The following is a 230686-nucleotide window of genomic DNA, read 5'->3' as shown; positions in this document are numbered from 1 at the left end:
TTTAGCACCATTATCACTATTGTTTGAGCCGCAGCCTGCGATAAAAGCTACACTAAATACTAATGCTGCACCAAGGGCAAGAAGCTTTTTAAATTTCATAGTATTTTCTCCTATATTTTCACAATCAATATAACTAAAATCTATTTCATCAAATTAGGAACGACGCGCACGACGTGCGAAATAGTTACCTATTGTTTGAATAATTTGAACAAAAATAATCAAAATAATTACGGTAAATAACATCAATGGGAAGTTCAATCGTTCATAACCATAGGTGAGGGCCAAATCACCTACACCACCAGCACCAATAGCACCAGCCATAGCAGTAGCACCGATTAGACCAATAGTACCCGTTGTAATAGATAAAATAAGTGAACCCTTTGCTTCTGGTAAAAGAAAATGCCAAATCACCTCAAAATAAGAGGCCCCCATTGATTGTGCAGCCTCGATAATCCCTTTATTAACCTCTAAAATAGAGTTTTCAAAGAGTCGAGCTAGATAAGGGGCAATAAATATAACAAGTGGTACAATAGCCGCTGTTGTACCAACACGAGTACCTACAATCATCTTAGTTAACGGTAATATAAACACCATCAAAATGATAAATGGTACGGAGCGTACAATATTAACAATTGTATTTGTAATGGTATAAACAATACTATTTTTGACGATACCATTAGGATTTGTTACCACCAATGTAACTGCGATAATTAGACCTAATACAGTACCAATGAATAGAGATAGGAACACCATATATAATGTCTGTTCTGCGGCTAATAATAACTGCGCTCCTGGAACACCAAGTTCTTGCATGAAGAAATCCATTATAGTGTCACCTCCTGCCATTCAATACCTTGAGCAACAAGATACTCTTTTACCTTGCCCACCTCAAGATCATCGCCAATAAACTGAACAATGAATATACCAAGTACAGTATGTTCTAACTCTGTTACCGTAGCAAATAATACACTCGTTTCTAAATCAAAGGTTTTATTAATATGATATAGAACATTATCTGTCGTATTATTTCCTAAGAAATGCATCTTAAGAATTGTGTATGGCCTTTTATCACAAGCTAATGTATGTTTCACAGTTGATGGAATCTCATCAGGAATTACAGTCCTAACAAATCGCTTTGTTGTTTCGTGTTTAGGTTTACTAAACACCTCAAGTACAGATCCGCTCTCTATGAGCTTTCCATGCTCCATAACTACAACACGATTACATATTTTCTGAATTACATCTATCTCATGAGTTACGATAACTACTGTTACCCCTAGTTCACGATTAACACGTTCTAATAATTGTAATATAGATTCTGTTGTATCAGGATCTAGAGCGCTAGTTGCTTCATCACAAAGCAATATGGATGGATCTGTAGCTAATGCACGGGCAATACCAACGCGTTGCTTTTGACCGCCAGATAATTCTCCAGGATATGCATTTGCTTTATCGCCTAAATCAACAAAGTCTAATAAGGTTTTAACCTTTTTATCAATGTCGGATTTTGGTACCCTATTAAGAATTAGCGGGATAGCCACATTATCATACACAGATTTAGCATTCAATAAATTAAACTGTTGAAATACCATGCCGATGCGCTTACGAACCTTTCTGAGCTCGTTAAAACTTAAGCCATTGATATTCACACCATCTATTTCAACATGACCAGAGGTAGGTACCTCTAAAGCATTAATCATTCGTAACAGTGTGGATTTGCCAGCTCCACTGAAGCCAATAATGCCAAATATGTCCCCTTTTTCTATGGTAAAGTTTACATCAGATAATGCAGTAACCTTTTGCTTATTAACGTCAAATTCTTTCGTTACATTTCGTATAGCAATCACTGTACCGCCTCTTTCCCTTTATATTGATAGGAATTAATATTTCTCCTAAAACATATCTTAAAGGTATGTTTTAATTATGTACTTAGATTACTACAATTTATAATGACTGTCAAACAAAAAAGAACCTCACTAATTAAAAGATTGAGGTTCTTTTATTATATAGCTCTTATCTTATAAGGGTTTACATCCCTATTTATCTAATTTTATATTTTTTACATCAAGCTGAACCGATTCAGACTCTAACAAAATAACTTATCTATATCGATTAAAAAGATATAGGGATCCTAAAATGACCGGTGCCCCAATATAGAGCCCCATATTAGGAATTTCTCCCAATAAAAATGCAGCTACAATAGCTGCCACTATGGGCGAGATATACATAAAGTTGGTTACATCTGAAACCTTTTCAGCATGTTCCAAGGCATAGCTCCAGAGAACAAAGCTTAACGCACTAGATAGGAATGCTAAATAGGCCATGGCAAATTTTGCACTAATCGGTGCCACAGCTATCATTTCAATGGCATGTTCCGCAAAAGGCAAGGCCATAATGGCACCTGTAAACATAGACCACATGGCGATAGTGATAGGCTTATATCCTTTTAAACTAAGGCCACGATTAAGGATATTATAAACTGCAAAGAGTGTCATCCCCAGCAAAGTCCATAATGCACCTGTAGGAATTGTAAGGGTTGAATTCCAAAGAATAATTATGGCTACACCTATAAAAGCTGTTATTGTAAATAACCAGCCTATGGGGCGTATTTTATCTTTATAAACAATCATGGCCATCAGTGCCGTCGTCATCGGAGTCAAGGCCATAATAATACTGGATGTGGCCGCCGGAATTGTGCGCAAACCTTCATTAAAAACAACTTGATAACAAAATTCCCTGTGGCGCCTAACAGAATATATAGTCCCCACTCACGCCATGTTGTCGGTATGTGTAAGCCTTTTACAACACCGATTACCAGCATAAGTAAGGCCCCACCCATAACCCTTGCCACAGAAAGTGTTAATGAATCTACAGATTGTAATGCTATTTTACTGAAAGGAAATGCAGTAGCCCATACAGCAATTGTAGCAGATGCACCTAAAAGTGCTTTCTTTCGATTTGTCATTAACATCCGCCTTTCAATAGTATTCGCATATACAATCTTATAATCCACTTTGATTAACGTATATTCTATCCAAATTATTTCTATCTTGATTCATTCTACCAAGATCATGTTATCTACATGTTTTATAGCTTAATAACACTATCTCAATAGTACCATAATATACCCCTAACACTACAATAAATTAAATCATACTTTTTATTCCTATGAAGGGGATGATTTCTTCCTTATGGGATCTACAAAATGTGTAACAAAGTCGTTGGAACAAATAATAACGCTTTATGAAAACTATGTAGCAAATATGTCCATATAATTAATACAACTATTCACTTAACTTGACTATTGTAAGTTCACTATTGATTCCATTAATTTCAATTTGATTTTCTGATTCAGACACAGAAAAATCGTCTACAAGATGTCCACGATCTTCAAAGAGCAATTTAGTGCGAATACCTTTTTTCACCGCTTTGAAAGCATACTCGTGAGGGACATGCAGCCGAGATTTCGCCGATATCTGATTCACATCAATTCGCCCCGTATAATCCGCTACATATATCTCCATTGGAGAGTTGTTATCCAACTCTATATGACTGTTACCGCCGGCAATATAAATTTCTTTAGCCTCTCCATCTAGCTCAAACTTTTCACTAATAATATCAAATAGCTCCAGTTTTTCACAATGGGTCGCTAACTCCGTATCTCCCATATATTTTTCAGACAAATTTATAAAAATCGACAGATGTTCTTTTACAAGCTCTTCAGATAAGGATTTGGAACGATTTACATCCACATCGATACGCCTTTTGATATCATCGATTTTTACTTTCACCAGTTCCGTCAAATTTTCAATAGTATCACTGACCAGTTGAACCTTTATCTTCTCACCCTCTCCAGCTCTCATTTTTACGCGATTAACAGAACCCAGTTTAATGTCGAAATGTTTTATCTCATCGATATCGTATTCTACAATACTTTCATAAGGATATCGAGGTTTAACCGCTTCTTCTGAAAGCAATTCATCCACAGAGACATTGAATACACCTGAAAGGGCCTTTAAATTTGAAATATCCGGCATCCCATTGCCCGATTCCCACTTTGTTATGGCCTGTCTCGACACATTGAGCGTTTCCGCTAATTTCCCTTGAGATAATCCAGATTGTTTTCTATACTCCCGTAATTTTTCATTAAAATCCATAATGTGACCTCCTATTTTAGGCAATATCAGTTACTCTTCAACAAGAGCTGCTCAGAGTATAGTATATAGTGTCAGTGTAGAAAAGAAACGCTTGTTTTCCTGGCTGGCAACGTTCCGTAGCATCGCAATATATGTGGCATTTATAAAGACTTACAGGCTAATTCTATACAAGATGTAAACGACCGCTTGAACTATGCACAAATATAAGCTATCCAATATTATTGAAAAATCGGTATCCAAGGTTTCTTAACAATATTGATATGCAATTTCATATTATTATATATACATTAAATAAAATCACAAAAAGCAAAAACTCATACAAATCTATATATACTGGTGTATTCAAACAATTTAGCTTATGGAAGTTTATGAGATACTTCACAAAATCGCATAGTATGTATTGAAAATCTATATCATCTATTCATTGTGGAATTGTGACAAACATTGTACACTATAGGCATAGAAATCTATAGTTATATCCTTTTATGGAGGTGCAAAATGCAACATACTGCATGGAAAGATTTTAACACAGGTGTGTGGGATAAAGCCGTTGATGTACGCGACTTTATTCAAAGAAACTATATTCCCTATGAAGGGGACGATTCCTTCCTTGCTGGTCCTACAGAACGAACAACAAAATTGTGGGAACAAGTAATGAAGCTTTATGAAGAAGAACGTGAAAAAGGCGGCATGCTCGATGCTGATACTTCTGTGGCCACACACATTACTGCCCATGCGCCAGGATATATCGACAAAGACCTTGAAACAATCGTTGGTTTGCAAACTGACAAACCTTTGAAACGCGCTATGTTCCCATATGGTGGCTTGCGCACAGCAAAATCCGCTATCGAAGAATACGGATTCAAAATGGATCCGCAAACAGAGGACTTCTTCAAGAAACATCGCAAAACTCACAATGATGGCGTATTTGATGTATATACTCCAGAAATGCGTGCTGCACGTACAGCTCATATTGTAACTGGTTTGCCAGATGCGTACAGCCGCGGTCGTATTATCGGTGACTATCGCCGTATCGCTCTTTACGGTGTTGATTATCTCATTGAAGATAAAAAAGAACAATTTAGCATCACAATGGGTGACATGCTAGAGGATGTCATTCGCGACCGTGAAGAAATACAAGATCAAATCCGTTCTTTGAAAGAATTGAAAGAGATGGCAGCGTCCTATGGCTATGATATTTCCAAACCAGCTAAGGATGTTCGTGAAGCTATGCAATGGATTTACTTCGGCTATCTTGGTGCCATTAAAGAGCAAAACGGTGCTGCTATGTCCATCGGCCGTAACTCCACATTCCTCGATATCTATGCGGAACGAGACCTTCGCAACGGCACATACACAGAGGAACAAATCCAAGAATTCGTAGACCATTTCATCATGAAATTGCGCATGGTTCGCTTCGCACGTATCCACGAATACAACAATTTGTTCACAGGTGACCCTGTTTGGACCACTGAATCCATCGGTGGTATGGGTACTGACGGCCGTACATTGGTGTCCAAGATGTCCTTCCGTTACCTACATACATTGACTAACCTTGGCCCTGCTCCAGAGCCAAACCTCACTGTATTGTGGTCCCCTCGCATGCCTATCGGTTTCCGCCGTTTCTGTGCGAAATTATCCATCGAAACATCTTCCATTCAATACGAAAACGATGAATTGATGCGTCCTAACTCTGGTGATGACTACGCAATCGCATGTTGTGTATCCCCAATGCGTATCGGTAAAGAAATGCAATTCTTCGGTGCTCGTTCCAACTTGGCTAAATGCTTGCTTTACGCAATCAATGGCGGTGTTGACGAAAAGTTGAAGAAACAAATTGGTCCTAAATATCGCCCTATCACTTCCGAATACTTAGAATTTGACGAAGTATGGGAAAAATTCGACGACATGATGGAATGGTTGGCAGGCGTATATGTAAATGCATTAAACATCATTCACTACATGCACGATAAATATGCTTATGAAAAACTAGAAATGGCCTTGCATGACCGCAAGGTAACTCGTTGGTTTGCAACTGGTATCGCTGGTTTATCCGTAGTAGCAGACTCCTTATCCGCTATTAAATATGCTAAAGTAAAACCTATTCGTGATGAAAATGGCATCGCTGTTGATTTCGAAATCGAAGGCGACTTCCCTAAATATGGTAACGATGATGACCGTGTAGATAGCTTGGCAGCAAAAGTTGTTTCCACATTTATGAACAAAATTCGTAAACATCCTACATATCGTCAATCCGTTCCTACTATGAGCTTGTTAACAATTACTTCCAACGTAGTATATGGTACTGCTACAGGTTCTACTCCAGACGGCCGTAAAGCTGGCGAAGCTTTCGCTCCTGGCGCGAACCCAATGCACGGTCGTGATTCTCACGGTGCCGTATCTTCATTGGCATCCGTAGCTAAAATGCCATGGCGTGATTGCTCCGATGGTATTTCTAATACCTTCTCTATCATTCCGGACGCATTAGGTAAATCTGGTGAAACATTTGTTTCCGTCAGCGATTTTGATATTGAGTTAGACCCTTCTCAATTGCCTAACAGCAATACAAACTTCGCATGCAGCGAACCAAATGTTACTATAAAGGAAGATAAATAAAATCTTCCACAGTATCGGACTGCTTTCACCGGCACCGATACGAGTGTTAGTCTTGGTTGAAAGGAGGTTATACCCATGAGCAACCAACAAGTTGATAACTTGGTAGAGTTATTGGATGGTTATTCCCAAAAGGGCGGCCATCATTTGAACGTTAACGTGTTTACTCGTGAAACATTGTTAGACGCTCAAAAACATCCTGAGTTGTACCCTCAATTGACGATTCGTGTATCCGGTTATGCGGTGCACTTCAACAAATTGACAAAACAACAACAGGACGAAGTTATTTCCCGTACATTCCATCAACGTATCTAATCGAGGTTTCCTATGACTGGACGTATTCATTCGGTTGAAACGATGGGTACGGTTGATGGTCCAGGCATGCGCATGGTGGTATTTCTTCAAGGATGCCCCATGCGCTGTGCTTATTGCCATAATCCTGATACATGGGATGAAACTAGCGATAATGCTAAATTCATGACCGTAAAGGAATTATGGGACCAGTACGAACGTAACCGCCAATTTTATACTAATGGTGGTATCACCGTCACAGGTGGGGAAGCTCTTATGCAAATCGACTTTGTTATTGAGCTTTTCACATATTTCCGTGAAAGAAACGTCCATACCTGTTTAGATACAAGTGGAATTTGTTTTGACCCCCACCAAGAGGTGGCATACCGTAAATTACTCAGTGTAACTAGTCTCGTCATCCTAGACATTAAGGAAATCGATCCAGCCAAGCATTTATGGTTAACGGGTAAACCGTTAGAGCCCATTCTCGGGTTTGCTCGATTGACGGCAGACGTGGAAGTTCCGATTTGGGTTCGTCACGTAGTAGTCCCTACGATTACAGATAATGCCGATCGTCACTATCGTCTAGGCTTTTTCCTAGGATCTCTGAAAAATTTACAAGCCGTTGATTGCTTACCTTATCACGTTATGGGTATTGCTAAATATAAGGAGTTAGGTATTCCCTATCGCCTAGAGGGCATCCCAGCTGCAACGAAAGATATTGCAGCTAAAGCGACAAGAACCGTGGTGGAAGGCATCAAGGCCTATAGACGCCATTGGTGGAGTCCCATCAAAACACAACATCAATCATAATCAAGTTTGAGGATAACTACCTCCCTTGATATATATAAATATATATACCAAGACTTGATCTATGATAGCCCTAATCAATAGAGCCGCCCCCATACAACCGGGGACGGCTCTTATTGCATTTAAATAAACTTTCTATCATACAAACGGGCAGCGATGAGGACCACTAAACAAGATCCCACATTATGCACTAATGCACCTGTAGTAGGCGTCAAAACCTCAAGCAATGAGAGAATAATAGCGATACAATTAATGACCATTGATAAAGCAATACTAAATTTTATAGTTTTAATCGTAGCATCTGATAATCGTTTAATATAAGGAATTTTACTAAGGTCATCACTCATCAAAGCAATGTCTGCTGTTTCTATGGCAATATCACTACCAATAGTCCCCATTGCAATACTCACATCAGCAGTCTTCATAGCCGGTGCATCGTTAATTCCATCGCCAACCATACAAACCTTATGATGTTTCCCTTGCAATGATTCGATAATACTTACTTTTTCTCCTGGTAAAAGCTCCGCATGTATTTCGGAAACGCCAGATTTCTTTCCAATATATGTAGCTGCTTCTTTACTATCACCAGTAAGTAATACTGTTGTCATATCTAAGCTTGAGATAGCAGATATCATATTTATCGCATCATTTCGCATTGTATCAGATAATGTAATGATACCTATAATATGCTCTTTATCTGCAATAATGACAGATACCTTTCCTTCACTTCGATATACATTAATGGCTTTTTGAATAGAATCACATACAATAATATTATGCTCTTCAAGAAATCGTTCATTTCCACAATATAATTCCCGACCTTTTATTACGGCTATAATCCCTTTACCTACAGACATCGTAAATGAAGTAGTATCAAGTATTTCTAAATCTTGCTCTATGGCATGAGAAACGATAGCCTTGCCAATAGGATGTTCGCTCTTAGCCTCTACAGATGCAGCTAATTGAAGAATATCAATCTCACTATAATCTGTATCAACGGCTAAAATAGATTGAACTGATAACTGACCACGTGTTAATGTGCCGGTTTTATCAAATGCCATGGTATCTACTTTTCCCATAGTTTCAAGAATTTCACCAGATTTAATAATAACGCCATGTTTAGTAGCTTGACCAATAGCGGCCATAACCGCAGTAGGTGTAGCAAGCACCAATGCACAAGGACAAAACACAACCAACACAGTAACACCGACGATGATATTACCAGTTACTAAATAGCCTATACATGCAATCATCAATGCAATAGGAACCAATCGACTAGCAACAATATCAGCTATACGCTGAATCGGAGCCTGTTTCTGTTCCGCATTTTTAATAAGTTGAATCATTTTTTGAATAGAACTATCTTCGCCCACTTTGGTAGCTATAATATCTATGGCACCAAAACAGTTAATCGTTCCGCCAAATACATCATCATCAATTGTTTTATCAACAGGGATAGACTCTCCTGTCATAATAGATTGATCTACCGTTGTTTCACCATTAATAATGCGTCCATCTACAGGCATCGTTTCGCCCGGAAGGATTCGTAAATAATCACCACTTTGTATAGACTCTACAGGAACCATCATTTCTTTGTTATCTTGTATTTTACGACCCTTAACAGGTGCTAATGAAATTAACTTCTTTAACCCTTTTTTTGCTCGCTCCGTAGTTGCTTCTTCAAGGAGAGCGCCTAAAGCCATAATAAAGGCGACCTCACCAGCCGCAAATATATCTCCAATAGCAATGGCCGCAAACATAGCCATGGAAATCAATAAAGCTGACGAGATTTTACTAATCCCCTTATTATATATAATCCTTCGTATAGATAAATATACAAGAGGAAAACCACAAATAATAACGGTAATCCAGGAAGGTTCAAAAGGGATTATATTTTGAAATAGTCTCTGTCCACAAAACTCTTCTATCAAATGCGGAATTCCATCAAGCAGTAAAAATAGCCCCGCTAAAATCGTCATATATAAACCAGATAATATATCATGTATTCGATGTACCATATGGCAATCCCCTTATCAGACTTTCCCAATCAATATGAATTGAATTACAACTATACTTACAGTACAATAATTACAATAGCGAACACCTTGTTCATTTTAATTGTATCAACCTATGGTATTAATACAATATATAAAACAGCGTATATGTTCATTATGGAACATATACGCTATTCTGTACTTAAAGAATGACAGGAGTTATTATGGATCGTAGACAGAAAAAAACTCGTAAAGCCATATTTATAGCTTTTAACAAATTATTATCTAATAAGGCGTATGACAAAATCACCGTTCAAGAAATCATTAGTGCCGCAGACATTGGCCGCACCACCTTTTATGCTCATTTCGACACAAAAGAAGCATTGCTAGAAGCACTCTGCGAAGACTTATTTTTACATATAAAAGATAGTATTAATCACTTACCGCATGCTCATGGGCTGTATCAACAAAGTATTTACCCTGTCTCAGTATTTGGTCATTTATTACAACATTTACAGCAAAATGAAAATAAAATCCTCGAACTACTAGCTAGTGATAATAACGAAATCTTTTTGCGCTATTTCAGGGATCATCTAAATGAGTTGGTACAAGGATATTTTATCAACCAAGACCGTAAAGCAAATACAAATCTACCGGATGACTTTATTATTAATCATATTTCAGGTAGCTTTGTGGAAATGGTGTTATGGTGGGTAAAAAACGGCATGAAAGAATCGCCTACAGAATTAGACAATTACTTCCATGCCGTTATAGAACCTATTATATAATTATTTAAAATTTATCAAGATACAACATTGATTGGTTCCCCCTTAAAGAAGGCTTGTACATTATCTCGAATAATGCCTACCAAGCGTTGACGTGTTTCAAGGCCTTTCCAACCCATGTGCGGAGTAATGATGACGTTATCTAGTGTATAGAGAGGACTATCCTCTGCAGGAGGCTCTACCTCCTGTACATCAAGACCGGCTCCAACAATGCGTTTAGCGGCTAATGCTTCACAAAGGTCCCTTTCATTAATAAGAGGTCCACGACCCGTATTCACAATGACCGCATTAGGTTTCATCTTACCGATTGTTTCTTTATTAATAAGATGTTTAGTTTGGTCATTTAGCGGGCAATGTAAGGAAATATAGTCACTATTAGCTAGCAATTCATCAAGGCTCACATAACGAATGCCATCACCATCAGCCTTTGGTGTACGTGTATGCACTAAGATGTTCATGCCTAGCGCTTTTGCAACTTTGATGACTTCCATACCGATGTGACCAGCTCCGACAACACCTAAGGTTTTACCATTCACTTCTGTATGGCTCACTTGAAGGTATTTCGTGAAATTGCTGCGATTACCTTTAGCCAGCATACCAATTTGTTGCTGCATGGTAGATGCAAAATTGAGGATCATCATGATCACCGTATGTGCTACACGCTCTGTGCTATACGCAGGAATATTGCACACAGTGATGCCCTTTTTCTTTGCTGCGTCAAGGTCAATATTATTATAGCCAGTACCTGCTTCTACGATAAGCTCTACAGTATCAGGAAATTGTGAAAGCAGATCGGCACTTACAGGCAATTCTTTTGTAACCACAACACGAGCACCTTGAATCCGTTCAATAAGCTCAGCATTCGTACTATCTTCGTAGACCTGCACATCATTAGATAATATGGAGAAATCCAATGCATGGTCATAATTCATTTTGCCTGCATTTACCACTACTACACGTTCGCTCATGAGAACCTCCTAAATTGAATAGCTTTAAATATATGTAATACTACTTCTATATAAATTATACTATTATTTATATAAATTTATACTAAAATAACTTCTATTATATATCAACTACCTATACCAATTAATATACTTTCACAACTAATTAGTATACTTTCACAATTATTGTATATAATATATGTATAAATCCTATAAAATTCAAAGTAAAACTCATTTTTCTGTATATAACTTTCACAAAAGTATTGTGTAATTCCCCAAAAGTTATAAAATAAAAGTAATGTTATATAGAATTGAGGAATACAATGAGACCTACCTATTTGACCATAAACACAAGTCTCGTTCGCGAGAATTTGCGTAAAATTAAAGATAGTTTACCTGAATGGAGTACGTCTACAGCTGTCATCAAGGCCAATGGCTACGGCCACGGCAGTGTTATGATGGGGCGTATTGCCGTGGAGGAAGGTTACGAATCCTTAGCCGTTGCTATTCCAGAGGAGTCCGTACCACTTCGCAATGCAGGTATTATGGTACCTATTTATTTATTAGGACTCACAAGGCCACAATCCTTTGAACTTGTGGCAGACACTAATTCGATTCCTGCCGTTTGTGAATCTACCGACTTGGAATCACTCAATAAAGTAGCCGATAATCACGACATGATTATTCGCGTTGCTGTTGCCGTTGATACAGGCATGCATCGCATCGGTATCAAGCCTGAGGATGCCATTGAGTTTATCAAACGCATTGAGTCCTACGAAAATTTGGAAATAGACGGATTCTTCTCTCACATGAGCAATGCTGATGCGGCGGATCAATCACACGCCCATAGCCAAACGCAAAAATTTCATCGCATGGTAGATGAAATACGAGCATTCCGTCCAGAAGCAGATTACCGTTTCTCCCTCGCCAACAGTGCAGGTCTTTTATCTGTCAAAGATAGTCTATTCACAGATGCTCGTCCTGGTATTATTCAATACGGTATCATGCCATCTCTTGATGTGCCAAATCGATTGGGCTTAAAACCTGTTTTATCTTTCCATAGTGAAGTTGTTCATGTACAACATATCCCTGCTGGCGAAGGCATTGGATATGGATCTACCTATATCACAACTGAACCAATGACAATTGCTACTATCCCTGTAGGCTATGCGGATGGCTACCCTCGTAGTTTATCCAATCGGGGCACCGTACTGATTCATGGCACTCGTTGTCCCGTAGTAGGTCGTATTTGTATGGATCAATTCATGGTTTCTGTTCCGGATACAATCACGGTAAAGCCTGGCGATAAGGTGGTGCTTCTAGGGTCTCAAGGTCATGAAAGCATTTCTGCTTTAGAAATTGCAGCCCTTGCTTCCACAATTCCTTATGAGATCTTTTGTGGATTCTCAGAGCGCGTACCACGACAATATATTTAACCTATGTAAAATAAAGAAAGCCCGTATCACATGTAGAATTCTACATGTGATACGGGCTTTCTTGCTCTCCTATACCTAGCGTGCTGTAAAGCAGTTACGTTCTTATTGTGAGAGAGAGTATATATACCAAGTATATAATCTTATGATTCGGAGGGAACCACAATTCATAAGGGGCCCTCTGAACGATAGATGGCATAGGAGAGAGTCAATGTTTATCTATCCAATCCAGAGGGCTGTGTGTAATTGTTTATTGTGTGTGTTGTTTATTGTGTGTGTTTTTGTGTGTTTTTGTGTGTTGTGTATGTGTGTGTAAGTGTATTTATGTTATGTGTGTATAGTTTTGAGTGCTTAGTGTTCGTTTTTGAAAGGGTTTGCTTTACAGCGCTATAGAATAGGAGATCAACTTATTTTGCTACCGTCCCTGTTTTAGCATCCAATACAACGGATATCGGTTTATTTTGTGCATCATGGAATTCTATGGTATATAGTGGTTTACCATTTTGATTAGCAAGAGACCACGCATTAATACCAGTCACTACCTTGCCAGACTGTACGAAAGCTGCATTAATTGCCACATGTGGAGGTATTACTGTTCCAGCATCAATAGCACTAGCTTCCATAGATGCATCATATGCTTTAGGAGTACCATCCGTTACATTACCAGTAGCCACATCTAGAGTCATAGAATGAGCACCACTAGTATTAAAACCAGCTACTTCATAGATGGCAGTTTTACCTTGAGTTTTGAAGGATACATTAGTGATTTTGGAGTTTCCAAATTTACTTTCGAATTGGTCAATTAAATAATTAGCACCAACTACGAAAATACTATTTTGGTCTACTACGCCTTCTTGCTGATTGGTTGTGCTAGGTTGTGATTTTCTACTTTTAGAGTTTTTTTTTCCTCTTTAGTAGGCTCTTCTTTATCAGCTTTTTTTTCGTCTTTCACAACTTTTACTTTAGGCGCTTTGTCTACTGCAGCTTTTTTAGTATTTTTAACTTCTTTATCATGCTTTGCTACAGATTCTGATTTTTTATCGCCACCGCGTACTACTCTTGTTTCACTAGGAGCTTTAGCTACAGATGCAGTTTCAATAGTAGGAACTGCTGCTGCAGGATTTTCTGTACTAGGTACTACAGTTTCTTGAGCTACTGGTGTTTTAACATCTTGTGTAGCTGTTGGAACTGGTGTAGTATTACGAACTGCGGTACCTACTTGATTACCGTCTGCTACAGGAGCTACCGGAGTTTTAGGTGCAACTGCAGTAGTAGCCACATCTGGAGCCACCGCTACAGTAGGAACTACTGGATCAGTAACTGGTTGTGCTGGAGTCGCTGCACTCGCTGTTTCTTGTGTAACAGGCATTGGAGTTACTGGTTCAGCTGCTGTTACAGCTACAGTGGCACCAAATACGCCAGCCACTGCTAAAGCAATACTACTTTTTAAAATAGATTTTTTCATCTTGTCCTCCTTATTAATTCATTTACATGCAACTTTACGCATGTATATTTCCAGTCAACTCAATATCATCATGTAAGTTCCAAAACATATATCTAGCATGGACTTGTAGATATATAGTTTGGAAATTTCAGATATAGTTGAGTTTGTCTTTCGACTGGTACACATACTATCGATAGTCTATGAAGTCAAAATGTAGAAGAACCATTAAATGCTTATTTTATAGTGAGTTTAGAATGAATTTATATATAATTCCTATGAAATCCTATGGGATTTACTTTATACTTAAAAATTCCATGAATAACATGTCAAAAGCCGTTTACCCCATATATAAGGGATAAACGGCTTTCAAAATACACGTATTGATATCTAAAAATTCACATTCATGAGCAAACTTTCACAAAAAATACTTCAATACTAGTTATTTTTTTAAGAAAAACAGTATTAATGTATTTAATTATTATATTCAGAATAAAATAACTAAGCACTATTAAGATATAATAACTAGTCAATCATATATTAGTCGTCAAATTTAACAGATAGCAATTTACCGTTCATTGCATCCATACGTACATGTACCTCTTTATTATCTTCTGTACCAAAGCTAACTTTGTACACGATTTTACCTTTATCATAGCGCACAGCCCATTCGTTGAGACTCACAGCTTTGCCTTTTGTTTGGGCATAAGCAAAGTTCACCACTGCTGCAGGAGGTAAAATTTCTCGTGGATCAAAAGATTTTTTCTTTAACGATTTATGGAAGTCCCCTTCGCGTTTTTCAAAGATTTGATTAGTAGCATAGATATACGTTAACTCATATTTGCCAGTTTCATCAAAACCTTCTACATCATACTTAATTTGACCTCCATCCGCATCAAAGGCGATTTCCGTAATTCCAGCATTTGGATGATTTTGGATAAAGGCATTTAATAAACCATTAGCACCTACAATTGCCGCATGGTTGCCATCAACAACTGCCACAGTTGGCTCTACAGCTACTAAAGGGGCTGCACTTGCATTTGGCATGCCAAATGCCGCTGCCAAGGCCAATACAAGGCTACCTTTTACAAAAAATGATCTCATTGGTTCCTCCATATCTCAAACAGTTATCATAACAATATATATACAATTATACACTAAATCAACACGGTTTATAATCTTTATTTATATAATTAGTGCATGTACCTGCACCCTATGATACAATGCACATAGATTCATTTTTGTAACTACATGTGAGCTAACTATGATTTCAATTTACCCCACTATATATCACGAATTTCAATGCAAGGCCAATCGATGCGAAAATACATGTTGTCAGCTGTGGACCATCGATATAGATGAACATACTGCTGAACGTTATCATTCCATGACAGGTTCTCTTGGTGAAAGTTTACAACAAGCCATCACGGTTGATGACGAAGGTAGTCATTTCGTATTTTCCAAAACACAACCTATGTGCCCCTTACTCAATGAAAATGGACTGTGTAAGGTTGTACTCGAATTGGGCGAAGAAGGACTTTGCGACACCTGCCATATGCATCCGCGCTTTTATAAATATATTGAAGACTTAGAGCTATGTGGAGTCGGTTTATCTTGTGAAGCCTCTGTTGAGTTATTAGCCCAAAATAAAACGGTAGACTCCCTCCTCTTTACAATTGAGGATGACGATAACGAATTTACTTCTGAGGAGCGATTAACACTTCAGAATGTATTTGAATTATTGGCCCTTGATCTAGATTCTAATCTATTCCAATATGCGCCAAATCCCACAAAACAGTCTTTCAAAGAATTATTAGACCTATATAAAAAAACGGAACCCATCGATGAAAATTGGACTGCACAGGTTAATACATTATCTAGTAAACTAGACCAACTCGCCGCATCCGTACAGACCTATATACAGCAAGAGGATATGAGCCTATTTAACAAAGTGTACCAATATATATTGTATCGCCAAATTGATATGCTATCAGACCATTCCTTGGAATCTATCTTAGCTTATGCAAAGGATGGTACTGACTATATACTTATGGCTAGCGCCTTAGAGGGGCAGCCCTTAAAGCAAATTGCAAGATGGTCACAACAAATCGAATACGACGAAGATAATGTGGCGCTATTATTACAATACTATGAAGCCCAACTTATAGAGTGAAAAAAACCGCAAGAATTTTATCTTGCGGTTTTTAGGTCTTATCACAATACATCATTTGATTAGGGTGTGAACAAAGCGGATCCATTGAGGTAATATGGAGACAGATAATAATGCTACAATAAATACAGCATAATATTGACTAAACATCGTAATAAGATACGCCATATCTCCAACATATTTTTGAAGGGATAGCGAGAAGAAAATAATCCCTAGTATATGAACTAATACTAAGACAACCGTGCGAAGTGCATTTGTATAAGCTATGCCATATATATAATTGCGCAGCACGCCGCTATACGTACCATGTCCACCCACTAAAATAAGTAAGCGCCATATGACGAATGAACCGATGATAATTTGAAAAATCAAGAATGTAGAACTTGCTAGAGTGCTAACTAAATCAAAATGAGTTAACCCAGTAATCCGTTTAATCCCAAGCAATGGAGATATAACTTTTACCATAAACGGTAAGCTATAGGTCATTATATATAATACAATAGTAGATACAACTAGATTCAGAATGGCTCTCGTATGAGATCCGTAATTGATAATATTTTGAAATGATTGTTCGCTAAGTTTGGTAAATAAATGTAATATATCCTTATACCATGTCATAAATGCTCCTTTTAGTTTAAAACTAGTAAAAAAGGACGAGTCATAGCTCATCCTAGATATATCATATGTATTTTATCGAGTCAACATATAAACCCATTCAAACACGTGTGCTACCAAAAGAGCAATCAACATTAGAATCAGACCTTCATAAGGGGTCCCATTAATACATGCTCCCGCAATACGTCCCATAGTTTGTAACAATAATACGGTACTTAAAATACATAGCACAATCATACAGAAGCCAATGATCGCTTGCAGTATTAATGGTACCGAAGTTAGAATCAGCATAATCCCTGCTGTAAAAGTAATCAGTGCCACAACAAGTTGAGCAAATGACATGATATGCAAAATACCGGTTGTAACAGTTCGAACATAGAATTTACGCTGTTGAGCAACCGCATAGACTATAATGATACATGCCATGAGAATTACTTTTCCGATTACCCATGCAAAGCGACCTATATTCCAAAATTCTCTAGGACTACCCATCTGTTCCAAAAAAAGTTGTATTTCATGTTGACCGACTGGAAGAGATAGCGATTCCCACCTTACCAATAACGAAGAATTACGTATAAACGCACGTATAGCATCTAAATATACGCCTTCACCTACAATAGTAAATTGATAGCATATAAGTGTTAATAGCAACATTCCTATGAGTTGCCCATAGGCAATATCAAAGTGATACATACGAGGATTATTCTCTTCAATAGGGTTTAATAAACGATAGATAAACTGCATTAAACCTACCATCATAAGTATCACCACCTTTTACACAATATACATACATAACATTCAAGTTTAAATACTATAACATACAACACACCAAAAGGAACTATAAAAAATAGTTCTTTTTCATTTTCCGTTCATCATTATAGCACAAAAGAGCCTATAAAAGAATGTGGTTTTACCATATTCTAATTGCGATTCCTTTAAAATATAAAAAAGGGGCTGTTTTGTTACAGCCCCTTTCATATTTTTCATGTTATGTAATTATCTGGAAGTAGCAAGTGCTATCATGCCAATCAAGATACCTAAAACGATTATGGGAATTAAACTCGTAATAATAGAAATGCCAAAAGTTGCTAAACGGGATTTATTAATTTGGCAACTTAACAATGTTAAACATATCCAGAATGTATAGACTGCAAAAGCTATCGTTGCGAATATAATAATAATTATCCATACGATACTACCTACTGTAGAATCAGGATTAGATCCTAGTAGCAACAAAAATGGCAATGATAGTAATAGAAAGCCAATGAAATATACTAGACCCATAATCTGATTATAAGCTTGTTCATACCACATGATCTTTAACACAGACTCATATGTAGTATTCGCATCAAATTTATTGGCGACCCAAGAAAAAATAGCAGAATAAATAGCAATACCAATAAAAGCAAATAGCAAGCCAACCGCTAGGCCTAATATGCCGACCCCAGAAAGAGCAGCCGCACCAGTAAGTGCAACATTAAGTTTATCTACAAATATCATACCCACAAGAGCAGGTAGAATATTTGAAAATACGAATGACATTAATGCCAAAGCTGCTGTAGCATAGAACCCTTTTCGACAAGATCCATGTTCTACGATCTGTGGAATACCACGTTTAAAGGGAGCTACCATAAGCTGCCAAATATCTGAATACCATTTTGTTTCCATAAAACCTCCAAAACACCTATATTTTTCTAATCGTAACACAAACTATATTTAAACCGTCATGGACAACATTATACCTCCCACACCAAAGATGAAGGATACTATGTAAAAAGAAATACCCGTTATCCAAGGATTTAGGCCAAATTGCTTAGACATGAGTTGTGCCATAATAAAAACATTAACTAGTTCCATGGTTCTTAATCCACCCGAACCACCACGAATACGTAAATCTAAGAAAAGATAAACAGGTGCCGCAATAAGTACAAAAATTAAATGAATCCAACTAGCAATACAGCTATTCAAAAGTAAGTCTGCCACTAGTTGCTTATAGGTAACCTGCCCCTTAAAAACTTTAAAAATACCATATAAAATACCAGAAGTTACAAGAACAAAGGCTACAATTCCAAGTATATATCCAATAATAGGAAGCGCCTCTAGCTCTACAGGACCTATGATCTCCCAAATAAAAGTTTTAAAAAAAGGACTCTTTGGAAAAATCAACATTAATACGTATAAACCTAAGTCAGTTATAATTAATGATCCCACAGCAAGTAGTAACATATTTTTTATGGTCACTAAATGCATCCATTTTTCTATATATAAACCAAACAAACCATTCATAATACTATACCTTATAACTTTTCACTTTTAATTAATTGATTCCCTTCAAAATAATAATCATGGTCAAGACCTTTCATCAGCAACCCCTGATTTATTAATGATAACCATATCAAGTCTCCTTTTTATTTAATCTGATAATATATTATACTATATAATCTAACTTTGAAGATAATATATTATACTATATAATCTAACTTTGAAGATATTATTTTAGCCTATTATAACGCAAAAAAGCAGCCCTTAGGGCTGCTCTTTCGTTTATCTTATTGCAAAGATGCTGCAATTTTTGTAAGGTTTTCATCCATACGTTCTAAGTATGTTTTATTATCTTCGTTACTTTCGATAGTGTAAATTGTTTCTACCTTAGCTCCTACTTCTTGTGCCAAAGTTTTGGATACTTCTGGGCTAGCCATTTCTTCTGCAAAGATAGTAGTAATATGGTTTTCTTTAGCGTATTCGATGAGTTTAGCCAATTGTGCTGCATTAGGTTCACCTTCAGCAAATACATCTTCCACACTATTTTGTTCTAAACCAAAGTCACGGCATAGGTACGCAAACGCTGCATGGCCTGTAACAAAGTTTTTATGAGGAGCTTTAGCGAATTGCTCTTCATATTTTTTAATCATTGCATCTAATTTAGCAATGTATTCAGTATAATTCTTTTCATAATAATCCTTGTTTGCTGGATCAACTTTTACAAGGGCATCCTTGATATTTTTCACTTCAATTTTAGCATTTTTCAAAGATAACCATGCATGAGGATCTTCTGCACCATGTTCTTTAATTTCTTCTGGGTCAGTATTTTTAATAGCTTCAACACCTTCAGTAGCTACAACAGATACGAGTTTATCATTTTTAGCTGCTTCGATAGCTTGTTTTGCCCAAGGCTCCATACCAAAACCGTTATATACAAATACTTGAGCTGTTGCCAATTGTTTCATATTTTCAGGTTTCAACTCGAAATCATGTGGTTCCACGCCATCTGGTATAATAGTAGATACCTCTACCTTGTCACCACCAATAGCCTTTGTAAACTCAGCCATTGCATTAAAGCTTGTTACCACTTGGATTTTTTTACCTGCTTGCTCCTTCTGTGCATTCGGTGCATCGTTGCCACAACCTGCAAATAAAGCAGCCATCATAATACCTACAACTAACAAAATCAGTTTCTTGATCATCGTAGTCCTCCTTTGTAAAATCCTGATCGCTATGCCAATACAGAATATATTCCATTCTTTAGTTGCAGTTGCGACTCAGTTGCATTTGTAATATAGTTATAGTATAAACTTACTTAGAATTTTGTCAATCAGAAATGTGGTTTTCATATGTTATCAATAGAACATCTTTATTTTTCCTATCAAGGTCAACCTCCTTATGTGTTGAACGACCTTAATCTACATATTCACAGCGGTGATTATATATCCATCGTAGGAGACAATGGGTCTGGTAAAAGTACCTTGCTCCGCCTCATTTTAGGATTTCTTACACCTGTAAAAGGTGCTATCAAGCGAAGCACCAATAATATTCGGTATGTGTCTCAAAAAAATGACTTCTCTCACGCAGGCTTTCCTATTACGGTAAAAGAAATCCTCGATTCCTACCGAAAACTTTTAAAGATTAAGGATAAGCAGGAAGTCAATCGCGTATTAGAGCTTACCCATATGACGGAATTTAAAGACCGTCTCATCAGTAAACTTTCAGGTGGACAAGCTCAGCGTGTATCTATCGCCCGTGCCCTCATCGGTAAGCCAGATCTTATCATTCTCGATGAGCCTTCAACGGGTATCGACAGAAAAAGCCAAGAGGGCATCTATGCTCTACTTCGCAATTTGAACCAAGAGCACCATATTACGATTATCTCTGTTGAGCACAATATCGAAATGGCTCTCGCCAACTCTACCAATATCTACCATATTGCAAATGGTCAAGGTCACCTTTGCTCCCCTGAGCAATATGCTAGTGAAATCATGCACAGTACAGGTCGCAATCCAATAGATCACAAAAACTGCTCCTGTTTCACAAATGTAACAACAGAGGCTCAGGCTCAGGCTCAGGCTCAGGACGATGATACCACAATTGAGGAGGTGCACCATGTTTAATTATGATTTCATGCAAAATGCCTTCTTCGTAGCGATTTGTATTTCTCTTTTATGTCCATGTATTGGTATCTTCATGGTGCTACGCCGTTCCAGTATGATTGGAGACACCATGAGTCATGCATCTCTAGCAGGTATTACGCTAGGTTTATTGACGAATACTAATCCAATTTTAGGGGCTTTTATCTTTACTGCTATCTGCGGTGCACTCATCGAGTTCTTGCGAAAATATTTTTCACACCATCTCGATTTGATTCTTACTATAATCTTATCCCTCAGCATTGGTACAGCTATTACGCTTATTAGCTCAGGCAAACTAAAGGCTAATGCAAATGTATTCTTTTTTGGTAGCATCCTAACGGTAAACGCAACCGATATGATTAGTATTGCTGTGCTTACAGTCTTATCTGTACTCACCTTATATTTCCTATACAACTCACTTCTTTACATCGCCTATGATGAAGAGGCCGCTCGTGTAGCAGGTGTTAAGGTAGATTTTATTAACTATATCTTTGCCATCTTAATGGCTGCGGCCGTATCAATTTCTATTAAAATTGTTGGTGTCCTCGTATTGAGTGCCATGATTGCGTTACCTGTAGCATCTGCATTACAATTAGAAAAAGGATTTAAAATAACTTTATTATGCTCCATTGGATTTAGCTTGCTCGCTATGATCATTGGACTCTTTGGATCCTACTTCCTTAACGTAGCTCCTGGTGGCTTCGTGTCTCTAACATCGGTAGGTATTTTACTAGTAGTATTAGTCATTAAGAATATTCGAGCTATCATACGACGCGTGCAGTTTAGCAAATAAACTAAAACAATCATTAATATGTTTAGATATAAACAACATAGCTAGTTAGAATAATATAATTAATTAAATAAAAAAATACAGCTAACTAAATCCGATAGTATATTTGATATATTATTAGCCATATAAATCATCTAACTATACAAGTGTATAACAGTTTTAGTATTAAAACAGAATCGAAAAAGAGTTATGAATACAACAGCTTGGCCGGAAGGCATAAAAAAGACCAAACAGCGCGAAGCCATTTGGTCTGTATTAACAACTACAGATAAACCTATTACAGCCCTTGAAATCGCAGAACGCTTAGGTAATGGTAGTACTACTTGGATGTCTACTATCTACCGTACACTTGAACTATTAGAAACTAAGGGTATCGTTACACGTACCACGCTCATGGGTAGTGAGATGGCATATTATGAAATTACCCCTCATACACATCGACACTATGCTGTATGTACGAGCTGTGGTGCCATGATACCGCTCCATGCCTGTCCCGTCGTAGAAATGCCACAAGAACTTAACGATGCAGGATTTACTGTAACGGAACATCACCTTGAGATCGCAGGGATTTGTAAGAAGTGCAAAAACAAGAAGTAGAAAATAGACAACTAATGTTTAAACAACAAAAAGGACGCAACTGATAGTTACGTCCTTTTTAGTTTTAAAATATATTTTATATTAACCTTATTTAGCTTTCACCAATTACAGCATCAACGGAGCCACTACGAAACCGAGTGCTACAGAAATGGCGATGGCAAGTACGCCTGGAATAAAGAACGGATGGTTAAATACAAGCTTACCGATTCGCGTAGAGCCCGTATCGTCCATTTGTACAGCCCCCAAAAGTGTTGGATATGTAGGCAATACAAAGAGTGCAGATACAGCTGCAAAGGATGCGATAATAATATAAACGGATCCTGTGTTCTCTGGTGTAATACCGAGAGCTAGAATTACAGCTGGTACCAAAGCTTGCGTAGTTGCCGCTTGACTATACAACAATGTACTTGCAAAGAAGAACGCTACCGCCAATAGGAACGGATATGCTGTTACCATGCTAGAAGCGAGCGCTTTGATTTCAGGGATATGACCTTTTACAAAGGTATCACCCAACCATGCTACGCCTAGTACACAGACACAAGCGGATAAGCCGGATTTGAATGTACTTGTATTAACAAGTTCTGCTGTATCAAGCTTACAGAAGAATGTGATAGCAGCCGCAATAATCATCATAAAGCCGATGATAGCATCATTTCGACCAAAGATAACTGGTTTAATAATACCAATGTTTTTGGAAATTGCTGTTGCGTAGAATACGATACAAATGATACCAATCAAGAAAATCAATACTGAAGTTTTTGCACCAGGTTTTAAGTGGAAATCAGTGCTTTTTTCACGAGGTGGCGCCACGTGACCTGCCGCCAAACGTTCTTGATACACTGGATCAGAAGATAAATCATTATTCGCAAAGGTAGACATGATAAATGCCGTAATCATAACCCCTACAAATGTTGTGGAAATACAGATGGCGAGCAATGTAGGATAGTTAACACCATATGGCTCAAGGAACCCACTCATAGCAACTACTGCTGCCGATACAGGACTCGCTGTGATACCAATTTGGCTTGCTACAACGGCGATAGATAATGGCACAGATGGCTTAATGTTTTCACTTTTCGCCACCTCTACGATTACTGGAATCATAGAGAATGCTGTATGACCAGTACCCGCTAGAATAGTTAAGAAATACGTAACAGTTGGTGCCAAATAGTTGATATGCTTAGGATTTTTACGCAAAATACTTTCAGCAATGCGCACCAAATAAAATAATAACTTGCATAATTACATAAATGTCCATACGATGACCTCCTTTATACATATATAGTATCATAGATATGCTAAATAATCATCGAATTTTGGCAATGTATAGTCTATAGTTTAAAATATGACGAAATTTCGATATGTTATGCAAAAAAACTACACCCCATTGCCTTAAACTACTAACAAAAGACAATAGGTGTAGCTTTTCAATAATTAATTTAGCATTATAAAATAATTGGGCGCATATCTTCAAGTATCCCCTCTTCCTCAGTGGCACGTTGGATACTTTCACCTACAATACGAACCATGTCCTCTAATTGTTCCACAGTCGATGCCAATGGAGGCATAAGGATAACCACGTCGCCAATAGGGCGGCAAATAAGACCTTGTTCACGGGCAAGGATTGCCACCTTAGCACCTACCGCATCATTTGGGCGATACGCTTCGTGGGTGGACACATCTTTTTCAAGTTCAATACCTACGATGAGACCCCGCTGACGAACCTCTTTCACATGCTTCAAAGATTTAATAGGTTCTAAGGCCTTTGTGAAAGCTTCTACTTTAGCAGGCAATTGTTCAATTACCTTTTCATCACGGAATACTTTCAAAGAAGCCAACGCAACGGCACAGGCCAAGGCATTACCAGTATAGGAGTGACCATGATAGAATGTTTTCTTTTCCTCAAAGGTGCCGAGGAATGCATCGAATACGCGTTGTGTAGTCAATGTTGCTGCTAATGGAAGGTACCCACCAGTGATGCCTTTGGATAAGGTCATAAAATCTGGAGATACTCCTTCATGTTCGCAAGCAAAGAATTTGCCAGTTCGGCCAAAGCCAGTAGCTACTTCGTCAACGATGAGGAATACATCGTGTTGTTCTGTTAACTCACGAACCCGTTTCAAATAACCGTGAGGCATTACGAGCATGCCTGCCGCTGCTTGCACCAATGGTTCCATAACAAGAGCTGTAATTTCATCGCCTTCTTCGTTAAGGATGCGTTCCAATTCAGTCAACGACTCTTCAAAAGCTTTATCTCGATCTGCCAAATCTCTATACACACCAGGGCTTGGCAATGTTAATGGTTTAAATAATAGATTATGGAATACTTGGTGAAATAATTGAATACCACCTACGGATACGGTACCTAATGTATCCCCATGATAGCCTGCATTGAGGGCAATGAACTTAGTCTTTTTCGTTTGCCCTACTTGTTGACGGTATTGGTACGCCATTTTAATAGCCACTTCGATAGCTGTACTGCCATCATCAGAGAGGAATACTTTATCTAAGCCTTCTGGAGCAAGCTCTACAAGTTCTTTACACAATTGTGCAGACGGAGGACTTACGAGGCCTAATAACGTGCTATGCGCAATTTTATCGATTTGATCCTTCAATGCTTGGTTCAATACAGGATGGTTGTGACCATGAATATTAACCCACAAAGAGGATACACCATCGTAATACTTTTTACCGTTCTCATCGATGAGGTATACCCCCTCACCGCGTTCAATTACTACTGGTTCTTGTGCTAGCCAATCTTGCATTTGTGTAAATGGATGCCATACAAACTCGTGGTCCCATTGTGCTGCTTGTGAAAGCTGTTTCTCTGCCATTTCGTCACCTCATACTTACTAAGTTTACAAACTATAACTCTCTATCACATATACCTTATATAAACTAAATTAAGTTGCCCAATCTAAGGTATGCTAAATCACAAATTTAATACGTCTCAAAATTACTGTTAATATGTACTCAATATCACTTCTAACATATATTAACTTGCTATAGCTAATATAAAATCAGCCAATTATTATTTATAGACCTAATACCGTGTTCCATAATTCCTTAGAATCAATAAAAGATCGAGCCCAACCAAGTTGAACCTTTTGAATATCCGGACCTTGGTATGGCGGCACTACAGCTACTACAGGAACACCTGTGTAACGCTCCATATCTGCCACATTTGTTTTCAACAAAAACAGATCTACAGCTGTTGTATCATTTACGATAATAGCTTTCACCTCGATACCATGCAACTTAGCATATTCGCAAGTCAAAACGGCGCGATTAATAGATCCAAGACGACCATCTGCTACAACAATAGCTGGTAATTTGATATCTTTCATAAAATCCGTGAAAGTTTTATCTCCATAGAGAGGGGTCGTGATACCGCCTGCACCTTCTACAAAGGTTATGTCATAGCGACTCACTACATCTAATGTATGTTCTACAAGGCCATCATAGTCAATCTCGATACCAGCCAATTCCGCTGCAAGGCGAGGAGAGAAATCACCGGCTATAGCATAAGGATTCACTTCATGACGACGAGATTCAGGAATACCTGCGGAGCGCATCAAATGTGTTGCATCTTTACTCTCAAGGCCAATATTATAATTATCCTCATCCATCGTCACACATTCAGGGAAAGGAACTGCACTAGAAGACACAGGTTTCACCATACCAACAGCAAAGCCATCGTCTACAGCCATCGCCCCCAATAACCCTGTCACAAACGTCTTACCTACATCTGTATCTGTACCAATTATAGAAATACCTAACTGCTTCATACAAAGCTCCTCTCAAGCGAATACTTACTGCCGCATAGGTTAACTAATTTATATGATTAAGTTTACAATCTAATTACAATATACAGCGAAAAGGAATATATAGTCAACCTATTATTACGCTTAAGGTTTACCATAATAGGACTATATGGGGCCCGAATACATTAGTGAGACCCTAGTTAAAAATCACAGAACCTAGCTCATCGCTCCAAAGCGAGCTAAGTCGCTCTTTACTAGGTTCTGTGATTTTTATGGCTGTACTTATGTAATAGTCCCATATAGTCCTACCATCAACCTTAAATGCGAAAATAATAGGTTGGCTATATAGAGAGCAAGAAAAGGGAATGGCTAAGCCGTTCCCTTTCTTTGTTCACTCTTGATGCGACGAAATTACGCTAACTCGTTAATAGACATTCAGATTTGATGGGACTACTTCATAGGTACAGTTGGAAAAAGAACGATAACTTTTTCGTCCCTTACTCATTTGATACAGTGAATTTTGTTTTATTGATTTATGAATAGACTCGATGGGACGAGTTCACAAATACAGTTATAAAAAGAGTGATGACTAACCGATTAGCGACTTAGCTCGCTTTGGAGCGTAGAGGTTAGTCATCACTCTTTTTTACCTAAATGTAGTTATCTAACGGGGCCCATTAATTTCTCTTCCCCCTCTTGATGCGGCGAAATTACGCTAACTCGTTAATGGACATTCAGATTTGATGGGACTAATTCATAGGTACAGTTAGAAAAAGAACGATAACTAACCGATTAGCGACTTAGCTTGCTTTGGAGCGTAGAGGTTAGTTATCGTTCTTTTTCACCTAAATGTACAAATCAACTTGGGCCCCATCAAATCTTAGCCTAAATTTCAAGGTAGCGGAATTCGCCTGTATCAGGATCCATCATGCCTCCATAGAAACCCATTCCTTTTGGAAATAGTGGATGGTGGCGTAGGAAGTTAACTGTATAAATTACATTGTCTTCAGAGATATGGAATCGATCCATCCAGTCGATAAGGCCCGGTTCAATCATGCGAATAGCATCTTCACTGATACCTTTTGCTTTCATAGATTCCATGAATGTAGTAGCAGAAAAATCAATCATACCACAGTTTTCATGACCGATAATTAGCACATCTTCAATTTCCATACCATAGGTAGCAACGAGCAAGCTTTGCACGATGTTATCGATAGGTTGTGTTACACTATTGCCTGCAGTTTTGATGACAATTATCTCGCCTCGATTAAAGCCTAGTGCTTCTTCAAGCATACCTACTAAGCGGGTATCCATACAAGTTACGATGCCTAACTTTTTTGTAGGATGGCTTGTTAGCCCCGCCTTTGGTAGCTCAGGGTGTTGTTTCACATATTCTTTATTGGTTTCAATTATTTTTGTAATATCAATCATAAGGGTCCTCACTTTATATACTCTATTTCCACCTGAAATAGATTCTATTCATTATATACACCTTATTCATCACAAAACAAGTTTAAATTTCAACTTATAAATTATTATTATGAATTTTACGATTATACAAAATCTTTAACTCAATAATATTAACTTTTATCTTATAATTTGTTTTTATTTATATCAATCATATAAAAACTTCAAAAATGCGATGAATATTCTGTATAATTCTGACATATATAGTAGATTTAAAAACCCTTCCTATGGTACTATTAACACTATAGAAAGCAAACGCCACATGATACCGCATATGACGTGAACTGTATGTACAGTAAGGAGGTTTTATAATGGGTATCAATCAAAAAACGTTGCCAGGCATTTTGCTCTGTGCCATTCTCGCTATTCCTTGTTGGCTACTAGGACAGCAATTTCATCTAGTAGGTAGTCCAATCTTTGCCATCATTTTAGGTATAATTATTGGTTCTATCTTTACCTCTTGGAAACGGGAAAAAACAGGTGCTGGCATTGGATTTACATCCAAAAAGATTTTACAGTGGGCCGTTATTTTGTTGGGCTTTGGTCTTAACATTACACAGATTCTACATGTAGGTTGGATTTCTTTACCTGTCATCATTTCTACCATCGCTACATCGTTAATCGTATCCTATGTTATTTATCGATTAACCCATATTGACTCTAACTCAGCTGTTCTCATCGGTGTTGGTTCATCCATTTGTGGTGGTTCCGCTATTGCTGCAGCGGCACCAGTTATTAAAGCAGAGGATCATGATATTGCACAAGCAATCTCTGTTGTATTCTTCTTCAATGTGGTAGCCGCCTTCGTATTCCCTCAATTAGGCGACGCCATTGGGCTCTCTAACATGGGCTTTGGATTGTTCGCTGGTACTGCAGTTAACGATACTTCTTCTGTAACAGCAACAGCTGCTGTATGGGATAGTATGAAAGGTACGGGCACTCAAGTTTTGGAATATGCTACTATCGTAAAGCTAACACGTACCCTAGCTATTATTCCTATATGTTTAGGCCTCGCTAGTTATCAAGTATACAAAGCCAAGAAAAATGCCTCTCAGACAGATGGTGCAAACGTTAGTATTGCTAAGATTTTCCCAAGATTTGTTTTATACTTTGTACTTTGCTCCCTTATTACAACAGCATTATCCTATGCTAATGTAGATATTCAATTCTTGAGTATCTTCAAAACAATTTCCAAATACTTTATTACAATGGCCATGGTAGCAATCGGCCTTAATACAAATATTGTAAAATTATTAAAATCCGGCGGCTCTGCCCTAGCCTTAGGCGCTTGTTGCTGGATTGCTATCTCCGCCGTAAGCCTTATGGCACAACATATGATAGGTTTATGGTAGAAAATATACATATATTGTATATTATGTTATAATTATATATGAATAGAATAGTAAGGACCCCTCCAGTAATGGAGGGGTTTCGTGCTACTATTCACCTTATTAGTACTTTATCATACCATAGTCAGGAGGGTTAATATGTACTTCTTACAAGGACTTCTTGTCGGTCTCGCTACGTTTGCCCCTGTTGGCATGCAAAACCTCTTCATTATTAATACGGCCTTGGTGCAACCTGTCCGTCGCATTATATTGACGCTAATCATACTAGCGTTTTTTGACATGAGTTTAAGTGCTGCCGCCTTCTATGGTATTGGTGCCGTTCTTGAAATGTGGCCACTCACAAAGCTCATAGTTCTCCTCTTTGGGGGCCTCCTCATTGTTTATATGGGCTTTAATATATTTAAAACTGAACCAGACATGCGCAATGTGGACACACATATTCCAATTAGAAAAATTATTGTCTCAGCCATTGCGGTATCATGGGGCAATCCTCAAGCCATTCTAGATGCGACAATGATGCTCGGTGCTTTTCAAGCTAATATTCCAAAAGAAAGCATCTACCACTTCTTCGCTGGTTTCTTAGTTATGACACCTATTTGGTTTGGTTCTCTAGCTACTACAATGCATCTACTAGCTAAAAAAATTAAAATTACTCATATGGCATGGATTAACCGTTTCTGTGGTTCGGTTCTCGTCATTTATGGTATCAAATTATGTATTGATGGCTTCATGATGTTAAGAGACTTTTTGTGAGGTTATACAAAGAAAAGTCTAAATCACTAATACCATCATAACTATATAAGAAAAATACAAATAGATGATGTACAGAAAAAGAAAAAAGTCGTTAGCAAGTTGCTAACGGCTTTTTCATTTATAATCTCATTTATAATTCTTCAAGTACTTGCCGGAACATATCTCTAAGAGCTACAATATACGAATTATTTTGATTTCGTTGCGATATAAAGTAGTAGTGGCGTTCCATAGGTTTACTATGATTCGTCAATACCTTACGTTCAATACCTGGCATAGGATCTGTTAAGTATTTAAAACAATCTAATAGTAATAGCCCTTGCTGCCCTGCAACCAAGTATCGTGCTTCTTCTAACGTGCGAGCATAAGCGAAAGCACCATTATAACCTATAGCTTTGCGATAATGTTCCTCTTCAGACAAGGTATATTTCCCGCGACACAATAAAATAAGTGGTAAATCATCGATATGCTTTAGTTCTACACAATCTTCATTAGTATATCCTTGTGGTACCTCTATAAATGTAGTGGCTTTATCAATTAAATGACTTTCAAAATCATCAGATAAAATTTGCCATTGATCATTAAATACTACATCTACACGACGATCACTAAGCATGCCATATAGCTCTTCATGGCTGCCGCTGTACATACGAATATCTAAATTTTTATAACGCTTTGCCATGCGAATCACAGTTTGCTGCATAGCAATCCCACTATAACGGTTCAAATAGCCAATGCGCAAACTCACCCGTGCATCTGTACCAATGCGCGTCGTTTCTACCTTAATATCATGGAACCGTTCTAATAGCTTCTTACCAGATCGATATAAATATTGTCCTGCTGGTGTTAGATGAAAACTTCGTTTCTCTCGAACCATTAATTCAACACCAAGGCTATTTTCAAGAGCTTTGATTTGCTGAGATATAGCAGATTGAGATACATATTGCTCTGTTGCAGCTTGTGTAAAACTATTATTATCTACTACACATACAAAATACTCTAATTGTTTTAATAACATAACGATGCACTCTCATCTCTCTTACGGATTAGACAAATCAATACCTTTGAAACATTTCGCAACATATAACCCCATATCGGAGTTTGCTATACGTTTTCTCTACATAGTATCTTACATAGAATCTATAGTATCTATCGATCCTCTACATAATACTAAATATATTTAACTATGTCTAAAACGGTGAAAGCAGATCAGCTATGATGATTAACTTTCACTAGGAATAACTAAACTACGATAAATAAACAGCGCCGCTACAAAGAATATAGCTGCTGTAGACCAAAAGACCGCCCCATACCCAAAGGCGCGAGCAATCATACCACTAAGGACAGGCCCCAATACATTTCCCATCATGGCTACACTGGACACCGCACCAAATACGATACCTCGGCGCTCAATAGGAACGGCCTTGGATATGAGCGTATTGGCAATCGGTGTAATAAAGCCCATGAAGAATCCTGCAATGGCACGGAATATGCCAAGGCCCCATATACTAGGCATTATATATTGAAGTATAAACAAAGTCCCTACAGCCCATGTAGCAGTAAAAACAATACGAGGCATGGTTAAACGTTCTGTTATCTTGCCAATGGAGATTGAGGCTAAAGCACTAAACAAACCGGCTCCAAAGATAATTATACCAACAATAGTGGCTACAAACTCATCATTCATATGCATATAGTGCTTAATGTATAGTGGTAAAATGGGGCCAATGCCGGTAATACCAAAATTACATAGAAACAATAGCCCTACCAAGAGGCGAACACGAGGTATGACCAAAAAGGATTTAATTAGAGACAGCTGCGACTCTCTAGCATCTACCTTATGCTCAAACTGTAGATTAGGCATGAATAGATAAATCCCCAACATACAAAGCCCTGTTAAGGCTGAGAACATAACAAATGGAGCGCGATAACCTAATAAGTCCGCCGCCAAACCACCCATGAGTGGTCCAAAAACGAGACCCATAACCATGGAGGCTTGATATAAACCCATTGCCCAAGGTACCTTATCCTCAGGGGTTATAAGAATAATAATAGCCAAGCCTATCGGAACATATCCCCCCACCACGCCTTGCAAGATGCGTAACATCAATAACTGCCATGGTGTTTGTGTAAAAGCACAGGCACCGACCGTAACCATCAGGGTAAACAAGATGAACATCATTACCTTACGTGGACCAAGCTGATTTGCCTTACGCGACCAATAGGGAGCACTAAGAGCCACCATACAAGGCGTTACACCAGATACAAGACCTGCCCACATGGCCGCTTCTCCTGGATCATGAAGACCTAGCTCAGCTAAAAATAACGGAAGGAAGGATAATACACCGATAATTGTTATACCCCCACCAACCTGTATAGTACAGATTAGGTATATAATTCGTTTCCAAGAAGAATCCATAATATCCTTCTTTCCTATTTGAAATTACCTATAAAGGTAGTAATATACATATCGATATGAGCTAAAGTATACTATAATACAAAAGAAATGTTTATAGAACAGATTTTTACTCTTACCTCAAAAGAATGCAATAGCATATATTTGCATAAATCCATAGAATATATACTTATGATTCTATTGTATCTCAAACGACAAAAAAAGACCATCGCTTATACCCATAAGGGCCAGAGATGGTCTCTTTTATCATGTGATTCCCCTACTTTTACTAAAGAAAGAGATGCCTACAATATATTATTTTTGTTTGAACATCCAATAAATATAGTAAATAACAAGCGCATAAGTTACTACGTCAAATACAGGCAAGAATGGTACCATTTTAGATAAACGGCCAAATCCATGAACATGGATATTTGCCGCAATAATGGCAATTAGATTCAAGCGATGAATCCAGATTGCTTTTTTACGGGATACAGATTTTGCCATATTGCCTACCCAAGGTGTTAAGTATAATACCGCAAAGATAAGAGCAATAAACATAGCCACAAGGGAGATATAACCGCCCCAGAAGCCTAAGAAGGATTTCAAAGCTTTCAAGAAGTATACATACCAGTGTGCACATACGAGAACAACACTAACAATACCTACGATGCGATGAACTTCAAACATTTCTTTTGGATTATATCGTTTGATAAACCATTTTGGTTTTGTTGCAATGTATGTTAATACAAGCCATGCCACATAAGGAATAAGTCCTAAGTGAACCTTCCAGTTGCCGAATGGTCTACCACCTGTTACATAACCATATTCCACCATACCCATAAATATTAGGGATAAAACTGCAATCCAAATTAAAATATGGTATTTACTCTTAAACTGTTTTTTTACAACTTCTGCCATAATAAACCTCTCTACGTCCTATACGATCTACAAGTATACATCTAGTTTGGCCTAATGTAGCATGCTAATAAAACACTCTCACCCTATAGCATTCTACTTAGAACTAATTACTGATTAAATTAGAATCCAATTATTACATTAGAATTTGAAGTTAAGATCCGCACGATAGTAATCATTTACGCGATTGCCTTCTTGTGTTTTAGCATTGAAACCGTAGTATGCATTAATGCCAATATTTTTCTCTGGTGCATAAGATGCGCCCAACTCCCACGCCTTATAACCTTCAAAACGCGTTGTTTTTTGTAAATCATTAGATTCGTATTTTTGTGTTTTGAAAATCGGTGCATTTTTAGCTTGATCGTAGTAATCTAAGCCTACTGCCCAAGAATTCTTTTTATCAATTTTGTAGTTTCCCCATTTAGCGCCTACATTCCAAATATCAGAATCACTCAAGCCAGATGCTTTAACCCACTCACCGTGAACATCAAGTTTACCTACATTATATTTCGCATTGAAGCCATATACATTATCAAAATCATTATTTTTCTTGCCATTACCCATGCGTACATTCGCTGTGCCAACATGAGCAAGCATACCACCAAAGCTAAAGCGATCATTTACAGCCACATTAGTATTCACAATGCCCACATCACCGTTATTTTCCTTGGAAACCTTTGCAAAACGGCCTGCTGTCATATAACCATAGCCACCGTTTAATGTCACTTTTTTACCAAGCTTAGCTGTAGCACCAACACCATCAAAGTTGGAGTTATAAATGAGACCACCGCCAAATTTTTGAGTATAGCGCCCCGCATCGACCACAACATTTTTACCGAACTTGTGCTCTACGTATGCCAAATCCCAATTAGCTTGTGCCTCTTTAGAGCTATCACCTAGCTCAATAGAACCTGTAGTAATACGCGCTTTAACAGAGGTATTTTTATTAACCTTTGCATCGAGACCTAGACGTACACGAGCTGTGATCTTATCTTCGTAATCATAACCATCGCCACCCTCTTTGCCGATGTAGTTGATACGAGCATCACCAGTAACTTTTACATTGCCTACGCGGTCTTCCAATTTAGCTACACGCACACCAAGTGTATTCAATTCATTGGAAAATTCATCAGCCAAGCGATTTAACATAGCTTGTTGTTCCGCATTTGCACGATCTTGATTAGCCATGCCTTTCGCAATCATTTGAGCCATTTCATAACGCGTAATATTATTTTGCCCTTTGAAAGTACCATCAGGATATCCATTGATAATACCAGCTGTAGCCAATTGATCTACTGCTTGATAAGCCCAGCTATCAGAAGGGACATCGGAAAATGGGTTAACAGCAAAAGCTGTAGCCACACCCATCATGGCAGCCACTGCAAAAGCACTGGTCATTTTACGTTTAATCATACTAAACCTCACACAATAAAATAACAGAAATAAAAATAACAAGAATAAAAATGAACAGACAATGAATTTACGAACCTAATTATCATTATCATGTTTAACATACAGATAATAACAATTTTCATTATATGAGTAAAGAGAAAATGTATATCAATCTCACAATCATTTATGACTCAAACTGATAATATCCTATGTTAATATCCTATGTTAATATCCTATGTTAATTTACTAGAAACTATAAATGTAACGAAAAATCCCTTCTGCATGATACAGAAGGGATTCTAATAATTCATATTATTTCTTTTTAAACATCAAGTAAATGCAGTAAAGAACGAGACCGTATGTAATAATATCAAACACTTGTAAGAATGGCACCATTTTAGAAATACGATTAAAACCATGAATATGGATATCTGCAGCAACAAGTGCTACAAGATTTAATCGATGTAACCAAATACCTACATTACGACCAGATGGTGTAACCTTTCTAAGTTTTGGAGTTAAGAACGCAAGGCCAGAGATTGTAGCAATACCAAAGGAGGTAAGAGCCACATATCCGCCCCACCAACCAAGGATGGATTTAGCCGCTTTACCAAAATAGAGATATAAATGGAATGCAATAACAGCTACCGTGGCAATACCTAATGCACGGTGTACCTTATACATGTCACCTAAGTTATAGCGGCTTGTAAACCATTTAGGGCGAGTCGCTAAATAGGTCATGACGATCCATACACACCATGGCACAAGACCCGTATACACTTTATAGTTACCAAAGGCACGACCACCGGCCATGTAGCCCCACTCTAATAAACCGATCATAACTAAGGAGAAAATAGCAATCCATACAAAGATATGGTAAATACTTTTTTTCTGTTTTGTTTCAACTTGATTCATCATATACCTCTCGAAAATAATACCTAAAAAATTCAATCTATACGATATAGTTTATCATTTAAATCGAATTTTGTAGATTACTTATATTAGATACGTAGTATATATTATAAGAATAATTCTAAATTAAAATGCCTATTATAGTAATTCTAAGTTTATTACAATGAATAAATTTTTTCTCTACAGAGAATACATTGTAATCTACTAATACAGAATCGGTAAATAAAAAGCCCCTCATAGTTGTGAGCATATGCTTTCACCACTACAAGGGGCCATAGATTAATGAATCCTATTATATATAGGCATACAAATTAATCATCATCCTAATTATTTTTGATCCCGTTTACGATATACGATGAACGGACGTGTTAAATAGTTGAGTGGAACACTCAAGCAGTGTACCAAACGGCTGAATGGGAAGATAATAGCAACCACCATCCATGCCAACATATGGAATTTAAACATGAATGGTACACCTTCCATCAAGGATGGATCCGGCATAAAGGATAGTAAGCTACGGAACCATGGACCGATGGATACACGGTAATCAAAGAAGCCAGATGCATTAAGTAATGTACCGGCCATACCACTAAAGATAGCCAATGTTAAAAATAAATATAGCCATTTATCAAAGCCAGATGTATTTACTTTCATAGCAGGTACAGTAAAGCGGCGTTTCATCAAGAGCAAGAAACCAACGATAAAGATGATACCCGCTACAGCACCCATATACAATGCACCTTCATGGTACATATGGTCATTAATACCCATAGCTGCAGTCCAAGTTTTAGGTACTAATACACCTACTACGTGACCGCCGATAACGCATAGCAAACCAAAGTGGAACAATGGATTGGCAATACGTAATTGTTTTTTCTCTAAAAATTCACTTGATTTTGTAGTCCAGTTTCTTTCAAAGTAGAAGAAACGAACAAGTGTGCCTACGATTAAGAAGGTAAACGCAATATATGGCAAAGCGCCCCATAAAAATAGATTCATCGTGCACCGTCCTCCAATCCATTTGCAACCGACAATATGATATCAAATAAGAATGCATAGGTCAGTTTTGCTTCGATCAATCGATCCCTAATATATTCTAGCTTTGGTTTACAATAATCATATACTTCACGAGCCTTTTCAGGTTCGATAACTGCACATAACTCTAAAATAGCTGGAATATAGTCAGGCATCTCCTTTGGTAAATCATAGCCATTTTCTAGGAAGAAGGCTTTATATTTAACGAGTTCCTCTGCTTGTTCCCCTGTACCTTGCAATTCGTAAGTTGATAAGTACATCGTTGTATTACGACTGAAGTCAAAGATACGTACGTATTGGTCTTCAAAGGCCTTACGATCCGTTTCTTCAATGTAATCAAAGAACTCTAACAATCCTTGGCGAAGTTGAGGATGCTCAACAGAGCGAGTATCCTCTTTCCATTCACCAAGTTCATTGTACCAAGATTCATCTGGATACCGAAGCAAAAAAGAAGCAATGAGAGCTATTTTTTGTGCATCATCCATTATGGCAACCCCCTGTCGGGCATGCAAAACCACGATTGTGTTGCATTTCTAAGCGACCTTCGCGAGATACATTAACATCAGATGGGATAACAAAACGATCATTATATTTAGACAAGGCTAACAATTTGTACATAGCATACATTTGCTCTTCTGTAAGATCTACTTCATGAGCGATTGCTTCATCACCTGTTTCACGGCGACGCATGTATTCACGCATATCGAGAATGCGTTGTAATACACGAGCTAAAATATCTGTATTACCAGCAGTAAACATATTAGCTAAGTATTGTACAGGCACGCGCATTTCATGTGCATCTGGCAAGTATACATCAGATGTAACACGTTGTAAAATTGGGCTGAGCGGTGGCACATACCAAACCATTGGCAATGTGCGATACTCTGGATGCAATGGCAATGCAACGCCCCATTCTTTTACAAGCTTGTAAACAGGAGATTTTTTAGCTGCTTTCAAGAATGCTTCAGAGATACCTGCTTCGCGAGCGGCTTTAATAACCTCTGGATCATTAGGGTCCAAGATTAAATCTACTGTATTTTGGTAGATGTCTTGTTCATCCTTCGTAGCTGCCATTTCTTGAACTTTGTCCATATCGTATAAGACTACACCAACATAGCGCATACGACCTACACATGTTTCAGCGCATATTTGAGGCAGACCATTTTCCAAACGAGGGTAACAGAATACACATTTTTCAGCTTTATTCGTTTCCCAGTTATAGAAGATTTTTTTGTATGGGCAAGATGGAACGCAATGTCTCCAACCGCGGCATACATCTTGAGAAACAAGTACAACACCATCTTCATCACGCTTGTAGATAGCACCGGATGGACATGCTGCTACACATGCAGGATTCAAACAGTGGTTACAAAGACGTGGTAAATAACGCATGAATACTTCTTCGTAGTCAAATACGATATCATCACCCATCTTAGCCAAGTTCACATCTTCCCGTGCATGATGACCACCAGCCAAATCATCATCCCAGTTAGGGCCCCATGTTACTTCCATTTTTTGCTTTGTTAACAAAGAACGAGGACGTGCTACAGGTTGATTATTTTTACGACCGGTATGAATTAATGTTTCATAATCGTATGTCCAAGGTTCAAAGTAATCCGTAATTTCTGGTTGTTCTGGATGATAGAACAACTTCATCAATCGAGAGCCTTTAGAGCCTGTGGAAAGCGCCAAATTACCGCTTTTATCGAGAGTCCAGCCACCCTTCCATTTCTCTTGGTTTTCCCAATTACGTGGGTAACCCACGCCAGGGCGGGTTTCCACGTTATTAAAGTACATATATTCCGCGCCTTCGCGGTTCGTCCATGTATTTTTACAAGTAATAGAGCATGTATGACAGCCTAAACACTTGTCCAAATTTAGGACCATGGATACTTGAGCTTTAATCTTCAAGCCAATCCACCTCCTTCAATTTACGAGCCACAATTGTCATATCACGTTGGTTACCAGTTGGGCCATAGTAGTTAAAGCCATAGCTCAATTGACCATAACCGCCGATCATGTGTGTCGGCTTCATGTGAATATGAGTTGGCGCATTGTGTGTACCACCGCGACGATCTTTCTTAACTTGCGTACCAGGAACGTTGATGTGACGGTCTTGGGAGTGATGCATATAAGAAATGCCACGAGGAATACGTGGAGATACAACTGCACGAGCTGCAACTACACCATTTTTATTGAAAGCTTCTACCCAGTCGTTATCTTTAACACCAATTTCTGCTGCATCATCTTCGTTAAGCCAAATTGTTTGGCCACCGCGGAATAATGTCAACATTTGTTGGCTATCAAAGTACATACTATGTGTAGACCACTTATTATGTGGAGTTAAGTATTTCAATGTAATTTCTGGAATACCTTCTTGTTTATAATCACCTTGTACTGGTTTATATGACAATACAGGTTTGTACACTGCCATAGCTTCGCCATAGTCGCGCATCATTTCATGATCACAATAGAACGATTGACGACCTGTTACAGTACGGAATGGTACCTTATCTTCTGTAGATGTTGTAAATGGGGAATAACGACGGTTTTTATCGTTCTTACCTGTACTTGTTACAGAGCTAATGATAAAGCGTGGTTGACGAACCATGTCATCGAAAGTAATCTTTTCTTGTTCGCGACCTTTTGCATTCTTTTCAAGCCCAGAAAGACCTGTTTTTTCTTCCATCGCTTTCCAAGAACGAACCGCTAATTTACCATTTGTACAAGAAGATAATGTTAATACAACATTACAAGCTTCCTTACATTCGTAAATGCTTGGACGGCCATGAGAAATGAAGTCTGGATTATCAATCGTACCATTTTGACCATACAATGTTTGATATTCGTCAGATACATCCCACGCCAAACCGTGAGCACCCATTTTATTTTCGATATTAGGTCCTAAAGCAATGTATTTTTCAAAGATCTGACTGTAATCGCGTTTTACATGAACGAGGTTCGGCATTGTTTTACCAGGGATTGGTTCACATTCGCCTTTACTCCAATCAAGAACTTTACCTTCTGGTTGCGCTACTTCGCCTGGGCTATCATGGCCAAGTGGGGTAGCTACAATATCTTCATATTCTGTAAAGCCAGATTCTTTTGCTACGCGAGATACTGTTTCTGCAAGGGTGCGGAATGTATCCCAGTCGGATTTAGTTTCCCATGCGCAATCAACAGCTGCTTGGAATACATGTACATATGGATGCATGTCCGTAGAAGACAAGTCCTCTTTTTCATACCATGTAGCTGCGGGGAACACGATATCAGAATATAAACCTGTAGACGCCATACGGAAGTCAATATCAATTAAGAGATCAAGCTTACCCGCACCATCTGCTTCACGCCATTTAATTTCTTCTGGACGTGTAGGAGCATCATCATCTTCCAATACGGCATTTTTTGTGCCTAATAAATGTTTCAAGAAGTATTCGTGGCCTTTAGAAGAAGAACCGATAAGGTTCGCACGCCATACAAACAAGTTACGTGGATGGTTTTCTTTAGCTGCTGGATCCTCTACACAGAATTGTAAATCTTTATTTTTCAAGGCTTGTGCCACATATTGGTTGATTTCCGCTTCTGTACTAGCACCGGCTGCACGAGCATCATTAATCAATTCTTGGCTACCTTTATTGAAAGTAGGATAGGATGGCAACCAACCTAAACGAGCTGCTAAGACGTTGTAATCCCCAGGATGACGATAGCGAGGTTTAGCCAATTTAGATACGCGGTCTGCCAAGTCGATGCAGTCAGAACGATATTGTTCTGTAGCAAAGTAGAACCAAGATGTACCATTTTGCAAACGAGGAGCCTTACTCCAGTCATTGGCAGTCATGATACCACCCCAACCTTCAACAGGACGAAGCTTTTCTTGACCTACGTAGTGGGCCCAACCACCGCCATTAACGCCTTCTGTACCACAGAACATGATAAGGTTCAAAATAGTACGGTAAATAACATCGGCATGGTACCAGTGGTTGATACCACCGCCCATGATAATCATGGAACGACCTTTCGTTTTTTCAGCATTATCTGCAAATTCACGTGCTGTAGCAATAGCAATGTCCGCTTTTACGCCAGTGATTTTTTCTTGCCATGTAGGTGTGTATGGAGTGTCATCAGTATAGCTTGTAGCCACTTCACCACCGATACCACGGTCAATACCGTAGTTAGCAAGAATGAGGTCATACACTGTAGTTACTTTCACAGGACCATCTGCAGTTTGTACCGTAATAGTAGGAATAGCACGTTCAATAACACCTTCGTGCTCTTCATCACCAAAGTACGGCAATTTAACAATCGTCACATCTTCCCGTTGATCAAACACGGATAAGCGAGGATCAATTTTAGCTCCTGTGTCGCGATTTTCAAGTCGTAAATTCCATTTTTGTGGGTTCGTGTGACGTTCACCCATTGTACCATTAGGTACAACGATTTCATTTGTTAATTCATCAATCAATACCATTTGGAAGTCAGCGCCTTCCTCTTGGCGACCTAAGTCCTTAGCATTCAAGAAACGGCCTGGTTGAACTGTGCCGTTGATATCTTCAACGCGTACAAGGAATGGCATATCTGTGAACTCTTTTGCATACTCTTTGAAGTATGGAGTTTCTTTGTCGATGTAATATTCTTTTAGGATAACGTGACCCATTGCCATTGCAAGAGCCGCATCGGTACCAGCTTTTACATTGAGCCATGCATCGGAAGAAGTTGTAGATTCCGCATAGTCAGGAGACACGGATACTACTTTAGTACCTTTATAACGAACCTCTGTCAAGAAGTGAGCATCTGGCGTACGGGTCAACGGTACGTTAGAACCCCACGTCATGATGTAACCAGCATTATACCAGTCACCAGATTCAGGTGTATCAGTTTGTTCACCCCAAACTTGAGGGCTGGAAGGTGGCAAATCGGCATACCAGTCATAGAAGGACAATGGTGTGCCACCCATCAAGTTAAGGAAACGAGCCCCTGCTGCATAGGACAACATGGACATCGCAGGAATTACAGAGAATCCTGCGTTGCGGTCAGGGCCATATGTTTTTGCTGTATATAGTAAGGATGCTGCAGTAATTTCTGTTGCTTCATCCCATGTGGAGCGCACAAAGCCACCCATACCACGGGCTGACTTATATTTTTTCGCTTTTTCAGGATCTTCTACGATAGATTTCCAAGCTTCGATTGGATTCTTAGCATGCTTCTTCGCTTCTCTCCAAAGCTCGACCAATTCGCCACGTACATAAGGATATTTTACGCGCAAAGGGCTATAAAGATACCAAGAGAATGTTGCACCACGAGGGCACCCACGTGGTTCATAATCTGGCATATCATCTGGTGTTTCAGGGTAGTCAATTGCTTGATTTTCCCAGGCTACAACACCGTTTTTGACATAAATATTCCAGCTACAAGAACCAGTACAGTTTACGCCATGCGTTGTGCGGACAACTTTATCGTAAGACCAACGGTCACGATAATAATTTTCCCATTCACGACCTCCATCTTCTGTGATTTGATGGCCGTTTGGAGATACTTCCTTCTTGCGAAGAAACTTAAACTTTTGAGACAACAAGCTCATCTCATGTCCTCCTTCAAAACTACAAAAAAATCCCTTGTGCTAGATGTGCTAACACAAGGGAGAAAATCCTGTTATTCGATATTACTAATATTAGGGTCAATACTATCAACCTCTAAATCAAGTAATCCGATTAAAGCGTCAAAATCACAGATTACTAGATGGTGTTTGTCATAGGCTACATAGCCTAACTTACGTAACTCACTTAACATGCGATTTAAACTTTCTCTTGATGTGGCAGCAAACTCAGCCAATTCTTGATTTGTTAGGGCAATATCAATAAAGATACCATCCTCGCGCTTTACACCATAACTATTGGCTAAGCGCAACAAGGTAGAATAGAATGCTCCCTTCTTGCCGTAAAGTAGCAAGTCCCGGTATTTTGCCTGTTGACGACGCATATGTAAAGTGTAGATTTTCATCATTGCAATAGCCAATGAATGGTCTTTTGCAATAGCCCCTTCCAACACATCATAGCGTATACAATAAACAGAGCAATCCTCCCGAGCAATGGCGTTGAACACATATGTTCTAGTGTTCTCCTCATACAACGGAACCTCACCAATTACATTATTCGGCCCTACTAAACGCAACGCAAAAATGTGCCCGCTAGCTTCGAACTTCTTAATGCTCATTCTACCTTTTACTACTACGTAAAAGTATTCTGCCTTGTCCCCCTCACGGAAGAGAAAATCACCTTTTTTAAGATGTAGTTCCTCACCCGGCAAAGCAAGCAATTGGTTAATTAATTTTTGATCCATACCATTATCACTCCACAGTACTTTTATAACAAAATCCATTAGTTATACTAATCTATTTATAGTAAAAGTACGTATACTATATACTTTTTCGTATATATATGATTATTATAACTTATTAATTTCAGAATATGTGTGTTTTACATCACATTCACAAAAAAAATTACACTATATAATATATCTGTGATGTAAGACATTGAAAAATATTAATGCTACAATAATTATAACGCAGTTTTGTAAGTAAATCGAATGCTTTCTATGGAAATTCTTTAGATTTTACTATTTATATATATATATATTATATATAATCTTATATATTTTTCTTGTCTACGTGTATAGTTGTTACAGTAAGGAGAAGTTCAAAATGAACGAACTAAAAATGCCTCAAGTAGGTGCAAGCCGCAGCGAAATCGTGGCTAATTGGCAACCGGAGAATCCGGAATTTTGGGAAAAGTTTGGCAAAAAAATTGCTAAACAAAACCTCGTTATATCCACTATTGCCTTAACACTTTCATTCTGTGTTTGGTACTTATGGGCAACCATTGCGGCTCAGCTAAATAGCGCTGGATTTAACTTTACTACTGATCAATTATTTACATTGGCTGCCTTACCAGGCCTAGTAGGTGCCACATTGCGATTTGTATACACATACATGCCAGCACTGTTAGGCGGTAAAAACTGGACATTTATTTCCACAATTATCTTATTAGTTCCTGTTGTGTGGCTCGGCTTTGCTGTACAAGATACAACAACTTCTTATGCGACATTTATGATTTTAACAGCCCTTATCGGTTTAGCAGGTGGCAACTTCTCATCCTCTATGGCATACATTGGTAACTTCTTCCCTAAATCTGAAAAAGGCACAGCTCTTGGTATCAACGGTGGCGTTGGTAATCTTGGCATTTCTGTAATCTACTTCCTAGCTCCATTTGCTATGGGATCTGCGGCTTTAGGTAGTGTATTTGGTGTAACGCCAACAATTATTAAGGGTAACGCAGTATATCTAGCTAATGCAGCTTTCATGTGGGTTGTACCTCTTGTTGTTATCCTTGCATTGATGACTCGCTTCATGGATAACCTACCTCTAGAAAAACCAAATCCTAAAAACCTCGTACAAATCTTTGGTAACAAGCACACATGGGCGTTAACATTGCTCTATACATGTTCTTTCGGTGCATTCTCTGGTTACGCAGCAGCACTTGGTCTATTAGTAGGCAAAGAATTCCCTGAAATTCCATTTGCTTCCATCGCATTTATAGGTCCACTCGTAGCAGGTGCCCTTCGTCCTGTGGGTGGTTGGTTAGCAGATAAAATCAATAGTGGTACAAAAGTTACCTTTATTAGTCTTATCGGCTTATGTGCATCTACCGCATTAATTGCAGTTGGTGTAGATATGCACAACTTCCCATTCTTCTTTGCAATGTCCGTATTAACCTTTGTATGCTGTGGTTTTGCTACCGGTGCAACATTCCGTATGATTCCACACGTATTTGGCAATCCATTGCTCTCCTCTTTAATTACAGGTTTCGTAGCCGCTGTAGCTTCATACGGTGCCTTCATTACACCTAAGATTTTTGGCTTTGTATATTCCATGTTCGGCAATATTCACCCAGCCTTTGCTGTATTACTTGCGTTCAACCTTGTAACTGTATCTGTGTGCTACTGGTTCTATGTGCGTAAAGGTGCAAATATGAACGTATAATTTTCTGGAACAGAAAATTATACGTTTACTGAACAGTACAACAAAATATAATTCACTTTTCTATACTAAGTGATAAAAGAAACCATGCATCTCTCCTCCATACTTATCAGGTCTGCGGCCTAGGGCCTTGATCTCGTAAGTCGGATCGATGCGGGGTTCTCTTTTATAAAAATATAGCCATTAATAAGATAATCGAATATAGTGAATTATATTTTACACAGTACAGTAAAAAGAATACAAAAATTTTTTGTTTAAAATTTTAGCCTTCATTTTAGAGGGAAAAAAAGGGACTGCAACGCAGTCCCTTTTTATTATCCAAAGATTTCTTCTAGTAGTGTATCATCGATGATGGTACCAACATAGAAGTCGCTGAAGATGCCGTATTTTGCACTGGCTACTTCGAAGCGCATATCGTATACGATTTTTTTGAATTGGATGTCGTCATTACTAAAGATGGTAATGCCCCATTCCCAGTCGTCTAGGCCACAGCCACCTGTAGTGAATTCAGATAAAACGTCTAAATATGTTTTACCAAGTTCGCCATGAGATTTCATTAATGCACCACGTTCTTGAGGTGGTAGCATGAACCAGTTATCATCACCTTCGCGTTTTTTAGACATATTATAGAAACAGATATATTTATCGCGAGGTACATGAGGATATAGTTTTTGGTTAACTTCCTCTGTATCGAGTTTAGCCTTAACATAGGTGCTTACTTCTGTTACAGATGTATAAGAGTATGTTTGTACTAATACGCTTGCAATGGCAAGACGGCGGAATTTACGTTCTACTTGAGCCAAGTATTCAAGGGATGGGCCGAGAATCCATAGAATTAAATCCCCTTTTGCTCCATTACAATCATAGAATGCATAGCTACCTTCTTTAGCTTGATGTTTAGCTTCAAGGTCAGCTAAGAATGCTTTTAATTCATTGCGCGCTGCTACTTTTTCATCCTCTGTAAAACAGTTCCATGCGCTGAAATCCATGGCGAATACCATGTGTTGGCTATGCCAACCTTCTACTGTAGGGATTGCTTTTCCCATTATGATCACTCCTATCTATGGTGATTATATCAAAATAATAATGTATATCTATAATTACGGAAATCAAAAGACTCCACTTACTATTATAGCATATGAGTCTTTTCAATTTAGTTTCTATTGAGATTTTTTATTAGTATATTCTTTAGTTAAGACTAAACTACTGCTTTTAGGCTAAGATAATCCTATGCCTCTTAATACTATACTAACTCTTTTAAGCAAGTCACTATCTTACTTGTCATTCACAAGTTTTTCTACGAGTTCTTTTGCTTGTTTTACACCATCAGGAATACCAATGCCATCAAATGGCGTACCGATGAGGTGTAAATTTGGATAATGTTCCGCCACATGTTCACGGACTGCTTTAATCCCTGCACGATGGCCTACATTATATTGCGGCATGCAGTGAATGAGACGATTGATACGTACCCATTCAGGTTTGACAGAAAAACCCATGATATGTTGAATTTCTTTAACTGCCAATTCTGAAAGTTCCTCTTCGCTGAGTCGTTCTACCACATCATTACCAGGCTTACCGATGAAGACGCGCAACACTACCTTATCATCAGGCGTAGTTTGTGGCCATTTTTGATTAAGAATGGTACACGCTGTGAGAGGTGTATTCGTGTTACGAGTAATGAGAAGACCTGATCCCTTTAAATCACCATCAAAGTTGCTTTTATCAAAAGACATGATAGCAATGGCGCAACTAGATTGCTCCATGGAACGCAAGAAATCAAAACCCGCATCATCCTTGAACCATTGAGTATATGTTGCCGGCGGCGTACTGATAATCACATGTTCTGCCGTAGATTGACAGCCACAAGAATCGTTACACGACTTCGCTACATCTATTGCATATACACCATCAACATACCGAATATCAGAAACTAGTGCACCTGTATACAACTGTACATTACTAGGCATGGCCTCAACGATAGCGGTAATAACGCTTTCAAGGCCGCCTGTCAATTGACGGAACATACCAGATTGAGCAGCAGTACCCTTTCTACTTTCCATATCCGCTTGCGCCTTTGCAGACTGATGATTAGAACTAGTCTTTGTCACATGGCTAGAGCCGTTTACACTATTACTAGCAGCACTATCTTGACTAGTCTTAGCTTCGTGACTTTCAAATTGACGGTCCGTCATGGTTCCTTTACCAGCTCGAGGCACATCACCTTCAGTAACAGCCCCTTTGGCGGCCTTAGAGACACCCGCTTTGGAGTGACTCATCTTAGCAGCCATCATACCTTTTACCATGTTTCCATATTTTTGTTCTACTTGAATAAAATGAGGGAATGTCGACAATAGGCTAATTTTATAAATATCGCCACCATAGATGCCAGCTAATAGGGGCTCGATGAGTTTATCCATCATTTCTTGTCCTAAGTGGTATTTGAAGAAATGACCAATGGATACATCCCCATTTTCATCGAGTTGGTATGGTTTCTTAAAATAATCTAGGCCAGCACGCAATTTACCAGGCCATGAAATGAGTGTTGCTTTCACAAAGGGCATCATTTCCGTAGGAATGCCCATGATGGAGCCGCCCGGAATTGGGTGGATAGAGCCCTTATCATATACAAAGGCTTGACCTGTTTCATTAGACACAAGGGTATCACCTAGTCCAAGATCATGCACGAGATCTGTCATTTCTGTTTTACGCCCCAAATAGGAGTCAGGACCGAGTTCCACTACGAAGTCATCCACACGTTGCGTTTGTATTTTCCCACCAAATCGTGGTGCTTGTTCGAAAAGAGTAATGGTCCATTCCGGCTTTGCATGGCCTAAATAATAAGCCGCTGTTAGCCCTGTTAAGCCACCGCCCACAATTGTTACATTCACGAATGAATCCTTTCTATTATTGCACTCGCCATTGCTTGTAAAAATGTTTCATTACAATTTGGCATGGGTGCACGCATATATGTTGCGCCCTTTGCTTCAACGAGTTCTTTACACTCCACATCATTATCGTACAGTACCTCAACGTGATTGCTTACAAATCCAAATGGTACAAAAGCAATGCGAGTAGCACCAGTTTGTAAAGCTTCATTGATTGCATCCTCTACGGTAGGTTCCAACCATTGGCCATGAGGAGCCGCACTTTGCCATGCCACAGTCCAGTTCGGTAATTTACAATATTCAGCAATCTCTTTAGCGCTTTCCTCTAAAGCCAACGCATACGAATCGCCATCATGATTATTGATAAGAGGTATACTGTGCGCACTAAAAATAACGAATACATCTTTAGCATTATGCACACACTTTGAAAGTGCTTTTACCCAGTATTCCTTAAAAGTTGGTTGATCCCACCATGAACGGATAAAGTCAAATGTCACATTATCATGGTTTGAAATGGCTGCTTGCACTTGTTTTTCATAAGCTCCAGTACCGAGAGCGGTGAAGAATGGAGCTGTTACAATAGCGATAATATGCTCCACTCCTTGCTGGACTAAGCAGTCAACCGCATCTGCAATGGATGGTTTCATGTGTAAAAAACCAATAGCCGAAGGCATAGTTGGCAACAGAGTAAGCAATGCTTTATATTGGCACTCTGCCATAGTTTGAAGCTCAATATTTTCCCATTGACCGATTGTATCATAACGCTTAGTGAGATTTGTAATCTCTGCTTCCGTTGGTACACGGCCACGACGAATGCTCGTCATATAGGGTACTAAATCATCCTTACTTAAAGGGCTACCATAAGACAGGAATAATAATCCTTTTTTTTCTACTTTCACTAATTTACCTCTCTTGAGTCCAAATCTTACGACTACGTTCATGCACATAGTCCGTTAGCCAATGGAGTTTTTGAGGATCTGCCTCTGGGAATACGCCATGACCTAAATTAAAGATATGGCGCCCATAGCGAACGCCGTCGAGCAAGATGCGATCCACTTCGCGGGCCAATGTTTTTTCGTCTCCGAACAAATACGCCGGATCTAAGTTACCTTGTACCGTTTGTGTTACGCCGCGCTCGTTTGCCATAACGATGGAACTACGCCAATCAAGGGCAATGACATCTAAAGGCAAGTGAGACCAAATAGACACCAAATGATCCGTACCAACACCATTCATGGCCATTGGCAAATGAGGATATTTAGCTTTCACAGTCTTTATGATTCGTTCCATATGAGGGTAAATTCCTTGTTTATACTGGTCTGCATTAACAGCACCTACCCAAGAGTCAAAGATTTGAAGTGCATTAGCACCCGCTTCGGCTTGCATGGACAAGTACGCAATGGACATGTCCGCCAGTTTTGTCATCAATGCATTCCACATATCTGGAGCACCGATGAGCATACCGCGAGTCTTATTGTAATTCTTTGTTGGGCCCCCTTCGATAAGGTAGGACGCAATAGTAAACGGTGCCCCGCAGAAACCAATGAGCGGCACGTCGAGCATACCAGAAGTTAATAATGTAATCGTTTTCGCAATATAATCTACCTTTGTAGGATCAAAGGTTTCTAATTTATCCACATCAGCCATAGAGCGGATAGGCGTGCTAAATACAGGCCCCACACCAGCCTTGAGCTCTACATTTACATTCATAGCCACCATGGGGCTCATAATATCTTTGTAGAGAATCGCCGCATCGACGCCATATTCCTTAACAGGTAATTCCGTAACGCGAGCACATAGCTCAGGCTCTTTTGTAATTTCAAATAATGTATATTTTTCTTTGATTTTGCGATATTCCGCTTGGCTACGGCCAGCTTGACGCATATACCACACAGGCGTTACACCTGGGTTCTTCCCCTGGATCATGTCCAAATAAGCTGTGTTCAAGTACTCAACCCCTTTCATTCTAAATGTATACTAACACACTATGGTAACCAAAACAGTTACTTTAGTTACAATCACTTACATTATTTATTCTTTAATAATCCCTAATAATCCCTGTGAAAGCATATGCCTCCACAGGGATTATTATTTCATTACCACTTTAATTTGACTGAGTCTTTAATTCAAGTCTGAAATTCATTTAGCTACGACTCAATCTATGGCAATCGATGCCCATAATAGATTGAGCCATATCATATACGGAGCGTTGACAAGTAAAAAGCCAAATCTGTTGATTTTTCCCAAGCTCAGCCAATAATTCTAAAGCACTACGCTGACGATTTTCGTCAAAGCGCACAAGAATATCGTCCAAGATAATCGGTAAGGACTCCACTTGATAAGAGAATACCTTAGCTAGGGCGAGTCGTAATGACAAGTACACTTGATCAGCTAAGCCACTAGACCAAAATTTAAGTTCTAGTCGTTCCCCATTATTGTTGATAAGTGCTACCCCTTTATTAATGCCTAGAATATCAAGCGTATACCTCTCACCAGTTAGTTTTTCAACATAAGAGGAGGCAAGCTCTAACATATGAGGTTGTTTTTCTTGTTCATACGATTGTTGAGCCTTATCCATACAATGGCTTATCAATACTTGTGTAGCCCAATCTTCTAGTGCAGACTCTAATTCACTTTGTAAAGCCTCTCGTTCTTGCAACATTTGGTGTTGCTCCTGGTCAGATCCAAGTGTACGCATTGCTTCAACGATTTGACCACGGCGCTCGTACAAGGTAGCCAATTTATCTTCAATAGAGGCTATTTCACGCTCAGAGTGAGCCAATTCATCTAACCAGTTATCTTTGTTGCCTTCTCGCAAACGACGATAGAACAGGTCTTTATTCTCCGCATCAGGAGCAAGTAAATCCAGCTGTACCTGACTTTGCTTGTAGATAGTTTGCCACTGTTTATATTGATCCTCATCGATAAGATGTTGACGATACTCGTTGGAACTTTCCATACCAGCTTTATGGAGCAGTTCTTTTTGACGAAGGAGTAGTTCTTTTTCCTTGCGGTGCCAATTATCGTATTCATTGCGGAAGCTTTTACGTTGTGCTTCCTTTTGTTCCCATACAATTTTATTTTGTTGAAAGTTCTTATATTGATTATAAATACGTTTTAATTCCGTAGGCGATACTGGTGACTCTATTCCAAGGTTATACCACAAAGCCATCGCTTGGTCTTCAATAATGCGTAGACCTTCTTTATGCTCCGCTAAACGCTTTTCATAGCCTTCTATAGTGCGTAGTTGCTCATGATATTGATCATATTCATGTTTGAGACCAAAGAAATCATCTTCATTGAGACTCTTAGCCGCCCCTCGGGGTAACCAGTTTTGCCATGCTGCGAGGGCTTCATCATAAATACCTTGTAAGGTATGCCCTTCCTGAATCCAACGCTCAAGATGTGCCTCTCCTTCTAAGGATGGTATAGGGCTCACTGTAGGTGTAGCAGCCTTGATCAAAGCCTCTAGCTGATGTTCTACATCAGATTTACGGGAAGATAAAATTTGTAACTCATAGTTTAATTTAGACACATCAGAGTTACCATTATAAAGCCTCCAGGTAGCATACCAGAATAGCCCCATAGATAGAATCAAGAAAATAAAACCACCTATAGTATATAATGCAGATTCAAGAACCAACAGGCCTGCTAATACTACCAATACAGCTATAACAGCACCTATACCACTAATGCGTTGTAGCCATTTTGGCAGAATTGTGGGCTGTGCGTCTGAACCATAACTATTCCGTCTAGCCTCTACTTGATCTATATCCATTAAGATACGATCTAATTCACGTTCTAAATATTCTTTTTTAGCTAATTCTTCTTCACTAAAGTTAGGTAAAGTTGCACCTTCAAGGTTCGCCGTCGGCACCTCATCGGTAGCCTCTGCAGGTTTGCGGTCTTGCCAATGTAAAAGTTGTTCTTTTGCGGTGCGCAAACGACTTGCCAAACGTTCTCCATCAAACCAATTGATGTCTTCTGCCATTGGCTCATCGTGACGCCACGCAGAATGTAAGGTGCGTGAAAACTCTAATTGTTCTCTAACCTTACGGATGTACGCATCGCCTTCTTCGCACTCACGGCGCAATTGCTCCCATTTAGCACCTTGTTGAATAAGGTCTTCAATATCTTGGCCGTAAGTTCCAAATGGGCTATCAGGACTAAAGTTGGCGGGCATCAATGCCGCTTCCTTTTCCTGCCATAATTGCATATTGTCACGAGCCCGTTTTATTTCTTCATCAAGACGTAGGAACTCATCACGACTCAAGGCGAGCTCACTATTATACTGCTGCATGTGCATACGCGCCTCTTCACTGCGACGATATGTATCCCACGCACGCAATACTACATCGATACCATCCCGATATTCCTTCCATTCTTTCAACTGATTTTGCAATTCCATTTCGGTTTGCTCCGTACTGTGAAAGACGGTTTGTAATTCCACATATTGCGCTTCATGCTCCGCCAACTGACTCAACTTTTGACGGTTTTCTTTAAGCTCATCCATCAATACATTGATGCGACGTTTACCATTCGAGGATGCTACAAGTAGGTCTGTAGCCCCTTTTTCAACATCCTTAACAGCTCCACCTAAGTGTTCTCCCCCTTCAGCGCCAAAGAATCGAGAACGAACCTCTACCTCTTGTAATACATCAAGGCCTTGTAGATCGTCTAATGTTAACGCAAATATGCGGTTATATGTTTTTTTATCGATGCCATGCCACCAATGTTGAGCCGGCTCTTCATGGATGGCAGGATGACCAGGGCTGTAAAAGTCTAACTGCTTACCCTTACGACCGATATAGTAACTTTCACCATTACGGTCCACATCAAGGGCCCCCGTCATAGGGCCATAAGCCTTATGAATATCGCCAAATAACAAGGTGCGCATCCCTTCGAGCAAGGATGTTTTACCACTTTCATTAGGGCCATACATGAGTTGAACCCCATTGTCACCCGTGATGAAAGACCAGTCGCGATACGGGCCAAATTCATCAAATCGTATGCGTTTAATGTTCATCATTAGCCCCCATCAATACAGTAACACCTTCAATTTCACAACGTTTCAAAGCTCGTGCCAATAATTCATCACTCAATAAATCGGCATATGCGCCTAAGCGCTTAAATTCAGGACGATCAGCCATGATTTGACGCGCAATCTGTATCGCATCTCCATCTACCATATCGTCATAAGCACGCAAGTAATCACCTACTACATCTGTTAATAAACGTCGTTCAACTAGATTAATACTAGGTCGTGTATTAGAAATAATACGGTAAGGCATAACGAATATAAATTTGCCTTTCTCTTCATTTTGAGACTCTTGCAACCATAGTTTTCGAATCCCCTCTTGCGTACATAGGCGATGTAGAGGTCCCGTTCCGGACAAAACGAGGGACAACAAGATGTTTTTCTTATGTTGCTTTCGCAAATTTTCTTTTTTACGCCGCAAAATCTCTAAGAAATCTGTTTCATTTTGCATGCCAGCAATATCGATTTTGATTTCCTCAAATCGAACAGCACAGGTGTCGATAAATCGCAAATCACAATGACCATTATGAGATACGGATACAAGATAACATCCCTTAGGTCCATGTTCTTTACGATGCAATCCTTGCGAATTACCCGCATAAACTACGAGAGGTTCCTCGCTAAGAACTTGAGATTTATGAATATGACCCAATGCCCAATAATCCATGGCAGCCTCTGTTAAATCAGTTAAGTTACAAGGTCCTGTTACATTATGATTTTCAGAGCCTACACTAGAACCTACAGTACTATGCATGACAGCAAGGGAAAACTCATCCCGTTCAAAAGCTCTGTATTGACGAGCATAGTTGTCGCTTTCATTACCATGACCACAACTAATGCCATATACGCCACCAATTTCTATATTATTAACGATGAGCGGGAAACGCTGTACCTGTTCGCTAGAAAATATATGGACATTATCTGGCATCTGCAGTTGCGCTCTCCAGCTTTCAGCAGGATCATGATTACCTTGTACCATATAAACATCAATACGATGCTCAGCCAAGCGATACATGGCGCGCACAAAACGGACTTGAGCCTCTAAATTATGGTCTTCGCTATTATAAATATCCCCAGCTATTACGACAGCATGCACATGTTCTGTAATAGCAGTATCAATAATTTTATCTAAGGCTACATAGGTTGCTTCACTTACGGCGCGATCAACAGCATTGCTAATACCTGTAGCATATTGAAAGGGTGCCCCTAAATGCAGATCACCACAATGTATAAATCGAAACGGCTGCATCTATATCCACTCCTCCATTAATATTTTTATTATAGTTATATATAGTAATTACAATAGTTTATTATACTACAAAACCTTAAAGATAAGTTAAAAATAACTATCATTTAGCATCAAAAAGATATAGTTAAACTAAACTTCTCTTAACTATTAATAAGTATAAATTATAAGATAAGCTCATATTCTTTTCTCATAAGATATGAACCATAACATGTTATTATTTTGTTAACCAATTCATGTATTAAGTTGACAATTTATACGTGAACGTTTACAATCAAATTGTCAATATATTATGTTTTTATTAAGTTAACAATTTACCGGAGGCTATTATGGCTTTGCCTATCGATCAACAACCATCCCAAGTGGGTACATACGAAAAAATTCTTACCATTGCAAACCGCATCATGAACGGCGGCGAAATTACAAAAGAAGAAGCAATCGAGCTGATTCATACTTCAGATGATGATACCATGATTCTACTCGCTATGGCTGATAAAATTCGCCAACATTTCAATGATAATTCTGTGGATGTATGTGCCATTGTTAATGCTCGGTCCGGCAAATGTCCTGAAAACTGTAAATTCTGTGCTCAATCCGCACACCACAACACAGGCGTTCAGGAGTATCCTTTCATGGATGAAGAAAGCATTCTCCAAGCAGCACGTAAAGCTAAAGAGGCTGGTGCAATTCGTTTTTCCATCGTAACAAGTGGTCGTAATACTAATAACCCTGATGAATTTGATCAAATCATCCATGTATTAGGCCGTATCAAAAATGAAATTGGTCTTGAAATCTGCTGTTCCCTTGGGTTGTTAACTTACGAACAAGCACTCAAATTAAAAGAAGTTGGCGTTACTCGATACCACTCCAATATCGAAACGGCACCTAGTCACTTCCCAGATATTTGTACTACACATTCCTACGAAGACAAAATGTTTACCATAGATAATGCACAAAAAGCAGGCATCCGTGTTTGCTCTGGCGGCATTCTTGGTCTTAACGAAACATTAGAACAACGCGTAGAAATGGCGTTCGAACTTAAACGTTTACATATTGACTCCGTGCCATTAAACATTTTGAATCCTGTTAAAGGGACTCCATTTGAAAGCAACGAAGCTTTACGTCCATTGGATATCTTACGTACCTTCGCTGTATTCCGTTTCATCTTGCCAAACGCATTGATACGGACTGCAGGTGGCCGCGAAGTAAATCTACGAGACTTACAAGCTTATGCTCTAAAAGGTGGCCTAAACGGTATCATGGTTGGTGGCTACTTAACTACTGGCGGTCGTTCACCTCAAGACGATCTCCAAATGATTCAAGACTTGGAGTTGACTCGCAATACAGCTCAAGTCTAAAAACCTCATATATACCATTCTCTACATCTAGAGGATGTAGTATATAAAATATTCCCTAATGCTTTATAAATATTTTACACATAAAAAGAACCATCTAGTTTGCTGTACTAGATGGTTCTTTTATTTCCATAATAAAATATAAATGGCTTGACCATTTGTGTTCCCTGCAATGGGCTCAGGATTCTCATTAAATTCTACATTCTCATACGGCGTCCCGTCTGACATGTACGCATCTACCTTCAATGTTTCCATGGTTCGATTATATCTACTGATATAAACTTTATATCGCAATTCGTCGCCACCCAGTTCATTAACTCGCAGCCACAAAAGCGCATCGTAATCACTCTTCTGTACACTGTCATTGTCAATAAATAATTGGTTTCCTGATGCATCTGGTCCAACATAGTACCAGTCCGTTGCGTTAGTAGTCCCCCCTATACTGAGTAGCCACAAAAGTGTTAATATGGTGAATATTTTACTCATATGACTGCCCCTCTCATGCTATCGAGCTGTATATTTTATAAAAGCTTAATGTGGATAAACCTTTATAAAATATACAACTTCTCCTTTATATAATACCAAAATTGTCCCATATTTATCAACAATAATTAAAATTAATTACCATGTTTTTTACAAATATAAGAAATTTAAAGAAATTTATTAAATTTCTTCATTTTTAACTCATTTACCATTCCTATAATAATAATGTCAAATGATAGATAGAGGTAACAATTCCCTGGTTGCCGTACGTGTATTTATCTCCCGACAAGTAATACTAACCCCAAACCTACTACTTGTTTAAATACATGTTTCATTTGATATTAATACTAACACTCCCCTTACATGAAAAAAGGACTCTATACAGAGTCCTTTTTTCGTTGTCTAAAAACTTCATAGAATACTAAAACATATGCGAGTATAAATACTATTTGATTTGTAAACCACGGTAAACGAATTCAAAAATAGTTTTCTGAGCTTCTAACCACTCATCACTTTGAGTCCACTTATATTCTTTATTAACAGCATATAGTCCGTGTACTAAAAATACAAAAATGGATACCCCCACATCAAATGAAACCCCAAGTACTTCTGCCATAACAAGCCCTTGCCGATCTTTTTCACGCCGTATAATGCGTTGTAATACATATTCTGAAATTTGTTCATCTAAAAATAAAGGTAAATACTTTTTATGTCGTATAATACGCTGACATAAAGGCAGTCTATCAAAAATAGAATCGTATGCTTCTCTCAATGACACAGAATCAGAAGCAGCTGATAAGGTTCTAGCTATAGTTTGTAAATTGTTGTTATCTACCATTCCTGGCTTTGAATAAGCGATTGCATCATCCACTAAATCATCAACAATTTCCATGATATTACTATAGTGTAAATAAAAAGTAGAACGAGTTATACCTGACGTTTTACACAACAATGTTACTGTTATAGACTCAAAAGAATGGTTCTTTAAACAACTAAGCAACCCTTTTTTTAACAACATACGTGTCATTTCTTTTCGAGTTATCATAAAACCTCCAATATAGACACTTTTATACAATATGTCTATTAATAAACAGAGTGTTAATTATTGTTGAGACTAGTATAACAAAACAAGGTACACTAATTCTAGAGATTACAAATAATAATCTATTCAATTAAATCAATAATAATTCAATTAAGGAGATAACTATGACACAATATACTCACATTCGAAATGCAACGGGAAAATTAACAATAAAAAACACAACATTTCTTATTGATCCATTCTTAGCACCAAAAGATACTTATCCTGGCTTTGAAGGAACATTTAACTATCAACAAAGAATGCCTATGGTTGATTTACCTCTATCAATGGACGATTTATTAAGCAATGTAACTGCAGTAGTAGTTACACATACACATCTCGATCATTGGGATGATACGGCAATCAATTCTATTCCAAAATCACTTCCTATTTTTGTACAAAATACAGCGGACAAAGAACTTATTACTTCACAAGGCTTTATCGATGTACGCATCATTTTTGAAAGTCTGGAGTTTAATGGTATCACATTAAGAAAAACAGGTGGCTCACACGGCACTGTAGAAATGTATGCCAATCCAGTTCTCGCACCATTAGCAGGCGATGCGATGGGCGTTATTTTTGAAGCAGCAGACGAACCAACTGTGTACCTTGTAGGCGATACAGTTTGGACAAGTGATGTAGAGAAGGCCCTCCTTCGCTTCGACCCTAACGTTATTATTATGAACACTGGATATGCTCAAATTTTAGGCTTTGAAGATAGTATTATTATGGGTACAAAAGATATTGGCCGCATGGTGGTACGTAAACCAGAGGCTAAAATTATTGCGGTTCACATGGATACAGTTAATCATACTGCAACAAGTCGTAAGGATGTGCGCAAATTTATCAAAGGCAACAACATTGAAAGCCATGTAGCAGTGCCTGAAGATGGTGAAACCATCACACTTTAATAGGTCTAAAACAATTAGTACATTATACTACGGCTAATACAAGACTAGTAAAAAATCTATCTACAAACAATAAAAAACACCCTCTTATTCTAATAGTCATAATAACTATAAGATCTATAGAGGGTGTTTTTATACTTAACTACAAATTATAATCTATCAAAGGATAAACTATTTTACTTCAGCCCAACCTAAAGCAGCACGCTTTTCATCGATATCTGCCAAGATTTTCTCAGCTACTTTAGCAGGATCTGTATTTACATACATAACAGAGCCTAAGATATCCTTAGTATCTTCTTTAAGCCATTTTGTAACGGCATCAGAGCCTTGTGTAGGTGGCTCAACACAGTGGTAAGAGTTAATCCCCATCAAGCGGAAGCCAAGGGATGCATCAATCCCCTTTTCATTAGACCATTCAGGGCTAGACATAGCAAATGGCAATTGTGGTAAATTAAGGCCAAGCTCTGCAGCAATACCACCGAAGATGCCGGAGGAACGTGCATTATCTACACATTCGCCCACATGCCATACTGGTGGTTGATTATCACCCAAGAACTCTTGCAATGCAGGGCTACATTTTTTGTTAGCATCTGTATTGCAATAGCCAAGTTTCATCAATGGGAAGGATGCACAACCGTTTGTAAGGATGATACAGCCATTTTTAATAAGTGTATCAACGATATCTACAGTTGCTTTTTCGTAGATAACGCGAGGGTTGGAACAACCTACTACGTTAACGATACCGCGAACTTTACCAGATTTTAATGCCTCTGCCAATGGTTTGAAGGAACCATAATGTTTAACAGTAGATTCTGGAGAGAAACCAACTTCTGCAGTAATTTCATATGGCGGAATGAATACAGGCATACCCTTGCGCAATTCATGAGCTTCAAGAGCGCGATCCAAGATTTTGCGAGCCAATTCTTTTGTTTCAGCCAAGTTAGTGTGATGGTGATCGTAACCAATGTGTTCTGCACCTGGTAAACGAGCTGCATCAGATGTAGTGATAACTTTTGTGTTGAAGCAACGTGCTACGTCCATAATAGCAGGGTAAACGTCTTGAACGTCAGCTACCCAGCAATCGAGTGCGCCAGTACCAAGTACAAGTTCTGCACCAATAGCATTACACAACGGAATAACATTTTCATAACGGTACATACTGGACAAACCAGAGCAACAAATACCATAGAATTGGATGCCTTTGGCACCGATAGCTTTCGCTTTTTCTAAATACTCTTCAGAGGCACCAATTGTACAAATTTGAGATACTAATGTTGGCAAGTGACCATGAACAGCGATGTTAACATACCCTTTTTTCAAGGCACCAATGTTAACTTTGGAAGTACGACGACCACCTTGCCCGAACAATGCGTCTGTTGCGATATCCGCTGCCACTACGCCAGTGAATGTGAAAGCAAGGCCACAACGTAAGAATTGCTTCATGTTGCTTTCCCAATCGCCATCTGTACCTACGCATGTACGATGATATGCATCGAAGGCTTCATTGTATGCAGAAATAGGTAAGATATCCAAGTTTTTCCAAACTTCGCGGCGTTCAGCAGGAGCCATCGCAGTAATTGTTTTATATTCACCAGGTAATGCACGGCTCAAATCTTCTAATAAAACATCTGCCAAGTCATTTGCCACTTCTTTTAAGGAACGACCTTCTTCAGGGATATTGAAAGCTTTACATACAGTACGGATTTTTTCTTCCCCCAAAATTGGAATATCCAATTGGTCATTAGCAGCCGCTTTCAAAGAAATCAAGATTTCACGAGCATGCGCACCATGTTGAGTCAAACCACCTGCAGCAGCACGTGTCATATTACGAGCTACGATAAGATCAGCATCGGCACCACAGACACCACGAGGACTCTTAGGTGTAATTTTACATGGACCCATGAAGCAGATACGGCAACATACACCGGCAATACCGAATGTACATTGTGGTTGTTGTTTATCAAAACGGTCAAATACTGTATCGCAACCGATTTGCTCCATGCGAAGAATCATTTCGCGTACCGCAGGATCTGGTGTTTGTTCAATAACATCTTGTTTTGTAGGCCATGTTTTACGATACTCAGCAACGGCTTTCATATAGTCATTTACGCCATGTTCATGAGGTACCCCTGGTTCATGAGTGTGTGGCACCCATTTATCCGTCGGAAGGGCCTTTGCATGACTATGGTCGTGACCATGGTCATGATCGTGGTTATGTTGATGATCGTGGTCATGTTGATGATCGTGGTCGTGACCATGATGATCATGACCGCCACAGTGGCAATGATGTTCATGATTATGATTGTGACCATGATCATGTTGTTCACCATGATTATGGTCATGGGTATTTTTGTTTTCCACATCTTTACTCATTTGAAACCTCCTAGGGACCTACATAGGCCAACCAATAATAACAAAAACATATTCTACTTTTAATTATATTTAAATCCACTACAATGATGGGTTTTAAATCCTATCTCCTAAATATGTTTTAAACTACTATAAGTATATTTTCTGAAAGGACATTTGTCAATTAAAATTTGAGAAATTTTTGACGCATCTATATCTAAGAATATGATAATTACAATATTTATTAAATTCGATTCTTTCAGTTTCTTTTCATAAATAAAAAGAGACTAATTCCTAAATTTTACAGGAATTAGTCTCTATATCTTATTGATTAATTGATTGAATTACGTATTAATTTATTTATTAATTATTAATTCATTAATATGCTCTACCCCCTCAGGATATGCCACCTAAATATCTTTATATCTATACATTACAAAAATTGCTGCATAATATGTGCTACTTCAGATAAATGGAAACGTTTTGCCCTATCAGACCTCGCCACAAGAACTAATTGGCGGAAACAAAGTTTCGATGCAAGAGGATAAAATTTAACCTTATCGTCATCCCCCTTGCTATTGAGCGTGCTCGGCAAGAATGTAATACCATAATCATCTTCTACCAAGGACCGGCATGAATCTAAAGTTTCAGCGCCAATTACGGCTTTTGGCACAAAGGATTCCGCTTGACACAGACGGTTTACCAACGTCCGCAATTTGAGTCCCTCTCTTAGCAAAATAAACGGAAATGCTCCAAAGGGTGCAATTTCTCGAATTCCATCATTAGTCATGAGAGAATCTGCAATATCTATGGCCTTCTTGTTTTCCACACTAATGGCCAATAAAATCTGTTCATCTAAAACGGGATAACTTTCAAGGTCCTGAGAATAAATCGGCGTTGGAAATAATCCTACATCTACTAAGCCATCACAAATTTGCTGTTCCAAAAAGTGAGATTCTCCCTCTACAACATGGAACTCCCAAGTAGGTTCAATCTGTTGAAAGCTTTTCAATGTTTTCCCAAGCATATGATGTCCATAGAATTGAGACAAGCCGATACGCACATGATAGGCTACATCTGTGCCTTGATTAATTATAGATTGCGTTAAAGCCTCCACCTTTAAAACTAATGGCATGCCCTCTTTTGCAACTTGTAACGCCGCAGCAGTTGGCACGACTTTTGTGCGATCACGAACAAACAACGTAACTCCTAGCTCTGCTTCAATACGACGAATCCCCTGACTCAACGCCGGCTGAGAAATATATAATTTTTTAGATGCCTTTGAAAATGATGCCATCTCAACGATGGTACTAATATATTTAATGTCTTTTATGTCCATATAGAAGTCCTTATAACTATGTCCGTATACAAGTCTTATAATAAAACATTATTTCTATTATAGCCATACATTACTAAAATATATGTTACATATACATGGGGAAAAATAAAAATACCAAGAAATTTAGTGTCTTACAAAGCTAAATTTCTTGGTATGTCTTATAAAGGAAACGAACTACATATTGGATGCGATAGAGCCGCATTCTATTACAGCCCTTTTTAATTTTTAAATCACATTAAGGATTTAAGTACATCCAATACTTCTTGAGGTAATTCGTTTTTATGACCTTTAAGTTTTTCCACATAGTCATAACGGAATTCGAAAGCTTGGTGTAATTGGTGATGGTATTCACGTACTTCGAATGGAGGTTCAAAACCTGGTACCTCTACATAGGAAAGATTTTCGTATTCACAGAATGGTTTGAATTCCAATGTACCTTCCACCAAACGCTCTAACAAATCAAGAGTAACTTCTTTAGGAATTTTATTTTCCAAGAAGAAGCCTGTGTTCATGATGTAGCATTCAACACCACATTCGCAGAACAGTTTTTTATAGCTTTCATAGTCACGAACCAATGGATATGTACGGAATGGATTTGCGTAAGGTTCGATAACAAGTGCATTTGGATCGACATGAGCATCCAGTTTTTCCGCTGTAGAACGGCGTGTAGCGAGTGTAGCACCCATAGTAGACGCCAATACAGGATCGGAGATTTTAAGGATTGGTGGCAAAGTTTTATCTTTCATAAGCCATACTATGGCATTAACAGGTTCACCAACGTAGTTTACACGGTTATCTGTCCAGAATTGAGATTTGATAGCACGACCATTGCTATTACGCACATCTTCGGCCAATACAACCTTGCGACCATCTTCATCCATTGTTACACCTACGTTTTGTAGTGTTAACAAGAATTCATTAGCAGGATGTTCCACAGGATAATCTTGCATTTTATCGAAGTATGTAGGTTCAAGAGCAATAGAACTCAAATCGTTTGTATTGATAACATACGCGTCGTCATGCAAGATAGAAATATCATATCGACCACCATGTTTTTCATGAGTCAATGTGGATTTACCGGAACCGGACAAACCGAATACACCGATAGTATATGTTTTACCACCTTCAAGGTTGTAACGTTTCATACCGCCGTGGCAAGCAACATAGTCGAAGCGGTTCGCCAAGGACCACGCAAGTGTAAGCGTACCTTTTTTATGCTCTCCGAAGTAGCGCATACCTAGAATCATGGCACAGTTATGAGCAGGGTCAAAAATAGCAAGACCACCTGGATGACCTGGCACAACATAGTCAGGATCAGAGTAAATATAGATATCGCCTTCCGGAATGTCCACACTATCGTTGTAAAATTCTTTTACAGCCGCATCAAAGAACTTAAAGTTCATAAGCCAAGAATATAAAATAGACGCGTGATCTTTTGGAATCATCAAATGAGCACGAGCTGTGAATTTTTTATCAAGACCAACGATAGATTCCGCAGAAATCCACTCTTTATTGCGGCTATCATATACTGCGTCACGTGCAATGTTAGCGAGTTCAACTTCATCTATGCCTTCATCGCCAATAATGCGGCGAGCTTTAGCATAACGGCCAGTAGTTTTACCATCGTTTGTAACAAGAACCTTTGCATCAGCTGGCAAACCTTGCTCTAACGGTTTAAATACTGGCATATCGAGGACGATAACACCTGGCTCTTCAGAGGCTAATTGATACGCTTGTGCCACAGATGTTACAGGAGTTACATTGTTCCCATAGAATGCAGTTTCAATTGTACTGCGCATCATAGAAAATAATGGGTTTGTTTTGATTTCACTTTGCTTCCAAACGCGTCTTGTAGACATAGTATCTAGATCCTCACCTTTAAATATATTAGTAACTTCTCTTGTAAAAGTAATGTTGTACATGAAAACACTGCTAAGGCAAATACTTTCATTATTTTCTATTTTACCCTGTTCAATCAAATTTGTATACATAAAACAGATGATTTATAGGAAATTAATGTATGTTTATTTTGAATTAGTGCAACACATTTGTAATGTAATAAATTAATACCTAGCGGCATAAAACTATTAGTATGCAATGGAACACCTTAAAAACTAGACGTAGTTACAAAGTAACTAGTTATATTTACAAATCAACTAGTCAAATAGCAAAACGAAAAAGAGGCAAGGTCCTAAGCACTTGCCTCTTTCACGTTTAAAAAATGCAATTATTTCTTATCTTTATTGATAAATGCATCGATTTTACTAATTAGATCATCTACCTCAAAATCGCCGCGCTCGGCCATCATCTTAATTGTTGCCACCTTGGCCATTACTTTTACCATAGGTGTTTTTAATTTCTCGAATTTAGGATTTAAAGAAATCAAATGATCTACAATATCCGGACAATGTTTAATTAGATTAGACAATGTTGTTTTTGCATCGATATGGAATCGACCATTTGCATCAGTTGTTAATGGTTCTTCTTCTACCTCTTCTGCTGCCTCTTGAGCCAAGGATTTTTCTTTACCACCATCGCCTACAAAATCAGTTTTATCCCAAGTCAACAATGTACGGGAACCCTCAAGTTCACGGATATGAGTACAGTCTTGCATCATTTCCAATACGCCGCGGAATTTACCATTTTCATCGCGTACTGCGGTGTAGATAACATAGATGAACAAGCCTGGTTTATTAATCCAGAATTCCGCTTGGCTTTGTTCGCCAGAACGGAACTTCTCTACAATTTCTTCTACTATATGAACAGATTTTGCGGGGTGACAATTCTTCACCTCACGGCCGATAACGTTCGCACTGCGAGGGAAAATACGATGTGCCGTATCGCTGTAGAACTTAACTAGTTCATTTTCATCTACATAGGATAAATCTACCGGTAAATGACGGAACAACAAATTAATTTGCTCTAATGTCAATTTACCCGTTGCCACATCGAGGACTGCATCCTTATCAGCGAGCGCCCCACCAACAGGGCCTACATATTTAGATAGCAAGCCGGCTAAATCATTTAAGAATTCGTTAGACACAGCACCACCTTGAGCTGAATTACTACCATTCAATTGCGCCGCAGAATCATTAATACCTGGCACTACATATAAACCTGGCGCATTGATGATAGCATAACCAATTTCATGGTCATTTTTACTCATTCGAACAAACTCTTCGTCACTCAACAATTTATAAGACGTTGGCAATAAGACTTCTAGTTCTTTAGAATTCAAATCCCGTAATTTCGCCAAAGTTTCTGGCACAAACGCTAGGAATTCTTCATACTTATCTTCTCGAAGCAATGCATAGGATGCAGAAATAGCATCGCGCACAGCATCATCAAAGGTCCACATAATGCGCGTTGGACGGTCAAAGCCGTGGTCCTCAAGCATCGGATAGAGTTGATTTTGCTTACGAGATAGATGAGTTCTCCACTCTGCTAAGGAATCAAAAACGCCGAGCCACGGATTTTTGATAAACTTCTCTTGTTTTAACAATTCGTCTGCTTCAAGGGCTACCTTTTCAACAGCGTTAATTTCTTCCAAGTACGCCCACAACGGATGGTTTTCAGGGTATTCATTTTCGGCACGTACTAAAACGCCGTCAAATAGATCTAAGAGATCATCCATTTTCTCTAGGATTTCTTCGTCCTTGTAAACACCTTTCAAGCTTTGCTCTGCATAGGCAAACTCATCAGGTGTACAAGTACCTAGTTTCTCTTTTAAAATGCGGTTGCCCTCTTCTAAGGACAATTTACCATCTAAATAATCTTCTTTAATGGACACAATAATTCTGTAACGTTCATTGTTAATATCTAGTTTTTGTTTTAATGGATTCATATGCTTATACCTCCACGGGCTAATCTATAATTATATTTTTATTATATCATTTTGAAAGTAATTTTCAGTTGCTATAGATACAATTTTGATTTATTTTTAAAATTTACACATCCAATATTATGAAAAAGAATAACCTTAATTTATTTTTTAGAATATTTTGGCATACAAAAACTGCACTTCAAAAATTGTGTCCAATTTTTGGAGTGCAGTTCTGTATGAATGCCTTGATTAGTTTTTAAAATCAATATATTCAGTTTTAGAAGATGCTACAGGTCTACCATTGGAATCTGTAGCAGGGCTAAATCTCCATTTAGAAATAGTATCAACAATGGCGGCATCAAGCGCACTAGAGCCACTAGATGAGACAACTTCAACGTCCCCTACAGAACCATCTTCCTTGATGGTAAAACGTATATCTGCACCATGAGCAGCTTCACCATAGGCAGAGAGCAATGCTCGGTCAATAGGTGGTGTAGCTATAGCTACTGGTGGATCATATGGAGCTGCCAACACAGAAGCTACCATACTCATTACAAACAATGAGCTTAAGATAATACAACGCAACACTTTATTCATCGTTTTCTCCTTATTTAGCTTTCACAGCTTGCTTAGGCAGAGTAATTGTCATCCCAATAATGGATTCGTGTGCCTTTTGATCTGTGCCAATAGCAGGGGTAAACTTCCACTGCAAAATTGCTTTTTTTACTGCTTCATCAACAGGAGCATATCCAGAAGAGCGCTCTACGAAAACATTTTTAACATTACCTTTTTTATCAATCAAGAAGCGTACGCGCATATCAGGCGCTACCGTAGCAGTTTGAGGGATCTCAGGCAACTCTGGTTTTACAATAGTAACCTCCCTTGGAGATTCTAAAAACTTCGCCGCATCAGCTGTATAATCACTTAACATGCCAAAAGATGCAACAAGTACTGCTGCAGCAGCGTATCGGAATAATTTATTCATAAGAAGCCTCCTTATTAACCTTTTATCTATGCATAATATCATACTAAATAAAGATGAATATTAAAAGAATAAATTCTTATTGATAAATTTTCTCATTTATGATATATTGAATTCAAGATAACTGTTCGAACTCACATATCTAGTTGATATGACAAAAAACTACACAAAGGAGGTTCATCATGAGACGTAGAAAGCGTATTCAAATGAAGGTCATGATGGTACTTGGTATCGTTGCCCTCGTTGGGCCTAGCCATCTACAAGCACTTATTCCCTAGATTATTTTGACCTTAGCAGAAGACCGTATAACTGCCACTAGCCGCTACGTTAGTAGCGGCTATTTTTCCGTTTAAATTCAGAGAGATATTTTCCTTCTTCAAATTATTTCACTATTAGAACAAAATATTTCCCTCAAACAAAGTCATTAATGTTTTTAAATTTAGTATCTATAAAAAAGGAGGCTTATTATGAAATTTAATCGAATTTTATTAGTTGTCGTATCATTAGCACTTATAGTATTTGCCCTTGCAGGCTGCGGAAAAGACACAGCCCAAGATAGTCAGAAAAAACTTAATGTCGTAGCTACTACAACGATGTTAACGGATTTAGTAAAAGAAATCGGCGGTGATCATGTAACCGTACAAGGTCTCATGGGACCTGGTGTAGACCCTCATCTATATCAAGCTAGCGCAGGCGATGTAACCGCTATGTCTAAGGCGGATGTTGTTGTATACAACGGCATTCACTTGGAAGGTAAAATGGGTTCCATTTTTGATAATCTAACAAAGCAAAATAAAGCAACCATCCGCGTATCTGATGCCATTGATCCAGCTACATTGCTCGACTTTGACGAAGAAGATGGTGTAAAAACAAAAGACCCTCATATTTGGTTTGACGTTGCTAACTGGAAACTGGCAGCAAAAGCAGTATACGAAGGTCTTGCGAAAGCCGATCCGGCTCATAAAGAAGATTACAAAAAACGCTATGACGCATATCTTACTAAGTTAGATGAAACTGATGCGTACGTTAAAGCTCAAGCAGAATCTATTCCGAAAGAATCTCGCGTACTTGTAACAGCTCATGATGCATTCCAATACTTCGCTCGCGCGTACGGCTTTGAAGTAAAAGGTTTGCAAGGTGTAAGTACTGCTACAGAAGCAGGCACACAAGATGTGAATGAACTGGTTCAATATATCGTAGACCACAAAATTAAAGCGATTTTCGTAGAGTCTTCTGTACCACATAAAACAATTGAAGCCGTTCAAGAAGCAGCTAAGGCTAAAGGCTGGAATGTTGCCATCGGTGGCGAATTATATTCCGACTCTCTCGGCTCCGAAGGCACTGAAGGCGGTACATATATCGGCATGGTAAAAGCCAATATTGATACAATTACCAAAGCACTTAAATAATCAATTGCTAGATTTTCTTAATTAAATACAACAAAGTAAATTTACGTATACTAACTTAAATAGACTCAAATTTACTTTGTTATTGTAAGTACATGTGCTACTAGCGATATTAGCTAGTGGCACTCATTAATACAAGGAGGTTTCCATGGAATGGGCCGTTGAAGTTGAAGATATGACCGTAGCATATACGACAAAACCCGTATTATGGGACGTAGATATGAAGGTACCCATCGGTTCCTTAGCGGCCATTGTCGGCCCTAATGGGGCCGGTAAGTCCACATTATTAAAGGCCATGCTCGGTCTACTAACAGTTATCTCAGGAAGTGTAAAATTTTATATCGATCACCACTTAGCGATGGACAAAAACGATTACAAAAAAATCGCCTACGTCCCTCAAAGTGGCAGCGTAGACTGGGACTTCCCTACCACAGTACTAGATGTAGTACTCATGGGCCGTTATGGTCATCTAGGTTGGTTTAAGCGTCCTAGCAAAAAGGATAAGGAACTCGCCCTCTCCATGATTGAAAAAATGGGTATGAGCGACTATGTGGACAGACAAATTCGCCAGCTTTCAGGGGGACAACAACAACGCGTCTTCCTCGCAAGAGCCCTCGTCCAAGAGGCAGATATTTACCTCATGGACGAACCATTCAAGGGCGTCGATAAAACTACAGAGCATGCTATTATTTCGCTTTTACAAGAAATGAAAGCTCGAGGCAAAACGGTTATCGTCGTCCACCACGATTTAAATACGGTGCCCCAATATTTCGATTGGGTAACGATGGTAAACAAACAAACTGTCGCCTATGGCCCCGTAGCAGATACATTTACGGACGAAGCTATTGAGCGCACCTACGGCAAGGGGAGGATTGTATGACCATACTCCAATCCTATACGACGCAGATGGTACTGCTCGGTACGGCTTTATTAGGCCTCGCTAGCGGTATCGCTGGTACCTTTGCGGTACTTCGCAAGGAAAGCCTCATCGGTGACGGCCTATCGCATGCGGCACTACCCGGTGTGGTCATTGCCTTCTTGCTGACGGGCATCAAGGACATCGAAGTTCTCATCGCAGGTGCTGCCCTATCCTCTATCACTGCGGCTTGGCTCATTACCATTACCGTAGAAAACAGCAAAATCAAATTTGATGGAGCTTTAGCCACCATACTCTCTGCCTTCTTTGGGCTCGGTATGGTATTGCTCACCTATGTACAAAGCTTAAACAATGCTGGTCAAGCGGGGCTTTCAAAATTTATATTTGGACAGGCAGCCACCATATTAGCGCGCGACGTGTACATCACATCTGCAGCGGCGCTCATCATCATCGTGCTAACCGCATTATTCTGGAAGGAGTTAAAGCTTATCTCCTTCGATGTGGAATACGCCAAAACACTACAAATTCCCGTCACTTTCACCCTTATTTTATATCGTTCATTATTGATCATGACCATCATTATCGGCATTCAATCGGTAGGGGCTATCTTAATTAGCTCTCTCCTCATTGCACCCGCCGTTGGAGCAAGACAGTGGACGAATAAACTGGGCACCATGTGTATATTAGCAGGATTATTTGGCATGATATCCGCCATCGGCGGTACTATTTGGAGTACATCAGTTCCAAAATTACCGACAGGCCCAGCTATCATTGTCATTTTATCGATTCTCGTATTATTGAGCCTCATCTTTGCTCCTAACCGAGGTATGCTCTGGCAGTTCCGTAAAAATAGACAGTCAAAGCACGCATTATTATTAGAAACCACAAGGGCTCCCAAATCCAAGGCACAGCAAAGTATTTGCGTAGCAGAGGACGCACAACCTCGCATAGGAGGTGCCCCATGACAGTTCATACAGAGATATTGCTCATTGCCATTGCGGTATCCATCGCATGTGCCATCCCTGGGGTCTTCCTCGTATTGCGTCGCATGTCCATGATGGCCGATGCCATTACGCACACCGTATTCCTCGGCATCGTGCTCGCTTTCTTTATGACGGAAGATTTAAACTCTCCATTTCTACTCGTCGGGGCTACCTTAGTTGGTGTAGGCACCGTATGGCTTACAGAAATGATACACAATACGGGGCTTGTCAACGAAGATGCGTCTATCGGCATCATCTTCCCGCTTCTATTCTCTATCGCCATCATTCTAGTCAGCCTATACAGCGGTAACGCTCATCTCGATGTAGATACCGCATTACTCGGCGAAATAGCCTTTGCCCCCTTTGATCGATGGATTGTGAGCGGCACCGACTTGGGGCCTATATCGCTATGGATTTCCCTAGGCGTGGCGCTCATCAATTTAATTTTAGTCATGCTGTTCTACAAGGAATTGCAATTATCTACCTTTGATCCGCTACTAGCGGGGCTCTTCGGCTTTATGCCAGCCCTCATCCACTATGTACTCATGACCATGGTATCCCTCACCGTTGTAGCCTCATTCCAAGCGGTAGGTGCCATTCTCGTCATCGGCCTCATGATTGGGCCTGCGGTCATCGCTTATTTATGGACGGACTCTGTGAAAGCCATGCTTACTAGCAGTATCATCATCGGTATTATCTGTGCTGTCGTCGGTACGGAAGTATCTTTCACCATGGACGTATCCATCGCGGGTTCCATTGCAACCACCATCGGTATCGCACTGATTATCGCTGTTATCGCAACACCAAAGACAGGCTATATCGCCACATACCGTCGTCAACGTCACTTACGTCGCCACTATCGGGAAACGATGATGCTATGCCATATTTATACACATATGGATACGCCTATCGCTCACGTTGAAAACGGCATCGGTACCATTCATGAGCATTTGAACTGGAGGCCTGATTATACTCATCAAGCTGCTTCACAGCTAAAGAAACAAGGTCTATTATATGTGACAAATGGACACTACGTGCTTACTGATAAGGGTATAGCACAGGTTAAAGAGATTATTTAAATACAATACCAATACTTTTCCCAACAAAAAGAAGCTGAAATCAATGCTGCTCTGCAAAGATTTCAGCTTCTTTTATTATTAACTAATTATTTTACAGCCTATTAATATAACTGGATTCACGTCAATGATTATCTATAATAAATAGTTCCAACACTATAATAAGCTCAACGCAATCACAAAGAATCCTATTAATTAATAATAGCTTCTAATGGAATTACATGAGGTAGCCCATTGTCATCCATATAAATTTTCGTTTTAACACGGTATACATCTTCCATCATGGCTTCTGTAAAGATGTCTTTCGGCGCGCCTTGAGCATATACTGTACCCTCTTTAAGCACGATGATTTCATCTGCGAACATAGCCGCCAGATCAAGATGATGCAATGTTACGAGTGTTGTAAAATCATTTTCTTGAGTCAGGTTTTTTAGCAATGTTAACAAGTCAAATTGCTTGTGCAAATCTAAAGCACTTGTCGGTTCATCAAGAATTAAGATTTTAGGTTCTTTTACAAGGGCTTGCGCCATGAACACAAGTTGGCGTTGACCACCGCTGAGCTCCATGATGCTACGCGATGCAAAGCGCTGTAAGTTCAACCGTTCCAATACCTCTTGTGTGGCTGCAATATCCTCATCACTTACGCGGAAGGACATGGAGCCCATGCGCCCTAGCATAACGACTTCAAAAACAGATAGATTGACTTTACAGTCATTATCTTGAGACAAATAGCTCACTGTACTACTAAAATCCTTTGTAGAATATTGAGATACAGGTTTACCATTAACGGAAATCTCGCCCTTGCCTTTCAAGATACCCATAATTGTTTTTAAAAGTGTAGATTTACCAGCACCGTTAGTACCAATGAGCGCAGTCAATTTACCTGTTTTAGCAGCAAAGTCAACGCCCTTTAAGATTTGTCCGTCTTCTGTAGAGGAATAACCAAAGGTTAGATTATGAACTTCAATCATTTGAAATAGCTCCTTTTCCTAGTTAATACCAACGAGAAGAAGAAAGGTACACCGATGATTGCTGTCACAATACCGATTGGGAACATCGCCCCAGGAACGAGCATCTTACTCGCAATAGATGCGAGAGACAAAATCGCCATGCCACATACTGCAGATAGTGGTAAGAAATACCGTTGATCCTCACCCACAAGCATACGTGCAATATGTGGTCCTACAATACCGATAAAACCAATGGTTCCAACGAAAGAAACAGCAACGGCTGTAATGATGGAGATGAAAGCAAACACTTTTACCCGTAAACTTTCAACATTAACGCCAAGACCAGAAGCCTTTTCATCGCCTAATTTTAATGCTGTTAAACGCCAAGATTCACGCATCATAAGCGGAAGCATGATTGCTAGCACGATAAGAACAATAGAGATGTTCACCCAATTTGCCTTAGCTAAACTCCCCATCGTCCAGAACACGATGTTTTGAAGGGCCTCAGGAGATGCCATATATTGCATCAAGGATTGAAGCGCTTGGAACAAGAACATCATGCCGATACCAGCGAGAATCATCGTTTCAGAGGAGAAGTTCTTAATCTTATTGATGGAATAGATAAAGAAACTCGTCAAACTAGCGAATACAAAGGCGCCAAATGGAACCATAAAGACACCTAAAAACTCTAATGCACTAGCGCCTACAACAACCATAAGAGATGCACCGAAGCCAGCCCCTGCGGATATACCAAGTGTATACGGGCTAGATAACGGGTTATCAAGAATAGTCTGCATGCCAGCACCAGCAATGCCCAAAGAAGCACCTACGAGCAATGCCATAATGGCCGTCGGAAGACGAATCGACCAAATGATAACATATGCGTTTTTGGAAACCTCTGCTGGGTCTGTTAATGCGAGCCATACATCACTTAACGTAAGTGATGCAGGACCTACAATAATATCGGTAACAAAACTTACCGCACAAATGATCAGACCGATGATAATAAACATGAGCTTTTTATAGCTCTGTTTTTTATAATCGTACTGATTGTTAGTTTCCGTCACTATACAAAACCCCTTTTTAGTTCAACTGCATAAACCAAACGCCACCGTAAGAGAATGGAAGGAATTTGTCATAGAATTCCTTAAGTGTGCCTTCAGGATCTACATCCTTGAATTCCTCAGGATAGAATGTTTTAGCTAAGTATTCAAATACTGCAACGTCATATACTTCACGAGGTAAACCATGGTGAGTAGAGAAAACGTTTTTAGATTGAACGGCTTTCAATTCAGGCCAGCCTTGACGTTCTGTGGTGAAAGCTTTCAATAACTCTTGAGATTTAGCTTCATTTGTATCAAAACCTAAACGCATGGATGTAGGTTTCTTAGGCCAGTAAGAACCGATGATCATGATGATATCTGGATTTCTTTCCAAAATAAATTCTGGGTTAACAGGACCTGCTTTTTGAACTACATCCTTAGTAATAAGGTCACCACCTACTTGAGTTGCCAATGCGCCCCATGCTACGTTTCCACTATACGCAAAACCTAAACCTTCTGGACCTTCGTTACCTGTTTCAATGTAAACAGTTGGTTTTGGTTTATTGATTTTGCTAATGCGGTCCATAACTCTTGTTAAACGGTCAGTATAGAACTTGTTGATTTCTGCTGCACGCTCTTCTTTACCCAATGCTTTACCGATAGCTTCGATAGATTTTTGGTGATTTTCAAGCTTTTCCGCATGATAATCGATATAGATAGTAGGGATGCCAGCTGCATCAATTTTAGGTTTGTAATCAGCTTCATATTGATCTTTGAAATATAAAGGCATGAAGATAACATCTGGGTTTAAGGAAATTACTTTTTCCACATCAAATGTTTTATCATTTACGTTACCAATGAGAGGAATTTTTTCCAACTCTGGCACTTCAGATTTGTAGCGATCCCACATATCTGTACGCAATTTGCTCAAATAAGGGTCAATACCAACAATAGTCTTAGCCACATCTTTGCCTTGCAACGCAGCCATAGTCAAGAACGCACCACCAGAAGCACTCAATTGAACTACTACGCGTTCTGCTGGTTTTTTCAACGTCACCTTTTGACCAGTTACATCTGTAATCTCAATTTGTTTGCCAGATTGTGCCGCATCCTTTTTCGCATCCCCAGGGCCACCACATGCAGTCAGGAGCATACTCACAACTAGCAGGAGCACCGTGGCAAGATATGCCATAAATTTCTTTTTCTTAACCATAGAATACCTCGATTCCAAACTTAATAAGTTCTAATAAACACAATATATAACAACATTTATTTGGGTTTTACATCATCAGCTCCTTCACACACAACACACCCCTAATTCATATGCATAAACCAGATGCCACTATAAGAGAATGGCAAGAATTTGTCATAGAACTCTTTAAGCGTAGCTTCAGGATCTACATCCTTAAACTCTTCAGGATAGAATGTTTTTGCTAAATATTCGAATACGGCCGCATCAAATACTTCGCGTGGAAGACCATGATGCGCGGAATAAACTTGTTTATTTTCAACGGCTTTTAAATCACTCCAACCTTGACGCTCTGTGGTGAAAGCTTTCAACAACGCCTGAGACGAATCTTCAGTAGCTTCAAAACCTAAACGCATAGAAGTTGGTTTCTTAGGCCAGTAAGAACCCATTATCATAATGATGTCTGGATTCTTTTCCAATACAAACTCAGGATTAATTGGAGATGACTTTTTAATAGCATCTTTTGTGATTACATCAGCACCAGCCATAGTGGCTAAAGCACCCCAAGAGTAGTTACCACTAAAGGAGTTACCAAATTCCTCTGGGCCATTCATACCAACTTCAAGGTAAACTGTTGGTTTTGGTTTGTTAATTTTACTAACACGATCGAGAACTCTTGTCACGCGATTCGTATAGAACTTGCTGATTTCTGCGGCACGTTCCTCTTTACCCAAAGCCTTACCTATGGCTTCAATGGATTTTTGATGACTTTCAAGTTTTTCAGCATGGTAATCTATATAAATAGTCTGGATACCAGCAGCATCCATTTTTGCTTTTGCATCAGATTCATACTGATCTTTCAAATCAACAGGAATAAAAATAACATCTGGATTTAATGCCACAACTTGCTCAGCATTAAATGTTTTATCCCCGATGGTACCAACTACAGGAATCTTAGCTAACTCAGGCATTTCAGCAGTAAAGTGCTTCCACATATCCGCTCTGTAATCCTGCAAAGAGGTATCCATGCCAGCAATAACCTTCGGCGTATCCTTGCCCATAAGTGCAGAAATCGTAAAGAATGGACCCCCAGCACCACTCCATTGTAAAACAACTCTCTCTGCTGGCTTTTTAAGCGTTACCGTACGTCCTGTTACGTCAGTAATCTCAATAGGCTTGCTATTTTGCGCCGTATCTTTCTTTGTCTCACTAGGACCTCCACATGCAGCGATGAGCATACTAACGATTAGGAGGAAAACCGTGGCTAAATACGCTATAAACTTCTTTTGTTTGAACATAAGTACCTCTCTTCTCTCAACTAAAACTATCACTATAAGTGCACATAAAAAGCCCGTTTCCCCACGAAGAGGAAACGGGCTGTCATCTCAGTTAGACTAACTACCACGCCTAATAAGCTAGCATATAGTATGAGCTTTCAACTATGCATAGCTAGTATAAATTCATCTATATCAATCCCCATCCCTGTCTCTCGCAGGTCAATTGGCAATTGTTAATTAGGCAGTTCTCCTGGCTCCAGTTCAACGTTACTTTGCGCCTTCCCAAAAACTTCAGTGACCGAGAGCATTTCACCCTCTATGCAAAGTACCTCGCTGTTACAGTGGCGTGACCGCTTTGGCTTATACCAAATTCTCTATTAAGTCAATAGACACCTAACCCAATCATATGTGATTTTTCTCATCGTAGCATGCGGGATATACAGTGTCAATAAACATATAGGGGTACAGCTATTCTTGTAAAATCTATACTTTTCAGCAAAAAAGAAGCTAAAACTCAACCACTAAGCGGAGTTTTAGCTTCTCATTAGAACAATCTGTAGAAATGCCCTTCAAATTCGATAATTTATTTTTATCGATTAATAACTTTTCCTCTACAATTCAAGGCGCATTTGATACCATTTGGCACCGCCATGATCCGACGTTGACGCCCCTTCATTTACAAAACCAAACTTAGCATAATAAGGTATCTTTTCTTCCTTACAGGTTAGAATTACGCCCTTTCGGTTTTCCTCTCTGGCCAATTCTATAAAAGCCTCTATCAACTGACCACCAACACCACGATTGCGATATTTAGGCATCGTATTTAGACCAAAAATCATCTGCCATACGCCATTGGGATTATGCAGCGAAGCATCGGCAAACATCTCGTCCGTTAAGATTTCATCATCAGATACGAAGCCATCGATAAAACCAATTGGTGTGTCTCCATCAAAGGCAATTAAAAACTGACCTGCATAATGGTCTAATCGTTCTTTAAAGGTCTCACGAGGCGCCGCCTCTGCCGGAGGAAAGCAAGTTGCTTCTATATATGTCACTAAATCTAAATCAGAGGTTGTCGCTTTTCGTATTAACATATTAATATCCTTCTTTATGTACTTATGCACTTATGTATTTGTATAGAGCACATTTTAAAATGAGTCAGCTAAAATAAATCATTTTTAGTATAAATGGTTTACACCATAAAGGCTACACGTAGAGATGTTACGTGTAGCCTTTTTCTGCTAAATCTTATATTTACTAAATTCACTTTTTCGTATATTTCGGCACATTTCGATACTGCATTGGTAATGAGTCCTCTTTAATCTTAAATCCGTGCTTTTCATAAAATGGAGCATTCTTACTTTCACCAATCATAACATTGATATACAAATACGATTTGTAAGCGTCTTTCACCATTTCAAGCAAGTGTCCTGCAATACCTTGGCCCCGATAATCAGGATGAACTAGCACATAATTGATGAAGCATACCAGCTCGCTATCATCCATGACGCGAATAAGACCTATTAAGCGATCTCCATCCCAAGCAGAAATCACGCGCGACGAATTCATCAAAGCCTTATACAATCGATCAGGATATTTACCTACCACCCAACGAACAGACAGAAATAACGCTGCTACTTGCTGGGGCGTAAAATTTCTTTCTTCGGTATAGATAATTTCCATCTTGTCCCCCATCATAACCAAATATAAGTCTAAAAAACTTATTATTTTAGTTGAGCTAAATCTTAATAATAGAAACTTTATCCATTTAATCTATACTCTTGTCTATCCTTTGATAGTTGTATCACTTCCAACTGTTCGTCCTGAGAATTATAAATCGCACTACAATCTCCTTGGCAGCCTTCATAAACTCTCTCAATATTTGCTTGTATCGTAATAAAGCTTTCATTATATTCTGAAGATATACACACAAATCTACACTCATCTTCATGACTCCACTCACAATATTTAGTAAAAGTTGCATTTATATAAAACTTCAAATCTGTATAAGAAAAATAATCAACTTGAGATTTTTGAATAGGCCGACTAGAGGAATAATTGAGATCTCCATATATACATATTCCAGATATAGGAATATTTTTAATTGCATGAACTAAATTAATAGGAGAGTATTCAAAACAATAACCTTGATGATTTTGAGAATAATATGACCACATTAAAATATTATTATATTTATGTGTAAGACAAAGAACTCTAAAACATTCACTCATATCTTCATTATTGGATAGCAAACAATTAGAGTCAAAAGGATCATTGAACGCCCAGGGAGGTGAGAAAGATAGTTTTCCATCATTGACTTGATATCGATTTTCAATCACTTTATCTTTAGAAGTATATTTATACAATCTTTTAATTTTAAAATCATCGCTAATTTTCTTTTCTGCATCCTCAAAATAATACTCAATAATGTTATAATATTTACTTTCAAAATTATTATATCTATTAAATATATTATAAAGAATCACAATATCCTTAAATGCTATTTTGATAGCTTCGTTAAAAAGGGTATCAAAGGACTTTGAAAGCTTATTAATCTTTAAATTATAATGTATAGCATTTTTATTATTGATTGTAGAATTATATCTTTTATAACTTGCATTTTGGTAATACACATGAACAGTTTTTTTGCTAAAACTTTTATCTGTTGGTTTACTTAAAATAGAAATATATATTTTCTCTTTAGTTTCTATATTACGAACTAACATTAGGTTACTATACGGAATATCTTCTATATACTTGTAACGATCTTCAACTAATAAAAACACTATCTTTGCTACAGCAAATCTATAGTTATCAATTTGATCCTTCAATAGTATATTCATCGTATATTTTCCTTTCTAAAAGGCATGAGGTCCAATCTATCAAATTTTACAGATATAAGGTTTAAATCATCAAATCCTTGTGGTTATAAGTATATAATTACAACCTACTCTTAAGAACCTCTAAAATAACTATGTATATCCTCTAAAAACACTCCATATAGGATTTATTGAGCCATTCATTCCCATCTGTATATGATTAATCTCCTAAAAAAATATATCTTGAATCTCATAATGAAAACAAAGCTAAAATCATCAATAATACTGTTGTTAGTATAATCTTTAAGATAAAATTTCTTAATAGCATATCTCTAACTTATACCTTTAAATTTTTTAACAATATGAAAATTATTTTCTCGCTTATATCTCTCTATCAGCTTAATCAAATAGATATACTATCAATTATTTTAATCATATTACTATCTTAATATCTATCTACTGCCTAACAATATCTTATTTAAACTACACAATCTCTTTAGGATTCCACCAAATCACAGCCGACCGAGAGGATATCAAGCACTTGTTGTCTTTTGATCGAGCGATGACCTCTTTGCGTATCTGTTCTTCTGCTTCTGGTGTTAAATCCCCTTCGTATTGTTCGTAGATAATCTTTCTGCACTCGATTTCATCCTCGACCATGCGCTCGCATTTATAATCAATGACGCTTACATTAGGGAATCGCCCTTGTGAAAGCAACATATTGTACAGAATCTGGAATTCTTCTACATCAGATTTACTTGCTGCTCGAGGATTTTTCCAGTCAGGAATACCAGCCACAATGGCACAATAGCCTTTTGAGTATTGCTCCATTTGTAAAATTCGAGGCCACACATCAGGAAACATCCAAAGTACTAAAGAAATAGCCACTACATCAAATTGGGAGTCAAAAGATCCATCTTGAGGTAAGTCCTGTACCATTTCTTCAATGATGTTAAAGTTCTCTACACCTAATTCTTTGGCATTTTCTTTAAAGACTGCCACCATGCCCTTTGACGGCTCAATAGCAGTAACAGATTTAATATGTTGAGCAAAAGGAATTGTGAAAGAACCAGGACCAGCACCTATATCTAACATGCTAGAATCAGGTGTTAAGACACTACTTAAAGCAGCATACACCTTCCGTCCAAAGTCGTAGTCATTGCTTTTACGCATAAGAGAAAAATCATTGGCCCGCTTGTCCCAATACTCTAATAATGGATTCGCCCGAATCCCTTTCTCACGATCATAATAACTTTGTTTCCACATTTCATTCCAAAACGAAAAATCTGTAACTTGCGGTGCCATACGAAACCTCCTGACTTAGTCTAAATTCCTCATTTCTCGGATAAACTCTTCTGCCTCTTGCAGATTCTTAGGGAACTCAAAATAAATGCAACTTTCATGACCACAATAAGGATTGCGGAAGTCATAGCCGCTCAACAACAAATACTCGATAATCTTCCATTCTTTGTCATTAGATTTTTTAGGAGCCTTGAATTTCTCGTTCACAAAGTACATTTTACCTTTGCAAGTAGGGCAGGTTTTATTTCGGTTAAATAACTCGTAATTTGTGCCCTCCGACAAGGAGATTCGGCAGTTTATACATACATTTTTATAGCCCATAACTATTTACTCCCATATGGTTTATGTTGAAAGATAGCTTTTACAATCCCTTCACCAACAATATTGCCACCCTCCATGATAAGGAACTCTGCACCTGCTTGTATAGCAGAATAATCTACGGTTTCATAAACTGGCAGCGCATTAGCCCCTATTTGTTTATCAAAGATGACATCTTCACCATCAATAAAATTGATACCAAGATATTCCTCAGTACCTTTTATAACGAAATGAGGATAATACATTCCATTATTTAAATTCGGTGGACTTGTTCTCTTCTTGCTGAAGAATGTAACTATGCAGCTAATAGTAAAATCTAAATTACTCATTTCGGGCCTCATTCAACTACATATACCATATCACCTTTAAAGTATATCCGAGGAAAAACTAAATTGCTCTATGTTAAGATTATCTAATCAATCTAGAACCTTTTTAAAAATTTCCTTATCTTCTAAAACTATATTATATATTTTAACCAAAAAGACTTTTATAAAGCCCTTTAATTTCTCGTGCGTATTTCACTGCACCAGGAAGATGCATTCGTTTATAGTAATCTCCTAATATTTCTGTATGATTTTTCAAAATATCAAATTCAATCATATACATAGCAATACTCGTTATAGAATATTTTCCTATCTCAAGTATAGTTGATTTATCTTCTATATCTAATTCCTCGCCTTTTGGAAATTCACCATCAGAATATTCTTCCCAAGTTTCATCACTGTATTGCCAAAAGGTTTTACTCCAAAGAATCAGTTCTTTACGATTGTATTCTATTAATTGCTCGAAAAACTGCACTAACTCTTTCTCAGAATATAACTTGCAATTAAACCCTTCTAATAAGAATTGCCTTTGATTCAATCGATTTCTTAGTTCTTGAATTTCTATACTTTGTAGTTCTTTATTAAAGTTATCAGGTCCTAATTCCTCTATAATATCTAAATATATAGGGCTATCTAAAAATTCTTTTAAAGTTTTCATATTCTTACGTCCTTACAGAATTAACACCTTCCATAATAAAGAACTCCGTACCTGCTTTTAGAACAAAATAATTTACAATTTCAAAAACTAACAACATATTACCTCATATTTGTTTATCAAAGATGACATCTTCACCATCAATAAAGTTGATACCAAGATATTCCTCAGTACCTCTTATAACAAAATGAGGATAGTACATTCCATTATTTAAATTCGGTGGAGTTCTTCTCTTCTTGCTGAAGAAAGTAACTGTACAGCCAATAGTAAAATCTAAACTACTCATTTTACGCCTCATTCAACTACATATACCATATCACCTTTAAAGTATATGTTCATTATACAGTGTACGGGATTCCCTTCGGTCCATAACCAACCTTGCAATACAGCGTGTCCCCAATTATAGGTCTCCGTAATGACCTCAAATTCACTTTCACTATAATCCTGTTGATACTGAGGTAACTCAATTCTTTTACCTGTGAAAGTATCTAGTATTGTATTATTAAACACGAGAATTTCAAAAAAATCTATATCACACGTCTCAAACACAACTTGAGCCTTATGAGTCTGTTCAGTACCATTCTCATAGGAAAAAATATAATCAAAAGTAAGGATCAAATTATCATCTGCGTATTCTATTTTCTGTACCCTTGCATCGTGGAGAGAATATTTGGAATGGTTGCCAAAAGATTTTGTAGTTTTCATAGGACCTCCGTCTACAAATAAAATCACTTATTTATAGAAATATACTAATACCAATATCAAAAACCACAATGAGCCTATATAAAAGCATATAGTTAAACGCTCAAAGTCTAAACTATATGCTTTTTATATACCGTTCAATCATTTAAAATTTATTTGCTTACTTATATATACCATATTTCAATCCAATAACCTTCATATAGTTACAAATAATCAATAGTATCCATAAAATTTAAAAGTGACTCTTTAGTGTTTATTCGATTATTAGTTAAAATCTCTATTATATCTCCGCCAGATATAATAATTACAGGATGTCCATCTTCTAGTAATTCTTTATATGCCTGTTCAGAAACATAAGAAGTTGTAACAAAAATTCCAAAATCTCTATATTTTAATCTAGATATCAATCTAGACAACAATTTTACCCCATTTGAATTATCTCTTTGATAACATTTTGCCTCTAATGCACATCTTAGTTTTATAGAGTTATTTTTATGACCTAATCGATACTCACCTATAGCATCTATACCGCCATCTCTAACAGTCCGTGTAATATTAAAATTCAAAAAATTATTATCCATTAAACCAACTAATTTTGCAGCAAAATACTCAAATTTATAAGGCTCGTCTTTATAATATTGATATATAAAATCTAACTTTCTAAGATCTTTATCCGTTGATGGTAATTGTTCAATTTTTGATCTATATTCTTTATTCTTTGGTGCGCTTAAAATAATATCATCGGTTAAACCTTGTTTTACATACTTAAGCCAAGCATCAGGCGCAAATCTAGTGTTTAAAGAATCTCCATTTATTAAACAACTAAGCCATTCTCGATTAATTGATTTTGTATTTAAGATTGTAAAATGAGCCTCGTAATTTATAAATCTTTCACTATTAGAAGTTCTCCAAATTGCTTTCAATGAGTTATCCTTACCTAGATAGTAATCTTCTGGAACAGCTAAGCCCAAAAACCTAACACTCCTATTGCTTGCTACTGTAGGATTCTTCATGAAAATAAAAACGGGAGGAATTTTATTACGATTTTTTTCATTAAATATAGTTTCTAAAATTAGATTACCTTTCTTAGAATCTACTTTATCTCCAGGCCTTTTATTATCACCATAATATTTAAATTTACCAGTTTCTGCTTCTAATACATCTGGCCAATCTATATCTTCATTAGATGAATATAAAACAATATAAGCTTTGTCTGTAGTATTCAAAACATTCCTATATCTAAAGCCACCAGCATTTTGTACCCCCATTAACTTAGTTAAAACGTCATCTAATATATTACCAACAGCTCCGCCTTCATAGATTTCATCTATCACAAGATCTACTTCAGTTTCACATACGTCTTTAAACGAAATCATATATTCCCCACCTTAACAGGCTCCACATTTTATAAATTAACAATATTATTATCATTATTATCTACTTTTATAAAATCTAATATAGCTGATGCCAATTTAACTGATAGAATAGGAGGAACTGCATTGCCAATTTGCCTAAATGCAGCCGTCCGTGATGATTCAAAATAAAAATTATCTGGGAATCCTTGAATTCTTGCAGCCTCTCTTACACTTATAGAGCGATTCTGTCTCAAATCAGGATGAATATAATAGTGTCCATCTTTAGATATATGGGCAACAACTGTATGGCTTACCGAATCATAATCTAAAGCTTTATATCTATCTAAAAATGAAGTCGTGTTAGAATGTGTCTGAAGCTCTACCGGTATATCATTATACCTCAAGTTCTCTCCTATTTTTTTTGCCTTCAATACTAATTTATAGATTCTTAAATCATTTTTACTATGTGGTCTTGCAATATGTTGAGTTAAAATATCATCATTACTGCGAATATATTTTTGGACATACTTACTTACATAATTACAACAATATTTCTTCGAACTTTTTCCAGCCCTTATATTTGGCAAATCAGCGAATAATTCTTTTAATTTGGGGCTTGGTTCAACATAATTATATAGATAATCAAAAAAAGATTTATTAAATAGTAAATCCTTCCTATGTCCGACTATAATTACACGTTCTCTATTTTGTGAAACACCAAAATCATTAGCATTAATAACTTCATAATTTACAGCATATCCAGCAGAATCAAACTCCTGAATCATTTTATCAAGTAGTAAGTCTCCAGATATATCCTTAAAAGAAAGTAACCCTTTAACATTTTCAAATATAAAAAATTTAGGCTTATACCTATTGCAAAAATCTAAATAATGCTTATATAAGTAAATTCTTTTATCAGTGTCTTTTTTCTTCTTATTATTAGCTCTCCCAATAATAGAATAGGCTTGGCATGGTGGTCCGCCTATAATTCCATCTAACTCTTTAGTTCCTAATCGCTTATCTATAAATTCAAATATGGGTAATATCGACTCTTCACTTATCTCCTTAGACAAAACATCTTTTGTAACCTCACTTGGAACCATAGAGTACAATACTTCTCTAGATATATTTCCTTGTATATATTCAAAATACGGAGACAGGTTATTGATATTTTTGAAATAATAATATATATTTCTCAAGCATAGCGAGGCACAAGCATCTTTATCCATCTCTATATGACATATAAATTTAAATTTCGTGTTATCCCTAAAGCCCTCTGTAAGGCCACCCGCACCTGAAAATACGTCAATTATATTTAGCATAACCACACCTCCTTTCCAAAATATTAATTATAAATTATTTAAAACACTATCACAGTTAAACTCTGGTTGCCCTTGTCTATGATAATAGGAACTAAATCTTGAAACTATATCTCTTTTAAAACTTTCAGTAATTACACCAATTTTAAGATACGAGTCATCAATAATTTCTCCACTCTCTTTATCATATTCAAGAGATAGTATAGAACGAAAATCGACAAAACCTCCAGTAAAGTCTTTTACCTTTGGCAAAAAATGATATCTCAAAGAATCCGAGTGTGAGTTTCTAAACCACTTCATTAAATCCCCCTTTGCTTTCTTTGCTTTATTAGATTCTTTGTTTTGTTCATTATTATATATTTCTAATCGTTCCTTAAAAGATTGTACTTCATCATAATTTTTAATTTTACACAATATGACTTCATCTACTTTTTTGTTAGCAAGATCACATGATGGCGTCAAAACTATAAAATACTCATCAATATTTGTATCTATATATTTTTTATAAATATCACAGGTACACACTTGCTTAATAGGATTCGGAAACATATACATTTCAATTGGCTCGACATCAATATATTTATCATCAAACATATACTTATTGGAAAGCCAACTTGATATATATCTTATAATTACAGTTTCTTGCTTCTCTTTAGATAATAGTGATATATCTTGATTCTTACTAGTAAAACACTGAGGAATTACATTCCAAAATAACTCCTTTATATTTTTATTTATCTCACCTCTTGATCCAAAGATTTTAAAAACAGAATCGCTGTATTTTTCTATTAACGCATTAATCTCATCATATAAATTTGTCTCTTTAGGAAGGACCTTAACAATACTTTTATCAATATCAGTACTTACTTTATCAGGAAAACCAGTTATTACAACAATAGGAACAATTTCTTTTTCTATTATTCTTCTTAACAAAACATTTCCTGATATTTCTTCATCAGATTCAACTGCATTATCATCATTGTTTAATTTTAAATCTATTATAATTGCTTTAAAATAATTCTGATATAGTTCAATCATAGCCGATTCAGGTGTTTTTACTACTTTATATGTTATATTCAAATCAGTTGTCTCATTTATCTCATTTATAGCCTCTATAAATAATAATTCCTGATTCTGATCATCATCAATCAATAAAAAATCTATATTATTCATTAGTAGTCCCTATCCCCCGTCTAAAACTAACTCTAAACAATGCACCCACCTTAGAGTCTACAACCTCTAAAATACCATTGTTTCGTTGAATAGCCTCTCCTGCAATAGAAAGCCCTAACCCAGTCCCATTGTCTTCCTGCACATCATTTTTTGTTGAGTAGCCCGGCAAAAATAAGATATTATCAATAATACCTTCAGTAGGAATACTTGGCCCATTATCATAAATCTCTATAGTTACATTTTCACAATTACCATGTAAATCTATTTTTATTAATTTTTCATTAGCCTTAGTGTATTGAACCCAAAATACAGCATTATCTATAATATTTGTCAATGCCATATATAAATCATCCTCAATTATATCTAATGTAATACTCGTCTCCATGTCATATTCAATTATAATATTTTGGGATTCTATTATTGATTCAAAAATATCTACCACTGCTTTAATTATTTCCGCAACCCTTACTTTTCGTCTTTTCTTTCTTTTGTTTGATGCCAAAGGATCTAATCGAGCAAAAAAAGTGCTCATTCGTTTTGCTTCAGAGTCTAATCTTTCTATATCATTAGACAAGTCAATATATCCATCAACCGTAATTTCGTTTTTATCTTCAAGTCTTTTAAGCTTACGATTCATCTGAGGTAACTTATTTGTGTACCATGACAATGGCTTTCGACCTTCATGTAATACGACACTTATTACGTTACCTAATGTTGTATGCTTTTGATATATAGCAATAGTTTCCTTTACCTCTAAGAATTCTTCTGCCTTCTCCTTTTCTAATATTTTTATTTCTTTACTGATTTCTTGATTCAATATATTAATTTGTTCCTCAGTTTTATCAGGATATTTTTTTATATTTTTATATGCCTTTTCAACTGCTTTTTCCATCTTCTCATTAATATGAGTAAAGTCAAAAAGTTTGTCTATTACATTAGTCTTTTTTCGCGTCCTTTTTTGTCTATAGTTAAATCGTTCTTTCTGTAACAAATTAAGACTTAAATCTGCTATTCTTTGTAACACAAAATAGCTTGCATTCTCATACAATCCATCTCGAGCACTTTTTTCTTTTAAACCTGATTTTTCTTCAGATTCTATACTTATCCTACCATTAATTTGTTCTGAGCCAATGGCCATACTAGGATTCTGAATCCGCTTAGCGTCTAAATTTAACCAGTCAAATCCTTTATCTCCATATGGTCTTATTCTAAAATCATTTCTATATATACTTATACCTGATTGATCTATTAACATACTTTTTACATCAGTTTTTGATAACTTTGTATGCTGATTTCCATTTATAAAATTCATTATCACTTCTATACCAAATGGATCTTTATCATAAACCCTATAATCAATATATATATCACCACAAGGTTGTGGGTACTCAGTTAAAATCTTATCATCTGCAAAACTACCTTTAAATAATTTTGTTTCATTAGTATAAAAATTATGATAAGTTAACCCATAACTAAAATCAGAATTAACATTCCCTGTTAATCTATAGTGCCAAGCATCATCAAATTCTAATTGTGAAATTATTTTAGTTATATTTTTAGTACTATCATCATAAAAATTATCATAACAAACCTCTATCTTGAAATCATCTATATTTGATAAGAGTTTAGATAATTCTTTTTCAATTTTCAATACGTCAGATTCATGAATCTCATCAGTAAGATTATTACCATATTCATTTGTAATAGCTAATATAGTCCCACTATGCTCATCAGTCTTAAAATTATTAATCATTATAGGAATTTCACTTAGTTTCTTCTCTGAATTAAATTCACTCCAATCAAACGATGCTATTGTTTTTATAGAGTCTTTTATGGTGATTAATTCTAATTTGTTACCAAGTAATGATACAGCATAACGTCCAATACCTTTTCTACCTTGATATACTCTTCCATTAGGGCTCTTTTGCTTTTTTAATTTATAATCTGTTGAAGGTACCATCCATGCCCCTATAACAGTTTCTTGACTCATACCATGTCCATCATCTTCAACAATAATCTTTAATCCGCTATTAGTTTTCTTATATGTTATTTTTACATAAGTAGCATCTGCATCATAAGAATTTTTCACAAGTTCAACCATTGCAGCAGGGAGGTCCTTAATTAAATCCTTACCAATTGCCATTATAAGTCTACCTGTAGGCTCAATATAACCGTTCATAACTATATTTCTCCTAATAATCTACAAATAATAAAATAATAATTATAAACCTTACTATAATTACCTATTCAATCTTAAACTACTTCAAATTAAACATTATCTTTTAACATACCCTTTTACTGTATTATTAATATAACCGTACCAATAATATTTAATAATATCAAGTTAATTCTTTATCTCTGACAGTCATTTCATTAGATATCACCTACTAAAAAGATTTCTTAGCGCAGAGCAAAAACTTTATCTGAGTGCACAATATATTAATTTTTATCAAACTATTATTATCTCAAAAAAGCCAACAGAATTCTCACTCTGTTGGCTTAGTTAATAATATAATAAGAATTTATCTAACTTTTATCATATAGATAGATTTCCATTCGCTTCTCAATTAATTATAGATTTATATTATTCCCACTCAATTGTAGCAGGTGGTTTAGATGTAATATCGTACACGATGCGGTTGATGTGTTGTACTTCGTTTACGATACGACGGGAGATTGTGTCTAATACGTCGTAAGGGATGCGTGCCCAGTCAGCAGTCATGAAGTCTGTTGTTGTGACACCACGCAATGCCAATGTGTAATCGTATGTACGGAAGTCACCCATAACGCCTACGGTACGTGTAGATGTTAATACTGCAAAGTATTGGTTGATACTGCGATCAAGACCAGCTTTGGCAATTTCGTCACGGAAGATGTAGTCTGCATCACGCAAGATGTCGAGTTTGTCTTTCGTAATTTCGCCCATTACGCGAATAGCAAGACCAGGACCTGGGAATGGTTGACGCCATACTAGGTAGTCAGCCAAGCCTAATTCAGAACCAAGTTCACGCACTTCGTCTTTGAAGAGGTTGCGTAATGGTTCAATAAGGCCTTTGAAGTCAACAACTGCAGGCAAGCCGCCTACATTGTGATGAGATTTTATAATTTCTGCTTCACCAGTACCGGACTCAATAACGTCAGGGTAGATTGTACCTTGAGCCAAGAAGTCAACGGAGCCGATTTTACGACCTTCATCTTCGAATACACGGATAAATTCTTCGCCAATAGCTTTACGTTTTGCTTCAGGATCTTCAAGGCCAGCCAATTTATCTAAGAAACGTTTTTCCGCATCGACGCGGATGAAATGCATGCCGGAATCTTTGAAAGCCGCTTCCACTTCGTCACCTTCGTTTTTACGCATTAAACCATGGTCAACGAAGATACAAGTCAATTGGTCGCCTACAGCTTTAGAGATAAGAGCTGCTGCAACGGAGCTATCTACACCGCCAGACAATGCCAATAATACTTTGCCATCACCTACAGTGTTACGGATGTCTTCAATAGCAGTTTTTGCATAGTTTGCCATTGTCCATGTGCCTGTGAAACCACATACTTCGTACAAGAAGTTGTGAAGCATTTCTTTACCATGTTCAGTGTGCAACACTTCTGCATGGTATTGCATAGCATATAGTTTACGTTCTTTATTTTGCATGGATGCAACAGGGCAATCCTTAGTATGTGCTACAATTTCAAAGCCTTCTGGAACCTTTGCTACATAGTCAACGTGAGACATCCAAACAACTTGGTCTTCTTCCAAGCCATTGAACAATGGAGATGTAGTGTCCACTTTAGTAGGTGTTTTACCAAATTCACGATTGTCCGCAGATTTAACTTCGCCACCCAATGTATGCGCCATAAATTGCATACCATAGCACATGCCAAGAATAGGAATACCAAGTTCAAAAATCTCTTTCTCAATTTTTGGAGAGTTTTCTTCATACACGCTGTTAGGACCACCTGTAAAGATGATACCTTGCGGTTTCAATTCCTTAATTTTTTCCAGCGCTTTGTTGTATGGATATACTTCGCAGTATACGTGATTTTCACGAACACGGCGCGCGATCAATTGGTTATATTGACCACCAAAGTCAACAACAATTACAAATTCCTTGTTTTCCATAATTCCTCCATTAAGCAAGAAGTTGTATTTTACAATACTTTCACATATATATTTACAAATTAACTTTATTTACGTTATCTGCCAAAATTAGCCATGAATTTCAACACCTAATATCGATCGTACAAATTCCGGATCAAAATGTTTTGTTCTAGATCCACCATATCCCAAATCAAGTGTTGAAATAGATTCCATCTCATCTTGTGAAAGCTCAAAATCCCATACATTTATATTTTCAATCATTCGTTCTTTATGAGTCGTTTTAGGTATGACAACAACGCCACGTTGAATATTCCACCGTAACACCACTTGCCCAACCGTTTTGTCATGAGTCTCTGCAATATCTTGTAAGAGTTTCTCCTCAAATGGACTATATCGCCCGCCGCCTAATGGTGCCCATGCCTCAGGCAGAACATCATAATACTTCATCGTATCTAACGCATCCGGTTGTTGAAAGTAAGGATGTAGCTCGATTTGGTTTACTGCTGGCTTTATATCTACGTTTTCACAAAAATTCGTCAAAACATTAGGATAGAAATTACTTACACCAATATCCATTAAACGACCATCACGATAAGCTTGTTCTAATCCACGCCAAGCGCTAAAATAGTCTCCCATGGCTTGATGCAATAAATATAAATCAATATACTCGAGCCCTAAATTCCTTAACGATTGATCAATCCCCTCATCCACATCATAGGCATTCATATCTTGAACCCACAACTTGGATGTGATAAATAAATCTTCACGTTTTACTTTACCCATAGCAATTGCTTCCGCAATAGCTTCACCTACGGCCGCTTCGTTTCCATATACAGCTGCTGTATCAAACAAACGATAGCCTACATCAATTGCATCAAGTACAATCTGTTTACATTGCATTAAATCAGTAACCTGAAAAACGCCAAATCCCAACATTGGCATCCGAGCACCGGTATTGAGGGTTGCATATTCCATTATTATCTCCTCATTTAAAACGTTTTACGTTTATATTTCATTATAGCATAGGAACTTATACGCCTCTATATATTCCGAATAAAAGTTTCACAAAACTTTTAAACATTCAGATTTATCTTAATACTTTTATGTAGTGTAACAATTAATTTTTACTTCTAATTACTAATATATAAGCTCTAACATCTAATAGTCAGCATCTAATCTTCACTGTCTTTTTTCTTATCATTATTATGTTTTACCATTTTAACGGCCCCTACAGGACAGATGGAATAACAATCGCCACAGCCAATACAGCCTTTCCCAATGATAAATCGAGTCTTCCCTTCGGTGATGCATTGAACAGGACAATCCTCAGCACAAGCTCCGCACTTAACGCAAGTATCGTCAATATTAAATTTTAGATTTCCCATTATACATCACCTCCCTATCAGCAAAAGCAAAATTAAGTATATCCACGTAATGATTAAATACTATATCTGCTATGTAACGTTAGGTTATTATAAACACTAAAGTCAAGATTTTCTATTGAGCTCAATATTATATGCAATAGCCGAGTAAATAGCCTTTGCCACGCCTTGGTGGTTATTGTCTGTCGTTTCGTATCGTGCCGCTTCTTTAATGTTCGGCTTGCTATTGCCCATTGCCACGCTAGCGCCCGCAAAGCGTAACATAGATAGATCGTTTTCGCTATCCCCCAGTGTCATTACCTCGTCAGGACTTAAGCCCCAATGTTTTGCCAAGGCTTCTACAGCAGTACCCTTTGTAGTATGAGGCAATACAAATTCTAGATTACCTTCACTAGAGAGCAATACATCATAAAAGCGTTCACGACCTGTGCCATCGTGGGACAGACCTTGGTATTCATCTCGTAAGTCTTGCAAGATACGCTGACGCATCGGCTCATCACCGTAGAAGATTTGAATTTTCTCTGGACCTTCATTTAAGGCTTCCATATGAGCTAACAAATCACATACCATTGTCCGCGTAGCCAAGATAAATGGACGAATATTAGGTCTAAAGAAGAAATTAGACTGCTCTATTTCACATTCAGACATGTTTATTTTTACTGCTTCGTTGCCTTCCGCTAATGCATAGTGAGCATAAGTTGCCCCTGGTAGACGAGTGTCTCCTATACCAGAAATCTGATTTTTAGTATTGGGCAGATGATTATCCATTATGCCATGCGAACCCTTTTTATCTCCTTCATTGCGCTCGCTAGCGCATACTCCTAAGCGTTCAGGTGTAATACATCTAGATGGCGGATACATGCCAAAGATTTGGTCTTTCACATAGGCCTCTACATATACGCCATAGGTTAATAGTTTGCGTAACAAGTGTAGAGCTTGTTCCTTATCAAAATTTACGTGGAATAGACTGCGGTTTTCATCCTTGTCCATCACATAGGCACCATTGGTGCACATGAAATAACGTAAGCATGGAAGTTTTTCGATGACATCATTCATCTCATTCCAAGCGCGGCCAGAAGCAATGGCTACGCGAATGCCGCTTTCACGAGCTGCACGAATCGCCTCAATGGCATCCTCAGGAATCGCCTTTGCATCGTTTACCAAGGTGCCATCTACATCAGATGCGATGAATCGAATCGGCTTATCCCCCGTGAGGCCTATATAATTTTTTATTTCTAATCTTTCAGTTAAGGACATATACACTCCTTTTAACTAATGAATCGTATGTTGATATTACAGTTACTCAGGTAGATACAAAAATGAGCTATTTAGTACTATTAAATTCAGCAACGATTTCTTCTAAGGTTGTTGGGTTTTCTACGAGTCGTAGTAAAGCGCCACCAATAATATTAGCACCGTCGATGATAGTTTGTTCAATGGTAGGCTCTAACATGGCACCGGCAAATTCTTTAGAATGGCACACCTTCGGCTTGCCAGCGAGGCGCAATTTAGGATGGAGTGCTGCACATTGATAGCTTACATTGCCAATATCTGAACTACCTCCGAGAGCTGCCGGACCAGGTTCAAAATTGAGGCCCATGTCGGTCATTACCTCTTCGATAAGCTTTGTGCCACGGTGGTTTTGGTTCATATCATCATACGGATTGCCATAAAACGCTACATCCACAGTTGTACCTGTACAAAGGGCCGCCCCTTCAAAGATGTTTTTAATCTGCTCAGATAAGCCATTTAAGTAATCCCGCTCTGTGTGACGCACGGTAACTTCTAATTCACCGAAGGCAGGAATTACATTGGATGCGGTACCTCCAGCAATGATCCATGTGCCGATGCGCGTTTCAGGGCGTACTTGTTGACGCATCATATCCATAGCATGGATAGCGAGTTGTACGCCGTTTACCGCATTGACACCATTCCAAGGCTCGCCGGCTGCATGAGCTGGCTTACCGTGATACTTAGCGCGGAAGCAATCGAGTGCCAAAAATTGTGAATTAGGCCGTGTCTCCTCGCCGTCGAGATGAACCATGATGGCAAAATCGTATTCTTTAAACACCCCTGCATTACACATATCTACCTTACACCCCATCGCTTCTTCGTCTGGTGTGCCGATAATATCTATATCCATGTTGAAAGCTACGCCCTCTTCTTGCATTTTATGCAGTGTCAATGCAGCCAACACGCTTATAGAACCACTGGCGGAGTGACCGCATGCATGGCCTACCTCTGGCAGTGCATCATATTCACAAAGTATGGCTAATCGGCCCTTTGGATTGTCTACTTTCACGACAGATGCCTTGAAGGCAGTTGGCAAATTACAGAATTCATAGGTTACATCCATGCCGTGTTTTTCGAGAACAGCACCAATGGTTTTGACAGACTCGAATTCTTGACTGGAAATCTCAGGGTTTTTAGCTAATGTATAATTCACCGCAAAAGCATCTGGTGCGAAGCTTTTACAAAGATCGGAAAATGTATGCATAAGGTTCATAGCGCCTCCAATAGATATAATCAAAAATGTGTGCAAATCGATGGATTTAAACAATGTTAAATGAAATCCATTTTTAAATATGAAACTCATGTACTCTTAATTATACAATGTTATTGCCTATTGGTGTAAAATTCCGTACAATATAAACAGAAATGTATAAACCATGTATATGGATGTTTGAGGAGGATACTATGTTTAAGTTCAAAAAATTGACAGCCATCGCCCTCGTAGCGGTAGCAGCAATGGGTTTATTGGCTGGTTGTGGCAACGACAAACCTAAAATGACACAACAAGAAGGCGTATTGCGTGTAGGTTCTGAAACTACATTCCCACCATTCGAATTCACTGAAGGCGACAAATATGTTGGCTTCGACGTTGATTTGTCCGAAGCAATTTCTAAAAAAATCGGCCTAAAAATGGAATTCAAATCCATGGGCTTCGATGCTTTGATTCCAGCTGTTCAATCTGGCGATATCGATATGATCGCTGCAGGCATCAACGCTACTCCAGAACGTGAAAAAGTATTGGACTTCTCCGATGTGTACTTTGATCAAGGCGGTTTCATCACAGTTGTGCGTAAAGACAACACTACCATCCACAACATGGACGAGTTAGCAGGTAAAACTGTAGGTGTTCAAATCGGCACAATCCCTGTTGAAATGGCTCAAAAAATCCCTGGTACAACAGTAAAACAAATCGATTCCAATGCTAATATCTTCATGGAATTGAAAGCCGGTACAATTGATGGCGCTATCATCGATAACGCTGTAGCTATGTACTACCTCAAACAAGGTGCTGACCAAGACCTTAAACTCGTAGGCGAACCTACTAAATCCCCTGGCACAGTGCTTGGCGTGAAAAAAGGCAACAAAGCTTTACAAGAAGCTGTTAACAAAGCTCTTAAAGAACTTAAAGAAGACGGCACTTACCAAAAAATTTACAACAAATGGTTCGGCGATTACAACAAAAAATAATATGTATTCCTAAGAACTAGGATACATAATAACCCCTCTGAAAGATTTCAACCATCACATAAAATTTGTGACAACAGATTTTCTTCAGAGGGGATTTTTTGCGCTTTAATACAACACATACTGAAGCTTCCATATTAAATGGGATTAAATACAGGCATATTAGAAATAAGCTAGTATATTGTGAGAACAGTTAAACGATATCAATATGATATCATCAGAAAACATACAGTTATACTAGCATTCCCTCTTTTACGGTACCTAGCGTTCGTTATATAATAAATATGTATTCTATCGTATAAAAGGAGGCCTAATGGCACAGTACTTTACGGAACGCCTGCAAAAGGTCTTCCACATGATTTTTACATCCTATAATCAAAAAATGGCTCAAGAAGGCTTACGTCAGTTAGAGCTCATCGTCAATAATCAGCAAGGATCAGTGCAAACTGATCATCGTCCCTTGCGAAACGATATGACGACCCTTCTTGAAAGTGACATAGATAATAAAGAAGATGCTCTCAAGATAGCCAATAATCCAGAGGCTAGAGAGCTAGGCGATGCTTACGCTCTCTTGGCGCGGGTCTATGCAGGTCCGCGCTTTACCTGGGAGGAATCTAACTTCCCAGAGGACAACATGCGCACGTATCAGTGCTTACACGATAGCATTCGCCGTTGTAGCCCTATCGGTACATTACAAGCCTTGCGTATCAAAGGCTCCATCACGCCTACCGTCGAGAAGGATATGCAAATCTCCTTTGACGATGCTTTCCGCATTGTCTATGACCATGCGAATCGAGGCGATGCCTATTGCCAATATGTTATAGGCAATGTCTTTTTCTGGCGCGATGATAATCGCATCGACTCCGCTGAAGCTATGCTAACACCACCGCCCATGAGCTGGTCTAAACGCATTCTAAAAAGTCTTACAAGTGGCTCTGTACAGGATCGTATCGCCGCCTTGCAAGGCACTGTGCCAGACGATAAATTACAAGAAAAAGCGTCCAGCCTTGCCAAAAAATGGTTTAATAAGGCTCTCGACAACGGTCTTGCCATGTTCCAAGGGAACTTGCGCAATATCTATATCGACGAAGCCGACTTTGCCAATGCGCGCCGCGTCGCCAAGACTGCGGCCAAGCTTGGCAACCCTGCCATGATGCTATATACAGGACTCGACTGCCATGAAAACGGTAAATTCGAGGATGCTTTCACGTGGTTCACTAAAGGTGCCGCCTTAGGTCAATCTGAAAGCATCGCAGAATTAGCGGATTATTACTATCATTTCTATGATGCCAAACATTTACGTTGTACTATCCCCTATGATCCGGTAAAAGCCATAGGTCTCTACCGCCGTGCGGCAACAAAAGAGTTTAGTGATGCGGGGTACACCGCCTTGCAGGCGGCCTTTGGATATATCTTTCACATAGGCCACCTCCCTCTCGACTGGGGGCTCATTGCAGACTTAACGCATATGGCGGCTACAAAAGATCGTTTTATGTTCGCCTTGCCCTATATTGGTTATATGCGAATCCACGGTTTAGGGGTAACGAAAAACATCCGCTTCGGTGTACAATCGTTACTGCGTGTCTTAGATGAGGAACAACGTGCCTTCGAAGAGGAAAATCGCATTCTTTTCTACGATATTACGCGCGCTTTAACACGTGTTGCCTTGGGCTATGCCTACGAAAAAGGCTATGTAACAGGCAAACCCGATTTAGATCAAGCCGTATCCTATTACGAGCAATCCCATCAATATATCTTGTCTCACAAAGCCAATTTAGATCCAGAGCTAAAAGATATTCCTATCGATGACGAAGCAGAAGAACGATTAGCGGCCTTTGAAGAGGTTGATGGTCACTGGCAATACAAAGAAGGCATTGCCGAATCCACTACTACGGTGCGCCCTGCGCCTGCCGCCTGGCCTCAAGATGCGGCCCGTTTATCTGTAACTATGGACGACTTCCTGTGGGATACGACTTTGTACGACTGGCAAACCATCGAAACAGCCTTAGAGTCACAAGAAGAAATGAAGCTCAGCTTTTACAATCGTTTCCTATCCGTTCCAGATGCATTGCGCAATATCTTCAAGCTCGATGTAACGCGGATGCTACGAAATCATTATCAAGTAAGACTGCACGGTTATGATCCAACAGAAGGACATGAAATCGTTTATAAGGCCGTATACAACAAAGAAAATACCTTAAGTCTATTAAAAGAGCTTTACCATAATCGTCAGTTGCCTAGTCTCGAAGAGAATTGGTCCATCGAAAAGAACGAAGAAAAGCCGATCTGGCACTACGTACTCGATGTGGATCAACAACCGTTCTTGCTAGAGGAATACGACGATGCAAACGCTATGATTCAGACTGCCTTGCAAGGGTTGAAAGAGAAAAAGTACGAACAAATTAATATTCGCACCCATGACTTTGTGGGCCCATCCTATTTTATTTTTAAAGGCAATCAGTCAGCCCCATTTAGGGTTCAGCTCTATCTGAAAGAGTCGGCCCGTCATACCATCGATGACGATGGAAACCCACAAGACACGCCTGGTAAGACCTACTTATTCGAACAATATGTGGGGAACGAAGTATCCTTAAACTATTGGATTCAAAAAACAATAAATACCTTAGAAATCCCTGAACTAGATAATTGGAAACAATTAACAGTGCCAAAGGATTTACAAACATAAAAAGACCATCCCCAGTGAGCTGCTCCCCCAAAATTGGACACAATTTTGGGAAGTGAAGTTCAACAGGATGGTCTTTTTTTATTATAGTGTTTTTACAACGCTGGCACAGCGTGCACAGAGTGTAGGATGTGCGCTATCTTGACCTACTGTATCACGGTGGATCCAGCAGCGTTCACATTTTTCGAGACCAGAGGCAACAACAACTGTTGCGACGCCAGTTTCTTCGTCTTTTACAGCCTCTGCCGGTGCAGCGCCGTTCACGATGTGAGCTTCGGATACGATAACGAGTTTAGCCAAGCCTTCTTCACCAAGAGCATTCAATGCATCAAATGCAGCGCCTTCAGCGTATACCGTAACGGATGCATCCAATGGGTGACCAATTGTTTTGTCTTGACGCGCAAGTTCCAAAGCTTTTTGTACGGATGTACGCAAGTCTAACAATTGGTTCCAATTGTCAGCCAATTTTTGGTTGAAGTGTTCTGGATGACCTTGTGGCCAATCTTGAAGCATAACGGATTCGCGCATACCCTCTTCTTTAGGCATGTATTTCCAAACTTCTTCCGCTGTAAAGGAAAGCACTGGAGATACCATAGCTACCAATGTTTTCAAGATTTCATACATTGCTGTTTGAGCAGAACGACGAGCTACGTTGTTTTTGCTTTCAGCATACATAGTATCTTTCATTACATCAAGATAGATGGAGCTCAAGTCTACGGTGCAGAAGTTATGAATTGCATGGTATAACATGTGGAATTCATAATTTTCGTACGCATCAGTAACCTTTTGACGTACTTCTTCTAAGCGCAACAATGCCCATTTATCGAATTCGGACATATCTGCGTAAGCCACTTTATCGGTATTCGGATTGAAGTCATCCAAGTTACCGAGCAAGAAACGGAATGTATTACGGATCTTACGGTATACTTCGGATAATTGTTTTACGATGTCTTTGGACAAACGTACGTCTGCTTGGTAATCCGCAGAAGATACCCACAAACGCATTACATCGGCACCGTATACATCGATGATGTCGCTTGGAGCCACTGTATTACCTACAGATTTAGACATTTTGCGACCTTCACCGTCCACAACGAAGCCGTGAGTCAATACGGAGTTGTATGGTGCTTTACCAGTTGTAGCTACTGCAGTCAACAAGGAAGAGTTAAACCAACCGCGATGTTGGTCAGAACCTTCAAGGTACATAGCACATGGTACGTCAAGATCATTAACTTCGAGTACGCCAGCCCAAGAGGAACCAGAGTCGAACCATACGTCCATGATGTCTGTTTCTTTTTTGAACTCATCATGACCGCAATGAGGACATTTGAAACCTTCTGGTAATAATTCCTTAGCGCTGTGCGCCCACCAAGCATCGGAGCCTTCTACGGCTACTTTTTCTTGTAATGCTTTGATAGTATCATCGTTGATGATGTGCTCGCCACAGCTTTCACAATAGTAAATAGGAATTGGCACGCCCCAAATACGTTGACGAGAAATTACCCAGTCACCACGGTCGCGCACCATGTTGAAGATGCGGTCATGGCCCCATTTAGGAATCCATTGCACTTGGTTGTCGATTGCATCAAGCGCTTGTTGACGGTACCCATCTACAGAGGAGAACCATTGTTCTGTAGCGCGATAGATGACAGGATTTTTACAACGCCAGCAGTGAGCGTATTGGTGACGCAAGCTAGATTTGTGAAGCAATGCATTATTGTGCGCCAAGATTTTAATAACAGGCACCTCTGCATCGTGAATTTCCACGCCAGCCAATGGGAATTCAGTATCGCCATAACGATTGTCATCTACTTGTTTAGTATAGTTACCAGTTTCGTTAACAAGGGAAATGATAGGAAGCTCAGTTTTACCTTCCTTGTTATAACGCATAACGATGTTAAAGTCGTCTTCACCGTGTGCAGGAGCTGTATGTACACAACCAGTACCTGCTTCAAGTGTTACATGGTCACCACACAATACAGTGGATGTACGTTCAACGAATGGATGTTTGAACTCAGCTAATTCTAAGTCTGCGCCGGAAAAACGATTTACGATTTCATAGTCTTCGATACCAATATCTTTCATAGCTGCGTCAACAAGTTCAGTAGCCATCAAGTAGTATTCGTCGCCAGCTTTCACCCAGCCATATTCTAGATCAGGGTTAACGGAAATAGCTACGTTGGCAGGCATTGTCCAAGGAGTAGTTGTCCAAATAACAGCGTATGCTTGTTTTGGATCTACGCCAGCTGGCAATGTTACCTTTTTCTCGGATACATAAGGGAATTTTACGTAAATGGAGAAGGATTTTTTCTCAGCATATTCGATTTCTGCTTCTGCCAATGCAGTTTCGCAGTGCGTACACCAGTATACAGTTTTAAGACCTTTATAGATATGTCCGCGTTTTGCCATTTCGCCGAAGATGCCAAGTTGTTTAACTTCGAACTCAGGACGCAATGTCAAGTACGGACGGTCCCATTCGCCTAATACACCAAAACGAATGAAGTCTTGTTTTTGTGTTTCTACGCACTCCAATGCATATTCCTTACATTTATTGCGCAAGTCCAATGGAGCCATTTCATGACGGTTAAGACCAGTGTTCTTAATAACCGCATGCTCGATTGGCAAGCCGTGCGTATCCCAACCAGGAATGTAGCGAGTATAATGACCAGTCATAGTTTTGTATTTCATGATAATGTCCTTCAACGTTTTGTTGAGGGCATGACCAATGTGCAATTTACCGTTTGCATATGGAGGGCCATCATGCAAAATGAATGGCTTTGCGTCTTTACGCAATTCCAAACGTTTTTGATAAATCTTGTTATCTTCCCAGAATTTTAAGATTTCTGGTTCGCGCTTAGGCAAATTGCCGCGCATTGGGAATTCTGTTTCAGGCAAATGTAACGTCTTACCGTAATCCATGATGTGCTCCTTTTACATAAAAAAATCGCCCGTCCCCGAAGGGACGGACGTAATATCCGTGGTACCACCCTACTGACTCTCGTTACTTGTGAAAGCTAAACGCCACCGCATTTCTGCGATTGTCACACCATGCTAGCACATGATTGTAACACATAAGACGCAACTCATCTCTCATATTGTGAAAGCCACTTAGACATATAACGGTGTTCACCGGCGGCGTTGCCGCTTGCTCCAAAGTGATCCGCACATCTCTAGATTTCCAAACCTTTCAGCCCATGAGTTTGATCTCTACAAAATCCGTCTGAGACATGCCGTCTTTTTCAACGCAATATTCATATAATAGATAATTATAGGCTGGAAACAACGTAATTGTCAAATATATATTCTATTTATACTAATAGACTCATTATACTAATTTGTTCGTATACCTCTAGTATTTAAAATATTCCAACTAACATATAAGAAAAAATCGCTTTATAGAATGCTTAAAAGTATCCCATTTATCTACATCTAAATATAACCCTTTGGAACATTTCACAATAACCCCTTCACGAATCAATATACGTAAGGTTCGTTTATTAATGGCACTGGCCTGTAAAACCTCATATTCTGATAATGCTGAATCCTCTGAACAAGCACCATTATCATGAAAATATTGAACAAGTTTATTTTGCCATCTTGTAATTGTTTCTGCACCAAAAGCCATATTATCACCTCATTACTTTGTAAAATTTTCAAAAACTTTAGTTCGCTGTTCTAAATATAACTTTGTTAACATACAGAATGGATCTTTATTGTCTATAACATTATCATATAAGTAAGATCTTCCTCGACAACCTCCGCCACACATATATTTATAGTCACAACTACTACAACCTTTAACATTATCTACTGTCATATGAGACCATATAGATTCCTTATTTTTTAGAATATTTTTCAAAGAATCCGTTTTAATATCCCCCATCTTCATAGTATCCTTATGAAGCATATGGCATGGATAAACCTCTCCATTTGCTGCAATACTAACCATTTTGCAACCCAATCCACAGCCCACTTTACAACATAGACCCTCTATTCCATCACTATTTCCATTAATAACACTATCTTCTATATAAACATTGTCTCCTTCATTAATTACTTTTACAATTTCATAAATATCATTATCATCTAAAATAAAGTCTGAGAAAGTTTTATCATATGGATCGACTGTAAATATACTGAAATTAAAGGATACTTTTAAACCTTCAGCCAGCCGAATATAATTTCTCATATATTTAATATTCTTTTTATGTAAAGTAAATATCAAATGAACATGTACAAGACTCTTAAAGTGTTCCACAAAATCTAAGACCTTGCCCATTATTCCTTCATTTCTGATAAATCTGGTTTCTCTATTATATCCATCTACAGATACACTTAAACTATCAATGAAGGGGATTGCTTTCTCTACTCGATTCCAATCCATTGTACCATTAGTAATGACCGCAACACTTATATTATGTTTTTTAATATGTGCCAAAATGTCTGCCATATCATTTCTTATAAAAGGTTCTCCACCTGATATAACTAACCGCTCAACCCCACAAGCTACTAATTGATCAACAATATGCTTTAACTGTGCAGTAGTTAAATCTTTTTGTGTATTTCTTTCTTCTATATACGAGTAACAACCTACACAACTTAAATTACATCTATCCGTCACATGAAGATAGGCATTTTTCAAGACACTAGTGTCTTTTTTAAAATAACCAAACTCATTTAATGCAGCCATAATTTGTTTTTCATCATTATTAAGCGTATCTTCTTCAATTAAGCCTGCTTTCATTCTATTAACGAAGTCTATACCGGCATCATCTAATCCTATTATTGCCCCATTTTCTCCATTGCCAATAATATTTACTCCCTTAATATTAAATAAATATGTTCTATCATGAAGCATGCTGTTCATTTATTAGCCCTCCTTTTTCAATGAGTCTATAGAATAGAAATCCCTTTTTATACAAATCATCAAAATAGCCGACCTCTTTAATAGTTCCATCTTCTATCACAATAATTTCATCATACAGTTTCAAAATATCTTTTTCTAAAAAATGCGTTACATTAATAACAGTTGCATCAAGACTTACAAGTTCCTGTTCCAAAGTTTTCGCTGTAAGATTATCCAGTCCAAAAGAAAACTCATCAACTATAATAATATTTGATTGTTTTAAAAGTGCCCTACATATTTCAATCCGCTTTTTCTCTCCACCGGAGAAGTTATTTCCATTCTCTTGAACAATTGTTTTAATTCCTTTATCCAAACGTTCTATAATCCCCTTTAAATTTGCTTTATCAATGGATTGAGATAGGAGTTCCTCTGAAACAGTATTGCCTAATGTCAAGTTGTATTCCAAAGTATCATTAAACATTACGCTATGTTGCTGCATATAAGTGATATTGTCATACACTACTTCATCATTAATTTGATGATAGTCATATTCATCAAAAGTTATGCTTCCTAAATAACTATCATAATAACGTAAAATCAGTTTCAACAATGTCGTCTTACCACTCCCAGATGTGCCTACAATTGCATATTTTTTACCTTTTTTGAAACTAAGATTAATATCATTGAGTATATTTCGTTCTTTTCCGGGATATGCAAAACTTATATGTTTAAAATCTATACTTTTAGAAAAATTAATTTGATTATTAATAGGCTTCTCAATTGTATCAATATCAGTTGCGTTATCTTTTCTCAACTTAATCTGATCGATATGATTCCATATTTTTTTTGCTGAAACAACTTGACCTAACGACAGTAGTATCATCATGATGGGACTCATAATACTATTTGAAAGCTGTACGACCGCAATCATATCTCCTACACGTATTTCATTTATACTTACATAATATGCACATATCAAAAACATGGTAAGTCCTAGAATGAATGCAGTAACAGTAGAAAGCAGCAGAACGAAATCTTCAAATAATTTACTCCTTAGCCTCTTATTTTCAAGGTCATTATTATAAAAATTAAAAGAGCTTATAATATTTTTCAATACACGATACGACTTTATCACTTCAAAGGCATTGAAATAATCCTTTATGACTCCATTAAACTGTCCAAAGCTACCAAGATATTCTTTCTTATATTTCCCCATCTTAGATCCCAATAAATTAGGAATAGCCAACCCAATTATCACAAGACCTAACATAATGAAGACTATTTTAAAATATATGGACCACATAATCACAAGTGATACAATAACAGTAGATACAGCTCCTATAATACTGTATAGTGTCTCAAAATAGTCTCGCTCTATAATATATATATCTTGATTCAGAATGGTAGTATAAGTAGATGTATTATCCTCTCGAAAGTCACTTATATTTTTGCTGAATAATTGATTGAATATGCGTTGTTTCTCATTTTTTATTATAAAATTAATCAATCTATCTTTTGTCAATACATATAAAGTAGATAATATAAAAATACCTATCGCAAACCCTAAGCATATAAATATCTGGAAGAAATCAATTCCCTGATTTTCAACTAACGAATTAGTAATCCATTGCATCAATATTGCTAACATCGGCATCATTATGGAATAAAGAACAGCCAAAATCAAAGAACCTATGGCAAGTAAAGGTCTTTGAAATAGTAAACTAAATCGTTTCATTGTTCTGATCTCTATTAAGCTTATAAAAAACAAACCAGTGTATAACTATGACAATTATAATACTAGTAATAGTATTTTCTATCGGACTGTTCAACGATTCGGAAATATTATTACTATTTACAAAATTACTATTCTGTAAAACGCTTTCAAGTCTGCTGCCAGTCAAAATAAAAAAGTTTTGTAAAATATTATATACTGAAAAGAAAACTATATTTATTCCCACTAACACTTTTAAACTTTTTCTACCTTTATTTTTAGATAGAATTAAGAGAATAACTGAAACAATAAGTTGACATGCAAATATACCTAAAATAGATAATGCATTAATTTTTTCAACACACATCGTTATAGCTAATATACTAACTATATAGACGAGTAATAATATAAAAGTATATTTCTTCATAAATTGCTGGCCTCCTTCAATTATTAACAATGAATGATTGAAAAGATGAGTCAAACAATCATTGCATTATATAATAAATGCAATAAAACAGGATAAATTAATTTTCCAGTTTTATAATAAATAAATCCAGAAACAAGTCCAAATGGAAACCTAACGACAAGATTCGCTAAAAAACTCTGTCCTAAATGCGTTATAAAAGCAAATATTATTGCCGATATAAGTATAACTATATAATTATTTTTGAATATATGTTTCAATTGTGTAAAGATAACACCTTTACACCAAAACTCCTCACAAAAAGCGATTGGTATGTTCTGCACAAGAGCAAAAACAATATCTCCTTTAAAAATCATAGTCTTTACAACTATAAGAAATATAATCACAAGTGTGATAAGAATTACATCGAGAGGAAAATCAATTTCCAACCCTAAATCAACAGGATTACACACAGCATTATCATTCTTACGCAAATAAATAATAGGAAAAATGAACATTCCTATAATCATACTTATCCAAACTGTAAGTGCTGAAGAAAGATGCCCATATCGTAAATCACCAATAAGAAGGTCTACGATTATCCCTGAGATAATCGTAAAGAAAACTGGAAATATAGATAAAACAACAATATCGATATAGATTTTTTCTTTATATGATTTGCTTCGATCCATTTTTCAAAACCTTTGCAACAACCAATTATTGACATTATTAAAGAGCCTAATATCTAATAACAATAATAAAAAAAGAGTGTGCAAGATAATCTGAAAAGATGTAATTTAACATTACCTCCAGAGCATCTCCCACACCCTCGAAAAACATAAAACTTATTATATGACTTGTTTAAAATACAAAATAATATAGCCTTAAATGGTGGATTTATTCAATTAGTAGAAATTAAAATTATTATATTAAATTACTGTATTAAAATAAATAACGTTTATCAATAACGAGGATTACTAATTACCATCCACCTCGTCCATAACTACCACAGATATAGAAGCCTATAGAAACACAATTGCCAGAATTAAAAAGTTTTGCAAATAACATAATAAAACCTCCATTCATCCAATATTCCACCATTCAAGGCCTATGCATATTCCTTGCAATCATAAAAATCACAAAGAAATATGAACTTAAAAATTATGAAATAGCCTTTGCTCAGTGGTCATGAATAATGCAGGTTTATTATCTACTAGTTATTAAATTAATCATTTTTTAATTCAATGTATAAAATACATCGTTTATGCTTCTACCGAGAACTACGGCTATATCATTTGCTAATTTTAAACTAGGAATCGTTTTTCCATTTTCGATACTATTAATTGTCGCTCTAGTAACACCTACTTTTCCCGCTAATTCATGCTGAGATAAGCCCAACATCGTTCTATAAAGCTTAATTTTGTTTGCCATTTCTCCCACTACTCCCTTTTACTCGTCTGTCATTGTAAAATAATTCTATCTATTATTCCAAAACAGACTTCAACACTCTTGCATTCAATACAACACGCCTTACATACAACACAACACGGCTTACAATCGGTACAACACGTCTTACATTCGATACAACACGTCTTACATTTACTACAATAAAATAAAAAAACTACGTCTAGCAAAGTCTATTGTACTTACAGTTAAATTAAAGTTACTTTTAGTAAGCTTTACTTTATGTAACCTCTACTTTACTTTTTGTAAAATATACTTTACCTTTTGTCAAATCAATTATACTTTTTTTATTTTTATATTGCAAGCACAAATTAAAAATTCATGTTTTCTTTAAATTATTTGACATAAAAGAACGGCATTTCATATCTATCGTATATCAAAAACAAAAACTCTCTTTATAGCAGAACCATAAAGAGAGTTAATATTATCAGTATTATTGACTACATCATAGCCTACATCGCACTAGTCATAAGTAGTTTATCTACCAAGAACCAAAGCACAAAGATAGCGCAGAATAGTCCTGCAGTTAGCCCCATAGATGGCGTAGTATCAATAAGACCTAATTCACGGGCCATTTGTTTTGTTACAACCACTTGACCTGTAGGAGGACCAAAGCGATTTGATAGGCTTTCACCAGGTAGAGCCATAAGGATCAACAGGATAATGGTCCCTACCACCGGGATGAATCCAATAAATACAAGTCCGCCTGATCGGCCTTGATCGTGTAAGCGTCGTACTGAAACGGCCACGCCAGGAATAACCATAATCACGGACAAAAGAACAAGAATGACCAAGCCAAAACCTACGCCTACTACACTAGACAGTGGGCTAATATAGCTCAAAAAAGCACAAGTAAATAGAATGGCCACAAACAACAATTGATAGACTAAAAAGAAATGCCAATATTCACTACGACTTGCACGACCATCAAAGTCAGCATATTTATAAACCAAACATTGTTTAAAGTTTTCAATCAAGCCTAGATTGTATTTATCTAACGAGATTTGTGGCCTACTAACATGCCCACATTCTGGACAGTAACAATCTGTTTTTAACACTTCATGTCCACAGTAGGGACAAGATTTCATAATAAACTCCTTCTAGTTACAAACAGGAATCAGCAAAGATTACGAAGTCCTGCTGTACTTAACACATATAACAACTTAGATATTTTTTATTTATTAATATCTATATTTTTGAATTCATCTGAAATTCATTTTACTACAAAGTGTTATATTGTCTATAAAGGAGATGTTAAACTTTTATAAAATAAAATAATGAGATTGTTAATAAATGCAGATCTTTATTATATATATCCATTCCCATTAATACCATACCATAATATCTCTCTAATGATATCAGCAATAATAATAGATTGGATAATAAAGATAGCAATCCCCATCGCCCAATCTTGGCGACGGGATGGAGTTTCTTCTAGACCAGTAGCTTTGCTAACCTCAGGAGTAATAGGTGTATATCCGGTTCTTTCACCATATGAATTCTCTCTTTGATCGCCACGACGCAATTCGTAAATGAGAAATATAAAGAATCCTATAACAGGAATAAATGAGATTAGCTGGGTCCAACCACTCCGTCCAATATCATGCATACGCCGCGCTGTGATAGCTATATTGGGAACTATAAAGAAAAGGGATACCCCTACAGCAACATTATCGATAAGCGTTTCATAATTAGGGAAGCCCAAGATACTACAAAGTAAAGCTAAAATGCCAAGTAATCCTTGTATCAATGTAACGCCTGCCACAAATCGCCAATATTCACTACGGCTAACACGACCGTTAAAATTAGCATAGTTCCTAATACCTAATTTGAAGGCATCAGTATAGTTCAAATCATATATATTTATGGTTGACATAACCTAATCCTCCTCCATGGCTTCAATAGCAACAATGCCCCAGCCTTTGCCTTCATTATGCAAACGAACTAATAGAGGCTCTAGATTATCTTCAAAGGTAACGGTAAAGCCCATATAATTTACAACAATATCATCATCTTGGTCTTGAGAAACATAGTCAAGCTGTATCGCTTTCACCTTAGGAACCTCTTCCTTAGTCATGGCTTGTTCCCATAGTTCAAAGGTACCATATCGTTCCATAGCACGAGCGCTCAAATAACGATATGCACCATGATAATCCTTTTTATTGAGGGCTTCATAATAATTACTTACCACAGTACGCCCCTCTGTTGTAGCCGTTTCACTTTGTAAAAGACGATTTGCTTGTTTCGTTAACGAACTAGGTTCTAAATTGCCATAAGCAGTCTCCTCTACTATAAAATTATGATTAATCATTGTACTACCTGCACTAATAGCTAGGCAGCCTAATACTAATATAGCCACAATAAAGAGGCCCGATACGGAACGTTTTTCCTCTAATCCATTAGATATAGGCGATGTGCGCTTACAGAATAGATACAATAATGCAAGCCAGCCTAAAAAAGGAACCAATAGTAAAATCATCAACGTTGGATCATTATTAGAGTCTCGTAACCGTCTTGCCATTAGCATAATCTTCGGCAAGCATAACAGGATGGACAGTACAAATAATACGCCGCCACCGATAGAGACAGCATAAAGAAATCCATACGGTATGTAGGTTGCAAGACCTGTAATACATATAATTAAGCCATATACAAAGGATATGGCACTTATGGTGAGCCAAAAATCGGCTGTATTGGTACGTCCCTTACTGTTCGCATAGTTTTCCACTAGCTCACGATAGAGGATTTCGTATACTCTCTGTTTCATAAAGCTCCTACTATAATCTTAGATAATATTAGATAATAAACATATATAGATATTCCTATTATACTATGATTTATCAACTTAGTTGATTCATTTTTTATTCATGAAATCTACCTATACTACAGATATATTTCTTACAACTAAAATTCGCACAATCAATTATACAGGAGATAATTATGAAAGCTAAATTAATTAAAGCCGTAGCCTTGGCCAGTTTAGGTGCCTTCTTAACAGTTGGTATTGGTGCCAATGTAGCCCAAGCCAAAGATTATCACTTCAAAATTGGTGAAAACCATCGCATGGTAAAAAATGATGATGGCACAGTAGATAGCAGCAATCATCCATGGTACAAAGTAAATGATAAAAAGAAAAAGCACAGAAAGCATAGAATATCTGAACGTGAAAAGCATGATAAAAATGCAACAGCAAAACGCAGTGAACGACATCAACGTTCTGAATCCTCTAATGACTAAGCCTTGCGCATAATACATATTACTAGCCCTAAAAACACAAAACTAAATTAACCAACCAATGAAAAGGACGTTATACATTGCATAACGTCCTTTTATGTTATCCCCTATATAATTTTTCCCAAGGCTATATGAGTTATTATGTTATGCGCCAGCCTTTAGAACAGCTTGTTTCATGGATTGTACGTAATCAAACAACGCTTGATCCGCATGTTCACCGTGTTCTGCCACGATTTTAACGATGGCAGAGCCTACGATGGCTCCATCGGATACGCGCGCCATAGTTTCCGCTTGTTCTGGCTTAGAAATACCAAAACCAACAGCTACAGGGATATCTGTATATTTGCGAATGGTTTCAACGATGGATTTAATATCCGTCTTAATTTCACTGCGCATGCCTGTAACGCCAAGTGAGGATACGCAGTATACAAAGCCTTCTGCGTCTTTTGCGATCATTTCGATGCGGTTTTCAGATGTTGGCGCAATTAAGGATACCACTTCAACACCATGTTTATGGGCCACACTAGCGAGCTCGCCTTTTTCTTCAAACGGCATGTCTGGCACGATAACACCAGAAATTCCCACCTCTTCACAGAGGGTAAAGAATTTTTCACGACCGAATACGTAGATTGGATTTAAATAGGTCATGAACACGAGTGGCACGGTTACTGCTTCTTCACCTGTGCGCAAACAACGCACCATATCGAAGATATCATTGATTTTTACGCCTGTAGATAATGCGCGTGTACTTGCTTCTTGGATAACTGGGCCTTCCGCTGTGGGATCGGAGAAAGGAATACCGATTTCCACCATGTCTGCACCGGCTTTTACCATAATGCGAATATAACGTTCTGTATTTTCAATACCGTGGTCACCTGCACTAATGAACGGGATGAATGCCTTGCCCTTTGTGAAAGCGTCTTTAATTTTACTCATGAAGATCCACCCCTCTATATTTCGCCATAGCCGCTACGTCTTTGTCACCGCGACCAGATAAACAAATAATAATGATGTCGTCCTTGCTCATAGTAGGAGCAATTTTACGTGCATGTGCCACCGCATGAGCACTTTCAATCGCAGGAATAATACCTTCCAAGCGAGATAAATATTCAAAGGCATCTACTGCTTCGTCATCTGTAACAGGCACATATTCAGCACGACCGCTATCGTGCAAGTACGCATGTTCAGGACCGATGCCAGGGTAATCGAGACCTGCAGAAATAGAATATACTGGAGCAATTTGACCGTCTTCATCTTGGCAGAAGTAGGATTTCATGCCATGGAAGATACCAACAGACCCCTTCGCGATTGTTGCCGCATGTTCCTCAGTATCGATGCCGCGACCTGCTGCTTCACAACCGATGAGACGAACCCCTTCATCTGGAATAAAGTGATAGAACATGCCCATCGCATTAGAGCCGCCACCTACACAAGCCATAACAGCTGTTGGCAATTTGCCTTCTACTTCAAGGATTTGTTCACGCGCTTCACGGCTGATAATGGATTGGAAATCGCGTACGATCATAGGGAATGGATGAGCCCCCATAACAGAGCCCAATACATAGTGCGTATCTGACATGCGGTTTGTCCATTCGCGCAACGCTTCGGAAACCGCATCTTTCAATGTACTAGTCCCTGTTGTTACTGGATGCACCTTAGCGCCTAGCAATTCCATACGATATACGTTAAGTGCTTGACGTTCACAGTCCTCTGCACCCATGTATACTTCGCATTCCATACCCATCAGCGCAGCAATAGTAGCCGTTGCCACGCCGTGTTGACCTGCCCCAGTTTCAGCAATAACACGAGTTTTACCCATCCGTTTTGCCAATAACATTTGACCGATTACATTATTCAACTTGTGAGAACCAGTATGGTTTAAGTCCTCACGTTTTAAATAAATTTTGGCTCCCCCAAGGTCCTTTGTCATACGGTCCGCATAGTATAAAAGAGATGGGCGACCTGTATATTTTTTATGTAAATCCTCAAGTTCATGTACGAAATCAGGATCATCTTTGTACTTGTTGTACGCCTCTTCTAGTTCGATGACTGCATTCATCAATGTTTCTGGCATAAATTGCCCCCCAAAGGAGCCAAAATAGCCATGTCTTTGTTCACTCATATAACTTACCTTTCTATATACCATTCCTGCTAGCACGCCATACTATGGCATTGCTATTGTTCTCACAATGTTGGTGAAAGCTTTTATCTTCTCATCGTCCTTCACGCCTTCTGTTTCAATCCCGCTACTGATATCGATGCCGTACGGTCGAACCGTACGAATGGCACGCGCCACATTGGTGCTATCGATACCACCAGCGAGCATAAACGGTCGTTCAAACTCATCTAAGCAAGACCAGTCGAATATTTCACCTGTACCGCCTCGCTCGTCTTTGTGATATGCATCAAACAATAGCATATCAGCACTGCTATCGATCCACGCCTCTGCATCTGCAGCACTGCGGATTTGAACGGCCTTCCAAACCTCTACATTAGTACGTTCTTTTAAGGATTGGATGAAAGCTTCATCTTCATCACCGTGCAATTGCACCGCATCAAGATTTACTTCTGTGGCAATCGTAACGAGATTATCTAGCGTTTCATTGACAAAAATGCCTACCGTTTTAATAAATTCTTGTACTACATCATTACTCCATTGTATGACATTTCTGTTATATCGATTTGCATATTGTTTGTGTAGCTCACTTACTAAAATCTTAGCTTGATCTACAGTGACTTGTCGTTTACTTGGTGCAAATACAAGGCCCATGTAATCAGGCTTTGCATCGACTATAGCAAGGATAGTTTCCACTTTAGAAATACCGCACATCTTAATCTTAGGCGTATAATATGTGGGTCCATAAAGATAGGCTAACTTTTCAACCTTATTGGGAGAACGCATGAAGGTTTCACCCATCAAGGCTACGCCGATATTGTTATCCCGCAACACTTGAATATCCTCCGGCGTTTCTAGCCCGCTTTCAGATACGAAGATCACATCGTCTTGCACGAGATTGCGCAAGCGCACACTATTTTGTACATCTACAGTGAAGTCCTTGAGGTTACGATTGTTAACGCCAATAATGCGGGCACCGCAATCGATAGCCATTTGTACCTCATGTTCATCATGAGCCTCTACCAAAGAGGATAAGCCAAGAGAATCAGCTAACTCACGGAACTTTGTCAGCGTAGGCACAGCCAGGCATGCACAGATTAATAGGATTGCACTAGCGCCCCATACCTTTGCTTGGTAGATTTGGTATTCATCGATGATAAAGTCTTTACGAAGCACGGGGATTTTTACGGCGCTTGCAATCTCTTGTAAATATTTTTTATCACCCTTAAAGAAATCTGGCTCCGTCAAAACAGAGATAGCAGCTGCACCTGCTACTTCATATTCTTTGGCGATGTCTAAATACGGGAAGTGCTCTGCTATGATGCCTTTTGATGGAGACGCCTTCTTTACTTCGCAAATGAAGTTGAAGTCTTGCTGACGAAGGGCTGCTTCAAAAGGAAATCCTGTATCAGATGGTAATGCTAAAGCCGTTGCTTTCACAGACTCTGGAGATTCCACCTGTTTTTCTTGGGCTACCCGAATTTTGGTCGCCTCTATAATCTTATCTAAAATCAATGGTTACACCTCTTGGGTTGCTTTCACAAACTGTTCCATTGTAGCAAGCGCCTTGCCAGAGTCGATCATATGTTTCGCCTCTTCAATGCCCTCTGCTAATGTAATGCCATCTTTTGCAAGGTAAATCGCCATGCCAGCATTGAGAAGAACTGCGGTACGTTTACCGCCTTGCTCACCACCGAGAACGCGGCGTGTAATCTCAGCATTTACTGTTGCGTCGCCACCTTCAAGCTCAGTTTTATCAGCGTATTCGAAACCATATTCCTTAGGATCGAATTCGTAATTTGTGAAAGTACCATTATTAATTTCGCATACGTACGTTTTGTTGGTAGCTGTAATCTCATCAAGACCGTCGAAGCCATGTACCACAGCACCGCGTTTCACGCCAAGGTTAACCAATACACGCGCCAACGGTTCTACTAAGGATTTGTCGTACACGCCCATCAACTCCACAGTTGCGCCTGCTGGATTTGCCAAAGGTCCAAGGATGTTAAATACCGTACGAACGCCCAACGCCTTACGTACAGGACCTGCATATTTCATGGCTTGATGATACACAGGAGCAAACATAAAGCACATATTCGCTTTGTTAAGAACTGCTTTGTTTTGCTCGCCGTTAAGCTCTAATTTAGCGCCCAACGCTTCAATTAAGTCGGCAGCACCACATTTACTAGATACACTGCGGTTACCATGCTTTGCTACAGGAATACCTGCGGCAGAAATGATAAAACCAGACGTGGTGGAAATGTTGAAGGTATTCGCTTCGTCACCGCCAGTACCTACGATTTCTACAACAGTACCTTCGTGAGGAACAGAACCGGCCTTCTCGCGCATAACCTCAGCAAAGGCTGTAACCTCATCTACAGTAGGGCCCTTCGCTGCCAAGGCGCACAAGAAACCCGCCATAGGAACCTCGGGTACATCACCGCTCATAATCTTGTTCATTGTATCTTTAGCAAGGTCGTAGGATAAATCTTGACCATGCGTTACTGCATATAATGCGTCTTTAATCATTTATATCTCCTTTTGAGGATATCTATTAAATTAATACCATATCTACCTAGTCGGTAACGATTGGATCCTGCCCTCAGCCTCCAAGTGACCACCCCCCGCTATGCGGGGCGCCAAGTCGGCTTCGCACATAATCCAATCGCACCTATCAGCTAAAAAATCATACCAATTTAATAGATACCCCTCATACAAACTATTATCAAATGATCCTGCGCATTATACGGAGTAACGCACAGGTCATTTCTTTACAGGGTGGTGGCCACTTGGAGTTCCGAGAGACCTTATTTCTGCCTTATCGTTCTATAGCTTAAGAATAGCCTCTCGAATACAAAACAGTGATTATTTTTCTAAGAAATTGCGAATCATTTGTTCCCCGTTTGGTGTCATGATAGATTCCGGATGGAATTGCACTCCATAAATCGGGTAGTCTTTGTGTTCCACGCTCATTACTTCGCCGTCGTCTGTAACGGATGTAACGATGAGTTCGCTTGGCATGGTTTCATCGATAATCGCCAAAGAGTGGTATCGTGCAACTTCGAATTGTTCAGGCAAGCCCTTAAGGATTTTGGATGGGTGTACTTGTTTCGCCACGCTTTGTTTGCCGTGCATTACTTGTTTTGCATAGGATACGGTGCCGCCGAATACTTCGCCAATGGCTTGGTGTCCCAGGCATACGCCGAGGATTGGGAATTCCCCTTTGCATTCACGCAATAGGTCTTCGTATACGCCCGCATCAGCTGGTCTACCAGGACCTGGTGAAAGTATCACATAGTCCGGTTTCAACGCACGGATTTCTTCAACTGTTAATTCATCGCTACGGATGACTTTAATATCTGGATCGATAGAGCCTACTAATTGGTATAAATTAAAGGAAAAACTATCGTAATTATCTATAAGGAGTACCATTATTCTACCTCCTGTGCATTTGTAATTGCGGAAATCATGGATTGGCCTTTTATCAAGGTTTCATTAAACTCGCTTTCAGGAACGCTATCTCGAACGATGCCTGCGCCAGCGCGAACATATACCTTACCGCCTTTATTCATGGCCATGCGGATGCCGATACATACATCCATGTTACCGGAGAAATCGATGTAACCTACAGCGCCGCCGTATACGCCGCGTGGGCTTTTTTCAAGTTCGTGTAAAATTTCGATAGCACGAATCTTAGGCGCCCCAGACAATGTGCCTGCCGGCAATGTAGCACCGATAGCATCGAGTGCATCTTTGCCCTCTTGAATGTCACCGCTTACAGTAGATGTAATGTGAATTACATGGGAGAAACGTTGCAACATATGTAACGCTTCTACTTTTACGGAACCGAATTTAGAAATTTTACCTAAATCGTTGCGACCAAGATCAACGAGCATGTTATGTTCAGCCAATTCTTTTTCGTCATTAATGAGTTTTTCCTCAATAGCGAGGTCCTCTGCTTCGTTTTTGCCACGACGCATGGTACCTGCAATTGGGAAAGTGTACATTTTGCCATCTGTCAGTTTTACCAATGTTTCTGGAGAAGCCCCTGTGAGCTCTACATCGCCACCAGATAGATAGAACATGTATGGAGATGGATTCAATGTACGCAATACGCGGTATGCATTTAACAAGCTCCCTTCAAACTCGGCTTCGCGGCGATTAGATACAACACATTGGAAGATATCCCCTTCCTTGATGTAGTGCTGCGTCTTTTTAACAACTGCTTCAAACTCATCCTTTGTGAATTCAGAGGTAAACTCTGTTTTAAGAACGCCTTTTGGCACATCCGCCTCTTTGCCGTTTACAACGAGATCAGCAAGAGTTTTCAATTCGAGCTCAGCCTTGTTGTAGTTACGTTCTAAATCATTTGTGCTGATGTTAGCGATTAAATAAATTTTATTTTTGTAGTGGTCAAAAGCTATAACTTTATCAAAGAGCATAAGGTCTACATCGTTTACCATGGCAGAGTCATCATTTGGCGTTGGGAAATCCAATGTTGGCTCGATATAGCGAATGTATTCACATGCGAAGTAGCCTACAAAACCACCTGTAAAAGTTGGTAACTCTTCTAAGCGAGGACTTTTATATTGACTCAAAATATTGCGAATCTCTACTGCAGGATCAGAACACGCAAAGGTACGTGTTGTCCCGTCTTTGATGGTCATTTGATGGTTTTTGCAGAAAAGCTCAATCTTAGGATCATAGCCCAAGAAGGAGTAACGGCCCCAATGATTACTATTATCCGCACTTTCAAGCAAGTACGTATGACTGCTCACTTGTTTTAACGCTTTCAACACACTAATCGGCGTGCGTACGTCGGATAAAATTTCCATATATACAGGCACGATATCGTAGCCCGGTGCGATAGCTTTCACACGGTCAAGACTAGGGAAAATCATGAGAACCTCCATCTGGCGTTTGCCAATAAAAAAAACTCGCCCATGACAATGTAACGTCAAGGACGAGTTTATAGTTCTATGCTTATAAAAGTATCAAGAATACTAGTATTATGCTATAAATCGCGGTACCACCTTGTTTGAATGCAATGCATTCCCCTTTCGCAGGATACTAACATATCCCTCACGACTAACGCTCGTGTGACGTCGCACCATACTAGGAATGACTGTGAAAGTTCATTCTTTTCCATGCGCCCTCGGTGGTCCATTTAATAAGCTGCGTACTACGGGTTCTCAGCTAATCCCGCTCTCTGTGAGTGCATTTCCTATTTTTATCTCCACCTCATCGGTTTCTAACAGGCGAGTATAAAATTATAATCTGATTATAATGTTTCTATAGAATGAAAGTCAAGAAGTTTTAATTTCTGATTGTTGTTCTATTATGGAAAAATTATTAGCATACATTCCTATATATTGCTAATTATTGCTAATAACTCATCAAAACAAGGATGATTTCTTCGCTTTATCCTTACCTTGCTCAATAATTTCTTTGACAATGGAATAGTCATCACTATCTAATTCTTCTAAGCGATTTAAAACAATAAAATCATTCCCATAGATGTTAGATAATTCTTCTAATGAGTTAGCATATTTATTAGTTCTTCCATATTTACGCACAGACTCATAATATTCATCATTTGGAATCTTTATAATTTTAGGATTTATGACATTCATCGTAATAATAGTTATCCCAGATTCTCCATAAGTGTACAATTTATTATCTACCTTTCTATAGCTATAAATAAGTCGCTCAAATCCATTATCACGCCATGTATCTTCAAATGAATAGTTAGCATGCAATTTATATCTTCCAAAAGCATAGTATTTATTATAATCATAGTTAATGAAGATTAATAAAGACTGTGAGACTATTATACCTAACAAAAAAAGTATAGCAATATATTTATACATTATATTTACTCCAATAAAAAAACTAACTTACAGAAAAATCATATGTAGTTTTGTATGCAAACGTTCGTCTATAACCTGATTGCTTTAAAATATAAGCAGCTTCATAATTTCTCGGATACGAAACCAATTCTGCTAACATTTTATCATGATTCCTTATCTATTATAGTAATTTATGTTTTATATAAATCTTATCTACTAATATTGTTTTCCTTTAAACACTAATAGTATACTGAGATTACATATATTATCAGTTCCTACTGATTATTTTGTGGAAAGGAGAGCCTAAGTTTTTATTTTATCCATCAACTACTGGATTCAAGACACCATTGCAAATGACAAGCTTCCTGACTTAATATTGGGGATGAAATCAAAAAGATATAGAATTACTAATTTTCTGGTACTATAAATTGTACTAGGACTAGTGAAGGAGAGATACTTTGGAAACGTGGAAACGTACGGTATATATAAGTTTAATATGTGTATTCTGTACATCCTTTGGGGTGAGCCAATTAGCACCTATTCTCCCTCTGTATTTTCATGATTTAGGTGTTCAAACGCCATCGGCTATGTCTCTCTGGTCAGGTTTAGCAACTGGTGCAACCTATTTAATCGTATGTTTAGTGGCACCCTTTTGGGGGCGTGTAGCTGATAAGAAAGGTCGTAAAATCACATTAATACGATCTAGCTTTGGTATGGCTTTATGTAATTTATTGCTCGCCTTTCAAACAACACCTGAAGGGGTTGTAATCATTCGTCTCATACAAGGTCTAGTGAGTGGTTTTTATTCTGCAACCATTACATTAATAGCCTCAGAGTCCCCCATCGAACGAACTGGTTGGGCACTGGGTCTATTAGCTTCGGCCAATCTAGCGGGTTCTCTAATCGGCCCTTTATTAGGTGGATATATTGCAGATACTATAGGTATTCGTAATGGCTTCATCTTAGTTGGCATTCTCATGGGTTTTGCAGGTTTGCTAGCTACTATTTTTATCCATGAAAATTATGTACCAAAGCCTAATGTTGAAAAACTATCTATTAGCAAGCTAAAAGAACAAATTCCTGAATTTAATAGTATTGTAGCATTGTGTATAGCATCATTTATTTATGCTATATGCATCATGTCCTTACAACCTGTTATCTCCGTATATATCAAAGGTATTGTTCCGAGCAACACTGAAAATCTAGCATTTATTGCAGGCACTGTCTTCTCAGCTATGGGTATTGCTCAATTGATAAGTAGTTCACCGCTCGGTAAATTAGTTGATAAAATTGGACCTCGCAAGGTATTAGTCGTATCTCTTATTTATGTAGGCTTATTTAACATCCCTCAAGCCTATGTGACTGATGTTTACCAATTAGCACTTATTCGATTTTTACAGGGCTTCGGCCTAGGTGGTATGTTACCGGCATTAAACACCTATCTTTCTTCAAAAACGCCTCGTGAGTTTACGGGACAAGTATTCTCCTACAACCAATCAAGTTTATTTCTTGGCTATTTCTTAGGTGCTGTCGGTGGTGCAAGCCTAATGGCTTGGCTAGGTTTTACTACCTTATTCTGGGCAAGTGGTGGTCTATTTATAATCTCTGCCCTTTGGATTGGTTTAAAACTAAAATAATACATATACATAACAAAAGAAAACCCTTCTATGTATCTGATTGGTAAAAGTTATATATTCAAACATATAACAAAATCTAATCAGTCCTAGAAGGGTTTTCTTTTACAAACTTCGATAGCTATGCTATTAACTAAGTCAATTTATATAGAACTAGAGTAACAATAGCATGATGACTACAGTCGCGATAATGCAAGGCACGGCATTACGTTTAGCCATTTCCATAGGGTTAATACCTGCCAGTCCTGCAATGATGATACCTGCCCCTGCAACAGGACTCATACTACGACCGATACCAGCACCGATTTGAGCCATGGATCCAAGTTGCATAATACCATAACCAAAGTCTGCAGCATGAGGTGTGACAGCACCATTAAAGGCAAGAGCTGCCGCATTACCAGAACCAGAAATAACCGCCAATAAGAACGGACCAAAGGCTGCCCCGATTTGGGCGATTTGTTGAGAGTTCTTCATTCCATCAATAAGGGCACTTGTTAGTCCAATGAGTTGCATCCCTGCTGTAAAGCATGCTGCTGCAGCCATAAGGCCCACTACATCACACATACCATCTCCAGTACCGCGGAAGAACTTCTTAACAGCTTCTGCCACATTAGGACGCACGGCAATGATACCAATAGCAGTACCGATGAGCATAGATACAGGAACGGAGATTTCTGGAATCACCGCTACCTGTTTACTACCTAATACAAGTAATACAAGAGGAATAATTGGAATGATTGCATAGAAATAATTTACTTTGAACTCTTTGCCTTCCTCTACAGTATCGTTTTTCATTACATACCCTGTATGCTCCTTCTTAACGATAGCTACAATATTAAGCAAAATAGCGGCTACTACTATACCGATAATTGCTTGCATAGAGAAGCTCGCAATAACTGTCATTACGTCTACCCCCGCCAGTTGTGCTACTTGAGGGTTAAACATAAGGCCTGGACTCAAGGAGCTACCCCATGTACCTAAGAAGATAGCAGAACCAGCCATCGCTGGGTGCACACCAGAACGAATTAAAGCCGGAATCAATAGCGCACCTACGGCCGCCGCACAGCCTGCCGCTGTAGGCAGTGCAATGTTGATTAAGAATGTAATAATAACCGCACCTGGGATGATGATTTTAGTCATCTTTTTAAGCCCTGCAGAAATGAAATACACCATATGCTCCGTACATTTTGTATATTCCATAACATAGCTAAAACCTAACACCGTACAGATTGTAGGCACAAGGCCTGGATTTGTAAGTTCTTTCACAAAGGCCGTCGTACCAGCGCCAAGCTGCCCACCAATAAAGCACATTAATAAGCCTGATAATAATAAAACGAGACGCGTTTCAAACTGTTTAATAATAGCGATAAACGTCGCTACTACGATAACAATACCTGTAATAACCATAACTCTCCTATCCGTGTACATAGGATGCAAGATAGCTATATCCCCTCTATAAACACTTTACACCCAATACACAACTAACAACACTAAATACAAAATACAATAGTCCTATCTATGTCTTACACCTAATAGGCCTAACAATAGTAAAAGTAATCACTTAATTATATACAGTATAATCATATAACTATATAACTACTTATCTACATAACTACATAACTACATAACTACATAACTACATAAAGAAGTATATTAAACAAGCTTTGTTTCTTCCAAGCTAAGTTTTCTAAGCACCTTATCAAGCACCGCTGCACCCGTTACAATATCATCCATTTCAGCAAATTCTGCAGGATTATGACTGATGCCGTCACGGCATGGAATAAAGATCATTCCCGTCGGAACTACCTCCGCCCAATGCATCGCATCATGACCGGCACCGCTAGGCATTGTCATGTACTCCACACCAACAGACTTAACAGCCTCTTCGATTTCTCGAATCATCGCAGGGTGCATCTCCACTGGATGGTCCTGTGCAATTGTTTCAATTGTATAAGATAATCCCCGTTTTTCTGCAGTAATATCGATAAATTCCTTAACAAGAGTGACTACGGAATTGCGAGCTACCTCAGATATACTGCGAATGTCTACACCTAGTTTCACAGCTCCAGGAATGACATTCATCGCCCCTGGCGTAACTTCCACAACGCCGACAGTACCCACCACGGGTGGCTCCTCTTGCATGGATGCAATCTCCTCGATGCCGAGGATGATTTTTGAAGCTCCACATAGAGCATCATGACGCAAGTTCATCGGCGTAGCGCCACTATGATCGGCATTGCCCCGAATGGTCACATAGAATCGCTCTGGCGCTGCAATACCAGTCACAATGCCAATCGTTTTCTGTTCGTGCTCTAGTACCTTTCCTTGTTCTATATGAATTTCTGTGAAAGACTTTACAGGTCGTTTATATTCCATTTCTTCAATCCCATCGGGATTTAAGTTGCGACCTTTCAATGCTTCGTACAAAGAAACTCCTTGTTTATCTACCAATCGGTGTAAGTCTTGTAATCTTAATTCACCACGCATGGCCTTACTACCTAGTGTAGCATTCCCAAAACGACCGGACTCTTCGCACATGAAGGATACCACAGCGATGGTATGGTCATGTTCATAACTATCGTCAGTCATGCTACGAATTACTTCAATGGCAGATAACACGCCCACCACACCATCGTAATTACCTCCATTGGGTACGCTATCTGTATGAGACCCTACCATGACAACTGGTAAATCTGGTTTCTTACCAATCTTATAGCCAATGACATTACCAAAATCATCTATTTCAACGGATAAACCCGCATCAGTCATGCGGTCTATAATATATTGCCGTCCTGCCCAATCTGCATCGGTGAAAGCAAGGCGATTAATGCCCTCACCAGATGCCGTCAATTGGGCCATAGCCTCAAAATCTTTAACCAATCGCTCTCGTTGAATCATGTAACACCTCACAATCTATTACATCAATTACTGACAAACCATATGATGCTAGTACATAAAGCTTATTTTAAATAGTGAGCAGCAATTGTCCCCAACGCTACGATACCGTTTAACATATCTTCTTCATCGATATCAAAGAGTGGATTGTGATGTGGCGCTTTAATAGCAGAACCTACTACCATGTAGGTTGCTCTACCGCCGCGATCAATGACACGGTTCAAGAAGTACGCACAGTCTTCACTGCCGCCACCGCTGTAATCGAATGGCACCTCTTTAAAGATCCCAAGTGGTTCCACGATAGCTTGTACTTCATGAGCTAAATCATCGCTGATGCGACCTGCAGGAGTTTCTCCTTGTTTTGTGATTTCAAAGGTACAATCATGCATTTCTGCAGCACCTTTAATAATAGTCTTAGACCGTTCAATCATGTAATCATTGATTTCTGTCGTAGCACCACGAGTTTCTAGTTTAAGAACCGCCACATCAGGAGTCACATTGCGGCCTGTACCGCTTTCAAAAACACCTACATTCATGCGAGAAGCCCCTTGACTATGACGAGCGATAGCTTGTAAGTTGAGAACCGCTGTACAGCCGGCGAGCATTGCATTTTGTGCCTTTTCAGGGGAGCCACCAGCATGAGCAGAGTAACCGTGGAATACCGCATCAAGTTTTGTTGTCGCTAAGAAGCCATGATCACTACATGCAAAGCAATTGGATAGATTTTCATTAAACCCAATATGCATACCGAACATCAAATCTACATCATCCACAACGCCCGCTTCCGCCATCGCTTTAGCACCGCGCACGCCTTCCTCTGCAGGTTGGAAAATGAGTTTAATAGTTCCTTTGAATTCATCCTTGTGCGCAGCCAAATATTCAGCTAGGCCTAGCCCCATCGTCATATGTGCATCATGACCGCAAGCGTGCATCGCCTTATCGTGACAAGAACGGAAGCCTCCCTTTGCGGGTACATGGTTATCCTCTTTAGCTTCAATGACATCATTGGAGTCCATGTCTACACGAAATGCTACTACGGGACCTTCGCCACCGAACTTCATAGTTGCAACAATGGCCGTTTTACCGTAGCCTATCTTTTCTACCAATTCAGGATTAGCACCTTCTTCGATGGCGCGATCCATAGCAGCTTTCATAACCTCATCACTAGGCAATCCCATGCGAGAATCTAAATCGAGTACATCCGCCCCTAACGCCACATCATAGCCCAAAGAAATAAGCGTATCCGCCACTTTTGCAGCAGAGCGATACTCAAGCCAAGCAGGCTCAGGGTACATATGAAAGTCGCGACGCATAGCGATTAACGCATCGCGCCGTTGTTGCACGAAATCTTTTACAGACATAAATACCTCCGTAACAAACTAATAATCACGTATACATTTACTATATGAATAGATAGATAAATAGTCAACTAAATGGCGCATGTATACAGTATCTAAAATATACTGTATGTTATAACAAAAAACACATATACCACGAAACGACTTCTGTGATATATGTGTTCTTCTTGATGTTTTCCTGTCGACATATTTTATTGATATATTTATATTGATGTGCTCTTATCGATTCATTCTAATATTGTTTTATTCAGTTTTGCCAGTACTTCTCGTTTAATAGTTCGTTGTCTATCCCAAGCGATGATGAATACGGTGGCAAGGATACATATCATACCGAAAATACCGATAACGGTAAACTCATTCCCTAGGAGCGCCCAACCGAATAAAGCCGCAGAGATTGGTTCTAATGATGAAAGAATGGATCCTTGTACGGCCCCAATGAGCCTTACTCCTTCCATGTAGGCATTAAAGGATACTACGGTGCCCAAAATAATGATAGCAAAGAGCCCCAATAAGGTCATACTGTCTACAATGGCTTCCGAATCAAATTGTTGGAACATGATAACAGATAAGATACCACAAATAAACATAGCAAAGCCTACAATAGCGGTGGTGCCATATGTTTTTAATAGCTCAATAGGTTGTAATGTATATACACAAATGCTAGCTGCTGATACAAGGCCCCAAAATAAAGCTTTTTCATTAAAGGATGAAATATCCAGCCCTTTTTGCATGACAATACAGATTGTGCCCACCAAAGCAAGTAGTATACAAAATAACTCTGGCGTAGATGGCTTTTTAAAATACCGTAAGAACAAATAAATAATAATCATCGTAGGCGCTACGTATTGAAGTACTGTAGCAACTCCTACCCCTGAAATGGCAATAGCTCTAAAGTATGTATATTGAGCCAAAGCGATTCCTAGTACGCCAAATATTAATAACTTACCTATATCTTTAGGTGCTTTAAAAATAGAGAAAATACGTTTTCCCTCTCGCAGATAAGCAAGGCCAATGGTTAATATCCCTGCTACGAGCAAACGTACCTCTAGTAACCACTCTACATTAATATGCTTTGCACTTTCAAGAAATTGTACAGATGTGCCTGAAAGTCCCCAAAACAAAGCTCCCATAATGGCTAGGCCCATGCCTTTCCATTGCTTTTCCTCCATGTGTTCCTCCCATTACGAAAAATTTCACAATATATACATAATAGCAAAGAGGTCCCACTACTGCAATACGCAGAAGCGAAACCTCAGCGAAACCTCATAGATTAAATTTATAGATTTATTTTATAGACTAATTTTATAGATTAAATTTATAAACTAGTTTTAGAGTAAGTATTATTTATTTACGTTTCTCTAAAGCAATAATAACAACGGTGGAAATGATCATAGCCATACCGATTAAACCCAAGAGACTAAATTCATTTCCTAAAAAAGCCCAGCTAAAGAAAGCAGCCGAAATAGGTTCAATAGATGACAAAATAGATCCCGGTACGGCCCCAATTCGTTTAACCCCTTCTAAATAGGCATTGAAAGATACTATCGTCCCGAGAAATATGACATTAAAACAACCAATAACAGTCCATGCGTCCCACACTGCATATGAGTTTGGTTGATGAAATAATATAGCGGCTACAATACCGCTAATGAACATCCCGAATCCTACAATAGGTAAGGTACCATATTTGTAGAGTAAATCAACAGGAGAAATGCTATATATGGCTACACCAACAGCAGATAAAAGCCCCCATACGAGAACCGCCATCGGGAAGCTTTCAATAGAAAGACCATCACCATTTCCCATCAAACAAATGGTCCCTACTAAAGCAAGTATAACAGAAACCGTCTCCCCCTTGGATGGTCGTTTACCATAGCGAACCAGCAGGTAAATAATAATCATAGACGGCGCCAGATATTGTAAAACCGTTGCAATGCCAGCTCCAGCTAAAGCAATGGATCTGAAGTATGTATATTGGCATAATGCCATTCCAAATACGCCAAAAACAATGAGTCCTAGCGTATCCTTTACACTATGAAATACATTAAAGATAGAGTTTCTAAATCTAAACCATGCATAAATAACAGTTAGTAAACCTGCTGTAATCAATCGCATAGTTACTAGCCATTCCAAATTCATATTTCTAAAATTGCTTAAGAACTGTACGGATGCACCTGATACACCCCATAAAACAGCCCCCAATAGAGTTATAATAACACCAATAACTTCATATTGTTTCATACTACTCACCGAGCAAAGATACGTGCACTTTCACAACCACCTTACGGATTTTGATGGGCTTATCATTTACGGCAAGTAAGGGACGATGAACATCAGAAGGGAAGAATACAGTGTAGTACCCTTCTGGACAATGGATTTGCCCTTCATCAACAGCCTCATTAGGATAGAAATAGCAATCTCGATCAGGATAGGACTCCACAGGTTTTACCATGCCTTTATCTACGAAAAAGCCCATATTTTCCTCTCCGCTCACCATAAATTGAATATCTACATAATTACGATGAGATTCCGGTTTTGTAGTTTCAAATAGTTTTGTTTCTACATCGTCTACGTTGGCGTACATCATGTCGCCTTCAATAGCATGACGCCCCCCAGCCAAAGCTTTCAAATCTGTATGTTTCAAGAAATCTAAAGCGCGCACGATGGCTTTAGGATAACCCATTTTTGTATAATCTGCGGTAATGCTTGAGAAAAACATATGCAATCCTTTCACAATATCTATGGATATGGTCACCACATGGAAACTATTATATTACCTTTTATATTACTTATATTACCTTTTATGTTAGCACATATATACATAAAGAACTAGCTATTCTCTTATGTAAAAGCCCTCCATACGCTACATATATGGAGGGCCTCAGTAAAATACTATTCAAATTTATGACTTACGTCAATCATTACACTATGAAATTGTTACAGTATTAAATTGTTACATTATGCAATTGTCTATTCAGTTGTAGTGATTCAAACTGTATTAGATACAGCATGTGGTCATTACCTTATTCTTGGTTTTTATGAGCAGCGATAATTTCTTCCGCTTGCTTATGTGGAACCTCTTCATAGGTATAGAACTGACGGTTAAATACGCCTTGTCCTTGTGTAATGGAGCGCAATGCAGTCACATAATCAGACATTTCAGCCAATGGTACTTGTGCTTTAACAACAGAAATACCTGTTCTTTCACTTTGTTCCATGCCTAATACACGACCTCGACGGCTATTCAAATCACCCATGATGTCGCCCATGAAAGCATCTGGTGCAAACACGTTGACCTCATAGATTGGTTCTAATAGGACTGGTTTCGCCTTAGGAATCACATCCTTGATAGCCTGTGACGTAGCTACTTTAAATGCTAACTCTGAGGAGTCTACGCTGTGGTAAGATCCATCCAAGAGTGTCACTTGCACGCCAATCATAGGATATCCTGCAATTAGGCCTTTATCTAGGGTTTCTTTGGCACCCTTTTCCACTGCTGGTATGTATTGTTTAGGTACAGCACCACCAAAAATTTTGTCTACGAATGCAAATTCGCTACCATCATATAATGGATCCACTTGAATCTTAACGTGACCATATTGACCATGACCGCCACTTTGTTTCTTATATTTAGACTCGGTTTCAGCAGAGCCTTTGATAGTTTCGCGGTATGGAATATATGGGGCCACAAGTTTAGCTTGTACGCCGTATTTACGGTCCATTTTGTTGAGGATATGCTCAAGATGTACCTCGCCCATACAATCAATTTGTAATTGACGAGCTTCAGCATTTTTCACTACTACGCAAGTAGGATCTTCTTCCGCCACTTTAAGAACAGCACTAGCTAATTTTTCCTCCTCACCTTTTTTTACTGGCTCCATAGCCACTGTATATAAAGGTTGAGGGAAACGAATAGCATCGTATGTCACTTTAAAGTCAGGAGCCGTTAATGTATCGCCGGTCTTAGCATTGGCCAATTTTGGTATCACTACGATATCGCCAGCTTTAGCAGCGGATACAGGGATTTGTTGCTTCCCAATAAGGGTAACCATCTTGCCCCATTTTTCTTCTACACCTTGGTTCACATCAAAGAGGCGATCCCCTTCTTTCAGTTCACCAGAGAAGATACGTACAAAGCTTTGTTTGCCTGCGAATGGGTCTAACAATGTTTTAAATACGAATGCAGTTAATGGTTTATCTACATGTACAACACATTGTTCGCCGGTTTCCGCATCAGTTGCGGTCATCACTTTTTTAGTTGCATCCGGCATGTAACGGATCATACGATCCAATACTTGATCTAAGCCAATACGAGATGTGGCACTGCCACACATGATTGGGCACACACGGCCACTAATCATCCCTTCACGCAAGCCTTGGCGAATTTCCTCTAAGGATAATTCTTCGCCTTCTAAATATTTTTCCAACAACTCATCGCTACCTTCAGCCGCGGCTTCTACGGTCATTTCCCGAATTTCTTGAGCCTTTTCGATAAGGTGAGCTGGTACAGCGACCTCTGTTGGTTGGCCGTCCTTATAAGTAAACGCAGTCATTTTCGCTACGTCTACAACGCCTTCAAAATCGGCGCCTTCACCGATAGGAATCTGCAATGGCATAATGCCTTTGCCAAATAATTCCCGCATTCTTTCAATAGTACCGAAGAAATCAGCACCATCGACATCCATTTTATTGATAAATGCCATGCGAGGCATTTGTAATTCAACTGCATAATCCCATGCGCGAACTGTGTCAGTTTCTACACCAGATGTGGAGGATAGCACCATCAACATGCCATCACAGGCACGCAAAGCGGCACGAACTTCGCCATGGAACTCATTATAGCCTGGAGTGTCTATGAAGTTAACCTTATGGTCATGCCACTCACATGGCGCCATGCCCAATTGAATAGTTACATTACGTTTAATTTCTTCCGGTTCAAAGTCCATAATATGTTTATTATCTTGACCTTTACCTACGAAATCAACCGCACCAGAAGTTAACAACAAGGATTCAACAAGAGCTGTTTTACCCGCACCATCGTGGGAAACAACAGCAACGTTTCTAATTTTATCACTACTGTACTCTTTCATTGGAATCGCCTCCTTACTGGCAAATTACGGCTTTTGCTAATACACTTCGACACTACAATAGAAAAATCCTCTTTTTCTGAGAAAAATTTCTCCAAAAAGAGGATTAATATAATTCTTCAATCTATTATTCGACGAATAAAGACTCAAATTTACCAATAAGGACTTAGAAGAGTACCGTACCCGTACAGAGTATAACTAATATTGCAATACTAGTCATCTATAGTTTCGACGACTTTCCTCCTATTTCTAAAGAATTTTAGTATTTCTATGTTTATAGTGAAGTTAAAGATTTATTAATAAAGCTTTATTCGTAAACCTATATATAGATGGGACTACTTTCCTCACAAGGTTATAAAAAAGACGGTCTGTACTTGTGCCGCGACATCAGGAACGAGGAGTAAGCAAGTATAGACCGTATTTTTTTAATTTAATTGTCGATATGTATTGGGGCCCCATCTATATATAGGCAATACTAAGGACAAAGATATAGTCAACTAAATAATTTAGTTCGAATATAGAATACTAAAATTCTCCCGTCCGTTTGCCGTAGTGTTTAGAGTCCCCATTTTGTTTCCAACCCACTGTATCACCGATGGACATTACGCGGCGTGTCAAGCAGTCTTTACATTGTTCTGCATTGTCGTCTACGCATGGCTTGTTATCATATAGCAAATATTTTGCACGGTGTTCAGGAATGGTGATAATAGGCATTAGGATATTCGCCCCTGCGGCCAAGCCTTTTTCGCGGCCTAGTTTATCTAGTGCTTGTAACGCCGTCGTAGCTGCAATGTTTACGTCTTTTAAGAATAAACGAGTCAATGCAATCATCTTGAGTCCCAGTTGAACACGGCGCAACTTACCTGCTTCGTCATCGATGCCCATCGCCAATGCTTCTTGACCTAGTGGCGTATCATGATGCACCACATAAGGCCCCATGCCAATCATATCAATATCCATGTCGCGATAGAACAAGATATCGTTCACAAGATCTTCCTCAGTTTGACCAGGTAGGCCAATCATAACGCCTGTGCCAACTTGAAAGCCTACGCGGCGTAAACGACGTAAGCATTCTACACGCGTCTCAAAGGAGTGCAATTCATCACGAGGATGAATTTTATGGTATAAATCTGTATTAGTTGTTTCAATGCGTAATAAATATCGGCTAGCACCGGCTTCACGCATGCGGCGGTACGCCTCTTCGCTTTGCTCCCCTACGCACATCGTAATGCCTAGGGAACCATCACCAATGGCTTTAATGTCGCGAATTAAATCTACAACATAGTCCACAAAGGCATCATCACAGCGTTCACCAGATTGGAGTGTAATGGAACCATATTCATGGTCGTATGCCCACTGTGCCATCTTGATGATATCTTCGCGATTCATATCAAAGCGTTCCGTCTTGTCATTTTCACGGCGGATACCGCAATAATTACAATTTTTAATGCATCGGTTTGAGAACTCGATGAGGCCGCGATAATACGCTACAGGCTTTACGTATTTTGCCTTCACTTCGTAGGCCTTTTTATATATTAACTGCAACTGTTCTTCATCAGTTACAGACATGAGAAATCGCAATTCCTCCTCGGTCAGCCATTCATCGCCGACAAGGTCTTTTGCAAGAATGTCTTGCACTTGCAAACAATCACTTCCTTTCATAACGAATCGTCATCGATTCGCTTGGTATGGTAATGGATTCAATGTCAGTGACACAGGTAAATCCATTGATTTCGCGCGGCAAGTCCCGCACATGTTTCACTTGTCGTGTTAAACATTCGTGAACCATCACACCGCGACTCATTTTGGAGGACGTACTCATCTGCTTAAACGTGTCGCCCCGTAATTCCCAAAATTCAATGGTTACCACCTTTGGATGGTTCACCATTTTTGCATATTCTTTAGATGCTAGGTTTAGGATCCAATCTTCCTTGTGAAAGTATGCATCCACTGCTTCACGCCATGTATCGTATAAATTAACGCCTACCTTATCAACCATATCGAGTCGATAGTCGCGCACACCCATATTAGGTTCAACAACACCGTACAACGCGGACATCACAACAAGATGGCTTTCACCAAAGGTCTTGGCTTCATCAGATAAGTTCGACCAGTCCAAATATTTGAAAGCAATGCCATCGTAACTTTCACAGGCGCGACCTACGGGATGAGCCTCAAAGTCCTGGTAAAAATCAAAGACAGCCTGTGCCTTGTCATCCTTTAGCTTTAGCGCCTTACCAAGCCCAGCAATATCGAGAGATTGTATATGAGTTATAATCTTTTTCGTGATGTTCGGCTGAAATTGACCGTCTCGGACTGCATGATGTACTGTCTCATCGTTGCTAGCAACATCGGCAATCGTTTTTGTCTTACTAGGAGAGAGGACGATTTTCATGAGATAATTCCGCCTTAATAGATTCCTCTGTCAAATTATCGATCAATTCTGGGTTCCACAACATGAGAGGCACCGCCACTACGTGGCTTGCTTTCAATTCTTTACATAATTTAATGCATTCTTTAAGATAATTAGAATCTTCATCTACAAGGTCGCATACGATAACCACGTGACGCCCTTTAAGGTTTACACCTTCATAATCGATATTTTCAGCAGATACTGTAAGCATGCCTGTTTCCAAGCGGCCTTCGCTCATGTCGTTCAAACGGGACATCAATACATGCTCAAGCATAGTAGATACAGGTGTCACTACGCGGCCTATGCCGATAAGAGCCTCAGGTTGTGCATGAACGATAACCGTTTTCTTGCGTTTATCCGTTCTGAACTCAATAAGAGCTTTTTCTAAAGCGCCAAAAAATACGAATAACTGCCAAGGATCAAAAGAGCCTGTTTGGAACATATCGATAACAGAACCATCCTCATCCATATTGAGGCGCGTCAATAACTCTTCAGCAATGTCGTTAACCACAACACTAAAATCAGATTGTATTGTCTCTTGCACTTTGATTTCCTTTGCCATTAGGGCCTCCTAGTTTTCCATATATCACACTGCTAAGGAATATCCCCAACAGATATTATATTAATTTTAATTATATTATTTTTAATTGTACCATATTTTATACCCCTCTTGGGTATTCAAAGATACGCTTTTCACATAATAGATACGTTAGCAACATGACAAAAGGACCGCCATAGCGGTCCTTTGCATTTTAATTTTGTATTCTAATGTTGTACTCTAATGCTGTATTCTAATTATGATTTTATAATAAACCTTTTGGTAACTAACAAAGAATATTCTATTAGCCTACAATCAATAAGTAGATATTCATGATCGTAACGATGATACCTATGCTCCATAAGAGAATATTTGTAAATTTACGGTTCGCGTATTCTCCCATGACCTTGCGGCTACTTGTCATGTAAAGTTGCAAGAAGATGGTGATTGGTAATTGCAAGCTCAAGAACATTTGAGAGAACAATAATGCTTGGAAGGAATCTGTAATAAACACGATCAACAATAATGCTGGAACATATGTTAGTGCCAAGCCTAATCGCGTATGGAAGTCTTTCATATCGTAAGACTCGCCAAACATTCCTGCAAAAATACTTGCCCCCGCCATACCTGCCGTAGCAGATGAGGCAAAACCTGCAAATAACAATGCTATTGCAAAAATAATACCCGCTGCGGGTCCAATGAGTGGTCGCAACAACTCTTCAGCCTGTTCAAGCTCTGTTACTTCAATACCATGAGCAAAGAAGACAGCCGCCGCCAATATAATCATGGCAGAGTTAATCATCCACCCAATCCCCATAGATAACAAAGTATCGAGGAATTCATAACGCAACTGCCGTTTCATAATCGCTGGGTCTTGTGTATTAAACTGGCGACTTTGGATGATTTCAGAGTGTAAAAACAAGTTATGAGGCATAATTACGGCCCCTAATATACTCAAAATAACGAGCATCGATTCATTAGGAATATTAGGATCCACCCAACCGATACCAGCTGCTGCCCAATCTACGTTGACCATATTTACCTCAACGAGGTACGCCAACGCGATGAGGGATACAAAGCCAGCAATGATTCGCTCTAACTTACGATAGGAGTTCGTAATGAGCATGACCGTACAGATAAGAGCCGTCAAGATGCTACCTATCAATATAGGAATACCAAAGAGCATCTTCAAGGCGATAGCGGCGCCAATAAACTCAGCCAAGGCCGTCGCTGCCGCCGCAATTCCTGCCGTGCTAAGCACAAAGCGAGATGCATAACGCGGTAAGAACTCATAGGCACATTCCGACAAGCATTGACCGCGTACAATGCCTAAATGTGCCACATTATGCTGTAATAAAATGAGCATAATCGTAGATAGTGTGACTACCCACAGCAATTCATAACCGTAACTTGCGCCAGCTGCCAAGTTGGCGGCCCAGTTTCCAGGGTCGATAAATCCAACGGTTACGATTATACCAGGTCCTATATATTTAAAGACCTCACTTACCTGCTGCTTACCGTTTTGATGGGCAGTAAACAACTGTTTCTTAAAAAAATCAATCATTATAACCCCTTACTAAGAGTTATAGAGTGAACGTCATCTCCGTCTGCATACGAGCATCTGTTTTGGACTTTTTATCCTTGGAATCAGCGTAACGAATACGCACTTCATTATTTACCTTAACGCGAGAATCATCAATTTTGAATTTCTTCATTTTTTCTTTGATTTGTTCATCTGTTAAAGCGCGTTCTTCCGGTTTTGCTACTTCATCACCAGCCTTATCAAGAGCCTTTTGTTGATCCTTGGATACTTGATACGTCTTACCAGATTTTTTAGCCTTTTCAGCACGTTTTTCATCTAGTTTTTGACGGCGCTCATCAGTAGCTTTTTTATCGCGAGCAATACGGTAATCCATTACATCACGCATATTTTCTTGGTAAATACGCAATGCATATTCTCGATCATTATCATTCATTTGCTCACGTTTTGTGACTACCTCATCGATAAGTGGCATAAGCTCATCCTTTGTGTAGCTAGCACCATCAAAAGTAAATCCATGGGTATCTGTAATAGCACCATGTTTAATGAGCCTTTGTAACGCTGTATACGTCCAATCATTAGGCGTAATAACATCTGAGTTTACATGCTGTTGCCCTTTACTAGAACTACTAACAGTCTCTACATCAGCACTTACGCCATCCACCATAGGACGTGCACTTGGAATGGCAATACTTTCAGCATGACTAAAGCCAACAGACGCAACGAGGCATAATGCGCCAATGCCTAACGCTCGACGGATACGATTCATTTGACGTGTATGTTTTGTATTCATAAGAGTCTCCTTAAAATTACATTTTATACAATCTATTATATGAAACCCCTAGACATACGTCAACTCTATAACCTTACACACCTGTGTCATTCAATACTAATAAGGCCTTGGACTCACTCGAATCCTCACAAATTAGGCCTATATAAATAATATAATAAATTAATATATTATACAAAAAGACCCCACATCGAGTGATGTGAGGTCTTTACATGGCGGAGGATTAGGGATTCGAACCCTAGCGACGGTAACCCGCCCTAACGATTTAGCAAACCGTCCTCTTCAGCCTCTTGAGTAATCCTCCATGCTTTACTGGGTAATCATATCATACCCAATAAGGCATTGTCAATCGTCTTATTTCAGCATAGATTCGATGAACCAGATTTGTTTTACATAGTATGCAACGTGATCTTCCATCATGCTCACGAGCAAGAAATCATCTTCTTCATCAGCGGCTGCACGAATCGCTACAGCTTGATCATTCATGTATTTAAAATCTTTAAGAAGGATATCAATTACCTTTGCTTGAGGGATGTCTTCTTGACCCAATTCTTCGATTTTAGTCAATTTTGCGTATTCTGCAGAATTTACCAATGGGAATTGACCTTGCATTTTTACATGTTCTGCTACTGCATCAAAATATTCAAATGCTTCATCATAGATGGATTCCAAGTATTCATGGATGGATTTGAATTGCGGACCAGTTACATTGAAGTGTAAATTATGTAATTTTACATTCCATACAGAAAGATCTGCTAAATATTGATTTACTTGTTGTACGTTTTTCATAATAAAACTCCTTTTCCACTTAATTCTCAATTATAATTTGTTCTAAAACCAGAACAAGTACAGTTGGCTTCTACGCCATCAATTCATTTATTTAATTTATAATCAATATTGATTATGATTACATTTTACCAATAATGATTTTCCATGTCAATACATGAACAGATATTTTTGTATAAAAGTTTAATGAAAACATTATAACCATACTAAATCAAACATATCCCCAATCCAATCCAATCCATACCAAATCTAAATCCAGTAATTCACAGAATCATGTTTCTACGAATCATAAAAAACCTCTAACTACTAGTTAATCTAATAGTTAGAGGTATGTATGATTCTATATTCAATATGACTCTATATTAAAAATGATTATATATTAAATACGCTTTTATATTAAATATAGTATTCTATGTAATTATCAGGGATTTTCTTATCCTCTGCTTGTGCAGCAGTTGCATTGCGACTAGGTTTACGAACATACATATTTTCTGGATCTGTTTCAAAAATTACCATATCCTTAGGAATATCATGTTTGATAACGAGATTACAGCCAATCTTCGTGCGCGCCCCAATCGTAATGTCCCCTAAAATTTTTGTACCCGTACCGATGAGTACATCATCTTCAATGGTCGGATGACGCTTTACCTTTTTAGAAGACATCCCACCTAATGTTACTTGATGGAACAAGGTTACATTATCGCCTACAATAGCTGTTTCACCAATAACAACACCCATACCATGATCGATAAAGAGTCCGCGACCAATCGTCGCACCTGGATGGATTTCAATGCCCGTTACATGCCGAGAATGTAGAGCCACACGACGAGCCAAGATTGGCCACCCCGCCTTATATAAACGGTGGGCAAAGAAATGCCAGAACAAAGCCGTAATATGTGGATATGTCCATATAATCATCCATACACTTGTGGCAGCTGGGTCAGAATCCATTACGCGCTTAATATTATATTGAATTTTGCCCCATAAATCGCGCAAACCTTGCATCATAGTGACTCCATCTCAAATAACTCTACTTACATTCTACAGAAATATAGATATATCTAGTATACAACATATTTGGTCTATATTCCTATATATAAAGCTTTATATCTATATAGAACCTATTCTTTTACCAATCCAAAGTTCAGTATTGTATCTATATAAAATCTATTATTTAACGTATTCGTTGTTGCCGAAGTCCAAGAGAGATAAATATTTCTCTACTCCATCAGGTGCAATAACAACGATGTTCGCCTTAGGTTCTTCACGAGCAATGCGTTTTGCCGCTACAATGGCCGCCCCCGCGGAAAGGCCAATAGAGATACCACTTTCACGCATAAAGGTTTGCACCTCGCTAAAAGCTTCTTCATCACTTACAGTTTGCACGCCGTCCATCAAGCTTTGGTCAAAGTTTTCAGGAATGAAACCAGCCCCAATACCTTGTATTTTGTGAGGGCCGCCCTTACCTTCGGTAATAGCAGGAGATCCCGCTGGCTCTACAGCAATGGCTTTTAGATTAGGATTATGTTCTTTCAATCGTCTTGTAACGCCTGTGAAAGTACCACCTGTACCAATACCCGCTATAAATACATCGACATTTGGCACTTGTTCTACAATTTCATTACCCGTCGTGCGGTAATGCATATCTGGATTTGCAGGATTTACGAATTGGCCCAAGGTGAAAGCATTTGGATACTTCGCTAAAATTTCATTTGCCCGCTCAAGAGCCCCCTTCATACCTGTTTCTTTTGGAGTTAAGATGAGCTGCGCCCCATACGCCTTAATAAGCTCACGGCGTTCTTTACTCATACTTTCAGGCATGATAATCACTGTTTTAATATGTAGAATAGCACCTACCATAGCAAGAGCGATCCCCGTATTACCACTTGTGGCTTCTACGATGATACTATTCTCATGGATACGACCTTGCTCTTTTGCAGCCTGTAACATACCGAGTACGGCACGGTCTTTTACAGAACCGCCTACATTATATTTTTCAAGTTTTACATAAATATTGGTATTTGGCAATTGATATATCGGTGTTTTACCAATAAGTTCAGTTGTTTGGTTTGTTACTATACTCATCTAATTCTCCCTCTAGCGATAGATGATAAAAATCGCCCTTAGGAACATCCCAAGGACGATATTATATTTCACCTTGTTATTCACCATACACGGGGTATAACCGTTTATGTATTCCAATTAATACAACCATACTCTAACATTTGAATCATTTCATTGTCAAGAGAATGAGAACGACTTTTAAAACCCTAAAAATACAGGAAATAACTAGCTTTATCTATTTTTTTGTAAGTGCGTCAAGTACCCCCTCCCATGTAATGGGTACCATTATAATGATGAAGGCCAATCCAATAAAGGAAATTGCCCCTACCAAAACTGTAAGACGAGGGATAAGAGATATAGCCATGCTACTAACTAAGCGCGATACTTTAGTTACATCATGATGTAATGCTACATGGCCCCATAAGAAACCAGCAACTGCATAGGTGATAATGTATGGGTCGAAAATGATTAGGGTAGTCATTTCATTATCAACATGCATAATTCGGTTAATACTCGGAGACACTAGCACATTTACAAGTATGGCTAGGATTTTAAACCACACTAGGCACACGATATAAGACCACATTGTTTTTATCGTCATTCTCAGCATATAGAACAAGCCCACCAAGCTCGCTCCAAGAGAGCCTCTTTGACTCTCCATGTACTGCTCCATCCACGAAGGCTTTTGTTTACCTGCATCTACTTGGTCATAATAAAAGGATAAATCCCGTTCTCCATGGGCTAAATCAACTAGCCCTAATACTTGAAACAACACAAGCGAAAAGACTAGAATAACGCCTATTTGAAAGCTTTCACTAAAAAACATGTCCATCAGATTGAGATCAAGATAACCAATGTTAAAGAGATTACCATACACATCGTGAAACGCAATATATATACCGTTTGTTACGAGCACATCTAGCACAAATAGGAGCAACACAAACATGATATATCCGTTCCAGCGAGTCCATTTACTTTGTTCTCTTAAATAAGTGTGAGTCCCTACGATTATCGATGCAGGTTGTAAAGACAAGGTTACACCAATCATAAAACAAGTAATAAAGGATGTGACCATTGTTAAATATTCGTATGCCATATTAACGATATGCTACGCGCTCTGGCTGCATGTCGTGAAAATGAAGGCGCTCTTTTGCAGTCTTTTCCCACTCTGTACCAGGCTTGCCGTAATTTGCGTATGGATCGATGGACAAACCGCCGCGCGGCGTAAACTTGCCCCACACCTCGATATATTTAGGATCCATCAACTTCACAAGATCTTTCATGATGATGTTGATGCAATCCTCGTGAAAGTCCCCGTGATTGCGGAAACTAAACAGATATAACTTCAAAGACTTGGACTCTACCATTTTCTTATCTGGCACATAAGAAATATAGATTGTGGCAAAGTCTGGTTGACCAGTCATAGGACACAAGCTTGTAAACTCAGGGCAATTAAACTTAACGAAGTAATCATTGTCAGGATGCTTGTTATCAAACGCCTCTAACACCTGTGGCGCATAATCAGTAGGATAATCGGTCTTGTGACCTAACATCGTTACCCCTTGTAACTCTTTTTCAGATCTGCCGGATGCCATAAGGAACCTCTTTCTATAAAATATAAATTCTGCGAAATCATTCAATATAAATAAATTATATCATACGTAGTGCTAAAAAAGTCCTCCCTCAGGTCTAGTTAAACTGTTAGTAGCAACTAATGCATCTAATAACATGCTCTCAAACATCAAATCCATAAAAACTAAAAGGACACTATGGTTCCAACCCATTCAGTAATACCGCTCACTGAAGATTAGACTATAGCGTCCTTTTTTAGATTCATATACCTTATATTAGCATTATACGTTAATCAATAGATCCTGCTATATGTACGGTCAGAATATCTAATAATAGGTCAAAATATATAAATATATGTATAAAGCTACTAGAAATAACCAAACATATACGCCAGCTTTAAAATTAGACTGATATTTTTCTACTTTATCACTTTCAAACTCATCATTTTTAAGCATAAAGTACATTCCAACCAAAGAAATCCCCATACAAACTATTGTCAGAAAAAATAATATAAATACTGGGACAGATTCATGAAGTAATGCTATTCCTCCCCCAATTGCAAGGCCTAAATATGTAATAATTCTGGCTAAAGTAAGCTTACCTTTATAAGTAATAAGTTTATATATAAGGAATATAACACCTAATATTATAATAAAATCCCGAGACATTACTTATCTACATCCTTCTTTAAATTAAATTTAATTTCATCTTTAGCGTAGTTTCTAGCTTTCGTACCGACTATACCAACTACAAAAGAGCCGGCAGATTTTGCAACGTACTTTCTCAATATAGATTATATAAAAGCTACAAATCAACATTACTAAATATCTTTTCACACCTCAAATGAACGTATAAAAATGACCATAAACAAAATGCTGCTTTTAAAGAATTTGCTTACAGCCCCTTTTTTAATTATACTATCTTTCTAAACGTAGAGTTATAAAAATATCTAAACCGGATTCCACCATTAATAAATCATTTAATCTTGTCTTAAATTGTAATAAGTAATGCGACAAAATTAAATCAATTTTCTAATCTGGTGTTTTAAACTTAAGGCATTTCCTAGGTCAATTATTAATCAGCATTAGTGCTTCTGGAGACTAAGTTTGTTATAATCTGGATTTAATTAAAGCCGCTAATTGAGGTATTAAGTTTATTAGTCTTCCTTTATTAGCAGACTTACTAGTTGCTACCTGTTGTGCTTTAATCGTAGAGTATTCGTCTTTAACGCGATTTAATTCTCTTGCTACAGTAGAATGGTAGACACCAATTAAACTAGCAATTTTATGAACAGAGTATCTTTCTTTTCTTAAAATTTCTATTTGACTTCGTTTTTCTATAGCAAATCGATAAAATCATTCCTTCTTCTTTATTAGTTTTGTAAAATTAAAATTCATAATATAATATTCATATATCCATGTTATAGTACCCATTATGATTTATCGTGACATTTTATACACAATGGAGGTTACCATGAAATTAAAACAACTTATTTTATCTGGTATAGCCTTAGGAGCGCTAGCTTTCACAAGCGGAATAGTGCAACCTGCCCAAGCAGCAGTCGGAACGAAGACAGCTACAACGACACAGAGTTTAAAAAGACCTGCATCAGTAACGACACAGCATTATATCAATGTAGATGGCATATTATTAGAGCCCATAGATAATAAACCAAATGTTATCTATGTTGACGGTCAGCCACTCGTAGCGTTACGTCAAGTATCAGAAGCATTAGGTTATAAAGTATCTTGGGATGCCCCTACAAAAACGGCATTAATCGATATGAATATTGCTACCTTAGCGGTACAACCAGACTCTAAACAAGTCGTGCGCAAGGGTAAATTGCAAATCATCAACCTTGATACATCCGAATCTTTACTGCCTGCAGCACGTATGGTAGACGGAATTCTGTATGTAAGTCCGAACGCATTCAAACTCTTGTTAAATTATGTAACCATCAATAAAGACGAAATCTATATCGTTCCACAACAAAGCCAATTGGCCACTGATTCAAACACGCAAAAAGGCAGACGAAACGGTATTGAAACATTTTTACCGGATCAAGGGGATAAAGTAATTCCATACGAAGAAGAGGAAACCAAAGAAAAGAAACCTCTTATTAAGGTAAAACGAACTAATACAAAAACGGATACCAAAGACACAGAAGATACTGAATACCAACGTTCTAGCGGATTAGACAGATAATAAAATCTTTCGTATAGGTAAATACAAGTTAGTACCTTATAAATTAAAGATGGCAACTCATCACGATGATGAATTGCCATCTTTTTGTTATCTTTGATACTTTATTATTTTTGATACGTTATTATTTCTTGTTGCTTTTCACTTCTCAATGTATTTTATTACTATATGTCTTTCATTGCTTGATGCCTTTTGACACATTATCTAAGCTATCTTTTGCCGAGTCTATACTCCGCTTCAGGTCTTTTATCGATTCTTTCATATCCGGCGGTGTGAGCCCAGACGTATCGATGCCCTTTGCTGATTCAGAAGTACTTTTACTATTCTCTTTAGCTTGTTTCATATCATCTTTAATGCGAGTCATATTTTCATCAATTTCATCAAATGACTCATCATACAGAATAAAATTGCTGCCTCCATGGGACGTAATATTAAGCGGCCCCATCGTGAGCTGTCCATCATCGATACGCAGAGCATCCGTAGTGATAGTAGTGATTTTCGTATTTACTTTCACATCGCTAAAGGATAAATGTCGCCCTTTATTGTGAAAGTTTCCCGTAATGCTTTGAATCGGAATCAGCATATAGTGCCCTTCACCAGACCAGAAGTTTCCCCATACCTCCATGTCTCGAGGTTGGCCTTCACTTTTAAAGTTCAAATTTGCCGATACGGGCACAAGGAACTCAGGCGCTTTAAGGGCCACACTACTATCTAGATCTTTTGCTACACCAGTAATCGTATAGGCTCGAGTGTCCAAATTATATACACCTTTAGCCTCCAATTTACCGCTGTATACATTAGCACTAACGTTTTCAAAATTCAAAATACCATCTTGATACGTCACATCTCCTACTACATTCTCAAAGGTAAGTGCAGGGATGCGCAAAATCGGCATCGTTACCCGACCTTTAGCAAAGGGACGGTTAAAATCACCTGTTACCTTTGTAAGCAAGGTCATGGCATCATGAATATTCTCACCAAAGCCTAGTGATGATGGATCCACCCCTTTCACATCAAATTGTAGATCCAGTTGAGGCATGCGATGCTTTAAAACATCCTTTAAGTCTACACGACCTTTTAATACGAGACCATCCCCTATAGCGGTACCACCGAATTTGCCCGTCTCCATATCGATGCGAATGGCTCTCTTACTATCAAGGTCAATTCTAGCGTTTACATCCTTTATCACATAATGGCGATTTCTGTTAAAGACCTCTAACTGACTGTTTCTAAGCCTAATCTTCAAATCTAAATGTTGGCCCGCCCAATTGAAGTTACGTACTTTCTTACCTAGTTCCTCTTGCCGTTCTTGTGTAGTCTTTCTAGGAACTTTGGGACGGGGCTCTATCTCGTTAATTGGTTTATGTACATCTGGAGATATGGGCGCGAAATCTAACCGATTATTATCGTCTAAATCAACGACTACAATCGCATCATCTAATTCAATGCCCTCGATAGCAGAGGACTTAAAATTACGTGTGACCACATCCCACATATTAACGCGGACCTTCCCGCTCGGTGCATTGAGCAACTCATGCCCTTCTGGGTCTTTCCAAATCAGCCCGGTAAAAGTCAAAGTTCCCCACGGTGTGGCAGATAAACTTTCAACAGTAACCGTACCACGCATCATCGTCTGCCGAGCCATAACCTCATTAAAAATAACGCCCATTCCACGACTAGCAATGGTTGCTAGTACAAAGACTATAATCACTCCAATGGCAAGAAAGGCAGCAATGCCTTTTAGGCCTTTCTTATACAATTGTTTATATTTTGTCCAATAAGAACGTATATAATGTTTCATAGCCCTATTATAACATGTTCAAATAACAATACCCATGCGGTGTTAACTGTATCAATCATATTGACCATAAGAAACTCTTTTCCATACAAAAAGCGCCTTGCTCACAGAAAACTCTGCATGCAAGACGCCATTACCTAACTATTTTATAAAAAAACAGCAAATTTATAGATTAAAAGTGCACTCACAAATGTGAGTGCACTTTATATATTGCAATAATCAATCTTATGCTTTTACTTCTTTACCGTATTTTACAAGGCTTTCAGCTTCGATTTCAGCTTGTGTCCGATAATCTTGAGGAATATTAGCTAAGCGAATCCAGCTGCGAATCGCTTCTACCAATACGATAAGAATCATGAGGAACATAGCAGCACTAAATGCTACTAGAATCCATTTGCCAGCAGGAATATAGCTGTAGAATACATTTTCATAGTCTGCAGCGATAGCCACGATAGCCATTAAGATACAAGGGATACCTGTTACCCATGCATAGCGTTTGCGTCCAAGTCTCATGATAACTGTAGTACCTACGGCCAATGTCATGGTACCTAATAATTGGTTCGATACACCGAATAGAGGCCAGATAATACCGATATTACCTTGTAGAACTAGGTAGCCCCACAAGATACAAATTAAAGCGGCACAACCATAAACGCCAGGAGCCCAGTGTTGGTCGTTGAATTTAGGATGGAAATGACCTAATAATTCTTGAAGTAAGTAACGACCTACACGAGTACCAGCATCAATCAAAGTCATGATGAACAATGCTTCGAACATGATACAGAAATGATACCAGTAACCCATCAAGTGATCCATATTAGGCAATCTAGAGAAGATATGAGCCATACCTACTGCTAAGGATACGGCACCACCAGGACGGTGCATCAAGTCTTCACCAACCATTGCAGACAATGCTGGCAATTCATGGACTTGAAGGCCTAAAGCTTTGAAAGACTCAACTGTGGAGTTAATCGCAAAGTAATCATCTGGATGCAATGCAGTAGCAGCAATCAACGCCATCATAGCGATGAAGCCTTCTGTTAACATCGCACCATAACCGATAGGTAAAATTTCTTTTTCATTAGTAAGCATTTTAGGTGTTGTACCTGTAGCAATAACAGTATGGAAGCCAGATAACGCACCACATGCGATAGTAATGAAGATGTAAGGGAATACAGAACCTTTCAATACAGGACCGCCGCCCCAGATGTAAGGAGTTACAGCTGGCATTTGAATTTCAGGCATTACAATGATAATACCAAGAGCCAATGCACCGATTGTACCGATTTTAAGGTATGTGGACAAATAGTCACGAGGTGCAAGTAACAACCATACTGGCAATGCAGCTGCAAAGAAACCATACACAGCAAGCATAATTTCAATAGTTTGCAAGTCGTATGTGAACCAAGATGCATATTCGCTAGCCGCTACATTTGGACCGTAGATGATAGCTGCGAAGATTAAGGCTACCCCAATAATAGTCGCCTCTTGGATTTTACCAGGACGCAACCATTTCAAATAAATACCAATAAAAATAGCGATTGGAATGGTAGCAAATACGGAGAAGAATCCCCAAGGAGAGTTATGCAATGCATTAGCTACTACTACAGCCATACCAGCAAGGGTAATGATCAATAGGAATAAGGTAGCGAGCATAGCACCAAAACCAGCAAGTTTACTGATTTCTTCTCGAGCAATATCCGCAATCGATTTACCATCGTAACGAACGGAAGCAAACAAGATAACCATATCATGCACAGCACCGGCTAATACAGAACCAATTAGGATCCATAATGCGCCAGGCAAATAACCAAACTGTGCTGCGATAACAGGACCTACCAGTGGACCTGCACCAGCAATTGCTGCAAAGTGATGACCAAAGGTTACCCATTTGTTGGTTGGCACGTAATCGTGACCATCATTGTGAACCATAGCAGGCGTTGGACGATATTGATCCAATGTCAGTACCTTAGCCGCTATAAAAGCCCCGTAAAAGCGGTACGCTAAAATTAGAATACACGCGGAGGCAATAACTAAGTAAATACCATTCATAACCATATAAACACCTCCAATAATCACGTGACATGGAGTATATGAATATTACTGATAAAACTTATGTATCGTATCCATGCCACAATGGCTTCCTAAAATGTTAGTACTTACAACATTATTATATAACTAATCAACAAGGTGTCAATTATTAATTTCTCATTTTGAAAGTTAAGTATAACTATAAAGCATAATAACGGCATTCTCCACCTATGAGATGCCGTTATTATCCTAGATATATTGGTTACTGAATGACTTATTCCTATCTGTAATGAAAGATAGCTATATCCCTATTCTCCTGCTGCTCTATAAGTTTTTGTAATAGTCCCAAATGTACGCAACAAATTTAGACCTACGACACCACTTTTTTCAGGATGGAATTGCATTCCATATACTCTACCTCGTTCTACAATTCCAGGTACATCGATACCATAATTTGCAGTAGATATGATATATTCAGGATCTGTATCCACATAATAGGAATGAACGAAATATGTATATTGATCATCTACATTTCTAAAAGCACTATGAGGCTGGTGTACTACATTTTTATTCCAACCCATATGAGGCACGCTAAGACCTAGATCGCGAGGGATTTCTTTTACCTTACCTGGAATAAGTCCTAAACCAGGAGTTGGGCCGTATTCTTCAGATTCTTCAAATAAAAGTTGCATTCCTAAACAAATACCTAATAAAGGAATTTCACGCTTTACTACCTCATGAATGACATCAACTAAACCATGCTCTTTTAGAACTGCCATCGCTGGCGCATATGCGCCTACACCTGGCAAGAGAACGCCATCAGCATTTAGTATTGTCTCAGGATCTGCCGTTAGCACTGCCTCAAGACCGATGTAAGCTAAGGCTTTCTGGACATTGAAGGTATTCCCTGCATCATAATCTATAATGGCAATCATAATAAACTCCATTCTATAGGGTAAAACACGATAAGATAAAATAAAACGTATTACAAATTATACATTATTCTGTACAAATTAATTCATGAAATCTCTTAATATCTTGCGCATAACATCCCCATCTTGAGGCATTGGAATTGTAAGGCGTAACCATCCTTCTCGTTGACCTCGGCGCACTTGGTAACCTGATTTAAGCCAAGCATCTGCAAGGCCTTCCGCATCAGGCGATGCAAAGAAAATAAAATTTGCTTCGCTTTTATAGTAGTGAATACCTAGTTCATCAAAGAGGCTTTCCCATTTTGTCCGTTCCTCTGCATTTTGAGAGACCGTTCTCGCCAAGAATTCTTGATCATCGAAAGCAGCTTCTGCAGCCACTTGAGATAAGGTATTCAGATTGTACGGCAAGCGAATGGTTTGCATATAATTTGCCAATTCTAAAGGTGTCATCATGTAGCCTACACGGTAGTTGGCAAGGCCATAGGCCTTCGAGAAGGTACGCATGATAGCCACATTAGGGAACTCATCCAAGAGCGCACGTGCCGTAGGAACTGCTACGGAAGTGACAAAATCGATATACGCCTCATCTATGATGACCAAGGTATCCTTTGGTACAGCTGCTACAAATTTGCGGATATCTTCAACAGACTCATAGGTGCCCGTTGGGTTATTAGGATTACAGATCCACACGAGGCGTGTCGTTTCATCTACAGCATTCACGAGAGCAGAAAAGTCATACTGCCCCGTTTCAAAATCAGCTGGCACCTCGCGAATCTCAGCACCTTCCACGAAACCATTCAAGGCATATTCCGAAAAGGCTGGCACGCTTACTACGATAGAGTCACCAGCGGTAATCAATGTTTTATTGACCATGGCGATCACCTCATCTAGACCTACGCCGATGACGAGTTGCTCAGGTTGCACCTGCCAGTAATTCGCTAATTTCATGCGCAAATCGGTAGCATTACCATCCGGATAGTAGTTGGCATCATTATGTGTTACATAACTAAGGATAGCCTCCCGTACCAATGGCGATGTGCCGTATGGATTTTCATTTGCCGACAAGCGCACCAATCTGTCGATACCAAGGCGCTCTTTCACCGCTTCAGCCGGCTCCTCAGGTATATAAGGCTTCAATGTGCGAATTATCTCTTTCATAGGCTATCCTTTCTATCTATTCCTTAACGCATATAACGCATATAACTCATATAACACATAAAAAACACATATGAACTCCACCAGAGCTCATATGTCTGAGCTCATAATAGGATATACATTATAAATTTGTAATTTCTGGGCGATCCGTAGTCTTGCTAACGACCCCTTCGCGGCTCGCCAGCTCAGCTTCAATGGCTTCGTATGGAATATTTTTCTCTACTAATAACACAAGCAAGTGATATAACACGTCTGCCGTTTCGTAAATCAGTTCTTGTGGATCTTCATTTTTTGCGGCGATAACGACTTCCGTTGCCTCTTCCCCCACCTTTTTCAAAATTTTATCTAGTCCTTTGTCGAATAAATAATTCGTATAAGAACCTTCCTTTGGCTGTGCCTTACGGTTTTTAATAATTTCGTATAATTCGTTCAGTGTTTGCTGTGCCATGTTTAACTCCGTTCTACTTCATTAAAGAAACAGCTTGTACGCCCGGTATGACAGGCAGGACCTTCAGGCTTAACTTGAATGAGCAAGGTATCTCCATCACAATCTAAGGCCATACTCACCACATGCTGCACATTGCCGCTAGTCCCACCTTTATGCCATAGTTCTTGACGAGATCGAGACCAAAACCACGTTTCCCTTGTTTCTAGTGTTTTGTGAAAGCTTTCTTCGTTCATCCACGCCACCATGAGGACGTCCTTTGTCTCCGCATCCTGCACAACCGTTGGCAACAAGCCATTTCCTTTTTCAAAATCCGGTTTCATATTCTATCCTTTATTAAAAGTAATCACCAATCTGTTATCCTATATTAGCTTGTATCTCTATCTATTGCTATTTCTATTCTGTTTATCTATAAACAAACTATTTAACTAACTCTGAACATATAGACCAGTAAAGAACTTACGAGAGATAATAATTTTTTAAATCTGTTTTAGCGTACTGTAATTCCATGAGCTCGTAGTTCTTGTTTGAGTTCAGGAATTTTAACTTCTCCAAAGTGGAATATAGATGCTGCCAGTGCACCGGTAACACCGGTTTGCTCAAAAAGGTCCACAAAATCCTCAACCTTACCTGCCCCTCCAGATGCGATGATAGGTACATTTACGACGGACTCTATGGCCTTATATAGTTCAATATCAAAGCCGGATTTTGTACCATCTTTGTCCATACTCGTTACTAGCAATTCCCCTGCTCCACGAGCTACGGCCTCTTTTGCCCAATCTAGAGCTTTCCATTCTGTACGCTTACGACCGCCATGAGTATAGACATACCATTCGCCAGTTTCTTCATCTGTTTTCACATCAATGGCTACCACCATACATTGATTGCCAAACTTTTGAGCCCCTTCTGTGATGAGCTCAGGGTTAGCAAGAGCCGCAGAGTTCAAAGATACCTTGTCCGCACCAGCTTTTAACAAAGCAATCATATCATCAATACTCTTGATACCGCCACCCACGGTGAGTGGCATAAATACTTGTGTGGAGATTTCTTGTACCACATCGCGCATAGTGGTCCGCGCATCAACGGTGGCCGTAATATCTAAAAATACGAGCTCATCTGCCTGTTGCTGTTCATAGGAGGCCGCAATATCTACGGGACTGCCTACATCTACGAGATTAACAAAGTTAACCCCTTTTTTTACGCGCCCATCATCTACATCTAGGCAGGGAATAATCCGTTTCGCTAACATAAAGCTCCTTTCCATCGAGTGTCACTCAATATAATTCAGCTGTTACGCCCAATACATTTCAACAGTTATACTCAACATATTTCATTGACTATACACAATATATTTATTGATTATGCACAATATTCCATTGGTTACAGCCAATAATTAATTTAAGAGCATCACAGTCATTTCTATTATTTCTGCTGATTGTACTCGCCGATTTCCTCTAGCGTAATCGTGCCCTCGTACAAAGCCTTACCAACAATACTATCCATAACGCCTTTTTGTTCTAGCGATTTAATATCCTCTAGATTACGGACGCCACCAGAGGCAACGATGCGTGCTGTAGGGAATTCTTTTTGTAAATTTCCAAGTAACTCTTCATTGGCGCCCTGCATCGTACCGTCCCTGTCTACGTCGGTAACGATAAAATACTTTGCGCCCCCTTCAATCATGGCACCGATTAAATCGGTCATCGGCACGTCGGATTGGTCGAGCCAACCTTCAGCAGCAACCTTGCCATTTTTTCCATCTACACCAATAACGATGTGCTCCGCACCGTATTCAGCGATGACCTGCTTCGTGAGTTTTGGATTTTTAAGCGCTACAGATCCTAAGATAACCCGATCTACGCCCAAACTCAAATAGAGGTCAACGGCCTCTTTATCTCGGATGCCGCCTCCAATTTCAAGGATACCTGTGAAAGCTGCACGCACTGCTTTTACAATGTCTACATTTACAGGCTTGCCCGCCTTGGCACCATCTAAATCGACGAGGTGCAAGGCTCCCACTTTAGCTGCCTCATATTGTTTCGCTTGATCTACTGGATCAGGATTGATGACCGTTTCCTGTGCGAAATCGCCTTTATACAAGCGAACACTGCGCCCATCTTGTAAATCTATAGCTGGAAAAATCATACATTCTCCTTTATTAAATAACGCCCTTTGTAGAGTTAACCCCTTGGATATCCGGATTAATAGTAACTGCTTTACGCAATGCACGGCCCGTTGCCTTAAACATGCTTTCAATAATGTGATGTGTATTGCGACCATATAAATTGCGCACATGTAAGTTCATAGCGGTGCTCATAGCAAGAGCTTGGAAGAAATCCTCCACCAGCTCTGTTTCAAAGTTGCCACCTAAAACCGGCGTACTCCATTCCCCTTGAAAAACGAGGTACGGACGACCGCTCAAATCGATGACAACTTGCGTCAATGCTTCATCCATAGGAACCCACGCATCGCCGTAACGCTCGATGCCGGCCTTGTCGCCAAGGGCTTTTACCAAAGCCTGCCCTAAGGCAAGTCCAACGTCCTCAACCGTATGATGAGCATCCACATATGTATCGCCCTTTGCCTCTACCATAAGGCCAAAACGGCCGTGCTTCGCTAAGAGCGTCAACATATGGTCAAAGAAGCCAATCCCGGTCGAGATGGAGCTCGTTTGCGCCCCATCAAGGGTAATTTCTACTGTAATATCTGTTTCTTGAGTGGTGCGTTGCACCGTGCCTGTGCGTATCATAGCGACCTCTATCTATCAAAACTATATTAAAAAATATATAGCAATCTTTATCTCAATCTATATTTAAATATAGATTCCAAATCTATTTTCTAATCTATTTTTCAAATCGTACTTCGATGGCACGAGCATGTGCTTCGAGGCCTTCCGTACGAGCCAATGTAGTAATGTGTTTTGCCACTTCTTCTAAACGTTCTTTCGTAAATTGTGTGAAAGACGTGCGTTTCACGAAATCATATACGCCAAGTGGAGATGAGAATCTAGCTGTGCCACTAGTAGGCAATACGTGGTTTGTACCACCTAAATAATCGCCCAACGGCTCTGATGCATAGGCACCGAGGAATACGGAGCCTGCATTTTGCACGAGGCTCATATAATTCATTGGATCTGGCAATTGGATTTCCAAATGCTCTGGCGCCACTTCGTTCATTACCGTGAACATGTCTTCAATGCTGTTCATAATTGCAATATAACTGTTGTTTTCAATAGCTGGACGAGCGATACTTTCACGAGGTAACGATTTAAGTTGACGTTCTACCTCATCGGATACGGCATTTGCTAAGCTTTCACTGGTAGTCACCATAATGGCGCGCGCACGAGGGTCATGTTCCGCTTGGGATAAGAGATCTGCTGCGAGATGCACTGGATTTGCGCTGTCATCGGCGATAACACCAATTTCACTTGGGCCCGCAATCATGTCGATATCGACTTGACCAAACACTTGACGTTTTGCCGTTGCCACGTAAATATTGCCAGGACCTACGATTTTATCTACCTTTGGAATCGTTTCCGTACCATAAGCGAGGGCCGCCACACCTTGGGCACCGCCCACTTGATATACCGCATCAACGCCGGCAAGCTTTGCGGCACCTAATACGGCAGGATTAATGCCATCCTTTTGAGGCGGCGTAACCATGACGATTTCTTTTACGCCTGCGATTTTTGCAGGCAAAGCAGTCATGATAATGGTGGAAGGATACGCGGCCGTACCTCCAGGAACGTAGAGACCAACGCGAGCCAAGGGAATCACCTTTTGACCGCGGATGATACCTGGTGTATCCATGTCCACAAAGCCCTGCTCGATTTCACGGCTGTGGAATTCTGTAATGTTTGCCTTTGCCTTTAATAATGCGGCTTTCAAATCATCAGATAAAGACTCATAAGCTGCGTCGATTTCCTCTTGAGGTACCTTAAAATCTTCAATGGAAACACCGTCAAATTTTTCAGAATACGCTTTGAGCGCCGCATCACCGTTAGTACGGACATCAGCGATGATATCGTTCACCCAACGCTCGATCTCCATATCTGTAGTTTGCTGTGTGTAATCCCGTACGATGGCAAGCATCGCCTCTAATGATTCCTTATATATTTTCATCTGTCATCCTTCTTCCTACTTGATCTATCCGTATTGCTAGTTAAATATATGATTCACTCTACATCTTATTTATTAATTTTTATTAATTGCTTCTGAAAGCTGATCTATGAGCTTAAAAATGGTGTTTCGCTTTTGTTTTAATGCTAATGGATTTGCTACTAAGCGTGTAGATATGGGCTGTAACCAATCGAAGATTTCTAGATTGTTTTCACGCAAAGTGGTACCCGTTTCCGTAATATCTACGATAGCATCTGCTAGTCCTACAAGTGGGGCCAGCTCAACAGAGCCTTCAATCTTGATGATTTCCACATCTTGAGCTCCAAAATACTGTTTTGTAATGGTTGGATATTTCGTACCAATGCGTTGACGGCGACCTTCTTTAGGATCATAGCCCTCTAAGGACGCCAAGATAAATTGGCATTTACCCGTTTGTAAATCTAGCATTTCATAGCTTGTATCGTCTTGTTCATCGAGCACATCACTACCGACGATGCCAAGGTCAACAACACCATTTTTCAAATACGTCGTTACATCTGGCCCCTTTGCAAGGATGACCTCCATAGAATCGCCTAAAGAGATAATGAGCTTACGCGCCTTATTATGTAATGGCTCGCAGTCAATGCCACATGTTTCTAGGAGTGGAATAAAATCCTTTTCTACGCGCCCCTTCGTAAGAGCGATACGTAATGTATCGTTATCTTGAGCTTTGCTTGCACCCTGCAAGGTAACATCAGTCAAGACGTCGATATTAAAAGCCATCCCTACTGCCGGCATCGGCGTACCATCAAAGCTAGATAGCAAGCCATCATAGCGACCGCCGCTGACGATGTATTGAGACACGCCATCCACATAGCCTCTAAACGTAAGGCCTGTGTAATAGGATTGAAGCGGTTCCGTAGATACATCGATGCGAACCTGTTGCCCCGTTGCTTCCACTTGATTTGCCATATCTACGAGATTATCTAAAATGCGCTGCGCCGCTGCAGGCAAGATAATCTGATTTAGCTCATCCTTAATATCTTGAACCGTACCAAACAAGCGAGGCCATACAGTTAAGAATGGATATAGCGCACTATTTTTAAAGTCAGAAATCAACTCGTTATATCGTGGCAAATATTTAGTAAATAAAGCCTCTAAGAGCTCTGCTTTTTCATCATCACTGAGTCCAAGAGCATCGGTAATAGCACGAGAAAAACGAGCATCCCCAATTTCGAGCAATAAACTATTGCCCAATTGAGCTTCATTCACCTCTTTAATAATCTTGAAGCACTCTTGCTCAGCCTCAAGCCCTTTATAGCCCACCATTTCAATGCCACCTTGCGTCACTTGGTTAACATCGCCACGATGCTTTTTATTTTTCATAAATACATCGCCCAAGTAGTAGAACGTGCGAGGCAATTCAATATTTGTAGTCGCTAAGAAACGACCAATAGGCATTGTTAAATCAGGACGAATTACGACGGACACTTCAGAACTATCCATAAATTCGTACATATGCTGACCGCGCCCCATTGCATAGCCATTGAATACATCTTTGTACTCTACAAGAGGCGTAGAGATCTTTGTGTATTGACGATTTCGACAAAGACCGAGCACATATTGACTCACATCATCCTTACGCTCTGCTACGATCCCTATATCATCGCGGAAACCAGTAGGTAATTGCTGCTGTACCATCGTAAACATCCTTTCCATCAATTGATTCATATCATTTCTCATGTTTTTGAAAACTATATACCTATATTAACCTTTTAAGTTATATAACGATTTAAGTCATCTAGCTATTCAGTTTACTATGAGAAAAAATTTACCTATATCGATACTTTTCTATTTTATCGCTTTACTTTATTAAAGTATGAAATCATAATATAACGGTTCTATAGAATTGTCAATAGAACCGTTAATATTTCATGTATTTACTACATATATTTATTTAATTACACCCATATGTAGAAGATCTACATCATTATAAATTAAATTTGTTATTTCAAACTTATCATTTAGAGTGAAAGAGCCTTTTAATTCATTATAAGAAAAGGCATATCCATTCATACTTTCACCACGAATAGAAATAGTAGACATAGGCTCAACGACTACATCAACAGGAACCGCATGACGACCGAGTTGATCTATGACAAACTTAGCTTGTTCATACTCGCAATTTAAGAGCTGGCCCACATTATATATACCTTGATTATATTTTTCTAGCCATATCTCATATTGGCCATTCTTCTTATGTCTACCATAAGAGTAAATGATTAATATAAGAAGGATAATACCAAGAACGAAATCCATAATTACCTTTCTATCAATTTAGCCCCAAACGTTTTCTATATCTGCCACACTATGTGCATCAGATCCAAGTACAAATGGCACACCAATGATAGCCGCCATGCCTTGAATGAAGCGGCTTGGGTACATTTCACGACAATCTGGTTTGAAGAAGCCGCTCATGTTGTAGTCTAGCTCGCGACCTTGGACGCGCATGATATGCAAAATATCGCTCACCACCTGCGCATTGCGACGATCTAAATGACGTTCAAATCCAAAGTGATGTTGGTATTTCTTGATTAAATCAAAATGACCTATGCGTTTAGGTGTATATTCACCGAGGTCAGCACGCACGGCTTGACGCACTGTAGAATAATACTTGTAATATAACTCATATTGTTTTTCGATCCACGGGCCGAAGCCTTTTTCGAATTCTTCAGGACTGTAGTCTAAGCAGTAAAAGGCATTATTAACGCCTTCCATAAAGTGAACGGATAAAATATTATCATCCGTCAACGGACCATAGCGATCCAAGAACTCTTGAATGTCTGATTCAAAGCCTGGAATATAATCGACTTCAAAACCGAGAGAAATATCGATATGTGTGCCATAGGCACGTTGTAATTGACGACCCAACTCTAAGTAAGTATCAACTTCATTTAATTTCAAAGACGCTGTGTCATAGGCCTTTTTATCACCACCATATTCTGCAGCAAAAGCTGTTGGCAATGGTGCATGTTCTGTAAGGCATACCTTTTCGATACGCAACTCGATGGCCTTTTCTATCATCATCGCAGTTCGGTCCCCACTACCATGTGGACACAATTCCGTATGCACATGACCGTCCACGAGACGGCTGCGATACTTACTATATCCAACGAACTGCCGTTCATCTTTCATGTTCATTCAATCACCCCTATTCGCCCTAACCCCTGGCGAACCCTTATCTATAATCTATACATCATTAATATAACGTATTAATATCTATCTTTTACTATACTAATTATTATACCAATAATGCGTATGTTTCGGTATCCTGATATTTACCATGTTTGAATCCAACTTGAGGCGTTAGACCACAATAGGTAAAGCCAAATCGCGCGTGTAACTTAGTGCTGCCTTCATTGCCAGCCGTAATAACGGATACCACATTATGCAATAACGGATCATTTTTTGCTATTTCTAAAATATGAGCCATCAGTTGTGTAGCGATCCCTCTACCGCGATAATCTTGATGGATATAGATAGATAATTCGACGGTACTTTTATAGGCCTCTTTAGGTCGATATGGTGAAAGCGATGCATAGCCTGCTACAATCCCATCAATGGTACCTACCACAATAGGATGGTGCTCATCGCTATGAGACTCATACCACTCCTGCCACTCTGACAACGTGCGAGGTTCAAGATCAAGCGTGGCTACGCCGTTTACAACCTCGTAATTATAAATATCTAAACAAGGGGCTATATCATTCCTTGTAATTGGTCGTATTACTAATTCACTCATAAGTATTCCTCAAAACTGTAGGTATCCTAAAAAATATTATTTCTATTTAACATAATATATAAAAAGAGACCACATACGCAAGAAAAAGGACGAACTATTTGTATGACATACTATTTCACTTTTATCCATCTTTTAAGGTAAGAATTACATATTTTACATCTATATCCCCAATACAACAAAACTGAGTGGTAAAAACAACGTTTTTTACCACTCAGCATATACATTTTGAAGCATATATAAGTAAAAAGCTCTTATTTTACTTATATACTATCATCATATTTTTTATTATGACTATTAAAGCTAGTACATTTCTATAGGAGCAAAATTATACTCTTACTTGATATATAAGAAAATTACACAATAACAAATAAAAGTATTGTAATAGCAATTAAAGTACTAATAACAGTATAATCGATTCTTTTCAATCCTACGGATGCGGCAAAGCTGTGTGTAGGGCCCCCAAAACCACGTAGTTCCAAGGATAACGCCATTGTTTCGGAGCGTCCCAAGGATTTTAATAGCAATGGTTGGATAACAGATGCATAGGATTTGATGCGCTTAATGAAGTTGCCTTCTAGAGATAAGCCACGGCAAGCTTGCGCCTCTTGTACAGCATGGCTTTCAGCAATGAAGTCAGGCACAAAGCGAAGTGCGGCAGTGAACATAAATGCATATTCGTAAGGAATTTTACATTGTGTTACGAGCGCGGCCGTAAGGTCTTGCAATTTTGTAGTTGCCAACAGGCCTATAAAGACAAGTGTCATAGCCAACATTCGTAAGCCGGATACAATGGCAGAGGTTACATCGCCACTGCCAAGGAATTGGATGAGGCCAAGGAATACAGCGAAGCTAGTTAATGCCAACACGGCTTTGCGTTGTTTGAATAACAAACCTGCCAAAAACAGTACACCGAGTTCTACTACGACTAATGCCAATAGCGATGCCCAGTCACGCAATAGGATGGCCCACACGGATACAGCGAGGGTCATCAAGATTTTTGTTAACGGTACTAAACGTTCCATATGTCCCTCCTATTTTCCGCTCAACTGAGCCACTAACTTAGATTTCAATTCATCCATAGATTTGCAATAACCTAAGGATGGTACCGCTAGTGAAAGTTCCACACTTGGCGGTTTTGTAAGGCCTAGGTCTTGCAATTCATCCGTAGATTTTTTGAATAATTCTTCTGGACTGCCGTCAAAGGCAACGGTTTGGTTGCCCATGATGATAGCACGGCTACATTCGCTAGCCATGATTTCCATATCATGGGTAATAAGAAGGATTGTGATACCTTCTGAATTAAGCTGACGCAATAATGCTAATAGCTCTTTAGTTTCCTTACCATCTTGACCACTGGTTGGTTCATCAAGGATGAGGATTTTAGACTGCATAGCCAACGCAGAAGCAATGGCAACGCGTTGCTTTTCACCGCGGCGCAATGTTGGAGGATAGGCTTCACGCAAATGGCCGATGCCTGTGCGCTCCAATACTTCATCAACGATACGCTTCACTTCGGCTTTACTGCGCCCCAAGGACTCAGGTCCGAAGGCAACCTCTGTGGCTACGGTAGGTCTGAACATTTGGCGATCTGGCTGTTGGAATACATAGCCGATAAATTGACCCCGTTTAGACGGCGGCATGGACGTAATGTCCCTACCGTTATAATACATGTGGCCTTCCCTAGCCTTTTCGAGGCCTACGAGCAAACGCGTAATAGTCGTTTTGCCACAACCATTACGACCACCGATGGCGATATATTCGCCTCCTTCGATGGTGAAAGTCACGTTTCGGAAAATATCTACGGATGGCACATAGCCAAAGCGGATCTTTTCAACCTTAAGCATGAGCGCCACCGTCCTTTCCTGGTACATCATCAACACGTTGAACTGGTTGTCTATTTTCTACTATATTAGACTGATTAGCAAGATTATCTACTGTATTTCTTTGATTAACTGTGGAGTTGCTTTTACCATGCACCTCGGTTTGAATCGCATGAGCCATTTCAATTTGGTGCAAACCCTTGATAGCAGACTCGATGCTGAGCCAAGGTTCATCACTGTGGAAGCCGGCTTGTTCCAATTCCATATACGTAGTAAACACGGATGGCAATGCATCGACGTGAATATTGTGCTCGTACATGTAACGAAGCGTAGTCGGTACATCGTCATCACAGGCGATAGAGCCATCTACCATGAGAGCCATGCGGTTAGCGTACGGCAATACGGCATGCAAATCATGGTCGATAACGACAACGGTGATACCGTGTTTTTGGTTCAAATCGCCTACGAGGCGATATAATTCAGCGGTCCCATCTGGATCGAGGGAGCTTGTCGGTTCATCAAGAACAAGTACGGTTGGGTTCGTAGCCAATACGGAAGCGATAGCCAAACGTTGGCGTTGACCACCAGATAAACTTGTAATCTTGCGATCTTCTAAGCCTACGAGGCCAACTTGCTTAAACACCTCTTCAGAACGAGCTTTAATAGTTTCACGATCATAACCGCGGTTTTCCATAGCAAAGGCTACTTCTTCACGAACTGTCATCGTTACGAGCTGTGTATCGTAGTCGGCCAGAACTACACCGATATGGTTCGCAAGTTCTGGAATTTCCATTTGCGTAGTCGCATGACCATCTACGAAGACCATGCCTTCTAGGCGTCCACCATAGAATTTAGGCACCGCCCCTACCATCGCCATACAAAGGGTGCTTTTACCACAACCTGCAGGGCCTGTAACAACGAGAAAATCACCTTCATTTACATCGAGATTGATATTTTCAAGGGATGGTGTAGTCGCCTTAGGATGATAGTAATTTACGTGCTCAATGGATATTTTAGCTTGGCGCTCAGGCAAGATAGTCAAGCGACTATGATCAGATGTCAATTGATCTGCATTTGGCAACATACCACGTTTAGAAAATAGACGTTGTGCCGGAATATACAAGATTGGCGTAATGGCACCATTCAAGGCCCCTACGATGAGTACCAATGGCCACATACCGTACATGTACACATTATTTGGCAACCCAAGCACTTGCCACAAAATAGTGACAAAGATACCACCAGATACAACAGTTGCTAAGAAGCCAGACACGACAGGGGTTAAATCAAAACCACCAATTTTACGGAACTTCATGGACAACATAGCGCGCGTTACGAGAGCCGCCGTCAAAGCACCGCCTGGCTCAGACAACAAGTTGCCATAAGGGAACGCTGACTTAGACGTCAATACATTGATGAGGGCCGCCACGAGGCCAATCCCCAAGGTTTGACTCAAACTAGGACGAGTCAATAAAATAGCTACGCAGTACGTAGCAATCGTCCAGTTCGGCGTTACCCCAGCCACACTAGGGCTCACCAAATGCAATATCGTGCCCAATGCGAGCATCAATGTGCTAACAGTAACCCATCTAAACTGGCCACCCTGCACATGCGTGTACACAAGATCCTGAATCCGTTCCATAATAGCCTCATTTCTATAAAAATATATATGGATTTATTTTATCATTCTTCGAGAATTTGTGAAAGCCTAGAGGCTATCCGTAATGTTAATCTACGATCACCTAATTCATACATAGACATATAAGAAATAATTTTCTACATTTTCCATTTATACAAAAGAAAGAGGCTACGTAAGTAGCCTCTTATCAAAACATTAATATACTATCAAAAATATTGAAACTAGAAAATACTATGCCATATATCCAAATCTAGTATATACATACTCAAAGACTTCTCCACGACAAACTTCTATTTGTTGTTCATCGTAGCTTTCTGGAAGTTCTCTCCAAAGAATATCACGAATTAGATTTTGTATTTCTGCTGTTGTTTCATCCTTATCCGTCCAGTGATCCATCCTTGAAATAGCTTCTGTTATTTTGCTATACATTTCTGTAGCAGTACCTTTTAGTTTCTTAATATCTGCTTTATTAGGATTGTCTTTTTTTAACAAATCAAAAATAGCCAATTCATCATCAGTAGTAAAACCTTCACGGATATAACGAGATTCTTCTTCCGTTAACTCTTTTACTAACTGTATTAATGCTTCAAATGTTTTTTCTATATTAGAACGGTCTTTTCCAGAGTTATAATCTTCAATAATTTGTCTATAGCGCTCATAGTAATCCCTGCGGTTAGGATTAGCTGCTACCAGTCTATCCAAACTTTGTTCAATGAAATCGCCTAAGTCCTTAAATAGTAAGTTCTTATGTTTGACTCTTGTAAACTCTTTACGCAGGATATTAAAATTAATAGCACTTATATCAATACGGGTTATATACTCTGAACCGATTGCATCTTCTGTTTGCCCTAAAAATTCTTTCATTCCTATATGTTCACTAATAATAGCATTTATAGTAACCATCAAGTCAGTAGTATCTACATCTCGTCTTCTAGGCTTTAACATCCGATGTATTGCTGCAATTGTTTCATATACTCTGCGTGTATCCACTGAAATATCATCACGTTCAATATATTTCATCAACTTATGCAGCTCTGAGGCACAGGCAGTGAAGGTTTGTTTATCTGCTACAGTATCGCAGACAGCATTAGCAGCCTCATTTAAATTAGATAATCTACTAAAAGCATTAGTTTGTGCATCAGAAAAATCTTCTATGTATATATTCTTTTGCTTAAAAAAGGCTACTAATATATCAATCAACTCTAGTATACGAGCAATGAGTTTCTCTTTATCGATAGTTGGATCCACACCATCATGATTACCGACATTTGCCGTATATTCAGCCAACGCCTTTTTAAGTGCTTTTACAATACCAATATAATCGATTATTAAACCATTACTCTTACCTTCATTAACGCGATTAGCACGAGCAATTGTTTGCATTAAGGTATGAGCTTTTAATGGTTTATCTAGATACAAACAGGACAAGCACTTAACATCAAAGCCTGTAAGCCACATAGCACAGACAAACACAATACGTAAGGGATTCTCTGAATCTTTAAACTCTTTATCGAGATCTCGTTTTACCATTTTCCGTCGATGTGTTTCAATATCTAGTCCCCAAGCTTTAAATGTTTGGATTTCATTTTGTTCCTGACTGATAACAACAGCCATGTCCGTTTCTTCCATCCATTTTAGTTTGCGTTCTAGTTCTTGTGCTTCTTGTTGTGTTGCTACTTTAATTTGTTTTTTAAGCCTCTTAATTTCTTCTTTCCAATATTCCTGTACATAATCGTACATACGAACACAGGTAACTTTGTTTAAGCACACAAACATGGCTTTGCCACTAGTCCACACATCGGAATAATGTCGTACAAAGTCCTTGGCAATAGAGCGAAGTCTCGGCTCAGCAGTAAGGATATGAATTGACTTTTCAAACTCCTTCTCTAACTTCTCTTGTTGTGCACTATCTAAATCTGCTGCTTCGATAGCATCAAGAATCTCATTAGTTATCTCTGGATTTTGTAAATCATCTAGCTTAGCACCACGATTTTCATAATATAATGGCACCGTAGCACCATCCTCAACAGCTCGTTTAAAATCATAGACTGATATATAGCCGCCAAAGGTACGCTCTGTAATATTGTCATATGAAAGTAACGGTGTACCAGTAAAGCCAATACGTGCCGCTGTCGGTAACAGTTTCATCATATTATCTGCATACAGCCCATACTGACTACGATGGGCCTCATCAGACATAATAATGATGTCATGATCTGGATAAATCGGTTCTACATCAGATTTATTAAACTTATGAATCAAAGTAAAGATAAAGCTAGGATTTCCTTTTAATTTAGCAATTAAATCCTCGCCACTAGTCGCAATACATTGTTTTGCCTTACTATCCTTACCAAGAATGCCACAATTTTCAAAGGTATCACTAATTTGTGTATTAAGCTCTTCTCGATCTGTAAGAACTACAAAAGTCGGTGAACCTGCCATCTTGCGACGTATCTTCTGTGCAAAAAAAGCCATAGAATAGCTTTTACCAGAACCTTGTGTATGCCAAAAGACACCAAGTTTACCATCTTTTAACTTTCTATCTGCATACGCCTCTACCGCCTTATTTACACCTAAGTATTGGTGATTACGAGCCAATATTTTAGCAGTTCGACCATTAGAGTGATCATAAAGAATAAAATTCTCTAATAAATCAAGAAAGTTTTCCTTATTACAAATACCAAGAAGCATAGTTTCAAATGCTACACTCCCCTTTTCATCCTCATCTAGACGCTTCCATTCATGAAAGAATTCGTATTTACTACCAACGGTACCAACCTTCGCTTCTAAGCCATTAGAAAGCATCACAAAGGCATTGTAATAAAACAATTGTGGAATGGTATCTAGATAATCTTTGTAGTTATCCTCATACGCATTTCGTACATCGATATCCGGCCGTTTTAATTCAATAAATAGCAAAGGAATACCATTCACAAATCCAACAATATCTGCTCGCCGATTATACAAATCACCATTAACAATAAGTTCCTTTACTGCTAAGAATTCATTATTATATGCATTATTGAAATCTATAATAGCAGCCTTTTTAATCTCTGTTCTCCCATCAGGACGCTTAACCGTTACAGGAATGCCATCACGAAGATAATTGTATTTCTCCTCGTTGATTTGTATCAAAGATGCCGTTGATATTCTACGAGTTAATCTAGTAATTGCCTCTACGATTTGTTGATCATTAATCCAAGGATTTAGTTGTTTGAGGACCTTACGGATTTCTCTAGTCAACAAGACGTCTTTATAACTAGTCCTACCAAATGTGCCATCTACTCCGAGTTGCTCTAAATTATATGCATACGCAACCTTCCACCCCAATTTATTCTGTAGCACATCACACGCACTATCTTGAACTAGTTTCTCTTCAGAATAATCATGGCTCATAGTAACACCTCCTTTACACTTCTATTTCCCCATTCATAAGCTTAGGAAGTAAACGATCTCGGGCTTCCTCTAACAAGATTATATTCTTTTTCATTAAAACTACTCTTTTCAGAATAGGCCCCGACACTCTCTCAAAATCCATAATTAATTTGTCATTTGGAAACAGATGTTTTATTTGTCCAATTCTTATAGGACTTACATTCTGTTGTGCTGCTCCATTAGCAATATTATTTATCTTTACCAATAATTCATTACTCCTAAAAAGACAATATGTATATGCAGGAGTTTCCGAAGAAATTTTAGCAACACGCTGATTTAACAAAAAATCATTTCCTTCTACTATACACACTCTACCTACATTCCCAGTCAAGGATAACAGTAGATCTCCCTCATCCAAATGACAATGTCTAGGCATCTTATCAGGAATTTTAGATAGATACTTTACATTTTTACCTTCAAAATAACCATCTTGCACATTTTTTATAGTTACTAGTTTGAATAAACCAGTTTCTTCGAGGTCTTTACTTTTAAAAGCAAAGCCATTTAGCAAGTTAACTTTAGTATCAATTGTATCCTCATGCCATCCAAGAGGGAGTCCATCTATAATCTCTCCATTTCCATGCCCAGGAAATCGTAAATCTATAAACCATTCCTTATATAGACGCTGTACAGTCTCCTCAAGGAGCTTGATTTGCTTTTGGTTGTTTTCAATGAGGTCATCATAAGCTGATAAAATGTCAACAATACTCTGTTGTTGTTCTACTTCTGGAATATTAATCTCAATATTCCTAAGAGAAGAAAGAGTGATAGTCCTTTGTGCCGCACCAATAGCTAAAGAGTCCGCCATCATATAAAATGCACGGTCTAATATTTTATAATACAAATATTGTGGCACAATTTTTTCAATATTAGGCCTAAGAAGCGCAATATGCCTTTGAAAAACAAATTCTATGCTATTTTTCATGAAAACAGGAATTCCAAAAGATCCAACAACAGAATATAAGATATCATTTTTCTGTGCCGTTCTCTTAATATCTAACTTTTCGTAATACCATCTAGGTACAAACATAGAACTAGAGAAGTCTAACTGATTCATACTTGTGATATTTGAAATAGTTATAAAAGGGATTCCTGAATTTGATTTTGGAGGTGCTTGATGATCGCCATCTGAAATTGAAATACATAAATCTTGCAATCGAACGGTTTGTAAGCTCATAACCCCATCTCCTTCATATTTTTAAAGATAGTTTCCATGAGCACATTAGATTCTTTTTGTAATGCTAGTAGTTCTTCGTGTATTTCAGCCATACGTTCTTCAAAATTAACCCCATCATCTTCTACAGGGGCTACACCAACATAAGCACCTGGTGTGAGGGACCAACTTTTATCTTCGATGCTCACACCGTCATTATCACCTTTGGCTTCATTTGTGATATACGCAATTTTACATAAACCTGGTACGTCTACATATTCTCCATCGCCAAACTTTTCATATAACCATTGTGCTTCTTGAGCAATGGTTAATGTTTCTTTAACAGCTTCTACCTTTTCATCGTATTCTTTCTGAACCTTTCTTCCTTTGCCTCGACCCGCATCAGCAACAGCTTGTTTACCTTCAGTCTCAATAGCTTTCACTTGTTCGGAAAGAACCTCTATATGTTGAGAAAAGGTTTTATCTTCACCTAATGTCTTGCGATATTCATTAAGTAATGCTGTATATTTTTCAATTTCACCACGATAGAGCCAAACAATAGCATTTAAATTTTTTAATTGCCATTCGGTCCATTCGTTTAATGTACGATCAACAACAGTATAGTAATTACGGGCATCAATGAAGAGCACCTTATCTTCAATAGCATCTGGCTTTGCTCTATCAAAGAACCACAAAGAACATGGTAGAGATTTTGTATAGAAGAAGTTATTACCAACACTCACCATTACATCAACTGCACCAGTTTTAACTAAGCTTTCACGGATATTTTTATCCTTGCCTTGACTGTCCGTAGCAGAGGACGCCATAACGAAACCAGCTCGACCTATATCGTTTAAATAGCTATAAAAATAGGAAATCCAAAGATAATTAGCATTACCGATTTCCTTATTTTTATTAACGCCAGGCATACCAAATGGTAAACGTCCCGCAGCCTGTGTAGATTCAGATTTAACCTTATCTACGTTAAATGGAGGATTCGCCATAATATAGTCACAGCGACCTTCTAATTGATGAGCATCATTGTAAAAGCTGTTTCCTTCATCTCCAGATTTAATAACTCCAGTTAAACCATGAACCGCCATATTCATTAAACAAAGCTGTGCATTATACTCAACCTTCTCTTGCCCATAAAATGTCATTGTGCTGTTCGCATTCAATCCGTGAGAGTTTACAAAATCACCAGACTGAATGAACATACCACCAGATCCACAAGCAGGATCAAATAGCGTGCCATGAGTCGGTTCCAGAACATTAACAATCATCTTAACTAGAGATTTAGGCGTAAAGAACACACCATCATCGGAGGCAATGTTCTTGGCAAATTTATTTAAGAAATATTCATAGATTCGGCCAATGATATCTCCACCTACTTCATCAAGGGCAGAGTTATTAAAGATACGAAGAATTTCTGCTAACAGCTCATCAGAAAAATCTGTATAATTCTTAGGCAATATCCCTGTCAGCTGTGCACTTTGTTCTTCAATCAAAGCCATGGCATTATTGACCACTTCGCCAAGACTAGTCATGACTTGACCATCTTTGCTAGTTAAGGCTGCACCTTTGATGTCCTCCGGTAAGTTAAGGAGATAGTCATATTGTGCTTCTATTGGTAAATAAAGAGCACTTTTTGCCTTAAAGTCACTAGCTTCTACAGGCATAACACGACCATTACGCATAGGTCTGTCTTTTAAGATTTCAACCTCAATAAGTTTGAAACGACTATACGCATAGCGCAAGAAGATAAGCCCCAATACAGGCATACAATATTGATTTGACGTCAATTTAGATCCTGCACGTAGCGCATCTGCAGCTTCCCACAATTCATTTTCTAGTTTTCGTATATTAATCATCGTTTCAATCCTTGCATTATCAATAATACCGCTAAAGCCACATAGAGGTTTAATACCGATATATGGCTTTAAGGCATGTATTTTTACGTATTTTATATCAATATTATACCATTTTAAAGATAGTCACTAGATAGTCTCTTTAACGGCCATACTATGCAGCCAAAAATCCAAATTCCAATTCTTCTCGAAGTATTTGTTTAATATTGGTTTTTGTGATTTTCAATCCACCATTAGCAGTAGCTCGTCTTACACAAGGGAATCCCTCAGTATTTTCCATGCGGTTAATAACACTACTGAATTCATCCTTTCCGTAGGTAGAATGTGGCATCGGTCCAACTATGATTAGTCTATATTTATTGTTATACATAAGGTTATTAAACTGATAGCGTTGAATATCTTCGTAATCAGTATGACATTCTAATCGGCCTCTTAATCCCATTGCATTAAAGATACCTTGGAGATCCTTCACCTTACAATTCGTTTCACCGATGATAAGGATTTTTCCGTCAGGAGAGCCAATAGAATCATCAACCATAGTTGGTGCTAAATCTGGATAGTGATATTTAGTTAAAACCGTTTTTAAGTTATTATTTTTAAAAGCTTGTGTAAGTTCTTCTGTAAAGTATTTAATCGCTTCCCCCAATAAGGATGCATCATTCATGATGTTAACATGTGTTACCAATTGAATTCCTCCTCTACAATTAATTCTTTTTGTTGGTTTAATGTTTTTAGCTGTTCTTTTACAGTTTTAATTTCAGTTTCTATCATTCGTATACGATTGACCACATCTCTTTGTCTTTCAATAGAAACTCTAGGAATTTGCAATGTTTTTAAATCTTTGAGAGATAAAGACTTGATTAATTGACCTACTGCAAATCGTTCTATTTGTTCACGACCAGCCTTACTATTAAAGTAGAGTGCTAGGTATGGTAACAAATATTGGTTTTTATATTTTGGCAAAATAGTAATAGAAAATTGGTTACCATTGGCAATCAATTTATCATTACCTTCAACATATAGCATGTTAGATCTAAATGGTGATGTTCTCCCCAATAGCCAAGTATCATTATCTAAAAGCGTAAACTTTCTTTTGAGTTTTTCCACATCAATGAACGGACTTTGTGTATAATCTACAGCATCACCATCAGCATCTTTTGTGTACAAATAACGAACACCTGTATCTTCATCTGTAACAAAATCATCTAGTTCTTTGGACGAAATAACTAATCCTCTATTAATATTACAGATTTCACCTAAAGGTACCCCATCAGTAATATTAGTTTTTAAAGTATATCGTTTAGGCAATAAATTGTAACCTTCTCTAGCAATAGATTCGATACTTTCAAATTTACAAATTTCAGGATTAGCCAAATCTTCAAGTACTGTAGCTACATCTATGTCTTTTCTACGACGCTGCTCTACATATGCTTGACTTGCATCTAAGAATTTAACACCTTTATTACCATATGATAATACGACTGCATATAATTCAATGCCTGTATTCTCAAGCAAGCGATCTGGAAGTTCAATAATACTTTCAATATAGCCGTTCTCAACCAAAGCTTGTCTTGTTTTTACACTGAGATTATTTGCTAATGTTGAGTTAGTAATCAAAGTTACCATTTTACCATTTTGATCTAGCAAACTGAGATTAAAGAGAATTTCATGCCACTCACCATCAGCAACCTTAGACTCTGGAACATCTAATTTTGATAAGGATGTTCTTTCTGGAAAGTACTCCATAGCCTTAGAGGAAGGCCTCCAAAGAGGCATTGTTAAAATTCGATCAAATAATTGATTTTCAACAATATCTTTAGGCTGAATAATCCCACCTGAATTCATATCTTGTTGAATTGTTTGAAGCAATAACACTCGTAATTGTAAAACAACCATTAATTCAGGTTTTATTGCATATGCAGTATAGTTAAGTAAAGACGTTTTACTCGCCACATCTAGTAATATACGACCTGGATTTGCATTGCCTTGTAAGAAAGAGAATTTCTCAAGGTTATTACAATCTAATAGTTTCTCTAATAGATTATTGAGAGATTCATTATCTTCTCTTGCTCCATCACCTCTAAATAAGTTATGTTGATCATAAAACAATGCTACACCCAATAAAAACTCATCATCTAAATAAGCATTATCGCTAATGAATTTTTGGACATAAGCCTTATCAATATAATGCTTCATCGTAACACTAAAACCATTATTATTGATTTTATCAGAACCTAAATACTTACCTAATAGCGTAAAATCCATATCATATTGTTTGTAAAAATAAGTTAAAGCTGACATCACAGCAATATCGAATTGATTTTGACGATTTGTAACGCGAACCTCCGCCCATTTGCGTTTTAAATCTTTTACCTTATCTTGAGCATCAAAATACTTTTTTTTCAAATCCATAAGTGTCTTTTCCAAAAGATCCTCCATCCTGGTTTTTATAACCCGTTATAAATCACTGTAAAATTTTTACTTCTCTTATCTAGGAGCCGTTATTTGGTTTAAACATACCATTTTATAAATACATATTTTTTTACTCCCACATGCGGGAGCTTTATCTTGGTTGTATTTTAACATTTTTACAATGCTTTGTCAAGTGGTTTTTATAAACCACTTTTTAAATTTCCAATTCACTCTTTAGTTGCTCTGATGAAGTCCAGCCTTGTTCTTCACCAGATTTACGACCTGTCTCTAAAGCGCCCATAAGTTTTATCGTAGCCATTAGACGTTCATAATCTTGAATATCCATAATTGCATATCGGCCTCTACCATTTTTAGTTAAGAATACGGGACTATCTATAGTAACATCACGTAAAACTTCAGAATAGTTTCGTAAATCTGAAATAGGTTTTATATTCGGCATACTATCACCTCCAGAATACTTTAGTGATATACTACTCATTTTTCTAATATCTTATCACTATTGTAGTTAAATTATCGCGTAAATTCAACATTAAATTTTACAGCATCCTTTAAAATTACTGTCAACATCTATGATACTTCTTTCTTCCTTTTCTTGTTATATACTTATGATATAATGCGCATAGATACTTATTTACGAATAAAAAAGGAAATATCATGGCACAAGCATTAATCGTAATCGATATACAAGAAGGCTTAGTTAAGGAAAAGCCTTATGATGCAAAAAATCTTATCGCAAATACAAAAGCAATCATTCAACATTTTAGAGATCAAAATATAGAAGTCATTTTTATCAGACATTCTGAAGATGAAGGCTTATTAGCAACGGGCAGTGATAATTGGCAAGTCTATCACGAATTAAAACCACAAGAAAACGAAAAGATTTTTAATAAATATTACAATAGCATCTTTAAGGATACTGAATTAAAGGAATATTTAAACCGAAAAAATATTACCGATGTAACATTCGTAGGAATGCAGGTGGAATTTTGCATTGATACGTCTGTAAAAGTAGGCTTTGAATATGGTTATAAAATCACCATCGTCGAAGATGCTATCTCAACCTTTGACAATGAGCATTTACCAGCCGATACAATCCTATCCTTTTACAAAGAAAAGATTTGGCGGAATCGATTTGCACAGCTAAAAACAACAAATGAAATGTTAAGTATCAATTAAATTACGAAAATAATACAAAGATTTTTATAATTTTTTCTCACGTATTTGTCATATATGTATGTTAAAATTTCATTAAATATTTATGCCCGAACATAGGAGGTCTTTTTTATGTATAAGTATATTACGATTTTAGGAGCTGCGGGCCAAATAGCTCAAAAGTTGACTGCTACACTATTAACATATACAGATATGCACATTACATTATATGGTCGTCAGTTGAAAACACGTATACCTCCAGAGATTATCGACCATGAACGCGTTACAGTGATTGAAGGTTCGTTCCAAAATCCAGGTAAATTAGAACAAGCTGTAACAAATGCGGAGGTTGTATTTGTAGGTGCTATGGAGTCTGGCAGTGATATGGCGTCCATCGTGAAAGCATTGAGCCGCAAAAATATACGCCGTGTTATCGGTGTGTCCATGGCTGGACTTTCTGGTGAATTCCCTGTAGCACTTGAAAAATGGACCTTCGACAACTTACCGATTAGCTATGTTCAAGGTGAGCGCCAAGCACGTAACGTATTGCGCGAATCCAACTTAAATTACACCATCTTGCGCCTTACATGGCTCTACAATGATCCCGAAAAAACCGATTACGAACTCATCCCTGAAGGAGCTCAATTCAACGATGCCCAGGTTTCACGCGAAGCAGTGGTAAAAGCCATCTTTGATATCTTACACGCTGCGGATGAAACGCCTTTCCATCGCACAAGCATCGGTGTAGGTGAACCAGGTACACACTATGACAAACCAAGCTTTCACTAATATATAGCTATATTAACAATAAAGGCCTGATAGACTATGAAAATAGATAAAAGCTACAGTAATACAATAAATATTGACGATAATGCAACTAATATTTTACAAGCTAAGGTAGATATATTATCTGCTCTTGTACAAGGCCAAAATGACATCATTCAAGGTCGTATTCTATCTTTAGAGAAATCTTTTGATAGTATAGATAAAATGTTAGATAAAATATAAATAGTATAATATATTAATTCTTTAATAATAAGGTATATCCAAGATCTAAAGAGTACATTTTTACTCATGTAACATAGATTTTGGATATACCTTTTTTATTCCTACATTTTATAAATATTTATATAGATAAACTCACGTATTTACGCTATACTAATAAATGATTAATATACACTTATAGGTATGTGAAAGCAAATGCCTCTTAGATTATCAATTATATTTATATATACAGTTCGTTGTATAAAATGTGCAAGATTCTATGTATAAAAATAAATGATAGTCATTTTTAGTCCCAGTTAGGGCAGAGGATTATTAAGGAGTTATTATGAATCGTATTGTTGTTATTGGCAGTTGCAACATGGATATTATAGTCCTCGCGGATAAACGCCCTACTGCGGGCGAAACAATTATGGGCAACGAATTGCACATCGCGCACGGTGGCAAGGGTGCAAACCAAGCGGTGGCTGCGGCTCGTCTAGGTGCAGAGGTCACGATGGTCGGCTGTATCGGTGAAGATGCATACGGCCAAATGATTTTAGATAATTTAAAAGAAAATTTCATCAATACAGATTACATCGTTACGGTACCGAACACTACAACCGGTACAGCACACATTACATTAGCGGAAGGCGATAACAGTATCATCGTGATTGCAGGTGCTAACGCTAAGGTCGACAAATCCATAGTTGATAACGCTTGGGCTGCCATTGAGCAAGCCGATCTTGTAATGGTTCAAAACGAGATTCCTATTCCAACTATTGAATACATCGTTCGTCGTTGTCACGAGGCGAATGTGAAAGTCCTCTTAAATCCTGCTCCAGCAGCCGACCTCGATTCGGAATGGTTAAAATTAGCAACCTATATTACGCCAAACGAACATGAGCTATCTGCGCTCTACCCTAACCAATCTACTGAGGAAACCTTGCTGGCGAACGAAAACAAAATCATCGTTACCCTTGGTAGCAAGGGCGTAGGATATGCGGACAACGGTGAAATCCACATCGTACCTGGCTTCAAGGTTGAGCCCGTAGATACAACAGGCGCTGGCGATACTTTTAACGGCGCCTTTGCAACGGCTATTGTTAATGGTAAAAGCTTAGCCGACGCTCTACACTACGGTAATGCAGCAGCGGCCCTCTCCATCCAACGCTTGGGAGCTCAAGGCGGCATGCCAACAAAGGACGAGGTTGCTGCATTCTTGGCAAAGAATTAGCATATTGAATAGATAAGGAGTTATTTATGCAACGACACGGCATTTTAAATAGCCATATCGCTAAGGTTCTTGCAGATTTAGGTCACACAGATACAATTTGTATCTCTGATTGTGGCTTACCGGTACCTGAAGGGGTTCAAAAAATTGACTTAGCTTTAGATTTCGGCGTACCAAGCTTTGAGCAAGTAGTATCCATCATCGCTAAGCATATGAAATCCGAAGCGATTCATGTGGCAACAGAAATTAAAGAAAACAATCCTAAGGCTTACGCCTTCTTAGAGTCTACCTTCCCATCCGAGCAATACGAATGGATTGAAACGAGCCACGATGCTTTCAAAGAAGCAACAAAACAATGCAAGTGCATTATTAGAACTGGTGAAGCATCTCCGTATGCGAACATTATCTTGCGCGCCGATTGTATTTTCAGCGATCGTCCGTAGAATAATAGATTAAGATATACTTTCACCAGTCATATAGGAGTAGTTATGGAAATTGTTATGTCAGGCATTGCGAAGGCATTTGGTACAAACCAAGTGTTGCGCGATGTAAGTATTACCCTCAAGGAGGGCGAGGTTCACGCCTTGATGGGCGAAAACGGCGCCGGCAAATCTACGCTCATGAATATCCTCACCGGTATTCACAAAGCAGACGCTGGTACAATCACCATCGACGGCGTAGAGCGTACCTTCCCGAACCCGAGAGAGGCCGAGCTGAACGGTGTAGCTTTCATCCACCAAGAGCTCAACATTTGGCCAAATCTAACATTGTTAGAAAATCTATATTTAATGAGACCAAAGCACAACAAATTTGGTATGCTCGACAAAAAGGCGATGCTCACTGAGGCTGAAAACACATGCCGCGAACTAGGCATCGAATTGCCACTCACAACAGAAGCAGGCCTTTGCTCCGTTGGTCACCAACAAATGACGGAAATCCTTCGTATCTTGATGTTAGATGCAAAGGTTGTCATCATGGACGAACCGACAGCAGCCCTCACAGAGCGTGAAACGGCCACATTGTTCAACATGATGCGCAAAATGAAAGCCCGCGGCGTTGCTATCGTATATATCTCTCATCGTATGGAAGAGGTATTTAGCGAATGTGACACAATTACGGTTATGCGTGATGGTCACACAATTATCACTAAACCAACATCTGATATTTCCGTAGACGAAGTGGTACGTCACATGGTAGGCCGTTCCATCGACGAGTTCTACCCTGCTCGCACTACAACACCGGGCGACGTGGTTATGAGCGTGGACAACCTCAAACCTGAAGGTTTCGACAACGATATTTCCTTCTCCTTGCGTAAAGGGGAAATTCTCGGCGTAGCAGGTCTCATGGGCGCTGGCCGTACAGAAATCATGCGCGCTATCTTTGGCGTAGATAAACACAAAGGCGGCACCGTAACAGTAAACGGCTCCGTTCTAAACTGCAAAAAACCAGAAGATGCCATCAAGGCGGGCATTGCTTTCATCACAGAAAATAGAAAGAGCGAAGGCTTGATCCTCGATTTCTCCATTGGTTCTAACATTACATTGCCGAATCTTGGCGAAATTTGCCCATCTCATGTACTAGATAAGGGCAAACTTACGTCTTTTGCTGACGAATTGTCTAAAAAACTGGGCGTTAAAACACAATCTATTCACGAACCGGCATCGTCCCTATCTGGTGGTAACCAACAAAAGGTGGTTATCGCAAAATGGGTTGGCAAAAAACCATCCATTATCATCATGGATGAGCCTACGCGAGGTATCGATATCGGCGCAAAACGTGATATTTATGATTTAATGAACGAATTAACGAATGACGGTGTGTCCATTATCATGGTGTCCTCTGAGTTGCCGGAAGTGCTGGGCATGAGTGACCGCGTTATAGTCATTCATGAAGGCCGTGTAGCAGGTATCTTAGACCGCAGCGATGCAACACCAGAATCGATTATGACATTAGCCACAGGAGGACAATAATGGACAGCAAAGCTCTACAATATGTAAAAAAATTAGGCCCCCTCATCGGCCTCATCCTATTATTTGTAATCATCTCTGTCATGAACGACAGTTTCCTTGAATTCTCTAACTTGCGTAACTTGTTGCGCCAAGTATCCATCAATGCGATTATCGCTTTTGGTATGACCTTCGTCATCTTAACTGGCGGTATCGACTTATCCGTTGGTTCCATCCTCGCCCTCTCCAGTGCAGTGATGGCAAACCTCATTGTAACTGGTACTGACCCTGTATTGGCTATCGTGTTAGCCGCAGGTGCGGGCCTCGTATTGGGTGGGATTAACGGTCTCGTTATTACCTATGGCCGCGTAGCTCCATTTATTGCTACCTTGGCGACCATGACCATCTACCGTGGTGCCACTTTGGTATTCACTGATGGTAACCCAATCTCTGGCCTTACACAAGACCCTCTATTCCACGGCTTTGGCCAAGGGGATATTGCAGGCCTTCCAGTTCCAGCGATTACTATGTTCCTAGCTTTCATCATCCTCTGGTTCGTATTGAGCCGCACATCTTTAGGTCGTAAAACATACGCCGTAGGTGGTAGCGAAAAGGTTAGTTACATTGCTGGTATCAAGATTGACCGCGTTAAAATCTTCGTGTATGCCTTGACTGGTATGCTCTGTGGTATCGCTGGTGCAATTATCACATCTCGTCTTAACTCTGCACAACCTACAGCAGGTGCAGGCTACGAACTTGACGCTATCGCAGCCGTAGTTCTTGGCGGTACAAGCCTTGCTGGTGGTCGTGGTCATATCGTTGGCACATTAATTGGTGCCCTAATTATCGGTACCCTCAACAACGGGTTAAATATTCTCGACGTTTCCAGTTTCTATCAACAAGTCGTAAAAGGTATTGTTATTTTACTGGCTGTTCTTGCAGACCGCAAGAAAGCTTAGGAGGTTCCTATGAAAAAACTATTGTTACTGTTGGCGATGGCTATCATGGTTATCGGTCTTGTAGCAGGCTGTGGTAAAAGCGCTGATAACGGTGGCGGCGATAAAAAATCCGGCACCATCGGCTTCTCTGTTTCCACATTGAACAACCCATTCTTCGTAACTATGAAAGAAGGCGTTGAGGCTCAAGCTAAAGCGCTTGGTCTTAAAGTTAAAATCGTTGATGCTCAAAACGACCCTGCAAAACAAGCAAACGACATTTCTGACTTGCTTGAAAGCGGCGTTTCCGTATTGATCATCAACCCTGTAGACTCTGCAGCTATCTCTACGTCCGTAGAAGCAGCAAATGCTAAAAACATTCCTGTCATCACTGTTGACCGTTCTGCTGATAAAGGCAAAGTAGTGGCTCACATCGCTTCCGATAACGTAAAAGGCGGCGAAATGGCAGCTCAACTGATCGTTGATAAAGTTGGCAAAGCTGCAAAAGTAGCTGAAATTGAAGGTATCCCTGGTGCTTCCGCAACTCGTGAACGCGGCCAAGGTTTCCATAACGTAGCTGACAAAGACTTAACAGTAGTAGCAAAACAAAGCGCTGACTTCGACCGTACAAAAGGTTTGAACGTAGCAACTAACATCTTACAAGCTAACCCAGACGTACAAGCTATCTTCGCTCATAACGACGAAATGGCATTGGGTGCTATCCAAGCAGCTAAATCCGCAGGCAAAACAATCTTCATCGTAGGCTTCGACGGTACTGCTGACGCAGACAAAGCTGTTAAAGACGGCACATTGGCTGCCACAATTGCTCAACAACCAGACCAAATGGGTAAAATCGCTATTGATACAGCTCAAAAAGTTATCAAAGGCGAAGCTGTAGAAGCTAAAATCCCTGTAGATCTTAAAGTTGTTACAAAATAATTGTATATAGAAACTGGGTACAAAAAAGAGTCGCATCACAAAGATGCGACTCTTTTTATTTATTCATGTGGCGTCGTATATGTAATGTTTTGCGCTTCGTAGCTTTCACCATGAGCCAATACGTGAACGATGGTTTCTAGTGTAGCGCGTACTGTTTCAACAGCCATACTTGGTTGATCTGGCTTGTTCACCACTTGGGATGGCAAGTACGGAATGTGCATGAAGCCCACCTTGATGCCACCCTTTTGAGCTGCGTAATGAGATACGCCATACATGATATGGTTACATACAAAAGTGCCCGCCGTATTGGATACTTTTGCAGGGATACCCGCTTGATGCAACGCATTAACGATGTCTTTAATAGGTAGTGTGGCAAAGTAAGCACTAGGGCCATCAGCTACAACGGGTTCGTCCGTCGGTTGATTGCCTCCATTATCTGGGATGCGGAAATCATCGCAGTTGATGGCTACGCGTTCAATCGTAATGTCTGGACGACCACCAGCTTGACCTACACAGAGAATAAAATCAGGATTACATTTTTCTGCAGCCTCTATTGCTGTTTTCACTGAATTATAACGCACAGTAGGTACCATCTGAGTGACTACTGTATAGCCCCCATCTGTATACCCTTCCATCGTTTTTACAGCTTCCCACGCAGGATTGATACTTTCACCACCGAAAGGATCAAAACCTGTAATCAAAATCGTTTTCATCATATTACCTCATAACAATATCAATTGATACTGTGAATTTAAATAGTTTAACCGAAATAGTATTACATATAGCAATACTATCAATATTTATAGTTTTCAAAACTGCACTTATCTCAATATTATGAATGCATGGTTCTTAAACTATGTAAACACCTACTATGTATTATAAGAAATAGTACATCAATAGAATGTTCAATGTCAGCATCACAATAGCAACAGGAATTTGCGCTTTAATAACGCCGTACGTATCCTTCATTTCAAGAAGCGCCACAGGCACGATATTGAAGTTTGCCGCCATCGGGGTCATCAACGTACCGCAATAACCAGCGAGCATAGCGATAGGTCCGATAATAGCAGGGTTAGCACCATGACCTACAACGAGCATAGGAACTCCAATAGCACTCGTAATCATTGCAAAGGCTGCAAAGGCATTACCCATAATCATGGTAAAGAAAGCCATACCGATGCAGTACGCCACAACAACGAGAAACACATTATCTGCGGGCACTATGCTAGCTACCATACTAGAAATCAACTTACCTACCCCTGCGAGGTTAAATAAGTAACCAAGAGCCGCTAACAATTGGGACAAGATAGCCGTCCAGCCGATCGCATCGAGAAGGCGACGACCTTCATGGAAGCTTTGCGTTACCTTTGCTTTTGTAATATATAAAGCCACACACAAGGCGATAATGGAGGCAATCGCAAGCCCTACAAGGGCGCCGAGTTTCGTAAAGAACCCAATGATAAACGTAATAATCCCAACGAGCAACGCAGGAATAAAGATAACATTTCCTATGCGTAATGCTTCAAGTTTTTTGAAGTCCACAGCAGATTCAAAGTAATTTCCCTTGCCAAGTTGTTTGAACAACACGATGGCAGCCATCGCAATTACGAGCCATCCGTTAATCTCTTTAGACAAATAAGACCCAAAGATAAAGGAAATCCCATATAAAAGCCAGAACAAACCAGTGCCTATCCGATGTTTATGCTCTTTATCAAGGAAGGATTGTATAGAGAAGATAACTAAGATGATACCAATGAGAAGGTATACATAGTCTAAGGGCTGCATTTTGTATACTAATTCCAACATATTATTTGCCCTCCTTCGCTAACTCTTCCGGTGTTACAAGAATATTTAACTCATTAGGCACCAATTTACCAGCTTTCATATCGGCCTCGTCTTGAGCTACGCTAGATTGAATCGTTTTATCGAAAACAAAGAAGCGAATAACGCTAACTACATAGGCACATACGGCCGTTGGCAATCCATAAATTACCATATCTGTAAGTTCAACGGTATATCCAAGTTGCTCCATCACGCCTTTGATCAATAAAAGCCCACCTGCTGCTAAGAACAGATTTTGACCGAAGAAGTTACCAAGATTATCAGTAGATGCTGCTACACCACGGATTTTATCAAGTGTACGTTGAGATATAGGTCGCCCCTGTGCTACAGCGGCTTCACTCATTGGAGAAATCAAAGGACGAACCATGGCTACTAGACCAGACATACTGATGCCAAGTGCTACCGTCACTTGACGAACGAATAGGTAAATCATAAAAATACGCCCCGCCGTTGCAGCGTGAATCTTGCCAATCAAAATTTCTGCCCGTTCACGCAAACCGTGCCGTTCCATAATACCAATGACGGGAAGGACTAAGGCAAATAAGGACATATAACGATTCTTAACAAAAGCCTCCCCAATGGCACCAACAATATCGTTTATGCTAAGACCTGCCGCAAGGCCCGTTACAAAGCCCGCCGCAATAACCACCAATAGAGCATTAAAGCGTAGCATCAATCCGATGACCATCACTAAAATGCCTGATAAAATCAACATATGGACACATCCTTTCTTTAAATTATCCATAACCGCATATAACTGCAAAGATGCATTATATGTATATATTATATAACAAATAGTAATAATCTTGCATAAGAAAAAGCCTTGTATCTAATTTTTAGTGAATGACAACGATCAACAACCGTACCCGCAAATCACTAAGATAGATTACAAGGCTTTTATTCAGTTAATTTAACTCTTTTTTGAATAATATAGTAGTATGTTGTTTTCCTCTAAAATGAACCTTATCATACGCAGTAAATCCAAAGGATTCATACATTTTAGGCAACCAAGGATGTTCCTTAGCCGTTCCTAATGTAACAATATGTGTTTTAAACTGTTCTTTTAAAAGCTCCTCTGCATAGCCCAAGACTTCCCGTGCATATCCTTTGCCTTTGAAAGCTGGTGCTGTTACAAAATGAGCAATATGCGGATATTTATCCGGTGTTGAGTATTTCACCCAAGGCATACAAAACGTAATAGAACTAACTAATTGCCCATCAATATACAAGCCGTATACAGGATAATTTTCAATCCACTCCTTAGATTCCTCTTCCGTAAAATCAATAGCGTCGAAGCTAATAGGATAGTCTTTTATAGCTGCATAACCGTCGATTAATACCTTATGATATTCTGCTGTGTCTGCTACTGTTAATTGTCTAAATTCTTTCATGGTCTTTCCCTCATATCTATATTTTATTCACAAACTACGTATATTAATTCACTTTGTGAAAGTAATTATACACCTATATGTATTTATTTGCAATATATTTACATAAACATTATATGAAATCATAATATCTATAAAGGAAATCTTATATGCAATAATGTAATATATACAACAACCCTCAGCCATACTAAGTATCAAATAAATTAAAGATCCAAATTCTCAACCGAAAGAGTGTTTGTATAAAAATAAACACAATACAATTAAAATCTCAATCAAAAACTCTATTCTCTCTAACCGTGATTGACGTATTTTTATAAAATAAGCACAATACCACAAACAAAAAGATTTAGACAAAAAAACAGGATGTATCAAAAGATACATCCTGTTTTGAGCTTTTACAATCTCTAGAGAAAGTTAACCCTATTGATTATTGTATATACGGGAACCGTATACGTCACGTTCGTTTTTAGGTTCGTTGTTAACGCGAACACGTTCAGTTTTATGACGATCGTTATCATCACCAGAAATACGATCAACACGGAAGTGGTTAAGACGAATATTTTGTAATTCAGGACCGAATTCATTCAATGCACGTTTCATGTTTTCGTCAATAGGAGCACCATTTTGAAGTGCACGATACAACATTGTAGCGAATTCGTAACGAGTCATCTTAACATCGCCTTTGAATGTGCCATCAGGGTAGCCAACAAGGATACCATTACCAGCCAATTGGCTAATATATTGGTAAGCCCAGTGGTTGCGAGGAACGTCTGGGAATTCAGCAGTTTTGCTTGGATCAATTGCATGTGGAGTCAAGATTTGTAACAAGTTGTTATATTTGTTTTCCATATCTTGAAGACGTGCGTTCAATTCAGCAATTTCACGCCCCATAGCTACGCGGGAACGGGATTCAGGGGAACGTTTACCAAGACGAATAGATACACCCGCGTTCAATTGAGTTTCGCCAGTACCTACAGTACCACCAACAGAGAACATTGTATCTTCGTTAGGGCGGTAGAATGCACCCAACGCAGCGGAGTTAGCATTATGGTAGTGACCATAACCAGCAGCAATTGTCCATTTATCATCTGGGTTGAAATCCAATGGGTGCAATGCAGCCAATGCAGCGGAACCTGCACCTACTTTGTTAACCCGTCTTTCAACAGTACCAACACGATTAGTCAAGTTCTTAATATTGTTATTAATTTGACCAGGTGTGGAATTGTTGATTTGTGTTTGTAAATCATTAGCTACGGAATATAATTGGCTACCGTTTACAGCATCTGTAGATGTAGCGGAGATTTCCCCAGCCGCAACATTTTTAATTTGTCGTTCAGCACCAGCTTTACCTACGGACACGGAACCATTAGCTGCAGAACCTACGCCAGCAAAGCCACCGAACGTATGACCAGCGATGGTTGCACTACTTTGTGCTGTAGCTTCGCTTGTAGTGGAACCTGTACCTAAAGCGATAGAGTTTAAGTGTGTTGCATTTGCATGATCACCGATTGCAAGAGCATAGTCAGCTGTAGCACTTGCATCAGAACCAAACGCATTAGAACGCACGTTAGTTGCCTGTGCACCAGCGCCAAATGCTTGAGCATGATCACCAGATGCAAGAGCTGAGGAACCCATAGCAACAGAATGATTATTGGTTGCTTGTGCGCTAGAACCAATCGCATTAGATTTATAGCCAGATGCTAACGCTTCATAGCCAATAGCTTGTGAGCGAACTTCGGAAGCCTTTGCACGTGTACCAATAGCAGTAGACCATGTACGTTGTGCTTCAGCAGAATGACCAATAGCAATAGATTCATTCATCAACGCTTTGGAAGAATTACCCATTGCTAATGCAGAGGTGCCTGCTGCAGTGTTATTAACACCAATAGCGACAGAATTACTTTTCCAGTCACCAGTTTTCTTTGTAGCATCATCTGGCTCATTTTCGTAATCACGATCACGGAAGTTTGCATCAGATTCTTTTACAGTATTACCGCTACCATACGCAACTGCATTATTGGCACCTGTAACAACATTAGTGTTGTCCATTACAACAGAAGCAGCGTCTACCGGATTAACATTCGCACCAACAGCAGTGACAGCAGCCAATACAGCAAACGCTAATTTTTTGGAATGTTTCATTTCTCTCATCTTACACCCTCACTAAATTAAAAAATCATCCAAATTACAATACAATTTTTCATTCTCTCTATGTTCCGTCTCTCACCTCGGTCTGAACAGGTGAATATTCTAAATTAGCATAAAGAAATACCCCTATATCAGTTTAAGAAAAATTTATATTGTCGATTACCCGCATAGCATATCAAAGTTTTACGATATACACAACCCTTTTTTCTAACACAAATTAAATTAACAAGTTTTTATACCTATCAGAATCCGCTTTATTCCTAGCTTTATAGGGAAATAAATTTTACTCATTATTTTCCCTTATGAGTTAAATTTTTCGCAACTTTGTAAACTTTTCTCATGTAACAAACTGTATAACTTATAAATAAATAACCACCTTATAAGTACGAAAAATATACCTTTTACCCTTATTACACCTCATTCACACTTAATTCATGAATTATATGTGAATTAAACTATTTTGTATATTTAATCAAAAGCTTTTCATTTTATTATAATTTTATATTTCTATAGTAGCAGTATCTATCAATGCAAATCAATGCTCAAAAAGACAATAACGAGAATGTTATGAGAATAAACATGACAAATATGATTTATATTGGCCAATATTTTATGTATATGCTCAAAAAAAGCCCCCTCCTCTTCATGAAGATAGGGGCTTTATAACAAGAATCATTCTTTATTATATGTAATTATGCTAATAATGCACTTACAAGTGCTTCTGCTTTATTAAAATCGGATTCTTCTGGATTCCAGTTGCATTTGATTTCAGGTTCTACTACAGAGAATCCGTATTTAGTCAACTCTTCACGGAGTACCTTTGTAGATTCACCAGACCAGCCATAAGTACCAAATACAGCAGCCTTTTTATTTTTAAATTTCAACTCACGCAAGAAATCAAGCCAACCAGCTACGGAAGATAATACGCTATTACCTACTGTTGGGGACCCTACAGCAATAGCTTTAGACTTAAAGACTTCTGTCATGATGTCATTTTTATTGGTTTTACTAATATTGAAAATCTTAACACGTGTATCAGGGGATTGTTTCGCAATTTCTTCAGCAATCTTATGGGCCAATTTCTTAGTGCCATCCCACATAGTGTCATATACTATTGTGATTTGATCCTCTTGGTACGCTTGAGACCATTCATAGTATTTTTCTACGATTTGCATTGGATTTTCACGCCAAATCGCACCATGACTAGTAGCGATGATATCGATTGGCAAGTTAAGCTTTTGAATTTCTTCGACTTTAGCTTTTACCAATGGAGAGAATGGATTCAAGATATTAGCGTAATATTTCATCGCCTCTTCCCATAGACGGCATTGATCGGCCTTATCCACCCATAGTTCTTCTACGGCAAAATGTTGACCGAATGCATCGTTGGAGAACAAGATATTATCCCCTGTCATATAAGTCGCCATGGAATCAGGCCAGTGAAGCATGCGCATTTCTACGAATACCAAAGATTTACCGTTCCCGATATCTACGGAATCTCCTGTTTTAACAGTTTTAAAGTTCCATTCTGGATGATGATATTGGCCGACCAAGGACTTAACAGCATTTTCTGTACAATAAATAGGTGTATTAGGGATTTTTTCCATCAATACAGGCAAGGAACCGCTATGATCCACTTCGCCGTGATTACATACGATGAAATCAATCTTATTCAAATCGATTTCAGATTCCAAATTATCAATGAACTCAGAGGAATGAGGTTTCCACACAGTATCGATGAGGACAGTCTTCTCCTCTTCAATCAAATAGGCATTTTGGCTAGAACCATTATTAATGCTGTAGTCAGAACCGTGAAACTCTTGCAATTCCCAGTCGATTTTGCCAACCCAAGAAACATTGTTTTTAATGTGCTTTCTCATAATAACCTCCATGTTCTGTGAAAGTTGATGTGCTTAACTCAGATTTTTTAATGAACCTATATAGAAACACGAATGATAGAAGCAACTTTCACCGATAATACCAAATATATGGCCAAATGTTATATCAATGGATACAACATAAATCGGTCATTAACTATAGTTTTATTATATCGATATCACACAATTAAGTCTGTACCTGTAGGTACAGTTTTGAGAATTATTATAAAAACCACTCATAGGTAATCACATGCCGTACATTAGTACACATCGATTTCCCATGAGTGGTTACGAGTATATGTAATTATATGATTATTTATTACCCGATTTAGATAGTCCAGGGATAGCTTTATAGATATATAATGCAATATATCCATCAACCAAGCTATGAACGATGGTACCGCCACCTACAAGAACAAATACAACGTAGATGAGATCAATGTTTGGCATCGTAGTGGTAGTATAGAACAATAGGCATGCTAGTACCTCACCAATAGCGTGAACGATAGCACAAGCAAGGTTAAACGCAACAAAGGATAGAGCCCCTGTTAATACGCCTGGATGATGTTTAATATAGTAAGCCCCCATCAAGGCAAAGATGATATGAGATGCAGCGCGCATAACGATAACAAGTGGGAACCCTGCTACAAAGAAGCCGAGCGTAGAACCTATCACGACACAAGCTGCCATCTTTCTAGATAAGAACATAGCTAAGAATATAGGAACATGACTCGCCAATGTATACGATGCCGGTGGGATCACAACTTTCAAAGGCATCACGATAGGAATCATGATGGCTAATGCCATCAATAAAGCAGTAATGGTTAAATTTCGATACATTGAAGAATTCATAAAGGCCTCCTTAAAGAATATTTTGCCATTCATCTACCAATATAGCACTCTAATATATGAAGAACAACTACGTATACCGCTAGTGTCCTACAAAAAAGAGAGGGCCTTACAACCCCCTCTTATTTAATTGGACAAATATATTATAATACCTATATCTTAACGCTTATAATACGATTTTAAAAATGACGTAACTCACGTTAATAACTTTCAGAAATCTTAATTCATTACTTTTATAAACGTTCAATTACGGCTTGCGCCATTTCTGTTGTACCTACCCGTTTCAAACCTTCACGGTAGATATCGCCAGTACGGTAACCATCAACGAGCACTTGTTCTACAGCACTTTCAATAGCGTCAGCCACTTGAGGTAAATCAAGGGAATGACGGCACATCATCGCAGCGGACAAGATTGTACCCAACGGATTCGCCAAGTTTTTGCCCATGATGTCCGGTGCGGATCCGTGGATTGGCTCGTACAATGCAGTACCTGTACCCATGGATGCAGATGGTAAAAGCCCGATGGAACCAGAGATAACAGCACCTTCGTCGGACAAGATATCGCCAAATAAGTTCGTTGTAACGATAACGTCAAACTGTGCAGGATTTACAACGAGTTGCATTGCTGTATTATCTACATAAAGGTAATCTGTTGCGATATCCGGATTAGCAGCGGCTTTCTCTTGAGCGATTTTACGCCATAAACGAGAAGAAGCCAATACATTTGCTTTATCTACGGATACAACCTTTTTGTTACGTTTACGAGCTGTTTCCATAGCGATGTCCATGATGCGCTCTACTTCATAACGGCTGTACGTTTCTTTATCCCAAGCGAACTCGTTAGCACCTTCACCTTGTGCCTCTTCCCGTTCACCGAAGTAAATACCGCCAGTTAACTCACGAACGATAACGAAATCTACATCTTGCACGAGTTCCTTTTTAAGTGGAGAATACTCTTGCAAGGATGGATAGATTTTTACAGGACGCAAATTACAGAACAAACCAAGCTCCTTACGAAGACCTAGAATTGCTTTCTCAGGACGGATAGAAGGATCGACATTATCCCATTTAGGACCGCCTACAGCACCGAGCAATACAGCATCAGCCGCTTTACAAGCCTCAATCGTATCCTCAGTCAAAGGCACACCATACGCATCGATAGACGCACCGCCCGCTTTCTTATCAATCCAATTAACCTTTACACCGGCTTTCTCAAAAGCCACACCACACACAGCCTTCGCTGCCGCAATAATCTCAGTACCGATACCATCACCAGGAATCAATACGATACACTTTTCGCTCATCTTACCTCTCCATATAGTAAAAGATTGTAAACCTCATGCTCTTCCCCCAGTGTCCTTTGCGAAGAAATCGCAATAGAACTTAATGGGACAAGAGCTGGCATATGCCTTGAGACCGACTTAGCTCGCTCCTCATTCCCCCTCTGCCACAAATCCATTCAAATATTGTTAGCTAGAGGAATTTTAAGTTTTGCTACACAAAAGTAGAATGATTGGAAACGAAACACGTGTCGAAACCGACTTAGCTCGCTTTGGAGGCTTGAGATACGTGTTTCGTTTCATCCTGCTACTTACGGTTTTTAGCAAAACTTACAAGACCGCCAGCTGCCGCAATATCTTGAATGAATTGTGGCAACTCAGTCCCTTGGTATTGTTCGTTTTTAGTCAAGTTGTACACGATACCTTTAGACAAGTCTACTCCAATCGCATCACCAGCGTCAATGCGATCTACTTGTTCACCGATTTCCACAACTGGTAAACCGATATTGATAGCATTACGGAAGAAGATGCGTGCAAAGGAGTGTGCAATGATAACAGGCACGCCTTTAGCTTTAATAACGCCTGGTGCATGTTCACGAGAAGAACCACAACCAAAGTTTTTACCAGCTACCATGATTTCGCCAGCTTTCACATTAGGAGCGAACGTCGTATCAATATCTTCCATCGCATGTTCGGCCAATTCGTTCCAGTCAGCAATCGCCAAGTAACGAGCTGGAATGATTACGTCTGTGTCTACATCGTCACCGTAGCGCCAGATTTTTTTGCTTTCAAAATCCATATTAAACCTCCTCAGGGCCTGCAATGCGGCCTAATACAGCACTTGCTGCCGCCACGTATGGGCTTGCCAAGTATACCTCAGAATCAACGTGCCCCATACGACCACGGAAGTTACGATTTGTCGTGGAAACGGTGCGTTCCCCTTCAGCCATGATACCCATGTAACCGCCAAGACACGGACCACATGTTGGAGTGGACACAGCGCAGTCAGCTTGAATGAAGATGTCCAATAAACCATCTTTCATAGCTTGATCGTATACATCTTGGGAACCAGGAATTACGATACAACGAACGAATGGAGCTACTTTGCGACCTTTGAAGATTTCTGCAGCTGCCACCAAATCTTCGTAACGGCCATTTGTACAGGAACCGATGATAACTTGATCAATTTTAATATCTTTGTCGATTTCGTTGATGTAATGTGTGTTGGATGGCAAATGAGGGAACGCTACCACTGGTTGCAATTTGGACAAGTCGATGGTAATAGTTTGAGCATATACCGCATCAGCATCTGGAGCGATTGGCTCAACAGGACGATTTACGCGGCCTTTGATGTATTCTTCAGTAATTGCATCATAAGGGAATACACCACATTTACCGCCCGCTTCGATAGCCATGTTACAGATGGTAAGGCGGTCAGCCATAGTCATGTGTTGTACGCCTTCACCGGCAAATTCAAGGGCCATGTAACGAGCGCCATCTACGCCGATTTGACCGATTAAATCAAGAATTACGTCCTTACCAGTTACCCATTTGTTAGGTTTGCCGATAAGCTCAACCTTAATTGTTTCAGGTACTTTGAACCAAGTTTTACCTTCTGCCATAGCAACGCCCGCATCAGTGGAGCCTACGCCTGTGGAGAATGCATTTACCGCACCATATGTACAAGTGTGGGAGTCAGCACCGATCATCATTTCCCCGGGACCGATAAGGCCTTTTTCTGGCAAAATAACGTGCTCAATACCCATTCTACCGACTTCAAAGTAGTTTGTAATGCCATGTTCGCGCACGAAGTCGCGCATTACTTTCGCTTGTGTAGCGGATTGAATATCTTTATTTGGTGTGAAATGATCCGGCACCAAGTAGATTTTATGACGGTCAAATACAGGTTTGCCGATTTTTAAGAACTCTTTACGCGCCGGTGGGAATGTGATGTCGTTCATCAATACCGCATCCAACTGACATTCGATGATTTGTCCCGGTTTAACGACATCAAGACCCGCGTGATGAGCCATATTCTTTTCAGTAATGGTCATACCCATATTATTCTTCCTCCTGTTGTTCTAGCTCCATAGCTAGGAATACTGAGTTAACTGCATTAATATATGCATTTACACTTGATTTAACGATATCTGTGCTGATACCACGACCATGGTACAAGCGACCGTTGTATTCTACCTTGAGGGTTGCTTCCCCAAGGGCATCTTTACCGGCTGTGATAGCGCGGATTTGGTAATCTTTCAAGCTAATTGGCAAGCCAACCACACGTTCAACCGCTTTAAGGGACGCGTCTACTGGACCGTCACCAACAGCAGCATCAGCTTTTTCACCTTCTGGAGTCATGAGACGAACGTCAGCATAGGCATAGCCTTTTTCACCCAATTTATAGTATTGAGCCACGAGCTCGAATGCTTTTTTGTGGTGAAGATTATCTACAACAAGGGCTACGATATCATCATCGTATACTTGTTTTTTGCGGTCTGCCAACTCTTTAAACTTAGCGAAAAGATCGTTGATTTTTTCCTCAGTGAAAGATTGGAAACCAAGTTTTGCCAAATGATCGGCAAAGGCATGACGACCAGAGTGTTTGCCCAATACGAGATCTGTTTTTTCAGCCCCTACGGACTCAGGAGTCATGATTTCATAGGTTTCAGGGTTGCTCATCATACCATGTTGGTGAATACCAGATTCATGAGCAAAGGCATTGGAACCCACGATCGGTTTATTTGGAGGAACTACAACACCTGTTAAACGGCTCACAAGTTTAGATACTTTCGTAAATTGTTTTGTATCGATGTTCACTTGAAGATCACCGAAATAATCATGGCGTGTTTTAAGAGCCATGACAACCTCTTCAATTGCTACATTACCTGCACGTTCACCTAGGCCATTAATTGTGCCTTCTACTTGGCGTGCACCTGCTTTAATAGCAGCTAACGTATTTGCATTAGCAAGACCTAAGTCATCATGACAGTGAACGGAGATAATTGCATTTTCAATGCCTGGTGTATGTTCTTTAATATAGCGGATTTTATCACCGAACTCATTAGGGTTCATGTAACCTACTGTGTCTGGTACATTAATAATTGTTGCACCACCAGCAATGGCAACACCAAATACTTGGCATGCGAAATCTAAATCAGAGCGTGCCGCATCTTCACCAGAGAACTCGATTTCATCGACCTTACCTTTTGCATATGCCAATACGGATTTAACCTTATCCAATACCTCTTGGCGAGTCATTTTTAATTTATATTCCATATGAAGTTCGGAAATAGCAATGAATACATGCAAACGGCTACGTTCCGCATCTTTCAATGCATCAATCGCTTTTTGTACGTCCTTTTCATTAGCACGTGCCAACGCACAAATTGTTGCGCCTTTCACTTCGCGTGCAATCGTTTGTACTGCTTCAAAATCTCCAGGGGATGCTGCTGGGAAGCCAGCCTCGATTACGTCGATGCCGAGGCGTACTAGGCCTTTCGCAATTTCAATTTTTTCAGGAGTTTGTAAAGATACACCTGGTGTTTGTTCCCCATCACGAAGGGTTGTATCGAAGAAATATACGCGATTCTGTTCCATAATAGCCACCTTTTCTATCCTCATAAAACATAACACTTATTATATCTATCCATGGTGAAAGTTTGTAAAATCGCCAATGTCGACACCATATATAATCAGTGATTTACTAGACTTTCACAAATAAAAAAGCCCCTCAGAACAACCGTCGTTGCTCAAAGGGGCGTTATATTCATAACACGGTACCACCCTAATTGGGACTCGTTTCGGGTATAACGGAACCACCGTCGATGACTACTGACGTTCGCCACCGAAGCTCACGGGAGAGTGTCAGCGTACAACCTCTATTGCCTCGCACCAGCCGGCAACTCTCTGAAAGCAGGATTTGTAAACCTTTATACCCGTTCATCGCTTGATTTAAGATATAAGGGTATTGTACTGTATTCTATAGACTTATGTCAATTAAAATAAAATGAATATGATTTCATAAAGCTCATCGTTAGTAGTTAGTCCACTCTAAACTATCAAAATCATTCATAATGAGTTTCTTCTTCTTTACCACTTGGTTCGTTAGCTCAATGCGTTCACTAACAAATGAAATATCTGTATACCATTCCCTTAAATTAGCATACACTTCATTCTCTAAATCAATAATGATAGTTTCTATGGGATCCCACGTTTTACATTGTACAGATTCCACCATAACCATGCTACTACCTATGAAAGTAACATCTCTACCATAAATCCAAAATGGCAATACCTTATTTTTTATAGCAATAGAGTATATAGCATCCCCATGAGGTGGTTCCGTTTCATATTGCGTGCGTATTTGGTACTTTTCCATAATTTCATTACTACCATTTTCTATATATGGTAGCTTTGAAATCTTATAATTTTCTGCGTTCATATAAACTCCATTATTTTTAATATCAATCACAACAAAGAGGACTGTATATCGCTATTTGTGTAAAGAGTATTTTGCTATACTATAAGTGTTGCTAACCCTAATCTGGCAACAGAAAGGGGGTGTAGTTATTGCACAACAACTATCAATTTTGGCTAGCCGTCATGGTAAATGTAATCGCCTACTACATTTGCAAGTGGTTAGACGCTTTCCTAGCCCTTTTATTTAGCAACTAGCCCAACGCTCTAACATTAGCGTAATAATGTAAAAAATCCCTCGGAGTTGCCGCTCCGGGGGATTTTGTAGTTAATTGCACAACTATCAATTGCCTACCTATAATATACTACACCTTTAGTGTTTTTTCAATATTTTACACTGTTAATCATTTCCCTAGCCCGCTCAACAGAAACTGGCTCATTAAATAAGAACACATGATTTTGTCCTTCATGTTCCCAAGATGTTAAGTAAACAGAGTCATCTACCATTCTATAGGTCACGGTCATGCCATTTACAACCTCTGTTTTCTGAGGCACGTAATCCTTATAATCACCTGCAATATTACCAGATACTGCAGATACGCGATATTTAATATACTTTGGCATATCATCTACACGGTCAAAGTATTTTCCTTTTAAAAGCTCATGATAAGCATACACCACTTGTAGTACATCATGATCTACAACAGCCACATGTATAGCATGTAACCCTTCTACGCCATTTGGCAACTGCGGTTTAAAGTTCAAATGTTGCTTAGCTTCATATATGGTATCAAACACCTCTAGCGATTGACCTTTACGAGTACTTCTATAATCCTCATCAGTCATGCTGCAACTTCCAAGTCTATCTGGACAAGGAAACTCATTACGATCCCCATAAGGCTGGTCATAAATCGAATTACCATTAAGACGGAATCTCGTCAAATCATCTGCGGACACAAGATTAATAGAACCTATAAAAGCTAACGTAGCTAACACACATACAACCTTTTTCATGATACATTCCCCTGTAAACAAACTACATATGGTAAGTTAATTATATCACTAAAATTTAAATCAGTTATCATCACAAATCTATCACATTTGATAGTATCTATCGCAAATCATTCTACTATTCAAAATTATTGTTGGTGCTATAATGAACTCAACAAAAGGAACAGGTGCTCATATGATACTAAATGCACTATTCCAAAACTATAGTTAGTAATTATATGGAGGAAATAATCATGACACATACACAATTAACACAACTAGTTCAAGCATTATTAGATGCACCACAAAGCAATCCTAAAGTAAAAGAATTCGCTCAGTCTTGGATTGATGCAGAAGGTACTCCTAAGCAAGAAGAACTCACGAAACAACTCGTACCCGTAGCAGAACAAAATATTGCGCTTATCGACGAAACAATCGGCTTTGCAGGCTCTGAACTCGCTACACAAATCCTTGGCGAAGAAGGTGCAGCTAACCTATTACAACACGCTAAAGACATCAAAGCAGAAGGCGCAGAATTCTGTGACTGCCCTAGCTGCGTAGCAGCTAAAAATATAATTGATTTGAAAGCGGAAATTGAATAGTTTATATAAATAAAAATAGCTCCTAAGGGAACTATTTTTATTTATATTATTTGAGTTATATCTTGATATTACGTTCTATAATATCCCCCTTAGATAATATGGTTGCAGTAACATCGTATCTATTTTTTGTGATAATTATACTACACCCATAATCATATTCAAACCTTCCATTTTCTTCTGTCATTTCAGCTAATTTTTTGATATCCTCCTCCGCATTATCATTCCACCAAGGTTTTACTTCTATAACGACAAAATTGCTACTATTACATCCACGTCTATGCACGATAATATCTGGCCTTATCAACTCATTAGCCTTATTCTTTTTAGAATCAGCTAAATCCCGGTTATATTCACAGTCTACATCATACTCATCTATACATAATGATAAATAGTGCCCAATCTTATGTGAAATGGACAACTCACTTACATGATTATCAGTTTCATTAAATATTAAGTATTGATCTTTATAAAACAACATATCTAATGCAATCTTTAATGCATCATAAAAACGCCCTAAGGTATTCATAAAATATCTCCTTTTAGTGTTTGTAGATGAACTAAATATAATTCCTTTATATAACTAATTTGACCTACTAACTTACATATTCTACAAAATACTTTATCTCACAATATGTATTTATCATCGGTTCTAAAAAATTCTAATTCACAAGCAGCTATTCCTCTCTTATACTCCGTTTTCTTAATAGTTCACGTTCTTTTTTTATAGAGATATATAAACTAATATAAAACCAATATATACAGTATCCGTAAATAAAGCTCCGACTAAATACGAATACTAATTCAATCCATTCTTTATGTGTCATATTAGGAAGTAAACAGCTAAGAGAAATAAAGTGCTTTATAGGATTGATGATTTCAAATGATGAAGTATACCAATCCGGAGAAATTAAAACACCTATATGATTAAACATCGCAAGAATATAATATACGCCTCCAATAAAAGGAATATAGACTATTGATAATTGTAATAAGTCAAAACTTTGATTACTTATAAATTGACAGTATGACTCCATATGGCTTAACAACTTATAAAAATCTTCAGATAATTTCATGAAGTATTCTTTTTTATCTAATTGCTTTATTATAACTTCTAGGATATAAGCTATAAGTAGTATCAAAAATAATATTCCTGGTATGCTACATACAAAAGGGATTAGCCAATAAAGAATAAACTCAACTTTTTTTAGCAATACTTTTACTATTTGAGGTAATATAGATTCAAAATCTAATATATTTACTCCATAATAAGCATATAAGTAATCAGCAAACAAACATAACCAAAAAAGTAAAACAAAAATCTTTGTAAATAAATCAAATCGTTTTCTAACTAAATTTATCAATGCCATAATACTCCCACTCATATATACCTCCTTTTATTCATAAAATATCATACCATAATATACTATTATAATTTTACTTATAGTTAAAATCGTATAATTTATTGATTATACGTATAAAAAAGCCCCTGTATAACAGGGGCCTTCTTTATTCTCCAGCACTGACAAGCGCTTTTGTATATGGGTGTACCGCTTCTTTAAGTCGTTTTGATTCGATAGTTTCTACGATTTGTCCATCTTTCATAACGATGATTCGGTCTGTTACGGCTTGTAAAAGTCCAATATCATGGCTGACGAATACGTAGCCAAAGGGTTGTTCCCTATGGAGTTTTTGTAATAGGTCTAGCACCAGCTTTTGGTTCACCGCATCAAGGGCTGATGTAGGTTCGTCAAAGAGTACCAGTTTCGGCTTCATCAGCATGAGCCGTGCCAATACAACACGTTGCAGTTGACCACCACTGACTTCGTGAGGGTATTTATGAACCGTATTTTCTGGTAAGTCTACCCGTTGCATCCATTTACGAATATCTTCCTTTGCTGCCGCTATATCCATGAGACCATAGTTGATATACGGCTCTAAGAGAAATGCTTCCAAGTTCATCCGCGGCGGAATTACCGCCAAGGGATTTTGGAACATCATCTGCATGGAACGATATATTTCTGTATGATTTTGAATGGAATGGATTTCCTCACCAAAGAGTCGCAAGGTGCCAGATGTAGGTTTTTCTAGCATAGCAATCAGCCTAAGCAGCGTACTTTTACCAGAACCACTACCACCAGCAATACCTACCCGTTCATTCTCCGCTACAGAAAAGGATACGTTATCAACGGCGCGGACCGTATGATTGTGGTTCGTATATTGTTTACATATATTCTCGAGTTGAATCATACTACACCACTTTCATTACGGAATCTAACAAGATGCGAGTATACTCATCCTTTGGCTGGGCCATGACCTCTTCAGTGGATCCCACTTCAACGAGTTGCCCCTTATTCATAACACCGATGCTGTTGGCAATGCGCGCCGCCGCCTTGATATTATGAGTTACGATAATCACCGTTGCCCCAAGAGCCTGTGTTACCTCTTTCATAAGGTCCAATACAGAGGCTTGCACAAGCATATCTAAGGCACTAGTTGGTTCGTCAGCAAATACGATACTCGGCTTCAAAATGAGGCTCAAAGCTATTGCTAACCGTTGTTGCATGCCACCGCTCAACTGAAACGGATAGGACTGCAAGATACGCACTCCATCAGTTAAGTGAACAAGATTAAACATATCTATCACTCGACTGACCTCGTAGCTTTCACCATGAGCACGGAATAAATCTTTGAAGTGATTTTCTACGGTGCGATTTGGGTTTAGATAGGCACTGGGATTTTGAAAGATCATGGAAATCTTTGTGCCCCGCAATTGTCGCCAATCGCTATCACTCAATGTAGAAACATCGGTGCCGTTTAGCAAAATTTGGCCGCTAATGTTAGCTTGTTTCAACATGCCAAAGGCGGCACGAACTAACGTAGATTTACCAGATCCGCTTTCACCAACGATGGCAAAGACCTCACCATTGGGCACGGAGAAGGATACATCGCGTACCGCTTGCTCCGCACCGTATGAAATTGTAACCTTATCAAATACGATACAATCAGATTTATTCAATAGTAGAATCCTTTGTTAATAAGTAGTAATCGATAGGATGTACTGGTACATTTTTAACTTTTGTAGTAGATACAACCGTTGCACTTGGGTACAACAAGTAGATATCTGCTACATCATCCACTAATAATTGTTGCGCTTGTTTTGCAATATTAGAGCGTTCGTTTTGATCAAATGTTACAGACAATTGGTCGATTAACGCATCTACTTGAGGATTAGTGTAGCCGCCAACGTTTGCTTTCGCACCAGTTTTGTAGAATAAGCTGAGGAACCAGTAAGGATCGTTTGTAGACATAGTCACTACATTGCGTTCTACTAAATCGAAACCATCTGTACCAAGTGTATCTACTTCATCAGGGCTTTGTAATTTCTTAAGAGTTACAGCAATACCAGCTTTTTTCAATTCTTGTTGAATTTCTTCGTATAAGCTTGTATCTTTCCCCCAAATAGCAATAGTAACAGCTAATTCTTTACCGCCCTTTGCGTACATGCCATTTGCATTTTTAGCGTAACCAGCTTGAGTCAAGATTTGGTCAGCTTTTGCTACATCTGTCATCGGTTTATTAGCAATCGCATCATAGCCTAAGTTGGCAGATGGCGGGAATGGTGCCGCCCCTGGTGTGGAACCGTTACCAATAATTTTTGCCATGGAGTCATAGTTAATGATATGAGCAATAGCGGAACGCACAGCTTTATCATGTAATGGAGATGCTTCTGTGTGGTTTGCTTTCAACATAAACACACGAACGCCAGCAACATCTTGAATGTTGAAGCCATCTTTGAACAAGCTACGGTTAGCAGAGTCCACTTTTTGGATTACATCAACGTCTTTAGATTGTAACGCCATAGCGCGTTTGTTGTTATCTTCGATGTCTTTTACGGTTACAGTATCAAGACCTGGTTTGCCACCCCAGTAATCTGCGAAGGCTGCAAGTTCAATTGTTTCACCTTTTTTGAAAGCAGTGATTTTATAAGGGCCTGTAAGAACTGGTTTAGATGCTACGTCTTTAAGATCTGCAGTATCCATGATAACGAAAGCAGGTTCAGTCAAGCTAGATAACAAGGAACCATTAGGCTCTGTAGTTTTAATGATTAAGTTTTGACCATCTACTGTGATGGACTCGATTTTAACGGCTTTAGCGGAACGAGCACTTTGTTTCATCGTATACTCAATGGACTCTTTTACCTTTTGAGGTGTCATCGGAGTACCATTGTGGAATTTTACGTTTTCACGGATGTGGAATTTCCATGTTGTAGGGTCTACATTTTCCCAAGAATCTACCAATTGTGGGGCAAATTTCATATCCGGTGTAACAACGGCTAAGGTTTCACCTGCACCGATACGTGTCAATGTCCACGCATCCCATTCGTGAGTTGGGTCTAATGTTTCACCAAACCAATACAAACCAACATTCATATGCTTACCTTGTTTGCTGTCTTTAGCAGTATCATTGCCACAGCCAACCAAGAGAGCCACCATGCATAGCATGGACAAACATGCTAACAACCAACGTTTCATAATATCTCCTTTAAAATACATTGCCTCGTTGAGGCTTTCACCATAAAAAATCTATACACAACACGGTTAACGAGATACATCGAGGGCATCGCGCAACGCATCACCAATATAGTTAAATAAAACAACGGTAATAAAAATAGCGAGTCCCGGGTAAATTAGCAGCCACGGCGCGGTTTGTAGAAAATCGCGGGAGCTCAACAGGATCGCGCCCCACTCCGGATCCGGCGGTTGCACACCGATGCCGATGAGCGAAAAACTGGCTACCAAAATGATGGCGTCCCCTAAATGTTGAATAATAACGATCACCAACGGTGGCAATACATTCGGCAGAATATAGCGCCACAGAATTCGTAGATTTGAAGCACCTGACATACGAGCAAAGGTAATGTACTCCGCATGGCGTTCAATCTGTACGAGGCCCCTAGTGATGCGGGCGTACTCTGCCCATTTCGTAATACATAAGGAAATGATTACATTCGTTATGCTAGGTCCCATAATACCGATGAAAGCAATGGCAATCACCATGTTCGGGAATCCTAGTACCAAATCAATCAAGCGAGATAACCAACGGTCAATGCTAGGTGTAGAGAATCCTGCTAACCCACCAATAGCGATACCGATGGCCCCACTAATGCCAATGATGGTGAAAGCAATCCCTAAAGAGGCTTTACCACCGTACAGAATACGAGACCATACATCACGACCGAGTTGGTCAGTACCTAATAGATGGGTACTACTAATGTCTTGTAAGCGGTCCGCGATACTCGTCGTTTCAGGATCAAAGGGTGCTATATAAGGAGCACATAGGAAAAATACAATCCATAGAGCTGCTAATACCAACATAGCGTATAAAGTGTAAGGCTTTCGTCTATTCATAGGAGCCTCCTTTTATAGCGGCTCTTCGTTTTGGATTTAGCCAAATGCTCAATACATCGATGATGATATTAATCACGATAAACACCATAGTAATCCAGATGATATAACCTTGCATCAATACATAATCGCGAGCCATAATGCCTTGTACCATCATGTAACCAATACCTTTTATGGAGAATACCGTTTCAATAACAGCAGAGCCACCTAGCATAGCGCCCATAGTTACTCCCATCATAGGCAACAACATAAGTCCCACATGAGGGAATATGTAACGGGTGTAGACCATCCATTCTGGCAAGCCCAATGCTCGCGCCCCCTGTACAAAGGGCTGTCGCGACACTTCTAAAATAGCATTGCGCAATCGACGAATGTAGAGACCACATATCCATAAAGCAAGGGTTACCGCGGGCAATACATAGGCAGAAAAGCCATTGGTATTCGTTACCGACACTAGCTGTAATTTAACACCGAATAAGTACAGTAATAATAAACCGACCCAGAACCCAGGGATTGCTAATGCTAGGAATGTAACGAGACGAACCCCATGATCAATCCATGAGTCTTGATACTTTGCAGATAACATACCGAGCGGTATGGTTACCACTATCCCCATAACAAGAGCTAAGGATACTAGCCCCAAGGTATTAGGCAAGGCACCGCCAAGAATGGTCGCCACTGGTAAAGCATACAGAATTGACTCACCAAAGTCTCCTTGCACAATTTGACTAAGCCAACGCATATATTGTTGCCACCAAGGGTCATTGAGACCTAACTGCTCTCGTATCTGTGCAACTACAACTGGATCTGGTGTAGCCCCTACAAGATTAAACTTCATCGACACGGGATCAATAGGAGATAATTTTATCAATACAAATGTACCGATGGTAACAACAAATAAAATACCTACAATACTCGCCAAACGCTGTAGTATTAATCGATACAATACATCACCTGCCTTCTTTATCACAAAATAGCTATATTTATATTCTATCAATGTAATACTTAGATAGATATACCCATATGGGTATTTAGAATCATTATCATTATGAGAGTTTTGCATAGCAACAAAAACGGCCCCTCATATGAGGAGCCGTTCCATATAAAACCCTTACAGTGTCCATGCGAGTGCTTCACTACAGCTCGCATGCCTATCCCATTAGGCCTGGACTTTTATATTATTTTGTATGCTGTTTTGGAGCTACTGTATTAGCAACGATTGCTTTAGCCATGTCACGAGTTACAGGGCGTTCGAAGTACATCCCATGAGTTTGTCCGTCTTTTGTCCAACCTATGAGATATACCATTTTATTACCGCCTTTGAAAACAACCTTTGTGCCGTTTACTTTTTCATTAGCTGTTACACGAAAATCGTTATAATCGCCGCTGATATCTTCTTTTATTTCATTGGCTATGCGATGGACGATGCGTTTGCCTGCAGCTTGATTACGAGTAGCATCTTCACCAGCTTGGTAAACATAAACTACTTGTAATACATCCTTATCAATAGTACTTACAGATTCAATATTGTAACCTACAGGTAATACCTTAGGCATTTGAGGTGTAATGTTCATATATCTAGCCGCTTCATCTACAGTAGAAAACTCATGAAACGGACTTGGCATACCAACCATTGGCGCTTCTTGTTGCGCTACCACAGATTTAGGTTGATCTGGTTTTACATCAAGAGTACCTTGAGCACTAGCAACAGTATAAGAACCTACACATGCACAGGCAACTGCCATCAAGACAAATTTTTTAACCATGGGTATAATCTCCCTTCGCTCAACACGAAAATTATTAAAAAAACATTTATTTTGTATGTGATTTTTCCTCAACAATATTACGAATTATAGCCTTCGCTATATCTCGCGTAATGGGATGCTGAAACTCTAAAGAGTGATTCTGCCCATCTTTCATCCACGATGCAAGATAGACCTTTTTCTTACTACCTTTGAAAGTAACCTTTGTACCGTCTACACGTTCAGTTTCTATTACCTTATGAATTTTATGGTCACCACTAATATCACCAGCTAACTTAGATGAGCGATATATAATAAGTGCACCGCTAGCTTTGTTGTAATATGGCTCCGCGCCAGGTCCATAGACATAAACAACTTGTAATATATCTTTTTCTAGGGTTATAACAGATTGAATATTAAAGCCTACAGGTAACAACTTTGGCATCTGTGGTGTTATATTCATATACTCCGCTGCTTGTTGAACTGTGGTGAACACATGTACCGGACTCGGCATAATAACATTTGGTTCTGCCGCTTCAACTGATATGCCACCAATCATAGGCATAGACTCGCCTTTATTAGCCGGCGCTTCGGCACTAACAATGTTATATAAACCAATAAATGCACATACAAAAGTAGCCAATAAAAATATCTTTATCTTTAGTTCCATACAACAATCTCCGCGCAATGAATTTGATAAAATTATATTTATCAAAACTCACGCAGCAATTATACTCTAAATGATATAAAATTTCAAGTAACTATTTCTTATACACCATAAACCCAGCTGCTTGTTGATTTGCCATAATTGTGACATCAGAAATTTGCAAGCGTTTAGGTTGGTTTGTTACGTATAGCACAACGTCCGCCACATCCTCAGGTTGGATGGCATCGATGCCGGCGTAGACGGCTTTAGCTTTTTCCGCATCACCGTGAAAGCGCACTTCACTAAATGGAGTCTCTACGATGCCCGGTTGAATGGTTGTGACCTTAATATCTGTAGCAATCGTATCCATGCGAATACCATCGCTTAACATCTTAACGGCCGCCTTTGTAGCACAGTAAACAGCTCCACCAGGATATGCGTATATACCAGCGGTAGAGCCCATATTCACAATATGGCCTGCGTTTTTATCAATCATATAAGGTAATACAGCCTTTGTTACATATAAAAGACCTTTCACATTCGTATCAATCATAGTTACCGCATCATCAACAGTACTATCTTGGAATGGATCTAAGCCTTGCGCAAGACCTGCGTTATTTACAAGGACATCAACGCCACCAAACGCTTCAATTGCTGCTGAAACCTTGCTTTCAACATCCTCACGACTACGCACATCAAGCACCAAAGTCTCAACGCGCACGCCATATTCCTTAGACAAACGAGCCTGTACCTCAGCCAACACCTCAGCACGACGGCCGGAAATCAAAACATTATCGCCATACTTTGCATACGCCTCGGCAATACAAAGACCAATACCAGACGTTGCACCAGTAACAAAAACATTACGAGCCATAAATACCTCCTTATCAATCCGAACTATATCTATAGCCTAATTATACCACTTTAATATGTAATGGACTCTAGGCCGCTACGCATGCCACACTCTCCCACTCCCCAAAATGACATATTGACGCATCTGAAGGTAAAGTGCATAGAAATAAAAAAGGATTACCGTTCTAGAAGCGACTTTCCCTTTGTATAAATAATATGTCGGAGCATTTGTTTATAATACACTAATATTTGAGCTCTACAACAGCAGTAAGCCAAATAGGGATACCTATTCGAAGCCGCCTTGGGCGCTTTTCCCTTCTCTCTAAAATGACATATTGACGCATTTGAAGGCAAAACGCATAGAAATGAAAAAGGATTACCGTTCTGGAAGCGACTTAGGTCACTATGGAGTCTTTCGGAACGGTAATCCTTTGTAATCAGTTATATAGTTTTATTTCAAATGCGCCAACATATCATTTAACACTTCCATGCAATCCCCCACTATCCCATAGTTAGCGTGTTGGAAGATTTCTGCATTTGGATCGTTATTGATAGCCACGATTGTGTCAGCACCGGAGATACCGCTCACGTGTTGAATAGCACCGGAGATACCGAATGCCAAGTATAGTTTAGGACTTACAGTTTTACCCGTTTGGCCTACTTGGTATGGCAATTCAATCCAGCCCTTTTCAACGAGGGGGCGTGTAGCACCTACAACACCGCCGATAGCATCGGCAAGTTCGTAGAGCTTATCGAAGTTTTCTTTGGAACCCATGCCTCGACCGCCGGCCACGATGATATCCGCTTCTTGGATGTTGTAACCATCTTTGCTAAACGGAATGAAGTCGAGACGCTTCATGCGAATGTCTTCAGGGTTAAGGTCGAATGGTTCAATTTGAATGCGACCCCAGCTATCTGCGATGCGGTCCGGCTTTTTAAATACATTAGGACGGACAGAACCCATTTGTGGACGATGATTTGGAGAAATAATTTCAGCTAAAATATTCCCCCCCAAGGCAGGGCGTGTCCATTCTACAAGGCCTTCTGTAGTATCTACCGTCAAAATGGTACAGTCAGCTACGACACCATTTTTCATGCGACCAGACATGCGAGGTGCCAAGTCACGACCATTGTTTGTAGCGCCAATCAAAAGGATATTAGGCTTATGGTCTTCAAAGAAATCTGTCAAAACCTTTGTATAGCCATCTGTTGTATAGTATTTCAAAAGAGGACTTTCAAAAACGTGAACAATATCGGCACCATGTGCCACGAGTTCCTCCGCCTCGGATTGAACATTTTCACCAAGAAGCATAACTTGAACGAGTTGGCCCAATTCCTTAGCGATTCGACGAGCTTGACCGATAAGTTCGTACGTAACCGGATGCACTACGTCATCGATGGTATCGGCTACGACAAAGACATCTCTATATTCATCAAAATTTGTCACTCCCATTATCGATCACCTCCTTTGGAACCTTCTTCACCTTTAACAGCTGCTAAAATCTTAAACTCACTGGAGGATACACTTTCAACAGTGGCAGCCCGCTGCACAGGATCTTTTACATCTACGCCCTCATCATTGGTATCTACAGGCTCTTCAACCAGTTCTTCGCTAGGCACTAATAGATGAGAAAACTTTTCTGGCTTGATATTATAAGCTAATTCAAGAACCTTTTTAGCCCCTTCTTCCACGGATGAAAGCATTTCTACCTTGCCTCGAAGCGGCGGTTGATATACCTTACGAACGCGCGTAGGAGAGCCATTAAGCCCGATCCGGCTTTCATCAATATTAGGCATATCACGCAATGTAATATGAGAAATTTCATAACGTTTCGCGTAAATAGAGCTCCAGAGCCCTGGTTGACGAGGCTCATTGAGTTCAGCCGTAGCTGTTACCAATAGTGGTAAAGGAACTTCCACAATTTCGTAACCATTTTCATGTTCTCGTTTTACAATCGCTTTTTGAGCTGCTTGGTCTACAGATAATTCACAAGCATAGGTAGCTTGCGCCATGCCTAGTTCCTCCGCAATTTGAGGACCTACTTGCGCCGTATCCCCATCGATAGCCTGCTTGCCGCAGAAAATCATTTGGAACTCGCGATTCATGGTACGTTGAATATGACGAATGGCAGAGGCAATCGTATAGCTTGTAGCCAATGTATCAGCACCACCGAAAGCACGGTCTGTAATGAGCACCGCATCGTCTGCACCGAGGGATAAACACTCGCGAAGTGCCGCCTCGGCTTGAGGAGGCCCCATAGTGACAACGGTTACACGACTACCTTCATATTGGTCTTTTACCGCAAGAGCTGCCTCTAACGCATGCATATCGTAAGGGTTTACAATACTAGGCAGACCTGTGCGAATGAGATTATTCGTTTCCGGATCCAGCTTAATCTCAGATGTATCTGGAACCTGTTTGATACATACTAATAACTCCATACACTCACCCCTGTCTAAATTCTACGCCCTTAGCGTTACGCGGATATTTCCAAGTTTTTACGATTGTTTCACCACAGAGAACACGGCAGGTGCCGCACTCAAGACACCCAGCGAAATCAAAGGCTAAATCACCATTTTCTTGTAATGTATATAGACCGGCAGGACAGCCGTTTACGAGTTTCATTTTCTCTTCCAAGCTAAAGCCGGCGCCATCCACAATGATATGAGGAGACGTTTCATCTACATAGTATTTATTGGCGCCCAAGCGCTCTTCTAATTTCATAGGGAACGCACCCCTTTCCAAGCATCACGAATCAAGGTAACTAAACCAACGTCACTTACACTACCCATCAATTTCTTCATCATTGGGACTGCACCATCACCATTTACAGTGAATACATCGCGCATCACATGATTCACAAGAGCTGGATACTCTTTGAATATGCGAGGGTTTGATGCGAGGAAGGCAGGCATATTTTTATAAAGCTTCATATCCTTATACAACCAAGAATTCTTGATTTGACGTTCATACAATTTAGCAACGCGCTCCATGTTTTCATCGCGCAATGCTACATTAACTGCATCGGCTGCACACATGCCAGATTCGATGGCAAGATCCATACCACGAATGGTATACCCCAAGTTCATACACATACGCGCTGCATCACCGACGATAACATACCCATTACCGCCCAACTTAGGCAACGCTTTAAATCCGCCTTCTGGCACGAGATGCGCACTATGCTCCTTCAATTGGCCATTTTTTAATAATGGTGCGATTCTTGGATGATTGGTGAAAGCTATCAACATGTCATCTACAGATTTATTGGCTTTGCCGATATCTTCAAGGCCTACAACCATACCTACAGAAAGACTGTCTTTATTCGTATAAATAAAGCCACCACCCAATAGACCATCGGTCATATCGCCCAAAGTAAGCCACGCCATCCCCTCATCGCCAGATAGCATGAGGCGATTTTCAAGATCTTCTTTTTTGAGTTTATATACTTCTTTCACCCCTACAGCCATTGTTCTTGGATCTGTAGGACCTGTAAGACCAGCCTGTTCCAATAATAATGTGTTAGAACCTTCTGCGATGATAACTAGTTTTGCATATACTTCGTCATCGTGACAGCGAACCCCTATTACACGGCGACGTTTTCCTTCACCTTCGGTAATAAGCTCTGTTACCTGTACATTAGATACGAGAAGAGCACCTTTTTTCTCCGCCTCTTCTGCTAACCATTTATCAAATTTAGCACGCAATACTACGTAGGATTCTTCATTAGGTTCACCATCTTGGTAACTGTACTCGATAGTGGTCATTTCATTGCCTGTACCAATAGAAATGCGCTCTTTTGTCACCTTTCGTTCCAGCGGCGCACGGTCTCTAAAGTCCGGTACAAGACGTTCCAAAGAATGTGTGTAGATGCGTCCCCCCATCATATTCTTAGCACCTGGTGCGGTACCGCGTTCGATAAGTAAAACTTTTACCCTCTGCTCCGCTAAGCGTAATGCTGCCGCAGAACCCGCTGGCCCTGCGCCAACAACGATAACATCAAATGTTTCATTGCGATTAATTGCCATATACTCAGCTCCTTTAAATGAAAGCTTAGACTTACATAAGTTCATATAGTATATATATTTCTCTATTTAGAACCAAAATACCTTTAAAAATTATCACAGAAAGATGAATATATTCTATATTTTTCAGAAATATATTATAAAAGTCTATACATGTTGTATATATACTCATTATATATTAATACTAATGTATACTTTCTGTTCTAGATAAGTGCAATAAAATTCATCAATTCGTGAAATTTATAAGTAAGTCTAGCTTTCACGGTAAAAGTAGCGTATGATAAAAGTAGCAAAAACCCTATACGGAGCAAGACGCGTATAATACGACCGCATAATGCAAGTCCACGGTCAAGGTTAGGAACTCGTTATTTTTTAATTAAGAGGAGGCCCTATGGACCCGTTAAAAATCTTGAAAGCATTATCAAATCCGCATCGGTTAGATATTATATTGTGGCTAAAACACCCAGAGAAAGAATTCGGTGTACAAGTACACTCTAATACTCTTATCGATTTCCCTCATAGTGTGAGCGTTAAGAGTATCCAAAAGCGCTGCGGTGTATCGCAATCTTCTATTTCTACATTTATGAGCATCTTAGAGAATGCTGAACTTGTGGAATCGCGCAAAATCGACCAATATACCTATTTTCGTCGCAACGAAAAGGTTATTCACGAATTTGGCGAATGGTACAACAAAGAAGTATCCATCCAGTCTGATCACATCGACAAACTATTAGAAACGGTCATCTTAGGAGACACTTCATACCCGGCAACTGAGGAGAACTCAATGCCTAGCGAGCAACTGGCAGTCGAAATACGTACTAAGGGACCACATCATGATGAAGAAAGTAAATAAATGCCTTTCCCTACTTACCATATCTAGGGAAAAACGAAAAGAGCTATAATATTCAAAATTATAGCTCTTTTTTATGTAATACTATACCACTTATAGTATATATACAACTCATAACTAAAAAAGAGTGCCTTCCTCTTTGGGAGGGCACTCTTTACTTTTATACATTTCGTTGTGCTTCGTAAGCTCTGAATAATTTAGATAATAATTCAGGAGCCAAGCGCAATAAATCTGGGTTTTCACAGAAAGATACGCGCAACTGTGTTTTACCAGGGTTATTATCGCCATTTTTACCGCTATAGAAGCCATTGAGTGGCGCCATGAGGAGTGTATATTCCTTGCCATCATCAAGGCTTACTGCACCGTGTTCAGCACACCAAGAAGCAAATTCTACACCATCAAAGCCAGGTTTTGCAACCTTTCTCACGTCGATTACAAAGTAAATAGACGCTTCAGGGCGAGACACAATGAAGTCCGGTTCTACCTCTTTAAAGCCTTTATGGAGTTCAAAGATCATTTGACGATAATAGTCGCGTTGTTGCTCATACCAGTTGTGCAACTGTGCATAGGACTCATGCTTCAAAGCACCAAAAATATATTGGCCCAATGTATTAGCGCTAAGATTTGCCGTATATTCCGCAACAGATTTTTCATAACATAATTTATTATCTGTAATGATAGCTCCAATGCGAAGTCCGCACGCATTCCAAACCTTACTGGCCGTTTCAAGGCTGATACGGCGGCCTTCGATGCCAGGCACATCTTTATCGGTTAAGGCCCAAATGCTAGATGTTTCTTTTCCTTTTTCATAAGCCAATTCACGGTACGCTTCGTCAGAGATAATCCATAAATTATGTTTTACGCACAATTTAGTATATTCAATAAGCGTTTCTTTGCTAAACAATTGACCAGTCGGATTGTCGTAAGGAATGATGAGTAAAGCACCTGGTTTCGTATCGATAATGCGCTTCTCTACAGTCTCCACAGACGGCAATTCAAACTCACCATTTTCATTGAGCTCCCGTTCTACAGTAACCGTTTTACGACCAATGCGAAGACCTACTGCGTCATAGTTTGTATAAGAAGGGTTGAACATCAATAGAGGGCGTTCCTCTTCGCCGGCGCCACCACATACGCCAAGCATGATGATTTCCATCGCCATGGATGCCCCATCTGTTACAAGCACATCGAGGCCTGTCGTATCAAAACCTTGACTGCGCAAAATGTGGAGAAACGCTTCACGGCACTCATCAGTGCCCGTAGTTGGTACATATGGCACAATGCCATTATGGAACGGGCTATTGACACCGCCCAAATCAAACAACCTACGCTGCATGGCGGGATGCATAGGACGCATTACATTGCCAATAGAACCATTCACCAAGATAGGCGGGTTCTTACGTTCCAAGAATTTAATTTGTCCTAGGCGAATGCCAGACGGCTTCCGAGCCATCATATACGGCGATAATTCTGGTTGTTTCATTTCGATCCAACTCCTCTAAAAATCAACCTTCTCCATTGGAAGGTTTTGATAACTGTGAAAGTAACAAAACACTTACTATATAAGCAAATATACAAGTACATCACAAAACAAAAAATACGAATATATAAATATAGATAGATACATAATATTATAGAGCTTTTACTATAGAAAATCTATAGTTTTATAACATATACTTATTTACCTATACCTAATTTATCGGTTATTGAAAATAGCTCTCATGGTGCTTAGTGCGGTCTCAATATACCATCAAAAACTATAATAAAAATGAAAGAGCCCCACGAGAGGCTCTTTCACCATGATATAGATTACTTTTTGAAGCTAAACAAATAACTACGACGTAATTGTCAATTATTAGTATAGCTTTATAATCGAACCATTGCAGTAGTTATATCTATTAGATAGTCACTTCTACACCTAGACGGAAGTTGCGACCTTGACCTGGCCACCAGTCACCAGGGTTACCCCAACGAACGCTAGATTGTTCCGCATAGTATGTATCAAAGATATTATTGATACGACCAAATACAGTAACATTTTCGCGTACGCGATAGTTAGCGCTGATATCAGCCAACCAGTATGTTTTACGTGGAAATACATTATCTGCTGTACCAGGACGATTGATAATACCACGAATATCCAAATGAGCATCCCATTTAGCATCGTTGTAATCAAGGCCTGCGTTAACAGCATGTTTTGGTACATATCCATCACGGTTTGCTTTGCGAGTTGGTGTTGCATCGATATGAGTATACGTATAGCCAAGACGTGCGGACAAGTGATTAGTCAACTGTTTACGCACATCCGCATTGATGCCACGAGCTTTTTCAGTGTCAAAATTGCGATATTGACCTGTGAAGTTTGCCGGATCAGTCATAACCCAACCGATCTTATCCTTTGTACTACGGCTAAAGAAGCTGAGATTACCATTCCAAGTTTTACCGAATTTATGGTGTACACCTAAATCAAATTCATGACCTGTTTCAGGTTTCAAGTTGCGGTTGCCATTGAAACCATCAAATAATTGGTATGGTGTAGGTGCCAAGAAGTACTCTTTATACGCAGCATACACATTTGTCTTCTCATTTACATCATAGCCAAGGCTGATGGATGGAGATGTATGTGTACCGAAAGCAGAATGATGGTCTACACGGATACCAGGCGTTACAGTCCACTTAGGAGCGAATTTCCATTCATCTTGAATGAAGTAAGACGCATTCGTAAGCTTCACGCCACCCATGTTAACCACTTTATCTTGACGCCAGTCGAAGCCGCCTACTACAGTATGGTCTTTCGCTTTATACGTAATTTGATCCCCAATACCACGAGTCTTCACATCTGTTAAGTACCCATCGTATGTTGTTTTATAGTGATTGTTCATCAAGTATAATTGATGGCTCCAACGATTGCTGATTTTGTTGTTCCAAATAGCGCGTAAGGAGTCATTTGCTTCATTACCATAACGAATGTGATTAAGGGCACCCAAATGGTCGGAGTACATTACATCACCACGATATGTGTCGTAAGATATTTTTACATCGTTCTTATCATTGATTGTATTGCCCACCATGAAGGATGCAGTATGGCTGTTGCCATGTTGAGGAATGCGCACGCCATGACCATCTTTGTAGGAGCCAATGATATCTTTTTGTACGCCTACACGCCAGTACCAATCTTTTTTGCTACCTTCGTTTGTAATAGCGTATTGTTCTAAATCATTGCTGCCTCCCATCACACGAAGTTTAGTTTGTACCACTTGCTCAGGTTTTGCAGTGATTACGTTTACTACACCACCGATGGCACCGGAACCATACAATGTAGAGCCTGCACCACGTTGGACTTCAATACGGTCAATGCTAGACATATCTTTCAAAATAGTCATCGGCGGATTCACACCTGCTGCGCCCATATTGATGCCATCTACCAAATACAATACTTGGTCAGACCCATTGATGCGGAATGCATTGGAGTTCGTGTAACCTACGCCACCACCATACGTATTAATATCTACGCCCGGTACGATGTTCAAGGCTTCGTTCATATTCGTAGCATGGCGCTCACGAATATCGTCACCTGTTACTACGCCTACACTTGCTGGCACTTCTGAAAGTTGTTGTTCACTACGAGTTGCGGTAACAACAATGGTATGCGCTTCTTTCGCATCACCAGCTTCAACAGCTAATACATTAGGAGCACTTAAAGTGCTACCAAATACGAGGGCTAATCCTACGTACATGGATAATCGTTGCATTCTTGATACTTTCATAAAAACCTCCACACACACTAAATTACTTGCTATATATATTTTGTGCCATAGAAACCATTGCGCGGGTCATAAATTGGGAATAAGTCATGACCTGCGATGAATCTACGAAGAACACACGGCGATTGGCGATGGCCTTAACCCCTTGCAAAGCAGGATCAGAATAGAGTTGTTCTGCCGTTGCTGGCGTAGTACCATCAGAAGTATAGGCCACCGATGGGATGATAATAATATCCGGATTCGCTTTAATTAAATCCTCTCGCGTCCCATTATCAAAAGGTCCTAAGCCTAATTGAGCCGCCGCATTGGTAACCTTCAGATATTTAGTCATATCATCAAAGGTTGATCCCTTGCCGCCGGTTAAACCAAATTGCGTATAAAATGCCACTAAAGGGCGTTCACCGGTATGTTTATTTGCTAATTCTTCGACAGTTCTCAAATCTGCATCCATACTAGCAATCATCTTTTCATCAGAAGCATGTAAAAGTCCAGCAATTTCATGGATAACTGCTTTTGCTTCCTCTACCGTAGTCGGAGTCTTATAGACGTAAACAGGAATTTGCATATTTCGCATTTCCCCAATCGCATCTGGAGACATCCAGTTTGGAACTAACACTAAATCAGGTTGTACAGATAGCATGGATTCAGCAGTTGCTTTCACATGTTTCTCAACCTTGGCAGACTCGTCAGGCACATTGTTAGGTACCGTGCCAACAGCTGCCACTCGGCTCGGATCAACCAAAGATAACACGATATCCTCTGTGCTCGCAGCGACGGGAACGATGCGCTTCGGCTCGTTAGGCACCGTAACGGCTACCCCTGTACCATCCGTAACTTGATGTGTGGTGCCCGTAGTCCCCGTCTGCGTAGGACCACAGCCGACCACCAGAAGTACCATCATTAATATGGTACATATAATAGATATTCTTTGTTTCATATTAACGACCTTCTATAACACCTTCCATTGAAATATATAGAGACTGCAATTCCTCTAGCATATCTGGAGCTGCATCCCAATAGCCACGTTGAGCGGCTTCTAACAAAATTTCTGCAATGCGCTGTAAGGCCCAAGGGTTTACATTGCGCATCCAGTCTTGCACCACTTTGTCTAAGGCATATTTGTTAGCATACCCCTCATAAACCCAGTTAGGCACCACATCACTGGTAACATCCCAGCCAAAACTATGAGAAACCACATTAGACATATCCGATGCCCCTTTATAGCCATGGTTCATCATGGCCTGAATGAATTTCGGATTCTGCGTTTCCCCTTGTACAACACGGCGAAACTCATCCGATAAGGACCGCATCACGACGCGGCTGCGATCTGTACTATCCCCCACATAGGCACGAGGGGCACTACCTTTTGCATTTCGCACCGCCGCAATGAGACCACCATGATAGCTGTAATAATCATCAGCACTCAAAATGTGCGTTTCCCGATTATCTTCGTTCTTAATGGTTACATCCATCGTAGTTAATCGCCGTTGGAATAGCCTCATATCCTGAGGAATGTCCTCATGCAGGTGAAAGCTACTCCACTTGCTGTAAACTTGTGCAATGTCGCTTAAGGACTCCCAATTTTTCCCTTCAATCAGGGCACCCACACCCGTGCCATAGGCTTGTGGTGGGTCGCCAAAGATACGAAGGCGCGCCTTTTTAGTGGCTAGCATAGGATCTTCACCTTGTTCAACAAGCCAATCCACATCATCATGAATATGCTTTTTCACGTAGTTGTCTTCCAAGGACTCATCTAATTCTGCTACCATTTCAACGGCCTTGTCGAGCCAACTAATGGCAGTAGGCATCATATCTCGAATAAGACCACTGATGCGGCCCATCACGTCGATACGAGGGCGTTGTAATTCATCTAGCGAAATGACCTCGAGACCTGAAATACGACCGTTAGATTGCCATTTAGGACGAACCCCCAACAAGTAGAGGAATTCACCTAAACACTGACCATGACTTCTAGAATTGCTACTAGCCCATAAGATAATCCCTATCGTCTCGGGATAGCGCTGTTCATTTAAAATATAATCAGCCATAACTTGATCTGCAAGCTCTATACCTAATTGGTAGGCTATCTTTGTCGGCAAGGCTCTTTCATCTAAACCATAAAAGTTACGACCCGTAGGTAATACATCGACTTGACCACTCGATGGGGCTCCACCGGGACCAGGTTCGACATAGGTTCCTTGTAACGCTTTAGAGATAGAGCTGAGCTCATTTTGGGTTTGACCTAATTTAGGTATATACTCACGAACTATGGCATCTACCAAAGGCTCTAAACTTTGAGGCGCCTTATAATCTGGTTTATGTATAATATTAGACACAAACGCTCGTAATTCCTGCCAAATTCTATCGATAATCACACTATTACGAATTCCGTCATCATTGATTTCGCCAGCATGTTCCTCTAGATACGACCAATCATGCCCTAACTCAGCGGCTAGCGTTTCAAGACCTGATGCAATATCTCCTTGAGGGGTCCGTATGATAGCGGTAATAAATTCTTCTAAATCTGTCCCCTCAGGGCCTTGACCCAATATATGTAAACCATTGCGCATTTGCATATGTTTCAAATCGCTTAGCTTTTCGTGAACTTCTGTAATTATATCGTCCACCACCATAGTAGGTCCCTTTTCTTCATCGATAAGATGACAGGCCAGGGCCTTTTCGCGAATCACTTCGCCTATGTCAGCTACACTCTCAGGATGCTCCTGTTCAAAATGACTATGCTCATCTAGTAAAGCTTCTAGCTCTTCAAATTCATCGTAGAGCCCCGCCGTCGTCATCGGTGGCGACAAGTGGCCCACTAAACAGGCTGAACTACGCCGCTTAGCCTGTATGCCTTCTCCAATGATGGTTGTCCAGTACGGGTAAATATTTGGCAAACTAGAGATGCCGATTTCAGGATAACAGCTAGCACTGAGACCAGCCCCCTTACCTGGTAGCCATTCTAAGGAGCCATGTGTGCCTACATGAATAACCGCATCCGCTTCAAAGACATTCCGAACCCAGTGGTAGAACGCCAAATATTGATGCGGTGGAGGTAAGCAAGGATCGTGATAAATAGCAGATACATTCTCTCCGAAGCCGCGCGGTGGTTGCACCGTAATCCACAGATTGCCATTTGAAAAACCTGGAATGATGACTTCATCATCGTAGACAAATACATCTCCTGGGGCCTCCCCCCAAGATGTAACCATAGCTTGTTGCGTATCTGCTGGCAGTGTTTCAAAGTATGCTTTGTAATCCTTACTGCTCAAGCGACCTTCAGCCGAAGCTAGCAACTCATCGGTAAGCATGGAGCGGTCGTTTGTCATGTGGGATGTAACAATGTCCATTAAATCTGCACTCGTATCAGGCACAGAATCTATCGTATAACCTTCCTCTTTCATCTGTTCTAATAATCGTAGCACCGACTCAGGCGTATCAAGGCCTGCTGCAGAACCAATATTAGAATTCTTAGGCGGATAGTTGTGTAAAACAATGGTTATCTTTCGCTCAGATACAGGAATATACCGCAACTTAGACCATTTAATAGCTCGCTGAACGACGGCCGCAATGCGCTCTTTCACAGGTAAATACACATAGTGACCACGCTCATCAAAGGTCTGACAAGCCACTACACCGCCTTGAATAACGCCATCTAACTCAGGCTGTGATATGGATAAATTCACATCTAACGGCGTAACTCCTTGTGGATTCTCAGCCCAGGATTTCTCATCCATGTATATGGTATACCCCTGAACGATAGGTACGTCCTGTAATTTTAACTCCTCCAAGGTTTGAGCCCCTAAGGACTGGAAGGAGAATTTACAAGTATTGATAAGCACGTCAAAGGGGAATATATCCTTCCCAAAAAGATGGTTCATGGACAATTTCATATTCGGAATGCCTACGCGAGGATTCGAACCGTATTGCCCATAAAAAATAATCGGATTGTACTGATATTTATAAATTTCTTCAAATAAGGCCTGTTGATAATAAATATCCCCCATAATCCACTCGTCACGGTAAAAGTACACCGCAATGGACGGCCAATCAGGGTTTCCTTCGGCATCCATAAACTCATCATAGGTCTCGTAGATATTGCCTGCTCGCCCCATAATGGCTTGCCACGGAATTCGGTCAGGTTCTTCCCATTCAGAAATTGGTTTTGTACTGAAAGCACCGTTAATGAGCCGCACATAGTTCATGATGCCACTAGTACGACGATAACTTTCAAGACGAATCCGTTTATCCTCATCTATATTACGATACAGAATATCCGTTTTCTTAGGTTCTACCACATCGATCCAGTATTTTGGATGATGCGCATATAGCCATCGTTCAAGGCGTTCTAAGAATGGCGAGTCTAAGCCAACCCCCATGTTTGTTACGAGTACTACATCGGCAGCACGAAGGCGACTTTCAAAATCACCGTCCCAGAGAGGAGGCTTTTTCATATTGCAAATATCCACCTCGCCTTGTATCAATTCAGGGTAGGTAGCAACGGCCTTTTCTATATATTGGATTTGTTTTCCTAAGTTAGAAATATACATGAGTCGACTCATGATCTACCTCCGAGACACTCGCAAAATACGATCTGCCGTAATAGTATCCATGGCATAATAACTGCCATTCATCAATTTACATAATTCCTTAGCCAATCCAAGTTTGATAAAGCCCGTTTCCGTATCGATAACAATACAATCTACAGGCAAAGTACCAAGGATACGAGCCCATTGCTTGGACTCGGCTACAGGGTCTTCAGAATCACCCGACGTAGCTCGACCATCGGTGATACATATAATCTGAATTCGTTCCGCCCGATGGGCACGTAACAATCTATCGCACAGGGTATAGGCCATCCGTAAACCGTGAGCTAACGGCGTTTTACCGCCTGTAGGCATAGAGGTTAACAATCGCTCTGCTCGCTCAACGCTGCGCGTGAAAGGCAATAACACCTCTGCCGACTCCTTGCGGAACGCAATGAGCCCTACCGAATCACGGTGGATATAAGAATCTCGCAAGAGACTTAGAATAGCCGCTTTTGTGGCCTCCATGCGATGACGCGCCGCCATAGATCCACTGGCATCTACCACGAAAAGTTGATATGCACCAATGCGCTTTTCACGGGCTTTTCGGCGATAATCCTGAGGTTTTATCACTATAGCTAATCCCTTGCCGCCTTGATGCTTTAATTGCTGGGACTGAGTAGATAGTTTTTCTTGTTCCGTTTTAGTAGCAGCCCGCAATCGTTGGTAGGGTGCTGCTGCACGCAACGTATCTACTAGCGCCAAGTCCTCTAAGGCATGTTCATCTTGGTAAGCTCGAATCATACGCCCTCTCGTGTCCTTTGTTTTGGTCATGAGGCGACGGCCGGAGCCCTTGCGATACTGACGGTCTACTGTTTTAGAGGATTCTAGTTTCCATTGGAATAATTGGTTAGCTATACGGGCAACCGTATCGGGCAAACATAAAGAGGACAAGCGTTGTGAGTCGTCTCCACCTACGTTCATAGCTTCGGAATCACAGGATTCCTTCTGTGTAGCATCTAAGTCGTTAGATTGATTAGAACCATCAGCTTCACTTGAATCGTCTTGCTGAGAAGATGCATCTTCTGCACTATTCATAGCAGAATGAGTGTCCCCATCATTAGCGTTTGAATCCTTAGGAGCTGCTTCATTGCCCATAGAATCGTTTTGGTCCGCTTCATATTGTGCATCTTCATCAGCTTGGTCCGATGCATGTTCGGCCCTATTTTCTAGTTGATTTCTATCCGTTTTACTATTTCCATTCTCCCCTTGTGAAGGCTGTGATGTGGTTGTGTCATCACGCTTCATCCGATGAGGCAGTACATAAAGAGCACCCCGCTCTGCATGAATGGGCTTACAGTAAGAAACACCATCAAGAAGCGCCAGTGATTTCATAACTTGGAGCAATACAAACTCTGCACCGTAACCTACAGTACGAGCTTGGAGTGCATAGGAAATGGCTAATGAAATCATTGCATCAGGAACGGCAATCGATGAAATCCGCTTATGATCGATTAAACTGACTACATCCTTAAATGAGTGCTCTTCTGTTGAAGGTAACACAGTATCTGCACAAGAAATTACATCTCGAGTTTGTTGTAATACCGCCATCCTAGACTCCAATGAAGCTGGTTCCATAGATACGTGTACATCTACGAGTTCCCATTCCGCATCAGTTAAGGCTCTATCCTCATGGTTTATGGTCATAATCAACAAGATTTGGCGGCGTTTTGCCTCTGTTAATAAGGCATGACGCACTTCTGGGGATACCACATGACCATCATCGATGAGCCAGCATCGAGTATTATCGTCATCTAATAGACTAGAGGCCATGATCATCTTACCTTGCTCGAGAGAGGCTTCAAAATCGATGCTTTCTTGAAGTTGTGAGTTATCTATATAAACCGGTATAACACGATAGGGAATATGCCATGTATCGAGGCACTGACGAACCATAAAGCTTTTACCGACACCAGTTCCCCCAGAAATGACAATGCTATGTATCTGGTCGTTTACAAGGCCTATTTTGAGAGCCTCTTGTACAGATGTTTCCATAGCTAGCCCTCGATTACCGCAGATACTGCTGTATCGATGCGGTCTTCGTCGTGACCTTGTTCTTCAAAAGGCAATCTCCGCATGCGATGTTTTAACGTCAATCTTGCGGCCACCTTAATGTCGTCATCTATGATTTGTGAGCGACCGTGAAAGGCTGCATGAGCGCGAGCGGTGTGCATCATCGTAATATCTGAACGATGGCCATCAACGCCAACGCCGATACTAATGCTTGCTATCTTAAGCAAACTATCATCGGAGGGAATAATGGTTGGCAATAATTTGCGAGCTTGTAGCAAGCGCTCATGTAATGCTTGCTCCGATTCCTCATAAGACGCTATAAACGCTTCTGGAGCATCGCCAAATGCAAGACGTCGCTTAATCACCTCCATCCGCTGGGCTGGATCCTGTTCACCATAGACCATGACGGACAACCCAAAGCGATCTAATAGCTGAGGTCTTAGGTCCCCCTCTTCAGGGTTCATAGTTCCGACGAGGATGAAGCGAGATGGATGAGAATGGCTTACCCCTTCTCGCTCTACCGTATTTACCCCCATAGCGGCCACGTCTAGCAAAATATCTACAATATGGTCATCTAATAGATTCACCTCATCTACATAGAGAATATTTTGATGTGCTGCGTGTAAAATCCCCGGTTCAAAAGCTTTTACCCCCTCTTGCAATGCCTTTTCTAAATTAATAGACCCTACAACGCGGTCTTCCGTAGCATTTATAGGTAATTCTACTACGGTCATCGCATCAGTCCCTGTTTCCATCGGAGGTAACAGGCTTGGCAATGCACGTACAGCCGTAGACTTTGCAGTGCCCTTTTCGCCCTCAATTAACACACCGCCAATGGACGGATTGATGGCATTTAGCAAAAGAGCCAATTTCATTTCATCTTGACCAACAATAGCAGTAAATGGATATAACATAAGCCTGACCTCGCTAGGAATAGCAATACAAATATATCAAGATAAACAGGAAATTTACTGACCTATACATAGGCACTTATATGTCTATTTCAGTTGAGGGTCAATTGACATCTCTCCACTAGTCTCTGTTTGTTTATAATCCTCAATATCCGTAGTTCCTTTTGGGAACACAAAGATACGTTGTTGTTTGAAATATGGATCGTCGTAAACTGCTGCAGACAAGTGGAAGGCAGCTTTTAAATTATCTGCAGTGAGCACATCTCGAGGTGCACCTACATCAACGATGTGACCATCACTAACTAAGACGAGTTTAGTGCAATATTTTGCGGCTAATTCTAAGTCATGAACGACAATTAAAATCGTTTTACCTTCGTCACATAATCTGCGACCCTCATGAAAGATATCGTCAGCATATACTAGATCGAGGGCAGCCGTCGGCTCATCTAGTAATAGGACCTCTGTTTGTTGTGCCAAAGCCTTTGCTAAGAATACCCGTTGACGCTCACCGCCACTCAAAGATTGTACAGAACGATTCCGCAGATGATAAACGCCTACCTCTTTCATAGCCTGTTCAACGATAACCTTATCTTCAGGGCCTTCTTGTTCCCACCATTTTAAATAAGGATAACGAGCGGTCATCACAATATCGATGGCTTCATAATCGAAGGAAACATTTACAGACTGTTGCATATACGCCACATGATGAGCGATTTCTTTATCGCTCAAAGAAGAGATGCTTTTACCATCCCACAAAACATCTCCACCAGATGTAGGATAAAGGCCACGCAATGCTTTTAACAACGTTGTTTTACCAGAGCCATTAGGGCCGATAATGCCTACGAACTCGCCCCGGTCAATAGCAAAGGATGCCTCTTTCACAATGGTTGTGTCTCCTAATGTGACAGATAGAGATTGAACATCTAGTTTCATTAGGCCCCTCCTTTACGACGCAAGCGATGAAGTAAATATAGAAAATATGGTGCCCCTAATAGAGCCGTCATGATACCTACGCGAATCTCAACTGGCTGAGCAATAACGCGACCTAATGTATCACAGAATACGAGGAATAATGCGCCTCCAACGGCCGCCATAGGCAATAGTATTCGATGATCTGGCCCTACTAAGATACGCACAATATGTGGTACCACAAGACCTACAAAGCCAATGGAACCACTGACGCACACCGCAGTAGCAGTAACGACAGATGCCAAAAACAGGAATAGCATGCGATACACCATAACAGGCAAACCCAAGGCACGCGCCTCTGTATCGCCGAGAACGAGTACATTCAGGTGACGACCGAGCATCATTAATATAACGCTGCCAGTCATGATAGGTCCTACAGCAAGCAGAACATGGTCCCATCGACGATAATCGAGGCCACCTACCATCCAGAATAGGAATTCACGCAAACGGTATTCATTAATCATCGTCAAGATACCCGATGTAAAAGCACCGAGCAGCATACTAACAGCAACCCCTGCTAGCAATAATGTGGTCGTATCGAGCTTGTTATTGCGCCATGTTAAGAGAATCGTAATCCCTACGGATACAAAGGCTCCGACAAAGGCAAAAGCAGGCATGTAAAACATACCGAGAGATGTCACGCCAAGAGCAATGGCAATAACGGCGCCGAGAGACGCCCCTGCGGATACGCCCATAATACCTGGATCCGCCAAAGGGTTTGAGAAAACGCCTTGCATAACGGCGCCAGCGATTGCCAAGGCACCGCCTACGAGTAGTCCAATGATGAGGCGCGGCATGCGGATAAACCACAGTACCGCCTCTTGTTCAGCCGTAATAGGCTCCGTAAAACTCACAGGTATGCCCATGCCATTTAAAATACTTTGCACACCCCCTCCAATAGGAATCATAATGGTCCCTACATGGAGCGCCAATAAGCTCACGATACATAGCAATACCCCAATCAAAGTTATCGCCATGATGCGTTGTGTCTGTTTAGTCATGAGAATTCCTTTCTAATTGAGGATACACAGTATACATAATGGCTAGCATCGCTTCCCCAATATGCTGATTCATAGTATATAAGTACGCTGCCGGTAAAGGCTTAACACGATTTTCCTTGATAGCCGGCAGATTTTGAAAGGCCGGATTTTTTAAATATCGATCCGCCAAATTCTTGTCCATTCCCTTATAGGATGGAATAAAAATGTAGTCTGGATTCATGGCTAGCACTCTCTCCTCCCCAAAGGGTATGTGCGGTGGTAAGCCAATCCGATCAGGTGCATTATAGATACTCATATAGTGACACATATCATCAAAAAGGCTTCCTGTTCCCGTATATCCGTCCATAGATGATACAAAGAGAACCGTCTTACGCTGCTCAATTGGAATAGATTCTGCTAGGTGCTTTATTTCATCTATTTCACGATGAATCTTCCGAATGTAAAAGCTACCCTTTTCATCTTCGCCGATAATATGAGCAATATCCATCACATTCTGAATCACTCCGTCCACCGTAGAAGGGGTAGGTACCACAACAGTGGCTATACCCATGTGCCGTAAACCATAGATAACATCAGCCGATATATAATCTGGCGCTATAACGAGATCCGGTTTCAAGGCTATGATTTTCTCCAAAGGATACGAACTCAACACTGGTTTTACCAGCTTTGCGCGCTTCGCCTCTAGCGAATATTCCTCATAGGTAGACAATTTATTAATGCCTGCTAAACGTTCTGGTTCTATAAGTCCTAATAAAATTGTGTCGACCGCAGAAGACAGTGATAAAATCCGTTTTGGATGCTCTGGAACAGCAACTTGAACGCCATCATGACTGTCAACATAACGAGTATATGGCGTTACATTTGCCTCCGATTGAGGTCCACAACCCGCTATACATACACAAAGGAGTATCATCAAACATATGAAAAATCCAATTTTCTTGTTCATGATGATACTCCTTGTATAGTTCTAATTAGTGATTACATAAAGACTAGAATTTTTGAGTATAGCTAAGTTGGTAATTAAATGGTTCATCCCAGTATTCCCAGTCGCCGTTGGAAATAACATTATGACGGTTTAACAAGTTACGTGCATCTAGCCGCAAGGATGAGTTTTCATTGAACTGATAGCCTACGTATGCATTCCAAGCTATAAGATTTGGGTTTGTACCGCCATCGCGGTTCTTCATCCGTTTTGTGACAAAGTTGATGCTAGTACCTGCAGTCCAGGTTGAGCTATTGTAATGGATACCCCCTGTAAATTGCAATTTAGGGTTAGCTTGTTTCCAATAGGTCTTATCGATTTCTCGTTGTTTTGGATTAGAATACGATGCACCCACAGTCATTTTTAAGTGATCTGTTAATTTACGACCATATTGGGCTTCGATACCGACATTTCTATAGCGACCACCATTTACGCGAATCGTGTTTTTACCATTGCTATCCGGTTTCCAAGAGAAGAAGTTTTTAAAGTCCATATAGAAGAGCGCTACTTTCCAGCTATCTTTGTTAGTAATGTGTTTATAGCCTAATTCGTAATTCCAACCTTCTTCAGGTTTCAAATTACGTCCACTAACAGAGGCATAGCCTTTATTAATTTTCTTGAAAGTATCGCTTAAGTTCGGCATTCTAAAGGCTTTACCAACATTTATGTACATGGATGATTCCTTGTTAATACGATGTTGTAATTGGAACTGAGGAATTAATACGCGTTGATTTTTCACAGGGTCTTTAATATCCGAATAACGCAAGCCTAAAATACTAGTCCATTTAGGATTGATTTGATAGGAGTATGTACCATAAATGGCATAACTATTGCGATGTGGATTTCCATAGTATGGACCAGATTTAGTGCGATATGTTTCTCGTTTACCAAGTACACCTGCAATGAAATAGTCCTTGCCACCGCGGAAGTCCCATTCATGTTGCACATCGAAACCATATTGTCGAGCAATATAGTTGTTATCACTCAACGTATATGTCTTTTTGCTATGTATGCGACTTTTACCATACAAATCTCTATCATTGTAGAAGATTGTACCTGTAGTATTGCCATCTTTATAAACTAAAGACGCATTATTTTTAGTATCTTTATAAGCATATGTTGTAGAGTGAAGCTTTTGCTTAATAGGATTCGTTTCTGTACTCAACTGTCCAAAAGAAGAATTACCTTCAAAGCGACTAAAGTTCAAAGTCAACTTATCATTTAATTTGCCGCTCATAAATACACCTAAGGAATTCCCTTTGTTACGAGCTGTATAATATTCATAGCCTCTAGCATAAGCACCGATATCGGAGCGGATAGGGGTTTCTGGATCTTGAGCACCAAAGAAGTTACGTTCCACACCAATTAAGAAGCGAGGCGTGCCATAGTTAATTTTATAAGTTTGGCGACCCATATTACCAAAACCTACCGTAGCAGAGCCCCCTTCTTTACTTGGAGTCTTAGTAATTACATTGATAACACCACTCATAGCATCAGCGCCATATAAAGCAGAGGCTGCACCTTTTAATACTTCAATGCGTTCAATAGAGCTAGTCGGAATAGAACTAAGGCCGCCCTTGCCATTGAGGTTCATCGGTACTCCATTCATGAGAATCAAGGATCCCCGTTCAAGGCCACGGATATTCACACGGCTATCCATAGCCCCATATTCAAGACCGGATGCACCATAGGAAAAAGACGTAATGCCTGGTACCATATTAACTGCATCAAATGCATTTTTAGCACCGCTATTAGCTAAGTCCTTTTGAGTAATAACATCCATCGCAGCCGGCGTATCTAAATCTAAAAGAGCCATGCGATTTGCTGTTACATTAATAGTATGGATTTCAGATACTCCATTAGTTTCACTCGATGCAGCTATAGTGGGAGTCTTATCAGCACTTACCTCTGCTGCATATCCATTCACAGACAATCCTATCAATGCTAAACCCACAAGTATAGATATACGCTGCTTAATTTGTTGTCTCATACCAAATGCCTCACTTAACACATATATACATTCACACAATTATATAAACTACATATTTGTATTATTACACATTTATTTGGTCCGCACAAAACCCATACCCCTACCGCTACTGCATTCTCGGGGGATTGTATCGTTAATACATATTAAAATTTTTGTGTATAACTTAATTCATAATTGAATGGTGCATCCCAGTATTCATAATCTCCATTGGATACCACATTATGACGATTCAAAAGATTGCGTGCATCGAGGCGTAATGTAGCATCTTTGTTAAAGTGATACCCAACGTAAGCATTCCAAAGAGCAATGTTAGGATTCAAGCCGCCATCACGATTGCGCAAACGTTTGGTAACAAAGCTAAAGGATGTACCAGCTTCCCAGGTTGGGCTTTTATAATGAATGCCGGTTGTAAACTGTAACTTAGGAGCCGCTTGTTTCCAATAGGTTTCATTCATTTCCTTTTGTTTTGGATTAGAATAAGAACCACTTACACTCATTTTGAGTCGATCTGACAAATGTCTACTATACTCAGCTTCAATCCCAACATTGTGGAATTTACCACCGTTTACGCGAACGGTTGGGCGACCATTTACATCAGGTTGCCATTGGAAGAAGTTCTTGAAGTCCATATAGAACACGTCCACCTTCCAGCTATCCTTCTTATTAAGACGTTTATAACCTAATTCATAGTTCCAACCCTCTTCAGGCTTAAGATTTTTACCACTTACTGCTGTGTATTGGCGGTTCACGCTACGGAATGAATCACTCAAGCTAGGCATCGTGTAAGCTTTCCCTATATTTAAGTACATGGAGGAAGCTTTATTGATGGTGTGCAACAATTGGAACTGAGGCGTTAACACATGTTGGTCCTTAATAGGATCACTAATGGCTGTATAACGCAAGCCCAAAATGGCAGTCCATTTGGGATTGATTTCACGAGAATAGCTACTGTACACCGCATAGGTATTACGATGAGGCCGTGTATACACAGGGGCATGTGTGGCACGATAGGTTTCTTGCTTACCTGTAACACCGGCAATCAAATAATCCTTACCGCCTCTAAAGTCCCATTCATGTTGTACATCTATACCATATTGACGAGCTACATAACTGGTTTCGGTCGGCTTGAACTGTTTAGCACTATGAACACGGCTTTCACCACGCATAGTACGGTCGTTATAAAACAATGTTCCCGTCGTATTATCATCTTTATAAATCAAAGATGCATTATTGCGGTCATCCTTGTAATGATATGTCGTAGAATGACGAGCCTGTCTCACAGGATTTCTTTCTGTACTAATCAAACCAAAGGAGGAACGGCTTTCAGCGCGAGTATAATTTAAGGTTATCTTATCTGAAAGCTTACCGCTCATGAACACACCTAAGGAATTACCTTTATTGCGCGTAGTGTAGTAATCATAACCCTTGCGGCCTGTATAGTCATACCGCACCGGTGTAGATGGATCTTGAGTCCCCCAGTATTTTCTATCGATACCAACGAGGAATCGATCAGTACCATAAGAAATATCAAATCTCTTGGAGCCTCGATTACCTACAGCTACCGTAGCAGAACCGCCCTCTTTTGACGGCGTTTTTGTAATAATATTTATAACGCCACCTAAAGCTTCTGCGCCATATAAGGTAGAGGCCGCCCCCTTTACAACTTCGATGCGCTCAATGGCACTGGTAGGTATAGAGCCAATTCCGCTCTTACCATTTAAGTTCATAGGTACACCGTTTACAAGAACAAGTGCACCGCGATCGAGACCACGAATATTCGTACGGCTATCCATGCCACCAAAATCTGCGCCAGACGCACTAAAGGAGTTAATGGTTACACCCGGTACATTAGCGACCGCATCAAAAGCCGTCTTAGCACCGCTATTTTGTATATCCTCTTGGGTAATAACAGAAGTCGATACTGGTGTATCTAAATCTAATAACGATGTACGATTAGCGGTAACATTTATGGTAACTTCTTCCTCATTATTGTTCATTGTTACATCTGCAGCATAACTATTAATTGACATAGTAGTTAATGCCATAAGCACTGCTACATAGACTTGTTTATTCATTCGTTTCATCATCCACGCCTCTTTTTTCAATTATTCCATATTATATATAATATTTAATCGTCCATTTGGTAATGTTTGTACCGTGGCGGACACGCCGTAAATGTGGCAAATGGTATCCTCTGTCAATACTTCATGAGGGGTACCTGTACACACTACTGAACCGTCTTTTAACGCAATGAGACGATCACAATAGATGGCTGCTAGATTCAAATCGTGAATAGCAGCCACTACGGTTGCATCAAGGCGTTTTACAATTGTCATCAGTTCCAGCTGATACTTAATATCTAGATGGTTTGTCGGCTCGTCTAACACTAGGCATTCTGTGCGTTGTGCCAAGGCACGCGCTAAGATAACGCGCTGCTGCTCACCACCAGATAAGGTATTAAAATTGCGACTTTCAAAATCACTAAGCCCTACTTGAGCTAATGCATGTCGGGCGATTTCATAGTCATCAATTTGATCTCTATCGAGTAGCCCTTTATAAGGGGAACGGCCCATGAGAACCATTTCAAGGACGGAAAAATCAAAGTTAACCGTACTATGCTGTGCCACTACAGCCATTTTTAAGGCTGTATCGCGATGACTTAAGGAACTCATTTCAGTGCCATCAAAGAAAATCTTCCCATGATTAGGCTGAAGCACGCGGTATAAGCATTTCAAGAACGTACTTTTACCACTACCATTAGGACCAATAATGCCAACGAATTCCTTATTTCGTATATCTAGGGAAATATCCTGAAGAATCGTTTTAGAACCAAATGAGACTTGGATATTATCTGTTTGAATATTCATTATTCCCCTCCAAATCCGTAGTTCTTACGCACCAACATGTATACAAAGGTTGGTGCCCCAATGAGAGAAATGAGAATGCCGATTGGCAATTCTGCGTGAGGAATAATACATCGGCACAAGCCATCAGCAATGACGAGGAAAATACTGCCCCCTAATGCGCTGAACGGAATCAAAGTCCAGTGATTCGTTCCGATTGTCATGCGCACGAGGTGAGGAATCAAGAGGCCTACAAAGCCAATCATGCCCGCCGCGTACACTACAAAACCGATGATAAGAGAGCTAATAATCAAATAGACTTGGCGGTACGTATGTAAGTCGCGCCCTAAAGTTATGGCCACCTCATCACCAAGGAGCATCATGTTTAAAATTCTGCTTTGAGACCAGAAAAAGATGATGCTCACGAGGACAACGACGGCAATAAACGGCAACATATCCCATTTAGCGCCCGCCAAACTACCCATCAACCAATATGTAATGGTTTGGATGCCTTCCTTATCGTCCGCTAAATAAACCACAAAACTAGAGAAGGAGCTACATACGGCGCTTAACGCCAAGCCCCCTAAAATCAATTTCACCGAATTTGGTCGGCCACCCAAGTTCGAGATAAACAATACACCGAAGGAAATCGCCATAGCCCCGATAAAGGCCATAACGCCGATGAAGTTCTCACCGAACATAACGCCAACACCAAATAAAATAGCTATCGTAGCACCGAGAGACGCACCGGAGGAAATCCCCAAGATATAAGGATCTGCCAGTGGATTCTTAACGATGGCCTGCATGATAACGCCAGATACGGCAAGACCTGCTCCAATAATAGCGGCCATCAACAACCGCGGCATACGTAGTAACCAAATAATAGTCTGATCAGGACTATTCATAGGATCATCAATAGCCAATGGGCTAGAAAATTGATCTATTACAATATTGAGAATTTGAGAAAGTGAAAACTGTACTGTACCAACAGAAAGTCCCCATAGAATGGCTACTGCTAGCACCCCTATGAGGACAAATCCGCCAGCAGTATATCCAATTCGTTTTAGCATACTGCTCCTTTATTAATGAATTAAATCTGGTACCCCTTCTGGATATAGATTAGGATACAACCCATGCGATACGATGTCGATACCATCTAATAAGCGAATACCAGGACTATATACAGCAAGCAATGGCAAGAAATGAACGCGTTTATTGCGCAATGCATTAACACCTTGTAAACCTGACTGCGTTAATACATAGTTCATAATCACATCCGCTTGACTATATTCGCCGTCAGACACGATCAAGAAAATTACATCCGGATTCTGCTCCACCACGTCCTCCATGCTAATGGACGGCGTTTCCGTGTCGATCACATCGGCGTGCAAGGAAGCCCCTATATTACCAGCTAATGTCTTATGTCCATACAATCGAAAATGCTTGCCTTGCACCTCAATAAACAATGCCTTTGGTGGCTTCTCATGAGCCGTTTGGGCTACCGTGTACGCCACAGATTGTTGCATCTCTTGAATGAGACGCTCTGCTTCCATGTTTCGATTAAAAATACGCCCCAAATCTCGAATATATTTATACTCCATATCCATGGTGAGCGCCGATTGAGCCCCCAATGAGGACTCTGCAATATATACATTCGCTAGTCTCGCCTGCCAAAATGTAGGTGTTTGTAACATTTTATTTGTGAAAGTAGACTTCCAACCTACCAACAAATCAGGCTTCATCATTAATACGCTTTCCAAATTGGCGTATTTCAGATCCTTGTATGGAATTTTATCGTATGCCTCACGGTATTCTGGTCGCACGTATTTGCGATCTGGAATCCCCATGCCCGCTACGATACGATCCCCTTCACCAAGAGCAATGATAGTTTCTATGGAGTTTTGCCACATCGCCACCACACGCTCGGGCACCGCCGTATAGGTACTTTCAAAAGGTTCACCTCGACGTACAAAGGATTCAATTGTCACTGGTGGCTGCAATTTGATATGTACTGGTGTAGACTGATGGTCCTCAACAGTTACCTGCTGAGGACCACAACCTACACATATTAATAGACATAGTATTAATACGCTGAATCTAATCATTAGAATTTATATTTCGCCCCAATCATGAAGGAACGTGCTGGCATAGCCGCACTACCGCGACCATTGTAAGCGCTATAGCTTGTTTCATAAGCGCGGTTAAGAACGTTATTTACCACGATGTACGCCGTTAAATCTTTTGTTACATCATAGTTGAGGTTCCAGTCCACGATGAGGAAACGTCTATGAGTGAATGCATAGTCACTGTTACCAGTGTACCAATTAATCAACAAGCCAGAATATAGACGCTTGTTATCATAGGAAATGTTCAATGCATAGTGGTTTTGCGGACGCAAGCTATTAATAGCCACATTGATATCATCGCTATTGCTATAACCCCAGTTTGGATCAAGAATCCAACCACCTTTAGATAACCATTTATCTTTCATATGAGAGTAAGACGCACTCATTGTTACATGTTCATTTAATCTGTGGTCTACTGTAATATTGAAAGATTGTTTGTTTTCTTTTGCATTAACTGCTGTTTTTTCAAACTCGCCTGTTCTGCTATTCAAAATTGGCAATGTAGCGATGGCATTTCTCATACGCGTGTAATCATAATGAACTGCTACAGTAGTATTATTACCTTTACCGAACGTATGTAATAGGCCCCATGTGAAAGCATCGCCTCTTTCGTCATCTAACGGTGTATTAAATACGCCATCAGTCGCACTATAGTCGCCTGTTTTAAGCGGTCTTAAGATACGAGTCCACCCAGCGTACATGCTAGTCTTTTTATTAAATTTAACTTGACCATGCAAGCTAGGAGTCAAGGCGCTTACACTACCTTTACCTTGGGAGTCACCGCTGCCATTACCTTGAATGCTGCTATAGTGTACATAGCGCAACGCTGGTGTTAATTCCACATTGTTACCAATGTAGATTTTATCTTGCAAATAAGCATATAAAGTATTGCGACGAATATCAGAAGACACTACATCACCATTACGTTTAATAGAACGGGAGTTCAAATTAGAGCGACTATAGTCGATATTAGCAATAATATCATGCTTATCAAGTTGGCGAGTCCATTGAAGCTCTACGCCTGTTTTGTTTTCTTTATACCATCTATTTGGGCTACCTGCCATACCACCTGTGTCAGAAATCCATTGACGCAATGCATCACGACGATCAGGGAATGGTGCCAAATTGGAATCAACCCATGCATTAAATTGCTCAACAGTAGCACCATTAGGGAATGCCGCCGCATAGGCAGCACGTGCAGCCTCACTACCAAGCTTAGACCATGTATATGTATCGCGACCTTCATATCGATGATCTAAACGATACAATCTAGCAAAGCTTTCCATTTGGCCTTGGCGATCGAAAGTAAACTTCAAATCTGTGTCCAAGTTTTTAAACTTACTATAAGAGCCGTAGTTACCATCTAAAGCGAATAAATTGTGGTAGCCAGGGTTTCTGGAGTCACCATACAACTTAGGTGCATAACCTTGTGGATTTCTATCTGGATTTACATATTTAGGATCTGTTTTCAACTTGTAATTAGCATCATATTGGCCAACTTCAGCATTGAAAATAATGCGACGCCAATCATCTGCATTCCAGTATTTACGACTAGGCGTAGAAATCGGATATCCATCGCGCCCTTTTTTAAAGTTCATAGAGAACTGTAAGCTTTGTTTCTTATTGAACTCATGGTCAATACGCGCATTAAAACCTTCTTCGCGCCATTTAGAACCTGTAAGAGTTGCTACTTCACCCGTATCGCCATCTTTATACTTCGTATCTTGAGACATAGTACGTGTAGCTGTTACAAAATAACCAGTGGAAGCATTTTTGCCTGCCGCACCTTGTACAGTCAAATTATAGCTATGCTTATTCCAGCTGCCTGTAGTCAAATCAACGGATCCGCTGAAGTTGCCTTTACCACGGCGTGTAATGATATTGATTACACCACCTGTAGCATCAGAACCATATTGAGAAGCACCAGGGCCTTTGATAACTTCGATTTTATCAATAGCATCCATATTGGTTACTTCATCGATATTAACACCTGTAGATTTAGAGCCTCTTTCAGAGCTATCACCTAAACGACCAGATGTAATATTGTCTATACGACGACCATCCACCAAAACTACAACGCGGGAGTCACCATTGATGGATACACCATTATTGTAGAATTGATAGCCATACTCACCACCACGGTAACCAGGATTTTGGAATGTAACACCTGGAACGCGTTTAATCGCTTCAGTTACATCGCGATAATGACGTTTTTCAATCTCTTCACGAGTGATAACCTTTACATCACCACCAGTACGGTAATAAGATTGCTCAGTAATGGTATTACCATACTCATCCTTAGCCGCATCGGCTTTTACCGAAACATTATGAACCTCATAACCCTTGAAATTCTCATCATACGCATATGCTTGATACGTACCTAACGCTAACGTTGCTGCAATAGCAGCAGATAAAATACGACGACTCGTCATAAACCCTCCACACACAATAAATACACAATAAAAATAATATTAAAACTAATCCTCTAACAAATGCGTTTCTTGTATTTTCTGAATTACGACTACACACAAACATAATTCATACATTATCAGCTATAGAAGATTAATTATAACCATAATCTACATTAACCACAATCGTAACTGGCTCACCTGTTGTATTCTCTATACCTCCGGAGCTCTCTACGAGGCTAGAAGCAGCATTATCGAGAATGCTAGAGCCACTACTACCGATCATATTCGCACCAGCAAAGTTGCCATCAGCATCAAAAGTGATTTCAAAGGAAACTCGTCCACTGAGTCCACGGCGCACCGCCTGTTGAGGCATCACTTTATTACTCTCAACGCGAGCGATATAACCTGAACTATCGTAAGAGCCCCCACGACGTTCTACATCGCCAGGACCTGGGTCACCACCTTTAGATCCATTACCTTCTTCACTAAGCCCTCCATTGCCAGCATTACCACCACCAGGGCCTGGTACATTGCCACTTCCTAGATTACCAACAGGATTATCAGTATTACCATTCAAATTGACTGATGCCGTCTCATTGCCACCTAAGTAAGGATTCAGATTTTTTAAGCCTTCTGTCGGCTTTCCCGATAAATCAGGCAACACACTACCTGCTTTACCGCCCCCTGCGACGGGTTTGTCGTCAGGGTGAATCTTTAGTTTCTCAGGATCCTTCTTTTCTTGAGGAGGTTCTTGCTGCCCCATATCGAGGTTGATAACCAAGTCTTTTTTTTGTGTTTCTGGAGGTTTTATATGACTAAACCAATCACCTACAACACCCCAATATACAAGATTTAATACCAATGCAGCTACGAAAGGAATTCCATATCGTTTGTCTACCATAGAATCACTTCCGTTCTGTAGCTACGCTAACAAACCGAGCACCACTAATTTTAAGATTATCTAAAATATTGATAACGTCCTTATATGCAATATCCTCAGAGGCACGTACAATAAATGCCTGTTGAGGTTCTTTTGCAACAATCCCTTGAATTTCATTACCCAATTGATCAGGGGCAATCTCACGTTCATTCAAATACATTTTATGTGTAGCTGTTAATGAAATCGTGATAGGCTCAATCGTCTTCGCAGAGGAAGAGGAGGCCTTTGGTAAGTTAAGAGGAATTTGTTCCTCTGTATTCATGTATAGCGTACTCATCATGAAAAATACGAGCAAGAAGAAAACGATATCAATCATAGGTATAATCATGATGGTAGGTTCTTTTTGTATGCCTACTGAACTACGTTTCATCGTTGACTCCTAATATATAAATCCATAATAGAACCTAATTTTTGCTCTAACTTTGCAATATCAGAATTTACTTTATCTGTACACCAACTATGGATAGCTAATGCTACGATAGCTACTGAAAGCCCCGTTGCAGTGGCAACCAACGCTTCGGATACGCCGCCTGTGATAACAGTAGGCGCACCAATATCGCCTCCAACGGCTGCGAAGGATCGAATCATACCAACAACAGTCCCCAAAAGTCCAAGTAATGGAGCCATTGTTACCATCATGCTAAGCCAGTTAAGACCGCGTTTTAAACGTTCATCCATGTAACCTACCACATCATGTAAACGGTTCTCTAAACCTTCCGCACTATATACAGACTCCACGATAGGAGATACGAATCTACTCAATGCGTCATCACTATTTTTTATAGAATTTTCTAGAGTAGACCAATTATTACTATTACGACCTGCATCAATGCTATCGGACAACTGTTGTAACTCATGATTGATGTTTCTGTACGTACGAATACGTTCAAATAAAATAGTACATGCTGCTAACATGAATAGTACAAGTGGATACATAACGAAACCACCTGCATTAAATAGGTGAATTGTATACTCCATCATAGCCTCCATATAATGTATAAAATTACGTATTATTTAACAAAAAAATGGTCATCTATATTATTAGATTAACCACCAACATTGACATTATCCTATAAAGCATGTATAAGTACAATAACCCTATACCCCCTACCGTTATGGTATTTCTATAGGATTCCATTCTAAGCACATATTTCATCCACCTTAAATATACATCTATCCACCATATATAGACAACACTAAGTTATCGCATAAATAATTCATAAATATTACAAGAAATATAATAAAACCTTCTATAGCAACTATGTTTAACAAGATAATTTCTTATATTTCATGGTATAAACCCATTACAATTCACTTTCCATTCTCAAAAGATTCTCTGTATTTTTATGAATCTATTATTGCTTTATGAATATAATTTATTTACACATGAATAATAATTATACTTATGATCAACAATATCTTTACAGTCTATTTCTTACTCGTATATCCCTCAATACATCTTATAAACTTATTAACATATAAACTTATTAACATATAAACTTATACTCAAACTATAAAAATTACAATCCATATAAAAAGAGGACTAAGCCTTCATGGGCTCAGTCCTCTGATTATTCTGATTATAATAACATAAATCCTTAAAGCAAATTATATGCCATTAATAACTCTCATTTATTTTTTAGCTTTATCAGCTTTTACCTTTTTATTTTCTTTTACCTTTTTAGGTTTTTCTTGTTTAACCTTCACTGGTTTTTTCGCATTAACAGCAGAACCTGCAGGCTTTACAAATGCATTGTTAAGATTTGTTGCCACTTGCAATGCTACATCCACATTTGGCGTAGAAACAATGGATTGACCAGCTACCGTTACAGTGTCACCACTATAGGATGCAGAACCTGGTGTCACTTGATTGTTATGATACAATCGTGCCAATTTACCAGCCATGTAATAAGCACGCTCTTCGCCTGTGTAGCGGCCACTACCTGCTGGAGTATAGATATTATCACCGTTTACGTACACAGTACCATTCGATACGTTTACATGATTCCCAGAATATGTGTACATACGAGAAATATTATTGTTCACCCGATCGGACAACTTTGGATGGTTATTAGGTGCTACCACTTGTGAAAGCCCTTCGCGGTAGTGTTCCCCCACTTTGTTGCGCAGTACTGCCATAGAACCAGCTGCACCACCCACATTGTATGGAGACTCACTTAAAATCTTAAAGCCTAACTCATCAGCGGCTTTTTCTTGACTCATCGTAAACACTTGATTGGATAAGTAGTTACCTGCCACATTAGATAAAATAGCCGCACCTTCACTGCCGCCAGCAGCAATGCCAACCGCTGTAGAAAGACCAATTTGCTTCTTAGCGCCATTAATAATATCTTTATGCTCGCCATGAGAGATTTCATGAGCCATTACATAGGCCAATTGATCATCATCTAGCGTATCTAGAGCACCCTTGTTAATGGACATAACGCGACCAAGTGTGGCAAACGCATTGAACTCCTCATCAGGATTCGCATATACAACGTAGGAACGTTTTACACTAGGTGTAGCCTCTAAGGTCTTCATAATTCGATTTACACGCTCTTGGGCAGCACTATCGTTTAAGTAACCAGTTTTCTCTTTTGTGCGTGCCAAACTCTCCTGTTGCCCCTCTGCAGAATTATCCATTTTATTTAATGCAGTAGATACGTAAGCCATAGCAATAGCACCACCAGCTAAAGATTGTACCGCAACAGACGCAGCATTAACAGAAGCCGTTTGCATCATAGTAGGTGCCATTGTCACTGCCATAGCAATAGATAAAGTAGCCGCTGTAAGTTTCTTGTTCATTCTCTCAACCTCTTAAACAATGATATAGCTATATAATAATAAAACAATATAGAATGTAAGAAAACGCCAGAATTTCCACACTATCTATATAATATTACTTCATGATAAATATAGAATGAATAATGGAACAATCATTCATCTATCATAAGATGGTGCAATCTATTATGGTTAATTCAAACATTGCTAACTATTGATCTGTCGTTACTGGTTTAGCTGAAAGTACTACCGCTTCTTTACCATCTTTAGAAACAGCGCCACCATGTGTATAGCCTACTACATCAAAGCCTGCCTCAGCACACTGCTCTGCGATGCTTTCATAATTTTCATTCTTACCACGCGTACATGTAGAAAGATGTACCGTAGTAACACCTTTTTTCTTAAAAGACTCAATCTTCTTAGCTAGATCCCCACCACTATGTGTGAACCCCACCAACTCAATATCCTCATCAGCATAACGCTCAAAGGAATCCGCTTTATTCATAAATGCTTTCAAACAACCGCCACAAGAACAGCGCTGCATTGTATCCTCATTTACAAGGACTGCAATTTTTTTAGACATAAAACCTCCTGTCAAAACATTGTACGCAATCATTATACCATAATCAATATAAAACAATGTATCTCAGGATACATTACTTACAAGAAATACCCTGATGTACGCCATTATAAATCAGGGTGTTATATTACATAATAGCTTCTTCGCGGCCAAATTTACCGTTTTTGTATTCCCCATAAGCGAGGAGAAGCTCTGTTTTATTTGTCATAACAAATGACCCTTGTTTTACCACTGGTTCATTGAGGGGTTCTCCAGCGAGAACGAAGATTTCAAGACCTTCATCACCAGACTCTACCTCAAAGCGCTCTCCATCATTATTGAAAAGTACAAAGTCTGCAAATTCTATGCTTTCACCATTGGCACTACCTGTACCATTAATCACAAGGAAGCCTGTATTCCAAGTCATATTCTCAGAAATAGAGATCCATGAATTAGGTTGAAGTTTTAATTTGTAAATATTCATCGGTGTATGGGATTTAGCAGGACCTGTTATATGTCTGAAAGCACCTGTGTAAACGATGGCATCGATTGTTTCATCAAGAGATTGATACCGCCCCATTGTGGTAGCAGGTATATATTGATATGCAGGTGCATCGTTTTTATGACGTTCAGGTAGATT

At 39.3% G+C, this 230686-nt stretch carries 205 protein-coding genes, 1 tRNA gene, 1 pseudogene, 1 riboswitch and 1 other annotated feature (2 of these 209 only partly in view); of the genes and pseudogenes, 33 read left to right on the top strand and 174 right to left on the bottom strand.

The features are described 5' to 3' along the window. The 6 genes from VPAR_RS01300 to VPAR_RS01280 form a co-directional block, all read right to left on the bottom strand. A protein-coding gene (locus VPAR_RS01300; RefSeq protein ID WP_012863839.1) for a MetQ/NlpA family ABC transporter substrate-binding protein crosses the window boundary here: on the bottom strand, positions 1-99 show its beginning. 726 nt of this gene lie to the left of the window's left edge; 99 of the gene's 825 nt are visible here — the first part of the coding sequence; the start codon lies at positions 97-99; the stop codon falls past the left edge of the window. 54 nt (positions 100-153) lie between these two features. Then, positions 154-825 (bottom strand): methionine ABC transporter permease, encoded by a 672-nt coding sequence (locus tag VPAR_RS01295; protein ID WP_012863838.1) that lies wholly within the window; start codon positions 823-825, stop codon positions 154-156. Next, the gene (locus VPAR_RS01290) at positions 825-1847 is read right to left on the bottom strand and encodes a methionine ABC transporter ATP-binding protein (RefSeq protein ID WP_012863837.1); all 1023 of its coding nucleotides are present in this window, start codon (positions 1845-1847) and stop codon (positions 825-827) included. Before VPAR_RS01290 ends, VPAR_RS01295 begins: the two co-directional genes overlap by 1 nt. A 252-nt stretch (positions 1848-2099) precedes the next feature. Next, the gene (locus tag VPAR_RS01285) at positions 2100-2702 is read right to left on the bottom strand and encodes a DMT family transporter (protein ID WP_231968144.1); all 603 of its coding nucleotides are present in this window, start codon (positions 2700-2702) and stop codon (positions 2100-2102) included. Next, entirely contained in the window at positions 2657-2965 is a 309-nt protein-coding gene (locus tag VPAR_RS09690; protein WP_231968143.1) for an EamA family transporter, read from the bottom strand. Before VPAR_RS09690 ends, VPAR_RS01285 begins: the two co-directional genes overlap by 46 nt. 319 nt (positions 2966-3284) lie before the next feature. Continuing rightward, positions 3285-4157 (bottom strand): helix-turn-helix domain-containing protein, encoded by an 873-nt coding sequence (locus VPAR_RS01280; protein ID WP_012863836.1) that lies wholly within the window; start codon positions 4155-4157, stop codon positions 3285-3287. Positions 4158-4655: 498 nt separating this feature from the next. Here VPAR_RS01280 and pflB point away from each other — a divergent pair, with 498 nt between their 5' ends. The 3 genes from pflB (at position 4656) to pflA (ending at position 7874) form a co-directional block, all read left to right on the top strand. Further along, complete coding sequence (gene pflB / locus VPAR_RS01275; RefSeq protein WP_012863835.1) at positions 4656-6773, top strand: formate C-acetyltransferase; 2118 nt, start codon at positions 4656-4658, stop codon at positions 6771-6773. Between the two features lie 75 nt (positions 6774-6848). Further along, positions 6849-7085, top strand: coding sequence for an autonomous glycyl radical cofactor GrcA3 (gene grcA3, locus VPAR_RS01270; RefSeq protein ID WP_004693956.1), 237 nt, complete (start codon positions 6849-6851; stop codon positions 7083-7085). A gap of 12 nt (positions 7086-7097) precedes the next feature. Continuing rightward, positions 7098-7874, top strand: coding sequence for a pyruvate formate-lyase-activating protein (gene pflA / locus VPAR_RS01265; RefSeq protein ID WP_004693958.1), 777 nt, complete (start codon positions 7098-7100; stop codon positions 7872-7874). Between the two features lie 119 nt (positions 7875-7993). On the opposite strand, the gene VPAR_RS01260 is transcribed toward pflA, so the two are convergent. After that, positions 7994-9850: a heavy metal translocating P-type ATPase gene (locus VPAR_RS01260; protein ID WP_257000598.1), complete on the bottom strand. Its 1857-nt coding sequence runs from the start codon at positions 9848-9850 to the stop codon at positions 7994-7996. A gap of 239 nt (positions 9851-10089) precedes the next feature. Between VPAR_RS01260 and VPAR_RS01255 the strand changes: the two genes are divergently transcribed. After that, the gene (locus tag VPAR_RS01255; RefSeq protein WP_008603003.1) at positions 10090-10653 is read left to right on the top strand and encodes a TetR/AcrR family transcriptional regulator; all 564 of its coding nucleotides are present in this window, start codon (positions 10090-10092) and stop codon (positions 10651-10653) included. 14 nt (positions 10654-10667) lie between these two features. On the opposite strand, the gene VPAR_RS01250 is transcribed toward VPAR_RS01255, so the two are convergent. Further along, positions 10668-11618: a 2-hydroxyacid dehydrogenase gene (locus VPAR_RS01250; protein ID WP_012863833.1), complete on the bottom strand. Its 951-nt coding sequence runs from the start codon at positions 11616-11618 to the stop codon at positions 10668-10670. A 299-nt stretch (positions 11619-11917) separates the two neighbouring features. Here VPAR_RS01250 and alr point away from each other — a divergent pair, with 299 nt between their 5' ends. Beyond that, positions 11918-13030: an alanine racemase gene (alr, locus tag VPAR_RS01245; protein WP_004697849.1), complete on the top strand. Its 1113-nt coding sequence runs from the start codon at positions 11918-11920 to the stop codon at positions 13028-13030. Between the two features lie 404 nt (positions 13031-13434). Here alr and VPAR_RS01240 read toward each other — a convergent pair whose 3' ends face one another. The 3 genes from VPAR_RS01240 to VPAR_RS01230 all read right to left on the bottom strand — a co-directional run bounded on the left by VPAR_RS01240 (position 13435) and on the right by VPAR_RS01230 (position 15572). Next, positions 13435-13713: a PepSY domain-containing protein gene (locus VPAR_RS01240; protein ID WP_042466672.1), complete on the bottom strand. Its 279-nt coding sequence runs from the start codon at positions 13711-13713 to the stop codon at positions 13435-13437. Between the two features lie 158 nt (positions 13714-13871). Next, a complete protein-coding gene (locus VPAR_RS01235; protein WP_012863832.1) occupies positions 13872-14492 on the bottom strand; it encodes a hypothetical protein in 621 nt (206 codons plus the stop codon). Positions 14493-15008: 516 nt separating this feature from the next. Further along, the gene (locus VPAR_RS01230) at positions 15009-15572 is read right to left on the bottom strand and encodes a PepSY domain-containing protein (protein ID WP_012863831.1); all 564 of its coding nucleotides are present in this window, start codon (positions 15570-15572) and stop codon (positions 15009-15011) included. Positions 15573-15732: 160 nt separating this feature from the next. Here VPAR_RS01230 and fliB point away from each other — a divergent pair, with 160 nt between their 5' ends. Further along, positions 15733-16641, top strand: a complete 909-nt coding sequence (fliB, locus tag VPAR_RS01225) for a flagellin lysine-N-methylase (protein ID WP_012863830.1) — start codon at positions 15733-15735, stop codon at positions 16639-16641. A 51-nt stretch (positions 16642-16692) separates the two neighbouring features. Here the strand turns inward: fliB and VPAR_RS01220 are convergent, their stop codons facing one another. The 5 genes from VPAR_RS01220 to VPAR_RS01200 form a co-directional block, all read right to left on the bottom strand. Then, entirely contained in the window at positions 16693-17256 is a 564-nt protein-coding gene (locus tag VPAR_RS01220) for a hypothetical protein (protein WP_012863829.1), read from the bottom strand. Positions 17257-17328: 72 nt separating this feature from the next. Continuing rightward, positions 17329-18012 (bottom strand): hypothetical protein, encoded by a 684-nt coding sequence (locus tag VPAR_RS01215; protein ID WP_012863828.1) that lies wholly within the window; start codon positions 18010-18012, stop codon positions 17329-17331. 237 nt (positions 18013-18249) lie between these two features. Further along, entirely contained in the window at positions 18250-18921 is a 672-nt protein-coding gene (locus tag VPAR_RS01210; RefSeq protein WP_012863827.1) for a hypothetical protein, read from the bottom strand. A 48-nt stretch (positions 18922-18969) separates the two neighbouring features. After that, the gene (locus VPAR_RS01205; RefSeq protein ID WP_012863826.1) at positions 18970-19539 is read right to left on the bottom strand and encodes a hypothetical protein; all 570 of its coding nucleotides are present in this window, start codon (positions 19537-19539) and stop codon (positions 18970-18972) included. 263 nt (positions 19540-19802) lie between these two features. Next, positions 19803-20717, bottom strand: coding sequence for a metal ABC transporter substrate-binding protein (locus VPAR_RS01200; RefSeq protein ID WP_012863825.1), 915 nt, complete (start codon positions 20715-20717; stop codon positions 19803-19805). Positions 20718-20864: 147 nt separating this feature from the next. On the opposite strand from VPAR_RS01200, the gene VPAR_RS01195 reads away from it, so the two are divergent. The 3 genes from VPAR_RS01195 (at position 20865) to VPAR_RS01185 (ending at position 23043) form a co-directional block, all read left to right on the top strand. Then, entirely contained in the window at positions 20865-21638 is a 774-nt protein-coding gene (locus VPAR_RS01195) for a metal ABC transporter ATP-binding protein (RefSeq protein ID WP_012863824.1), read from the top strand. Further along, positions 21631-22449, top strand: a complete 819-nt coding sequence (locus VPAR_RS01190; RefSeq protein WP_012863823.1) for a metal ABC transporter permease — start codon at positions 21631-21633, stop codon at positions 22447-22449. The genes VPAR_RS01195 and VPAR_RS01190 overlap by 8 nt, the downstream gene beginning before the upstream one ends. A gap of 186 nt (positions 22450-22635) precedes the next feature. Then, complete coding sequence (locus VPAR_RS01185; protein WP_012863822.1) at positions 22636-23043, top strand: Fur family transcriptional regulator; 408 nt, start codon at positions 22636-22638, stop codon at positions 23041-23043. Between the two features lie 105 nt (positions 23044-23148). Here the strand turns inward: VPAR_RS01185 and VPAR_RS01180 are convergent, their stop codons facing one another. The 4 genes from VPAR_RS01180 to VPAR_RS01165 all read right to left on the bottom strand — a co-directional run bounded on the left by VPAR_RS01180 (position 23149) and on the right by VPAR_RS01165 (position 28238). After that, positions 23149-24261 carry an anaerobic C4-dicarboxylate transporter gene (locus VPAR_RS01180; RefSeq protein ID WP_012863821.1) on the bottom strand — a complete coding sequence of 371 codons (1113 nt, stop codon included), beginning with the start codon at positions 24259-24261 and terminating at the stop codon, positions 23149-23151. A gap of 227 nt (positions 24262-24488) precedes the next feature. Next, entirely contained in the window at positions 24489-25877 is a 1389-nt protein-coding gene (gene bioA, locus VPAR_RS01175) for an adenosylmethionine--8-amino-7-oxononanoate transaminase (protein ID WP_008603034.1), read from the bottom strand. Between the two features lie 201 nt (positions 25878-26078). Next, the gene (bioD, locus tag VPAR_RS01170; protein WP_008603035.1) at positions 26079-26831 is read right to left on the bottom strand and encodes a dethiobiotin synthase; all 753 of its coding nucleotides are present in this window, start codon (positions 26829-26831) and stop codon (positions 26079-26081) included. A gap of 861 nt (positions 26832-27692) precedes the next feature. Continuing rightward, positions 27693-28238, bottom strand: a complete 546-nt coding sequence (locus tag VPAR_RS01165) for a beta-class carbonic anhydrase (protein WP_012863820.1) — start codon at positions 28236-28238, stop codon at positions 27693-27695. A 347-nt stretch (positions 28239-28585) separates the two neighbouring features. On the opposite strand from VPAR_RS01165, the gene VPAR_RS01160 reads away from it, so the two are divergent. Together VPAR_RS01160 and VPAR_RS01155 are read left to right on the top strand one after the other, a co-directional pair. Beyond that, a complete protein-coding gene (locus VPAR_RS01160) occupies positions 28586-29626 on the top strand; it encodes a YeiH family protein (protein WP_004694002.1) in 1041 nt (346 codons plus the stop codon). Between the two features lie 135 nt (positions 29627-29761). Next, positions 29762-30376, top strand: coding sequence for a LysE/ArgO family amino acid transporter (locus VPAR_RS01155; RefSeq protein WP_004694005.1), 615 nt, complete (start codon positions 29762-29764; stop codon positions 30374-30376). 130 nt (positions 30377-30506) lie between these two features. Here the strand turns inward: VPAR_RS01155 and VPAR_RS01150 are convergent, their stop codons facing one another. The 10 genes from VPAR_RS01150 to VPAR_RS01105 all read right to left on the bottom strand — a co-directional run bounded on the left by VPAR_RS01150 (position 30507) and on the right by VPAR_RS01105 (position 43361). Continuing rightward, a complete protein-coding gene (locus VPAR_RS01150; RefSeq protein WP_008603042.1) occupies positions 30507-31391 on the bottom strand; it encodes a LysR family transcriptional regulator in 885 nt (294 codons plus the stop codon). Positions 31392-31595: 204 nt separating this feature from the next. Beyond that, positions 31596-32792, bottom strand: coding sequence for an MFS transporter (locus VPAR_RS01145; protein WP_012863819.1), 1197 nt, complete (start codon positions 32790-32792; stop codon positions 31596-31598). A 291-nt stretch (positions 32793-33083) separates the two neighbouring features. Continuing rightward, positions 33084-33689, bottom strand: a complete 606-nt coding sequence (locus VPAR_RS01140) for a hypothetical protein (RefSeq protein WP_012863818.1) — start codon at positions 33687-33689, stop codon at positions 33084-33086. A gap of 138 nt (positions 33690-33827) precedes the next feature. Next, complete coding sequence (locus VPAR_RS01135; RefSeq protein ID WP_012863817.1) at positions 33828-35099, bottom strand: putative porin; 1272 nt, start codon at positions 35097-35099, stop codon at positions 33828-33830. A 291-nt stretch (positions 35100-35390) separates the two neighbouring features. Continuing rightward, positions 35391-35993 (bottom strand): ferric reductase-like transmembrane domain-containing protein, encoded by a 603-nt coding sequence (locus tag VPAR_RS01130; RefSeq protein WP_012863816.1) that lies wholly within the window; start codon positions 35991-35993, stop codon positions 35391-35393. Between the two features lie 324 nt (positions 35994-36317). Beyond that, positions 36318-36989, bottom strand: coding sequence for a respiratory nitrate reductase subunit gamma (narI, locus tag VPAR_RS01125; protein WP_004694017.1), 672 nt, complete (start codon positions 36987-36989; stop codon positions 36318-36320). Next, entirely contained in the window at positions 36986-37510 is a 525-nt protein-coding gene (gene narJ / locus VPAR_RS01120; protein ID WP_004697895.1) for a nitrate reductase molybdenum cofactor assembly chaperone, read from the bottom strand. The genes narI and narJ overlap by 4 nt, the downstream gene beginning before the upstream one ends. Continuing rightward, positions 37503-38936 (bottom strand): nitrate reductase subunit beta, encoded by a 1434-nt coding sequence (gene narH, locus VPAR_RS01115; RefSeq protein ID WP_012863815.1) that lies wholly within the window; start codon positions 38934-38936, stop codon positions 37503-37505. The genes narJ and narH overlap by 8 nt, the downstream gene beginning before the upstream one ends. Then, positions 38926-42603, bottom strand: a complete 3678-nt coding sequence (locus VPAR_RS01110) for a nitrate reductase subunit alpha (RefSeq protein ID WP_012863814.1) — start codon at positions 42601-42603, stop codon at positions 38926-38928. Before VPAR_RS01110 ends, narH begins: the two co-directional genes overlap by 11 nt. Positions 42604-42674: 71 nt before the next feature. Next, positions 42675-43361 carry a Crp/Fnr family transcriptional regulator gene (locus VPAR_RS01105; protein WP_012863813.1) on the bottom strand — a complete coding sequence of 229 codons (687 nt, stop codon included), beginning with the start codon at positions 43359-43361 and terminating at the stop codon, positions 42675-42677. Between the two features lie 361 nt (positions 43362-43722). Between VPAR_RS01105 and VPAR_RS01100 the strand changes: the two genes are divergently transcribed. Further along, positions 43723-45060, top strand: a complete 1338-nt coding sequence (locus tag VPAR_RS01100; protein WP_012863812.1) for an MFS transporter — start codon at positions 43723-43725, stop codon at positions 45058-45060. A 311-nt stretch (positions 45061-45371) separates the two neighbouring features. On the opposite strand, the gene hemQ is transcribed toward VPAR_RS01100, so the two are convergent. The 6 genes from hemQ to VPAR_RS01070 all read right to left on the bottom strand — a co-directional run bounded on the left by hemQ (position 45372) and on the right by VPAR_RS01070 (position 54232). Continuing rightward, a complete protein-coding gene (gene hemQ / locus VPAR_RS01095) occupies positions 45372-46103 on the bottom strand; it encodes a hydrogen peroxide-dependent heme synthase (RefSeq protein WP_012863811.1) in 732 nt (243 codons plus the stop codon). A gap of 228 nt (positions 46104-46331) precedes the next feature. After that, a complete protein-coding gene (hemG, locus tag VPAR_RS01090) occupies positions 46332-47948 on the bottom strand; it encodes a protoporphyrinogen oxidase (protein ID WP_012863810.1) in 1617 nt (538 codons plus the stop codon). Further along, on the bottom strand, positions 47945-48844 hold the full coding sequence (gene hemH / locus VPAR_RS01085; RefSeq protein WP_012863809.1) for a ferrochelatase: 900 nt from the start codon (positions 48842-48844) through the stop codon (positions 47945-47947). The genes hemG and hemH overlap by 4 nt, the downstream gene beginning before the upstream one ends. A gap of 4 nt (positions 48845-48848) precedes the next feature. Further along, the gene (gene hemE, locus VPAR_RS01080) at positions 48849-49892 is read right to left on the bottom strand and encodes a uroporphyrinogen decarboxylase (protein ID WP_042466668.1); all 1044 of its coding nucleotides are present in this window, start codon (positions 49890-49892) and stop codon (positions 48849-48851) included. A gap of 196 nt (positions 49893-50088) precedes the next feature. Beyond that, complete coding sequence (locus tag VPAR_RS01075; protein ID WP_012863807.1) at positions 50089-52971, bottom strand: ATP-binding protein; 2883 nt, start codon at positions 52969-52971, stop codon at positions 50089-50091. Then, positions 52961-54232 (bottom strand): metallophosphoesterase family protein, encoded by a 1272-nt coding sequence (locus VPAR_RS01070; protein WP_012863806.1) that lies wholly within the window; start codon positions 54230-54232, stop codon positions 52961-52963. The genes VPAR_RS01075 and VPAR_RS01070 overlap by 11 nt, the downstream gene beginning before the upstream one ends. A gap of 326 nt (positions 54233-54558) precedes the next feature. Here VPAR_RS01070 and bioB point away from each other — a divergent pair, with 326 nt between their 5' ends. Next, positions 54559-55587 carry a biotin synthase BioB gene (gene bioB, locus VPAR_RS01065; protein WP_004694042.1) on the top strand — a complete coding sequence of 343 codons (1029 nt, stop codon included), beginning with the start codon at positions 54559-54561 and terminating at the stop codon, positions 55585-55587. 120 nt (positions 55588-55707) lie between these two features. Here bioB and VPAR_RS01060 read toward each other — a convergent pair whose 3' ends face one another. Further along, positions 55708-56070, bottom strand: coding sequence for a hypothetical protein (locus tag VPAR_RS01060; RefSeq protein ID WP_008603073.1), 363 nt, complete (start codon positions 56068-56070; stop codon positions 55708-55710). Positions 56071-56512: 442 nt separating this feature from the next. Then, positions 56513-57112 (bottom strand): TetR/AcrR family transcriptional regulator, encoded by a 600-nt coding sequence (locus VPAR_RS01055; RefSeq protein ID WP_012863805.1) that lies wholly within the window; start codon positions 57110-57112, stop codon positions 56513-56515. Between the two features lie 161 nt (positions 57113-57273). Between VPAR_RS01055 and VPAR_RS01050 the strand changes: the two genes are divergently transcribed. Further along, positions 57274-58059, top strand: a complete 786-nt coding sequence (locus VPAR_RS01050) for an MBL fold metallo-hydrolase (protein ID WP_012863804.1) — start codon at positions 57274-57276, stop codon at positions 58057-58059. Positions 58060-58227: 168 nt separating this feature from the next. Here the strand turns inward: VPAR_RS01050 and cooS are convergent, their stop codons facing one another. From cooS to VPAR_RS01020, 6 genes are all read right to left on the bottom strand, one after another. Beyond that, positions 58228-60429 carry an anaerobic carbon-monoxide dehydrogenase catalytic subunit gene (cooS, locus tag VPAR_RS01045; RefSeq protein WP_012863803.1) on the bottom strand — a complete coding sequence of 734 codons (2202 nt, stop codon included), beginning with the start codon at positions 60427-60429 and terminating at the stop codon, positions 58228-58230. A gap of 409 nt (positions 60430-60838) precedes the next feature. After that, entirely contained in the window at positions 60839-61744 is a 906-nt protein-coding gene (locus VPAR_RS01040) for a LysR family transcriptional regulator (RefSeq protein ID WP_008603076.1), read from the bottom strand. Positions 61745-61974: 230 nt separating this feature from the next. Further along, positions 61975-63603 (bottom strand): phosphoenolpyruvate carboxykinase (ATP), encoded by a 1629-nt coding sequence (locus VPAR_RS01035; RefSeq protein WP_012863802.1) that lies wholly within the window; start codon positions 63601-63603, stop codon positions 61975-61977. A gap of 368 nt (positions 63604-63971) precedes the next feature. Next, on the bottom strand, positions 63972-65588 hold the full coding sequence (locus tag VPAR_RS01030) for a PAS domain-containing protein (RefSeq protein ID WP_012863801.1): 1617 nt from the start codon (positions 65586-65588) through the stop codon (positions 63972-63974). A gap of 228 nt (positions 65589-65816) precedes the next feature. Next, positions 65817-66164 carry an energy transducer TonB gene (locus tag VPAR_RS01025; RefSeq protein ID WP_012863800.1) on the bottom strand — a complete coding sequence of 116 codons (348 nt, stop codon included), beginning with the start codon at positions 66162-66164 and terminating at the stop codon, positions 65817-65819. Between the two features lie 10 nt (positions 66165-66174). Beyond that, positions 66175-66552 carry an energy transducer TonB gene (locus tag VPAR_RS01020; RefSeq protein ID WP_012863799.1) on the bottom strand — a complete coding sequence of 126 codons (378 nt, stop codon included), beginning with the start codon at positions 66550-66552 and terminating at the stop codon, positions 66175-66177. Between the two features lie 464 nt (positions 66553-67016). On the opposite strand from VPAR_RS01020, the gene VPAR_RS01015 reads away from it, so the two are divergent. The 4 genes from VPAR_RS01015 (at position 67017) to VPAR_RS01000 (ending at position 70894) form a co-directional block, all read left to right on the top strand. Further along, a complete protein-coding gene (locus VPAR_RS01015; RefSeq protein WP_012863797.1) occupies positions 67017-67958 on the top strand; it encodes a metal ABC transporter solute-binding protein, Zn/Mn family in 942 nt (313 codons plus the stop codon). A gap of 145 nt (positions 67959-68103) precedes the next feature. Further along, complete coding sequence (locus tag VPAR_RS01010) at positions 68104-68835, top strand: metal ABC transporter ATP-binding protein (protein WP_004697906.1); 732 nt, start codon at positions 68104-68106, stop codon at positions 68833-68835. Continuing rightward, complete coding sequence (locus VPAR_RS01005) at positions 68832-69797, top strand: metal ABC transporter permease (protein WP_012863796.1); 966 nt, start codon at positions 68832-68834, stop codon at positions 69795-69797. Before VPAR_RS01010 ends, VPAR_RS01005 begins: the two co-directional genes overlap by 4 nt. Next, the gene (locus VPAR_RS01000) at positions 69794-70894 is read left to right on the top strand and encodes a metal ABC transporter permease (RefSeq protein WP_012863795.1); all 1101 of its coding nucleotides are present in this window, start codon (positions 69794-69796) and stop codon (positions 70892-70894) included. The genes VPAR_RS01005 and VPAR_RS01000 overlap by 4 nt, the downstream gene beginning before the upstream one ends. 188 nt (positions 70895-71082) lie before the next feature. On the opposite strand, the gene VPAR_RS00995 is transcribed toward VPAR_RS01000, so the two are convergent. The 22 genes from VPAR_RS00995 to VPAR_RS00890 all read right to left on the bottom strand — a co-directional run bounded on the left by VPAR_RS00995 (position 71083) and on the right by VPAR_RS00890 (position 93303). Continuing rightward, positions 71083-71862 carry an ABC transporter ATP-binding protein gene (locus VPAR_RS00995; protein WP_012863794.1) on the bottom strand — a complete coding sequence of 260 codons (780 nt, stop codon included), beginning with the start codon at positions 71860-71862 and terminating at the stop codon, positions 71083-71085. After that, entirely contained in the window at positions 71859-72908 is a 1050-nt protein-coding gene (locus VPAR_RS00990) for a FecCD family ABC transporter permease (RefSeq protein ID WP_004697920.1), read from the bottom strand. Before VPAR_RS00990 ends, VPAR_RS00995 begins: the two co-directional genes overlap by 4 nt. 16 nt (positions 72909-72924) lie before the next feature. Next, positions 72925-74097: an ABC transporter substrate-binding protein gene (locus VPAR_RS00985; protein WP_012863793.1), complete on the bottom strand. Its 1173-nt coding sequence runs from the start codon at positions 74095-74097 to the stop codon at positions 72925-72927. A 101-nt stretch (positions 74098-74198) separates the two neighbouring features. Continuing rightward, positions 74199-75371, bottom strand: coding sequence for an ABC transporter substrate-binding protein (locus VPAR_RS00980; RefSeq protein WP_012863792.1), 1173 nt, complete (start codon positions 75369-75371; stop codon positions 74199-74201). A gap of 202 nt (positions 75372-75573) precedes the next feature. Continuing rightward, a riboswitch (cobalamin riboswitch) is annotated at positions 75574-75762 on the bottom strand. Between the two features lie 199 nt (positions 75763-75961). Then, positions 75962-76444, bottom strand: coding sequence for a GNAT family N-acetyltransferase (locus tag VPAR_RS00975; RefSeq protein ID WP_012863791.1), 483 nt, complete (start codon positions 76442-76444; stop codon positions 75962-75964). A 169-nt stretch (positions 76445-76613) separates the two neighbouring features. After that, the gene (locus VPAR_RS00970; protein WP_012863790.1) at positions 76614-77033 is read right to left on the bottom strand and encodes a GNAT family N-acetyltransferase; all 420 of its coding nucleotides are present in this window, start codon (positions 77031-77033) and stop codon (positions 76614-76616) included. Positions 77034-77110: 77 nt separating this feature from the next. Next, positions 77111-78193 (bottom strand): DUF2971 domain-containing protein, encoded by a 1083-nt coding sequence (locus VPAR_RS00965; protein ID WP_012863789.1) that lies wholly within the window; start codon positions 78191-78193, stop codon positions 77111-77113. Between the two features lie 459 nt (positions 78194-78652). Then, the gene (locus VPAR_RS00960) at positions 78653-79474 is read right to left on the bottom strand and encodes a class I SAM-dependent methyltransferase (protein ID WP_012863788.1); all 822 of its coding nucleotides are present in this window, start codon (positions 79472-79474) and stop codon (positions 78653-78655) included. A gap of 15 nt (positions 79475-79489) precedes the next feature. Next, entirely contained in the window at positions 79490-79792 is a 303-nt protein-coding gene (locus tag VPAR_RS00955) for a hypothetical protein (protein ID WP_012863787.1), read from the bottom strand. Positions 79793-79794: 2 nt separating this feature from the next. After that, positions 79795-80118: a hypothetical protein gene (locus VPAR_RS00950; protein ID WP_012863786.1), complete on the bottom strand. Its 324-nt coding sequence runs from the start codon at positions 80116-80118 to the stop codon at positions 79795-79797. Positions 80119-80260: 142 nt separating this feature from the next. Continuing rightward, positions 80261-80770: a hypothetical protein gene (locus VPAR_RS00945; RefSeq protein ID WP_012863785.1), complete on the bottom strand. Its 510-nt coding sequence runs from the start codon at positions 80768-80770 to the stop codon at positions 80261-80263. A 103-nt stretch (positions 80771-80873) separates the two neighbouring features. Then, positions 80874-81053, bottom strand: coding sequence for a hypothetical protein (locus VPAR_RS09685; protein WP_231968140.1), 180 nt, complete (start codon positions 81051-81053; stop codon positions 80874-80876). An 8-nt stretch (positions 81054-81061) separates the two neighbouring features. Continuing rightward, complete coding sequence (locus VPAR_RS00935) at positions 81062-81472, bottom strand: hypothetical protein (RefSeq protein ID WP_012863784.1); 411 nt, start codon at positions 81470-81472, stop codon at positions 81062-81064. Between the two features lie 200 nt (positions 81473-81672). Then, positions 81673-82845, bottom strand: a complete 1173-nt coding sequence (locus VPAR_RS00930) for a restriction endonuclease (RefSeq protein WP_012863783.1) — start codon at positions 82843-82845, stop codon at positions 81673-81675. 29 nt (positions 82846-82874) lie between these two features. Continuing rightward, positions 82875-84146 carry a DNA cytosine methyltransferase gene (locus VPAR_RS00925; protein ID WP_012863782.1) on the bottom strand — a complete coding sequence of 424 codons (1272 nt, stop codon included), beginning with the start codon at positions 84144-84146 and terminating at the stop codon, positions 82875-82877. 27 nt (positions 84147-84173) lie between these two features. Beyond that, positions 84174-85316, bottom strand: coding sequence for a response regulator (locus VPAR_RS00920; protein WP_012863781.1), 1143 nt, complete (start codon positions 85314-85316; stop codon positions 84174-84176). Further along, a complete protein-coding gene (locus tag VPAR_RS00915) occupies positions 85309-87495 on the bottom strand; it encodes a sensor histidine kinase (RefSeq protein WP_012863780.1) in 2187 nt (728 codons plus the stop codon). Before VPAR_RS00915 ends, VPAR_RS00920 begins: the two co-directional genes overlap by 8 nt. A gap of 405 nt (positions 87496-87900) precedes the next feature. Beyond that, the gene (gene guaA, locus VPAR_RS00910) at positions 87901-89436 is read right to left on the bottom strand and encodes a glutamine-hydrolyzing GMP synthase (protein ID WP_012863779.1); all 1536 of its coding nucleotides are present in this window, start codon (positions 89434-89436) and stop codon (positions 87901-87903) included. A gap of 87 nt (positions 89437-89523) precedes the next feature. Then, positions 89524-90390, bottom strand: a complete 867-nt coding sequence (locus tag VPAR_RS00905; RefSeq protein ID WP_012863778.1) for an aldo/keto reductase — start codon at positions 90388-90390, stop codon at positions 89524-89526. 197 nt (positions 90391-90587) lie between these two features. Beyond that, positions 90588-90800 (bottom strand): DUF362 domain-containing protein, encoded by a 213-nt coding sequence (locus VPAR_RS00900; RefSeq protein WP_012863777.1) that lies wholly within the window; start codon positions 90798-90800, stop codon positions 90588-90590. A 102-nt stretch (positions 90801-90902) separates the two neighbouring features. Beyond that, complete coding sequence (locus VPAR_RS00895) at positions 90903-92054, bottom strand: HAD hydrolase family protein (RefSeq protein ID WP_012863776.1); 1152 nt, start codon at positions 92052-92054, stop codon at positions 90903-90905. A 67-nt stretch (positions 92055-92121) separates the two neighbouring features. Next, positions 92122-93303, bottom strand: a complete 1182-nt coding sequence (locus VPAR_RS00890) for an amidohydrolase (protein ID WP_012863775.1) — start codon at positions 93301-93303, stop codon at positions 92122-92124. A 191-nt stretch (positions 93304-93494) separates the two neighbouring features. On the opposite strand from VPAR_RS00890, the gene VPAR_RS00885 reads away from it, so the two are divergent. Continuing rightward, positions 93495-94277, top strand: a complete 783-nt coding sequence (locus VPAR_RS00885) for a basic amino acid ABC transporter substrate-binding protein (RefSeq protein ID WP_012863774.1) — start codon at positions 93495-93497, stop codon at positions 94275-94277. Positions 94278-94587: 310 nt separating this feature from the next. Then, the gene (locus tag VPAR_RS00880) at positions 94588-96960 is read left to right on the top strand and encodes a tetratricopeptide repeat protein (RefSeq protein WP_012863773.1); all 2373 of its coding nucleotides are present in this window, start codon (positions 94588-94590) and stop codon (positions 96958-96960) included. A gap of 81 nt (positions 96961-97041) precedes the next feature. Here the strand turns inward: VPAR_RS00880 and ileS are convergent, their stop codons facing one another. The 10 genes from ileS to VPAR_RS00830 form a co-directional block, all read right to left on the bottom strand. Further along, the gene (gene ileS / locus VPAR_RS00875; protein ID WP_012863772.1) at positions 97042-99876 is read right to left on the bottom strand and encodes an isoleucine--tRNA ligase; all 2835 of its coding nucleotides are present in this window, start codon (positions 99874-99876) and stop codon (positions 97042-97044) included. A 451-nt stretch (positions 99877-100327) separates the two neighbouring features. After that, positions 100328-100582, bottom strand: coding sequence for a hypothetical protein (locus VPAR_RS00870; RefSeq protein WP_012863771.1), 255 nt, complete (start codon positions 100580-100582; stop codon positions 100328-100330). Positions 100583-100594: 12 nt separating this feature from the next. Continuing rightward, positions 100595-101824, bottom strand: a complete 1230-nt coding sequence (locus VPAR_RS00865) for a radical SAM/SPASM domain-containing protein (protein ID WP_012863770.1) — start codon at positions 101822-101824, stop codon at positions 100595-100597. After that, entirely contained in the window at positions 101805-103538 is a 1734-nt protein-coding gene (locus VPAR_RS00860; RefSeq protein WP_012863769.1) for an ABC transporter ATP-binding protein, read from the bottom strand. The genes VPAR_RS00865 and VPAR_RS00860 overlap by 20 nt, the downstream gene beginning before the upstream one ends. Further along, complete coding sequence (locus tag VPAR_RS00855; protein ID WP_012863768.1) at positions 103525-103941, bottom strand: hypothetical protein; 417 nt, start codon at positions 103939-103941, stop codon at positions 103525-103527. The genes VPAR_RS00860 and VPAR_RS00855 overlap by 14 nt, the downstream gene beginning before the upstream one ends. 50 nt (positions 103942-103991) lie before the next feature. Continuing rightward, the gene (locus VPAR_RS00850; RefSeq protein ID WP_012863767.1) at positions 103992-104609 is read right to left on the bottom strand and encodes a CPBP family intramembrane glutamic endopeptidase; all 618 of its coding nucleotides are present in this window, start codon (positions 104607-104609) and stop codon (positions 103992-103994) included. 544 nt (positions 104610-105153) lie between these two features. Then, positions 105154-105348, bottom strand: coding sequence for a helix-turn-helix transcriptional regulator (locus VPAR_RS00845; RefSeq protein ID WP_012863766.1), 195 nt, complete (start codon positions 105346-105348; stop codon positions 105154-105156). A 485-nt stretch (positions 105349-105833) separates the two neighbouring features. Beyond that, positions 105834-106469, bottom strand: a complete 636-nt coding sequence (locus VPAR_RS00840) for a DUF805 domain-containing protein (protein WP_012863765.1) — start codon at positions 106467-106469, stop codon at positions 105834-105836. A 218-nt stretch (positions 106470-106687) separates the two neighbouring features. After that, positions 106688-107257: a DUF805 domain-containing protein gene (locus VPAR_RS00835; RefSeq protein WP_012863764.1), complete on the bottom strand. Its 570-nt coding sequence runs from the start codon at positions 107255-107257 to the stop codon at positions 106688-106690. A 3-nt stretch (positions 107258-107260) separates the two neighbouring features. Continuing rightward, a complete protein-coding gene (locus VPAR_RS00830) occupies positions 107261-108148 on the bottom strand; it encodes a DUF805 domain-containing protein (RefSeq protein WP_012863763.1) in 888 nt (295 codons plus the stop codon). 173 nt (positions 108149-108321) lie between these two features. Between VPAR_RS00830 and VPAR_RS00825 the strand changes: the two genes are divergently transcribed. Next, positions 108322-108618, top strand: coding sequence for a hypothetical protein (locus VPAR_RS00825; RefSeq protein ID WP_012863762.1), 297 nt, complete (start codon positions 108322-108324; stop codon positions 108616-108618). Between the two features lie 141 nt (positions 108619-108759). Here VPAR_RS00825 and trpA read toward each other — a convergent pair whose 3' ends face one another. The 7 genes from trpA to VPAR_RS00790 form a co-directional block, all read right to left on the bottom strand. Then, entirely contained in the window at positions 108760-109551 is a 792-nt protein-coding gene (gene trpA / locus VPAR_RS00820) for a tryptophan synthase subunit alpha (protein ID WP_012863761.1), read from the bottom strand. Next, a complete protein-coding gene (trpB, locus tag VPAR_RS00815; RefSeq protein WP_012863760.1) occupies positions 109544-110737 on the bottom strand; it encodes a tryptophan synthase subunit beta in 1194 nt (397 codons plus the stop codon). Before trpB ends, trpA begins: the two co-directional genes overlap by 8 nt. 42 nt (positions 110738-110779) lie before the next feature. Further along, entirely contained in the window at positions 110780-112246 is a 1467-nt protein-coding gene (gene trpCF / locus VPAR_RS00810) for a bifunctional indole-3-glycerol-phosphate synthase TrpC/phosphoribosylanthranilate isomerase TrpF (RefSeq protein ID WP_012863759.1), read from the bottom strand. A gap of 3 nt (positions 112247-112249) precedes the next feature. Continuing rightward, positions 112250-113260 (bottom strand): anthranilate phosphoribosyltransferase, encoded by a 1011-nt coding sequence (gene trpD, locus VPAR_RS00805; RefSeq protein ID WP_012863758.1) that lies wholly within the window; start codon positions 113258-113260, stop codon positions 112250-112252. A 336-nt stretch (positions 113261-113596) separates the two neighbouring features. Next, positions 113597-114163 (bottom strand): anthranilate synthase component II, encoded by a 567-nt coding sequence (locus VPAR_RS00800; protein WP_012863757.1) that lies wholly within the window; start codon positions 114161-114163, stop codon positions 113597-113599. Next, positions 114163-115632, bottom strand: a complete 1470-nt coding sequence (locus VPAR_RS00795) for an anthranilate synthase component I (RefSeq protein ID WP_012863756.1) — start codon at positions 115630-115632, stop codon at positions 114163-114165. The genes VPAR_RS00800 and VPAR_RS00795 overlap by 1 nt, the downstream gene beginning before the upstream one ends. A 495-nt stretch (positions 115633-116127) precedes the next feature. Further along, a complete protein-coding gene (locus VPAR_RS00790; RefSeq protein WP_012863755.1) occupies positions 116128-116601 on the bottom strand; it encodes a hypothetical protein in 474 nt (157 codons plus the stop codon). Between the two features lie 437 nt (positions 116602-117038). Between VPAR_RS00790 and VPAR_RS00785 the strand changes: the two genes are divergently transcribed. Then, positions 117039-118217 (top strand): MFS transporter, encoded by a 1179-nt coding sequence (locus VPAR_RS00785; protein ID WP_012863754.1) that lies wholly within the window; start codon positions 117039-117041, stop codon positions 118215-118217. Between the two features lie 150 nt (positions 118218-118367). Here VPAR_RS00785 and dcuC read toward each other — a convergent pair whose 3' ends face one another. The 20 genes and pseudogenes from dcuC to VPAR_RS09510 form a co-directional block, all read right to left on the bottom strand. Then, on the bottom strand, positions 118368-119621 hold the full coding sequence (gene dcuC, locus VPAR_RS00780) for a C4-dicarboxylate transporter DcuC (protein ID WP_004697950.1): 1254 nt from the start codon (positions 119619-119621) through the stop codon (positions 118368-118370). Between the two features lie 246 nt (positions 119622-119867). Beyond that, the gene (locus VPAR_RS00775) at positions 119868-121112 is read right to left on the bottom strand and encodes a M20 family metallo-hydrolase (protein WP_012863753.1); all 1245 of its coding nucleotides are present in this window, start codon (positions 121110-121112) and stop codon (positions 119868-119870) included. Positions 121113-121174: 62 nt separating this feature from the next. Further along, a complete protein-coding gene (locus VPAR_RS00770; RefSeq protein ID WP_012863752.1) occupies positions 121175-122470 on the bottom strand; it encodes an amidohydrolase in 1296 nt (431 codons plus the stop codon). Positions 122471-122694: 224 nt separating this feature from the next. Beyond that, the gene (locus VPAR_RS00765) at positions 122695-123636 is read right to left on the bottom strand and encodes a DMT family transporter (RefSeq protein ID WP_012863751.1); all 942 of its coding nucleotides are present in this window, start codon (positions 123634-123636) and stop codon (positions 122695-122697) included. A gap of 175 nt (positions 123637-123811) precedes the next feature. Further along, entirely contained in the window at positions 123812-124708 is an 897-nt protein-coding gene (locus VPAR_RS00760; RefSeq protein ID WP_012863750.1) for a DMT family transporter, read from the bottom strand. A 1-nt stretch (position 124709) separates the two neighbouring features. Further along, positions 124710-125186 carry a NanQ anomerase/TabA/YiaL family protein gene (locus VPAR_RS00755; RefSeq protein WP_012863749.1) on the bottom strand — a complete coding sequence of 159 codons (477 nt, stop codon included), beginning with the start codon at positions 125184-125186 and terminating at the stop codon, positions 124710-124712. Positions 125187-125490: 304 nt separating this feature from the next. Further along, positions 125491-127557 (bottom strand): elongation factor G, encoded by a 2067-nt coding sequence (gene fusA / locus VPAR_RS00750; protein WP_012863748.1) that lies wholly within the window; start codon positions 127555-127557, stop codon positions 125491-125493. Between the two features lie 522 nt (positions 127558-128079). Further along, positions 128080-129216: a [FeFe] hydrogenase H-cluster radical SAM maturase HydE gene (hydE, locus tag VPAR_RS00745; protein ID WP_231968139.1), complete on the bottom strand. Its 1137-nt coding sequence runs from the start codon at positions 129214-129216 to the stop codon at positions 128080-128082. Further along, a complete protein-coding gene (locus tag VPAR_RS00740) occupies positions 129203-129949 on the bottom strand; it encodes a YaaA family protein (protein WP_012863746.1) in 747 nt (248 codons plus the stop codon). The genes hydE and VPAR_RS00740 overlap by 14 nt, the downstream gene beginning before the upstream one ends. Beyond that, positions 129927-130529, bottom strand: coding sequence for a hypothetical protein (locus VPAR_RS00735; RefSeq protein WP_012863745.1), 603 nt, complete (start codon positions 130527-130529; stop codon positions 129927-129929). Before VPAR_RS00735 ends, VPAR_RS00740 begins: the two co-directional genes overlap by 23 nt. A gap of 280 nt (positions 130530-130809) precedes the next feature. Further along, positions 130810-132069: an Nramp family divalent metal transporter gene (locus VPAR_RS00730; protein WP_012863744.1), complete on the bottom strand. Its 1260-nt coding sequence runs from the start codon at positions 132067-132069 to the stop codon at positions 130810-130812. A gap of 19 nt (positions 132070-132088) precedes the next feature. Further along, positions 132089-132838 carry a hypothetical protein gene (locus VPAR_RS00725; protein WP_012863743.1) on the bottom strand — a complete coding sequence of 250 codons (750 nt, stop codon included), beginning with the start codon at positions 132836-132838 and terminating at the stop codon, positions 132089-132091. A gap of 210 nt (positions 132839-133048) precedes the next feature. Then, positions 133049-133139, bottom strand: a tRNA-Ser gene (locus VPAR_RS00720). Positions 133140-133189: 50 nt separating this feature from the next. Continuing rightward, positions 133190-133624: a Dps family protein gene (locus tag VPAR_RS00715; protein WP_012863742.1), complete on the bottom strand. Its 435-nt coding sequence runs from the start codon at positions 133622-133624 to the stop codon at positions 133190-133192. 393 nt (positions 133625-134017) lie between these two features. Further along, positions 134018-134629, bottom strand: a complete 612-nt coding sequence (gene epsC / locus VPAR_RS00710) for a serine O-acetyltransferase EpsC (protein WP_012863741.1) — start codon at positions 134627-134629, stop codon at positions 134018-134020. A gap of 162 nt (positions 134630-134791) precedes the next feature. After that, positions 134792-135706 (bottom strand): cysteine synthase A, encoded by a 915-nt coding sequence (gene cysK / locus VPAR_RS00705; protein WP_012863740.1) that lies wholly within the window; start codon positions 135704-135706, stop codon positions 134792-134794. A gap of 214 nt (positions 135707-135920) precedes the next feature. Continuing rightward, on the bottom strand, positions 135921-136781 hold the full coding sequence (locus tag VPAR_RS00700; RefSeq protein WP_012863739.1) for a hypothetical protein: 861 nt from the start codon (positions 136779-136781) through the stop codon (positions 135921-135923). Between the two features lies 1 nt (position 136782). Beyond that, the gene (gene queF / locus VPAR_RS00695) at positions 136783-137280 is read right to left on the bottom strand and encodes a preQ(1) synthase (RefSeq protein WP_004697960.1); all 498 of its coding nucleotides are present in this window, start codon (positions 137278-137280) and stop codon (positions 136783-136785) included. 303 nt (positions 137281-137583) lie between these two features. Further along, positions 137584-137925, bottom strand: coding sequence for a hypothetical protein (locus VPAR_RS00690; protein WP_012863738.1), 342 nt, complete (start codon positions 137923-137925; stop codon positions 137584-137586). 444 nt (positions 137926-138369) lie between these two features. After that, positions 138370-138597 (bottom strand): annotated as a pseudogene (locus VPAR_RS09510) (helix-turn-helix domain-containing protein); the annotation flags it as partial. 133 nt (positions 138598-138730) lie between these two features. On the opposite strand from VPAR_RS09510, the gene VPAR_RS00685 reads away from it, so the two are divergent. After that, complete coding sequence (locus VPAR_RS00685) at positions 138731-139462, top strand: stalk domain-containing protein (RefSeq protein WP_012863737.1); 732 nt, start codon at positions 138731-138733, stop codon at positions 139460-139462. Between the two features lie 172 nt (positions 139463-139634). Here VPAR_RS00685 and VPAR_RS00680 read toward each other — a convergent pair whose 3' ends face one another. The 23 genes from VPAR_RS00680 to VPAR_RS00570 all read right to left on the bottom strand — a co-directional run bounded on the left by VPAR_RS00680 (position 139635) and on the right by VPAR_RS00570 (position 166506). After that, complete coding sequence (locus tag VPAR_RS00680) at positions 139635-141260, bottom strand: AsmA family protein (RefSeq protein WP_012863736.1); 1626 nt, start codon at positions 141258-141260, stop codon at positions 139635-139637. Between the two features lie 222 nt (positions 141261-141482). Next, positions 141483-143315, bottom strand: coding sequence for a carbon starvation CstA family protein (locus tag VPAR_RS00675; protein ID WP_012863735.1), 1833 nt, complete (start codon positions 143313-143315; stop codon positions 141483-141485). 281 nt (positions 143316-143596) lie between these two features. Then, positions 143597-144223, bottom strand: coding sequence for an imidazole glycerol phosphate synthase subunit HisH (hisH, locus tag VPAR_RS00670; protein ID WP_012863734.1), 627 nt, complete (start codon positions 144221-144223; stop codon positions 143597-143599). A gap of 78 nt (positions 144224-144301) precedes the next feature. Further along, the gene (gene hisC / locus VPAR_RS00665) at positions 144302-145378 is read right to left on the bottom strand and encodes a histidinol-phosphate transaminase (protein ID WP_012863733.1); all 1077 of its coding nucleotides are present in this window, start codon (positions 145376-145378) and stop codon (positions 144302-144304) included. Positions 145379-145496: 118 nt separating this feature from the next. Beyond that, the gene (gene hisE / locus VPAR_RS00660; protein ID WP_012863732.1) at positions 145497-145823 is read right to left on the bottom strand and encodes a phosphoribosyl-ATP diphosphatase; all 327 of its coding nucleotides are present in this window, start codon (positions 145821-145823) and stop codon (positions 145497-145499) included. Positions 145824-145825: 2 nt separating this feature from the next. Next, complete coding sequence (gene hisI / locus VPAR_RS00655) at positions 145826-146143, bottom strand: phosphoribosyl-AMP cyclohydrolase (RefSeq protein WP_012863731.1); 318 nt, start codon at positions 146141-146143, stop codon at positions 145826-145828. A 167-nt stretch (positions 146144-146310) separates the two neighbouring features. After that, complete coding sequence (gene hisF, locus VPAR_RS00650; protein ID WP_012863730.1) at positions 146311-147069, bottom strand: imidazole glycerol phosphate synthase subunit HisF; 759 nt, start codon at positions 147067-147069, stop codon at positions 146311-146313. A gap of 173 nt (positions 147070-147242) precedes the next feature. After that, a complete protein-coding gene (gene hisA, locus VPAR_RS00645; protein WP_012863729.1) occupies positions 147243-147965 on the bottom strand; it encodes a 1-(5-phosphoribosyl)-5-[(5-phosphoribosylamino)methylideneamino]imidazole-4-carboxamide isomerase in 723 nt (240 codons plus the stop codon). 13 nt (positions 147966-147978) lie between these two features. Further along, positions 147979-148569 (bottom strand): imidazoleglycerol-phosphate dehydratase HisB, encoded by a 591-nt coding sequence (hisB, locus tag VPAR_RS00640; RefSeq protein WP_012863728.1) that lies wholly within the window; start codon positions 148567-148569, stop codon positions 147979-147981. Between the two features lie 94 nt (positions 148570-148663). Further along, positions 148664-149941: a histidinol dehydrogenase gene (hisD, locus tag VPAR_RS00635; RefSeq protein WP_012863727.1), complete on the bottom strand. Its 1278-nt coding sequence runs from the start codon at positions 149939-149941 to the stop codon at positions 148664-148666. Between the two features lie 72 nt (positions 149942-150013). Next, positions 150014-151618 (bottom strand): ATP phosphoribosyltransferase, encoded by a 1605-nt coding sequence (gene hisG / locus VPAR_RS00630; RefSeq protein ID WP_012863726.1) that lies wholly within the window; start codon positions 151616-151618, stop codon positions 150014-150016. Between the two features lie 252 nt (positions 151619-151870). Then, positions 151871-152236, bottom strand: a complete 366-nt coding sequence (locus VPAR_RS00625) for a hypothetical protein (protein WP_012863725.1) — start codon at positions 152234-152236, stop codon at positions 151871-151873. Positions 152237-152254: 18 nt separating this feature from the next. Further along, entirely contained in the window at positions 152255-153118 is an 864-nt protein-coding gene (gene hisJ / locus VPAR_RS00620) for a histidinol-phosphatase HisJ (RefSeq protein ID WP_012863724.1), read from the bottom strand. 100 nt (positions 153119-153218) lie between these two features. Continuing rightward, positions 153219-153719: a GNAT family N-acetyltransferase gene (locus tag VPAR_RS00615; protein ID WP_012863723.1), complete on the bottom strand. Its 501-nt coding sequence runs from the start codon at positions 153717-153719 to the stop codon at positions 153219-153221. Positions 153720-154072: 353 nt separating this feature from the next. Beyond that, positions 154073-154741 (bottom strand): energy-coupling factor transporter transmembrane component T family protein, encoded by a 669-nt coding sequence (locus VPAR_RS00610; RefSeq protein ID WP_004694218.1) that lies wholly within the window; start codon positions 154739-154741, stop codon positions 154073-154075. Positions 154742-154750: 9 nt separating this feature from the next. Further along, positions 154751-155563 (bottom strand): energy-coupling factor ABC transporter ATP-binding protein, encoded by an 813-nt coding sequence (locus tag VPAR_RS00605; protein ID WP_012863722.1) that lies wholly within the window; start codon positions 155561-155563, stop codon positions 154751-154753. Continuing rightward, on the bottom strand, positions 155556-157181 hold the full coding sequence (locus VPAR_RS00600) for a tryptophan transporter (protein ID WP_012863721.1): 1626 nt from the start codon (positions 157179-157181) through the stop codon (positions 155556-155558). The genes VPAR_RS00605 and VPAR_RS00600 overlap by 8 nt, the downstream gene beginning before the upstream one ends. Positions 157182-157409: 228 nt before the next feature. Continuing rightward, positions 157410-160574 (bottom strand): type I restriction endonuclease subunit R, encoded by a 3165-nt coding sequence (locus VPAR_RS00595; protein WP_012863720.1) that lies wholly within the window; start codon positions 160572-160574, stop codon positions 157410-157412. 13 nt (positions 160575-160587) lie between these two features. Next, complete coding sequence (locus tag VPAR_RS00590; protein WP_012863719.1) at positions 160588-161790, bottom strand: restriction endonuclease subunit S; 1203 nt, start codon at positions 161788-161790, stop codon at positions 160588-160590. Continuing rightward, complete coding sequence (locus VPAR_RS00585; protein ID WP_012863718.1) at positions 161787-163637, bottom strand: type I restriction-modification system subunit M; 1851 nt, start codon at positions 163635-163637, stop codon at positions 161787-161789. Before VPAR_RS00585 ends, VPAR_RS00590 begins: the two co-directional genes overlap by 4 nt. A 151-nt stretch (positions 163638-163788) precedes the next feature. Continuing rightward, positions 163789-164319, bottom strand: a complete 531-nt coding sequence (locus VPAR_RS00580; RefSeq protein ID WP_231968138.1) for a nucleoside/nucleotide kinase family protein — start codon at positions 164317-164319, stop codon at positions 163789-163791. After that, positions 164313-166061: an N-6 DNA methylase gene (locus tag VPAR_RS00575; RefSeq protein WP_042466666.1), complete on the bottom strand. Its 1749-nt coding sequence runs from the start codon at positions 166059-166061 to the stop codon at positions 164313-164315. The genes VPAR_RS00580 and VPAR_RS00575 overlap by 7 nt, the downstream gene beginning before the upstream one ends. Before the next feature lie 199 nt (positions 166062-166260). Continuing rightward, positions 166261-166506, bottom strand: a complete 246-nt coding sequence (locus tag VPAR_RS00570) for a type II toxin-antitoxin system prevent-host-death family antitoxin (protein WP_012863715.1) — start codon at positions 166504-166506, stop codon at positions 166261-166263. Positions 166507-166721: 215 nt separating this feature from the next. On the opposite strand from VPAR_RS00570, the gene VPAR_RS00565 reads away from it, so the two are divergent. The 8 genes from VPAR_RS00565 to rbsB all read left to right on the top strand — a co-directional run bounded on the left by VPAR_RS00565 (position 166722) and on the right by rbsB (position 173254). Beyond that, on the top strand, positions 166722-167243 hold the full coding sequence (locus tag VPAR_RS00565) for a cysteine hydrolase family protein (protein ID WP_012863714.1): 522 nt from the start codon (positions 166722-166724) through the stop codon (positions 167241-167243). Positions 167244-167351: 108 nt separating this feature from the next. Continuing rightward, a complete protein-coding gene (locus VPAR_RS00560; protein WP_004694229.1) occupies positions 167352-168008 on the top strand; it encodes an NAD(P)H-binding protein in 657 nt (218 codons plus the stop codon). 36 nt (positions 168009-168044) lie between these two features. Continuing rightward, entirely contained in the window at positions 168045-168227 is a 183-nt protein-coding gene (locus VPAR_RS00555) for a hypothetical protein (RefSeq protein ID WP_012863713.1), read from the top strand. Between the two features lie 322 nt (positions 168228-168549). Then, positions 168550-169437: a ribokinase gene (gene rbsK / locus VPAR_RS00550; protein WP_012863712.1), complete on the top strand. Its 888-nt coding sequence runs from the start codon at positions 168550-168552 to the stop codon at positions 169435-169437. 26 nt (positions 169438-169463) lie between these two features. Then, positions 169464-169877 (top strand): D-ribose pyranase, encoded by a 414-nt coding sequence (gene rbsD / locus VPAR_RS00545; protein ID WP_012863711.1) that lies wholly within the window; start codon positions 169464-169466, stop codon positions 169875-169877. A gap of 45 nt (positions 169878-169922) precedes the next feature. After that, positions 169923-171404: a sugar ABC transporter ATP-binding protein gene (locus tag VPAR_RS00540; RefSeq protein WP_012863710.1), complete on the top strand. Its 1482-nt coding sequence runs from the start codon at positions 169923-169925 to the stop codon at positions 171402-171404. Continuing rightward, positions 171404-172339: an ABC transporter permease gene (locus VPAR_RS00535; RefSeq protein ID WP_004694241.1), complete on the top strand. Its 936-nt coding sequence runs from the start codon at positions 171404-171406 to the stop codon at positions 172337-172339. The genes VPAR_RS00540 and VPAR_RS00535 overlap by 1 nt, the downstream gene beginning before the upstream one ends. 9 nt (positions 172340-172348) lie before the next feature. Further along, positions 172349-173254: a ribose ABC transporter substrate-binding protein RbsB gene (gene rbsB, locus VPAR_RS00530; RefSeq protein ID WP_012863709.1), complete on the top strand. Its 906-nt coding sequence runs from the start codon at positions 172349-172351 to the stop codon at positions 173252-173254. Between the two features lie 59 nt (positions 173255-173313). Here rbsB and pcp read toward each other — a convergent pair whose 3' ends face one another. The 13 genes from pcp to VPAR_RS00465 form a co-directional block, all read right to left on the bottom strand. After that, positions 173314-173967 carry a pyroglutamyl-peptidase I gene (pcp, locus tag VPAR_RS00525; protein WP_012863708.1) on the bottom strand — a complete coding sequence of 218 codons (654 nt, stop codon included), beginning with the start codon at positions 173965-173967 and terminating at the stop codon, positions 173314-173316. Positions 173968-174130: 163 nt separating this feature from the next. Continuing rightward, the gene (locus VPAR_RS00520; protein WP_012863707.1) at positions 174131-175060 is read right to left on the bottom strand and encodes a DUF979 domain-containing protein; all 930 of its coding nucleotides are present in this window, start codon (positions 175058-175060) and stop codon (positions 174131-174133) included. A gap of 1 nt (position 175061) precedes the next feature. Then, positions 175062-175811: a DUF969 domain-containing protein gene (locus tag VPAR_RS00515; protein ID WP_012863706.1), complete on the bottom strand. Its 750-nt coding sequence runs from the start codon at positions 175809-175811 to the stop codon at positions 175062-175064. Between the two features lie 190 nt (positions 175812-176001). Beyond that, positions 176002-176487 carry a GNAT family N-acetyltransferase gene (locus VPAR_RS00510; RefSeq protein WP_004694271.1) on the bottom strand — a complete coding sequence of 162 codons (486 nt, stop codon included), beginning with the start codon at positions 176485-176487 and terminating at the stop codon, positions 176002-176004. 417 nt (positions 176488-176904) lie between these two features. Next, positions 176905-178635, bottom strand: coding sequence for an S-layer homology domain-containing protein (locus VPAR_RS00505; RefSeq protein WP_012863705.1), 1731 nt, complete (start codon positions 178633-178635; stop codon positions 176905-176907). 689 nt (positions 178636-179324) lie between these two features. Then, entirely contained in the window at positions 179325-180512 is a 1188-nt protein-coding gene (locus VPAR_RS00500) for an oxygen-binding di-iron domain-containing protein (protein ID WP_012863704.1), read from the bottom strand. 309 nt (positions 180513-180821) lie between these two features. Further along, positions 180822-181361, bottom strand: coding sequence for a hypothetical protein (locus VPAR_RS00495; RefSeq protein WP_012863703.1), 540 nt, complete (start codon positions 181359-181361; stop codon positions 180822-180824). A 230-nt stretch (positions 181362-181591) separates the two neighbouring features. Then, positions 181592-182662 (bottom strand): 3-isopropylmalate dehydrogenase, encoded by a 1071-nt coding sequence (gene leuB, locus VPAR_RS00490; RefSeq protein WP_012863702.1) that lies wholly within the window; start codon positions 182660-182662, stop codon positions 181592-181594. A 283-nt stretch (positions 182663-182945) separates the two neighbouring features. Continuing rightward, positions 182946-183437 carry a 3-isopropylmalate dehydratase small subunit gene (locus VPAR_RS00485; RefSeq protein ID WP_008603290.1) on the bottom strand — a complete coding sequence of 164 codons (492 nt, stop codon included), beginning with the start codon at positions 183435-183437 and terminating at the stop codon, positions 182946-182948. A 1-nt stretch (position 183438) separates the two neighbouring features. Further along, the gene (gene leuC / locus VPAR_RS00480; RefSeq protein ID WP_012863701.1) at positions 183439-184698 is read right to left on the bottom strand and encodes a 3-isopropylmalate dehydratase large subunit; all 1260 of its coding nucleotides are present in this window, start codon (positions 184696-184698) and stop codon (positions 183439-183441) included. A gap of 1 nt (position 184699) precedes the next feature. Next, a complete protein-coding gene (locus VPAR_RS00475) occupies positions 184700-186238 on the bottom strand; it encodes a 2-isopropylmalate synthase (protein ID WP_012863700.1) in 1539 nt (512 codons plus the stop codon). A 153-nt stretch (positions 186239-186391) separates the two neighbouring features. Next, positions 186392-186593, bottom strand: a binding site (T-box leader). An 81-nt stretch (positions 186594-186674) separates the two neighbouring features. Then, positions 186675-187082, bottom strand: a complete 408-nt coding sequence (locus tag VPAR_RS00470) for a hypothetical protein (RefSeq protein ID WP_012863699.1) — start codon at positions 187080-187082, stop codon at positions 186675-186677. A 359-nt stretch (positions 187083-187441) separates the two neighbouring features. Beyond that, positions 187442-188071, bottom strand: coding sequence for a hypothetical protein (locus tag VPAR_RS00465; protein WP_012863698.1), 630 nt, complete (start codon positions 188069-188071; stop codon positions 187442-187444). A 230-nt stretch (positions 188072-188301) separates the two neighbouring features. On the opposite strand from VPAR_RS00465, the gene VPAR_RS00460 reads away from it, so the two are divergent. Continuing rightward, a complete protein-coding gene (locus VPAR_RS00460; RefSeq protein WP_012863697.1) occupies positions 188302-188649 on the top strand; it encodes a hypothetical protein in 348 nt (115 codons plus the stop codon). Between the two features lie 55 nt (positions 188650-188704). Here the strand turns inward: VPAR_RS00460 and VPAR_RS00455 are convergent, their stop codons facing one another. From VPAR_RS00455 to VPAR_RS00390, 14 genes are all read right to left on the bottom strand, one after another. After that, positions 188705-189175, bottom strand: coding sequence for a hypothetical protein (locus VPAR_RS00455; RefSeq protein WP_012863696.1), 471 nt, complete (start codon positions 189173-189175; stop codon positions 188705-188707). Positions 189176-189323: 148 nt separating this feature from the next. Then, positions 189324-190031 (bottom strand): hypothetical protein, encoded by a 708-nt coding sequence (locus VPAR_RS00450; protein ID WP_012863695.1) that lies wholly within the window; start codon positions 190029-190031, stop codon positions 189324-189326. A gap of 124 nt (positions 190032-190155) precedes the next feature. Continuing rightward, a complete protein-coding gene (locus tag VPAR_RS00445) occupies positions 190156-190896 on the bottom strand; it encodes an ABC transporter ATP-binding protein (RefSeq protein WP_012863694.1) in 741 nt (246 codons plus the stop codon). Between the two features lies 1 nt (position 190897). After that, positions 190898-191665, bottom strand: a complete 768-nt coding sequence (locus VPAR_RS00440) for an ABC transporter ATP-binding protein (RefSeq protein ID WP_012863693.1) — start codon at positions 191663-191665, stop codon at positions 190898-190900. Then, positions 191658-193181 carry an ABC transporter substrate-binding protein gene (locus VPAR_RS00435; protein WP_012863692.1) on the bottom strand — a complete coding sequence of 508 codons (1524 nt, stop codon included), beginning with the start codon at positions 193179-193181 and terminating at the stop codon, positions 191658-191660. The genes VPAR_RS00440 and VPAR_RS00435 overlap by 8 nt, the downstream gene beginning before the upstream one ends. A 66-nt stretch (positions 193182-193247) precedes the next feature. After that, positions 193248-194057, bottom strand: a complete 810-nt coding sequence (locus tag VPAR_RS00430) for an ABC transporter permease (protein ID WP_012863691.1) — start codon at positions 194055-194057, stop codon at positions 193248-193250. Next, entirely contained in the window at positions 194050-195000 is a 951-nt protein-coding gene (locus VPAR_RS00425) for an ABC transporter permease (RefSeq protein ID WP_012863690.1), read from the bottom strand. Before VPAR_RS00425 ends, VPAR_RS00430 begins: the two co-directional genes overlap by 8 nt. A gap of 232 nt (positions 195001-195232) precedes the next feature. Then, positions 195233-195820 (bottom strand): hypothetical protein, encoded by a 588-nt coding sequence (locus VPAR_RS00420; RefSeq protein WP_012863689.1) that lies wholly within the window; start codon positions 195818-195820, stop codon positions 195233-195235. A 46-nt stretch (positions 195821-195866) separates the two neighbouring features. Next, positions 195867-196466: a hypothetical protein gene (locus VPAR_RS00415; protein ID WP_012863688.1), complete on the bottom strand. Its 600-nt coding sequence runs from the start codon at positions 196464-196466 to the stop codon at positions 195867-195869. Positions 196467-196557: 91 nt separating this feature from the next. Further along, on the bottom strand, positions 196558-197316 hold the full coding sequence (locus tag VPAR_RS00410) for an SDR family NAD(P)-dependent oxidoreductase (RefSeq protein WP_012863687.1): 759 nt from the start codon (positions 197314-197316) through the stop codon (positions 196558-196560). Positions 197317-197745: 429 nt separating this feature from the next. Continuing rightward, entirely contained in the window at positions 197746-198747 is a 1002-nt protein-coding gene (locus tag VPAR_RS00405; protein WP_012863686.1) for an electron transfer flavoprotein subunit alpha/FixB family protein, read from the bottom strand. After that, on the bottom strand, positions 198747-199736 hold the full coding sequence (locus VPAR_RS00400) for an electron transfer flavoprotein subunit beta/FixA family protein (RefSeq protein ID WP_012863685.1): 990 nt from the start codon (positions 199734-199736) through the stop codon (positions 198747-198749). Before VPAR_RS00400 ends, VPAR_RS00405 begins: the two co-directional genes overlap by 1 nt. 4 nt (positions 199737-199740) lie before the next feature. After that, positions 199741-200019: a ferredoxin family protein gene (locus tag VPAR_RS00395; protein WP_004694335.1), complete on the bottom strand. Its 279-nt coding sequence runs from the start codon at positions 200017-200019 to the stop codon at positions 199741-199743. After that, complete coding sequence (locus VPAR_RS00390) at positions 200016-201323, bottom strand: FAD-dependent oxidoreductase (RefSeq protein ID WP_012863684.1); 1308 nt, start codon at positions 201321-201323, stop codon at positions 200016-200018. The genes VPAR_RS00395 and VPAR_RS00390 overlap by 4 nt, the downstream gene beginning before the upstream one ends. Before the next feature lie 388 nt (positions 201324-201711). On the opposite strand from VPAR_RS00390, the gene VPAR_RS00385 reads away from it, so the two are divergent. Next, a complete protein-coding gene (locus tag VPAR_RS00385; RefSeq protein WP_012863683.1) occupies positions 201712-202173 on the top strand; it encodes an ArsR/SmtB family transcription factor in 462 nt (153 codons plus the stop codon). Between the two features lie 157 nt (positions 202174-202330). Here the strand turns inward: VPAR_RS00385 and VPAR_RS00380 are convergent, their stop codons facing one another. The 21 genes from VPAR_RS00380 to VPAR_RS00280 all read right to left on the bottom strand — a co-directional run. Continuing rightward, on the bottom strand, positions 202331-203653 hold the full coding sequence (locus VPAR_RS00380) for a pyridoxal phosphate-dependent aminotransferase (protein WP_004694339.1): 1323 nt from the start codon (positions 203651-203653) through the stop codon (positions 202331-202333). Between the two features lie 415 nt (positions 203654-204068). Beyond that, entirely contained in the window at positions 204069-205937 is a 1869-nt protein-coding gene (locus VPAR_RS00375) for a TonB-dependent receptor plug domain-containing protein (protein ID WP_012863682.1), read from the bottom strand. A gap of 22 nt (positions 205938-205959) precedes the next feature. Beyond that, positions 205960-206871 carry an ABC transporter substrate-binding protein gene (locus tag VPAR_RS00370; RefSeq protein WP_012863681.1) on the bottom strand — a complete coding sequence of 304 codons (912 nt, stop codon included), beginning with the start codon at positions 206869-206871 and terminating at the stop codon, positions 205960-205962. Between the two features lies 1 nt (position 206872). Then, positions 206873-210496, bottom strand: a complete 3624-nt coding sequence (cobN, locus tag VPAR_RS00365; RefSeq protein ID WP_012863680.1) for a cobaltochelatase subunit CobN — start codon at positions 210494-210496, stop codon at positions 206873-206875. A gap of 3 nt (positions 210497-210499) precedes the next feature. Then, the gene (locus VPAR_RS00360; RefSeq protein ID WP_012863679.1) at positions 210500-212515 is read right to left on the bottom strand and encodes a VWA domain-containing protein; all 2016 of its coding nucleotides are present in this window, start codon (positions 212513-212515) and stop codon (positions 210500-210502) included. Between the two features lie 2 nt (positions 212516-212517). Next, on the bottom strand, positions 212518-213447 hold the full coding sequence (locus VPAR_RS00355) for a magnesium chelatase ATPase subunit I (protein WP_012863678.1): 930 nt from the start codon (positions 213445-213447) through the stop codon (positions 212518-212520). Between the two features lie 84 nt (positions 213448-213531). Next, complete coding sequence (locus VPAR_RS00350; RefSeq protein WP_012863677.1) at positions 213532-214377, bottom strand: ABC transporter ATP-binding protein; 846 nt, start codon at positions 214375-214377, stop codon at positions 213532-213534. Further along, positions 214377-215414, bottom strand: coding sequence for a FecCD family ABC transporter permease (locus tag VPAR_RS00345; protein ID WP_012863676.1), 1038 nt, complete (start codon positions 215412-215414; stop codon positions 214377-214379). Before VPAR_RS00345 ends, VPAR_RS00350 begins: the two co-directional genes overlap by 1 nt. After that, positions 215407-216360, bottom strand: coding sequence for an ABC transporter substrate-binding protein (locus VPAR_RS00340; RefSeq protein WP_012863675.1), 954 nt, complete (start codon positions 216358-216360; stop codon positions 215407-215409). The genes VPAR_RS00345 and VPAR_RS00340 overlap by 8 nt, the downstream gene beginning before the upstream one ends. Before the next feature lie 43 nt (positions 216361-216403). Beyond that, positions 216404-218386: a TonB-dependent receptor plug domain-containing protein gene (locus VPAR_RS00335; protein ID WP_012863674.1), complete on the bottom strand. Its 1983-nt coding sequence runs from the start codon at positions 218384-218386 to the stop codon at positions 216404-216406. A gap of 143 nt (positions 218387-218529) precedes the next feature. Continuing rightward, positions 218530-220473, bottom strand: a complete 1944-nt coding sequence (locus VPAR_RS00330) for a TonB-dependent receptor (protein ID WP_012863673.1) — start codon at positions 220471-220473, stop codon at positions 218530-218532. A gap of 18 nt (positions 220474-220491) precedes the next feature. Next, on the bottom strand, positions 220492-221253 hold the full coding sequence (locus VPAR_RS00325; protein ID WP_012863672.1) for an ABC transporter ATP-binding protein: 762 nt from the start codon (positions 221251-221253) through the stop codon (positions 220492-220494). Then, positions 221253-222299, bottom strand: coding sequence for a FecCD family ABC transporter permease (locus tag VPAR_RS00320; RefSeq protein WP_012863671.1), 1047 nt, complete (start codon positions 222297-222299; stop codon positions 221253-221255). Before VPAR_RS00320 ends, VPAR_RS00325 begins: the two co-directional genes overlap by 1 nt. A gap of 12 nt (positions 222300-222311) precedes the next feature. Beyond that, positions 222312-223334 carry an ABC transporter substrate-binding protein gene (locus VPAR_RS00315; RefSeq protein ID WP_012863670.1) on the bottom strand — a complete coding sequence of 341 codons (1023 nt, stop codon included), beginning with the start codon at positions 223332-223334 and terminating at the stop codon, positions 222312-222314. Then, positions 223334-225787 carry a TonB-dependent receptor plug domain-containing protein gene (locus VPAR_RS00310; RefSeq protein WP_012863669.1) on the bottom strand — a complete coding sequence of 818 codons (2454 nt, stop codon included), beginning with the start codon at positions 225785-225787 and terminating at the stop codon, positions 223334-223336. The genes VPAR_RS00315 and VPAR_RS00310 overlap by 1 nt, the downstream gene beginning before the upstream one ends. A 130-nt stretch (positions 225788-225917) precedes the next feature. Continuing rightward, positions 225918-226667, bottom strand: a complete 750-nt coding sequence (locus VPAR_RS00305) for an energy transducer TonB (RefSeq protein WP_012863668.1) — start codon at positions 226665-226667, stop codon at positions 225918-225920. A gap of 4 nt (positions 226668-226671) precedes the next feature. Then, positions 226672-227076: an ExbD/TolR family protein gene (locus VPAR_RS00300; protein ID WP_012863667.1), complete on the bottom strand. Its 405-nt coding sequence runs from the start codon at positions 227074-227076 to the stop codon at positions 226672-226674. Further along, positions 227073-227684 carry a MotA/TolQ/ExbB proton channel family protein gene (locus tag VPAR_RS00295; protein WP_004694376.1) on the bottom strand — a complete coding sequence of 204 codons (612 nt, stop codon included), beginning with the start codon at positions 227682-227684 and terminating at the stop codon, positions 227073-227075. Before VPAR_RS00295 ends, VPAR_RS00300 begins: the two co-directional genes overlap by 4 nt. A gap of 654 nt (positions 227685-228338) precedes the next feature. Continuing rightward, complete coding sequence (locus tag VPAR_RS00290) at positions 228339-229511, bottom strand: M48 family metallopeptidase (RefSeq protein ID WP_012863666.1); 1173 nt, start codon at positions 229509-229511, stop codon at positions 228339-228341. A 187-nt stretch (positions 229512-229698) separates the two neighbouring features. Then, a complete protein-coding gene (locus VPAR_RS00285; RefSeq protein WP_012863665.1) occupies positions 229699-230070 on the bottom strand; it encodes a CGGC domain-containing protein in 372 nt (123 codons plus the stop codon). Positions 230071-230194: 124 nt separating this feature from the next. Then, positions 230195-230686: the 3' portion of a pirin family protein gene (locus VPAR_RS00280; RefSeq protein WP_012863664.1), read on the bottom strand. It continues 399 nt past the right edge of the window; 492 of the gene's 891 nt are visible here — the last part of the coding sequence; its start codon lies off the right edge, out of view; it ends in the stop codon at positions 230195-230197.

It is taken from the genome of Veillonella parvula DSM 2008 (genome assembly GCF_000024945.1).
GTDB lineage: Bacteria > Bacillota > Negativicutes > Veillonellales > Veillonellaceae > Veillonella > Veillonella parvula.
Note: the sequence above shows the minus strand (reverse complement) of the source record. Positions and strands in the feature narration are given on the sequence as shown.

Coding starts and splice junctions, on each gene's coding strand:
- VPAR_RS00840 (WP_012863765.1), bottom strand. CDS start 106,469: ATGAAATCTTGTCCCTACTGTGGACATGAAGTGTTAAAAACAGATTGT.
- VPAR_RS00500 (WP_012863704.1), bottom strand. CDS start 180,512: ATGAGAAAGCACATTAAAAACAATGTTTCTTGGGTTGGCAAAATCGAC.
- VPAR_RS00405 (WP_012863686.1), bottom strand. CDS start 198,747: ATGGGAGTGACAAATTTTGATGAATATAGAGATGTCTTTGTCGTAGCC.
- VPAR_RS00735 (WP_012863745.1), bottom strand. CDS start 130,529: ATGGCAAAGGAAATCAAAGTGCAAGAGACAATACAATCTGATTTTAGT.
- VPAR_RS00495 (WP_012863703.1), bottom strand. CDS start 181,361: ATGAATTCTTCAATGTATCGAAATTTAACCATTACTGCTTTATTGATG.
- VPAR_RS00420 (WP_012863689.1), bottom strand. CDS start 195,820: ATGGTTAAAAAATTTGTCTTGATGGCAGTTGCCTGTGCATGTGTAGGT.
- VPAR_RS00485 (WP_008603290.1), bottom strand. CDS start 183,437: ATGGATTTTGAAAGCAAAAAAATCTGGCGCTACGGTGACGATGTAGAC.
- VPAR_RS00300 (WP_012863667.1), bottom strand. CDS start 227,076: ATGAAACGTAGTTCAGTAGGCATACAAAAAGAACCTACCATCATGATT.
- VPAR_RS00760 (WP_012863750.1), bottom strand. CDS start 124,708: ATGAAACAATATGAAGTTATTGGTGTTATTATAACTCTATTGGGGGCT.
- hydE (WP_231968139.1), bottom strand. CDS start 129,216: ATGAAAGGAAGTGATTGTTTGCAAGTGCAAGACATTCTTGCAAAAGAC.
- VPAR_RS01030 (WP_012863801.1), bottom strand. CDS start 65,588: ATGAATCCATTAAAACAAAAACTAGATATTAACAATGAACGTTACAGA.
- VPAR_RS00795 (WP_012863756.1), bottom strand. CDS start 115,632: ATGATTTTCCCTAGTCTTGACCGTGTGAAAGCTATCGCACCGGGCTAC.
- VPAR_RS00320 (WP_012863671.1), bottom strand. CDS start 222,299: ATGCTAAAACGAATTGGATATACTGCTGGCGGATTTGTCCTCATAGGG.
- VPAR_RS00470 (WP_012863699.1), bottom strand. CDS start 187,082: ATGAACGCAGAAAATTATAAGATTTCAAAGCTACCATATATAGAAAAT.
- VPAR_RS00435 (WP_012863692.1), bottom strand. CDS start 193,181: ATGAAACGTTGGTTGTTAGCATGTTTGTCCATGCTATGCATGGTGGCT.
- VPAR_RS00970 (WP_012863790.1), bottom strand. CDS start 77,033: ATGGAAATTATCTATACCGAAGAAAGAAATTTTACGCCCCAGCAAGTA.
- rbsD (WP_012863711.1), top strand. CDS start 169,464: ATGCAACGACACGGCATTTTAAATAGCCATATCGCTAAGGTTCTTGCA.
- VPAR_RS00350 (WP_012863677.1), bottom strand. CDS start 214,377: ATGAAACTAGATGTTCAATCTCTATCTGTCACATTAGGAGACACAACC.
- VPAR_RS00675 (WP_012863735.1), bottom strand. CDS start 143,315: ATGGTTATGAATGGTATTTACTTAGTTATTGCCTCCGCGTGTATTCTA.
- VPAR_RS00885 (WP_012863774.1), top strand. CDS start 93,495: ATGTTTAAGTTCAAAAAATTGACAGCCATCGCCCTCGTAGCGGTAGCA.
- cobN (WP_012863680.1), bottom strand. CDS start 210,496: ATGAGTCGACTCATGTATATTTCTAACTTAGGAAAACAAATCCAATAT.
- VPAR_RS01155 (WP_004694005.1), top strand. CDS start 29,762: ATGTACTTCTTACAAGGACTTCTTGTCGGTCTCGCTACGTTTGCCCCT.
- VPAR_RS00520 (WP_012863707.1), bottom strand. CDS start 175,060: ATGTTGGAATTAGTATACAAAATGCAGCCCTTAGACTATGTATACCTT.
- VPAR_RS00360 (WP_012863679.1), bottom strand. CDS start 212,515: ATGGAAACATCTGTACAAGAGGCTCTCAAAATAGGCCTTGTAAACGAC.
- VPAR_RS00920 (WP_012863781.1), bottom strand. CDS start 85,316: ATGAATAATATAGATTTTTTATTGATTGATGATGATCAGAATCAGGAA.
- VPAR_RS00455 (WP_012863696.1), bottom strand. CDS start 189,175: ATGAATACCTTAGGGCGTTTTTATGATGCATTAAAGATTGCATTAGAT.
- bioD (WP_008603035.1), bottom strand. CDS start 26,831: ATGAAGCAGTTAGGTATTTCTATAATTGGTACAGATACAGATGTAGGT.
- VPAR_RS00925 (WP_012863782.1), bottom strand. CDS start 84,146: ATGCTAAATATAATTGACGTATTTTCAGGTGCGGGTGGCCTTACAGAG.
- queF (WP_004697960.1), bottom strand. CDS start 137,280: ATGGCATCCGGCAGATCTGAAAAAGAGTTACAAGGGGTAACGATGTTA.
- VPAR_RS00450 (WP_012863695.1), bottom strand. CDS start 190,031: ATGAGTGGGAGTATTATGGCATTGATAAATTTAGTTAGAAAACGATTT.
- VPAR_RS00835 (WP_012863764.1), bottom strand. CDS start 107,257: ATGTCAACCATAAATATATATGATTTGAACTATACTGATGCCTTCAAA.
- VPAR_RS00905 (WP_012863778.1), bottom strand. CDS start 90,390: ATGGAATATGCAACCCTCAATACCGGTGCTCGGATGCCAATGTTGGGA.
- VPAR_RS01210 (WP_012863827.1), bottom strand. CDS start 18,921: ATGGAAACAAAATGGTATTCAGATATTTGGCAGCTTATGGTAGCTCCC.
- hisD (WP_012863727.1), bottom strand. CDS start 149,941: ATGAAAATATATAAGGAATCATTAGAGGCGATGCTTGCCATCGTACGG.
- VPAR_RS00680 (WP_012863736.1), bottom strand. CDS start 141,260: ATGAAACATTATATACGTTCTTATTGGACAAAATATAAACAATTGTAT.
- VPAR_RS09690 (WP_231968143.1), bottom strand. CDS start 2,965: ATGACAAATCGAAAGAAAGCACTTTTAGGTGCATCTGCTACAATTGCT.
- VPAR_RS00410 (WP_012863687.1), bottom strand. CDS start 197,316: ATGGCTCGTAATGTTTTTGTTACTGGTGCAACGTCTGGTATTGGTCTT.
- VPAR_RS00340 (WP_012863675.1), bottom strand. CDS start 216,360: ATGAACAAGAAAATTGGATTTTTCATATGTTTGATGATACTCCTTTGT.
- VPAR_RS01220 (WP_012863829.1), bottom strand. CDS start 17,256: ATGACATGGTATAAGGATATATTACATTTATTTACCAAACTTAGCGAA.
- VPAR_RS01100 (WP_012863812.1), top strand. CDS start 43,723: ATGAACGAACTAAAAATGCCTCAAGTAGGTGCAAGCCGCAGCGAAATC.
- VPAR_RS01135 (WP_012863817.1), bottom strand. CDS start 35,099: ATGATTAAACGTAAAATGACCAGTGCTTTTGCAGTGGCTGCCATGATG.
- VPAR_RS01215 (WP_012863828.1), bottom strand. CDS start 18,012: ATGATGGTAGGTTTAATGCAGTTTATCTATCGTTTATTAAACCCTATT.
- VPAR_RS09685 (WP_231968140.1), bottom strand. CDS start 81,053: ATGAGTAGTTTAGATTTTACTATTGGCTGTACAGTTACTTTCTTCAGC.
- VPAR_RS00505 (WP_012863705.1), bottom strand. CDS start 178,635: ATGAGAGAAATGAAACATTCCAAAAAATTAGCGTTTGCTGTATTGGCT.
- hisJ (WP_012863724.1), bottom strand. CDS start 153,118: ATGAACATGAAAGATGAACGGCAGTTCGTTGGATATAGTAAGTATCGC.
- VPAR_RS00890 (WP_012863775.1), bottom strand. CDS start 93,303: ATGAACCTTATGCATACATTTTCCGATCTTTGTAAAAGCTTCGCACCA.
- VPAR_RS01260 (WP_257000598.1), bottom strand. CDS start 9,850: ATGACGATTTTAGCGGGGCTATTTTTACTGCTTGATGGAATTCCGCAT.
- VPAR_RS00585 (WP_012863718.1), bottom strand. CDS start 163,637: ATGATTAATATACGAAAACTAGAAAATGAATTGTGGGAAGCTGCAGAT.
- epsC (WP_012863741.1), bottom strand. CDS start 134,629: ATGATGCAAGGTTTGCGCGATTTATGGGGCAAAATTCAATATAATATT.
- guaA (WP_012863779.1), bottom strand. CDS start 89,436: ATGGAAAACAAGGAATTTGTAATTGTTGTTGACTTTGGTGGTCAATAT.
- VPAR_RS00870 (WP_012863771.1), bottom strand. CDS start 100,582: ATGGCTTTTGGTGCAGAAACAATTACAAGATGGCAAAATAAACTTGTT.
- narI (WP_004694017.1), bottom strand. CDS start 36,989: ATGAATCTATTTTTATGGGGCGCTTTGCCATATATTGCGTTTACCTTC.
- VPAR_RS00865 (WP_012863770.1), bottom strand. CDS start 101,824: ATGAACAGCATGCTTCATGATAGAACATATTTATTTAATATTAAGGGA.
- VPAR_RS00380 (WP_004694339.1), bottom strand. CDS start 203,653: ATGAAACAACCAGAATTATCGCCGTATATGATGGCTCGGAAGCCGTCT.
- VPAR_RS01025 (WP_012863800.1), bottom strand. CDS start 66,164: ATGAATAAAGTGTTGCGTTGTATTATCTTAAGCTCATTGTTTGTAATG.
- trpD (WP_012863758.1), bottom strand. CDS start 113,260: ATGATTAAAGACGCATTATATGCAGTAACGCATGGTCAAGATTTATCC.
- alr (WP_004697849.1), top strand. CDS start 11,918: ATGAGACCTACCTATTTGACCATAAACACAAGTCTCGTTCGCGAGAAT.
- hisG (WP_012863726.1), bottom strand. CDS start 151,618: ATGGTACAGCAGCAATTACCTACTGGTTTCCGCGATGATATAGGGATC.
- VPAR_RS01005 (WP_012863796.1), top strand. CDS start 68,832: ATGACCATACTCCAATCCTATACGACGCAGATGGTACTGCTCGGTACG.
- pflB (WP_012863835.1), top strand. CDS start 4,656: ATGCAACATACTGCATGGAAAGATTTTAACACAGGTGTGTGGGATAAA.
- VPAR_RS01015 (WP_012863797.1), top strand. CDS start 67,017: ATGAAATTTAATCGAATTTTATTAGTTGTCGTATCATTAGCACTTATA.
- VPAR_RS00390 (WP_012863684.1), bottom strand. CDS start 201,323: ATGGCAATTAATCGCAATGAAACATTTGATGTTATCGTTGTTGGCGCA.
- VPAR_RS00475 (WP_012863700.1), bottom strand. CDS start 186,238: ATGGAACAGAATCGCGTATATTTCTTCGATACAACCCTTCGTGATGGG.
- VPAR_RS00855 (WP_012863768.1), bottom strand. CDS start 103,941: ATGAAGAAATATACTTTTATATTATTACTCGTCTATATAGTTAGTATA.
- leuC (WP_012863701.1), bottom strand. CDS start 184,698: ATGGGTATGACCATTACTGAAAAGAATATGGCTCATCACGCGGGTCTT.
- VPAR_RS00290 (WP_012863666.1), bottom strand. CDS start 229,511: ATGAACAAGAAACTTACAGCGGCTACTTTATCTATTGCTATGGCAGTG.
- leuB (WP_012863702.1), bottom strand. CDS start 182,662: ATGAGCGAAAAGTGTATCGTATTGATTCCTGGTGATGGTATCGGTACT.
- VPAR_RS00955 (WP_012863787.1), bottom strand. CDS start 79,792: ATGGGCTATAAAAATGTATGTATAAACTGCCGAATCTCCTTGTCGGAG.
- VPAR_RS00400 (WP_012863685.1), bottom strand. CDS start 199,736: ATGGAGTTATTAGTATGTATCAAACAGGTTCCAGATACATCTGAGATT.
- hisH (WP_012863734.1), bottom strand. CDS start 144,223: ATGATTGCCATTATAGATTATGATGCAGGGAATACCTTCAATGTCCAG.
- VPAR_RS00445 (WP_012863694.1), bottom strand. CDS start 190,896: ATGATTCAACTCGAGAATATATGTAAACAATATACGAACCACAATCAT.
- hisB (WP_012863728.1), bottom strand. CDS start 148,569: ATGATACGCACAGGCACGGTGCAACGCACCACTCAAGAAACAGATATT.
- VPAR_RS00565 (WP_012863714.1), top strand. CDS start 166,722: ATGGCACAAGCATTAATCGTAATCGATATACAAGAAGGCTTAGTTAAG.
- VPAR_RS01105 (WP_012863813.1), bottom strand. CDS start 43,361: ATGGATCAAAAATTAATTAACCAATTGCTTGCTTTGCCGGGTGAGGAA.
- VPAR_RS00860 (WP_012863769.1), bottom strand. CDS start 103,538: ATGAAACGATTTAGTTTACTATTTCAAAGACCTTTACTTGCCATAGGT.
- VPAR_RS00515 (WP_012863706.1), bottom strand. CDS start 175,811: ATGTTGATTTTATCAGGCATTTTAGTGATGGTCATCGGATTGATGCTA.
- VPAR_RS00965 (WP_012863789.1), bottom strand. CDS start 78,193: ATGAATATACTATTGAAGGATCAAATTGATAACTATAGATTTGCTGTA.
- VPAR_RS00330 (WP_012863673.1), bottom strand. CDS start 220,473: ATGATGAAACGAATGAATAAACAAGTCTATGTAGCAGTGCTTATGGCA.
- hisE (WP_012863732.1), bottom strand. CDS start 145,823: ATGGCACAGCAAACACTGAACGAATTATACGAAATTATTAAAAACCGT.
- VPAR_RS01240 (WP_042466672.1), bottom strand. CDS start 13,713: ATGACTCTAGATGTGGCTACTGGTAATGTAACGGATGGTACTCCTAAA.
- rbsK (WP_012863712.1), top strand. CDS start 168,550: ATGAATCGTATTGTTGTTATTGGCAGTTGCAACATGGATATTATAGTC.
- VPAR_RS01190 (WP_012863823.1), top strand. CDS start 21,631: ATGTTTAATTATGATTTCATGCAAAATGCCTTCTTCGTAGCGATTTGT.
- VPAR_RS00895 (WP_012863776.1), bottom strand. CDS start 92,054: ATGTCCTTAACTGAAAGATTAGAAATAAAAAATTATATAGGCCTCACG.
- VPAR_RS00395 (WP_004694335.1), bottom strand. CDS start 200,019: ATGAAATTAGAAGAGCGCTTGGGCGCCAATAAATACTATGTAGATGAA.
- grcA3 (WP_004693956.1), top strand. CDS start 6,849: ATGAGCAACCAACAAGTTGATAACTTGGTAGAGTTATTGGATGGTTAT.
- VPAR_RS00430 (WP_012863691.1), bottom strand. CDS start 194,057: ATGAATAGACGAAAGCCTTACACTTTATACGCTATGTTGGTATTAGCA.
- VPAR_RS00960 (WP_012863788.1), bottom strand. CDS start 79,474: ATGGCACCGCAAGTTACAGATTTTTCGTTTTGGAATGAAATGTGGAAA.
- VPAR_RS01165 (WP_012863820.1), bottom strand. CDS start 28,238: ATGATTGATATTACAAAAATAATTGAAACCAATAAAGAATATGTGAAA.
- VPAR_RS00385 (WP_012863683.1), top strand. CDS start 201,712: ATGGACCCGTTAAAAATCTTGAAAGCATTATCAAATCCGCATCGGTTA.
- VPAR_RS00335 (WP_012863674.1), bottom strand. CDS start 218,386: ATGAGACAACAAATTAAGCAGCGTATATCTATACTTGTGGGTTTAGCA.
- VPAR_RS00800 (WP_012863757.1), bottom strand. CDS start 114,163: ATGGTACTCCTTATAGATAATTACGATAGTTTTTCCTTTAATTTATAC.
- VPAR_RS00945 (WP_012863785.1), bottom strand. CDS start 80,770: ATGAAAACTTTAAAAGAATTTTTAGATAGCCCTATATATTTAGATATT.
- VPAR_RS00765 (WP_012863751.1), bottom strand. CDS start 123,636: ATGGAGGAAAAGCAATGGAAAGGCATGGGCCTAGCCATTATGGGAGCT.
- VPAR_RS01000 (WP_012863795.1), top strand. CDS start 69,794: ATGACAGTTCATACAGAGATATTGCTCATTGCCATTGCGGTATCCATC.
- VPAR_RS00690 (WP_012863738.1), bottom strand. CDS start 137,925: ATGTCTCGGGATTTTATTATAATATTAGGTGTTATATTCCTTATATAT.
- VPAR_RS00755 (WP_012863749.1), bottom strand. CDS start 125,186: ATGTTTTTCTCAAGCATTACCGCAGATTATACAAAAATGGGTTATCCT.
- VPAR_RS00790 (WP_012863755.1), bottom strand. CDS start 116,601: ATGTATAAATATATTGCTATACTTTTTTTGTTAGGTATAATAGTCTCA.
- VPAR_RS00880 (WP_012863773.1), top strand. CDS start 94,588: ATGGCACAGTACTTTACGGAACGCCTGCAAAAGGTCTTCCACATGATT.
- VPAR_RS01150 (WP_008603042.1), bottom strand. CDS start 31,391: ATGTTATTAAAACAATTAGAGTATTTTGTATGTGTAGTAGATAATAAT.
- cooS (WP_012863803.1), bottom strand. CDS start 60,429: ATGAGTAAAGATGTGGAAAACAAAAATACCCATGACCATAATCATGGT.
- VPAR_RS00685 (WP_012863737.1), top strand. CDS start 138,731: ATGAAATTAAAACAACTTATTTTATCTGGTATAGCCTTAGGAGCGCTA.
- VPAR_RS00610 (WP_004694218.1), bottom strand. CDS start 154,741: ATGGAACGTTTAGTACCGTTAACAAAAATCTTGATGACCCTCGCTGTA.
- VPAR_RS01160 (WP_004694002.1), top strand. CDS start 28,586: ATGGGTATCAATCAAAAAACGTTGCCAGGCATTTTGCTCTGTGCCATT.
- bioA (WP_008603034.1), bottom strand. CDS start 25,877: ATGGCAGAGAAACAGCTTTCACAAGCAGCACAATGGGACCACGAGTTT.
- VPAR_RS00700 (WP_012863739.1), bottom strand. CDS start 136,781: ATGGCATACGAATATTTAACAATGGTCACATCCTTTATTACTTGTTTT.
- VPAR_RS00560 (WP_004694229.1), top strand. CDS start 167,352: ATGTATAAGTATATTACGATTTTAGGAGCTGCGGGCCAAATAGCTCAA.
- narJ (WP_004697895.1), bottom strand. CDS start 37,510: ATGGATGATGCACAAAAAATAGCTCTCATTGCTTCTTTTTTGCTTCGG.
- trpA (WP_012863761.1), bottom strand. CDS start 109,551: ATGAGTAAAATTAAAGACGCTTTCACAAAGGGCAAGGCATTCATCCCG.
- VPAR_RS00825 (WP_012863762.1), top strand. CDS start 108,322: ATGAAAGCTAAATTAATTAAAGCCGTAGCCTTGGCCAGTTTAGGTGCC.
- VPAR_RS00570 (WP_012863715.1), bottom strand. CDS start 166,506: ATGCCGAATATAAAACCTATTTCAGATTTACGAAACTATTCTGAAGTT.
- VPAR_RS00305 (WP_012863668.1), bottom strand. CDS start 226,667: ATGGTAGACAAACGATATGGAATTCCTTTCGTAGCTGCATTGGTATTA.
- VPAR_RS01195 (WP_012863824.1), top strand. CDS start 20,865: ATGTTATCAATAGAACATCTTTATTTTTCCTATCAAGGTCAACCTCCT.
- VPAR_RS00595 (WP_012863720.1), bottom strand. CDS start 160,574: ATGAGCCATGATTATTCTGAAGAGAAACTAGTTCAAGATAGTGCGTGT.
- VPAR_RS00985 (WP_012863793.1), bottom strand. CDS start 74,097: ATGGTTAAGAAAAAGAAATTTATGGCATATCTTGCCACGGTGCTCCTG.
- VPAR_RS00315 (WP_012863670.1), bottom strand. CDS start 223,334: ATGATTAGATTCAGCGTATTAATACTATGTCTATTAATATGTGTAGGT.
- VPAR_RS00370 (WP_012863681.1), bottom strand. CDS start 206,871: ATGAAACAAAGAATATCTATTATATGTACCATATTAATGATGGTACTT.
- VPAR_RS01040 (WP_008603076.1), bottom strand. CDS start 61,744: ATGGACATAAAAGACATTAAATATATTAGTACCATCGTTGAGATGGCA.
- VPAR_RS00540 (WP_012863710.1), top strand. CDS start 169,923: ATGGAAATTGTTATGTCAGGCATTGCGAAGGCATTTGGTACAAACCAA.
- VPAR_RS01110 (WP_012863814.1), bottom strand. CDS start 42,603: ATGAGCTTGTTGTCTCAAAAGTTTAAGTTTCTTCGCAAGAAGGAAGTA.
- VPAR_RS00615 (WP_012863723.1), bottom strand. CDS start 153,719: ATGAGTGAATTAGTAATACGACCAATTACAAGGAATGATATAGCCCCT.
- pcp (WP_012863708.1), bottom strand. CDS start 173,967: ATGAAAACGATTTTGATTACAGGTTTTGATCCTTTCGGTGGTGAAAGT.
- rbsB (WP_012863709.1), top strand. CDS start 172,349: ATGAAAAAACTATTGTTACTGTTGGCGATGGCTATCATGGTTATCGGT.
- hemQ (WP_012863811.1), bottom strand. CDS start 46,103: ATGGGAAAAGCAATCCCTACAGTAGAAGGTTGGCATAGCCAACACATG.
- VPAR_RS01235 (WP_012863832.1), bottom strand. CDS start 14,492: ATGAAAAAATCTATTTTAAAAAGTAGTATTGCTTTAGCAGTGGCTGGC.
- VPAR_RS00510 (WP_004694271.1), bottom strand. CDS start 176,487: ATGAAAGAATTTAGACAATTAACAGTAGCAGACACAGCAGAATATCAT.
- ileS (WP_012863772.1), bottom strand. CDS start 99,876: ATGGATTACGGTAAGACGTTACATTTGCCTGAAACAGAATTCCCAATG.
- VPAR_RS00770 (WP_012863752.1), bottom strand. CDS start 122,470: ATGTCTGTAAAAGATTTCGTGCAACAACGGCGCGATGCGTTAATCGCT.
- VPAR_RS00465 (WP_012863698.1), bottom strand. CDS start 188,071: ATGAAAAAGGTTGTATGTGTGTTAGCTACGTTAGCTTTTATAGGTTCT.
- VPAR_RS00830 (WP_012863763.1), bottom strand. CDS start 108,148: ATGAAACAGAGAGTATACGAAATCCTCTATCGTGAGCTAGTGGAAAAC.
- VPAR_RS00535 (WP_004694241.1), top strand. CDS start 171,404: ATGGACAGCAAAGCTCTACAATATGTAAAAAAATTAGGCCCCCTCATC.
- trpB (WP_012863760.1), bottom strand. CDS start 110,737: ATGAGTGAACAAAGACATGGCTATTTTGGCTCCTTTGGGGGGCAATTT.
- VPAR_RS00625 (WP_012863725.1), bottom strand. CDS start 152,236: ATGGATTTCGTTCTTGGTATTATCCTTCTTATATTAATCATTTACTCT.
- VPAR_RS01010 (WP_004697906.1), top strand. CDS start 68,104: ATGGAATGGGCCGTTGAAGTTGAAGATATGACCGTAGCATATACGACA.
- dcuC (WP_004697950.1), bottom strand. CDS start 119,621: ATGGTTATTACAGGTATTGTTATCGTAGTAGCGACGTTTATCGCTATT.
- pflA (WP_004693958.1), top strand. CDS start 7,098: ATGACTGGACGTATTCATTCGGTTGAAACGATGGGTACGGTTGATGGT.
- VPAR_RS01020 (WP_012863799.1), bottom strand. CDS start 66,552: ATGAATAAATTATTCCGATACGCTGCTGCAGCAGTACTTGTTGCATCT.
- VPAR_RS01050 (WP_012863804.1), top strand. CDS start 57,274: ATGACACAATATACTCACATTCGAAATGCAACGGGAAAATTAACAATA.
- hisI (WP_012863731.1), bottom strand. CDS start 146,143: ATGAAACCGGATTTTGAAAAAGGAAATGGCTTGTTGCCAACGGTTGTG.
- VPAR_RS01035 (WP_012863802.1), bottom strand. CDS start 63,603: ATGTCTACAAGACGCGTTTGGAAGCAAAGTGAAATCAAAACAAACCCA.
- VPAR_RS00730 (WP_012863744.1), bottom strand. CDS start 132,069: ATGATTGATTTTTTTAAGAAACAGTTGTTTACTGCCCATCAAAACGGT.
- VPAR_RS01130 (WP_012863816.1), bottom strand. CDS start 35,993: ATGAATCAAGTTGAAACAAAACAGAAAAAAAGTATTTACCATATCTTT.
- VPAR_RS01145 (WP_012863819.1), bottom strand. CDS start 32,792: ATGGATTCTTCTTGGAAACGAATTATATACCTAATCTGTACTATACAG.
- VPAR_RS00980 (WP_012863792.1), bottom strand. CDS start 75,371: ATGTTCAAACAAAAGAAGTTTATAGCGTATTTAGCCACGGTTTTCCTC.
- VPAR_RS00995 (WP_012863794.1), bottom strand. CDS start 71,862: ATGATTGAAGTTCATAATCTAACCTTTGGTTATTCCTCTACAGAAGAC.
- VPAR_RS00460 (WP_012863697.1), top strand. CDS start 188,302: ATGACACATACACAATTAACACAACTAGTTCAAGCATTATTAGATGCA.
- VPAR_RS01230 (WP_012863831.1), bottom strand. CDS start 15,572: ATGAGATCATTTTTTGTAAAAGGTAGCCTTGTATTGGCCTTGGCAGCG.
- VPAR_RS00975 (WP_012863791.1), bottom strand. CDS start 76,444: ATGTTAATACGAAAAGCGACAACCTCTGATTTAGATTTAGTGACATAT.
- bioB (WP_004694042.1), top strand. CDS start 54,559: ATGGCTTTGCCTATCGATCAACAACCATCCCAAGTGGGTACATACGAA.
- VPAR_RS01075 (WP_012863807.1), bottom strand. CDS start 52,971: ATGAACATTAAACGCATACGATTTGATGAATTTGGCCCGTATCGCGAC.
- VPAR_RS01140 (WP_012863818.1), bottom strand. CDS start 33,689: ATGGCAGAAGTTGTAAAAAAACAGTTTAAGAGTAAATACCATATTTTA.
- VPAR_RS00850 (WP_012863767.1), bottom strand. CDS start 104,609: ATGGATCGAAGCAAATCATATAAAGAAAAAATCTATATCGATATTGTT.
- VPAR_RS00415 (WP_012863688.1), bottom strand. CDS start 196,466: ATGGAACTAAAGATAAAGATATTTTTATTGGCTACTTTTGTATGTGCA.
- VPAR_RS01255 (WP_008603003.1), top strand. CDS start 10,090: ATGGATCGTAGACAGAAAAAAACTCGTAAAGCCATATTTATAGCTTTT.
- VPAR_RS00355 (WP_012863678.1), bottom strand. CDS start 213,447: ATGTTATATCCATTTACTGCTATTGTTGGTCAAGATGAAATGAAATTG.
- VPAR_RS01185 (WP_012863822.1), top strand. CDS start 22,636: ATGAATACAACAGCTTGGCCGGAAGGCATAAAAAAGACCAAACAGCGC.
- fusA (WP_012863748.1), bottom strand. CDS start 127,557: ATGAAAGAGTACAGTAGTGATAAAATTAGAAACGTTGCTGTTGTTTCC.
- VPAR_RS00775 (WP_012863753.1), bottom strand. CDS start 121,112: ATGATTCAACGAGAGCGATTGGTTAAAGATTTTGAGGCTATGGCCCAA.
- VPAR_RS00285 (WP_012863665.1), bottom strand. CDS start 230,070: ATGTCTAAAAAAATTGCAGTCCTTGTAAATGAGGATACAATGCAGCGC.
- VPAR_RS00935 (WP_012863784.1), bottom strand. CDS start 81,472: ATGAAAACTACAAAATCTTTTGGCAACCATTCCAAATATTCTCTCCAC.
- VPAR_RS01295 (WP_012863838.1), bottom strand. CDS start 825: ATGGATTTCTTCATGCAAGAACTTGGTGTTCCAGGAGCGCAGTTATTA.
- VPAR_RS01200 (WP_012863825.1), bottom strand. CDS start 20,717: ATGATCAAGAAACTGATTTTGTTAGTTGTAGGTATTATGATGGCTGCT.
- VPAR_RS01060 (WP_008603073.1), bottom strand. CDS start 56,070: ATGAGTAAAATATTCACCATATTAACACTTTTGTGGCTACTCAGTATA.
- fliB (WP_012863830.1), top strand. CDS start 15,733: ATGATTTCAATTTACCCCACTATATATCACGAATTTCAATGCAAGGCC.
- VPAR_RS01070 (WP_012863806.1), bottom strand. CDS start 54,232: ATGCAGCCGTTTCGATTTATACATTGTGGTGATCTGCATTTAGGGGCA.
- VPAR_RS01055 (WP_012863805.1), bottom strand. CDS start 57,112: ATGATAACTCGAAAAGAAATGACACGTATGTTGTTAAAAAAAGGGTTG.
- hisF (WP_012863730.1), bottom strand. CDS start 147,069: ATGTTAGCGAAACGGATTATTCCCTGCCTAGATGTAGATGATGGGCGC.
- VPAR_RS00900 (WP_012863777.1), bottom strand. CDS start 90,800: ATGGGAAATCTAAAATTTAATATTGACGATACTTGCGTTAAGTGCGGA.
- hisC (WP_012863733.1), bottom strand. CDS start 145,378: ATGAAAGAGATAATTCGCACATTGAAGCCTTATATACCTGAGGAGCCG.
- VPAR_RS00325 (WP_012863672.1), bottom strand. CDS start 221,253: ATGAATATTCAAACAGATAATATCCAAGTCTCATTTGGTTCTAAAACG.
- VPAR_RS00295 (WP_004694376.1), bottom strand. CDS start 227,684: ATGGAGTATACAATTCACCTATTTAATGCAGGTGGTTTCGTTATGTAT.
- hisA (WP_012863729.1), bottom strand. CDS start 147,965: ATGATTTTTCCAGCTATAGATTTACAAGATGGGCGCAGTGTTCGCTTG.
- VPAR_RS00740 (WP_012863746.1), bottom strand. CDS start 129,949: ATGAAAATCGTCCTCTCTCCTAGTAAGACAAAAACGATTGCCGATGTT.
- VPAR_RS01205 (WP_012863826.1), bottom strand. CDS start 19,539: ATGAATGGTTTGTTTGGTTTATATATAGAAAAATGGATGCATTTAGTG.
- VPAR_RS01280 (WP_012863836.1), bottom strand. CDS start 4,157: ATGGATTTTAATGAAAAATTACGGGAGTATAGAAAACAATCTGGATTA.
- VPAR_RS00600 (WP_012863721.1), bottom strand. CDS start 157,181: ATGGAACGGATTCAGGATCTTGTGTACACGCATGTGCAGGGTGGCCAG.
- VPAR_RS00590 (WP_012863719.1), bottom strand. CDS start 161,790: ATGAGCTTACAAACCGTTCGATTGCAAGATTTATGTATTTCAATTTCA.
- VPAR_RS00915 (WP_012863780.1), bottom strand. CDS start 87,495: ATGAACGGTTATATTGAGCCTACAGGTAGACTTATAATGGCAATTGGT.
- VPAR_RS00345 (WP_012863676.1), bottom strand. CDS start 215,414: ATGACTAAACAGACACAACGCATCATGGCGATAACTTTGATTGGGGTA.
- VPAR_RS00375 (WP_012863682.1), bottom strand. CDS start 205,937: ATGAAAGTATCAAGAATGCAACGATTATCCATGTACGTAGGATTAGCC.
- VPAR_RS00725 (WP_012863743.1), bottom strand. CDS start 132,838: ATGAATACAAAACATACACGTCAAATGAATCGTATCCGTCGAGCGTTA.
- VPAR_RS00930 (WP_012863783.1), bottom strand. CDS start 82,845: ATGATTTCGTTTAAAGACGTATGTGAAACTGAAGTAGATCTTGTGATA.
- VPAR_RS00555 (WP_012863713.1), top strand. CDS start 168,045: ATGAAAATAGATAAAAGCTACAGTAATACAATAAATATTGACGATAAT.
- cysK (WP_012863740.1), bottom strand. CDS start 135,706: ATGAGTATAGTAACAAACCAAACAACTGAACTTATTGGTAAAACACCG.
- VPAR_RS00310 (WP_012863669.1), bottom strand. CDS start 225,787: ATGACGAGTCGTCGTATTTTATCTGCTGCTATTGCAGCAACGTTAGCG.
- VPAR_RS00845 (WP_012863766.1), bottom strand. CDS start 105,348: ATGGCAAACAAAATTAAGCTTTATAGAACGATGTTGGGCTTATCTCAG.
- VPAR_RS00950 (WP_012863786.1), bottom strand. CDS start 80,118: ATGAGTAATTTAGATTTTACTATTAGCTGCATAGTTACATTCTTCAGC.
- VPAR_RS01250 (WP_012863833.1), bottom strand. CDS start 11,618: ATGAGCGAACGTGTAGTAGTGGTAAATGCAGGCAAAATGAATTATGAC.
- VPAR_RS00605 (WP_012863722.1), bottom strand. CDS start 155,563: ATGCTTAAGGTTGAAAAGATCCGCTTTGGCTATGTGCCATCCGTAGAT.
- VPAR_RS00715 (WP_012863742.1), bottom strand. CDS start 133,624: ATGAAAAACGTACAACAAGTAAATCAATATTTAGCAGATCTTTCTGTA.